The sequence below is a fragment of the Apibacter adventoris genome, assembly GCF_002964975.1.
In the GTDB taxonomy this organism is placed as follows: domain Bacteria; phylum Bacteroidota; class Bacteroidia; order Flavobacteriales; family Weeksellaceae; genus Apibacter; species Apibacter adventoris.
In genome coordinates, this window is the sequence record NZ_PSZM01000001.1 from 1 (window position 1) to 230,686 (window position 230,686).

The following is a 230,686-nucleotide window of genomic DNA, read 5'->3' on the forward strand; positions in this document are numbered from 1 at the left end:
TCTCTATCCCCATAAGAAAAAACATCTCTTAAGCAAAGAGAATGAAAAAAAAGGGGAAGCAGTAGCTTCTCCTTTTTTCAAATTTATCCCTATTATAAAAACAAACACTTATCAAAAATAACTTATAAAATGTCTTCATTTTTAGCCAAATTAGAAATGGAAGGATCTGTATATACAGTACTTCATTGCCACTACAGCTTTCAAAAAAACATAGATTCCTCAGGCAAACCCCAGGGAGCAACCCGCGGAGGATACCTGGATTTAACCTTGGAAAGTAACGGGAATTCAGTTTTCATAGACTGGATGCTATCACAAAATAAGACCAAAGACGGAGTCATTATCTTTTACCGTCGCGATGCGATGAGTAAACTACAGGAAGTAAAATTTGAGAAAAGCTACTGCATCTCTTTCGAAGAAGAATTTGATGCCACAGATAACCAGCCGATGCGTATACGCTTACAATTATGTTCCAAGAAGCTGAGTATAGCCAATATCAGCTATGAGAACAGTTGGAAACTGGGCTGAGCAAAATAACCCCAGGGAGAGGGTCAGGGTATATTTTTAAAAACCAATAAAAAAGGAGGAAAAGCCAAGTCCTTTCCCGAATTAAAACCCTAATATATGAGCATAATAGAAGATCCGAATAAAAAGGCACCTCAGGTAGACCTGAGTAAACTCACAGAAAAGCTACAACAATCTGCCCTTGACTCAGCCGAGACGAAACTGGATCAAGCCACCCAAGGCATCCGAGAAGAGGTAAAAAAAGTACAGGAAACAGCCACCCGGGTACAAAACAAACTAACCCGGGTAAACGAAGAACTTAGCCCGATAAAAGGCAACACCTTTGAAATCATCCCCCCGGAAGTATTGGAAAAACAAAAAGCCTTAAGCAGTTTAGTAACCTACGGAGGGGATTTAAAGAGCCTCTACGGCGACAGCCATCTGGTATGGAGCACCGTACAAATAGGCGGGGAATACGTACTAACCGATAGCCATTTTACTCTGAGCATACACCAGCAGGTAGGGACTCATGACAGCTTTGAAATTTTGTGTCCCAGTGAGGCTTTCGGGGAAAAAGACAGCTATCCCTTAACGAATACCCGTAAGTATTTAGGAAAACGCTGTACCCTGCAACTCAAACAATACGGACAGACCACCTATATCTTTACCGGAATCATAACCCAGATCCGCAACAAACGCATAGACGGTTATAGCCACATAATCTTAGAAGGAAAATCCCCAACCATCCTGTTAGAAAATGGCTTGGATTGCCAGAGCTTCGAAAAAAAAGGACTTAAAGAAATTATTGAAGAATCTACCCGCGAATATCCTTCCGACCTGATTCAGTGGGATATACGTCCGCACCTACAGGAAAAACTGCTATATACCGTACAATATCGGGAATCCGATTATCAATTTATCAGAAGGTTAGCTACAAGATATGGAGAATGGTTTTACTACAATGGCACCCAGCTGGTCTTTGGCGGGTATGGGGGCAAGACCGTAGAGCTGGTAGAAGAACAAGACCTGTTCGAATACGAACTGAAGATGCAATTAGTCCCCCAAAAGTTCACCTATACGTCCTACGATGCCAAGCAGGCAGAGAACTACACCGTAGAATCCGAAAGTGTAAGCGTACAGGGTACCAAAAACCCCTTTCAGCAATATGCAGAAGAAGCCTCAGCCAAGACCTACAACAAAGTCCCCCTTTCCTTATACAATCAAAGTTTGATGGAAAGTGGCAGGATGGAGCTTACCTCTGCAGTAAAAAGACAGAAACAGAGCCGTCAAAACGTATTTTATTTAGAAGCCAAGACCCATAATCCGAACATACGTTTAGGCGATATTGTTAAGCTCAAAGCTTGGATGCCGGGACATGAGATATTCAAGAACGGAGAAGTTCCCTTAGAGAGCTACCGCATTATAGAGATCACCCATAACTACGAAGGCATGGAAGGTTATCATAACTTCATAGTAGGGGTACCCAAAGAAATAGAGACCCCCCCTTATATGGAAGAAGACGCCATCCCACAATGTGAAGAGCAGTCGGCTACGGTTATGGATAACAACGATCCGGAAGGGATGTCAAGAATACGAGTGCAGTTTCTATGGCAGAAGCCCTTTAACGGAATGACCCCATGGATACGCTCCATCACGCCCTATGCAGGAGCCGGCAAAGGGATGCATGTAGTGCCCGAGATAGGCGAAGAAGTGATTGTGAGCTTTGAGAATGGGAATGCAGAGAAGCCTGTTTCTTTGGGAGCGATGTTCAACGGAAAAGGAAAATCAGGTCATGGAGGTAAGGGAAACTATATGAAGGGCTTACAGACCGCAGCAGGTTCTAACCTTACCTTTAACGATCAGAAAGGTGATATGACTTTGATGGATAAAGGTCCTGCCAGCCTGGTAATGGATGGAGCTGGAAAAACAACTCTGGATTCAAGTGACAAAATTATTATTTCATGTGGTGCTTCCAGTATAGAACTACATAAAGATGGAAAAATTATAATAAACGGACAAGAGATTAAAATAGAAGGAGAGAATAAAATAGAAACAAAAACCAAATCTCATGAAACCGTAGGTTTAGACATAGTAACAACCAAAAGTAATACTATAATAAAAGAAGAAGCTCCAAAAATAAGTGTAAAAGCTAAAGGACAGGTAGAAATAAAATCCGGAGAAACCATAGATGTAGAATCCACTATTTCAAATATAAAAGGATCCGGTTCGGTAAACCTTAACTAAATTAAAATTTACTGTTATGATGAACGAACATAATCCGGTTGCAGTAAGGATTAATCGTATCCAACAAAAATGGAAAAGCCAAGTAGAGGGGAAAAACTATAAAGTAGTCCGTTTTTTGTTATCCAATGAAGATGACTTAACCCTACTCAATGGTTTTTATAAACTGGAATCTTCTATATATAGAACCATAGATGAAGTATTGGTAGTAATGCTTACGGATTTTGAGAATCTTTCATATTTTTCATATAATCTGGTTAAAGATTGGATCTTAGAATATGAAAAAGGGTTGAAAAAAATCCCGGATCTTCCGTGGAAAGAATTTCCACTGTATAAAGAAAAAATAGAAAAGGCTTCTCCTCTACAACCACAAGGACACTTATTACTGGAAATGCTAGCCAGTTACCAGCAATGCATTTCAGATTCTCCTAAAAAATTACGAATAGGTATTGTTCCCCGTAAAGTGTATAGCTATTCCGATTTTTCTAAATGGCTAAAAAAAATGGCTGTTCAGTTACCTGAAAATATAGGTATTCTTTTAACTGACTATACCCAAGATAATTTTTATGCTAAAGTAGTAGGTACCCATGAGTATACAAGTATTTCACTTACTGTAGAAGATCAAGACATGAAGGGCGCTTATGAAGAATTGATTAAGGGTGGTAATCCTAATGACCCTCAGGTAAAATTTAGAACCTGTATGCTGGAAATGGGTAAAGAGGCTGCAGCAGGATATAAAAAAGGAGTTCATAACTGGGGAAATAAGTTATTAGACCTAGCACAATCTACCGGAGATAAAAGTTTGTGGGCTTCTGCACATCTGATTTATGCCGGTTTTTTATTTCGTTTTAAAGATGAACAAATACATTCTTTACTGGATAAAGGCGTTATCATTTGTGAATCGTTAATAAAATATAAAGATGAGGCCGGCTTAGGTATCTTATTGCAGATCTATAACTATAAAGCCTCTTATTACAGCATATGCGGTCAGCATCAAAAATCATGGGAGTGGTTTATAAAAAGTACCCAAAAAGCATTAGATAACAAACATTACCTAGAGGCCATCAGTAATTGTAAAAATGCTATTATTATGGCTGAAAGACATTTTATGAAATCTGAAATGACTGAATATTTAGAGACAGGTGCCTTTCAACTTATGTACCAACAAGAAGATGAACAATTAAAGGCTACGGAAATTACCTTTATTGTCAATTACTACCTCGGGTATTCATCTCAGGTTTCCCAAGAAAAATACCGGGAAATTAACGAACGTATGATTTTAATTTTTGGAAAAGAATGGAGACAACAAGCTTTTTCTAAAGTAGGAATGTCTCCCAGCACAAGTGTAACGTAAATATATGAACCAACATGCTACTATCAGATAATCATTTTACCCCGGTATTGGGGTTAGATATACATTTTACTACTTTACCGCCTTTTAATCCCTTTCATCCCTATATAGGGATTGTAGTAGACCCTATGGATTATATTCCTTTTATAGGAGCTACCGTCCATGTAAATGGGATAAAGAGAGGGGTTTCAGATACCAGCGGAGTTATCATTCCACTAGTACATATTCCTCTTTTTACCCCTCCCTGGTTTATGGCTCCTATTATCGGGCATGAATCCATGAATTTCTTTGCTGCGGAAAAGGTATTGGCAGACGGAATGAGATTTAGCCCCAAAGGACATATGCTTATGACTTGTAACGATATAGGCATTCCTTTATCTATTCAGCCCGGTAAGAAAAAATTCTGGAAACTGGTGCCTACCCTTTTTGCACCCACTTCTTATTCTTTACCTATTCCTACAGGATCTTCGGTAAATGTTGGGGGACCCTATCCTCCTGACTGGGGCGGAATGATTATGGGGCTGGCCATGAGTTTCGGATTTGGAGCCGTTATGAATTTAGGTAGGAAATTTTTTGCCAAAGTATTAAAAAAATGCAAAGGCCCCCAATGGTTAAGAAAAGCACTTTGTCATGCCGGGTTTGAGCCGGTTAATCTGGTGAATGGGGCTGTAGTTTATGAAGGAACCGATTTTTCTTTACCGGGAATGATTCCGCTGGAATGGAAACGCGCCTGGTACTCGGACTCTTCCTATCAGGGTGCTTTAGGCTACGGCGTTCACTGGAATTATGATCTGGATGTGGAAATTATTCCCGAAGAAGAAGCCATTGCCGTACGTGCGGAAGACGGAAGAATAGTAGCCTTTCCGCTGATAGAGGAAGAAGAAGAATTTTACCTTCGACAGGAAAAAATAACCTTAAAAAGAAATAAAAATTCTTTTGAGATATACCATCACGACACTCAACAAATCTATTATTATACCTATGGGGTTACTTCATTTCAGTATAAGCTTACTAAAATAGAGAATATTGCCGGGTTTAGCCTTACTTTTAACTACCGTGCAGATGTTGTGGCAGAAATTACAGATACGGCCGGAAGAAAAATAAAGATACAGTCCGAAGGCGGAAAAATTATACGGGCTGATCTTCTTACCGAAAATAACGAACCGAAAACTTTGGTGGAATACAGCTATGATGAAGTTGGAAATATGACGGGGATTACAGATAGCCTGGGGCAAACCACCCATATAAAATATGAGGATCATTTAATGGTAAAAAAGACCGACCGCAACGGACAGTCTTTTTATTGGGAATATGACGGAAACCATACCGGAAGCCGCTGCATTCATACCTGGGGAGATGGCGGATTGCAGGAAGGGCGGATAGAATACCACCCCAAAGAAGGTTATAATATAGTCACCGATGCACGAGGAAGCCAAACCTTCTATTATTATACACCCGAGCAACTCGTAACCCAGATTAAGGATCCTTTGGGTAATTCACGCTTTTTTCAATATACCGAATTTATGGAAATATACCGGGAGATAGATGAAGAAGGAAATATGACCGGTTATAGTTATGATGATCGTGGAAATCCTATTGCCATAACCTTTGCCGACGGAAGTGAACATATCTTTATGTACGATGAAAGAGACCGTCAGACCCTTTCTATTTCTCCGGAAGGACAAAAACGTGCATATATCTACAGTGAAGAAACCAATATGCTTCATAGCATTATAGAGCCCGATGATAGTTTTACCGTACTGGAATATAATGAGAAAAACCTGCCGTGTGAAATCCGAAAAAACGGAGTGCCTTTATATATGGCATATGATGCGCAAAATAACCTGTTATCCCTGACCGATAAAGAGGGAAATGCCACCCGTTGGGAATATGATTACCAAGGAAATGTTACCCGGGTAGAAAATGCGGGCGGGAATACCCAACATTTCCGTTACGATGAACTGGGACGCGTAATATCTGTAAATTCCCCACAGGGGCACACCCGTTTCCGCTACAATGCCTACGAGGAAATTTTGGAAGCTTTTGACGACAAAACCCAGGTTTCCTTCCAATACACCCCCTTGGGCAGCCTACGCATGCGGGAACAAAACGGAATAAAAGTACACTTTGCCTATGATGCCATGGAGCAGCTCAAAGAAATTCGCAATGAAAAAAAAGAAAGATACCTTTTTTACCGCAATGCAAGAGGAGATATACGACAGGAAACAGGCTTTGACAAAACCAGCCTTTATTACCACAGAGACCGCGCCGGAAAAATTATAAAGATACAAAAACCCGGAGGCCGCTGGACGGAATATGAGTACAACCTGCGAGGGCTGGTTATACGTACCGAACATTCCGACGGAAGCTGGGAAACCTTTGATTATAATAAAGACGGGCAATTACTTGAAGCCCGGAATCAGGATAATTGCGTGAAGCTGAACCGCGATGCTGCCGGACGCATAACAGAAGAAATTATTTCCTCCGGCCTGCCGGAAGATCCCGGTCACCGGATCCTTAGCACCTATGATGAAAACGGAAACCGCGTAGAAATATCCAGTACCTTAGGTGCCCTGATACGGAACAGCTTTGACGAACAAGGGAATTTAGTATCCCTGGAAGCCCTTCAGGAATGGGGTGACGGGCAACAGGAAGCCTGGAAAGCTGAAATCACCCGTAACCACCTGGGGCAGGAAATAGAAAAAGAGCTTAGCGGAGGCCTGCGCCTTACTACCTCTTATGACGAGTACGGGCGCCCAGTAAAACAACAGGTACGGAGCGGCCACCGCGAAACCTATCACCGCCAGTATACCTGGAGCCCTACCCATAAGCTTACACAGGTACTAAACGGACTTACCCACGGAAAAGCCGAATTTACCTACGATGCCTTCGGAAGCCTGGCATCTGCCCAATATGAAGACGGAAGCTATGATTATAAATTGCCGGATGAAGTAGGAAACCTCTATAAAACTCCCGCAAAAAAAGACCGGATATACGGAGCCGGAAGCAAGTTGCTGAAAGATGAAAACTGGCACTATATATACGATGCAGAAGGAAACCTGAAACTAAAAACCCGCCGCAAGGTAGGGCTGAACACAGATTTAGAAGGGCAGGCAACTGCAAAATCTACCCTTTTAGCAGAGGAAGATACTCCCCAAAAAAAAGTTTTTTGGTTCGGAGAAGATCAATTTGATCGCAAAGCCGAAATCAGGAATTATTCGCAGGCCGAGCGAAAAGCCTATGACCGTTTGCGCCAGAAAACAAAGGATAAAATTACGGAAGAGTATAGCTGGGCCTTAGGAGACTGGGAATACCAATGGCAGGGAAACGGTATGCTAAAGGCCGTGCGTACCCCAGAGGGGAAATGGATACAGTTTGAATACGATGCCCTAGGGCGAAGAACTGCCAAAATTGCAGGAGATAAAATTTATCGTTATCTTTGGGAAGGTAACGTTTTGTTACATGAATGGAGCTATTTGAAATCTGAAAGACCGGGAGTTATTACCGATGAGTTAGGATTGTTAAAACCCGACAGGCCCGAACCGGTAGAAAACCTTACTACCTGGGTGTATGAAGAAGGAAGCCTGGTACCTACCGCTAAATTGGAAGGAGAGGAAAGATATTCCCTGATTTCCGATTATATAGGCCGCCCGGTACAAGCTTATAACGATCAGGGTAAAGTAGTTTGGGAGGCAGACTACGATATCTATGGAAATATCCGAAAGCAGAAAGGAACCAAAGACAAAAACTTTATCCCATTTAGGCAGTTAGGACAGTATGAAGATAAGGAAACAGGCTTATACTATAACAGGTTCCGTTACTATAATCCTGAAACCGGGATGTACATTAGTAAAGACCCAATCAGCCTTGCCGGGAATAACCCCAATTTGTATGCCTATACTTTTGACTCAAATACACAGGTTGACCCGCTGGGGTTGGATCCTTTAGGTTCTAAAGACAATCCTTTTACATCATTAAGACAAGCTATGAATAGGGCTAAAGATTTAGCAGGAATACCACGAAGTCAACAGCCTGATAGACAATGGCAAGTGGGCGATGATATTACTAAAAAAGGTGGTAATTATGCTAATTATGAATACGATGCTAATCCAGGTTCACATGGAAGAATGTATGAGTTTACAGATGCTAATGGGCATAAAAAAGTAGTGGTTATACATACTAATGATGGTCAATTACATGTTCACGCAGGTGGACCAAAAGATACTCCACATACTTATGATTTTAAAGCAAATAGATATGCGAAAATAGATGACCCTAACTTGAAAGATCATCATTTATTCGTTAAAGTTGAATGTAAATAACACTAAGAACAAAATGGATAAATCAAGATTGTCTATAAAAGATAGGTTAACATTAAATAAATTAGAAAAAGAATATAGGTTAAATTCTAATTGTGAATTTATAGATATAGTTAATGGAACTTATTCTATTTATTTTGAAAATTTTTCTAATGACTTAAAAAATACTTTTAATATTAAAAATCTCGATAATACTGTAGTTAAAAGCAAAATTAAGTCTTGGGAAATTACTGAAATTTTAAAAGTGACTCATAATTATGATATTATTGTTATATCCGATGAGTATTTCAAAGTAAAAGTAAAATTAATTAATACAGAATTATTCTTCTTAAATTTTATTGATAAAAAAATATCAAATCATATCGGCTTAGATATTAGTTACTATAACGAAAACAAGAAGTTTACAAATGTTTTTTATGATGAAGAATATGAAATACAAAATTATTTAAAAAAATGGAATTAAATTATAACAAAAAAGCCAACCCTTAAGGTTGGCTTTTATTTTTCAACTGTTTAGCTTATCAAGCAGTTCGAGTTCCTCTTCAGGGATAAGAGAACGCAGGAGTTGCAGGATGTTGTATAGATCCCATTTGTTGTGTTCCGTATAATTGGGGAACGAAATTTCGGCTAAAAGGGTGGGTTGTGTAATTTTACAGAGAGATGTAAGAGTAAAACCAAGGTTTTGATAATCGGGAATAGATTTGAGTTTTTAAATTGATTAAATAAGATAAAATTTTTATCTTTGAAAAAAGGTAAAAAACAGAGTTATTTGAAATATTGAAGAAGAAGGAGTAAGAGAGGTTCTCGCGAGAGTAAAAAGGAAGCGCAGAGTTAGACCACAACCGTTTCCGTTACTATAACCCACAAACCGGATCCTATATCTCCAAAGACCCTATCGGACTCGCCGGGAATAACCCAAATTTGTATGCGTATGTTTTCGATTCTAATATAGAGGTAGATCCATTTGGATTGAGTGGTACTTTAACTATTTATTCTGATTCTCCTAAAGGAGATCCTATAGGACATGCTTTTATAAGTATAACTGAAAATGGAAAAACAGAATATATAGGTCAATGGCCTGATCCTGGATTTAGTGGTAAAGGAGATATAGCAAAAATTACGTTTTCTGATATGCAAGGAGGTTTAGATATGAATGATATCTCACATTTAGATAGTGCTGCTTTAATTTCAAGATCATATGATATAGATGATGCCCAAATGTCTAATTTAAGAAAATATATTGATGATTTTAAAAGTGGAAATGGTGATGGGAAAGGTTATAATTTGAGAAATAGACAGTGTGCTAGTTTTGCTTATGGAGCATCACAAGCAGCTGGAATAAAAGAGATGAAAATGCCATGGTATAAGAAAAATATTTTATTTGGTGTTACTCCATCTAATTTATCAAAAAAGATAAAATCTCTAAATGAAGCAAATGTTTGTAAATAGATATTTTTTAATTATTTTATTAATATTCCCTATGTTTTTAATGTGTGCAAAACCTTATATTGAATCATACAATAATGATGAAAAAGAAATTAAAATAGTTCTTTTTCATAAATCAAAAGAATGTGGATTTATAAATATTTATAAAGAAAGAAGAACACTAACTTTTCAATTTTCTTGTGGATGGAGTAATTTTGGGAAAGGTCATACTAAACTTAGTGATGTTTATTTTGATTATATTAATAATAGTTTAGTAATGATTTCAAAAGAAAATCATAAGAGAATTCTTAAAATAAAATGTGATAAACAGATATTTGATGAAATTATGGACGAAATAGATAATATTAAAAGCTTACCTAGTAGTAAACATGAAGATTAGGATAATTTGATTATAGCAGTACGAAGATAAAGAAACAGGTTTATATTACAACCGTTTCCGTTACTATAACCCACAAACCGGCTCCTATATCTCCAAAGACCCTATCGGACTCGCCGGAAATAACCCGAATCTGTATGCGTATACGCATGATAGTAATGCTTGGGTGGATCCGTGGGGATTGTATCCTGTATGGAATTCTTCGGCTAATAGATGGATCGAAAGTTCCACCGGTAGATTTATTTCAAGGCCTACAAATTTAATGAAAACCGCTCCAAATACAGCTCATTTTTGGTCAGGTAGAACAAATGGTATTGGAGGAATGGATGTTGCTGCTGATATAGCTAAAAAGAATGGAGGAACAACACTAGAGATGCTTATAGAAAAACATAAAATTGTTATGCCTGAGAATGGGATGCTAATAACGCTATTAATGTGAAGGAATGGGGATTAATGTCCGAAGCATATGCAGAGAAAGCTACAGGTAAAGTTAGAGGAATAATTGGAGACGATTTAAGACCAGATAACATTTGGGAGAATTTTGAAAAGGGAAAATTAATGAATAGTGAAAATGTTACTTCTGTTGAAATAATAGATCCTAAGACTGGAAAAAGTAAAGGATTCATTAAAGGAGGACCAAATTGTCCTTAATCAATAAAATAAGAATTATGGAAATATTAAGTATAACTAGAGGACAAATAAAAGTTAAACTAGATAATGATGTGCTATCAGTGAATGGCGAAGCAATGATGCCACAGCAACCTCCTAATTTATCTGAATATGTAGTTTACAAAAATTCTTTTAAATGGGTTACTAAAAATGATAATTTGTCCATTAATGATAAATTAAGAACTAAATTACTTATTTTTCTTGAGAATGAGTTAAGAAAAAGAAGTTTAAAAATAATAATAGAATAATAAAGATAAACTTGGAAATAGACACTCCATACCGTTTAGGCAATTAGGGCAGTACGAAGATAAATAGTTAGATAGATTATATTTCAGGTATTACGACAGCACTACAGGCTCCTATCTTAGTAAAGACCCCATTGGGTTACACGGAGGCATACAGCTCTACGGCTACGTCCACGATTCTAATACTTGGATAGACCCGTTTGGGTTATTGGAGTTGGTTTATCAACTTGTTAATGATGAAAATAAAGTAGTATATTATGGCATAACAAGTAGAGAGGCACAAGATAGGTTGGCGGAACACCTTGCTGATCCCTTGAAAAAAGGAAAGTTTGTAAGAATGGAAATTTTAGCAGAAGGACTTACACATGATCAAGCACGTTCAATTGAAGGTGCTTTAATTAGAAGCAGACTAGCTGAAAATATAGATAAGTTCTCAGCTACAGATTCTATAAAAGAACAATTAAAAAAATCTAAATTATTGAATAAAAACAGAGGTAGAGTTAAAGAGCGTTGGACTTCAAGTAATCCATTGGCAGATCTAAAAGATAAAATGCTTAATAAACCTAAAAAAGTGAAATGTCATTAAAATGAAAATATTTAGTACTGCGCCAGAAGGTAATGAAATGGCCGAATTAGAAAATGCACGTTATTTAAATTTAGCACTTAAACAAATTGAAGAAAATATTGAATGGTTAAAAACGACGAATAAACCAGTCCAAGCAGTTTTAACTCATATAGATATACTGGTGATGCTAGCTAAAAGGTTTACAATTGATGCTAACTTATTGATAAAAAAAGAGAAAGTACAAGAATGGAAAAAAACTTTTAATGAATGGTTTGAGCGTTGTGGAAGTAAAATACCAGTAAAGTATAGAGAAGGTATTAAAGCAAATGGTGATGAACTTTTTAAAGAATTAGAACAATATGGACACTGATAATTTTAAGAAATCAATTAAACCTTTCTTTTGGGTTGAACACGAAAAAAGTGTTTCGGTATGTTTAAATGTTGGAGAATACAAAACTGAAATTTTTCAAACAAGAGAAGAGGAAGGGTTTGAAGGAAACGGTTATGATTGGGCTTCTTTAGCTAAAGTATTTTTAGAAGAAAGAAAGTCCGAATTAATGGAATTTATTAAGTTCGATTCTGAAGCAGATATGTTTTGTGCTTATTCATCAAATATAGATGCCTTAAAAACTTTTATTGTCGCATTTAAAGAAATCTGTGAAAATAAAGTCTTAATCCAAGATTTATTTTCGAGAGCGGAATTAGATTAAAGTTTGGTAGTATCAAGTAATGTATTAAATTAAAGCTAAGAAGAATTAATTATATTTGTGTAATTGTTATTTGAAATAAGAGATTACAAAAAGAAGGAGTTCAGTCTGGGAAGTAGAGTACGATATTTACGGAAAGATAAAAGAAGATAAATTTGGGAACTGGCATTCAGTACCATTCCAGCAGTTAGGACAGTATGAAGATGAAGAAACAGGTTTGTACTACAACCGTTTTAGGTATTACGACAGTAATACAGGAACTTATATAAGCCAAGACCCGATAGGGTTAGCAGGAAATAACCCGAATCTGTATGCGTATGTGAGTGATAGTAACGTGCAAGTTGACCCGTTTGGGCTGAAAGTTGTAACAAATACTGTTGATTTTACAGGGCACCCTGATTTATTTCCAACAACAGGAAATCAAAGAAATATTGTAACAATCCAATTAACTGGTAGAAGAAGTTCAGATTTTACTCAAGCTTATAAAGCTGCTGGTATATCTGCTGCAGAAGCTCAGGGTTATACTTGGCATCATGTTGCTGATTTTGATCCAACAACAGGAAAATCTACAATGCAATTAGTAAAAACACAAACACATATTGATTCATTCCCACATAAAGGGTCAGCTGGACAATTTGCAGATCATTTTGGAGTAAAATATGATAGTAAAGAAGCTGTTGATATTTCTAAAAAACAAGGATGGCATCCTACATGTAAATAATATATAAATAAAAAATACATTATAATGCAAAAATTTATAAATACAGGAATAAAGTTAACAGAATCTGATATTAAGAATGTAAGTAAAGGTATGAATCTTACATTTCCAAAAGATTTAGTTGAATTATATACTCAATATAATGGTGGAGAAATTGAAGGAGAAAAATATTTTTATATAGATGAAGATAACGATGTAGATGTTAGTGTTAAAATGTTTTTGCCGATGAAATATAAACAATCTGAAAATGATATTTTATTAGAAGAATTATATCAATCATTAGCTGTTGAAAAGAAATTAATTCCTTTGTCTTATATACCTTTTGCTATTGATGATGGAGGATATCCATATTGCATTAATGCTAATGATGATAAGATATACATAGGATATTTAGAAGACTATGATGGTAGTCCAGAATCAACAATACGGTTTATATCAGATTCATTAATAAAATTCATCAATGGGATGAAAACAGAAGAAGAAGCTTATAATTAATATTAAAACAATCCAGCCCTAGGGTTGGATTGTTTTTTCATTCAACTGTTCAGCTTATCAAGGAGTTCGAGTTCCTCTTCGGGGATAAGGGAGCGGATGAGTTGCAGGATGTTGTAAATATCCCATTGGTTGTGTTCGGTATAATTGGGGAACGATATTTCCGTCAAAAGGGCTGTTTAAATTTAATTAAGAATAAAGATAAAATTTATTATCTTTGAGATTAGTAGATATTTGAAATTTAAAAAGGTTAAAAAGTAAACTAATTCAGGCAGTTAGGACAGTATGAAGATGAAGAAACAGGTTTGTACTATAATAGATTTAGGTATTATTCTCCAGATAGTGGTATCTATGTAAGCCAGGATCCTATTAGGTTATTAGGTGGTAACAAGCTATATAGTTACGTAAATAATATTAATTTATTTATTGATCCATTAGGGCTTAATAAAGTAATTCATTTTCCAAATTTTGATGAAGCAAGAGAAGCTGCTTTTGATCTTGCTTCCGGAGGAGATATAACTGTAACATTTTCTCCTACAAAGTATGATCCAATTACTGGAACAGAAGTAGAGTTTAAAGGTTCTAATGGTTCTAAAGTAGCATATGATTCAGCTCATGCTGATATGGATATTTCTCATGGACATGATAAACCTCACATTGGAGTACAACAAGGAGGTAAAAGGGGAGCTGGTGGAGCAGAACGTTATAATTTGACTTATGAGGGAGAAACTCATCCTCATAGATCACCTAATAAAGGAGAAGGGGTTATAAAACATAACCATTAAAAATATGAAAAATGAAATAATACAAGCCATAAAACAATTATCTTTTGATAATAAAGTAGTCTTATTTGAAGATACTAAATTAAGTGAAAATATAATTACAAAAATTCAAACTAAATTTGTAATTGGAAACCCTAGAGTATGGTGGTTGAAGTTTATAAAAAAACCTCAATCATTTACTTATGATACTAAATACCTATATAAGCAAATCATTAATTTTTTTAAACCAAATGAAAGTGTATGGATTGTAATAGAAGATGATACTAACTTTCTATTATTATCCACAATTGAAGATTTTATAAATATTGTTGGGGAATGTAATTATTTTGAATATAACATCATTAATTTAGAAATGAACAAACTGTTATGCGAGAATGACCATGATGAATTATTATTGGTTGAATTATAATGAGTAAGGAATATGAATTCTTGATTATCAAGCTATATTTAAAATAGTTTACTCCAAGTGCAAAAATCAGGAATAGTAAGAAATATTCCATAGTTTCCGATTATTTGGGTACGCCTTATCAGGCTTACAATGACCAAGGCGAACTGATTTGGGAAGTAGCGCTGGATATTTACGGAAAGGTAAAAGAGGATAAGTTTAACAATCGTTTTTCCATACCTTTCCGATATCAGGGACAGTATGAAGATGAGGAAACTGGGCTGTATTATAACCGTTTTAGGTATTATTCTCCAGACAGTGGAACATATATAAGCCAGGATCCGATAAGGTTAAAGGGTGGAAATTATTTATATTCCTATGTACATAATGTAAATGATTGGATTGACCCTTTAGGATTATATAATCCTTATGGAAATAAGAAGAATGGTCAATTTAAAAAGAAGCCAGGACCTAAACCTAAGCCCAAACCAAGTTTACATGGAAATTCTGCATTATCGACAAAACCAGCTGTCTTGTATGCGTTGTATGATGTCGAAGGAAATTTTATGAAATGGGGTATTACAGATAAAGTTAATAATTTAAAATCTAGATATGGAAATACTATTCCTAAAGATTGGCAAATTGAAGAGATGATGCGAGGTACACGGGCTGATATGCTAAAATTAGAAAGGGAGTTAAGTGAAAAAGTACCAGGCTCTTTAAATAAGGAAAAATGGGCTGGTTCTAAACAAGGTCAACAACTCGGTTCGGATGCAGATAATATTAATAATAAAATGAAAGCCCATCATAAACATTAAATAAAAGGTGAAAAATGGATATATATTTAAATTCAGCATTTGGTGGAGAAAGTAAAGCTAAAAATACTTTATTCTCTTTAAACATTGTAATTAGGAAAAGTTTGAAAAAAGTATTTAATGATTTTCATATTGAAAAGGTTAAAGAAATTGAATTTTATTTAGGGTTTAATGGTGATTTAACAAAATATAAAGAAACGTCTGGTATATATAGCCCTAGATATAGCTCCAAAAAAGAGAGTTTTGTAGTCAATATTATCTTTGATGATACTAAGTGGGGTGATAATCAAATTGAAAATAAGAGAATATTTATCACAGAATTAGAAACCTACTTTTTTGATGCAGGGGTTATTTTGAATAATAAATTAAAAAAAATAAAAATTGAATTCAATTTAAATGAATATAAAGCAAGAATAAAAAAAGCCTTATATAATGTTTAGTTTTAACAGATTTGGGAGGTAGAGCTGGATATTTACGGAAAAGTAAAGGAAGATAAGTTTAACAACCGTTTTTCCATCCCTTTTCGATATCAGGGACAGTATGAAGATGAGGAAACTGGGCTGTATTATAACCGTTTTAGGTATTATTCTCCAGACAGTGGAACATATATAAGCCAGGATCCGATAAGGTTAAAGGGTGGAAATTATTTATATTCCTATGTACATAATGTAAATGATTGGATTGACCCTTTAGGATTAGCTAGAGGTCCAGTTTCAGGTGATTTTGCAGAAATGATTTCTATATCAGGATATCAAAAGCATCATATTATCGCAGATTCTTTGAGAGATCATCCTTTACTACAAGAGCTGGGATATGATATAAACAATAGTAGAAATTTAGTCTATCTCCCTGAAAGTAGTAGTCTAGATCCTACAAGGACAGTACATAATGGAAGTCATAGAAAATGGCATAGAGAAGAAGCATTAGAGGAATTGGATCGAATACATGCTTTAGATGCTGATCCAGAAATAAAGAAAATGCATGTAGATGCATATACAGATGAAATGAGGGAAAAGTATCTTTCTAAAGATGCTAATGTGCAATTAAATAAACATCATTAAACCATAATAAGTAAAAATTATATGAATTATTTTCTTAAAATAACAAGTAAACCTAATTTACCACTAAAATTTAGTTTAAAAAACACAATTAATGGTTCCTATTTAGCGATAGGTAAGTTTATAAATGAAAAAATAGATACTCCATTAATTTATGAAGATTCTGAAAATAGTGATTTATCAAAAGATGATATAATAAAATATGACGTTTTAGAAACAGTAGGAGGAGGTTTTTTAATTAGTGAAAAGTTAAAAGAATTAATAGAATCTTATTTTTCAAATGAAGTACAGATTTTTTCAACAATTATTACATATAAAAACACATCTTTGGAAAAATATTTTGCTATAAATATATTTAATAAATTAAAATGTTATGATTTAGAACGGTCAGAATTTACAATTCATCCAGTAGACCACTCTTATAAATTCACTAAAATTATTTTAGATACTTCTCCATTAGAAGAATATGGATTAGTATATAACATTATTCGAAGTATATATGATAATAAAATTATTGTTTCTGATGAATTTAAAAATGTTATGACAAGTAATAATATTAACAGTATTAAATTCATTAGGTAATAATGATAAATTATTTAAATTAAAAAAATATAATCAACTAAGAAAGAAAATGTACATTTTTTCTTAGTTTTTCATTCTAATAACAATCAGGACAGGGTTATATTATAATCGGTTTAGGTATTATTATGATTGTAATTCCGAAACATATATTAGTCAGGATCCTATTAATCTCTATGGTGATAGAACTTCCCTTTATACTTATACTAAAGATACAAATAAATGGTTAGATATATTTGGTCTTCATAAAGTAGGTATATTAAGTGATAAATTAGCTGAAATGGCTAGAGAGGTTCATAATTTGGCTAGAGATGAAAGAGCTCTTAGAAGTCAAACAGTAAGTATTGCTAAAGTAGAAAAAGATGGCGTATCTAGTTTATATGCTTCTGGGAGCGGAGCTAGCCTAAACCCTCGCCAAAGGGAGAAGTTGGAAGAGTTAGGAGTCCCTAAAGAAAATATATTTAGTGGCAAAAAATTTAAAGTATTTATTGATGGAGAAAGAGGAATTCAAACTAAATTAGCAAATCATGCAGAAAGAGTTATAGAACGAAATATTCCCCTAGATTCAGAAATTAAAGAATTTGGAATTTCATGGAGTAGTAAACAGAAAAATGAAATGTGTCCTAATTGTAAAGAACATTTTGGACATTCACATTAATTATTAAATTAAAGATTATGGATCTTAAAAAATATTTTAAAATAATAGCACTAAAATATCAAAAAATATTAAAAGATAATTTACTATTTTGGAATCTTTGGAATACCAATTATCTCTTTGAATTTTTAGATAATTATAAAGAGGAATATCCTGAATATTACAATATGTTTACAGAAATAAATACTATATGTTGGAAATTTAATGATTCTCATAAAATCAGTGTAAAAGAACTTTATATAACTCTAGATAAATATTATCCCTTTATTGATGATAATACTTTAGATGATTTAGATGATTTTAATTTACCAGAAGTAGTAATTAAAGAATTAACATATTCTTTTAATACAATTTATGATGGAATTAAGAGTAATAAAAGATATGGAGACAAATCTAGTGATGCCTCTATAAATATTATTTCTGTCATATTAGAAAGTAATAAATTGGACTATGATGATACAAATATTCCTATTCTTAAAAACGAAATAGATGCACAAATTAAATTGATACAAGATCTCTCCAAACCTCAGGCATATACTTATAAGGATAGAAATATTTATAGGGATAAAGAAGCTATGGCTTCTATAAAGTTTAATGAAAATTATTAAGTAATATTTATAATTAGAGAATAATATTTTATACCAATTTTATATCAGGGACAGTAAGAAGATGAAGAAACAGGGTTATACTATAATAGATTTAGGTATTATGATAGTAATTCTGGAACGTATATTTGTCAGGATCCGATAAAGTTAGCTGGAAATAATCAATGTCTATATGCATATGTTCCTAATACTAATATTGAGATTGATGTATATGGTTTAGTTCATGGTTTAGAAACCTCAGTTACTAGAAATGGACAAACAATATTTTCAGAAACATATACTAGTGGTGGTATGTTTACGGGAATGAAGCCTAATCAACAACAAGCATTACTTACTCATACTGAAAGAAAATTTTTAAATGATATTAATGATTTAGTAAATCTTGGAGATCATTTAAAAATGGTAGGACAGCTTAATCCTTGTAAACCTGGATGTCAGCCTGCTCTGCTATAAGAGATTTTGTCGCTGATAAAGGTGTTACAACAGAATATTTCGCATCTGATACTAAAATGCATTATATATGGGAAAAAACGGGCAATAATAAAGTATTACAAATTGAAACAGATATAACAACAGGTAAAGTTTCTGCTTATGAATATGATACACAAGCAAGAAGAAGAAATTCTGTCAACTTAGATCATAAACATTAAGACTCAATTATGAATCATATGGAATTTATAAATAATTTTCAAATAAAAAATAATCAATTGATAGGAGTTATGACTATTCCTAATCTATACGACTCTGTTGAGTTCTCATTCAATATAGAAAAAAAAGCAGCTGATATCTCAGATTTCAAAGAATTGATTAACAAGAGTAAAGATTTTATCATTCAATTAGATAAGAATAAAATAAGTAAGATAACTACTTTTGTCTCAGAAGAAATTACGGATGCTGCTTATGAAGGTATTGATTATGAATATTCTAAGCAAGATATATATAAATTAAAGAATGATCTTAAAATTAAGAGGATAAATTTTTATAATGAAGATATGATTATTTTTTTTGAATCAAATAAAATTTTTACAGAAATGAAAATTTCTTGTCAAATGGACTATGAGTTTAATATTGAAGATATAACAGTTGGTTGATTTTCCTGACAGGTAGAACTAGATATTTATGAAAACAGAGCGTTAAAAAACGTTGAGAACGTTTTTAGCGAACGAGCCAGACTGTCGTGTTGGAAAAAAGAAGATAAGTTTAACAACCGTTTTTCTATCCCTTTTCGATATCTGGGACAATATGAAGATGAGGAATCGGGTTGTGTTACAACCGTTTTAGGTATTATTCACCTGATAGTGGAACATATATAAGCCAGGATCCTATTGGGTTAAATGGTGGAATTTTAAATTTATATGGATTTCTGTAAAAGAAACTTATATACTACCAACCAATAAAATACCAGGAAGTACTAAAGGAGATTCTTACGCAGATTTAACCTTTAAATCCCCTTATGGTCAAGTAGTCCATATTAATACAGTAGACAAAGGATGTTATATGAACTCTGGTATGTCTCAAAGAGAATATATAAATGCCAAACGAATTCAAACAGATGCTCCTAATTCAATCGTAATTACAGTAAAAAAAGGAGATGCTGTAAAATCAGGAGATTTAAGTGTTAGTGGTAAAAATATGCAAGCAGGAAAAATACATCATCATTAAAAAATAATTATTATGGGAAAAACACGAGATTTTGTTTTTTTTTATGACAAGTAAAGATGAAGAATTATTTTGTCAAACTATTAGGGAATACAACTCAAATATTTTCTTTTTAGATACTTGTCCTTCCTCTGAATCTAATATAGAGAAAAGATTATTTATATCTGTTACGGATTCGTCAAGTCCTTTTTTTCAATAGTTAATTTAGATTTAATTACCAAAGAAGAGTTGAGTGTAAGTTATGAAAAGTATAGCGAATACTATCATTTTACCTAAGTTGGGAAAGGTCAAATGCAATTCTTACGTTCTAAACCTGATCCATTTCATCCTAACAATTTAAGTGAAGACCGTCTTGCTGATTATTATGAGCCAGAAAATGAGCCAGAAAAAATATGAAAAAATAAAATATATAATATTTTAAAAAAACTTGGTGGATAAGTTAGTTGCACTTCCTGATGCTTTACGAAAATACAATGGAAAAAATGGTTTTTTAACACAAAGTGCTGCAAAGTTTGTTGGTGAAGGAATTACAGATAATTTTTATAATTTTTAAATATAAAGATAAATGCTGGGTAAGGCTTAAATTTACAATTTTATAAAATAATAAATAACCTTTTAAAGGCATAACCATTATTCTTTTATTTAATAGATCTGATGAGATTATTACAAAAAATATTTTCTATAATAGAATACTTAATTACTAAATAATTTAATAAATAATATAAATTCAAATAAAAAAATTATTTAATTATTATTTATTTCAAATTCACCCGCTAAAATATTGAAACTTCAATAATTATTTTTTTTCTATATTTACAGCCAAAATAAAAAAGCAACTTATGGGATGGTTTACTAGAAGTAAAAAAAATATTAATACTGACTATAGTGAAAAAATGGATGTTCCTAAAGGATTGTGGTATAAAACTCCTACAGGAAAAATTATAGAAACAGACCAATTAAAAGCTAATTATTATGTTAGTCCCGAAGATGGTTTTCATGTAAGAATTGGAAGTAAACAATATTACGAAATTTTATTTGATAACGGTAAATTCACTGAACTAGACGAAAAAGTTAGTAGTAAAGATCCTTTAAACTTTGCTGATACTAAACCTTATAAAACTAGAATAAAAGAAGCTAAAGCTAAAACAGGGCTAACTGATGCTATTAGAAATGCTGTTGGTAAAGTAAATGGTAAAACTATATATATTTCCTGTATGGATTTTAGTTTTATTGGAGGATCTATTGGATCTGTGGTAGGAGAAAAAATACGACGGGCCATAGATTATTGTTTAAAATATAAGCTTCCTTATGTAATTATTTGTCAATCTGGAGGTGCTAGAATGCAAGAAGCAGGAATATCACTTATGCAACTTGCTAAAATTGAGTCAAAACTAGCTCAATTAGGAGAAGCTGGGTTACCTTATATTTCTATATTAACTGATCCTTCATTTGGAGGAATAACAGCTTCTTTTGGCTCTACGGGTGATATTATTATTGCAGAACCTGGAGCATTAGTAGGCTTTGCTGGACCCCGTGTTATTAAAGAAACTATAGGAAAAGAACTCCCCGAAGGATTCCAATCTGCAGAGTTTCTATTAGAAAAAGGGTTTATTGACCTTATTGTAAACCGTAAAAACTTAAAAAACACATTGTCTGAAATCGTAGACTTATTGATCTATAAAAAAGCTAATAAATAATCTTTAATTTTGTGCTTTTTCATAATTCATAAACCTAGTTAATTTTTAAATGACTCTTAATTATATATGGATCGCCTTTATAATCTTATCTTTCTTGGTAGGACTATTAAAACTTATATTTTTAGGAGATACTACTGTATTTAAACATATGGTAGACGGACTTTTTGATACTACGAAAGTAGCCGTAATGGAAATTGCTTTACCTTTAGCCGGTATGATGACTTTTTGGTTAGGAATAATGAAAATAGGTGAAAATGCAGGAGCTATAAGGTTTTTATCCCGAATAGTCGGACCTTTTTTCAGTAAATTATTTCCATCTGTTCCCAAAGACCACCCGGCAATTGGCAATATGATGATGAATTTTAGTGCAAATTTATTAGGCTTGGATAATGCCGCTACTCCTTTAGGACTAAAGGCTATGGATAGTCTTCAATCTCTAAATACAAAAAAAAATACAGCTACCGATGCTCAGATTATGTTTTTAGTCCTTCATACTTCCGGACTTACCCTTATCCCTGCATCCATTATGCTCTATCGATATTTAAATGGTGCACAAGATCCTACTGATATCTTTATACCTTGTATTGTAGGTACTTTTTGCACCACATTATTTGGGATTATAATTGTAGGGATTCGTCAAAAATTAAAACTTTTTAGTCCCAGTATTTTGCTAGGATTAGGCATAGCCATCCTATTTATTTTTGGACTATCTTTTTACATTAAAAATTCTGCAAATTCGCATACTGAATTTGCTAAAGATTATATAAACACTCATATTACTCCAAAGACTAAAAAACCAGATAATATCAAGGTTGATGATTTTATAAAACTATATCCTATTTCTTTTCAAAAAGAACTAAAGATAGACGAATCTTCTTTAACCCCTAGTATTATCTCTAAGGCTAATCAAGAATTTATTAATTTTGAACGTGGAACCACTTCCCGTGTAATGAGTAATGTTTTATTATTACTTATCCCAACTGTATTTATATCGGGAGCATTCATAAAAAAAATTAATGTATTTGACAGTTTTATTGACGGTGCCAAGGAAGGTTTTGGAGTTGCTGTAAAAATTATTCCCTATTTAGTAGCTATGCTTGCCGCAATTAGTTTATTAAGAAATAGTGGGATTATGGATTATATTCTTACAGGAATTTCTTCTATATTTAAGTTAACGCAAATTAATACTGATTTTATTCCTGCACTACCTACTGCCTTAATGAAGCCTTTAAGCGGAAGCGGAAGTCGAGCATTAATGATTGAAACGATGCAAACTTACGGAGCAGATTCTTTTGCAGGAAGGTTATCTTGTGTTTTTCAAGGAAGCGCAGATACAACTTTTTATATTATCGCTTTATACTTTGGTAGTATAGGTATCAAAAGAATTAGATATTCTATTACTGCCGGCTTGCTTACAGAATTAATGGGAGTTATAGCTGCCATTTTTATTGCTTATTATTTCTTCGGATAATATTATAGCAATTTTTCATTAAAATAACATTAAACATCTTTTAACCAAAATATATTTGTATTTTTGATATATTTAAAATAAAATATTTGTATATGAAGAAAATTAATAATTTACTTTTTACATTAATTATTATCGCACTAATTTTAGGAGTAATTTTAGGATATTTTATCCATATAACTTGCCCTGAAATAACTATTAATAAATTTTCTTCAAATATAAAAATCTTAAGCTCTATCTTTATACGACTAATTCAAATGGTAGTAGCTCCTTTAGTATTTTCTACTTTAGTCGTAGGAATTGCTAAAATGGGAGATTTGAAAATGGTAGGAAGAGTTGGAGGTAAAGCTATGTTGTGGTTTATATCTGCTTCTTTAGTATCTTTATTTATTGGATTATTTTTTGTTAACTATTTTGCTCCCGGAAAAGATATAGGAAATATGGGACAAATCAATAAAGAAGCTGCTAATGAACTAATTACAAATTCCCAAAGCTTAACCTTAGAAACCTTCATCAATCATATGATTCCTAAAAGTGCCATAGAGGCAATGGCTCATAATGAGATTTTACAAATTGTTATTTTTTCTATTTTTTTCGGTATAGCTCTAAGTGCTTATGGAAAAAAAGGGGAATCTCTTACTAAACTTCTAGATACAGTTTCTCACGTTATATTAAAAATTGTAACTTATGTGATGTGGACAGCACCTATAGGAGTATTAGGGGCAATCGCCAGTATTGTTGCTGAAAAAGGGCTCTCTATTTTTATTACTTATGTACGCTATCTTTTTGCTTTCGGTATAGCAATATTAATCCTTTGGTTTGTTCTTTTACTGGTTGGTTATTTTGTATTAGGAAAACGTTTGTTTAAATTACTTAAACAAATAAAATCGCCTTTGTTAATTGCTTTTTCTACCTCCAGCAGTGAAGCTGTATTTCCTAAATTGGTAGAAGAATTAGAAAATTTTGGATGCAATGAGAAAATTGTTTCTTTTATTCTCCCTTTAGGTTACTCTTTTAACTTAGATGGAAGTATGATGTATATGACCTTTGCCAGTATTTTTATTGCCCAATATTATGGAATCCATTTAGATATTCCAACACAATTGACTATGTTATTAGTTTTAATGCTTACCAGCAAAGGCATGGCTGGAATACCGAGAGCTTCTCTTATAGTAGTTGTAGCTGTTTGTTCCATGTTTGGTATTCCTCCTGAAGGAATTGCTTTGATACTTCCTATTGATCATTTTTGTGATATGGTTAGGAGTATAACCAATGTATTAGGCAATGCTTTAGCTGCTACTTCCGTAAGTAAATGGGAAAAAAGTTTAGATAGTTAATTAAATCTTTAATATCTTTGCACAAACCTTTTTAAATGAGTATAAATGCATGATTTTAGCTGGGGGCAATTAGTTAATCCGGAATTCTATATCAAGCTTGGTGGTATTTATTTAGTTTTATTTATCATATTTGCAGAAACAGGCTTATTTGCTGGTTTTTTTCTTCCCGGAGACAGTTTGTTATTCCTTTCCGGGATTTATAGTAAGGAATTAATTCAAGAAATAGTATTCATAAAGTCGGATTTTTTGAATGTTCTTTTACTTTCTTCCTTAGTTTCAATTGTCGGAATAATTGGAAATGAAGTAGGTTATTGGTTTGGGAAAAAAAGTGGACCTTATTTATACAACAGGAAAGATACTATTATCTTTAAAAAACGTTATTTATTTCAAGCTAAAGATTTTTATGATAAACATGGCGGAGGAGCCATTATTTTAGCCAGATTTTTACCCATATTAAGAACATTTGCTCCTATTATTGCCGGGATTGTTCAAATGAATAAAGGAAAATATTTCTTATATAATATAATTGGCTCAATTGCTTGGTCTTTTTTATTAATATTTTCCGGACATTATTTGTATAAAATCTTTTTAAATAACCTTGATTTTGATTTAAAAAAACATATTGAAATTATTGTCTTAATAATGGTTTTAGTAACTACAGGACCTGTATTATTCAAATTGTTTTTTAAAAAGAAAGAAGGTGAGGATGATAACTCTATATAAGGTAAAAAATATATTTATATTTAATTACAGCACACAAGTATCCTATTCATTGATTTTACCTTTATAATTCTTAAACTTTTAGAAAAATTTAATACAAAATTAACTGTATACTCAGAGGGTCCTACATTTTTATTATTAAAGTCTGTAGATTTGTTTTGCATATAATATGGCTTTATTTTTATTAAAATTTTTAATATAACGCCACTCTGATAAGTTTATTATGTTAATTTTTATAAAAAAACAATATTATTATTCTCTATTAACTTTCTTAAATTTATAATAGCATATCTCATTCTTCCTAAGGCTGTATTTATTCCTACATTCGTTTCCTCCGCAATTTCTTTAAAGCTTAACTCCTTATAAAATCTTAATTCTAAAACTTCTCTTTGATCTTTGGGTAGAGTTGCTATTAGTTTTTTCAGATCTTTATTTATTTGTTCATCAATGATTAAATCTTCTATAGATGACTCAGAAATTTTGACAAAATCAAATATACTATAATCTTCATTGTAGGTATTGGAAGATTCATTAATAACTTTCGTTTTATTGACCATTCTAAAATAATCAATAATCAAATTATGAGATATTCTTAACACCCATGGTAAGAACTTTCCCTCTTCATTATACTTTCCTTCCTTTAAAGTTAATAGAACTTTTATAAAAACATCTTGAAATAAATCCTCTGCTAACTCCTGATTATTTACTTTTCTATTAATATAGTTAAATACTTTTAACTTATGTCTATTAAGTAATATTTCGAGAGCTTCTTCTTTCCCTTCAATATAAGCAATAACTAGTTCACAATCAGTTTTTTTAATCATAGTTCTACAGAATTTAATAATTATAATTTTTTATTTAAATAGAGTAGAATTTTATTCACGAGCTACTTTTTATAGGTTTATGCAAATCTAATGATAAAATTTTTAAACTACATATTTTTTTATATAAAAAAAACTTTTTATAAACTATTTATTTATAATTTTAACAAATAATGCTAATTATTAAAATAATACATGATTTATATTAAATATAAATTATGATTCTTAAAAAAAATAACTTATAAATATTAAATGTATATTTTTAAAATATGTAACAAATTTATATATTGCGCTCTCAAATCATTTTTTTTCATATGAATAAAGTAAAATATCAGTTAGAATTTAGCATGAAGTGTTCAACTTCTCTATTGTTTGAGTATATTGGAACCTCATCGGGAATGAGCGAATGGTTGGCAGATGATGTCATAGAACGTGGTGATGAATTTACATTTTACTGGGGAGACCAACAAGAGTCAGCCAACTTGATAAGATATAAGGAAGAATCTTTTGTAAGATTCAGGTGGGAAGAAGATGAAGGCACTAAATATTTTTGGGAATTAGCTATACATGTTGATGAGGTTACTAATGATGTGGCTTTAATTATTACTGATTTTACTGAAGAAAGTGATTTAGATAGCTCTAAATTGTATTGGACGAATTTGATAGATGACCTTAAAAAAATCATTGGATCTTAAATCATCTCATTACTGATTTTATAATTAATATATTTCTCTAATTTTATTATGAAAGTTATTTTCAATCAAGAAATAATTAAAGAGAAAGACCTTCTTATTGGTTACAACCAAAAAAAATATTTTAGCGGAGATTTTGTCAATGTTTATTGTTGGGTATTTCAGCATAGATTGATATTTTGGGAAGATGTCTATTTTCAGCTTATGGCGAATATGAGAAAAATGCGCATCTCTATCCCTATGTCATATACTCCGCAAATGTTTGAAAATCATATTAAATTATTATGTAAAGAGAATGAAATTTATAAAGGATGTATAAAAATAACTGTTTTTAGAAACTTAAATACTCCTTCTTTTATCATAGAATTTTTACCATATAAAGATTTTTTTATTTCTGCTGATAATAAGATGGAAGTTTATAAAGATATTATCATATCTCCGTCGTTATTATCCGCAATTTCAATTTTTCATCCTATCAACCTTATAGCAGAACAATATGCTATGGAAAACCAATTACAGGAAGTTATTCTGCTCAATGGTGAAAAAAGAATTAGTAGGTCTATTTTCGGCAATATTTTTCTAGTTAATAATAATGTAATTTTATCTAATCCTAATTCTGAAGGAGCTTTTATTTCCTGTCTCAAAAAAAATTTTCTTGTTTTTCTAAGACAGAAAACGGAATTTATTTATAAAGAAGAATGTATATCTCCTTTTCAGACTCAATCTGCTAATGAAATATTTATTTTAAGTGATCAAAAAGGTATTATTCCTATAAATAAAATAAGAAAAACTACATTTAATACTGAGATAACTCATTATTTAGCTAAAAAATTTATTGGATATGCATTAAATGCATAGTTAGAATAAGGATAATAAATGAAAAAAGGTCGCAAAAAGCGACCTCAAACTAAAACCACAAAAAAATGAGAAAGAAAATTACACATAAAGTGTAATCGGCTTATAAAACAAGGAATACTAAATATCCCTTATTCTCATATGCAAATGTATGTACATTTTATATTTTATTAGTCTTTATATAATCAAATTATTTTATAGTGTAAATAGTACATTTATTTTTTTTCTTTTATACAAGACCATTTACAAATTTTAGAGTGTACAATATTTTTTTATTGAATAATAAATATGGTCGGTTTTTTTTGAAAATCGGTTTTTTTATTCTTCCACTCTCCTATTGTGAAAGTTTTAATCGATTCATCCGGAAGTGTAATGTTTGTTGCTATACATAAATGAGTGGAGTTTTTTAGTCCTTTTAATAAATCTTCAAATAGCGATTGATTTCTATAAGGTGTTTCCATAAATATTTGAGCTGTATGGCTAACTCTACAAATATTTTCCAATTGTTGTAGTTTTTTCTTTCTTTGTATTGAATCTATTGGTAAATAGCCATGAAAGGTAAAATTTTGTCCGTTTAATCCACTTGCAATTAATGCTAAAATTATTGAAGAGGGACCATTTATGGGGATAACCCTTATCCCTTTAGTATGACACCAGGAAACTAGTAGACTACCCGGATCTGCTATACAGGGAAGTCCCGCTTCTGAGATTAGTCCTATAGAATGTCCTTCTATTAGAGGCTGTGCTATTTCCGGTATTTGTTGTTCAGAAGTTCTTTTATCTAATATAGAAAATGAAAGTTCTTTCTGTATTACATTAGGACATAAAAATTTAATAAACTTGCGGGCTGATTTTTCATTTTCGGCTACAAAAAATTTCAGTTCTTGTAAAAGATTAATTTCTTGCTCTGAAAATATATTTTTAGGAGACGTTTCTCCTAAATAAGCAGGTAATAAATATAAAGCCACCATTTATTTGCTAAATTTTTTTCTTCTCCATATTATCAATATTGCCCCAAATACTGAAATAAATCCTAAGGGCATAAGCATATTAAACCATTGCCAATAAGATTTATCCATTACGATAGTTTGTTTGTCTAATAATCTCATCTGTACGGTTCTGTTTCTTAATTCCATCAATCCATTGTCATCCATTAAATAATCTAACGCATTTATTAAAAATTCTTCATTCCCATATGTAACCCCTGTGGAATAATCTAATCCTAAAGGAATTGGTTGTCCTTTTATAACCTGATTTCGGGCTACATCTCCATCAGATATTACAAGCATTTTATTGGGTTTTGGATTCTGTGGAATAAAGCCTTTGATTTCTGTAGCTTCTATACGTCCAGAATAAGCAGAATTAAATTTCCCTTCCATTAAAACAGCCATAATTTTAGAACCATTATTATAGTTTTTTAAATTCATTGAGTCTTTATTGGAAATTTTGGCCTCTTCTAAAGATATATAAGATGGAACCCCCTGAACATTGGTATATGGTGATGTTTGATATAATATTGTTTTTTTTATTCCTTCTACATCTAAAATCTCAATAGGTGAAGGAAATTCAAATTTTATAGGGTTAATATTTTTAGTTATAGGATGATTATTCATTGATATTCCTAATGGAAAGTATACCCATGGAACTCTTGCATTTTGAGCATTCCCTTGCACTTCCCCTACTTGTAAATTAATATAGGCAGGATTCTGAACATCTTTTATAACCGAAGGGTTAATACGTATTCCGTAAGAAAATAATAAATCTGTGAGGTTTAAATCATAAGGATAGGCTAATATTTTATTGGATTTTAATAGTGTATCCATTTCGGCATTTACCGCATCAATAGCCCATAATGTTTTTCCTCCATTCATAATATATTGATCTACCGTTATCTTTTCTTCCTCTGTAAATGCTTTCCTGGGCTTTGCTATTATAATAGCATCAAATCTTTTCATATTAGAGAGATCCTGAATTTTTAAAGATTGACTGTCTTTAGGAAGAATAGGACCGAAATTATAATTTTGTATAATCCTGTTAAACAAGCTATACATCTCTAATTTATTTAATTCTTTTTGATTAACAAGAATTCCTACTGATTTTAAATGTTCTCGGGATAATTTATCAATGGCATCGGAAAAACCATATTCTAACCCTTCTATGGATTTCGTCATTTGCTCATCTGCCGATATTCCTCCCTGCTCTACTATTAGAGGTACAGTATGTCCATATCCTTTATATTTTATGGTAGCATAAGGAAATAATATTATTTGTTTGGAGACCCCATCTTTTTCTACTCTTAGCGCTGATGGTTGCATTCCCATTGCCTGAAGTGTATCTTGAGATATTTTGTCTTTAATTGGGTCGACCAGTTTATAAGTAATATTTGAATTAACCCTTTTTAATTCCTCTAGTAAATTAAGTGTTTCATATTGTAATTGTTTGAAGTCTGCCGGAAAATCCCCCTCTAAATATACTTCAATTTCCATGGGTTGGTTTATTCCCTTTACAAGTTTTTTTGTTGTTTCTGTTAAAGTATACCTTTTATCGGAAGTCAAATCAATCCTTCTATTAATAATTCCTAAAATAAGTATGATTGTAAATAAAAGAAAAATTAAAATTCCTATATTTTTTTTTATAAATGTCATTATTTTTTTCTTTTAATAAATTTTATAGAGATTGTAAGAAAAAGGAAAGTAATAAATAAGAAATATCCCAAATCGCGTGTATCTATAATTCCTTTAGTAAAACTAATATAATGTTGATAAAATCCTATTTTTTGTAATATATAATCAAAATTGCCTAATAAATTATATGATGCTAAATTTTCAAAGCCAAAAAAACAGAAAAAGGACAAAAACACACCTAAAATAAATGCTAATACCTGATTTTTTACTAATGAAGAAGCAAAGATACCTACAGAAATAAAAGTCATAGATAAAAAAATCAACCCTATATATCCACTCAAAACCATTCCTAAATCTATATTTCCGGTTGGTAAACTTATCATATAAGTACTGTAGACATAAACTATTGTTCCTAAAAGCGAAAATAATACTAGTGTTAAAATGGCAAAATATTTACCTAAAACCACAGAAAATATTGATATTGGCTGAGAAAAAAGCCATATTAATGTATTATTTTCTTCTTCTTCGGCAATAGATTTCATAGTTAGAGCAGGAATTAGAAATAATAAAACCCATGGGGATAAAACAAAAAAGTTATTTAAATTTGCTAGCCCAATGTTGAATATATTAAAATTATTATCAAAAAACCAAAGAAATAACGTGCATATTATTGTAAAAATAGAAGCAATAATGTACGCTCCCATTGTACCGAAATAGGTACCTATCTCTTTTTTAAATATAGAAAACATTTTTATTTTTTATTTTTCTTTCTGTTTACAAACTTGACAACCATCATAATTACAAATACCAAGACGACAAAACTTATTAATAAACTTAACCACATTCCCATAAAATATTGCTTAAATATCACAATAAATATTACAGCAAAAAGTATAATTGTAGCAACTTCATTCATCATTCTTAAGTGTACAGATGTTGTATGGAATGTTCCTTTTTTTATCCTTTTAATACATCTCCAACTCCAATAATGATAAACTCCAAGACAAGAGACAAATACTAATTTAATATGGAACCAAGGTTCTCTAAGTATATAAAAAGATATATCTCCTTTAGTATTAATCATCATAAAAATTCCCGTAATTAACATGATAATACCTGCAGGCACAGTTATGATATCCCACAAACGAGAAATCATATATATATATTGTTTCCTTAATATTTCTCTTTCCGGCTCAGGTTTATCTTTTGCATCTATATAATATACATAAAGCCTAATTAGGTAAAATATGCCAGCAAAATAACTAACCATAAATATAATATGGATTGCCTTAAGGGCATAATAACTGGGAATATCTGGAATATGCATAAATTGATTTTATTTTCATTGCGAATTTAGCAATTTTCGATTATTTTAAAATTATATTGGGATATGTATATCTAAATAATGTAAAACAATACTACACAATATAGGCATACATCCAATTCATCAAGTATAAATCAAAATAATAAAAAATATAAACAAATAAAAATTTTGCCTATATTTACCCATATTTTATATAAAAAAAATTAACAAAACATTAATTAACTATTAACTAAAATTAATTCTATGAAAAAAATGCTATGCTTTTTTAATTATTCAGACTATATTTAGCAACCTTTAACTAGTTTTAAGTTTGTTTTTTAACATTTTCATTTACATTTCATCTCTCCAAATGTAATTTAATAGATTAAAATAAAATACATGACTATATACAAATTAATGTCATAATAATTCAATATATAATTATATATTTATACATAATTTTCAAATATGAAATTTAAATCAATAGTTTTTATATGTTATATTCTTTCTATTTTTATACAATGTATAATTGTGTTAGTTTCTGATGCATCTCAGGTTGATGATTCAGAAAATTACTTACGTTTAGCTTATCGAATAATAAATTCCGGAGAATGGTATCCTTCTCTTATAGACAATTATCCCGACTATAAATTAGACTATTCTTTTTTTATACACTCACCCGGATATGTAAATTATTTAGCTTTTTTATTAATTATTGTAAAACATGTCAAAGGTATACTATTAATTAATGTTGCTATAAATGCCATTTTAGGTTATGAATTATTTTATATAGGAAAAAAATATTTTAATGAAAAAACAGGTTACATTGTTTTATTACTTTTTTCAATTTATCCTACAAACTATGGAATTGTTTGCCTCACAGGAAATGAATTGGTATATACTATGTTGGCTTTTACCTTAATTATTTTATTTACTAAAAATAAAATAATCTACATTATTCTTACAGGAATTTTAATTGGTTTTGCAAATTGGATGAGACCTTTTTTATTTATTTTATTTATTGTACTTTGTTTTTTAACTTTTTATTCTAACGACAATCTAATTAATAAAATTAAAAAATTAACAATTTTAGCATCCTCCATAGTTCTTACCGTTTTTATTATTGGTTTTACTACTTATGAAAGATTTGGAAGTTTTGTTTTCCAATCTACTACAGGAGGTTATAATTTATTAATCGGAGCCAACGATCATGCTGATGGAAGTTTTAGTAAAGAAGTTTTCAAAAAAGGCAATCTAGGATATATTGGCTCAAATACTTCTTTAGATGTCACTGAATTAGATCATATTTGGAAAGAAAGAGCTATTTTCTGGATAAAAAAACATCCTACTCAGTGGATATTATTATTTCCAAAAAAATTTTTTTATTTGTATTGTAGTGATTCACATGCCATGAGCGCATTATCAGGCAATATAAAAGCTCCCGTACAAAGTAGAGATTACACACTAAAAATGATTCACACTTTTCCTAAATACAATAAATTTCAATGGTTGTTATTTTATAATCAATTGTTTTATGTAACTTGTTTATTATTATCTCTTTTTGGATCTTATCTTATCATTAAAGAAAAAAATAAAATAGCACAAGCTCTTTTATTATATTGGATTTTGGGAACAGTTATGAATCTACTCTTATTCGGTGGAAGTAAATTTCATTATCCTTATATGCCTATTATCTTATTGTTTGCTTCTTTTGTTATTAGTAAACGTTATGATAAAAATAAATTCAAATTAAAAAATATAAAACTCTAATAATATATTTAGTATGAAAAATCTTTTATTTTTTTAGTTCTTTTATTTCTAATATCTTTAGGGCTAGAATTAATTGCTAAATTTTCTGTTAATTCTGAATCTGTATCTCCAAAAAAGTAAATTTAAATTTACTAATGTCAGTTCCAGTAACTTTACATCGGTTTTTTGGGTATTCCTAGATGTAATCCCTCTACATTTATTGATAACAACTTCATAGCACTCTTAACTACAGCAGGTTATCATTTTTAATTCAAATATCACATATCAAAAAATACAATTTAATTCAGCAATTGATTGTATAAACCAATATACCGAATTTTTTATTTTGTTTTTAATATAAAAACATTTACCTTCACTATAATAATATTACAAATTTTTTCTCCTGAATTTAAATATTCACCTGTAAATACATAAAACTTAAACATTTTTTCATGACAAATTTTACATTACATCCCAGAAAAAAAGTGGCTATTATTGTAGGAATTATTACAGGAATTATTTCTGCGATTGTTAAATTCGGTTGGGAAATACCTTTCCCCCCTCGTACACCAGAAAGAGACCTAACCAATCCTCCTCAACAGCTCTTGGAACAATTAGGTATGTCTTTTGACCTTTCTCATACAGTTTATTATTTTAATGGAAATCCTCGTCCTATTATGAGCTTTCTAGTTCATTTTTCTTTTTCTATTGTATTTGCTATAATTTATTGTGTGGCAGCTGAATATTATCCTAAAATTAAATTATGGCAAGGAACACTCTACGGATTGATTATTTATATTGCTTTCCATGTGATATTAATGCCAATTTTAGGAACTGTCCCACCACCTTGGGATCAACCTTTTGAAGAACATTTTTCAGAACTTTTCGGACATATGTTCTGGACATGGATTATTGAACTTACTCGTAGAGATTTAAGAAACCGAATTACTAAAGAACCAGATTCCGAAATTCCACTTACATCTCCTTTTAGATAATTAATAAAAAAACAGAACTTTTTTCAATGTTCTGTTTTTTTTATAAAAGCTAATCCAACTACTTATAATGATAAAATTTAATTTTAGAGTATAAAACAATTCTTTACCTTTGTCAAGACCAATTAAGAATAAGCTATGAAACCAGGAATACCTAAAGGTACTAGAGATTTTAACCCTATAGAAATACAAAAAAGGAGATATATTATTTCTAAATTACAAGCTAATTTTGAAAAATTTTGTTTTTCCCCTTTAGAAACTCCTTCTTTCGAAAATTTAGATACCTTAACCGGAAAATATGGAGAGGAAGGCGATCGGCTTATTTTTAAAATTTTGAATAACGGAGATTTCCTCTCTGAAGCCAGAAAAAAAATGCCTGACATTGAACAATGGAATTCTAAAAATATTACTGCTTCTATTTCTGAAAAAGCTTTACGATATGACTTAACTGTTCCCTTTGCCAGATATATAGCCATGAATCAAGGGAATATATCTTTACCTTACAAAAGATACCAAATTCAGCCAGTATGGAGAGCTGATCGCCCTCAAAAAGGCAGGTATAGAGAATTTTACCAGTGCGATGCAGATGTGGTAGGATCTGAAAGTCTTTGGTATGAAGTAAATTTTATATTACTATATGATGCTTCATTCTCTGATTTAAAAATTCCTGTAGAAATTCATCTCAATAACCGTAAATTACTTGCTGCTATTGCTGAATATGCTTCTATTGAAGACCAGTTGATTGATTTTACTGTTGCTCTGGATAAACTAGATAAAATAGGTTTGGATAAAGTGTTGAATGAAATGAAAGAAAAAGGAATAGCACAAACCTCTCTCCAAAAATTAATTCCTATTATCGAATTATCTGGAAGTTTTGAAGATAAAATTACACGATTAAAAGAAATTCTAACGGATATAGAAGTTGGACAGAAAGGTATTGAAGAAATGGAATTTATTTATCATTCAGCAAAACAAATAGGTCTTAAATCTGCCGATTTGATATTTAATTTAACACTGGCTCGTGGATTGGAATACTATACGGGAACTATTTACGAAATCAAAGCTAAAAATATTTCCATAGGTTCTATTGGAGGAGGAGGACGTTATGATAATTTAACTGAAATATTTGGAGTCAAAAATATATCCGGTGTAGGAATTTCATTTGGACTCGATCGTATTTATTTGGTAATGGAGGAGTTGAATCTTTTCCCTGAATCTGCACATAAGAAAAAACAAATTCTGTTTTTTAACTTTGGTGAAAAAGAAAGTCTTCAGGCATTAAAATTAATACAAGAATTAAGAGGTAAAAATATTTCTTGTGATTTATATCCTGAAAAATTGAAACTTCAAAAACAGTTTACATATGCAGAAAAAAATGCAATACCTTTTGTTGCCTTTTATGGAGAAACAGAAATAAACTCTAAAACTCTTTCTTTAAAGAATATTATAACTGGGGAGCAAAAAACTTTACCTATAAGTGAATTAGAAACTTTCTTTTCTTAACCTTTATTTATTGTAATACATAAATTTCTTCTAAATAGAAAATTATAATTATCTTTGGTAAGAATGGTATATTTTTAGATATACTTATAGCAATTAAATAAATTTAATATTTATGAAAAAGCTAATTATACGGTCTTTTGTATTGATAGTTGTTTCTACCAACGCATTTGCTCAAAAAAATCAAAGAGAAATTAATAGAGAATATGGTAGAAAATATGAAGAAATAAATTCAGATTCTTCTTTAACACCTTATGAAAAATCTGAGAAAAAAAGAGAACTTGCAATAAAACAAAAACAAGATAATATAGAATATAACAAAGAAAATTATCATACCCATCATCATAATATTGATTATAAAGATGAAAGAAAAAAAGATATTGAACGAAAAATAGATTTGTTAGAAGATAGATATAAAAGAGATAAGGAGAGAATAGAGAATAATGACAAGCTGAACAAAAGAGAAAAGAATGCTCAAAAAAAAATTCTTGAAAAAGATTATAAAGAAAAAAAAGACCTCTTAAAAAGAGAAAAAGAAAATATAAAATAATAATTATTAGCTACTATTAATATAAGTTCTTTTAATAATGAAAACAATTTTTGATATAGAACTATCTCAGGATGATTTGGATAATGGTAATTATAATTACCAGCCGATACTAACAAAAAAATTAGATTCTTTAAATATAGATTTTGATCAAGATATAATCAACAATATTATACTATGGAAAGTAAATAGATATGCAAAAATAGACAATGAAGCACTCCTACTAATTAACAGAATAATAGAGAAGATAATGAATTAAATATTGAGTTAACAACAAAAATTCTTTTAAAATTACTTGATAAAAAACAAAGAGGAATTCGTTTACCAATGGCTTCAACCATCTTGAGATTTAAAAGCCCTAAAATTTATCAAATTTTAGATCAAAGAGTCTATAGATTCATTTATCCTAAAAAAACTCTAAAATATTCAAGTAATCTAAATGATCAAATTAATCTTTATATTCAATATTTGACAGATTTAAAAACAATTTGCATAGAAAGAAAGATAGATTATAGCATATCTGATAGAATATTATATTCATTCGATAAATTACTTTATAAAATAGAAAGTTTTTATAAATACTTTATTTTACATTTAAAAATGAATTGCTCTTTTACCAGTAGCATCTAAAGCAGCTTCTTTTATAGCTTCTGCATAGGTAGGATGTGCATGACTCATTCTTGTTATGTCTTCAGCGGAAGCTCGATATTCCAATAAGGAAACAGCATTTGCAATTAAATCAGCTGCACGGGCGGCTATTATATGTATCCCTAATACTTCGTCAGTGGCCCCATCGGTCAATATTTTCACAAATCCATCTGTATCGCCACTGGCTCTGGCCCGTCCTAAAGCTCGCATCGGAAATTGTCCGGTTTTATATTTATATCCCTCCTCTATCAATTGTTCCTCAGTCTTTCCCACTCCGGCAACTTCCGGCCAGGTATATACTACGCCAGGGATTAGATTATAATTTATATGCGGTTTTTGTCCTGACAATTGTTCTGCTACCAATACGCCTTCTTCCTCTGCTTTATGTGCCAACATAGGACCACGAATCACATCACCTATTGCATATATATTCAGGATATTGGTTTGTAATTGATCATTTACATTAATATATCCTTTTTCATCAACTTTAATTCCTACATTTTCCAAACCTAAACCTTCAACATAGGGTTTTCTTCCAACTGCTACTAAACAATAATCTCCGTCAAAAATTACTTTTTTCCCATCTTTATCTATTGCCTTTACGGTTACTTTATCGTCTTCACGAATTACTTTTGTTACTTTAGTGGATAAAGAAAATTTCATTCCCAGTTTTTTTAGAACTTTTTGTAATTCTTTAGATAAAGCTCCATCCATAGTAGGAATTAACTTATCTAAATATTCAATAACTGTAACCTCCGCTCCTAATCTTTTATATACTGAACCTAATTCTAAGCCTATAACACCTCCACCTATAACCAACAAATGCTTAGGAATTTCTTTTAAATTTAAGGCTTCAGTAGAAGTAATAATTCGTATTTTATCTATAGGCACGGACGGAAGACTTACAGGCTTGGATCCGGTAGCTATAATAAAATATTTAGACTCTAGTTCCTCTCTATTTCCATCTTCTTTTTTTACGGCTAATCGGGTATTGGAGATAAAAGTTCCAACTCCATGGAAAACAGTAATTTTATTTTTATCCATCAGGAAATTAATTCCTTTAGTCGTTTGGTCTACGATTTCATTTTTTCTTTCTATCATTCTATCTAAATTCACTTTCGGTAAATTAATTTCTATACCCAAACTTTCAAAATTATGTAGTGCAATATGAAAATACTCTGTCGAATCCAACAAGGCTTTTGAAGGAATACACCCTACATTTAAACAAGTTCCTCCTAAGGTAGGATATTTTTCTACTATTGCTGTCTTAAAACCTAATTGTGCACAACGAATTGCTGCCACGTACCCCCCTGGTCCTGAGCCTATAATTATTACATCAAATTTATTCATGTTTTAATTAAAAATATGTTTTACTCAAATATATAAAAAGAGCTAAGGAAAATAAAATAAGTTTTCATTTTTATTTTTACTTTTGTTTTCAATTGTTTTTATGATTTTAGAAGTTTTATCCATAATTATTTTATTTATATCAATCGGAGGATGGGGTATATGGGCTCAATATTTACTGGCTTCAAAAAAACAATCTCCATCTCTCACTTTCTTATTGGGTTTAACTTTTTTAAGTATTGTACTTTGTATTATTTCATTTTTCTACCCTCTAAACAGAAAAATAGAAATTTTATTATTTGCTATCTCAATAATTCCTTATTTCATAAAAAACTTAAAGTATTATAGAATAAAATTTCCTTTAGAAATAATAAAATCTGGATGGTTCTGGCTTTTTTCTTTACTCATATTACTGGTTGGTTCTTATTATCCTTTTAGACCTGATCATTTTGGATATTATATACCTAGTCTAAATTGGCTGAACCAATATGGACTTATCTTAGGAGTTGCCAATATTGACTGGGTTTTAGGCCAAATGTCCTCACTACACATTATTCAAGCAGGTTTTGACGATACTATTGATCCCTTCCAAAGGATTAATCTGCTTATTACAATTCTTTTCATATTTTATATTTTTGAAAGAAAAGTTTATTTTTTATTACTATTTATCCCCTTTTACTTTTTATTTATCCAAACACCTTCACCGGACATTCCAGTAATTTTTTTCTCTTTAATTATTGTTAATGAAGAATGTTTTAACTATAAAAAAGAAAATTTTAAAGTAATATTCATATTATCTGTTTTTATATTTACTATAAAACCTTTTGGTTTCTGGTTACCTTTATGGATATTTTTAATGGGAATACATCAAAATAAAAAAGAATTATTAAATTATAAGAATTACATATTCCCTTTAATTTTAATTCTCACTTTTGTTATCAAAAATATTGTTACTTCCTCTACCATTATATTTCCAGTAACACAAACCCAAATAACTACTTATTGGCTCACAGATCCTAGAATTTTGAAAATTTCAAACCAATATGCAAATTATTATACTTTCAATGGTCACTTTCCTATTGAAAAAATAAATTCTTTTTCTTTTTTTAAAAAATTATATTATTGGCTTAGTATAAGGGAATTACAAACTATTATTAACATTTTTATTTGTATTACACTATTTATATTCGGAATATTTGCTTTTATAAAAAAGAAATTTATTTACATTAGTTTATGGAGTATAATTTTCTTAAAATTATATTTAATTCTGCTATTTTCCGGACAATATCGTTTTATTCTTGACGGAATATATCCTCTAATTTTTATCTTATTCCATTATACAAAAATTAACCAATCAAAGATTCTTGCTCCTGCTTTGACTCTCAATATTTTATTCTTTACAATAATTAGTTATCCTGTTCTTATTCAAAAATTAATTCCAGAATACAAGCTAGCCAATACAATGGTAGGGTTTACAAAGGGTAATTTACTAAAACCCAAAAATTATATATTAAATGATTATAAAAAATTAAAACTAGGAAATCTTATATTATATATTACCAATAATAATTCCATGTATAATTTTGATACCCCTGCTCCTGCATTTGAAAAAGAAAAATTAATACTTTATAAAAATCTAAATATTTTTCCACAAATGAAAGATTCTACTGATATACATAAAGGTTTTTATATGAAAAAGCTCACTAAGCAAGAGAATAATAAACTTACTAAAATTATAGAAAGCTTTAAAAATAATTAACTTTATTCCACTTCCACTTTAATATCTGGATATAAGGAAATGAATTATTTTTAGACAGAAACGATACACAATTTAACAATTCTTCTTTATTTTCTATCTTTAATTTAGGTATTATAATACTTCTCCCACCTTTCAATTTAATAAATACATGCGTTGGAATTTCTTCAATTTTTTCTATTTCCGAAATTTTTATTTTTCCTCTTTCCTTACCATTAAATAAAACTATTTCTTCTTCATCAATTGTTAAAATCATATTATTTAGATTACTCTCTGTAAAATGTTTATATACATAACGTTTAAAATATCGTTTATAAATCCAATTTGCATATATAGGATAAATTAAAAAAAATCCTATCCCAAAAGCAATAAAATAAATACTTAAAAATTTATTTCCTTGTAAATAAAAAACTATGGCTAATATAAAAAAAGCAGTAGTCCACAATATAAGCCCTCTTTTTCTCTGTTTTTTTATGGCTTCGTTCATGGATGCTCCAAAAAGCTGATGAGTTAAATAATCTTCTGCTGTAATTTCATATGTGAATTCAAATTGCTTTTCCATATACTTATTTATATTTTTTGTTATTTTAGATTAAATATCGATTTTTTAACTTTTTCCCATAAAAAAATAAATTATAATATCTACTTTAACATATATGCGTCATATTATTTTTTAAATTTTATAATAGTGTAGTTCCATAATAATTTAAATGTAAAAATAAAATTTTTCATTTTTTAAAAACAACTTTTATAATTTAAAATTCATATACTAAGTCCTTAATATTTATAATAAAAAAACAGGTTTATTAATAAACCTGTTTTTTTATTTTTTTATAGACTTTATAACTTTTTTAAAAGAGAAATAAAATTTACTTTATCATTAATTATTTTGTTAAGTGAATCCACAGAGACTCTTTCTTGTTTCATGGTATCTCTATCTCTAATAGTCACTGTATGATTGCTTAAGGTATCGTGGTCAACAGTTACACAGAATGGTGTTCCTATAGCATCTTGCCTTCTATAACGTTTACCTATAGCATCTTTATCTTCATACATAACATTAAAATCATATTTAAGATCATTAAATATCTTTTCTGCATATTCTGGTAATCCGTCTTTTTTTATAAGAGGAAAAATTGCCACTTTAATAGGGGCTAAAGCAGGAGGCAATGATAAAACGACTCTTGAGGTTCCATCTTCTAATTCTTCATCTTTTAAACAGTTAGATAGTAAGGCTAAAAACATTCTATCTAGCCCTATAGAAGTTTCTACTACATAAGGGACATAACTTTTATTTTGTTCTGGATCAAAATATTGAAGTTTTTTACCGGAATATTTTTCATGAGCAGAAAGATCAAAATTTGTTCTGGAATGTATACCTTCCAATTCCTTAAATCCGAACGGAAATTTAAATTCTATATCTGTTGCTGCATTGGCATAATGCGCTAATTTTTCATGATCATGAAAACGATAATTATCCTTTCCTAAACCTAAAGCCAAATGCCAGTTTAGTCTTTTTTCCTTCCATTCTTCAAAATGAGAAAGCTCTGTTCCGGGAGGTACAAAAAATTGCATTTCCATCTGTTCAAATTCGCGCATTCTAAAAATAAATTGCCGAGCAACAATCTCATTTCTAAAAGCTTTACCTATTTGAGCAATACCAAATGGTAATTTTTTTCTTCCGGTTTTTTGAACGTTTAAATAATTAACAAAAATACCCTGTGCTGTTTCTGGTCTAAGATATAAGTCTGTTGCCGAATCAGTAGTTGATCCTAACTTTGTTCCAAACATAAGATTAAATTGACGGACTTCTGTCCAGTTCTTAGAACCTGTTTCCGGATCAGAAATTCCTAATTCTTCAATCAAGGCTTTAGTATCAGCCAAATTAGTTTCTAAAGATTTTGCAAGTTTTTTCAGTATATCTGCTTTCTTTTTTCTATATTCCAATACTTTAGCATCAGTAGTTTCAAACTTTTCCAAATCAAAAGCCTCACCAAATCTTTTTTTTGCTTTTTCAATTTCTTTTTTAGCCTTATCTTCAAATTTTTCTGCAAAATCTTCTACCAATACATCTGCCCGAAATCTCTTTTTACTATCTTTATTATCTATCAAAGGGTCATTAAAAGCATCTACATGTCCAGAGGCTTTCCAAATGGTTGGATGCATAAATATTGCAGAATCAATTCCTACAATATTTTCATTAAGCTGAACCATAGATTTCCACCAATACTGCTTAATATTATTTTTTAATTCTGCACCGTTTTGCCCATAATCATATATTGCTGATAATCCGTCATATACTTCACTAGAAGGAAATACAAAGCCATACTCTTTAGCATGAGCTACTACTCTTTTCAAAACATCTTCTTGAGATTTCATATATATTTTGTTAGATATTTATTTTTGAAAAGCAAATTTACTATAAAATTTATGATATTCATATACACTTATTTTCTTCATTATCTTTACGAATAAAATTTTATTAAAATTCGTAACTTTTTTAATATTAATAGATAATGACTTTATTTATTAAATAAATTTTGTGATTGTAATTTATATTTATATATTTGCACCCTAAAAATTTACTTTACGAATAAAAAAAGAGATGTTATTATGTTAATTATTCCTGTAAAAGATGGAGAGTCTATTGATAAAGCTCTAAAAAAATATAAAAGAAAATATGACAAGACTGGTGTTGTTAAAGAGCTAAGAAAAAGACAACAATTTACAAAACCATCTGTTATCAAGAGACAAAGCGTTATAAAAGCTGCTTACAAACAAAAATTACAGAGTCAGGAAGAAGCATAAATAAATATTTCTTCTAAAATAATATATCTTCTGTTATAAAAATTATTATTTTTGAACAGAAGATTTTTTATGTTAAAAAATAAATTCCTAGACTATCTTTTATTAGAAAAAAACTATTCCCTACTTACTATACAGTGCTATAAAAAAGATTTAGAAGAATTAGAATTTTTTTTATTACAAACTGAAGATGTTTCTGATATAGAAAAATCCACAAATAGACAACTACGGAACTTTATAATCCATCTTTCTCAAAAAAAAATATCTGAAAAAACTATTAATCGGAAAATATCATCTATCCGTAGTTTTTTTAAATTTCTTTTAAAAACCAGTTCATTAGAAGTTAATCCAACATTAAATATTAAAAATCTTAAATTAAGAAAACAAGTATTAGTTCCTTATTCGGAAGATGAAATCAAAGCATTAGAAAATACTTTTATAGATATTGATCAAACACTTTCTGAATTTGAAAAAACAAGAAACCAATTGATTTTTGAAATATTTTATCAAACTGGAATCAGAAGAATGGAATTAATTAATTTGAAAATTTCCGAAATTGATTTTTATGAATGCACAATACGAATAATTGGAAAAAGAAATAAAGAAAGACAAATCCCCATAACAAAAAATTTAAAAGAAAAATTAAACCAATATATAAGTTTAAAAGAGGATAACCATGAATATCTATTTACTAACAATAAAGGAGAAATTCTTAAAGAAAAATTTGTTTATAATTTAATTAATAAATATCTTAGTAAAGTAACAAGTAAACAAAAAAAGAGTCCACATATGTTAAGACATACATTTGCGAGTCACTTATTGCATAATGGGGCAGAATTAAATTCTATAAAAGAGATTCTTGGTCATAGTAGTTTAGCTGCGACGCAAATCTATACTCATAGCAATATAGATGATCTAAAAAAAATATTTAATCAATCTCATCCCTATGGGCATAAAAAAGAAGAAAATGAAAATTAAATCACAAGCAGTAAATTTTAATGCACAAGATGCATTAATGGATTTTTTAAATAAAAAATTATCAAAATTAGAACAATTTTATGATAAAATTATAGCCGCTAAAGTATTTATGAAATTAGAGAACTCTACAGATAAAGAAAACAAAACTGTAGAAATTGTATTAGAAATTCCCGGAGATGATTTAATAGCTAAAAAAACCTCCTCTTCTTTTGAGGAAAGTATAGACCAAGTTTGTGATGCACTTAAAAAGATGATAATCAAAAGGAAAGAAAAAACACACTAAAAAAAGTTCATTTTTTTTGTAAGAAAATTTGGAGATTTTAAAAAATTATCTACCTTTGCAATCCATTTAACAAACATCCTTTTTAAGTGGATTGTTTCTTTGAAATAGAATTTAATTGCCGGTATAGCTCAGTTGGCCAGAGCACGTGATTTGTAATCTCGGGGTCGTGGGTTCGAATCCCTCTACCGGCTCTTTCAGAAGGGGAGATACTCAAGCGGCCAACGAGGACAGACTGTAAATCTGTTGGTTTTACCTTCGAAGGTTCGAATCCTTCTCTCCCCACTACCACTAAATATTTGTAATTCAAAATTTTTTTAAATTTTATTAGAATTACACCTAAGGTTAAGAAATAAGCGGAAGTAGCTCAGTTGGTAGAGCGTCAGCCTTCCAAGCTGAATGTCGCGAGTTCGACTCTCGTCTTCCGCTCAATTTTTTTGCCGATGTAGCTCAGGGGTAGAGCGCTTCCTTGGTAAGGACGAGGTCACGGGTTCAATTCCCGTCATTGGCTCTAAAATCTAAAAAATATATCTCACAAATACATACTATTTATACCAATAATTATATACAGGTAAATATATTCTTAAAACTCATAAAAACATAATATTTTTTTTATAGATTATTGTAATTATGAAATAATTAGCTATATTTGCACTCATTTTTGGAAATTAAAATAAACATTTTATCATGGCAAAAGAAACTTTTCAGCGTACCAAACCACACCTTAATATAGGTACAATCGGTCACGTAGACCACGGAAAAACAACATTAACCGCAGCTATTACTAAAGTTTTATCTGAAAAAGGATTAGCTGAGAAAAAAGATTTTTCTCAAATTGATGCGGCTCCTGAAGAAAAAGAAAGAGGTATAACAATTAATACAGCTCACGTAGAATATGAAACAGAAAATCGTCATTATGCCCACGTTGACTGTCCAGGACACGCAGACTATGTAAAAAACATGGTTACAGGTGCTGCACAAATGGACGGTGCCATTTTAGTGGTTGCTGCAACAGATGGTCCTATGCCTCAAACCAGAGAACATATCCTATTATGTCGTCAGGTAAATGTACCAAGAATTGTTGTATTTATGAACAAAGTAGATATGGTAGATGATCCTGAATTATTAGAATTAGTAGAAATTGAAGTAAGAGATTTATTATCCTCTTATGAATATGATGGAGATAATACTCCAGTTATAAAAGGATCTGCTTTAGGTGCATTAAATGGAGAACCACAATGGGTTGCTACTATTGAAGAACTTATGCAAGCTGTTGATACATGGATTGAACAACCTCAAAGAGATCAAGATAAACCATTCTTAATGCCAATTGAAGATGTTTTCTCTATTACAGGTCGTGGTACTGTAGCAACAGGTCGTATTGAAGCAGGTGTAATAAACTCCGGTGAATCTGTAGATATCGTAGGTATGGGAGATGAAAAATTAACTTCTACTGTAACTGGGGTTGAAATGTTCAGAAAAATATTAGATAGAGGGGAAGCTGGAGATAATGTAGGCCTATTATTAAGAGGTATTGAAAAAACTGATATCCGTCGTGGTATGGTAATAGCTAAACCAGGATCTATCACTCCTCATAAAAAATTCAAAGCCGAAGTTTATATCTTAACCAAAGAAGAAGGCGGACGTCACACACCATTCCATAACAACTATCGTCCTCAATTCTATGTTAGAACCACTGATGTAACAGGTACTATTACTTTACCTGAAGGAACTGAAATGGTTATGCCTGGAGATAATTTAACTATAACAGTAGAATTACACCAACCAATAGCACTTAACAATGGTTTAAGATTTGCTATCCGTGAAGGTGGTAGAACTGTAGGTGCAGGACAGGTTACTGAAATTATTGATTAATAAAAAATATAAACATTTAAGAAAGACTTTAAACATTTAAATTAAAAGCAAAGTCTTTCTTATAAGCGGGTGTAGCTCAGCTGGTAGAGCATCGGTCTCCAAAACCGAGGGCCGTGAGTTCGAATCTTACCGCCCGCGCTTAATTTATAAAAATGAACGGACTCATTACTTATCTTAAAGGTTCGATAACAGAATTCAAAGATCATGTAGAATGGCCAAAATGGTCAGATTTACAATCTTCAACTACTGTAGTAGCTATAGCAACTATAATATTATCTCTTTTTTGTTTTGGGGTAGATTGGGTATTTGCTAAAGCTCTCAAAAATATTTTTTCAATTTTAATAGGATTAAAATCTTAATAAAATAATTAGGGAACAATGAGTGAAATGAAATGGTATGTACTTAAGACAATAAGTGGTCAAGAATCCAAAGTTAAAATGTATATCGAAAATGAAGTTTTAAGAGCAGAGCATCTTAAAAACAACTTTGGACAGATTGTTGTTCCTACTGAAAAAGTAGTTCAAATCAGAAATGGTAAAAAAATCCGTAAAGATAAGGTATATTATCCAGGATATGTTATGATTGAAGCTAACTTAATTGGTGAATTGCCCCATACCATTAAAAACATACCGGGAGTAATTAGTTTTTTAAGTGCGACTAAAGGAGGAGATCCTTTACCAATGAGGAAAAGTGAAGTTAGCAGAATTTTTGGAAAAATGGATGAACTTTCTGAGTCCGAAGATGTACTTAATATCCCATTTGAAAATGGTGAGACTGTCAAAGTAATTGATGGTCCTTTTAATGGATTTAATGGTACTATTGAAAAAATAAATGAAGAAAAAAGGAAATTAGATGTAATGGTTTTAATCTTCGGTAGAAAAACACCGATAGAATTAAGCTTTTCGCAAGTAGAAAAAATATAGGCTGCTTCCACAGATTATATATTAAATCATTTTTAAACCTAAAATTTAAAATGGCAAAGAAAATTTTTAAAATGGTAAAACTCCAAGTGAAGGGAGGACAAGCCAATCCTTCACCACCGGTAGGACCAGCATTAGGTGCTGCAGGGGTTAATATTATGGAGTTTTGTAAACAATTTAATGCACGTACACAAGACAAGCAAGGTCAAGTATTGCCCGTAATCATAACCGTTTACGAAGACAAATCTTTTGATTTTATCGTTAAAACACCTCCTGTAACTGTGCAACTTTTAGCAGCATCTAAAGCAAAAAAAGGCTCAGGAGAACCAAATAGAGTAAAAGTAGCAGGAGTAACTTGGAGTCAAATACAACAGATCGCTGAAGACAAAATGGTAGATTTAAACTGCTTTACAATAGAGTCAGCAATAAGTATGGTTGCAGGTACTGCACGATCAATGGGTATAAAAGTAACCGGACAAAATCCGCTTAATAATTAATCTGAGTATTATGGCAGTATTAACAAAAAAACAAAAAGCAGTAATTGCTAAAGTAGATAAAACAAAACTTTATTCATTAGAAGAAGCTTCTCGTTTAGTTAAAGAAATCAGTTATACAAAGTTTGATGCATCAGTAGATGTAGCTGTACGTTTAGGTGTTGATCCTCGTAAAGCAAATCAGATGGTTAGAGGAGTAGTATCTTTACCTCACGGTACAGGAAAACAAACTAAAGTATTGGCTTTAGTAACTCCTGAAAAAGAACAAGAAGCTAAAGATGCAGGTGCTGATTATGTAGGTTTAGATGAATACCTTCAAAAAATAAAAGAGGGCTGGACAGATGTTGATGTAATTATCACCCAACCGCAAGTTATGGGGAAATTAGGTCCTTTAGGTCGTATATTAGGTCCAAGAGGTTTAATGCCTAATCCTAAAACAGGTACTGTAACTATGGAAATAGGAAAAGCTGTTACCGAAGTAAAAGCTGGTAAAATAGATTTTAAGGTAGATAAATATGGAATAGTGCATGCAGCAATTGGAAAAGTATCTTTTGATGCTAAACAAATTCAAGAAAATGCTCAAGAAATTATATCAACCTTAATTAAATTAAAACCACAAGCTGCAAAAGGAGTATATGTAAAAAGTATATACCTATCCTCTACTATGAGTCCGGGAATTGCAATTGATCCTAAAGGTGTTAACTAATTAATTTTTACTAATTATGACAAAGCAAGAAAAAGCACAAGTAATTGAAGAATTACAAGAAGTACTAAAAGGTACCAATGTATTATATATAGCTGACACTGATGGATTAAACGCTCAACAAACCTCAGATTTAAGAAGAGCTTGTTTTAAAGAAAGTATTTCAATGAAAGTTGTTAAAAATACTTTATTGAAAAAAGCTATGGAAAATGTAGAGGATAAAGACTTTTCAGGACTTTTTGAAAGTTTAAAAGGAAATTCTACTATTTTTATTTCAGAAAAAGGTAATGCTCCTGCAAAACTAATACAAATTATCAGAAAAAAATCAGATAAACCTTTATTAAAAGCTGCATGGGTTGATTCAGCTGTATTCTTAGGAGATTCTCAACTAGATATTTTATCTAATCTTAAATCTAAAGAAGAATTGGTTGGAGAAATCATCGGATTATTACAATCTCCTATCAAAAATGTGGTTTCTGCACTTAAATCTAGTGGAAATACAATTGCAGGTTTAGTAAAAACTTTATCTGAAAAAGCGAAATAAAAATTACGCACTCATAATAAATATAGTTGTTAAACAAAATTAAAAAAAATTAAAATGGCAGATTTAAAACAATTAGCTGAAACTTTAGTAAATTTAACAGTAAAAGAAGTTAATGAATTAGCTGAAATATTAAAAGAAGAATACGGAATTGAGCCTGCTGCTGCTGCTGTTGCTGTTGCTGCTTCACCTGCTGGAGGTGCAGATGCCGGTGCTGCTGAAGAAAAAACTGAATTTGATGTAATTCTTAAAGCAGCTGGTGCTAATAAATTAGCAGTTGTTAAATTAGTTAAAGATTTAACAGGTAAAGGATTAAAAGAGGCTAAAGATGCTGTTGATGGAGCTCCTACTGCAATTAAAGAAGCAGTTAGTAAAGATGAAGCAGAAAGCCTTAAAAAACAGCTTGAAGAAGCTGGTGCTGAAGTTGAATTGAAATAATTCAATTAACCTTAAAATAAAGGTTTAGATCCTCTAATACTATGTATTGAGGATCTAAGCCTATTTGTGTTTTAAAAAGATTTTTAATTTATTATATGAGTAAATCATTGGCGTCAAAAACTCAAAACCCTAAGAGATTTAGTTTTTCTCACTCAAAAGGACAAATTGAATTTCCTGATTTTCTAGACATTCAGGTTAAATCTTTTCAAGATTTTTTTCAATTAGAAACACGTCCGGATCAAAGAAAAAATGAAGGACTTTTTAAAACGTTTACTGAAAATTTCCCGATTTCAGATACGAGAAATCAGTTCGTTTTAGAATTTTTAGATTATTTTGTTGACCCTCCAAAATATTCTATAGATGAATGTATAGAAAGAGGGCTTACCTATAGTGTACCACTTAAAGCAAGACTTAAATTATATTGTACCGATCCTGAACATGAAGATTTTGAAACAGTAGTACAAGATGTATATTTAGGTCCCATTCCATATATGACACCTAGTGGGTCATTTATTATAAATGGAGCCGAAAGAGTTGTGGTATCCCAATTGCATCGTTCGCCCGGTGTATTTTTTGGACAATCATATCATGCCAATGGAGCAAAATTATATTCTTCCAGAATCATACCTTTTAAAGGTTCATGGATGGAGTTTGCTACAGATATAAATGGTGTGATGTATGCATATATAGATAGAAAGAAAAAACTTCCGATGACCACATTACTTCGTGCAATTGGTTATCAAAGTGATAAAGATATATTAGAAATTTTTGATCTTGCAGAAGAAGTTAAAGTAAATAAATCGAATCTTAAAAAAATGCTAGGTCGAACTCTTGCTGCAAGAGTATTAAATACCTGGTTTGAAGATTTCGTAGATGAAGATACAGGAGAAGTCGTATCTATAGAAAGAAATGAGATCATATTAGATCGAGAAACAGTATTAGAAAAAGAACATATAGATCTTATTATTGATTCAGGTATTAAAACTATTTTAGTACATAAAGAAAATAGTAATGAGTTTTCTATTATTCATAATACATTACAAAAAGACTCTACAAACTCTGAAAAAGAGGCAGTAGAATATATTTATCGTCAATTAAGAAATGCAGATCCACCTGACGAAGAAACGGCAAGAGGTATTATTGATAAATTATTTTTCTCAGATGCACGTTATTCTTTGGGTGAAGTAGGTCGTTATAGAATTAATAAAAAGTTAGGATTAAATATTCCTGAAGATATTCAAGTATTAACAAAAGATGATATTATTGAAATTGTTAAATATCTTATAGAATTAATTAACTCTAAAGCAGAGGTAGATGATATAGATCACCTATCTAATAGACGTGTAAAAACTGTAGGAGAACAATTAGCAGGTCAATTTAGTGTAGGTTTAGCACGTATGGCACGTACTATTAAAGAAAGAATGAATGTAAGAGATAATGAAGTCTTTACTCCAATCGACCTCATCAATGCTAAAACATTAACTTCTGTTATCAATTCTTTTTTTGGTACCAATCAGTTATCTCAGTTTATGGATCAAACCAATCCTTTATCTGAAGTTACACATAAAAGACGTATGTCAGCTTTAGGACCTGGTGGATTATCTAGAGAAAGAGCAGGTTTTGAAGTACGTGACGTTCATTACACTCACTATGGTAGAATTTGTCCTATTGAAACTCCAGAAGGTCCAAATATCGGGTTAATTTCTTCATTAGGTTGTTATGCGAGAATTAATGAATTAGGTTTTATGGAAACTCCTTATAGAAAAGTAGTAGATAGTAAAATCGATTTCAGTGAACAACCAAAATATCTTACAGCTGAAGAAGAAGAAGGCAAAATTATAGCTCAGGCAAATATCAATATTGATAATGATGGGAATATAACTGATGAAAGGATTGTAGCTCGTGAAGATGCTGATTACCCAGTTGTAGAGCCTAATAAAGTAGATCTAATTGATGTAGCTCCTAATCAGATTACAGGTATATCTGCTTCATTAATTCCGTTCCTAGAACATGATGATGCAAACCGTGCTTTGATGGGTTCTAACATGATGCGTCAAGCAGTACCTCTTTTGAAACCTCAATCACCAATAGTTGGGACAGGATTAGAATTCCAAGTAGCTAAAGATTCAAGAATCTTAATAAATGCTGAAGGAAACGGAATAGTTGAATATGTAGATGCAGATAAAATTGTTATCAAATATGATAGAACAGAAGAAGAAGAATTAGTAAGTTTTGATTCTGCAAGTAAAACATATAAACTAACCAAATTTAGAAAAACGAATCAAAGTACTTCTATAACTCTTAAACCTATTGTTAAAGCTGGAGATAGAGTTGAAAAAGGACAAGTATTAACTGAAGGATATGCCACTGAAGATGGAGAATTAGCCTTAGGTAGGAATCTTTTAGTAGCATTTATGCCTTGGAAAGGTTACAATTTCGAAGATGCTATCGTAATAAATCAGAGAGCAGTAAGTGAAGATTGGTTTACTTCTATTCATATAGATGAATACACGTTAGAAGTTAGAGATACAAAATTAGGAATGGAGGAACTAACCTCTGATATACCTAACGTAAGTGAAGAAGCCACTAAAGACTTAGATGAAAACGGTATGATCCGAATTGGAGCTGAAGTAAAACCTGGAGATATTTTAGTGGGTAAAATTACTCCTAAAGGAGAATCTGATCCAACGCCGGAAGAAAAATTACTTCGTGCAATCTTTGGTGATAAAGCAGGAGATGTGAAAGATGCTTCTTTAAAAGCAGAACCTTCACTTAAAGGGGTTGTAATTGACAAAAAATTATTTACCCGAAATATTAAAGATAAACGTAAAAGAGGAGATGAAAAACTAAAAATTGATCAATTAGAAGCAGAATTTAAACTTAAATTCAACGATTTAAAAAATCAATTATTAGATAAATTATACGTACTTCTTAATGGGAAAACTTCACAAGGAATTTACAATGACCTGAATGAAGAAGTTATACCTAAAGGTGTTAAATTCACTCAAAAGCTTTTATCTAGTATAGATGATTACTTTAATTTAACAGGAGGAAGTTGGACTCTAGATGATTCAAAAAACAATTCTATCAAAGAATTGCTTCATAATTATAAAATAAAACACAATGATCTTTTAGGATCATTAAATAGAGAAAGGCACACAATTTCTGTGGGTGATGAATTACCAACAGGAATAGTGAAGTTAGCAAAAGTTTACATAGCTAAAAAACGAAAACTGAATGTAGGTGATAAAATGGCAGGACGTCACGGAAATAAAGGTATCGTAGCTCGGATTGTTCGAGATGAAGATATGCCATTCTTAGAAGATGGAACTCCCGTTGATATTGTGTTAAATCCTCTAGGGGTACCATCTCGTATGAACATAGGGCAGATCTATGAGACTATTTTAGGATGGTGTGGTAAGAAATTGGGCAAGAAATTTGCTACCCCTATTTTTGATGGAGCTACTTCAGAACAAATTGATTCTCTAACTAAAGAAGCAGGTGTTCCACAATGGGGTACTACATATTTATTTGACGGAGGTACAGGAGAAAGATTTGAGCAAAAAGCTACTGTAGGGGTAATTTATATGTTGAAATTAGGGCATATGGTGGATGATAAAATGCACGCAAGATCTATAGGCCCTTATTCTTTAATAACCCAACAACCTTTAGGTGGTAAGGCTCAATTTGGAGGACAAAGATTTGGAGAAATGGAGGTTTGGGCATTAGAAGCTTTCGGAGCATCCAATATACTTAGAGAAATCATTACTGTAAAATCAGATGATGTAATAGGTAGAGCAAAAGCCTACGAATCTATCGTAAAAGGAGAACCTATGCCAGAACCTGGTATTCCAGAATCATTCAATGTCTTTTTACATGAATTACAAGGTCTCGGATTAGATGTGAGATTAGAAGAATAATCATCAAATTTTAATCCATAAATATTAAACTTTTTCAATTTAATTGATTATAAATAATGGCAGTTAAACAAAGAACTAGCAGATTTAGCAAAATTTCAATAGGGTTAGCTTCCCCAGAAAGTATTTTACAACAATCTAGAGGAGAGGTTTTAAAACCCGAAACAATCAATTATCGTACACATAAGCCTGAAAGAGACGGATTATTCTGTGAAAGAATTTTCGGCCCAATAAAAGACTATGAATGTGCTTGTGGTAAATATAAAAGAATCCGTTATAAAGGGATTGTTTGTGACAGATGTGGCGTAGAAGTAACAGAAAAAAAAGTAAGACGTGAACGAATCGGGCATATTAACTTAGTTGTACCCGTTGCTCATATTTGGTATTTCCGTTCTTTACCCAATAAAATAGGATACTTATTAGGTATTCCTTCTAAAAAATTAGATATGATTATCTACAATGAAAGATTTGTAGTAATTCAAGCCGGTATTGCAAAAAAATTAAATGGAGAAGAGTTAGAACCTAATGAATTTTTAACAGAAGAAGAATATTTAGATATCCTAGAAACACTACCCATTGAAAATCAACACTTAGACGATTCAGATCCAAATAAATTCGTTGCAAAAATGGGGGCTGAGTGTTTAGAGGAAATGTTAAAACGAATAGATTTAGATTCTCTTTCCTATGACTTAAGACACAGAGCTAGTACTGAATCATCTAAACAAAGAAGAACAGAAGCCTTAAAAAGATTACAAGTAGTAGAATCTTTTAGAGATGCTAATTCTAATGGCAGAATTAATCGTCCGGAATGGATGATTATGAGGGTTATTCCTGTCATTCCGCCAGACTTACGTCCTTTAGTTCCCTTAGATGGAGGACGTTTTGCTACTTCTGACTTAAATGATTTATATAGAAGAGTTATTATAAGAAATAACCGTTTAAAAAGGCTCATAGAAATCAAAGCTCCTGAAGTAATTTTACGTAACGAAAAACGTATGCTTCAAGAAGCAGTAGATTCTCTTTTTGACAATACAAGAAAATCTTCAGCTGTAAAATCAGAATCTAACAGACCCCTGAAATCATTATCCGATTCCTTAAAAGGAAAACAAGGACGTTTCAGACAAAATTTATTAGGTAAACGTGTAGATTATTCTGCCCGTTCAGTAATTGTTGTAGGACCTTTTTTACAACTTCATGAATGTGGTTTACCTAAAGATATGGCTGCAGAACTTTACAAACCTTTTGTAATTAGAAAATTGATTGAAAGAGGTATTGTAAAAACAGTTAAATCAGCAAAACGTATTATAGAAAGAAAAGAGCCGGTAGTATATGATATACTTGAAAATGTAATGAAAGGACATCCTGTGCTTTTAAATCGTGCTCCTACTCTACACCGTTTAGGTATACAGGCTTTCCAACCAAGGATGATAGAAGGAAAAGCGATTCGTTTACACCCTTTAGTATGTACTGCTTTCAATGCAGACTTTGATGGTGACCAGATGGCTGTACATTTACCACTGGGACCGGAAGCGATTTTAGAAGCTCAATTATTAATGTTGGCTTCTCAAAATATTTTAAATCCAGCCAATGGTTCTCCTATTCAAGTACCTTCTCAAGACATGGTTCTTGGACTATATTATATGACTAAACCTTTAGTCCCTACGGATGATATTATAGTAAAAGGTCATGGAGCTATATTTTACTCTTCTGAAGAAGTTGAAATTGCTTACAATGAAAAAGCAGTAGATTTAAATGCTATCATTAAAGTAAAAACAAAAGTAAAAGAAGGAGAAGAATTAGTTGAAAAAATTATTGAAACTACTGTTGGACGAGTATTATTTAATAAAATTGTCCCTGAAAAAGTAGGATATATTAATGAAGTTTTAACTAAAAAATCTCTTAGAAATATTATTGGTAATATATTAAAAATTACAGATTTTCCTACTACTGCCAAATTCTTAGATGATATGAAAAACTTAGGATATGCTACAGCTTTCCGAGGGGGATTATCATTTAGTTTAGCAGACATTAAAACTCCTGATGAAAAGAAAATTATGATTCAAGAAGCCAATGATCAGGTTGATGGAATTAGAAGTAATTATAACATGGGGTTAATTACCAATAATGAAAGGTATAATCAGGTAATTGATGTTTGGACGAATACAAATGCACGTTTAACAGACTTAATCATGCAAAGGATGAAAACTGATAAAGGTGGATTTAATTCTGTCTATATGATGCTTGATTCCGGAGCTCGTGGATCTAAAGAACAAATTCGTCAATTAGCCGGAATGCGAGGATTAATGGCTAAACCTCAAAAAGCAGGTTCATCAGGAGGAGAAATTATTGAAAATCCTATTATCTCAAATTTCCGTGAAGGTTTATCTATCTTAGAATATTTTATTTCTACTCACGGTGCTCGTAAAGGATTAGCAGATACCGCTTTGAAAACAGCAGATGCCGGATACTTAACCCGACGTTTAGTAGATGTTGCTCAAGATGTAATTATAAATGAAGAAGATTGTGGGACATTAAGAGGTATTGAGATTACTCCTCTAAGAAAAAATGATGAAATTGTAGAACCTTTATCAGAAAGAATCTTAGGACGTGTTTCATTACATGATGTATACCATCCAGAAACTGATGAAATATTAATAGAAGCCAATCAACTGATAACTTCTGATTTAGCAGCCCTTATAGAACATTCGGGTATTGATTCAGTAGAAGTACGGTCTCCTTTAACTTGTGAATCTAAAAAAGGAATTTGTGCTAAATGTTATGGAGTAAATTTATCTACAAATAAACTGATAAACAAAGGGGAAGCTGTAGGTGTAATTGCAGCTCAATCTATTGGAGAACCAGGTACACAGCTTACTTTGAGAACTTTCCACGTAGGAGGAACTGCAGGAAATATTGCTGAAGTAAATAGTATTATTGCTAAAAGAGATGGAAAAGTTGAATTTGATGACCTTAGAACCGTAGAAACTGAAGATGAAAATGGAAATACCATTGATACTGTAGTTTCCCGTTCTACTGAATTTAAATTATTAAATTCAGAAGGAAATATACAGATGATTAACAATATTCCTTATGGAGCTACCTTAATGGTAAAAACCGGACAGGATGTTAAAAAAGGAGATGTCATTTGTAAATGGGATCCTTATAATGCGATCATCCTTTCAGAAACTTCAGGAAAAATCGAATACGAACAAATAGAACAAGGATCTACCTATCAGCTTGAAATTGATGAACAAACAGGATTTGAGGAAAAAGTTATTTCTGAATCTAGAAATAAAAAATTAATTCCTACCTTAAGAATCTTAGATACTAAAGGTAATGAACTAAAATCCATAAACTTACCTGTTGGAGCCCACTTAATTGTAAATGATGGTGAAAAAATTAAAGCGGGTCGCATTTTAGTGAAAATACCAAGAAGATCCGCAAAAGCGGGTGATATTACCGGAGGTCTTCCTAGAGTTACTGAATTATTTGAAGCAAGAAATCCTTCAAACCCTGCTGTAGTTACAGAAATTGATGGTGTAGTAAGTTACGGAAAAATTAAACGTGGTAACAGGGAAATTGTTGTTGAATCAAAAACTGGAGAAATAAAAAGATATTTAGTAAAATTATCCAATCAGATTATGGTTCAAGAAAATGATTTTGTTCATGCCGGAGATCCTTTATCAGACGGAGCTATTACACCTAATGACATCTTAAATATCAAAGGACCTACCGCTGTACAAGAATATTTAGTAAATGAAATACAGGAAGTTTATCGTTTACAAGGGGTAAAAATTGATGATAAACATTTTGAAATTATAGTACGCCAAATGATGACTAAGGTAGAAATTATAGATGCAGGTGATACTAAATTCCTTGAAAATAATCTTGAGCATAAAATAGACTTTATTGAAGAAAATGACCGAATTTTTGGAATGAAAGTAATTGTAGACCCTGGAGATAGTGAAGAATTTAAAGCTGGACAAATTATTACAGCCCGAGAATTAAGGGATGAAAATTCTAAACTCAAACGAGAAGATAAAAAACTTGTAGAAGCCCGAGAAGCTTTACCTGCTACTGCTAGCCCTGTATTACAGGGTATTACCCGAGCATCTTTACAAACTAAATCTTTCATTTCAGCAGCTTCTTTCCAAGAAACTACTAAAGTTTTAAATGAAGCAGCTGTATCTGGAAAAGTTGATTACTTAAATGGATTGAAAGAAAATGTAATTGTTGGGCATAGAATCCCTGCAGGTACAGGTTTAACTGAATATCAAAATGTAGTTGTAGGATCAAATAAGGAATTTGAAAGATTAATTACCGAAAAAATTTAATTGAATCATGGAAAATCAAGATCAAAACCCTCAAGATCTAAATATTGAATTAACGGATGATATAGCATCAGGAGTTTTTTCTAATTTAGCTTTAATTAATCATTCTTCTACAGAATTTGTATTAGATTTTATACAGATTATGCCTGGGATACCAAAAGCTAAAGTAAAATCAAGAATTATTTTAACTCCTGAACATGCTAAAAGATTGTTATCAGCTTTAACTGATAATATTCAGAAGTATGAACAGCAATTTGGAAATGTAAAAGACGAAACTTATCATTTAAATTTCGGAACTAAAGGACAAGCTTAATAAATCGTAATAACTATTAAATTAATATAAAAACCAGGTAATCACACCTGGTTTTTTATTTTATATATATTTATTGCCAAAATAATTATTAATTCAATTTTATCCTACCTTTTCATTATTAGATACAATATTTATCGATTATACATTTTATTCATTATTTTTATGGATTATTAAAAAAAATAACTTATATTTGAAGCGATAAATTAATGTATTAAATATGAGAATAAACAGAAATGTCTTAGGTTTTTCGTTTATCCTCTTGAGTACTATTTTATGTGCTCAAGTTAAAACGATTACCGGAAAAGTGACTAATAGTAATGGTAAACCTCTAAGTGATGTTTCCTTATCTATTGAGGGTGGTAAAACAGTCTATACCAATGAAGAAGGAGAATTTACTTTGAATGCCGAGACTGGTCAAACTGTGGAAGTTATTTCTTTAGACGATGAAACCACGAGTTTTGTTGTAGGTACTCAAGATTTTTATAATTTAACTCTTAAACCTGTAAATACCTCCACAAAAGAAACAGAAATAGAAGGAGTTGTAATTACTGCTCTAGGTATAAAAAGGGAAAAAAAAGCTCTGACATATTCGACTACAGAGGTAAAGGGTGAGGATATAAATACACTTCCTACAAATAATTTTGCAAATAATTTATCCGGTAAGGTAGCCGGACTTCAAATCAAAAACTCAGGTAATTTTGGAGGATCCACAAATATTCAATTAAGAGGAACTAGAAGTATTATAGGAAACAATCAGGCTTTAATTGTAGTAGATGGAGTTCCTATTAGCAATGCCAATATTAATAACAGTAATCAAGCTCAAGGAGGCACCGGTTATGACTTTGGTAATGCTGCTTCTGATATTGATCCTAATGATATTGAATCTATAAATGTATTAAAAGGAGCTGCAGCTACAGCTTTATATGGTAGTTTAGCCTCTAATGGAGCCATCATGATTACTACTAAAAAGGGGAAAAAAAATCAGGGATTGGGGATTGAATTAAATACTACAGTATCAACTGGTTTTATAGATAAAAGCACTTTTATTAAATATCAAAAAAAGTATGGGCAAGGAGAAGGTCCTTTTTATGGTCCAAAATCTAATGAATATTTTAACAGTAATAATGGAAATCTTGAAGCTCCTTTTGGTTATGATGCTTCTTATGGTGCTGCTTTTGACCCTAATTTAATGGTATATCATTGGGATTCATGGTTAGATAATCCTGATGGAGTTTTGAAACCCTGGACTGCTGCTAAAAATGATCCTATCAAATTCTTCAATAATCCTGTATCTTTTGTGAATAGTATTTCTTTAACAGGAAGTACCGAAAATTCCACATATAAATTTGCTTATGCAAATAACAATGAAACAGGTCTTTTACCAAATAGTAGTTTAAATCGAAATACTTTAAATGGAAATTTCACCCATAACTTTGCTGATAATTTTGTTGCTACTGCTTTTTTAACTTATTCTCGTCAAAATACTAAAGGAAGAAATGTTACAGGTTATTCCGGAAATATTATTTCTGGATTCAGACAATGGTGGCCTGTCAATGTAGACATTAAACGTTTAGAATATGCTTATAACAAAACAGGAACTAATTATACATGGAACTGGAGTGATGGCGGCGCAAATTCCAATCCATCTTACTGGGATAATCCATATTGGTCAAGATACAAAAATTATGAAACGGATACAAGAGAAAGATTATTAACCGGAATTAATTTATCTTATGATGTAACTAAAGACTTCAATATTTTGGGGAGAGTAGCTATAGATAAAACAAATGATAGAATTGAAGAAAGATTAGCTGAGGGATCATCTGCTACAAGTTTTGGTATAAAGCATAGTAGAGAAAAATCCGGGTATCAATTATACACCAGAGATTATATGCAACAAACTTATGATTTGATTGCTACATTACAAAAAGATCTGTCTGACAAAGTAAACATAAAAGTTTTAGGAGGTGGTTCATTTCTTCAATATGATACAAAATCATATCAAGGATCTACTTTAGGAGGATTATTAGTTCCAGGGTTATATTCTCTCGGTAATAGTGTATCTTATAATGCACCAATTGAATCTGATCTAAAAAAACAAAAATCTGGACTTTATGGACAAGCAACTATAACTTTATTAAATCAATTGTATTTAGATGGATCTTACAGATATGACCAATCCACAGCCTTGCCTAAACACAATAGAGGGTATGATTATTTTTCTGGAGGATTAAGTTGGATTTTTTCAAGCCTTTTGAAAAGTTCTGTTATAAATTTTGCTAAAATAAGAGGTAGTTACGCAGAAGTAGGTGCAGATCCTGAATCAACAGATGCCAGTCTTGGATACTACTATAATAATGGAAGTTTATATGGTGTGCCTTACTATGGAATTTCTGACAATACTTCTTCCAATCAAGTAGCTTTTAATTTTGATGACTTAAAACCCGAAAGAACGAAAAGTTGGGAAGGCGGATTGGAAATGCAATTTTTAAATAATCGAATTGGATTTGATATATCTCTTTATAAAACTACAACTAAAGACCAATTTAATTATCTTCAAATTCCTACAGCAACTTATTATTATAGAAAATTTATGAACATAGGAAAAGTTGAAAATAAAGGAATTGAGGTGGCTTTAAATTTAACCCCGATAAAATTTTCAAATTTTAAATGGGATATTAATGTTAACTGGTCCAATAACAAAAACAAACTAGTAGCTTTACAACCCGGAACCGATAAAATAGTATTAGGTTCTTATCAAAGTGGTGTAACTATAGCTGCTGTTGTAGGTAAATCTTTAGGAGTAATTATTGGATCTGATTACGTATATGATAAAAATGGAAACCCAGTAATTGATAGTAATGAATATAAACCAGACGGAACAAAAAATTCGAACTATGGTTATTATTTAAAAAATGAATCACAAGTAATAGGTCATACACAGCCCAAGTGGACAGGAGGAATTACGAATAGATTTACTTACAAAAATTTTTCTTTAAGTATTTTAATAGATGTGAAACATGGAGGTAATGTTTATTCCTTAGACCAAGTTTATGGTCAAGAATCCGGACTAACCAAAAATACAATCAAAACAAATGATCTTGGAAATCCCGTTAGAAATCCTATATCTGAAGGTGGAGGAATTGTATTTGATGGAGTAAAACTCGATGGAACTCGTAATGATATCCGGATTGATGCAAGCGAAGCTGGAAAAGCGTTTGCTCATGATGCTAAACCAAATAAAGCCTATATTTATAACGCAGGTTATATTAAATTAAGAGAAGTATCTTTATCTTACGCAATGCCTAATAAAATATTTGACGGAACTTTTATTAAATCTATGACTTTTGGAATAATAGGGGGAAATTTATGGATCATACAAAAAAATCTTCCATATGCAGATCCTGAATCAGGTCTGGGTTCTGGTAATTTACAAGGTTTTCAATCGGGAGTAATGCCTACAACTCGTACAATTTCATTTAATGTTAAAGTTAAATTTTAAACTATAAAATTTATGAAAAAAATAATTCTAATACTATTTGCAATTTGCCTAACAAATAGTTGTGTTAATGATTCTGAAGATTATCACGAAGATCAAAAAAAACCTTATCAAATTCCTTCTCAATACTTATTTTCTCAAGCTGAAAAAAGCTTAGTTGATAAATTAGTAACTCCTAATTTTAATCGAAATGTTTTCAGGTTTTTACAACAATATTGGACAGAAACAACTTATTATACTGAAGTGAAATATGATTTTGAGAATCGAAAAGTTACACAAAATTTCTGGAATGGTTTATATTTAGATGTATTAGGCAATTTGAATGATAGCAAGAAAATTATTGAAGCCGAGCAACCTAAAATTACTGCTACTGCAAATGAAATAATTTCATTTAATAAAATAAAAATTAATAAACTGGCTATAATAGAATTATTAAATGTTTATACCTATCAAATATTAGTAGATACTTATGGTAATATCCCTTATAGTGAAGCTGGATTTCCCTTAGAAAATATTAATCCTAAATATGATGATGCTGAAACTATTTACATTGATTTAATAACTAGAACTGAAAAAGCTATAGATAATTTGGATATTTCTGAAGCCAGTTTTGGAAAAGCTGATTTTCTTTATGGAGGTAATATTACTAAATGGAAAAAATTTGGCAATTCTCTTCTTATTAAATTAGGGATTGCTTTAGCTGACCAAAATCTTACTTTATCTACACAAGCTGTAAACAAGGGTTTTTTAGGAGGAGCAATATTAAGTAATGATGATAATGCTAAATTTAATTATGATTCTAATTCGCCAAATTTCAATCCTTTATATGATAATTTATTTGCAAGTAATAGAAATGATTTTGTTGCAGCAGATACATTTGTTAATTATTTGAATAAATTAAATGACCCTAGAAGAGAAGTTTATTTCCAATTATATAATGAAAAAGATAAAAATGGAAATATTATTTCTAGCTACTATAAAGGAGGAAAATTTGGCTCTCCTGGAAATACAATAAGAAATTCATCTAAAATTGGATTATTTGCCTATACTTCCACAACTCCGGGAATATTATTTGAGGCTAGTGAGATTAATTTTTATTTAGCTGAAGCTGCTGCTAGAAATAGTGGTTACATTGTAACCGGAGCAGAAAATTATTACAATAATGCTATTACAGCTTCTTTTGAATTTTGGAATGTACCTATAGGTAATTATTTAAGTACAGTTCCTTACAATGCCTCAAATTGGAAAGAATCTATAGGAATGCAAGCTTGGATTGCCTTATATAACAGAATTGAGTCTTGGAACACAAAAAGAAGACTGGATTATCCTATTTTACACGTATCCTCTTCTTCTGTTTTACCTGAAGTACCAGTACGTTTTAGATATCCAATAGATGAAAGAACTGTTAACTCTGCTAATTATTCTCAAGCTGCAGCTGCTATTGGAAAAGACGATTATAATATTAAAATATTTTGGGACAAATACTAAAAAACTATATACTTAGTTAATTTTATATAGAAAAAAGGAAGCTCTGTTATTTTACAGAGCTTTCCTTATTATAAAACGTAATATCTTTTTTTAAACATTCAAATTTCAATAAGTAAATATTCTTAGTCTATCTAAATATTAAGTTATCTAAACAATTAATCTAAGCTTATCTCTATCTTAATTTGTTATTAAACCTTTATTAATTAAACACAGGAAATAGAAAATAATATTAATAATAAAAAACACATAAATAAACTTTTATCTGTACATATTTTTTATCTTTAAAAAATTTAAACAGATTCTGTTGCTTAAATAATATATTTTTATTTATATTCTAGCAAAATCTGAATTTCTTTAGTATATTTTTCTAATTTTTTCTTTCCATCCAAAGAATCTAAAGAAATTAAAAAGCTAAACTGACTTGCTTTTGCACCACAATTTTCTACTAATTGAGCACATGCAGCAGCTGTTCCTCCAGTAGCTAATATATCATCATGTATCAATACTCTTTGATTAGGTTTGATATGATTTTTTTTTATTTCAATTTCGGCTGATCCATACTCCAACTCATACTCTTGAGATATAACCGGAGGTGGTAATTTACCAGCTTTACGAATTAATACAAACGGAATGTTAAGCTCTTTTGCTATTTGGGTACCAAACAAAAAACCACGACTTTCGATTCCACATACTACATCTATCTTACCTTTACTAAACTCTGCAAATGATTTTATAATTTTAGTACATAAATCAGGATTTAAAAATATGGGAGTTATATCTTTATAATGAATTCCTGCTTTAGGAAAATCCTGAATCTTATCTATACATGAGTCAATTTTCTTACTTAATTCTTTCATTAAACTATTTTTTTAATATATATTAAAAATCTATTTCCAAGTGTCTTCTTTGATTTCTTTAGTTTCAGTATCTGTAATAAACCAATTATCCTTGTCTTTTTTTAATATAAAATTTTGTTTTAATGTTTTAACTTTTCCATTTTGATCTTTAATTTGATACAACGCAAAAATTGTTATTTTATCTCTAGAAGTATTTATTACCTCTGTCGTAAGCAAATTGGTAGCTTCAACTGTTCCAAATCCATTAGAAGTAGAAGCAAATTTCTCTTCAGTATCCCACTTAGGATTTTTAGTTAAACTATAAGCTTTAGAATAATTTTTATTACCAATATATTGAATAAAACTTTTAACATTATCTACACTAACCTGATTGTTTATTTCATCTTCCACAGAGTTTGTTACTTCTTTGGTTTTACTTAAATCTATAGGTATAGCTTTCAATTTACCATACAGATACTTTTCTCCAGCATTTGCTTTTATCTCTACATCTACCCTTGCATCAGACAATTTATTCTTATCAAACATATTATAAGGAATTTTAATTCCTTTTTTTAATGAAGGATTTCCTGCTTCTGATGAGGTTATTGTTTTTTTGGTAACATAAACTACTGTCCCATTATTTATAAATGAAATAGATAGTGACAAAGGCAAGTTATCATAAGTTATTGAATTACCTTCTTCATCTACTAATTCAGGATATAAATAAAAACCATCATTATTTTCCACATTATTACTTACAGGAGAAAAATGTAAATTTATTTTAGTAGCAGCTTCTATTTGTTTTAATTTTTCTTCTTCTAAAGTCATAGATTTCAGCTCTTCATCGAAAACAGAACTATCTAAGGTATTCATAGATGTACTAGACCAAGAAATTTTATTTTCTTTGGCAACCTCTTCTGCAATATCGAAAATCTGATCTGCATTTTTCCCATTTAATAGTTCATATAACTGTTCCCAACGTTTAGTTTCATCTGTTCCCTCTGTCCTGAACTTATAAATTAATTTTATTGCTTCTTGTATTTTATCTTGTTGTAATATTGTCAATTTGGATGAAATTGACTCTATACTTTTATTAAAATTATCTTTAGACGAACCATCTACTGTTGTATATTCTTTTTTACATGAAATAAAAAAGAAAAATAAAACTAATACTAATCCAAATCCTTTTTTCATAAATTATCAATTCTTTTTACTGTAAAAATACATTAAATATTTTTTATGATATATCCTGAAATTTTTAAAGTTTCTATATCATTATAAGTTACCTCCTTTTGAGAAGCAATATCTATTATTTTTAACCCGGCATATTTAGCTATAGCATGCCCCCCAGCAATGTCCCAAAAATTAACAGGACTTAATCTGGCATATTCATTAGCTTTACCTTCGACAACCCACCCTATTTTTATAGCACTTCCCATTTGAATCATTTGTACTTCTTCATGTTCTCTCTCTAATTTTTGAAAATACTCTTGGTCTAAATTACTGAAATGTGAACGACTCGTTAAAAATATATAGGGATTTAACGCAGGTTTTACAGGCAACTGAATAGAATTTTTCATTATTTCTTCTACTATATTTTCGCTATCTAAAAGAGAATATAAATCTTCATATACTCCTTTCCATTTAAAACTTCCAATTCCTTCTGCAGCAAAATAAAATATATTCATAGAGGGAGCTGCTAATACTCCTAACAAAGATGTTTCATTTGTTAATAAACCAATGGATATACAATATTCATCTGTTTTATTTACATATTCTTTGGTTCCGTCTATAGGATCTATACACCAATATCTTTTCCAATTTTTACGTTTTTCTAATGTATCTTTTTCACTCTCTTCACTTAAAATAGGAATATCTGTAGGTAAAATATAACTGGTAATAATTTCATTAGCTTTTAAATCCCCTGTAGTGACAGGAGATTCATCTTCTTTTAAAGATACTGTAAAACCTTGTTCATAAATTTTTAGTACTTCTCGTGATGATTCTATAGCTGCTTTTATTGCTATATTTAATAAATTAATCATTAGTAAGTAGAGTTAGTAGATTTATTTTCTGATAAAGCTTTTGCTGAGGAAGTTCCTATTCTTTTTACTCCCATTTCAATCATTTTTACTGCTTCATCATATGTACGAACTCCTCCTGCAGCTTTTACTTGTAAAGGTTTGGAATATTTTAGCATAATTTCTATAGCATGAAATGTAGCTCCGTTGGGTTTTCCATCTTCTGTCTTATAAAAACCTGTAGAAGATTTCACAAATATATTCTGAAAATCGATGGGTTTAAAGTTTTCCTGAGCCCAAGATGAAAAATAAGTACAAATTGTTTGTATTTGCTCATCTGAAAGGGCTGCTATTTCTATAATCCATTTAACAACTTTCCCTTTATTTAATCCTAAAGTAGTTCCTTCAATAAATTCTTTTTTCACTATTTCTATTTCACCTTTTTTAAAGGCCTCATAATTAACAACATAATCCAATTCATCCACACCGTCTTCTATTGCTTTTTTAGCTTCAGTCAATTTGTCTTTTATAGAATAAGTTCCCTCATGAAATCCGATTACTGTACCTACTTTTACTTCTGAACCAAATTTTGTAATTATTTCTTTAATTCTTTTAACATAATTAGGACGAATCATTACTAAATAAAAATGATTATTGATGGCTTCTTCAGTAATTTTTCTGGCTTCCTCAAAATTTTGTTCTTCAGTTAAATTACTTTGAGATGGTAATTTAAGGTAAGTAGAATCTAAATATTTTTTAATATTCATAATCAATTATAATTTTATTATTTAATTTATGGCTTAATTTGTCGTGAAATACTTTGTTCTAATGAAATTATGGTTTCGGTCCTTTCAATTCCTTTAATTTCTTGAATACCATTTCTTAAAACGCTCATCAAGTGATCATTATCCTTACATAGTATTTTTATAAATATTGTGTAATTCCCGGTAGTAAAATAAGCTTCAATAATTTCAGGAATTTTTAGCATATCATTTATTGCATCTTTATAATAGACAGATTTTTCAAGGAAAACACCTACATAAGCAGTGGTTTTATATCCTAAAGCTTTATAATTTAATAATGTAACTGTATCTCCAATAATATTTGCATTTTCTAATTTTTTTATCCTTTGATGTATAGCTGTGGAAGAAACCCCTACTTGTTTGGCTATTTTTGAAATTGAAGTTTTTGAGTTTTCCATTAGAGCTTCTAAAATAATTTTATCAATTCCATCTAACTCTACGGTATGTAAATTTGATACTCTCACTTTTTTGTACAAAATTACAAATACTATTTTAATGTATGAACATTATAAAAATCATCTTTTACTCTTTATTTTTTTCAAAATATGAAGTAAAAAATCTTTTTTTTTTCGTTTAAGTAACAATATTTTAATTTTGACATCTTACTCAAATTAAGTACCTTTGGCTTCTTAAAAATCGAGATATATTCCATGCAGGACAATATGCTAAATCATCCTTTGTTAATTACTATTTTTGTAATTTCCATTCTTGTAATGTTAATTTTAGATTTAGGAGTTCTTAATAAAAAATCTCATATTATTTCTAATAAGGAGGCTGCAATTTGGTCTGTAGTATGGATTTCTTTATCCATGTTATTTAGCATTGTAATATATTTAGTATTTAAAAATTCTGACGGACAAAAGTTTGCTCTTGAAAAATTTTCTCAATTTCAGTCAGCATACTGGATAGAAAAAGCTTTATCTGTAGATAATTTATTTGTTTTTATTATGGTTTTTGGTTTTTTCAAAATACCTAAAGAATATCAACATAAAATTTTATTTTGGGGAATTTTAGGCGCTTTACTTTTTCGCGCTATCTTTATATTTTTAGGGGTAGGTTTAATTAATAAAACTTATCTTCCGCCTTTTTCAATCGGAGATTTTCATTTTGTTCTCAATCCTAAAAATGCAGAACATGCTAATTATAACGAATTTTTATTTTTTAGACCTAATATTATTTTAACATTATTTGGCTTTTTCTTGATTTATGCAGGAATTCATTCCTGGTTTTCAAAAGATGATAAAGCCGATGATGAAAAGAAAGACTTAAACGAAAGTTTAGGTGCTCGTTTTGTAAAACGTTTTTTCAAAGTTACTCCAGAGCTTGATGGAAGTAGGTTTTTTACAGTAAAAAACGGTTTAAAAATGGCTACTCCGTTATTTACATCTTTAGTTATTATAGAATTTACAGATCTTATATTTGCTGTTGATTCTATTCCTGCTATTTTTGCTGTAGCTCCTAATGACCCATTTATATTATATACTTCAAATATTTTTGCTATTTTAGGGTTACGTTCTCTTTATTTTTTACTGGCAAATTTTATGTACATGTTTAGTAAATTAAAGTATGGATTGGCCATTATCTTATCTTTTATTGGTATTAAAATGCTTATATCTCCGTTTTACCATATTTCATCTATAACCTCTTTAATTATTGTGGCCGGTGTATTGGTATTATCTGTAGTTGCATCATTAATATCACCTAAAAAAAATAAAAATTAAATAAACTTTTAAATATTTATTTATTATGAGTAAACCTATTTCGGAATTTATAGAAAAATATTTTTTACATTTCAATTCTGCTACTTTAGTAGATGCTGCCAAAGGATATGTAGCTCATCTTAAAGATGGAGGAAAAATGATGATTACTATGGGAGGCGCAATGAGTACAGCGGAGTTAGGAAAAATTTTAGCTGAAATGATCCGTCAGGATAAAGTGTCTATTATTTCATGTACCGGAGCTAATCTGGAAGAAGATATAATGAATTTGGTAGCTCATTCTCATTATAAGAGAATTCCTGAATATCGGGATTTAACTCCACAACAAGAATGGGATTTGCTAGAAAATCATTTAAATCGTGTTACTGACACCTGCATCCCTGAAGAGGAAGCTTTCCGACGTTTACAACAACATATTGAAAAAATATGGAAAGATGCTGATGAAAAAGGTGAAAGACATTTCCCTCACGAATATATGTATCAGATGTTGCTATCCGGGGTATTAGAACAATATTATGAAATTGACCCGAAAAATAGTTGGATGTTGGCTGCTGCCGAAAAAAATTTACCCATTGTGGTTCCCGGATGGGAAGATAGTACTATGGGTAATATTTTTGCTGCTAATGTAATTAAAGGCAATCTTAAGGCATCTACTATGAAATCCGGAATTGAATACATGATTTATCTTACTGAATGGTACAGAAATAATTCTGGAGGAAAAGGGGTGGGATTCTTTCAAATAGCAGGTGGTATATCTGGAGATTTTCCAATTTGCGTGGTTCCAATGATGTATCAAGATTTAGAATGGGAAGATGTACCATTCTGGAGTTACTTCTGTCAAATATCTGATTCTACCACTAGTTATGGTTCATATTCCGGTGCTGTACCTAATGAAAAGATTACTTGGGGTAAGTTGGATATAGATACTCCTAAGTTTATTATTGAAAGTGATGCTACTATTGTAGCTCCCTTGGTCTTTGCCTATATTTTAGAAATGTAATTTTATTTATTCTTTATATTAATTAAAAAAGCTGAGTATTAATACTCAGCTTTTTTTGACAAACTAGATTTTATTTATCTTAAATATAGAAATTGAGATTTTTTGCTTGAAAAATGGTTAAATATTTAGTTTCTAAAAAGTTTTTAATTTTTTATTAGTGCTCTATACCACTCCCATAGTACAATTCCTGCACATACGCTTACATTAAGGGAATGTTTGGTTCCTGATTGGGGAATTTCTATAAATAGATCAATCAATTCTAATATATTTTCACTAATTCCTTCCACTTCATTACCTAAGATCAAAGCATATTTTTTTCTTGTTTCAACTTTATATTCCTGAAGATAGACACTATCCCTTACCTGCTCTACCCCTACAATAATATAACCTTCTTTCTTTAAAACACTTATAAGTTCTTCTATAGATTCTTTATGCTCCCAATCTACACTTTCTGTAGCTCCTAAAGCTGTTTTTTGTATCTCTCGATGAGGTGGTTGAGGGGTAATCCCACATAGATAAATTTTATCTATAGAAAAAGCATCTGAAGTTCGGAATACAGATCCTACATTATGCATGGAACGTACATTATCCAATAATACAACAACTGGTATTTTATCACTTTCTTTAAAAACTTCTATGGTTTTTCTATTTAATGCTTCTAATTTTAATTTTTCCGGCTTTCTTTCTATCTCCATTATTAAAATTTAATATTTATATTCCATTTATATATAATTCTAAAAAAAACTACTCGATGTTAAATTCACAACTCCAAACCTCTAACTCCTAGCGCTTTATATCCCAAAATATCTATTAAGCACTTTTACTCTTTTATGTTCTTAGATTTTTTTCTATAGAATTACACTACAAAATATTCCAATTATTCTATTTTTAATTTTTTCATGTTAAAATATAATTTTTCACCCAATTATTTATTTTTAAATTTTTCTTACTACAGGAAGAATTTCATTTTTTGAAAGAGCATATCTTTCTATTTCATCTTTTGATAAGATATTATAATATTTTATTTGTTCTACCATAAATCCTACTTTTTCTAATCTTTTAAAATAATCTAATCCATACCAACGGACATGATCGTATTGTCCAAAATGTTTTTTCCTTTCATCTCTGTCTGTGATGGAAAAATCTTCATAGGTCTTTTCCAAATCATATTTCATCGGAACCTGAAATATACCCCATCCGCCAGGTTTCATTACTCTATATAACTCAGACATAGCTTTTGCATCATTTTCAATATGTTCTAATACATGATTACAAAATACTACATCAAACTCATTATCATTAAAGGGTAGGTTTAATATATCTGCTTTTACATCTACAATAGGTGAGTATAGATCAGATGTGATATAATCCAAATTTTTAAGAGCTTTGAATCTTTTTAAAAAACATTGTTCTGGTGCTATACTTAAAACTTTTAATTTATCAGTAAAAAAAACTGTGTCTTTTTGCAGATATAGCCACATTAATCTATGCCTTTCTAATGATAATGTTCCCGGGGCTAATGCATTTTCACGTGGTTTTCCATATCCATATGGAAGAAATTTCCTATAAGTTTTTCCATCGATAGGGTCTGTAAACTTATCTCCTTTATAAAACCATGAAAAAAATGGTGCAAAAAAATAACTGAATTTAATGAGTATAGGCCTTGGTATTAAATTCAAAAAAAATTTAAATATTTGCTTCATTTAAGAATTAAAACTAAGAATGTAGAGATTTGTATAAAAATTCTTCTTCTTCATTTGAGGAAATTCCTAGGGCTTCATATATATATTTGTATGTAGATAAAAGTTTAGGTAAACCATCTACTACTGCCACATCATGTTCAAAATGACAGGATGGCTTATTATCTCTGGTTGTAACCGTCCAACCATCATTATGGAACTTTACTTTATAAGTTCCTTGATTAATCATAGGTTCTATAGCTATTACTAATCCTTCTTCTATTTTAGGGCCACTTCCTTTTCTGCCATAATTAGGAACCTGAGGATCTTCATGCATATCTTTTCCTAATCCATGTCCAACCAGTTCACGAACCACTCCATATCCAGCATTCTCACATATTAACTGAATGGCAAAACTGATATCTCCTATTCTATTCCCTGTCTTACATTTTTTTATTCCTGAATACAAGCTTTGCTTGGTTATTGTCATCATTTTTTCAATTTCAGGATTAATTTCACCTACTGAAAATGTGTAGGCTTGATCTCCATAAAATCCATTTTTTAATGCACCACAATCTATAGAAATAATATCTCCTTCTTCTAAAGGCTTATTATTTGGGATACCATGAACTACTTGATCGTTGGGAGACATACATAATGTATTGGGAAAATCATACATACCAAGAAATCCAGGAATTGCATCATGGTCTCTTATATATTCTTCTGCTAGTTTATCTAAATGCAAAGTAGTAACTCCTGGCTTTACTTCTTTAGCAAGCATACCTAAAGTTTTAGAAACAATTTGTGCACTTTCATACAACAAATCAATTTCTTCTTTTGTTTTTAATTTTATCATGATTTAAATATTCTTGAAAAAAATCCTTTATCTTTTTTACGTTTCCTTTTCGAATATGCTAAAATTTCTCTATCTTCTATTCCAAACTCTATTTTTTCAACTATAATCTGATATACTTCTCCCCAACCTGGAAAGCCCCCCAAATTCCTATCATCAATAAAATAATCGGCATTTATTTTCCTGCTTTGCTTATTTTCTTCAAAAACTTCTCCTTCAAAACTTGAATTTATTGCATAAAACTCTATACCTTTCTTTTTACAGAATTCAACAGCTTCTTGTAATTTATCTCCATTCCTATAAGTCCATAAAATAAGTCTATAGCCTTTTTCTTGTAATTTTTTCATAGATTCGAAAGCAAAAGCCATAGGTTTTCCTATTTCAGGATATTTATCTTCAACTATAGTACCATCAAAATCAATTGCAATGATCTTATTATTCATAAACCAGAGAAATTAGTTATTCTTACAAAGTTACTATTTTTCACCTTTATCTCTTTCGAATTTAAGTATTTTATCACTATTAATAACTATCTAACAATACCTTTTTTCTACACAGTATTTTTATCCTGCTTATATTTATATTTTATCATTTTAATATTTTTTGATCTTTATGTAACTTTTGGTATAATATTCGATATTTGCCTAATTATATTAATCAAATTTAAAAATATTTAAATATGAAGTTTAATTTTAAACTCTTTACCTTATTGGGTATATTCTTAGTATATACCAACTGCTCTATCACTACTTCTTATGATTATGATAAATCTGTAGATTTTTCTCAATATAAAACTTTCAGTATTTATCAAAATGGTATAGACTCGTTAAAACTAAATGATTTGGATAAAAATAGAATTGTAAGGGCAATTGTCGGTCAACTTAAAAGTAAAGGTCTTACTGAAGCTGAAAGGGGTGATTTAACTGTAAATGTTTTAGCATCTTCTAAAAAAGTGGTTAATATTGATAATGACCCTTATTGGGGTTCTCCCTGGGGATGGGGATACGGATGGGGTTATGGATGGAACGGTTCTAGCACTGTATATGAAACCCGTGAAGGTAAATTGACTGTACATTTAGTAGACACTAAAAAAAATGTCTTAGTTTGGGAAGGTATTGCTGATGGGCTTAATGTTAGCAATGTAGCTAACAAGGAAGAAGAAATAGGAAAAGCTATGCAAAAAATATTTACTTATTATCCACCTAAAGAAAAAAATAAATCCTATTATTAAATTAACACAAAAATCTCAAAATATAAATTTTGAGATTTTTTATTTCATCTTTTGTTTTATTTAAATTTCCGTTTCTTAAATTTTTTCCCATACCATATTAAAAAACCTGTTAAAGGTAAACTAGAACCAATGATTCCCACTATAAATGTTAAAATTTTCCCTATTTTTCCCATCCAAGTTCCCATATGTAACATCATATTTAAATTTTCCACTTGTATTTGTTTTTGTATAGGCTTGGGAATTAATATTTCTTTGTCAGTATATTTATTATAAATTCTTAATTTAGAATTTGAAGTTGTTTTTAAATATATGTTTTTAGCTGATGTAAGCATAAAATAACCTATAGAATCAAAATTATAAACCTGTCCCTGTATAGCTTCAATCGTAGGATCAGAAATAAATATTTTATCTATAATTTTATCGAATCCAATAAATTTTTTAGAAAAATCCGATTTGGGAAGAGTAGTCATCCACTCATTTGTGGGATCTCCTCCAAATAGCTTTACAGTTACATTTGAAAGTGGTTTAAATGCTATAATTAAGCCTGTTATGACAAGAATAATTGAAAAGATAATAGTGTAAAACCCTAATACATTGTGCAGATCTAAATTTAATCTTCTCCATTTCGCTTTCCATTTTATTTTAAAATTTTTATCACAATTAGTCTTCGTCCATTTTTTAGGCCACCAAAGTATAAGTCCTGTTATTAATTCTAAAAGAAAAATAATACTTGCTATATCTACAATCCATTCTCCTGTTTTTCCTAATAATAATGATGCGTGTAAATGTGCAGTAACGAAAAAAAACATTATGGTATTATCTTTTCCGATAATTTTTCCTGTATATGGATCCAAAAAAACATTAATCAGCCCTTCTTTAGGATTAAAAAGTAAAACTTTAACAGATCTTTTTTTATCTCTGTAGATAACAAAATAGGATAGCTTATAATCTGGAAATTCTTTTTGTGCCTTTTGTAATAGTTTTTCAATAGATATTTTTTCTTCTTTTAGATTTTTTACATATAAATAGTGACGAGCATTAAAATCAATTACTTCATCGGATATAACTACTACTGTACCTGTAATACATACAAAAAAGAGAATAATTGATGATATAATTCCAGGCCATAAGTGTAACCAGGAAATAGTTTTCTTAAATATTGTTTTTTTATTTTTAGCAATTTTCTTCAATTATAAAATATCTTTTATGTCTTTTATTGAGAATTTTCTTTTTGGCTTTGCTCTATTTTAGCACGAATTTTATCTGTAACAATATTCCCAGGATAATTTTTAAGATTGTAATCAATAATTTTAGAGGCTGCTTTCATTTCTCCTATCGAAAGAGAATATTCTGCAAGATTATTTATTAAAGTTTCAGAAGGAAGAAATTCAAAATTTAACTGTTCTGATAATTGTTTATAATATTTTTCAATAAGGTTAGGGTCTTGTGGTATTTTTTTTACAGGTAAGGTTATCCCTTTAAAAATAAATTTGAATGCATCATACATTCCTGGCATATTTACAGTCCCATGATCTTCTTCGGGATAATATTTCCATTTACTTCGTAAATTATTACGTGTAGATGTATCTAATAGATCTGTACAAAAAAGCCTTATAGCATCAGAATGTTCATCATTGGCCTTAGTTTCTTTTTTAGCCATTGCTATAAATAAATTAAATCCTTTTAAGTTTTTTTTTTCTAATAGCTCCTTGGCATCTTTATATATTTTTTTATTATCCCACCATATGCTGGGATCTATTGCTACGTATGATTTAAATGAACTTGAATGATGGACAAATGTATTCAACACAAACAATCCTCCGAATGAATGTCCTACTATAATATTATATCCATTGGTACGGTAGGTTTTCTCTATATTCTGTTTCAATTCTTCAATTAAAAAATTATAAAAATTCTCTGCTCCACCGCTATTTTCAAAAAATACTTTTCCATCTCTTTTTAGTGAAGATTGAGTCGGAGTAAGATCTCTTGTTCTATCGGTATTTATAATTCCTACAATAACAGATTCCGGCATGTAATTATACATTCCTTTAGTAAAAGCTTTTTGAATTGCTACCAAAGAATAAAAATTTGATTCTCCATCTAATAAATATATTACCGGATATTTTTCTTTTTGAGCCTCATATTCCGGTGGGAGATATACCCAATACTCCCTGTTTTCTTTTAATATTTGAGAATAAAAGGAATATTTTTCCCCGATATTTATTTCATCTTGAGCATATGTTAGGGAAAAAAAAATAATATTAAAAATTAATGCAATTTTTTTCATTAGTTAGCTAATTTTATACTGTATTTCATTAAAGTTTATAAATCAATGAAGCTAAAAATTGTCTAGGTTTCTGTGGTTGCCCCCAATAATTACTTGTCCAATAAGTTTCATTGGTCAGGTTATTCATCTTTAATGAAATTTTATATTTGGAATGAGTATAAAAAATACTTGCATCAAGTGTTGTATAACCGGAAATAACGAATGTATTGGCATCATCCCAAAAACTTTTACCTATTGAGTTTCCTCCTATTCCTATTCCAAGACCTTTGAGTTTTGTTTTTGTTAAAGTATAATCTGTCCAAAAATTAAATGAATTGTATGGGGTATTATATGGATGTTTACCTTCTACTGATGCATTAGCCTTTACATATCGACTATCATTATAACCATATCCTACAATTAAATTCCATCCTTCTAATGGTATTGCTTTAACTTCTATATCTACACCTTTGCTTTTTCTTGTTCCGTCCTGTACTGTATAAGTATCTATTCCGTCTGAAACAGTTCTTAGAGAATTTTTAACCTTTATGTGGTAATAACTTAATGTGGAAACTATACGGTGTTCAAAAATATCTAATTTTATACCTCCTTCCCACTGATTAGCATGCTCGGGTTTATAACTTTTTTTCTGCCCTACAGGTGAACCTGTATCAACGACATTAGTAAATCCGTCCATATAATTTCCAAATAAAGAAACTTTATCTTTAAGTATCTCATATACAATACCAAATTTAGGTGACCAAGAGGTCTGATCATCGTCATAATTATATGATTTCATATCTAAATAATCCCCTCCTTTTGCTTTATAATAATCCATTCTTAATGATAACAAAAAATTTAATCTATCTTGTATTTTTACTACATCAGAAACATAAACACCTAAAATATTATGTTTTCTAAAATATTCTGCAAATGGATTAACCGCTCCTATTAATGAATTATATTTATCAACTGAAAGGGACAAATCGGGCTGATTTACATTTATTATATCATAAATTACCTGCGACCTTTTATCTTCTGTAGTATAATATAAATAGTCAATTCCTGAAAGGAATTCATTCTTCACTTCACCAAAATTAAATTTTCCAAGTACATTCTGTTGTACATTATATCGGGTAAATGTACTGGGAACTTTCATAATTCGTCTTTGTACATTCTCATTATCTGTGAAAGTAAGGAATAAATAATTGGCTTTATTTTCAGATTTGGAGAAGGAAAATAAACTCTGAGAAGTCCAAGAATCTGAAATCTTATATTTAGCCTCTATAAAGGCATTAAAAATATCTGCTTCGCTAACTAAATTCTTATTAGATAATGATTTTTTTGGATTATAAGGTAAATCTTTAAATGTATTTACTGTTACCCCGCTCCCTTTTGTGTAAAAATTTGTATTCCCTGAAGTATGATAAAGTTCAAAATCTAAATTAAAAGTTAAACGATCATCTACTTTATAGGTAAAACTAGGGTCTATACTCCAGGTTTTCCTCCCTGAATAATCCTGAAAAAAATCTTCTGTATGATATACGGCATTAATTCTAAATAAAACTGTGGAATCTTTTACAGGAGTATTAACATCAGCAGTAAAACGGGATAATCCCCATGAACCAGTGGTATAATCTATACTCCCACCAAAATTTTGATAGGGTTTCTTTGTTATTTTATTTATCATTCCCCCATAAGAGATCACGGAACCGAATAAAGTACCTGAAGGTCCTTTGACAACCTCTAATCTTTCAACATTTACCATATCTGTTAGAGTAGCTGAATTTGTAGAAAGTCCGTTACGTAGTCCTATATCAGTACTGAATCCTCTCATCATAAGATAAAGCCCAACTCCTCCTGATCCCGGTCCTTGTACGGCATTACTTCCTCCCGGAACATTTTTTAATGCTTCTTCTGAAGTAGTTACAATTTGATTGCTCATAATTTCTTTAGAAATAACTGTATAAACTTGAGGATTTTCTATATTTTTTAAGGGCATTTTTGCAACATATTCACTATTGCTTTTAATCTTATCCCCTTCAACTACAACTTCTTCAATCTCCTTTACCGTAGATTTTTCTTCCGTATAAATTAAATTATAAACTTTAGCATTTTCTAATTTAATTTTCCCATCATATATTATTTTATCTTTATCTGAAACTTTTATATTATATTCTCCTAAATTTAAATTAGCTATTTTAAATTCTCCTTCTTTATTACTATAAACAATAATAGTAACATCTCCTTCGATCTTTATCTCACTTCCTTGTACAGGTAGATTATTAGATGTTAAAACCCGACCTTCTATTGATGCCAATTCCTGGCAGTTTACCCATAAAAATAAAAATGAACAAATGAGGCATAAAAAAACTTTCATAAAATATCTCTTTTAATTTGTTGATAACAAACTTATAAATTTATTTAGAATAATTATAAATAAATATGAGATAAATTTATTAACAAACATGATTAATATCATATTAATGAAAGTAAAAATAAAAATCTAAAACAACATAAGATTTTAATGAAGTAATGAAAAGATATTTTTACTTTTGCATTCGATATTATATACTTACATATAAAATATAAAAAACCCGGAATGAATTTTAACTCTCTTTTTCGAAAAAAAAACATTTCTGATTTACAAGATATTACTCAAAATTCTCAGCTAAATAAGGTATTATCTGTTAAGGATTTAACTTTTTTTGGAATTGCTGCTATTATAGGTGCCGGTATTTTTAGTACTATTGGTAGAGCTTCTTATGAAGGAGGACCTGCTATTTCTTTATTATTTATTCTTGTGGCAGTTGCCTGCATTTTTACAGCATTATGCTATGCACAATTTGCTTCAATGATCCCAGTAAGCGGTAGTGCTTATACATACGCTTATGTTTCATTAGGTGAAATTTTTGCCTGGACCATTGGTTGGGCTTTAATCTTAGAGTATGCTGTATCTAATATAGTTATCGCTATTTCTTGGTCTGGTTATTTTATATCGATGTTACAGGGTTTTGGCATTCATTGGCCTGATTGGTTATCAATAGATTATTGGAATGCTCACAGAGCATTCATTGAAAGTCAGACACATCCATTAACCGTTTCAGCTAATGATCTAAAACTTTCGCAAATATATCAGTCAGCACCTGAAATTTCAGGAATAAAAATTATTTTTAATCTTCCTGCAGGTTTAATAACTCTCTTAGTTACTGCACTTGCTTATGTGGGTATAAAAGAATCTACACGAATAAGCAATATTTTAGTTTGGATAAAACTAACAGTTATTATCGGAATTATTTTCATTGGTGTTTTTTATATAAAACCCGAAAATTGGTCCCCTTTTTTACCTAATGGATTGGGAGGAGTTATGGGAGGAGTAGCTGCTGTGTTTTTTTCATTTATTGGTTTTGATTCCATCTCCACGACAGCTGAAGAAGCCAAAAATCCTCAAAAAGATTTACCCAGAGCCATGCTTTACTGCATTATTATATGTACCGTTTTATATGCAGGTATAGCTTTAGTTTTGACAGGAATGGTTAATTATAAAGAACTAAGGGTAGATGACCCTTTAGCTTATGTTTTTGGAAAGATCGGAATGAATTTTATTGCCGGAATTATCTCCGTAAGTGCTGTTATTGCCATGACAGGGGCTATTCTGGTTTATCAAATTGGACAACCCAGAATATGGATGACAATGAGTCGTGATGGTTTACTCTGGAAACCTTTTGGAAAAATCCATAAAAAATATCATACTCCCGGTTTTGCAACTATTATTGCGGGTTTTTTCGTTGGTATTCCAGCTATGTTTCTGGATATGCAAATTGTAGTAGACCTGACAAGTGTAGGTACTTTTTTTGCTTTTATCTTAGTTTGTTCCGGAGTTTTATATTTAGATCATAAGAAGCTTTCAAAACAAGCAAAATTTAAATTACCTTATATTAACGGAAAAATTTTAATTCTTTTATTTTTTTGTATTGGCTTTACTTTATTTTTGACTCAAACTGATTTTCATAAAATTTTAAAAGAAAAACCTTTATTATCTATATTTTGGATTGTATGGTTGGGCTTATCTATTGCTTCTTTAAAATATAAATTCTCATTAATACCTATTTTAGGCATTTTATTCAATTTATACTTAATGACTGAACTTGAATGGTCAAATTGGGGAATGTTTATTATCTGGCTTTTCTTAGGTCTTAGTATTTATTTTTTATATGGAAGAAAAAATAGCAAATTATCTAGACTAATACAAACTGCTAAAAAATAATTATATCCTTAATTTCAATGAATTTACAATCATTATTCAGACGTAAAAAATTATCTGATATAGAAACTGAAAATTCAAAAAATTTTCAATTACATAAAGTTTTAGGGGTAAGAGACCTTACATTTTTAGGTGTAGCAGCAATAGTAGGTGCCGGAATATTCAGTACTATTGGCCGTGCTGCATATGAAGGAGGCCCTGCCGTATCTCTTTTATTTATACTTGTAGCTACTGCCTGTATCTTTACAGCCTTGTGTTATGCACAATTTGCTTCAATGATCCCCATAAGTGGAAGTGCATACACTTACACTTACATATCTCTTGGTGAAATATTTGCCTGGGTAATAGGCTGGGCTCTTCTTTTAGAATATGCGGTATCTAATATGGTAGTAGCAATAGCTTGGTCTGAATATTTTACTACTATGCTTTCCGGATTTGGTATTCATTGGCCTGATTGGCTGGGGATTGATTATAGCTCTGCAAAAGAAGCATATAATCAAATACAATCAGGTACATTTAAAAATTCAATTCCCGATACCGTAGCTAAAGCAGCATACACTTATAGTAATGCCCCTCAAATCGGGGGAATAAAAATATTATTTGATTTACCTGCCGGACTTATTACCTTGTTTATCACTTTTATTGTTTATATTGGAATCAAAGAATCTAAAAACTTAGGAAACTGGTTGGTAATATTAAAATTAGGAGTTATCATTCTTGTTATTATAGCCGGATCATTTTTTATTAAACCAGAAAATTGGTCTCCTTTTTTACCAAATGGTTTAGGTGGTGTAATGGGGGGAGTTGCTGCCGTATTTTTTGCTTTTATTGGCTTTGATTCTATTTCCACAACAGCAGAAGAAGCCAAAAATCCTCAGAGAGATTTGCCTAAAGCTATGATATTTTGCCTTATTATCTGTGCTCTTTTATATGTTATACTTTCTCTAGTTTTAACAGGAATGGTTAATTATAAAGAATTGAGAGTAGATGATCCTTTGGCTTATGTATTTGGAAAAGTAGGAATGGACTTTATTGCCGGTATTATTTCTATAAGTGCAGTAATTTCAATAACCAGTACACTATTGGTATACCAAATTGGACAACCCAGAATATGGATGTCTATGAGTAGAGATGGACTATTGGGTAATAAATTTAGTTCTATTAATAAAAAATATAAAACTCCGGGGTTTGCTACAATTCTTACAGGAATTCTAGTAGGAATTCCTTCTATGTTTTTAGATATGCAATTTGTAGTAGATCTCACGAGTGTGGGAACTTTTTTTGCTTTTATTTTGGTTTGTTCCGGTACATTATACCTGGAAAACAAAGGAGAAACAAATAAAGCTAGATTTAAAATACCTTATATTAACAGCCAATATATAACCGGAATTTGTTTTATTATTTGTATAACTCTTTTTATTACTCAAACTGAGTATATGAAAATAATATATGAAAAACCTTTATTATTCATATTTGCATTAGTGTGGTTTGGATTATCTATTGCTTCTTTAAAGTATAAATTTTCACTTATTCCCATCCTTGGTATTTTATTTAATTTATATCTAATGACTGAACTGGGATGGTCAAATTGGATCATGTTTATTATTTGGCTACTTATGGGATTAATAATATATTTTATTTATGGGTACAATAAAAGTAAATTAAACCCTAAAAACCAAATCAAAACGCACTAATAATATAAATTAACTAATAAATCAATATTTTCACTAAACAACTTTCGTTTTCTTTCCTTATTAATTAAAAGTATTTTTTATTTATAAATAATAAAATTATATACAAATAAAACGAAACTATTGTTATATTTGTACAAACTAATAATTTTAAATATAAACCATTTAAATAAAGATACATATAAAAAATGACTTCAAATAACACTTCATTATTTCCGAAGATAAATGAAATACCTGAAAAATTTCGATTAGATAAAATCGTAAATCAAACAAAAATTTTAATAAATGGTGAATTTATTGAATGGAAAGGACCTTTTCAAGATGTTTTTTCACCGATTTATATACAGTCCGAATCTACTAATTCTTTAGAAAAATTTAAAATAGGCAGCTATCCTATTGCTACAAATAAGGAATCAATCAGGGCTTTAGATGCTGCAACAAAAGCATTTAACGGAGGAAAAGGTGAATGGCCTTCCATGTCTGTAAATGATCGAATAATGGCAATGGAAAATTTCATTCATAAAATGGAAAGCCAACGTGAGCCTATTGTAAAAATGATTATTTGGGAAATTTGCAAAAGTGTAAAAGATGCGGAAAAAGAATTCGATCGCACTGTAGAGTATATAAAAGATACCATTATTGCTCTAAAAAAAATTGATAAAGAATCCTCTCAAATAAAAACTGTAAGCGGAGTATTGGCTCAGGTAAAAAAATTACCTTATGGAGTGGTACTATGTATGGGACCTTATAACTATCCTTTAAATGAAACTTTTGCTACTTTAATACCGGCATTATTAATGGGCAATACGATATTATTTAAACCACCAAGACAAGGAATTTTATTGTTTAGTTATTTATTGGATGCTTTCAAAGAATGTTTTCCTCAAGGTGTAATCAATACTTTATATGGTAGAGGACGAGATGTCACTCCTGTTTTAATGCAATCAGGAAAAATTGATGTATTAGCATTTATAGGCTCTAGTAAAGTTGCAAATGGTATGATTAAAGAATCTCCATTTGCTAATAGTTTACATGCTGTATTAGGATTAGATGCAAAAAATGCAGGAATTATTGATGAAACTGCAAATATTGATTGGGCAGTAAATGAAGTTATACAAGGGGCTTTTTCTTTTAATGGACAACGTTGTACGGCTTTAAAGATTATTTTTGTACATAGTTCTATCGCTGATAACTTCAACAAAAAACTTTGTGAAGAAATATCAAAACTTTCTGTAGGGATGCCTTGGGATAACAATGTTTTTATAACCCCGGTAGCTGAACCTGAAAAACCTGAATATATACAAAAATGCATTGATGAGGCAATTGCTAATGGAGGGGAGATTATTAATAAAGAATCCGGAGGAGGAATAATTAACTATTCATTAGTTAACCCGGCAATTATATATCCGGTTAATGAAAAAATGAATTTATTATATAATAAGGAACAATTTGGTCCTATTTTGCCCATTGTTCCTTATTACTATCCTGAGGAACCCATAGATTATATAATTAAATCTAATACAGGACAACAAGTTTCTATTTTCTCAAACAATACAGAAAACATATCAAACTTCATTAAATCTTTACGTTGCCAAGTTGGTAGAATCAATATTAATTCTCAATGTCAAAGAGGACCTGATGTGTTCTCTTTCAATGGACGTAAAAATTCAGCAAAAGGTACACTTTCCATTACAGAAGCACTATATGCTCTTTCGATAGATTCTGTAATAGCTACAAAAGATAATGATTTTAATGATAAGTTAATCAGCTCGATTCTTAAGTAAAATCATTCATTTTTAAATTCAACTTTATCAAATGGGAGTAGTTTTTGCTACTCCTTTATTTTTTTTCATTTATTATAATTCTTATCCTTAAATCTATACAACAGAAATAACACAAATTATTTTGTACAAATAAACTTATTGATTGAAAAGGTTTATAAAAATTATATGGTATCTTATCTAGTAAAAATAAGAACTTTTTACATATAATTAAGAGGCCCTTCTTTTATATATTTTTTACTTTTATTATATTAAATTTTATATGACAAAATGATAATTTTTTCATATTTTGCATTAAAATTGATATACTAAAAATATCGTAACCCAATTAAAAGAATTAATTAATATATGGCATTTATCGACTATTATAAAGTATTAGGATTAGATAAAACTGCTTCTCAGGATGAAATTAAAAAAGCCTTTAGAAAACTGGCACGAAAATATCATCCTGACCTTAATCCCAATGATAAGGAAGCTAATATGAAATTTCAACAGATTAATGAAGCGAATGAGGTTCTAAGTGATCCCGATAAAAGAAAGAAATATGACCAATATGGCGAAAACTGGAAACATGCGGAACAATTTGAACAAGCACGTCAACAACAAGGAAATTCCGGTGGAGGTCAATATTATTATGATAACTCAGGACATCCTTTCGAAGGATTTTCTCAGGGTTTTGGTACTGAAGATTTTTCTGATTTCTTCAGTGAATTATTCGGCAGCCAGGGAAGAAAAAAAGGAGGTAACCGAAGAAGTTCCCAATATAAAGGTCAGGATTATACTACCGAGCTACATCTTTCTTTACGTGATGCTGCTTCAACTCATAAACAAACTCTGAATATAAATGGAAAACAAATTCGTATTACTATTCCGGCAGGTATTGCAAACGGGCAACAAATTAAATTAAGTAAACAAGGGGGACCAGGTGTAAATGGAGGTCCTAATGGTGATTTATATATTACTTTTGTAATTAGCGAAGATCCTAATTTCAAAAGATTAAACAATGATTTAACCACAATAATATCGTTAGATCTCTATACAGCTGTATTAGGTGGAGAAACTACTATTAACACCTTAGATGGTAAGGTAAAATTAAAAATAACTCCCGGAACTCAAAATGGTGCTAAAGTGCGCCTAAAAGGAAAAGGATTTCCTATTTACAAAAAAGACGGTGAATTTGGAGATTTAATAGTAACATATCAAGTTAAAATTCCTACCCATTTATCGGATAAACAAAAAGAATTATTCAAACAATTAGCTGAATCTTAAAAAAACTATCATGGCAAACAATGTAATTACTATAAAAGAATATTGTACGTATTATGAAGTAGAACCGAATTTTTTAGAAGAATTGTCAGAAATGGGGCTGCTTACTATTGTAAAAGAAAAGGAAGAAAGTTATATTCCTATTGAGGAAATTCCTCAATTAGAATCTTATAGTCGTATGTTTTATGATTTGGATATTAACATGGCAGGGATAGATGCTATACATAATTTAATCAGTCGAATCAAAGTTTTGCAAAAAGAATTAACAGATCTTCAAAACAGAATTAATTTTTATGAATAAAATTTAAAGTATATTTTTATTTTTTAAAATGGATATTTGAAAACATATACTTTTATACTTCAACATTATAAATTATTTAAATAGAGTATAAGTTAGTTTTAAGTACAGATTATTATCAAAATTTCCTGTATGATATGTGCCTAATCTGTAATATGCTCCAATTCCAAAAATACTAATCAGCTTATTAAATTCAATTCCGACTTCCTGATAATATTTTTCCGGTACTGAAAATTTATGTTCTGAATGTAATTCTCGGTGTTCTAAATTCCCTATCATTCCATTATAAACTATAGTTATATACAAATATTTATGTCCAAATACTCTTAAATCTTTAAAAGTATGTGAAAGGAAAAAAGCAGTATATTGGCTGGCAAAAAAGCTTCCTGGATGTATTGTTTCAAAAGTGTTATATCCTTTTAATTCAAACCGCCCCCATACACTGGAGCCATTTTTTACTACTCCAAAACCTTCATACAGATTTAATAAAGTAGTTTTACCTGAAATATATCCTGCGTTTGCTGTAATTTTAGTATTTCCTAGTGAATTTTCCCATTTTAAAAAAGAAGTTAAATCAATTTTATTATATTCAAAATCTGAAGAAAATGCATTCCAACTTCTAGTATAATTAAAGAAAAAGTATGGCAAATTATCTTCAATAGCAATTTTATCTATAGGGGTTTTCATATATTTTACAAATGGAGTAAACTTAATTCTTAATGAGGTCGCAAACTGATCGTATTTTGTATAAGTAGGATTCCCTTTGTACGAATAATTAAAAACTGGTTTTTGTTTTTGATAGTCAGCAACTATGGCTGCTGTAAAAATATCAAAAAAATCCTGTTGGTATTCCAAAGTCCCTTTTTCATGTCTATAGTAAATATTATTGGATAAATTATTAGTTTGATCTCTTATATTTTCAATAGCACCATACTCCCTAAAACGATTTTTTCCTGCAGCATTAACATCTGATTCTGCAAATAAACAAAGTTTCCCATTATTAATTTTATTTACAAAAAAATCTATTCCTCCTCCAAATTTCATTTGTTGGTCTTTTGTTGCCCAGGCAGCAAAACTTCTTACTGAAAAATCTTTGCTGAAATCATAATTAGTTCTTCCTCCAAATTGAAACCTTAATCCTTCAAAATCGTTAAAACGTACACTATTGAACAAATCAAAATTAATTTTCCCTACTTTTACCTCTCCATTAAGTATAGGAGAAAAAAATTGTATTTTTTTTATTAATTTATATTTTTGTGATAAACTGTCTATTGTCAGGTATGTATTTAACTCACGTCTTGTTAAAATAGGATTCCTATAAAGAGATAATTTTTTATCATTGTCCCAAAAATCTTTTTCTGTTTCATAATTGTAACCGAAAAATTCTTTTTTGGTAAATGATACCATGGTCTTAAATTTTGAATATACAGTGCTTATTGTTGCCCAAGAATGAGCTCCGGGATTATTTTTATTTAATATACGGGTTATGGGGAAAAATATTTTAGTGTATTCACTATGTGTAAACCAGATTCCGTAGTGTGGTTCTCTTTCTATTTTATAGAAATACGTTAAGTTATCTTTTATAGTTCCTATGTAACGCACCAAAGCATAACTCTCTGCATCTACAAATAAAGTTCCATTAGATGCTGCTATAGAATTATATTGTTTTTTAAGATAAAAAACTACTTTATACGTTTTCCTATGATTTATTTCTAAACTATCTACTTTTTTAAACCTGTAAAATTTAAGATTTTCTTCTTCTAAAAAATCAGGTAATTCATTCATCATTAAGGCTTTTGCTAATGCTTCATAAATCGGCTTTTTTATTCCAGACACATTATTGGCTTCTATAATGTTTTTCTCTCCTAATTTTTTATCATATTTATGAATCATAGCTCTTTCAGCTATAAAAAACATAGAATAGGGTAAAATTGTTTTTATCTGATTATTAATTATTTCCCTCTTTTTTTTAGGTGTTTCAATATAATGAAAAGATGAACTATCTGCATCTATTTCAAATTTGGTATATGAAGTATATTGATAATTTTCTAAAGCATGTGGATTGTTAATTTTTTCTTTTTTTATCATTTGAAAAATTATACTTTCTGCATCAGAGGATTTTTTTTTATACTGTTCCTTAGATTCTAAATAAATAGTATAATAATCTTCATTTATAATCTCATATTTAGGCATATACTTTGCTGCTTCTACAAAAACAGTTTCATTTTCCATTTTTTCGGTTTCGAGTAATATAGTTCCTTTAGCATCGGATATTCCTAATAATAAATTATTCGTGTGTAAATATATCTTTGCTCCAGATATAGGTAAATTAGTATCAAAATCTATTACATTAATAGTAATTTGCGAAAAACAAAAAAAGGAGAAAACAAAAAAAACACTAAAGAGTATATATTTCATATTAATAATATGGACCTTCAATATATAACGTTATTTTTTTTATAAAATTATAACACCTAGATATATTTTATAACATTATTTATATACTATAAATTAAATTTAAACAATATCAAAATTGGAAGATTATTATATTTACTATTATATACTTTTTTATCATTTCGTATATTTACAAGTAGCTATAAAATATCAAAAGTATTTATGTAAGTTTTATGAAGTCCTTTATAATCCAAAAAATTTCTGCAAATGATCTTTATGAATTGCAAAAAATATCTAAACAAACTTTCTATGAGACATTTTCTCAAAAAAACAGTGAAGATAACATGCAAAAATACTTAGATAAAAACTTTAGTATATCTAAATTAACAGATGAAATACTTGGAAATTCAGAATTTTACTTTGCTATTATAAATGGTACTATTGCAGGCTATCTTAAAATAAATTTTGAAAATTCCCAAACTGAATTAAAATATAAAAACTCTGTAGAAATTGAACGTATATATGTTTTAAAAAAATTTCAGAAAAATAAAATGGGCCAGTCATTAATAGATTTGGCCATAAAACTTGGTAAAAGAGAAAATGCTGAATTTTTGTGGCTTGGTGTATGGGAAGACAACCTAAATGCTATAAATTTTTATAAAAAAAACGGTTTTGCTGAGTTTGATAAACATATTTTTTTATTAGGTGAAGAAAAACAAACAGATATAATGATGAAACTAAATTTAAAATTTTTGTGAATATTTGGTTGAATTCTATATGTTAAAATATATTTTTAAAACTTATTCCCATCAGTATCCACCTACCTTGCATAGGTACTAAGTTTGTTTCTGTATATTGCGTATTTAAAATATTATTTACCTGAACAAAAGCTGTAATTTTATTTAATTGATACATTAGTTTATCATCCAATAAATGATAATCTTCTAATGAAGCCCTATCATTATAACGATAAACAATTTGATTACTAAAATTTTTCATCAATTTATGTTCTATTTTTATTACTAACTGATGACGTAAATTATCGAGTGAGTATTTGGAAAAATGGGCTTTTATATTTTTGAGTTCATTATCTAAATAGGTATATCCGATAGAATAGGACTTTATAAATGTGGTAAGAAAATGTTGTGTAAAATCTACTTCCACTCCATTTGTATTAACTTTAGCTATATTAATCGGCTTCCATTTATCATTTTCTTTATCTTTGGTCCAATCTATTAAATCTTTAGATTCCCTTCTGAAAAAACTTATAGACCCTCTTAGCTTTTTACTAGATAATCTATACCCTAATTCATAAGACAAAGCATTTTCGGGTTTTAATTCTGAATTACCATCGTTAACCGGATCAGAGTAATATAAATCTGAATATGAAGGAATTCTATAGGTTTTTCCAAAATTAGCAAATATCTTATTTTTTTCATCAATTCTATACCCTATATCTATTCCGGGATACCAATAATTTCCCATATCTGAATAATGAGCAAAACTAATACCAGGAGTAATATCTAAATGATTGTTCAAAAATAAAAAATGATGATCTAAAAAAATATAACTTACTTCTCTTTCCCTTTTCCCTAAATTATTAGAACTTAAAAATTCTTTACGAAAATCTCCTCCTACACCGGTAGTACCTAAGATAGATACATATGTCCCCACTACTTCTATTCCTATATTATTCCCAATATGTAGATTCCTATATGCCATAGGATTATTACGATTGTACAAATATTCATCTTGAGACCTCCTCCAATAAGCATTGGTACTTACTTTAAAATTACCTAAAAATTGGTTCCAGCCTAAACTTACCAGTGATGTCTGAATTTGTTCATATTGATCTTCGGCCTTGGGTGAAGAATAAAATCCATTAGCTCCAAATTTTTTTTCAATAATTCCTGCCTGAAATTGCATTTCTCCTTTATTTAATTTATATTTATTTTGATACCATACATTTTTTATAAGATAATCAGTATTAAAGCGATATCCATCAGATTGTGAAGTTTCAACCTGAAAAAATTGAGATAACTTTTTTCCTGATAAATTTAGTGCTGAACTTAATGAATAGGTACCAAAATCTCCACCCGAACCTGTAACTGTTACATCATTTTTTCCTGACGGACGAGTTACTATATTAATAGCTCCGGCATAGGCATTTTGCCCGAAACGACGAGCAGCCGGACCTTTTATTACCTCAATACGTTCTATAGCTGCCATATCAAAAGGAATATTAAGAGTATTATGTCCTGTTTGGCTATCATTCATGCGTACTCCGTTAACTAACACTAAAACTTGTTCAAAAGAACCTCCCCGTATACTAATATCTGCCTGTACACCATGCACACCTCTTTGGCGCACATCTATTCCAGAAAAATATGAAAGTAATTCCTCAATAGAGGCAGCAGGAATTTCCTCAATTTGCTTACGGGTTATTATCTGTATATTTTGGGAGGTTTGGGAAAATGGAAGAGAATTTGTTTTCCCTTCAATAATTACATGTTCTAATTCCTTACCTTCCTGTGCGTAAAAAATTTCAGAATAAAAAACTAATAACAAAAACAAATATTTTTTTATTATACTCTCTTTTTTAATCATTGCTTTTATTTTTCACAAATTTATTACCTTGCCGGAGGATCTATATATACCAGTTTTATAATTATGAATAGACCGGTCACCATACCTTTCAGTAATTTTATAATAATTGACAGAAAATCTCCCCAATCTGTATACCTGCAAATTGTAATACAAATAATTAATGCAATTCAAAGAGGATTTCTTTTTCCCGGTACTAAAATACCCGGAACCCGTATACTAAGCAAAATACTTAAGGTTAACCGCAATACAATGATAAGAGTATATGATGAATTAGAAGCTATGGGCTGGATTGAAATACTCCCTAACAAAGGAACATTTATTGTAAACAAGCCTGAGAAAAAGATTGAAAAAATACAAACTTTATATAAAAACTATTCTTATAGCTATCCTTCTAAAACAGGATTTACCTTTAAACAATCTCAAATCTTAGATAATCCATTTGAAATTTTTTCTACTTCAATATGTTTAAATGATGGAATTCCGGACATACGACTGCTTAATACCCTACAATTATCTCAACTATATTCATCAAGTTTAAAAAGAAAAAAAAATCAAAAAAATTTAGAATATCCTTTACATAAGAGCAAAGATTTTTTTAAAGAAAAGCTTTCCAATTTTCTAAATCTTACCCGTGGACTTCACATTTCTCCTAAAAACCTTATAAGTACTCGAAGTATGGAAATGAGTATTTATATTACTTCTCAATTATTAATATCTCCCGGAGATAAAGTTATCGTAGGAAAACTCAGCTACTTTATTCCCAATATGATTTTTCAAAAATCAGGGGCTCATCTTTATACAGTTCCTGTAGATATGGAAGGAATAGATACATTAGAAATAAAAAAACTATGTGAAAAAACAAAAATCCGTATGTTATATATAACTTCCCACCACCACTACCCCACTACGGTAACACTTAGTGCTCAAAGAAGGCTTGAATTACTTGAACTTTCTCAAAAATACGGTTTTATTATACTGGAAGACGATTATGATTATGATTTCCATTATGGTAATAGCCAAGTTTTACCGCTTGCTAGCTCTGATTCAAAAGGAATGGTGGTTTATATAGGTTCTTTCGGAAGATCTTTGACCTCTGGTTTTCGAACTGGATTTGTTGTTGCTCCTGAAAATTTGATTTTGGAAATACAAAAGTTTTTAGGAATACTTGACCGACAAGGCGACATTTTTATGGAGTATGCTTTGGGTGAGCTTATAGAAGAAGGTGAAATACACCGACATTTAAAAAAAACCTCTGCTACTTATAAAGAAAGGAGAGATTATTTGGCTGTTTTGTTACAAAATCATTTAGCAGAATATGTAAATTTTAGGCTTCCTTCGGGTGGATTAGCTATATGGACAGAATGGGAATCTTCTATCAATTTGTTGAGATTAAGAGAAAACTGTAAAAAAAAAGGTGTTTTTATCCCTAAATCTTTACTTTATCAAACTCAAGATATTTCTGCTATTAGAATGGGATTCGGAAGTTTTAACGTAGAAGAATTGGAAGAGATTGTAAGGTCAATTAAAATGAGTTTAATGTTAGAATAATTCATTTATATATAAATTATGTATTCTTTATTATACTCAAACTAAAAATTTAATTAAATGTGTATATATTTTACTAAAAATCATTTTTTTAACTCAGAAAAAAGAAAGAAAATAAACCAAAAGCTAAAAAAATTTGTCAATAGTTAGAATTTAAGTTTTGATCTATATATCGTGTAATATAAAAAAATTAGAAATCCTATAAGAGTTAAAACTACACCAGGTAATGCACAATATTCATAAGGGTAATTTTTACTAATAGGAATTCCTCCTAAAAGAGCTCCCAAAGCATTACCTATATTAAAAGCTACTTGTGCCAATGCAGCCCCTAACATCTCTCCTCCTTTTGAATTTTTTAATAAGAGGATCTGCTGAGGGGCCGATACTGCAAACAAACAGCCGGTACAGATAAACATAAGGAGTAAGGAAGCAGACCGGGAATGAACTAAAAAAAAGAAAGATAACAAGGTAACCATTGCTAATCCTTGAGTAACTGTGGCCACTTTCTGAGGAGTATATTTATCTGACAATTCCCCGCTTATTATATTTCCAAGTACCATACCTAATCCTGCAAACATCATAACTCCTGTCATAGCTTCTTCTGAAAAGCCTACCGATTTAGTCATAATGGGATTTATATAGCTATACCAGCAAAAAATACCTCCATTTCCTAATATCGTTGTAAATATGATAAGCCAAGGATTTATATTTCTTAGGAAATGAAATTGATTTTTAAATCCTGTATAAGGCAAAGGTTTAAGCTCTGGCACAAATTTTTTTATTGACAAGAAAATTAATATACCAAGGAGTGCAATTACAAAGTAAGTAATTGACCATGAATACTGATTACTAATAAAAGTACCAAGAGGAACCCCTAAAAGATTTGCAATGGTCATTCCTGAAATCATTCCTGCAACGGCAGAAGTTCCTTTTCCCTTTTGTGCAAGCTTATTGGCAACAATAGAACCTACACCGAAATAAGCCCCATGAGGAAGCCCTGAAATAAACCTGAATACAAGGTTTAGTTCATAATAAGAGCACAATGAAAAAGATAAATTGCCAACAATATAGATAAGCATTAGCATTAATAAAATCCTTTTTAAAGGGAGCTTTCCTGAAATCAATACCAGTAAAGGGGCTCCTACCGCTACTCCCAATGCATATGCTGAGATAAAATGACCGGCTTTCGGAATGCTTATAGATAAATCACGTGCTATATCAGGTAATATTCCCATCATTCCAAATTCAGACATTCCTAGCCCTAAAGTACCTAAGGCTAAAGCTATGATTGATTTTCTCATAAATCTATATTATTGAAACATACAAAATTATGGTAAATAAATTTTTAGCTCAAATTTCTCAATAAAAAATTTTTTATTGTACATTTGAAACCAATAAAAAAAAGAAATAATGAATATTACAGATCTTTCTGGAACTACTACTTTATTAAATGGGGTAAAGATGCCTTATCTTGGACTAGGAGTATATAAGGCAGAAGGGGGAAAAGAAGTGGTTGATGCAATCCATTATGCTTTAGATGCAGGTTACAGGCATATAGACACCGCAGCCTATTATTATAATGAAGAAGGCGTAGGAAAAGCGATTAAAACAACAAATGTTCCTCGTGAAGAAATTTTTGTAACCACTAAGGTTTGGTTTAACCAACAAAAGTATGAAGATACATTTAAAGCTTTTGATGAATCAATGAAAAAGTTGGGTCTAGATTATTTGGATTTATATTTGATTCATTGGCCACATCCTGATTTTTATCTGGAAGCATGGAAAGCCATGGAAGAATTATACAAAGCCGGAAGAATACGAGCTATTGGTTTATGTAATTCTTTACAACATCATATTCAAGGTATTTTAAACCTTGGAGGAACAGTACCTATGGTAAATCAAATGGAATTTCATCCTAATCTTGTACAACAGGATTTACTGGACTTTTGTAAACAAAAAAATATTCAGTATGAAGCATGGTCTCCTTTAAAACGTGGAGCTTTGTTTGATAATCCGGTATTGAAAAAATTGGCTGAAAAATATAATAAAAATATTGCTCAAATTATTATACGTTGGGATTTGCAAAAAGGAGTAGTTACTATTCCTAAAAGTACTAAGAAAGAAAGAATTATTTCTAATGCAGACGTATTTGATTTCCATTTATCTGAAGATGATATGAAAAAAATAGATTCTTTAGATAATAATGATAGAACCGGTGCTCATCCAGATCATTTTTTAGAGTATTTTGCTAAAAAAGGGATCAAATAAAAAATCAATAAAAGTTTTTCATCATTCTAATGTAAATATATTAAACAACTCTTGTTATAGTGCTAGGGTATTTTTTATTCTGAAAAAACTAACTGCTACTTTTAATGAAAATAATCTATTGTATTGGTAACATTCATAACTCTGGGGGAATTGAACGAATTATTTCCACTAAAACTAATTATTTAGTTAATAAAGGTTATGAAATACATATTGTTGTAATATATCCTGCTCCTAAAACTCCTTTTTTCAACTTCGATTCACGTATAAAATTCCATTATTTAAATCTGGATTTTGAAAAAGAAAAAGGATTAAAAAAGAAATTCCACTTTCGCAGGAATAAAAAGGTATTCCTTCAAACTATTTCTGTTTTATTTCATAAAATAAAACCGGATATTGCTATTTCTACTTTTTGTAAATATTCAAAATATATATATGAATTAAATGATGGAAGCAAAAAAATAATTGAACGTCATTTCGCTAAATATAAACGAGCTCAATATTATTCTAAACTGGATAAATACTATTTAGGTAGGATAATAACATACTTATATCGTTTAAATGATTACAATATTTGTAAACATTTTGACCGTTTTATTGTATTAACTCATGAGGATCAAAAATCTTGGGGACAAAATCTATTAAACATAGAAGTAATTGAAAATCCTATTACTATAATTCCCCAACACTCTGCATGCCTTGAAAATAAAAAAGTAATTTCTTTAGGCAGGTTAAATCAACAAAAACAGTTCCATCATCTTATTAAAATATGGAAAATAATATCTCAAAAATATCCTGATTGGAAATTATCTATTTATGGGAATGGAGAACAAGAAAAAAAACTAAAAAAACTGATTTCAAAATTAAACTTGAACTCATCAATTGAAATAAATTCTCCAACTTCTGATGTGAGTTCTGTTTTATTAGAAAGTTCTATTTATGCCATGACATCTAAATATGAAGGATTTTGTTTAACATTAACTGAAGCTATGGTTCATGGAGTACCTCCTGTTACATATGACTGCAAATCTAGCCCGGCAGAGATTATCAAAAATGGAGTAGATGGATTATTGGTACCTTTAAACAATAAGAAAATTTTCATACAAAAACTATCTTTTTTAATTGAAAATGAAAAATTAAGAAAACAAATGGGAAAGGCTGCTTCTTTAAATATATTGCGCTATTCACTAGATAATATTATGCAAAAATGGATAGATTTATTCGAACGTTTAATTTCTTCTTAAAATTTAGATTTAGGGGATAGTTGTTTTTCATAAATTTTTAATTTAATATTAAAATTTTTAGATTTCCTTATATTACCATCAGTTGTAATAATCAGACAGCTATATTCCGGAAAACGATCTATTAATTTGAATCCTTTTTTTTCACCTAACACCATAAGAGAAGTACTGAATCCATTAGCCATTTCTGCATTAGGACCAATAACGGTTACACTCTCAATTCCTCTAACAGGATATCCTGTTTGGGGATTAATTATATGAGAATATTTTTTACCATTAATTTCAGCATATTTTTCATAAGAGCCTGAAGTTGTCACGCTTTTATCATGAATTGTAAATGCTCCCATAATGTCAGCAGGATTAAAAGGATTTACTATTCCTATCTTCCATTCTTTACCATTAATTTGTTTTCCCCAAGCACTTATATCACCGGAAGCATTAATAATTCCTGCTTTAACATTTTTATTTAACATTAATTCTTTAGCCTTATCTGCAGCATAACCTTTGCCTATGGAACCAAATCCTATTTTCATACCGGGATTTTTTAAAAAAATTGTAGAATTTAGACTATCTAAAATAATATTTTTATACCCGATATTTTTTATTGATTCTTTAATTTGTTTAGAAGAAGGAATTTGTACCATAGAACCATCAAATTTCCAAATTTTATCAATTGCAGCAAAACTTATATCAAAGGCTCCTTCTGTAATTTCTGAAATATACAAGGCTCTACGGGTAAGTTGCCAAACCTCCGGATCTACTTTTACCGGGCATATACCTGCATTTTGATTTACTTTTGATATTTGTGAGTCCGATTTCCAATCAGAAATTAAATTTTCTATACGAAGTATTTCATTTATGACGCTATCTATATGTTTTTCAGCTGTTAAAGAATCATCTGCAATTATAGTAAAATCAAATCTGCATCCCATAAGTGTAGTGGAGCGGTTTCTTTGTACTTGTGCATTAATTGATATAAAAAATAAAGCAACCAATCCATAAAAAATTTTTAATATTTGAGAATTCATTTTCATGAGTGTTTACCATTATTCCTTTAATAACAATCGGTCAATATTTGTCCTTGATTTTTGTATTCTATTATTCTTTCCTGATATTTATCAAAAACAATTTCATCTAAAATTTTCTCAACATTAGTCTGCATTTGTAATGATCCGCAAATCATTATTACTCCATTATTTTTAAGCATATCTGCAAAAAAATCTTTGTCTCTTTTTACTAAATCCATTACATATCGTATTTCCCTCATTGAAGAAAAAGAAAAGTCATATTGCAATAATTTTCCTTGATTAATTTGTTCTTCTAAAAATTGTTCATATTTTATAACTATCTCGTTTTCTTGTCTAAATCCGCAATAGAGTGAAGTTTTTGTTTTTTTTAGATTTTGTGCAATCATACCTAAAAAGGGGCCTATTCCGGTACCGTTTGCTATTAAAACTACTTGATTTGCTTGTTCTGGAAAATGAAAAGAAGTATTATTTATTACTCGGGCATAAATAGTATCTCCAGGATTACGACTGATTAAATATTCAGAAGCTAAACCTGAGGGATAATATTTTATAGATAATTGTATATTATTATTAATCTTTGCTATAGAATAATATCTTTCTTTTTCATTTTCTTTAGATGGATAAACTACTAAAATATCTCCTGAAGTAAATTTAATTTTTCCGGGCTTCAGTTTTATGAGAAATGTGTTTTTGGAATCATTAGGAATATATACTTCTTCCACCTTTATTTTTTTAAGTCCTTGAGGTATATATTTATAAAATTTAGTATCGGAATATAATTTTATAGGAATTATTTTATTCCACTCTTTTACCCATTCTATAAAATCTACTGGTGATTTATCATTTATTTTATGTATATTAATTAATTTCTTACTCCACAATTCTTTATTTAAAAGTTTATCAACCCACTCAGCAAAACCACAAAAATTATTATATAGCATAGACCCAAAGCCTATTACACAATAATTGACAGGATGATTTTGCGGATATTTTTTTAAAAGTATTTCAAATTTTTGAGCATTAGATGGAGCATCTCCTAAACCATAAGTAGAAGTGAAAATAAGCAAATACTCTGCTTGCGGAAAAGATTGATATTTATTTAATTCTGTTAAGTATGATTGTAGACCTTGTTCTAATAATTGTTTATAAACTGCTTTAGCAAATCTAAATGTAGTTCCATTTTCAGAACCTACTAAAAGAATAATCTTACTTTCTTCTTTTGTATACTTATTTTTAAATTTAGGAGATTTTCGTTTCCAGGTAATAGAAAAACCGGAATATATGAAAAATAAAATATATAAACTTGAAATAATTAGAATAAATGCCCAAACTATACTGTTTCTTCCAGTGTGCAAATCTAAACCAATATTTACAAATTTTTGCGAAATTGGAAAATCAATTTGTGATACAATAGAACCATTGAATTGATTTACTGTTATTTCTTTATCTTTTAATTTAATAATATAATAATCATCGGGTTCTTCTGAAAAAGGAAATTCTATTTTTTTTACTTCAGAAAGCTTGATTTGAGAAAACAAAGGTATATCCTTAAAATCTATTTTTTTAGTAGTTGGATCAGGTGATTGTTTTGAAGTAATTTTATGTTCTGTTTTAGGAAAAAGATTAAATTTTTCCATAGTAAGATAAGTACCAGTAACTGAAATAATGATAATCGGCAAAAGCATCAATCTTCCAAATAATGCATGATAATATTGTGGTGAAGAACTTTTTTTAATTCTTGAGAAAAAACGAGTAATTTTCTTTTGTCTTTTTATTATTAATATACTTCCGGATGTTGCTATTAAAAATAATAAAAATGAATTTATTCCTACAATAATCCTTCCCGTATCATGTAAAAATAATGACCTATGAAAAGACGTTATCCATTGTATAAATTTGTTATTTTTTTTAGGAACTCCAATTATATTCCCATTTTCAGGATTAATATAGCCTTCTATATCGTTTCCTTCCTTATCTAAACCCTGTATTTTCACATAAGAATTATCTGTAATTTCTAATTCCGTAATTTCCAGATATTTTTTTTGCAAAACAGGTAAAGTCTGAGCTAGGCTTATTTGTTTTATTTGATGTATATGATAAGGAGAAACATTATTTTCGATTGCATTAAAAGCAAGTATGGATCCCGTAATGGAAGCCATACTTAAAAATAGAAATGAAATTAATGCTAATGTTAAATGGGCATATCTCCAGATGGAAAGAGTCATTGAATTATTGAATCTTGCTTAGTCTCACATAATTAATATATCCGGTACCTGTAGACTTGCCTGAAAGTGCTTGTGTTGTAAGTGGTATTTCTAAATCTTTAGTGTAATATTTCTGATCTTCTACAGCTGTTTCAAAACGTAGTTTATATCCTTTATTTATTTTAGAATTTTCAATTTCTAAAGTGGTTATACTTCTATCTCCTCCAGTTACAGACGCTCCGGTTTTCGCATTTATATCTTTCTTTTTTGAATAATATTTGAACCATTCTTTTAAATTATTATACCATCTTTTATCATCTCCCATTATATATAAAGTTTTTTCATATTGACCTTGAGGCGAAATTAAAGAAACTACTATATAAGCTCCTTCACCCATATAATTATTCATTTGAAGTAAGCATTTATATTTAGAGGTCTGTGCATTTATTATAAAAGGCATTAACCCTAATAAAACACTATACAACACTTTTTTAAGATTTATTTTCATCATAATTTATTTTAGAAAATCTATAGACAATTTTTTCTGTTTTAAAACTTCATTTTCTTTTGCCAAATCATATGCTGTTTCTCCAAATTCCGTTTTTGCGTTTTTCTGAGCTCCTAATGATATTAAATACTTTAAAATACTAGTATCTTTAGCTATCATTGCTGCTCGCTGTAAAGGAGTAATTCCTTCATTATTAGGAGTATTCACATCTACATTAAGATCTGACAATTTTTTCATCAAATTTAAATCATTTTTTATAACTGCTAAATGATAAATAGTATTTCCCTCTTGTTGTTTTGCTGCAAAATTTAATCCTTTTTCTTTTAATAAAGTTAGCTTTGTATCGAAATCTTTATTTCTAGAATTATACGATTGAATAAGATAATAAACTGAGGTATTTCCATTGTTATCTGCTTGATTAATATCAGCTCCATTTTTAAGTAACAAGGCTACCATCTCTGAAGTACTGGATTTTACTGCTTGCATTAATGCACTTTCTCCTTTATTATTGGTATCATTTATATTTTTAACCATAGATAAAAAGATTTCCGTATTTTGTGTATCTTTTCCACTAGCGCTGTACATAAATGCTGTATTTCCATATTTATCTACTTTTTCCGGATCTACTTCTTTATTTAAAAAGTAGGCTATAATTGGAACCTGATTAGGCTTTGTTACCAAGATATGTAGAACAGTTTGCTGGTCTTCATTGGTTAGTAAAGGATTTATTTTTAAATCATCTACAAGGTATTGGAAAACATCTATAGTATTTGCTGTTCTTCGTGTAGCTTCAGCAGCCATAAATAGAGCATTATTTGTATGTTTTACCCCTTTTTCTTTAAGTTTTTTCAATAATTCTACATTCCCTTTTCTTGTTGCATAATCAAATGCTGTATTCCCTTTATCATCAGTATCTGAAAGAGAAAGTCCTTTAGATATTAAATAATCTGTAAGGTGAAGATCAGAATCATATGGAATTTCTAAAAGTAATATATTAGTTCCATCTTTATATTTTTTTTTAGGGTCTATTCCAGCATTAAAAAAAAGTTTATACAATTCAATATCTGTTTGTCCTGCATTAGCCGCAAATACCAAAGGAGTCAATCCATGAGAATCTTCAAGGTTTACATCACTTTTTTTCTCAATAAGGTACTTAATTAATTCTATATTTCCCTTGTATGCCGCCCAATGTAGATAAATCCGATTATCATGTGTTAATTTATTAATGTCATTGCCTTTTTGTCTTAATAAATACTTAACGGTTTCTATTGGTGCATCATTTAATATAGCTACCGTAACAGCATCAAACTTATTCTCATTAAATTCTATCGGATCATTACCTTTTTTAATTTCATTTTCCACTGAATGTATATTAGGTTTATTTTTCCAAAAGTCATTATCCAGCAGTATATTATTTTTTTGTGCATTCATCCAAAAAGATGCAATACATAGTAAGGTTATTAATTTTTTTTTCATTTTTTTTTATTTTATTAAGTAAAAGTAAATGTATAAAATTTTTATAATATTTTTTATATAGACTAAATAAAAATACCAAATAAAAAAGCAGCTGATAGTATCAGCTGCTTTATATAACACTCCTATTTAAGCAAAATTACTTAATTTTTAAAGTAAGATACAGCTCTGATCTGCTCTTTATCATTATTAACTTCGAATCCTTTAGTTGCATTTCCTGAAGCTGGATCAATAACATATACAGCTGAATTTCCGCTAACCGGATTTAATGGTAAATACATTTTTCCTTTATAAGCTAGTGGCCATCCATTGCTAGATATTTGAGAATAATCAGGAATACCTTGTACCCATTTAAAGTCTTTAGTTCCCATTTTAATAACTGCATAACGGGTTGCACTAGATGTATTTCCAGAATTTGTCAAATCATTATAAAACTCAAGTAAATAATAATCTTCTGTAATTGGAAAAACTTTTCGGAATTTATATCCTCCAGAAGCTGTTTCTATATCGAAATAATATTTATTATCAAATTCAGTAGTACCTTTATTTATTCTTAAAGCTCCTGCTTTTTTCTGCGTACTATTTCCTGAACCTGCACCTGAGAATACATACACATTTCCTGATTTATCTGTTGAAATCTGTGAATAAACTGCTCCTCTCCATTGTCCCCCTGAAAAACTTATACGTGAATCTTGGATTACTGATTTTATGTTTAAGTCATAATCCATTATAGCAACTGCAACATTATCTAATGAAGCATATTTAAACGCTGCTATAATTTCATTATTCCCTCTATCGGCAATTCCTGTTATAGTTGCTTTTTTGTCATTTATCATATGCGAAGCAAAATCTATTGGTTTGTCAACCATATTAATATTATCTCCACTTTTTTCAAAAAGATAACTATTATCTTTATTGGACATTGCAAAAATATAGTTACCAAAATTTCCGGTTACAGAAAATCTTCCGGTAATAAAAGGACTTCCTTGTAACTCTTGCATTTTATTATCGTCTCCAAATTTAAAAGCTCTGGCTCCAGATTTTCCTTGCCCTAAATCGGATCCGTTAGGATAGATAAATCCCATTAAAGTTTTAGAATTATTTACAACTATTTGAGTAAAAGAGCTGGTTGTTTTTACTGCATTTGCATTATCTACTATGCCATCAGTCCCGGAATCTAATTGATCAACCGTCAAAAAATAGGTACCTACCCCTAATTTTCCTGTTCCCGGAGCTGCGGATATTACAAATTTGCCTTTTTCTACTACAGGCGGTTCTACGGGACCATCATTATCATCACTACTACAAGAGATTGCCATATAACTCACCAGAACGCTTAGTATAACTTTTTGAATAATGTTTGTTTTTCTCATAATATATTTAATTTATAATCTGTTTATTGAATTTATTATTTTTTTAATAGGGATATACCGGTAATCCCTTCTGCTTCAACCACTAATCCTGCCTTAGCTGTAACCGTCTTAGGGTCTATTTCATATACGGTAGGCTGATCATTAGATGTGGTAACCGGATAATATATTTTTCCTTGATAACTTAAAGGCCAACCGGTTCCTGTTATTTGATCTTTAGACGGAAAACCTGTTCTTAGCCATGTAAATTTTTTGGAGTTCATTTTCACAATAGCGTATTGTGAAGCAGGACTTGTATTTTGATATTCCAATTCGTTATAAAATTCTAATAAAAAATAATCTTCAGTTATATGAAATACTTTACGAAATCGGTATCCACCTGAAACTTCTTCAATATTAAAATAATAATCTTTGTCGAATGATGTACTTCCTTTACTTATACGAAGCGCTCCTGCCGGTTTAGTGGTTGTACTTTCATAGGATCCGGAAAATACATATATATTTCCTGAATCGTCCATTCCTAATTGTGAGTACATCGCCGAACGCCATCTTCCGCAAGAGTAACTGATTCTATTGTCTGTATAAATCCTTTTTACGTTCAAATCTATATCCAAGGCTATGATATATACCTTGTCGGGATCATTGGGGTTTACTAAAGACGTAAGGAATTCTCCATTTCCTATATCAAGAATCCCGCTTATTGTAGGATTCCCATTGCCCACTATGTTATCTGTATGTAGTGTTTTTGTAGTGATAGAAAGATTGTTCCCATTTTGTTGTATAAAACTAAATATAGCTCCTGTAGTACCGTCCGCTAAAGGTTGGGTTCCTCTTGCTGCAACCATATAATCTCCAAAGGTTCCAACTGTATTAAAACTACTTACCTGAAATCCCATATCTCCCTCTCCTTTCAACTTTTGTAGCTTACCATTTTGCCCTAAAATGAAACAATACCCTACATAGGTTCCTCCTTGGCCATAAATAAGCCCTACCAGAGATTGATATTTATAATTTATAAAATGTGTAAATACCCTTCCTATTTCTATTCCTTTTCCCGATAAGCTGGAACTTCCTTGGTCCAGATTATTTGTAGTAAGCATATAACTTGAAGATCCTTTTGTAGCAGCTATCACAAATTTTTGTGAAAAATCATTAGATCCTTCATCTACTCCTTCATTAACACTATCATCACTTCCACAACTCGTTATAAATATTGTAGCTGTTAGAAGTAAAACTATTTTCTTTGTAAATAATGCTATTTTCATAATTTTTATATCATTTATTTTTATTTGTTTTAAAAAAGAAATATCGAAGCTTTATATAATAAGCTCTTCCTGGCTTTTGCAGGCTATAATTATCGTAAAGTAAAGTATTGGTGATATTTTTAAGTTCTAGAGAGGCATTAAACATGCCTTTATGGAAGCTATAATTTATCATTACATCATGAGATAATTGTTCGGGTAATGTATATTTTGAGCTTTTATCTCCTAAGCTTTCCCAGTTTAAATAAAATTTCCCTATAAAATTAAATGTATATCCTAAACTTAAATTATTACCTTTTTGCCCTATATTATTTATATAGTAAGCAGCATCAAGGTTTCCGAAAAAATAGGGGACATTCGGAATCCTATCATTATAAGTTGCATCTTTTCTAGTTCCACTTATTGATGAATAACGCTCTTTATTTCTTAAATCCTGATAGGTAATATTTCCTCCTATCATAAATCTATTTTTATAATAAAATTTAACTTCTGCATCTACTCCTATATTTTTTACTTTCCCATGATTTACATAACTAGCGGTTCCATAATGTTGTTCGATAATTCTTCGTATGTAATCACGAGTATCTCTATAGTAAGCACTTACATCAAAATATATGGAATTTTTATTTTTGAATTCTTTGTTCAAGGTAATTCCAACATTGTAATTCAACGAATTTTCAGCTTTTAATACAGAATTTCCCATTTCTAACACCTCATCTCCAAAAAGTTCATTATCTGTTGGTAAGCGATAGGCTTTTTCGAAAGATCCTTTTAACTGATAATCTTTCAAAAAATAAGTAAATGCTAAGCCATAACCTGTAGTATTATACTTTTCTGTAGTTTCTATATATTTTGTACTATTAGTGATTTTGGATATATTTTTGGGACCTTTTACTTTTTGATAATAATATTTTCCAAAAATGTCTGCATTCCATATATTCTTATAATTAAATTTATAAGAACCTCCTAATATATTTTTAAGATTAGTTCTTCGCATAGTATCTTTCACTGAGCCGATTTCTACAATAGAAACATGATCTGATTTTTTTCTTTCATATCCGCTTATAACATCGTTTATAGTGAAATTATGCATATCATTCCATTTATAACTTAAGTTTGCAGTTGCTGAAGTGTTATTATTATGAAATCTTGAAAGTGAATATATACCTTCTCCTTTAGTTTTTTTAGGTACATAATCACCAAACCAATTATATTGACGTGCTGCCGTGTCAATATTTTTATTATAATTTTTATTATAGTTAGCAGTTAGTTTAAAGTTTAGTCTTTTGATAAAAAAATCATTTTTTTCATAAACTAAAGATGGCATAACCGTTGTAGCTTCTCTTTTTTTCTTACCATATACAATTTCCATCAAATTAGCATTTTGGATATCAGAAAATTCTTCACCTAAAGTAATTCCAATCAAAAATTTATCCGCCCAGCTTTTTTTTGTAAATCCTACTTTCAATATACCTGTTTCGTTATGATATTTTCCATGAAACCTTTTTACCCAATATTTCTCTGATGAAAATACATTAGTATCTAAATCCAATACCGATGTTTTTACTTTATAATTATTATCTGAATAATTTTGAAATGCATTTAACTGAACTGTAAATCCGGACTTTGTTGTATGACCAAAATTTAAATTGGTTTTATATGTGTTAAATGAACCTGATGAATATGATAAATCCAAATAAGTATTTGCACTTTGGGCTGTCACTATATTAATAACTCCTCCAATGGCATCAGCCCCAAATTCAACAGGAACTACTCCTTTGTAAATTTCAATACGATCAGCAATATTTACCGGAATATTATTCAATTGAAACGCCGAGCCAAATCCTTGCATAGGTACACCATCCATAAATAATTTAACATGTCGTCCTGTAAAGCCATTAAGAGAAATAGACATATCTGAACCTACTCCTCCGGATTCTCTAATTTTAACTCCGGGTGCCTTCTCCAACATATGAGCTAAATCTAATGAGCTATTATAAAACGACTTAGCATCTAAAACTGTAACATTGAAAGCAGTTTCTTTTGTTTTCTGTAATGCTGTTTTTCCCTTGATTATTACATCTTCAATTTCTTTATAAGGTAAAGGTTTTAGTTCTACAGATATTTTTTTCTTTTCATTTTTAATTATATCAACCTCAATATGATAGTTTTCATAATCCTCATTCGAAAAAGAAAGTAAATAATGTCCTTGGGGTAAAACTAGTTTGAAATATCCATTTTGATCGGTTTTAGTTGTATAAGTAGTATTTTTTACCCCAACAAAAACCTCCGATATTGTTTTATTTTGAGATTTAACTATCCCCTCTATTATTCCGGTTTGTGAATATAGACCACTTGAAAATAAACCTAAAAAAAAGAAGTATAAATATATTTTCATTGAGTAGTAATTATTTTCTCACTAAATATTAATATTTTTTTTATTTTTGTTTAGACTAAATAAAAATTAAAGGCAAAGGTATAGGATTATAAATATATAATAATACCATATTTGGTATAAAAAATAACAGATATAGTATAATGATTATTTATTCAGAGATCAATAACAAACCAACATTGAAACTGGATATTCCAGATGAAATAAATATAAATTCTTCTATAATTAAAGAACAAAAATTTTTAAAGAATAATTTTGTCCAAGGAGAACAAGAGCTTATTTATACTAGTGGTTTATGTATACTTTCTCAAAAATTTACTGTTTTAGATGATTTTATTAATACATTTTCAGTTGAAAAAGAATATATTCAATTATCTTTATTATATAATGGTAATACCCAAATACTTAAACATGAAACTCAAATAATAAAAGAAGTTAAACCGGGGATTCTTCAAATGGCCTATCAGAACAAAAATAATATAAATGTAAAGATAATCCGCAGTAAGTCCCTAATGAACTATATTAGAATTTTTATTTCAAAACCATATTTTTTATCTATTCTAAAAAATGAAAAGTGGTTTCCTGACAGTGTATTAAATAAAAAAATACAAAATAACAAGTATATAAATTTTGGAGAAATAATCATTTCTGTAAATTTTAGTATTTTAAATATTTTTAATGATATAATTAATCATAATGAAATTGGAATTTTAGGTCATAGTTATTATCATGTGAAACTAAAAGAATTATTTTTGATTGTGTATAGAAATTTTTCTACAAAACAAAATCATTTATTAAATATAAAAGTTACAGACCTAAATAAAATTGAAATGGCTAAAGCTTATCTAAACACCCATTATGAAAATCCTCCTACTATTAAACAACTTTCAAGAATTATTCATTTGAATGAATTAAAACTTAAAACCGGCTTTAAGCTTTTATATAAAAATACTATTCATAATTATATATCCCAAGTTCGAATGAATTATGCACATCAAATGTTATTAAATAAATATCCAATAAATGAAATAGCTACAGCCATAGGATACAAAAGTCCTTCACATTTTATCGCCTCTTTTAAAAAACAATATGGAAAAACCCCTAAACAATATGTCATGGAAAATATGCCTTAATTATATATATCCTATTAAAATTAACATTTATTAAAGTTATATTTTCGCTATCCTTTTATTTACTAAGTGATTAATATTTTTTAACTATATTATTAAAAATAAAATACATTTGGACATTTATTAACTATATAAGATTTATTTTTTTTACACTAAATTTGTCGTTTAAAGAATTACATAAACTATGTTACAAGTTGCATTTATCAGGGATAACAAAGATAAAGTTCTTACAGGATTAAAAAAGAGAAATTTCGCCAAATTGGAATTGGTTAATGAAATTATTGCTTTAGATGACGTTCGAAAAAAAACACAATTTGATCTGGATAACCAGCTCGGTGAGATGAATAAAATATCTAAAGAAATAGGAATTTTGATAAAAGCAGGAAAACAGGATGAAGCAGAATTATCTAAAGCTAAAACGGCATCTTTAAAAGAATCCACAAAAAAATTACAACAAGAATTAAGCGAAATCGAAATAAATTTAAAACGATACTTATACGAAATACCTAATATACCTAATGACTTAGTCCCGGCAGGAATTAATGAAGAAGATAATTTGGAAGTCTTTAAACATACCAGTGATTTAACCATAATAAACCATGCAAAACCTCATTGGGAACTTACTAAAGATTTCGATTTAATAGATTTTGAACTGGGTGTTAAAATAACCGGTGCAGGATTTCCTGTTTATAAAGGAAAAGGTGCTCGTTTGCAACGTTCATTAAGCCAATATTTCTTAGATAAAAATGCAGAAGCAGGATATACAGAAATTGTACCTCCATTTGTCGTAAATGAAGCATCCGGTTATGGTACAGGACAACTTCCTGATAAAGAAGGACAGATGTATTTTGTTAATGAAGATAATTTATATTTAATCCCAACTGCTGAAGTACCAGTAACCAATATTTATCGTGATGAATTATTAGATCCTGAACAACTACCTATAAAGCTTACTGCTTACTCTCCATGCTTCAGAAGAGAAGCTGGTTCTTATGGTAAAGATGTGCGTGGACTAAATCGTCTACATCAGTTTGAAAAAGTTGAAATAGTAAGAATAGAAAAACCTGAAAATTCTTATCAAGCGTTAGAAGAAATGGTTGATCATATAAAAGGTATTTTGGAGTCCTTACAGCTTACATATCGAATCTTACGTTTATGTGGAGGAGATTTAGGATTTACCTCTGCTATAACTTATGATTTTGAAGTATGGTCAGGAGCTCAAAAAAGATGGTTGGAAGTCAGCTCTGTCTCAAATTTTGAAACCTTCCAGGCAAATCGATTAAAATTACGTTATAAATCCGAAGGAAAAAATCAGCTATGCCATACTCTAAATGGATCATCTCTTGCTTTACCAAGAGTTTTAGCCGCTTTATTAGAAAATCACCAAACTGAAACAGGAATCCACATACCCGAAGTTTTAGTACCATATACCGGTTTTGATTTTATTAACTAACATATTGTTTTATCATGACCATTTCAGAAATACAACAGGAATTAATAAATGAATTTAGTCTTTTTGATAACTGGGAACAAAGATATGAATATGTAATAGAATTAGGGAAATCTTTACCGATTATGCCAGATAAAGATAAAACAGAAGACAGGCTAATTAAAGGCTGTCAATCTCAAGTATGGTTTAAAGCTTATACCAAAGACGGAAAAATGTTTTTGGAAGCTGATTCCGACGCTATTTTACCCAGGGGAATTGTTGCTATGCTAATTCGAATATATTCTAATCAACCTATTTCGGATATTTTAAAATCCAATGAAGATTTTATAAAAGAAATAGGGTTACAAGAATTTCTTTCTCCTACCCGTGCCAATGGACTTCTAGCCATGATTAAACAAATAAAATATTATGCTATTGCTTATTCCATAAAAAAATAATCAATTCTAACAAATGCAGTAAATGGGCAATTCTAAAGAAAAGATTTTGGTATTTCGTTTTTCAGCCATGGGAGATGTAGCTATGACCGTTCCGGTACTAAGAGAATTTGCTGAACAAAACCCTGATATAGAATTACTTATTGTATCTCGCTCTTTATTTGAACCTTTCTTTCAATCAATTTCAAATTCCACATTCATTGGAGTGAATCTAGAAGATTATAAAGGAATACGAGGATTAAAGAAACTCGCTGAAGAATTAAAAGTATATAAAGCCACCATGATTGCTGATCTGCACAATGTTTTGAGAACGAAATTTTTAAAGTTTTTTTTATCCTCATCCACTACAAAAAAAGCAACCTTAAATAAAAATCGAAAAGAAAGAAAATTATTAACAAGAAGAAAAAACAAAATATTACAACCTTTACGTCCGGTTTCTGAAAAATATGCGGATGTATTCCGAGAATTAGGATTTACAATAAAATTATCACACAAATTATATCCTATATCTGAAAAAAAAGAAAATTGTATTGGTATAGCACCTTTTGCTAATTATAAAGAAAAAATGTTCCCTTTAGATAAAATGCGAGAAATATGTATAGACTTGGCATCGAATAATTGCACCATATACTTATTTGGAGGAGGTAAAAAAGAATCCGATATTTTAGAATCTTGGGAGAAATTGCATCCAAATATTCATTCCTTATCTGGAAAAACTTCTTTACAGGAACAAATAAAATTTATATGTTCCCTTCCTCTTATGATAAGTATGGATTCTGCAAACATGCATATTGCTTCACTTGTAGGAACACGGGTAATCTCTTTATGGGGAGCTACCCACCCCTTTGCCGGTTTTCTTGGTTATGGACAAAATGAAAGTGATGTAATTCAAAAAACAGATTTGAATTGTAGACCTTGTTCTATTTTTGGCAATAAGCCTTGCTTTAGGAAAGATCGAGCTTGTATGAACGAAATAACAATTCCTGAAATAATTAAAAAAATTCAATTATAATCATTTCCCATTTAAAAAGGTTATTAACTTAACCTAAAAAAATTCTCATATACAAATCCTTTAGGGGGAATATTATTTATAAGTAAAAGAGTTATTCATTAAATAATAACTTTACTTTATAAACTCTTAATAAAATTCATTTTAATATAATTGTTTCTATGAATTTAACACTCTATTTTTTACGTTAATTTTCTTTTTAATTCATTTAATAAAGAATTTCAGATAAATAAAATATTTGTATTTTTGTAATATTAATTTTTTAGAAAATGAAAGAAATTCAGTTTAGACAGGCAATCTGTGAAGCCATGAGTGAGGAGATGAGAAGAGATCCATCGATTTATCTTATTGGTGAAGAAGTTGCTGAATATAACGGAGCGTATAAAGCATCAAAAGGGATGTTAGATGAATTTGGTCCTAAAAGAATTATAGATACCCCAATTGCTGAAAGTGGTTTTTCTGGAATTAGTGTTGGGGCCGCAATGAATGGATGTCGTCCTATAGTTGAGTTTATGACTTTCAATTTTTCATTAGTTGCCATAGACCAAATTATAAATAATGCTGCCAAACTGTATCAAATGAGTGGGGGACAATGGAATATCCCCATTGTATTCAGAGGACCTACAGGTTCTGCAGGTCAATTAGGAGCTACTCATTCACAAGCTTTTGAAAGTTGGTATGCAAACTGTCCTGGATTGAAAGTTATTATTCCTTCAAATCCTTATGATGCCAAAGGACTTTTAAAATCAGCAATAAGAGATAATGATCCCGTTATATTTATGGAATCTGAACAAATGTACGGAGATAAAATGGAAATTCCTGAAGATGAGTATCTAATACCCATAGGAGTTGCAGATGTAAAAAAAGAAGGAACTGATGTGACTATTGTTTCATTTGGCAAAATCGTAAAATTAGCTATGCAAGCCGCTACTGAATTAGAAAAAGAAGGTATTAATGCAGAAGTAATCGATTTAAGAACTGTCCGTCCCTTAGATTATGAAACTGTAATCAATTCAGTTAAAAAAACTAATCGTTTAATTCTATTAATTGAAGAATGGCCATTTGCTTCTATAGCCAGTGAAATTACTTATATGGTGCAACAAAAAGCTTTTGACTATTTAGATGCTCCCATAAAGAGAATTACTACCCCAGATACCTCAGCTCCTTATTCTTCAGCTTTGTTTAATAAATGGTTTCCTAACGTATCAGAAGTAATTAAGGCTGTAAAAAATTCTTTATATAAAAAATAGTCCCCTTTAACCAAAAATAAAATTCTAACTTCAGGTTTCAAATTAAAAAAAAATTTATTAATTTGAAACCTGAAACGTTTAAAATAAAAAAACAAAATTATCTATCCAAATTTATATTTATGGAGGAAAAATGCACTTTTTGTGGTAGAAAAAAATCAGAAGTTAATTTACTTATTGCAGGACTTGATGGACATATTTGTAATGATTGTATAGAACAGGCCCACAATATTATAATACAAGAAAAAAAACATGAAGAAACTCATTTTGAGTTTCAAATTAAAAAACCTAAGGAAATCAAAAAATTTCTAGATGAATATGTAATCGGACAGGAAAATGCAAAAAAAACTTTATCCGTAGCTGTTTATAACCATTATAAGAGACTTACTCATTCTTTAGAAGTTAATAAAGAGGTTGAAATTGAAAAATCTAATATCTTAATGGTAGGAGAAACAGGTACAGGAAAAACTCTTATTGCAAAATCTATTGCAAAACTTTTGGATGTTCCTTTTACTATTGTAGATGCTACTGTTTTAACTGAAGCAGGTTACGTTGGCGAAGATGTAGAAAGTATCCTAACGCGTCTTCTTCAAGCTGCTGATTATGACGTAGAAAGAGCTGAACAAGGAATAGTGTTTATTGATGAAATTGATAAAATCAGCCGTAAAAGTGATAACCCTAGCATTACCCGTGATGTTTCGGGTGAAGGAGTTCAACAAGCTTTATTAAAACTCTTAGAAGGAAGTATAATAAATGTTCCGCCACAAGGAGGCAGGAAACATCCAGACCAAAAATATATTCAAGTAAATACACAAAATATTTTATTTATTGCCGGAGGGGCTTTTTCCGGAATAGAAAGAATTATATCTAATCGCTTAAACAAAAATGTCATTGGATTTGCTAAAGAAAGTAAAGAAGATTTAGAAAAAGAACACGTTTTGTCTCAGGTGAATGCTTTAGATTTAAAGAATTTCGGTTTAATTCCTGAACTTCTAGGAAGATTTCCTGTTATTACAAACTTAGAACCTCTAGATGATAAAGCAATGTTACAAATATTAACAGAGCCTAAAAATGCAATTATAAAACAGTACCAGGCCCTGTTCAAGCTTGATAATATTGACTTAACAGTATCTGAAGATGTTTTAAAAGAAATGGTTAATAAAACAAGAATGCTAGGCTTAGGTGCAAGAGGATTAAGAACTATTGCAGAAGAACTATTTTCCAAAATAAGTTATAATATTGAAGATTATCATGACAAAATATATATAACTATGGATACATATATTTTATTAACAAAAAAATAAATATTTTTATTCTTTAAAAATATTTATTTGATACTTAATTTTTTTATGTATATTTGTGTAGGATTATAGTACATTTTGTTTATAAAAATCACTTAAATGCTTAATCAATGAAAATAAATTTTACGCCCTTACTTTTTGTATTAGGCTTTATTACAGCTCATTCTCAGATTACAACTAACGGACAGGCCCAGATGTTTGTAAGCTCTAAAACTCTTGTGTATAGTACCGGAGATATCGCAATTAATGGTGATAAATCTAAAATTACCAATAGAGGTAACATAAGAATTAAAGATGGTACTTATAATAATAAAAGTACCGATGAAGATTCTGGCATCTTATTAACTTATACTGACGAACAAAATTATGGTCAACTAATTATCAATTCCCCAAAAAAAGCTACTGGAAAAATTAAAATGGAAAAAGTGCTTACGGGATATAATAAATATGCTTATTTTGGATCTCCTTTTTCAGATTATAAATTTGAAGATTTTGCTAAAGACGTTACGGGATCTGTAATCAATTTCGTACCACCATGTAAAACATCTAAAGGAAAAGAAGGTGTAGCTGAACCTGCTTCTGATTATTGTTCCAAGTGGGGTCAAGTTCCTATTTTCGTTTGGAACAATGAGCAATTTAGATATGATCCTGATGATGGAAAACAAACAAATAATGTTTTTACCCCAGGTTTGTTTTATGATATTAGAAAAAGTAAATATTCAGGTTTAGATTCTAAAGTAACTTTTACAGGTATACCTTATGTAGCAGATCAATCTACTACTCCTATAAAATATCCTGAACGAAATTTTAAAATTGCAAAATATGATAAAAATAAGGAAGCAGTGAATGTTTATAGTGTTAAATATTATACCTATATATCAGATGTTTTCGTTCCAGGTATTGAATCTTCATTTAATGAATCTACAGATAATTCAACTTTGAATGCACCAAATGCTAAATTTGCAGATAAAACTCTACAATTATTTAATCCATTTACTTCTAATTTGGATTTAAAAACCCTAACAAATAATTATACCGGACTTGTAGGAATTGGTTCATATGGAGGTGTTACCGTACCTGCAGAATCTAAAAAAAGATATTCTCAAAATGTTTCAGCTGTAACTATAGCTCCTTCAGGCGGTCTTGTTGGTCCTGTAAACCTCAGCATAATTCCACCTATGACTAATTTCTTTATCAAAGCTGCTCCAAATTCAGAAGGTGGAGCTACAACTTTAGATTTATATAATAGCAATAACCAAACTTTTGAAACTTCAGGCTATGCTTTTCCTACGTCAAATAGCGTTATAACAAAGAAATTAACATCTACCAGCGATAACATCTATCAAATTAATTTACGTTTATTTAATAAAAGTAAAGATATTTTTTATAATGAAACTTATATAGCTTCCGGATCTGAATTTGAAACAGCAGTTATACATAAAAATGAAGTTTATTCTTCTAATTCAAGTAATGAAAGAACTAGTATTTACACTTTACCTGAAGCTAAAACAGGAGGAATTGATCCTAATTTAGCAGATGTTAAGCTATATATAAATGTAATGAATTCTAGTTCTGAAAAAATTGCTATACCTGTAGGTATTGAGATTAATAAAGCTGATGGTTCTACATTTGTTATTACATCAGAATTAGCAGAAAATGGTAAGCTTTTAGCAAAAGGTATAAATAAATTTAATGATTCCAATGCTGATTTTTATTTTCATGATAAAAAATTAGGAAAAAGTATCTTGATAGATGCTAATTTTAATTATGAATTTACTCAAAACGAATCCACTAATGACCGATTTGAAATATATTGGGGGAAAAATAAAATTAATGGGGGGATAGGTGAAGAAATTATTAATGGTCCAGATGAAGCGGTAGCTCTAGATGGTTTAACTATTGTATATAAATCTGAGGATGAATATAAAGTACATTTTAATAAAAATTGGAAAAAAGCAGACGTTAAAGTATTTAGTATTTTAGGGCAATTAATTTCTTCTGCAAAAAATATAAATACTGAAGATGATTATTTACTACCGATTAAAAACGTTTCTTCTTCTATGTTTATAGTTAAAATTACAAATGAGAAAGGAGATACCATAACGAAAAAAATTATAAAATAATAAATTCTAGATTTCCTATTATTAAACATTAACATGCAACAAAAAATGAAAGTTATATTAAGCTCTGCGTTCATTATTTTTACTTATGTACAATCATTTGCATATAGTATATTACAAATAAATAACAATATTTCAATAGGAGATGACGGTCCTCCATTTCCTATTACTCCATTTGGTGGAGATACCGGTGAACCTGTAGATCCACCACCAAAAAAGATTCCAGGTAGCCCTATTGACATTATTATACCTTTTTTACTTATAAGTGTACTTATTCTAACCGTATATTTTATACGTCGGAAGAATAAATTAAAAAATATTTAAAAACTAATAAAATTTCATAAATTAGCCTTGTTAAATTAATAACAAGGCTGTTTTTTATGAAAAAATTATTAATGAGCTGTTTTTTAATTAGCAGTATATTACAAGCTCAATTTAATTTAAAAGGAACGATTAATAATTATTTTAACAAAAGAGTAATTATTAAATTAAATAAATCATTCGATGATGTATTAATAGGGAATCTAAATACGAGTATTAATGGAGAAATATCTATTCCTATCCGTGAAAAATATCATGGAATCATTGAGATTACTCTTCCAGATGCAAAAAAATCTTTAACATTCATTTCTGATAATACAAATATTAATTTTAATATTACTCTTAATTCAGATAATAACTTACAATTTAACAATGCAGGGAACCCTATAAATACAATTTATCAGGATTATCAAAATTATGATTTAAAAAAAAATATAATTTTGCCTGAATTAGAATCTATATTTAAAACTTATACTCCGAGCGAAGACTTTTATAATCAAATAAAAAATGAAATCCAAAAAATTTCAAATCTTAAAGAACCAGATTTAGCCCCTTATCCATTCCTTCAATATTATATTAAAACATCTGAACTTATTAAAATAACAGAAAATGCTACTAATAATAATGAAGTTCTAATTATACAGAAACAAATTACTGAACATTTTAAAAATGCTGGAGAAGAATTTGAAACTTCTGGTTTAGGGAGAAGTCTTCTCTATAATTATTTAAAATCCTCTGCTTCTATTACCAATAATCAGAATGAATGGGAAGATAAATTAGATAAATCTATACAAAGTTTATTAGAGGAAGTAGGAGAAGACACTAGCAGGGGGCAAGATATTTTATCAGCTACAATAAATTTCTTAAATAGTTATGGAATTACTAAATTAAGTAATAAATACATGAAAGAAGCTGAATCTCTAACCTGTGAAATCAGTCCAGATTTAAAAAATACAATAGAAAAAAATAATAATATTAAAGAGGGTAAAATTATACCCAATATCAAATTTACCCATAAACTAGACGGAAAATATTCTTCCCTTTATGATATTAAAACAAAATATAAACTTATCTTGGTATGGGCTACATGGTGTGGACATTGTAAAAGAGAAATTCCATATATAAAACAGTTTTATGATAACTTTAAAAAATCAGGAGGGGAAATTATAGGATTTGCTATTGAATATGAAAAAGAACCTTGGGAAAAAATGATACAAGACATTCCTTGGCTCAATGATTCTGATTTTCTTTATTGGGATAGCAATTTTTCTAAAGAGCTTAACATTAGTGGAACTCCTACTTTATTTTTGGTAGATAAAAATAATAAAATTTTAAAAATTTCTGCAAAAATATCAGATATTACTAATTTAATAAAGTAATAAATTAACACAATAATTATTTTTTTACCTTTATAAAACAAAAAGATCCATCTTGACTGCAATCAATAGTTATTAATTTTGAATTATTTATTATATTAAAAAGTTGATTTTCTTGATTAAATAATAAATATATATTTATTATAACTTTTATTGAAAATAAAAAAATTATAAAATAACATCTGTTTTTTATATTTTTATAAAATGAGGAATTTGCATTTTCATACACCATTAGAATATGTTAAAGGAATTGGACCTGAAAAAGCAGCTTTACTCAAAATTCATTTAGGTCTAAAAACATGTGGCGATTTACTTAACTATTTTCCTTTCCGTTATGTTGACAAAAGTAGAATTTATACTATAAATGAAATAAATACAGCTTCTGCTGAAATTCAATTAAAAGGTAAAATAATTTCTATAAATGAAATTGTTCAGAATAAGAAAAAAAGATTAACGGGTATTTTTGAAGATTCTACAGGGACTTTAGAATTAGTTTGGTTTAATGTAACTAACTGGTTAATAAAAAGTATCCCATTATATGAAGAAATAATTATTTTTGGAAAGATTAATCATTTTAATAATAAATTTAATATGATTCATCCTGAAATTGAAAAAATTAATGACCCTAAAATAAATTCAACACCTCTTGAACCTATCTACTCTAATTCAGAAAAAATACAAAAAAGGGGAATAAATCAAAAATTTTTAAGAAAAATTATACATGAGATTCTTTTATCTTTAGAAAATCCAATACAAGAAAATTTATCCGACGAAATACTTTCGCAAAACAAACTAATTCCCAGAGCTCAAGCTTATAAAGAAATTCACTTTCCGACTAATTATAAAATTCTTCAGCTATCTGAATATAGATTAAAATTTGAAGAAATGTTTTTTTTTCAGTTGGGACTTGGTCTAGAAAAAAAATATAGGCAAAGTACTACTCCGGGATATTTATTTCGCAATATAGGTAACAATTTTAATAATTTTTTTTCACATTACCTTCCCTTCTCTCTTACTAATGCCCAAAAAAAAGTAATACGTGAAATAAGAAAAGACCTAGGTAGATCTGTTCAAATGAATCGTTTATTACAAGGAGATGTAGGCAGTGGAAAAACTGTAGTTGCATTAATGAGTATGCTTATTGCAATTGATAATGGATTCCAAGCTTGTATGATCGCTCCAACAGAAATTTTAGCTATACAACACTTTAACGGAATTAAAGAGCTTATAGGAAATATGAGCCTTTCAATTAACTTACTCACCGGGTCAACTCCAACTTCTGAAAGAAAAAATATACATCAAAATTTACAAAATGGATCTCTCAATATCCTTGTAGGAACCCATGCTGTATTAGAAGATAATGTGGTATTCAAAAATTTAGGTTTAGCCATTATCGATGAACAGCATCGTTTTGGAGTTAAGCAAAGATCTAAATTATGGAAAAAAAATACTATTCCTCCCCATATATTAGTAATGACTGCAACCCCTATTCCTAGAACTCTTGCTATGAGCTTTTATAGTGATCTTGATGTTTCAATAATTGATGAACTTCCCAAAGGTAGAAAAGAAATCAAGACTTATCATAGAACTGATGCTCAACGATTAATGGTATTTCAATTTATAAAAGATGTGATAAATAAAGGGAGACAAGTTTATGTTGTATACCCTTTAATTGAGGAAAGTGAAACATTGGATTATAAGGATTTAATGGATGGTTACGAAAGTATAGTACGAGAATTCCCTATGCCTGACTATCAAGTAAGCATAGTTCATGGTAGAATGAAACCTGCAGATAAAGAATATGAAATGGCTCGTTTTATCAATAAACAAACTCAGATAATGGTAGCTACTACCGTAATTGAGGTAGGTGTAAATATTCCAAATGCATCCTTAATGATTATTGAAAGTGCTGAAAAATTTGGCCTATCCCAACTTCATCAATTAAGAGGCAGAGTAGGCCGTGGATCTAATCAATCTTATTGTATCCTGATGACCAAAACAGAACTTTCGAAAGAAGCTCAAAAAAGAATTCAAACTATGTGTAAAACTAATGATGGTTTTAAAATTTCTGAAGTTGATCTTGAAATAAGGGGACCCGGAAATATTTTAGGTACTCAACAAAGTGGTATGCTAGATTTAAAAATAACTAATTTAGTACATGATAAAGCTATTGTTTCATTATCAAAATCTGCTGTTGATCAATTATTATTTTCAGACCCTAAATTACAATTAGAAAAAAATAAGTCTATTAAAGAGTTTTTTTTAACTCATCATTTAGATAAATTTCATTGGGCTAAGATTAGTTAAATTCATTGATTTAATAAAAAAATATTAAGTATAACTTAATTTAAACTTCTAAAAAAACATTAAATAATTATATTTTTTTTAAAACATTTTCAATACCTTGTTCTTTAATTTCATTGACTCTTTGTAAATATTGTTGAGTAAATTTAGATGATGAAATTAAATCGGTACTTGAAAATGGAGATAATTTAAGGAATTGTGTTGCATCATTACTTGCAATTAATTTTTCATCATCCTCAGTCAACCATGGTTCATTAATAGTGAAAGAATTACCTTTATTATCTTTTTTATATTTTAAATAATGTCTGTAAGCAGCCACAAAAAAGGTCAACCTGGTTAAATCTGCATTATCCCTAATCATTTTTATTAAATTAGGCATGATATAAACAGGAATTTTTGAAGCTCCATCTGAGCACAATCGGCTCAATTGATCACTAACGGACTTATTTGAAAATCTTTCAATTAACGTTTTTTTATAAGCTTCTAAATCAATATCTCCTGGGGCTGGAACATAGGGAGTAATATCTTTATTCATAAAATCTTCCAATAAATGAATAAATAATTTATCATTCATTGCTTCATCTACTTGCCTATAACCCATTAAAAATGCAGGATATGATAATAAAGAATGTGACGCATTCAATAGACTTAATTTCATATTTTCATAAGCTGAAACATCATTTGTCATTTCTACTCCTACCTTTTCCCATAAAGGACGACCTGCTGCAAAATTATCTTCAATCACCCATTGTATAAAATCTTCACAAAAAACAGGTGCCGCATCATTTACATTATTTTGCTTATTTAATCTGTCTTTATCACTTGATGAAACAGCTGGGGTAATTCTATCTACCATACTGGTAGGAAATGTTACATTTTTTTCTACCCATTTATATAATTCAGTATCTTGAGCTTTAATAAATGAAAGAAATGCTTTGCTGCATATTTTGCCATTATGTTGCAAGTTATCACAAGATAAGATTGTAATAGGGCCATTTCCTAAATATTCCCTTTTCTTTAGGCCTGCTGCAACATATCCAAATACTGTTTTGGGTTTATTATTAATCTCTAAATCATTCTGAATCATAGGTGATGTTAATATAAATTCTCCATTAACTTTATCTATATTATATCCTCCTTCTGTAATAGTTAAAGTAATAATTTTAATATCTTTATCTGCTATTTTGTTTATTATTTTATTTGAATCTTCAAAAGCCCATAAACAATCAATCAATGACCCTATTTCAAATGTTTCATTTTTACCATTTCTACCGCATACTGTTAAAGTATATAAATTATCTTGTCCCTTAAGTGCTTTATAAAGACTTTCATCACTAGGTAACAAACTAATTCCACAAATTCCCCAATTTTGCTGATCTGAAAATGTTAATAAATGATTAGTATAAAATTCTTCATGAGCTCTATGGAAATTACCTATACCTATATGTACAATTCCTGCTTTTATTTTTGAACGATCATAATTAAATGGATGTATATCTTTATTTTTTAAACTAAATATCCCTTTTGCTTTTATTTCTTCCATAACATAAATATTTAGTGAAAATAAAAACAAAAATTACACCATTAAACAATAATTTAAGGATAATTTATCTCAATTAGTTAAAAGTAACTAAATTAAACTATTCTTATCTGCATAATTAAGCCGAAGAAATATAAATATAAATAAAGAAAAACCTAATAATGAACTTCCTCCATAGCTAAAAAAAGGTAAAGGAATTCCAACTGTTGGAAACAAACCAATTACCATACCTAAATTAATAAAAAAATGCATGAGCAAAACAGATGCTAAACAATAACCAAAAACTCTGGAAAAAGTACTTTTTTGTGTTTCTGCCAAATAATATATCCGTGCTATTAAGCAGGCATATAATATTATTAAAATTGAACTACCTACAAATCCCCACTCTTCCCCTACTGTACAAAATATATAATCTGTTCTTTGTTCAGGAACAAAACCTCCGGCAGTAACACTCCCTTGCTTATATCCCTTTCCCCAAAAACCACCCGAACCAATAGCTGTTTTTGAATATAATAAATTATATCCTGCTGTATCTCTATATTTTTTTTCCCCTTCATACAAAACCATAATTCTCTCTTTTTGATGTTTAGGTAATTTTTCAAAAACATAAGGAGATATAGCGCTTACAAATCCAGATATTGTTAAAAATACAACTATGAAAATAATATTGAGTGGTTGATTCCATTTTATTTTCCTTCTTAAAATGTACAAAAAAATTAATATTATAAGTAATAAAATTGCTATTATAATCCATGCAGGAATCCAAATAGAAAATAAAAACAAAATTGTAAAGTAAAAACCTATAATAAAAATCCACCCTGACATCCCTTCTCTATATAAAGCTATATAAAATGCTATAAATACTAAAATTGAACCTACATCGGGTTGTAACAGAATTAATATAATAGGAATAGTTATAATAAGTAGGGATACTAATAATGAAAAAGTTTTTTTTATGTTGAAATTGGGGGAATCTATATAATTAGCCAACATTAATGAGGTGGATATTTTAGCCAATTCTACCGGCTGTAAGCTTATCGGACCAAAATTATACCATGCTTTAGCACCATTTACGACACTTCCAAATACAAGTACTCCAGCCAATAATATGAGTCCCAAAATATAAAATAATCCTGCAAAATTTTCAAAAAATTTAGGGCGTACCAAAAATGTCCAGCTTCCTACAATTACTGAAATTGTTAACCATATCATTTGTTTGGTACCACTTAAAGAATCCACACTAAAGATATTAGCTACTCCAAACATTGCTATTAATAAATATAAAAATAGCATCAAACCATCTATGCCTCTAAATGTTTTACCCATTTTTAATCTCCTTCAAAATTATCTGTATCTTTTTTGGATATCAAAGATTCTTTATTTTGATTATTTATGATTTCTTGTATTAATTTTTGTTTAATTTTTGCTGAAAGTTTATTATCTGATTGTATTCTTTTTATACTATCTTTTATTTCAGTGCTCAAATTGGGTGGTATGTATTTTCCTATTCTTTTTAAGTATTCATTCCATTGTCTTGCATACTCTCCACTAAAATTAGCTTTTTCAATACTTTCCTCCATAGATGTCCTTTGTATAGATCCTGTAAGATATTTTTCTGCTATTAAAGAGGCTATAGGTCCTGCATATGTAGCCCCGAAACCTCCATTTTCAACCACTACAGCTACAGCAATTTTTGGTTTATCTGCAGGTGCTATAAGAACAAATATTGAATGGTCTTTTCCATGTGGATTTTGAGCTGTTCCTGTCTTTCCTTCTTGACTAAATACCTTGGTTGCTATTCTTCTTGCTGTACCACTTAAAACTACCATCTCCATTCCTTTATTAACAATATCAAAATATTTTCTATCTACTTTGGTATTTTTAGGTTTTACAAAATTCGGATTTGTTATAGGATTTCCATTTATTGCTTTTACTATATGCGGTGTATAAAAAAATCCCCTATTCGCTATGGCTGCTGTGTAATTCGCTATTTGTAACGGAGTTGCTAAGATTTCTCCTTGTCCGATAGAATTTGAAATTATGGTATAAATATTCCATTTATTTACTCCATATCGTTTATTATAATATTCTGAATTTGGAATATTTCCTTTGCTCCCTACAGCTAAATCATTATTCATGTAATTCCCTACGCCAAAACTTTTCATTATATCACTCCATTCATCAATACTTTTTTCTATATTATTGGGATATTTATTAAGTATTCTAACATACGTTTCAGCAAAAAAGTTATTGCAAGATTTTTGTATAGCTTTATCTATAGTTATTGGTGAATAAAAATATCCGCAGTGACACCCAATCCTTCTGTTTCCATAATGAAACCCGTGTTTACAAACAAAGGTTGTTTTTTCATCAATTACCCCCATCTGCATAGCCACCAAACCATTTAGCAATTTAAATGTAGACCCAGGCGGATACATAGCTTGAGCTGCTCTATCATACATAGGTTTATTTACAGAATCCATTTGCAAGGCATAAATATGCTTGTTTTTATCTTTTCCTATAAACACAGACGGATCAATCACAGGGGATGAAGCCATAGCTAAAATTTCTCCATTATTTGGATCTATAGCTACTACACCTCCTCTTTTATTGGTTAATAATCTTTCGGCAAGATTCTGTAATTCATAATCAATTGTTAATGTTATATCCTCACCACTTTTCATCTGTTGGTCGTACTCTCCATTTTTGTAAGGACCTATACTCCTCATTTGCCTGTCTTTCTGAATATATTTAATGCCTTTAATACCTCTTAAATATTTTTCATAAGATTTTTCAACCCCAGACATTCCTGCTAAATTTCCAGGTAGGTAATAAGTAGAATCGGACTTTATATATTTTTCATTAACTTCATTTATATAACCTAAAATATTACCGGCAGAATTAACTAAATAATTTCTTTCAGGAGTTCTTACAATTGAAAATGCATTGTATTTAAATATTTTTTCTTGAATTCTAGCTAAATCTTCTGTTGTTAACCCTTTCATAAAGGTCATAGGAACAAGTTTAGAATAATTAGGATTTGCTTTTATATTATGTATTATTTTATTAAATTGGGTTGGGGTTATATTAACAAGTTTACAAAAGCTTAATGTATCAAAATCTTTTTCCATTTGGGCTTGTGTAAATGTTAATTCATAAGAAGGCGTGTTTCCTACTAAAATTTTACCATTCCTATCCATTATATATCCTCTTAAAGGAATTTGATATTCTGCTTTAATGGATGTGTTAGCTGCATTTAATTTATATTTTTCTGTAAATAACTGTAAGTATGCAATTCTAGCTATAAAAATAATTGTTATTGATATTAAAATCCAGATTAATATTTGAAACTTCTTCATTTTTCTAGTCTATTCTTAATAAATGCATAAAAAATTAATATAAATAAAAATGAAAATAAAGAGGTGATTAATGCATCTTTAACAGCCATTATAAACATTGATATTTTAAGACTTTCTAAAATGAATAAAGATAAATGATGAACTAAAATTATAAATATAAAATACGTTAAAAACTGTACTAAATTAAGATCTGAAAAATGAAATAGTTTCATTTCTTTTTGTAAATCTGAGATATATCTTATTACCGGGTTTCTTATATAAGCTATTAATATAGTGGAAAATGCATTTACTCCTCCTGTATCCATTAGACAGTCCACTCCAAAACCTAATAAAAATGCAAAAATTAAAAACCAATGTGATTCTGATTTATTATAGGGATAAAAAATTACCCATATAATATATACAATTGGGCTATACTTATGAAAAAAAAATATATTGTTAAAAATAAATACTTGAGCTAATATAAGAACAGGAATTATAATTATATTTATAAAAAATGTTTTATTGAGCATTGGTAATAGAATCTTGTAAACTTTTTATTTCTGTTCTGTCTAATTTATTTACTATATATACTTTTTGTATATTCCCCATATCTTGGAATAATTCAACAGATATATTCCAATTGCCTGTTTCTTCATCAATCGACTTTCCACTTACTCTTCCAATTAATATTCCTTCCGGATAAGTTCTTGATTTACCATCTGTTTCTATGGAATCTCCAATTTTAACACCAACATATTTTGGTATATCTGATAATCTCATAATTCGGGAGTCTTCTCCTTCCCAACTTAACGTACCATAATATTTACTAGATTTTAATCGAGCATTTATTTTTGTATTTTTATTAAGAATAGACATTACTTTAGAATAATTATTTGTTGAATTTATAATCATCCCAACTACACCTTCTGAAGATATCACTCCCATTTCAACATTAACTCCTTGTGCTCTACCTTTATCTATAATTAAAAAATTATTGGCTCGTGTTATTGAATTTGAAACTATATTAGCAGTTGTATAGTAATATTTTTGTTTATATTTAGTGGAATCTAACATAGGAATAAATTCCGGCTTAATTTTTTGATCTTTGCCTAAAAAAAGATTTCTATATTGTTTATTTTCTTCTAAGAGGCGTTCATTTTCCTTTTTAAGATTAAAATAGGTAGTAATGTCTGTTATATTCTTATCTACAAAACCAATAAAGGTAATTATTTTATTTTCAAGCAAAGAATTGTGATATATATTTTTATTAAAAGTAAAAAATATAGCTATTGCCTGTAATAATAGAAAGAGTAAAAAACGACTATTTCTGTATAAAAATTTGAGTAATACAGACATTCATTTAATATTTATAGTAAGAATTATTTAATTAAAAAATTCTCAAACTTTTCTATGTTTTTTAATGCAATCCCAGTACCTCGTACTACTGCTCTAAGCGGATCATCAGCTATAAAAACAGGTAACCCTGTTTTTCTACTTATTCTTTGATCCAAACCTCTGAGTAATGCTCCTCCTCCTGCTAAATAAATTCCAGTATTATATATGTCTGCTGATAATTCCGGCGGTGTTCTAGAAAGAGTTTCCATAATGGCATCTTCTATTCTCAATATGGATTTATCTAATGCCCTGGCCATTTCTTTATAGTTTACCATTATTTCTTTAGGTTTTCCTGTAATTAAATCTCTTCCTTGAACCGGTAAATCTTCAGGCGGATTATCTAATTCTTCTAATCCAGAACCTACTTCCATTTTAATGTGTTCAGCAGTCTTCTCTCCTATATATAAATTATGATGTGTCCTCAAATAATATACAATATCATTTGTAAATACATCACCGGCAATTTTTATTGAATTATCACATACTATTCCACCTAAAGCAATTACAGCTATTTCTGTAGTACCTCCTCCTATATCTATAATCATATTTCCTTTAGGTTGTGTAACATCTATTCCTACTCCTATAGCAGCTGCCATAGGCTCATATATTAATTTTACATCTTTTGCATTTACATGAGCTGCAGAATCTTTTACAGCTCTTTTTTCTACTTCTGTAATTCCTGAAGGAATACAAATTACCATTCTTAATGAAGGATTAAATACTTTTCCTTTAATGCCCGGAATTTGTTTTATAAATTCTCTGATCATATGTTCAGAAGCAGCAAAATCAGCAATCACACCATCTTTTAAAGGACGTATTGTTTTTATATCATCATGTGTTTTTCCTTGCATTTGTTTTGCAGTTTCTCCAACAGCAATAGGTTTTCCGGTTCTTCTATCAATAGCCACTATTGATGGACTATCTACTACCACTTTATTATTATGAATTATTAAGGTATTTGCAGTACCCAAATCAATAGCTATTTCCTGTGTAAGAAAATCAAATAACCCCATTATTAAATGTTAATTTGTAATATTATTTATCTTATTTTTTTAATTAAAAATAATTCACCTTTTAAAAGGTGAATTTATGCAAAGATATAACATCTTATTGAAAAATATATATTAGTTAATATAATTTTAGGTTAAAAGATTGGATATTATTTTATGGATAATTCAAAAGGCATTAAATACAAAATTCCCGTATTTTTATTCATATTTTTTATTTTTTGATATAATTGATAATTATCTTTTCCTAAATCTTTTTTTAATACTTTTTCAACATAACTGCTTTGAATATCATCATCATCATTAGATTCCATTTTATTAAAAAAAGACTCTAAAAAATTTTTTTCTATGGGATATGAAATTGTATTATATTTCTCCAGTTTTGCTTTTTCAGCTGCAAAAACTATCGCATCATTAAAAGTTCCTATTTCATCAACTAATCTTCTATCTAAAGCCTGTTTACCACTCCATACTCTCCCTTGTCCTAAATTATCTACTTGTTCAAAGGTCATTTTACGATTATTCATAACAACACCCACAAATTTTTTATATGTAATTTCTATACCTTGAGTCATAACATCTTTCATTCCTGCAGTCATTCCCTGAGTGGGAGAATAATATAAAGAGTTGGTATTTGTAGTAACATAATCTGTAGTGATTCCTATATTGTTTATTAATTTCTTTACATTAGGTATCATTCCCAACACACCTATAGAACCTGTTATAGTATTTTCTTGAGCATAAATTTTATCTCCTGCCATGGCTATATAATATCCTCCGGATGCAGCCACGTCACCAAATGAAACAATTAACGGCTTTTCCTTTTTAAGCTGTTCTAATTCATATAATATTTCAGCTGAGGCATTCGCACTACCTCCCGGTGAATTTATTCTTAAAACAACTGCTTTAATATTTTCATCTTCTTTTATTTCTTTAATTTGTTTAATAAAAGTCTTAGAATAGACTGCATCATCTCCTTTTCCTGTATATATTTCTCCAACAGCATATAGTATTGCTATTTTATTTTTTGTATTTAAATCCAGATTTAGATTTTCTTTATATTTTGATAAAGTAATTCTATTTATCTTTTTATCTTTAGAAATTCCTAATTTATTTTTGATAATTTGATCATATTCGGACTCATTAAGTAATTTATCTACTAATTTATGCTTTAAAGATAAATTTGAAATAAATCCAAATAAACTGTCCGTAGATATATTAATATCTTGTGTAGATACTTTTCGGGAAACAGCAATATCTGTTGAAATTTTAGTCCATAAATTACCTAAAAGTTCTGTTAATTGTAACCGATTTTCTTCAGAAAGATTATTCCTCAAATAGGGTTCTACAGCAGACTTATATTTTCCATGACGCACTACATCAAAATCAATCCCATATTTTTCTCCTAAATTTTTAAAAAACATAATTTCTGTTGATAAACCGGTTAGCTCTACTATGGCATTAGGATTTAAAAACAAACTATCCGATACTGAGGCTAAGTAATAAGCTTTTTGTGAACAATCATTGCTATAAGCATAAACAAATTTTTTGCTTTCTTTAAAATCTAGTAATGCTTGCCTTATATCAGATATTTCAGAATATCCAACATCCGGGTTAGTTAATTTTAAACTAATCCCTTTTATTTTTTCATCAGTTTTAGCATGCTTAATTAAGTTTAATATATCATTAAGATATAAATTAGTTTTGTCCTCTAGTGAAAATATAGATATTGATTTTTCACTTGGGCTTTCCAAAACAGGTTTATTTAAAGTTATTTCTAAAACAGAATTATCTTCTACTCCAGAGAATAAAGAAGGAATTATTATTCCTAATAAAATTAACCCTATAACAGATATACCTATTAATGATAATATCCCTACAATGGTTGCCATTACCTGAATTGTAAATTTTTTCATTTCTTTGTAATAATTAAATTTTATTATTAGTATATGAATAAAGCTATTTTGTTACTCGGAAGTAATTTAGGAGATAAAATGAAAAACATATCTACCGCTCTATCACTTATTAATGAATCAATTGGATCAATTAAAAAAAAATCTAACATAATAAAAACTTTGCCTGAAGGATATAATTCTTCTAATACCTATTTAAACCTTGGAATTATTATTGAAACTTATTTATCTCCCATGCAATTATTAAAACAATTAAAAAAGATTGAACAAGATTTAGGAAGAATAAGGGATTCTTCTTATTCTGGAACATATGAAGACAGAATTATTGATATTGATATAATTTATTTTAATAACATAATTTATGAATCTAAAAAGCTAGTAATTCCCCATAAAGCTCATACAAAAAAAAGAAGTTTTTCCAAAAAAATAATATATGAGTTAATTTAATTTTTTTTTATTTCAAAAAAAAATAATACTTTTACTCTCTGGATAAAGTTATAAAAATATTTATATTACTAATTAAATAATAGCTATGAATAAAAAATATATTCTATTTGTATTAATAGTTTTTTACGCTCTTAAAGCACAATCTCAAGAAGTAAATAGTAGTGATTTCTCTGAGGATTATGTAAAATTTACTAACGATCAAAAGCAATTTAATGATTGGTCTGTTTCCATATTTGGAGGTATTCCATGGCTTCAAGCAGCTGACTTTACATCTATTGATAATGGTATGTCCGGATCTTGGAGAGTTGGTTATGATTTTCAAGCTTCCATTAATAAACAAATTTCTCATGTATTTGGATTAAGTTTATTAGGACAGTTTGGTGAATCTAGGCAGGGATATGGTAATGACCAAATTGATGCAAAAACAAAATACTTTGGAATTACACTATTGGGAGATTTAAATGTTTCTTCACTTTTTAGACGTATTGATAATAGGTCTCCATATAGATGGTCAGCTCATGTTTATGCAGGTGCTGGAACCATCCAATATAAAGCATACAGAAAAGATATGACTTTAGGAGAAACAAAATATACTAAAACTGCTGATGAAGATATGGGTGTTGGATCTTTATTCGCACAAGTTGGAGGAGGTTTGGTATATAAAATAAATAACAAATGGGATGCTATTTTCAAAGCTATGTATGTGGTAACTGGAGATGAACAATTTGATGGTTCTGGAAAAACTGGCCATTATACTGAATTTCATTCCGGAGGAAGCTCAGATAATTTTATAACTACTTCTTTAGGGGTTACATATAAAATTGGTAAACATAATGAATTTCTAGGTTGGGTTGATCCATTAAGAGAAATATTTACAAAAATTAATGATAATGCGAATAATCAGTTAGAAGTTTGTGTATTTGGAGATAAAGATGATGATGGTGTTTGTGATGACTGGGATCGTGAATTAGACACTCCTAAAGGAGCACGAGTTGACGGTTCTGGTAGAGCCTTAGATGTTGATATGGATGGAATTATAGATCTATATGATAAATGTCCTACCTTCCCAGGAAAAGCGAATACAGAAAACCCTGAACTAAACGGATGTCCAGAAGCTAAAGAAGTTCCCGATGTTGTTAATAATATTATAGCTACTATGGGGGGAATCCAATTTAATTTAGATTCAGATAAAATTTTACTAGAATCTCAACCTATATTAGATAATGTGGCTGATATAATCAAAAATTATGGTAAAGACACCCGATTTTTAGTGGAAGGTCACACAGATGCTAGAGGAAATGATGCATACAATTTCAGCTTATCTAAAAGACGTGTAACTTCTGTTATAAAATATCTTGTATCCAAAGGAGTTACCCCTTATCAATTAACTGGAAAAGGTTTAGGATTCTCTGATCCAAAATATCCGGAATGTAAACCAGCCAATAAGTGTCCGGAATGGAAAAATAGAGAAAATAGAAGAGTTATATTTAAGTTACTAGACTAAAAATAATATAAAAAAAAATAAAAATACCTCTCATAAATGAGAGGTATTTTTATTTTTATAACTTTATAAAAAATAAATTATGAAACCAGACTTAGTTATTAGTACTATGAATTGGGGAACTAATGGCAAAAATTTCTCAATTGATCAATCGGCAGATCTAATTAAAGAATGCTATAATGAAAATCTTTTAAAATTTGATTTGGTTAACATTAGTGGTGATTATAGCGTTGAGAACTTATTTGGAAATGCTTTACAAAAAACAGGTATAAATAGAGATAACATTAAAATATCAACAAAATGTGGAATCCTTTATCATCAATCGGGGGTTAATAATAAAATCAAAACTTATAATACTTCAAAAAAAAATATTATTACAACTGTAGATAATACACTTCAAAATTTGAAAACAAATTATATTGACGTACTTTTTATACAAGGACAAGATTATTTAATAAACCTTGAAGAATTAGGTACTACTTTTACTGAACTGAAACTAAGTGGAAAAGTGAAATATTTTGGAGTAAGTAATTTTTCAACATTTGCTTTCGATGCTCTTAATAAAAAAATACCATTAATAACTAATCAGATAGAATTTTCTTTAATAAAGCCTTTAGCCTTATTTAATGAAACCCTATTACAATTGGGTTACCTTAATAAAAAAACTCAAATCTACTCACCTTTGGGCAATTATTTTTCCAATAAAACAAATTCAAATCAAAAATTAAACGAAGCACTAGCAATAATGGCAAAAAAATATGATGCCTCAATTAGTCAAATTTTATTAGCCTGGACATTAAAACCTCCCTATAAAATTACTCCAATTTTAGGAAGTACAAATATTGAAAGAATAAAGTTACAAAGTAAGGCATTTAATATTAAACTTAGCCATGAGGACTGGTATAAATTATTAAAATTATCTACAGAAAAAACGTTTTAAACTAAAAAAACAACTCAAATAAATTTGAGTTGTTTTTTTAGTTTATTTAAATATTTTTCTTTATTGAACTTCTTTTCCTTCTGATGAATCATCATCATTTTGAGTTTCTTCATTTTCTAAAGGTGCTTTATCAACTACCTGATCAACTTTTTTTGTTGTAGTGCGTCGACTTCTCCTTGTAGTTTTCTTTACAGAATCTTTTGATGTATACAATTCATTAAAATCTACTAATTCAATTAATGCAGTATCTGCTGCATCTCCTAAACGAAATCCAGTTTTAATTATTCTAGCATATCCTCCATTTCTTGAAGAAATTTTAGGCGCAACTGTTCTGAAAAGTTCAGTTACCGCTTCCTTATTTTGTAAATAACTAAAAACGATCCTTCGGTTATGAGTTGTATCTTCTTTAGATTTAGTTAAGAGAGGCTCAATATATGTTCTTAAGGCTTTAGCCTTAGCTACTGTTGTATTTATTCTTTTATGTAATATAAGAGATGAAGCCATATTTGAAAGCATAGCTTTTCTATGTGAGGCTGTTCTCCCTAAATGATTAAACTTTTTACCGTGTCTCATGATTTCTTATTATTCTGCGTCTAATTTATATTTTGAAACATCTAACCCAAAAGTAAGATTTTTTGAATATACTAAATCTTCTAATTCTGTTAGAGATTTTTTACCAAAGTTTCTAAACTTCATTAAATCTGATTTTGTAAAAGAAACTAACTCTCCTAAAGTTTCTACTTCAGCTGCTTTTAAACAATTTAAAGCTCTAACAGATAAATCCATATCTACTAATTTGGTTTTCAGTAATTGCCTCATATGAAGCGCTTCTTCGTCATAAGTATCTGTAGAAGCTACTACATCAGCTTCAAGAGTAATTCTCTCATCAGAAAATAACATAAAATGATGAATTAATATCTTAGCTGCTTCAGTCAAAGCTTCTTGAGGTGTTATAGAACCATCAGTCTGAATATCTAAAACCAATTTTTCATAATCTGTTCTTTGTTCTACACGATAATCTTCTACACTATAACTTACATTTCTAATTGGTGTATATATAGAATCAATAGCAATAGTGCCTACCGGCGTATGATTTGATTTATTTTGTTCTGCAGGAACATATCCTCTACCCTTATCTATAGTAAAAGTTATATTTAGATTAACAGATTTATCCATATGGCAAATTACCAAATCAGGATTTAGCACTTGATAAGATGATATAAATTTACCCAATTCACCTGCTGTTAATTCTGTTTTTCCTGAAACCTGAACAGTTACAGCTTCATTTCCTCCCTTATTAATTTGATTTTTAAACCTAACTTTTTTCAGATTTAAAATGATTTCAGTAACATCTTCAATAACACCAGGAATAGTAGAAAATTCATGATCCACTCCTTCTATCTTTATAGATGTTATTGCATAACCTTCTAATGATGATAGCAAAACTCGTCTTAAAGAATTACCTACAGTCAATCCAAATCCAGGCTCTAAAGGCCTGAATTCGAATTGTCCTCTAAAATCATCAGATTCAATTAAAATAACCTTATCAGGTTTTATAAAGTTTAAAATTGCCATATAAATTTTAGCTAATTTTTAAATTATTTAGAATATAATTCGACTATCAATTGTTCTTTGATATCTTCAGGAATTTGAATTCTCTCAGGTAAAACTTTAAATTCACCTGTAAGTTTTTCATCATTCCACACTAACCATTCATAGGATTTATGAGAATTATTAACTAAAGCATCTTTAATTACTTGTAATGATTTAGATTTTTCTCTTACCCCAACAACATCTCCCGGCTTCAATAAGTAAGAAGGAATATTAACTATTTCTCCGTTTACGGTAATGTGTTTATGAGAAACTAATTGACGAGCACCTGCTCTAGAATTAGATAACCCCATTCTATAGGTTACATTATCTAGCCGAGATTCACAAAGTTGTAATAATACTTCACCAGTGATTCCCTTATTTCTTTGTGCTTTATCAAATAAATTAGCAAACTGTCTTTCTAAAATACCATAAGTATATTTAGCTTTTTGTTTTTCTGCTAACTGAATTGCATATTCAGATTTTTTAGCACCTCTTCTTTTATTCGGACCATGTTGTCCTGGAGGAAATTTTCTTCTTTCAAAATACTTATCTTCTCCATAAATAGCCTGTCCGAATTTTCGAGCTATTTTCGTTTTTGGACCAATATATCTTGCCATTTTTTAATTTAATAATTATTAAACTCTTCTTCTTTTAGGGGGTCTACATCCATTGTGAGGAATTGGAGTAACATCTATAATTTCACTTACTTCAATACCTGAATTATGTATGGTACGTATAGCAGATTCTCTTCCTGCACCCGGACCTTTCACAAAAACTTTCACTCTTCTTAACCCTAATTCATACGCTGTCTGGGAACAATTCTCAGCAGCCATTTGAGCAGCATATGGAGTGTTTTTTTTAGACCCTTTAAAGCCCATCTTTCCTGCAGAAGCCCAAGAAATTACCTCTCCGTTTTTATTGGTTAAAGAAATAATTATATTATTAAAGGAAGCTTGAATATGTGCTTCTCCTACTGCTTCAATTTTAACTTTTCTTTTCTTAGTTGTTTTTGATGCTGTCTTTGCCATTGGTTACTATTTATTATTTAGTGGCTTTTTTCTTATTAGCTACTGTTTTTCTCTTACCTTTTCTTGTACGTGAATTATTTTTAGTTCTTTGCCCTCTTAAAGGTAATCCTAAACGATGTCTAATTCCTCTCTGACATCCTATATCCATTAAACGTTTAATATTTAATTGAATTTCAGAACGTAATTCGCCTTCAACTTTTACATTTTCAGAAATAAACTTTCTAATATTATTAATATCATCATCATTCCATTCTGAAACTTTTTTGTCTTCACTAATTCCTGCATCTTTTAAAACTTTTGCTGCAGTACTTTTTCCAATACCGTAAATATAGGTAAGTCCAATAACTCCTCTTTTATTTTTTGGTAAATCTACACCGGAAATTCTAGCCATAGTATTAACCTTGTCTTTGTTTAAATTTAGGATTCTTTTTGTTTATGATATACAGACGTCCTTTACGTCTTACAATTTTGCAATCTGAACTTCTTTTTTTAAGTGATGCTCTTATTTTCATTTCTTTTTTTTTTAATATCTGAAAGTGATTCTGCCTTTAGATAAATCATAAGGTGACATTTCAAGTCTTACTTTATCTCCAGGTAATAATTTAATATAATGCATTCTCATTTTTCCTGAGATATGTGCAGTTAAAATGTGTCCGTTCTCTAATTCTACTCGGAACATTGCATTAGATAATGCTTCAATAATTGTTCCGTCTTGCTCTATATGCTTTTGTTTTGCCATATATAATTAATGAGGATTTCTACTTAATCTTGACTGCATTAAACCATCATAATGATGATTTAACAGATATGTATTGATTTGTTGTACTGTATCTAATAAAACTCCTACCATAATTAATAACGAAGTTCCTCCAAAAAATAAAGCAAAACTATCTGTTGCCGTAAGACCGATAATTTTAACAATTGCTGGAAGAATTGCTATTAAAGCTAAATAAATAGCTCCAGGAAGTGTTATTTTAGATAAAACATCATCTAAATAATCAGCAGTTTCTTGACCAGGTTTTACCCTAGGTATTAATCCTCCATTCCTTTTTAAATCATCTGCCATTTGATTTACAGGGATGGTAATTGCTGTGTAAAAAAAGGTGAAAACAATTATTAATATAGCAAACAGAGTATTATATTGCCAACTAAAAACCTGACTAAAGCCTGCCCAGAAGGTATTATTGGTAGTATCAGATTTAACAATTAATCCTGGAATAAACATTAATGCTTGAGCAAATATAATTGGCATAACACCAGCTGCATTTACTTTTAAAGGAATATATTGTCTAGCAGCATTGGTTATGGATCGTAAAGACCCTGACTTGGTTCTACTTACATATTGAACTGGAACTTTTCTCACAGCTACAGTTAACATAATACATAGAATAATTACGAATAACCATACCAGTACTTCAACTAAAATCATAATTAATCCCTTACCTGTATCTCCCATTTGAATTCCAACTTCTTTTACAAACGCTGTCGGAAAACCAGCTAAAATACCTACCATAATTAAGATAGATATTCCATTTCCTATTCCTTTATCTGTAATTTTTTCACCCATCCACATCGCAAATATAGTACCTGATATTAATATAATAATACTTGGAACCCAAAATAGCATTACACTATGAGGATCTACTAAATAAGCACTTCTAAACTGTTCATAAGGTAAAAAAACTTGTGTTATAGAAGTTAAATAGGCGGGAGCCTGAATCAAACATATAATGATAGTCAACCATCTGGTTATTTGATTTACAGTTTTACGACCACTTTCTCCCTCTTTTTGTAATTTTTGAATATATGGAATTGCTAACCCCATTAACTGAACAACAATAGATGCAGATATATAAGGCATAATACCTAAAGCAAATATAGAAGCTTTACTAAAAGCTCCTCCTGTAAATGAAGATAATAACCCTAACAATCCTGTAGCTTGTTGGTTACCTCCATTATTTTTATAAATATCAAGAATATTATCTACTTCTACCATATTAATTGAAGGTAAAGGAACATGAGTTCCAAACCTATATACTAATATTAAAGCAAAAGTAAAGATAAGTTTTTCTCTTAATTCTTTAATGCTCCAGATATTTTTTAATGTCTGTATAAATGCTTTCATGTTACTTTTATAAGGTGTTAGCCTGTCCTCCTCCTTTTTCTATAGCTTCTTTTGCAGAAGCCGTAAATTTATCTACTGTAATATTAATAGATGATTTAAGTTCACCTCTTCCTAATATTTTTATTAAATCATTTTTAGATGCTAAACCATTCTGAACTAATATTTCTTTAGTTATATCTCCAGTAATTTTTTTTGTGTCTATTAAATTCTGAAGAGTATCTAAATTTATACCTATATATTCTTTTCTATTAATATTTTTAAATCCAAATTTAGGAATTCTTCTTTGTAAAGGCATTTGTCCACCTTCAAAACCTATTTTGTCTTTATGTCCTGATCGTGATTTATCTCCTTTATGTCCTTTAGTAGATGTTCCTCCTTTTCCGCTTCCTTGTCCTCTACCTAACCTTTTACTATTATGTGTAGATCCTTTTGCTGGCTTTAAAGTATGTAAATTCATTTTTATTATTCTTCAACAGTTACTAAATGTTTTACTACTGCAACCATACCTAAAATTTGAGGGGTTGCTTCATGTTCAACAGTTTTATTTAACTTTGTTAAACCTAAAGATTCTAATGTTAATTTTTGATTTTTAGGTCGTTTAATTGAACTTCTTTTTAAGGTTATTTTAATCTTAGCCATTTTTTATCCTTTGAATACTTTAGATAGTGAAACTCCTCTTTGTATAGCAATTGTTTCTGCACTTCTTAAATTTAAAAGAGCCTTAACAGTTGCTTTAACAACATTATGCGGATTAGAAGATCCTTTTGATTTGGAAAGAACGTCTTTAATCCCTGCAGATTCAAGCACTGCACGTACAGCTCCACCTGCGATTAATCCTGTTCCGTGAGATGCCGGACGGATAAAAACATTAGCACCTCCATAACTTGCTGATTGTTCATGTGGAAGCGAACCGTTTAATACAGGAACTCTTACCAAATTCTTTTTTGCATCTTCAATAGCTTTTGAGATAGCACTGGCAACTTCTTTAGATTTACCTAAACCAAAGCCAACCACACCTTTTTCATCACCTACTACAACAATAGCAGAAAATCCAAAAGCACGTCCTCCTTTAGTTACTTTAGTTACTCTTTGTACTCCGATTAATCGATCTACTAATTCTAAACCTCCAGGTTTTACTCTTTCAATATTTTTTATTCCTAACATAATTCTGATGTATTAAAATTTTAAACCTGCTTCTCTAGCACCATCTGCTAGAGCTTTAACTCTACCATGATAAACAAAACCATTTCTATCGAATACTACAGTTTCTATTCCTGTTGCTTTTGCTCTTTCTGCAATTTTTTTACCTACAATTGTAGAGATTTCAGATTTAGTACCATTAAGACTGACTACTTCTTTCTCACGCGAAGATGCGAAAGCTAAGGTTTTGCCAGTAGTATCATCTATAAGTTGAGCGTAAATATCTTTATTACTTCTATATACAGATAAACGAGGTTTAGAAGCAGATCCAAAAATATTTTTACGTACTCTTCTTTTTACTCTTATTCTTTTTTCTTCTTTAGTTAATGCCATAACTTAATTTTTTTATGCGGATTTACCGGCTTTTCTTCTAATTTGTTCACCTACAAATCTTACACCTTTTCCTTTGTATGGTTCTGGTTTACGAAGTGATCTAATTTTAGCACATACCATACCCAACAAATATTTATCATGCGAAGATAAGGTAATTATTGGATTTTTTCCTTTTTCTGTTAAAGTTTCTACTTTTACTTCTTTAGGTACTTCTAAAACTACTAAATGGGAAAAACCTAAGGCTAATTCTAATTTTTGTCCTTGGTTTGAAGCTCTGTAACCTACACCAACTAATTCTAATTTTTTTGTAAATCCTTCAGAAACACCTATAATCATATTATTTACTAAAGCTCTGTATAATCCATGTAAAGCTTTATGTTCTTTGTTATCTGAAGGTCTTTCAATAGTAATTTGTGAGTTTTCTATATTTAAAGTAATTCCTCCAGTAAGTTGTTGTTTAAGCTCGCCGTTTTTTCCTTTTACAGTCACAAGATTGTTATTATATTCAACTGTTGTTCCTGTAGGTATATTTATAATAGATTTTCCTATTCTTGACATTTCTTCAATTTTTTAATAAACATAACATATAACTTCTCCTCCTACATTTTCCTGACGTGCTTTTTTATCGGTCATTACACCTTTAGAAGTTGAAATAATAGCAATACCTAAACCATTTAATACTCTTGGAAGATCTTTTGAACCTGAATATTTTCTCAATCCTGGTTTTGAAGCTCTCTGTATATTTTTGATAGCAGGAAGATTAGTAAATTTATCGTATTTCAAAGCTATCTTGATAATACCTTGTACTGTTCCTTCTTCAAACTTATAATTAAGGATATATCCTTGATCAAAAAGAATTTTAGTAATTTCTTTTTTTATTTTAGATGCAGGAATTTCTACTACTTTATGTCCTGCCATCATTGCATTTCTTATTCTTGTTAAATAATCTGCGATTGGATCTGTTACCATATTTTTTTTAATTTTAGAGTATAGAATAATAAGATTCTACTTTTAAAATTCATATTTTATTTCTATTACCAACTAGCCTTTTTAACTCCTGGTATTAACCCTTCATTTGCCATTTCTCTAAAGGTAACTCTAGAAATTCCAAAAACTCTCATATATCCTCTTGGTCTTCCGGTAAGTTTACATCTATTATGCAATCTTACAGGAGAAGAATTTTTAGGTAATTTCTGAAGAGCTTCATAATCTCCAGCTTCTTTTAAAGCTTTTCTTTTGGCGGCATATTTAGCAGCTAATGCTTCTCTTTTGCGCTCACGCGCTTTCATTGATTCTTTTGCCATATTCTTGTTTAGTTCTTTTTAAATGGTAAACCAAAATGAGTTAAAAGTGCTTTTGCTTCTTTATCAGTTTTTGCACTAGTTACAAAAGTAATATCCATTCCTTGAATTTTTTTTACTTTATCAATATCTATTTCAGGAAATATAATTTGTTCTGTGATTCCTAAATTATAATTTCCTCTACCATCGAATCCGTCTGCTTTAATTCCATTAAAATCACGTACACGAGGTAGTGCAGAAGAAACTAATCGATCTAAAAATTCATACATTTTATCTCCTCTTAAAGTAACCATTGCACCGATAGGCATACCTTTTCTTAGTTTGAATCCGGCTTCATCTTTTTTTGATAAGCAGGCTACTGCTTTTTGACCAGCTATTAATGATATTTCATCAACTGCATAATCAACGATTTTTTTATCGGCAGTAGCAGAACCTAAACCTTGGCTAATTACTATTTTTTGTAATTTAGGTACCTGCATCACAGATTTATATCCAAATTCTTCTCTAAGTGCAGAGATAATTTTATCTTTATATAATTTTTTGGGTCTTGCTATATATTGCATAATTTCCTTTTTTAAATTGCCTGTCCTGATTTAGTTGCAACTCTTACTTTCGTATCTCCTTCTATTTTATAACTAATACGTGTAGGTTTTCCTGTTTTAGGATCTAATAGACCTAAATTAGATATGTGAATAGTAGCTTCTTTTTCAATAATACTACCTTGAGGACTTTCTGCAGAAGGTTTTTTATGTTTTTTAACTATATTAACTCCTTCTACTATAGCTCTATTTTTATCAGGATATACGACTAATACCTGTCCTTGCTTTCCTTTATAAGCTCCTGCAAGAACCTGAACTTTATCTCCTTTTTTAATTTTTATTTTTGCCATTTTCTTAATCTTTGCTTATAATACCTCAGGAGCTAATGAAATTATTTTCATATACTCTTTATCTCTTAATTCTCTAGCAACCGGCCCAAAAACACGGGTTCCTCTCATTTCTCCTGCAGCGTTCAGTAAAACACAAGCATTATCTTCAAAACTAATATAAGAACCATCTTTTCTTCTTACCGCTTTTTTAGTTCTTACAACAACAGCTTTTGATACCTGTCCTTTTTTTGCATTTCCAGATGGAGTTGCATCTTTAATCGTTACAACAATTTTATCACCTACTGATGCATATCTTCTTCTTGAGCCACCTAATACTTTAATAACCAAAGCTTCTTTTGCTCCTGTATTATCTGCCACTTTTAATCTTGATTCTGTTTGTAACATAACTGTATTATTTTGCTCTTTCTAATATTTCTATTAATCTCCATCTTTTATTTTTGCTCAATGGACGAGTTTCCATAATGCGAACGGTATCTCCTTCGTTGCATTCATTCTTTTCATCGTGAGCTGTATATTTTTTAGTTTTCATAATAAACTTTCCATACATGGGATGTTTTATTCTTGAAACTTCACTAACAACAATTGTTTTATTCATTTTGTTACTAGATACTACTCCGATCCTTTCTTTTCTTAAATTTCTTTCCATATTTGAAATTAACTTCTTTTCGGATATTTTATTATTTAAGGGCTGTCGCCAACCTTGCTATTGTTTTCCTTAATTCTCGTAATTGAATTGGATTTTCAATTGGAGATATTTTATGTGACATTTTTAGCTTTGCGTACTCTATTTTTTTTTCAGCTAATTTTGCTTTTACTTCTTCCTGATTTAAATTTTTAATATCTATTGCTTTCATTGATCTTAATTTTAGGATTGTACAAAATCATTTGCAACAACAAACTTAGTTTTAACAGGAAGCTTTTGAGCAGCTAAACGTAATGCTTCTTTAGCGACATCATAAGGAACTCCTCCTACTTCAAATAGAATTCTTCCTGGAGTTACTCTCGCCACCCAATATTCAACAGCACCTTTACCTTTACCCATACGTACTTCGGCTGGTTTTTTTGTAATAGGCTTATCTGGAAATATTTTTATCCATAACTGACCTTCTCTTTTCATATAACGAGTCGCAGCTATACGAGCTGCTTCTATTTGTCTTGCAGTAATGAATACTGAATCTAACGCTTTTATTCCGAAGGTTCCGTATGCTAGTTGGTTTCCTCTGTAAGAAAGACCTTTCATTCGGCCTTTCTGCATTTTACGGAACTTTGTTCTTTTTGGTTGTAACATAATTACCTAAGATATTTATCTTCTTTCTTTAACTTTTCTTTTTTGAGTCTTTTTTTGAAGACCTACTAATGGAGATAATTCTCTCTTACCATATACTTCACCTTTCATAATCCATACTTTTACACCTAAACGGCCATAAGTGGTATGGGCTTCGGCAATGTAATAATCAATATCTGCACGGAAAGTAGATAATGGAATTCTTCCTTCTTTAAAAGATTCAGATCTTGCCATTTCAGCTCCGTTTAAACGTCCAGAAATCATAATTTTAATACCTTCTGCATTCATTCTCATTGTAGAAGCTATCGCCATTTTTACTGCCCTTCTATAGGAAATACGACTTTCTATTTGACGAGCTACACTTTCTGCTACTAATTTAGCATCCAGTTCTGGGCGTTTAATTTCAAATATGTTAATTTGAATTTCTTTTTTCGTAATCTTTTTTAACTCTTCTTTTAGTTTATCTACTTCTTGTCCTCCTTTACCGATAATAATTCCCGGACGCGCAGTGGTAATTGTAATGGTAACTAATTTTAGAGTTCTTTCGATGTAAATTCTGGAAACACCTGCTTTTGATAAACGAGCTTCTAAATATCTTCTTATTTTGTAATCTTCTGCTATTTTATCTCCAAAGTTTTTTCCACCATACCAATTAGAATCCCAACCACGGATGATACCTAATCTATTACCTATTGGATTTGTCTTTTGTCCCATAATTAATTTACTTCGTTTTTATTCCCTAAAATAATTGTTACGTGATTAGATCTTTTTCTAATTCTATAGCCTCTACCTTGAGGGGCAGGACGTAATCTTTTTAACATAGCGCCACCATCTACGAAGATTTCTTTTACAAATAGTTTTGCTTCTTCAACATCTTTCCCTTCATTTTTTACCTGCCAATTTGAAATTGCACTTAATAAAAGTTTTTCTAATCTGATAGATGCTTCTTTTTTGGAATATTTTAAAATATATAATGCTTTATCAACGTCAACTCCTCTAATGATATCAGCCACTAATCTCATTTTTCTTGGAGAGGTAGGACAATTATTCAGACGAGCAATAGCTAAGTCTTTTTTAGCTTCTTTACGTGCTATTGCACTATTTTGTTTTCTGTTACCCATTGCTTACTGTTTATCTGTTGCCTTTATTTTTATTTCCTGCATGACCTCTAAATACACGTGTAGGAGCAAATTCTCCTAATTTATGTCCAACCATATTTTCAGTTACATATACTGGAATAAATTGTTTTCCATTATGAACTGCAAAAGTTTGCCCAACAAAATCCGGAGAAATCATTGAGGCTCTTGACCAAGTTTTTATTACTACCTTTTTTCCTGATTCTACATTTGCTTGGACTTTTTTATTTAATTTATAGTGAATGTAAGGTCCTTTTTTTAACGAACGTGCCATATCAGATTATTTTCTTTTTTGTAAAATATAACGATTCGATTCTTTCTTTTTTGAACGAGTCTTGTATCCTTTTGCAGGCATACCTTTTCTAGATCTAGGATGTCCTCCGGTAGATCTACCTTCTCCACCTCCCATTGGATGGTCTACAGGGTTCATTGCTACTGGTCTTGTTCTTGGTCTTCTTCCTAACCATCTGCTTCTACCCGCTTTTCCAGATACGATTAGCTGATGATCAGAATTGGAAATTGAACCAATTGTTGCCATACATTCTACTAAAATCATACGTGTTTCTCCTGATGGCATTTTAAGAACGGCATATTTACCATCCCTTGCAATCAATTGAGCACTGGTTCCTGCACTTCTTGCCATTTTAGCTCCTTGTCCCGGACGCAATTCTATACAAGAAATAACAGTACCTAAAGGTATGTTCTTTAATTTCATTGCATTACCTATTTCTGGAGGTGTGGTTTCTCCTGAAATAAGTTTTTGCCCAACCTTTATTCCGTGCGGGGCTACAATATAGCGTTTTTCACCATCAGCATATACCAATAATGCGATAAATGCCGTTCTGTTTGGATCATATTCTACTGACTTTACAGTAGCCGGAACGCCAAACTTATTTCTTTTGAAATCGATTTCTCTAAATCGTTTCTTGTGTCCACCTCCGGTATAACGCATAGTCATTTTTCCGGTATTATTTCTACCTCCTGACTTAGAAATTCCTCTTAAAAGAGATTTTTCTGGTTTTGAAGTAGTAATTTCTTCAAAATTGTTAACAATTCTGAATCTTTGTCCGGGGGTGATAGGTTTTAATTTTCTTACCGACATGATTCTTTTTAATAATTATATAGTTCCAAATACATCAATGGTCTGACCTTCTTTTATGTCTACCATTGCTTTTTTTAACTTATTTGATTTTCCTACCTGCAAACCTGATTTAGTAAATTTTGTTTTTACTTCCGGAGCAGAAATCAAAGTATTTACTTTCACAACTTTTACTCCATATGTTTGCTCTATAGCATGTTTAATTTCTGATTTATTCGCTTTGGTATTAACTAAAAACGTATAGCGATTTTTAGTTTCTGAAAGTGAATTTGCTTTTTCCGATATAACAGGTCTTATTAATATAGACATGATTCTATTTTCTTAAATTTTCTTGAATTTTTTCTATTGAGCCTTCAAATAAAACTACTTCATTTGCTTTCAAAACATCATAACTGCTTATTTCGCTATATTCTAGCACTTTAGCATCCTGTAAATTTCGAGATGACAAATATACAAATTTATTTGGCTCACCTAATATGAACAAAGTCTTTTTATTAGCTAATCCTAAATTATTAACCACCTGAATAAAATCTTTTGTTTTAGGGGCTTCAAATTTAAAATCTTCAACAACTTTTAGATTATTTTCTTTAAGCTTCTGACTAAATACAGATTTTTTCGCTAATCTTTTTAGCGATTTATTTAATTTAAACCTATAATCTCGGGGTTTAGGCCCAAACACTCTTGCACCGCCTTTAAACAATGGGTTTTTTATATCTCCTTTACGAGACCCTCCGGTACCTTTCTGACGATGAAGTTTACGCGTAGAACCGCTTATTTCTGATCTTTCTTTGGATTTATGCGTTCCTTGTCTTTGTGCTGCTAAATATTGTTTTACTTCTAAATAAACTACATGCTCATTAGGTTCTATTCCAAATATAGCATCATCTAAAGAAACTTTCCTTCCTGTTTCTTTCCCGCTTTTATCTAGTACTATTAATTCCATCTTCTTATAATTACATATGAATTTTTAGGACCAGGAACCGCACCTTTTACTATTAAAAGATTTTTTTCTTCGTCCACTTTTATTACTTGCAGATTTTGAACTGTAACTTGGTTACCCCCCATTCTTCCAGCCATTCTCATTCCTTTAAATACCCTGGATGGATCTGACCCCGCTCCGATAGAACCAGGCGCTCTTAATCGATTATGCTGACCGTGTGTTGACTGCATAACACCTCCAAAACCGTGTCTTTTAACCACCCCTTGAAATCCTTTTCCTTTAGAAGTTCCTGTTACATCTACATACTCTCCTTCTGAGAATAGTTTTACTGTTATTTCATCTCCTAATTTCAAATCATGAAATCCATGATTAAACTCCACTATTTTTCTTTTGGGAGTAGAACCTGCTTTTTTGAAATGACCTGCCAATGCTTTTCCTACATTCTTGTCACTTCTGTCATCGAAACCGACCTGAACGGCAAAGTAGCCGTCTTTTTCTACGGTTCTGACCTGTAAAACCGAACATGGACCTGCTTGTATAACGGTACATGGGATGTTTTTCCCTTGTTCGTCAAATAAACTGGTCATACCGATTTTTTTTCCAATAATTCCTGACATTTCTGTTATTTATAATTTTTTCGGATTGCAAAAGTATAAAAAAAATCCTAATATTTTAACATTCTGATTCAAAATTTTTTATATTTTATGGATTATTTCATTTTTCTCTATTTTAAGGAAATAGGAAAATACGTATTTGGATCGAAAAAAACCATTAACAGCAACATATGTTATATGTTTTTTATAAATTTACAACAATAATGATATGCTTATTAAATATTAAAAAATAAAATACTATGAAAACAAAAATCTTAATTTTATTCATATTATGTCTTTTATTTTCAAATTGTAATGATGACAATAATACTATAGAAAATGAAACTCCTAATATTGAGAATAAACTAATAAAAAAAATTTCTATTAAATCAATAGGTAAATATGAAAATAACTTTTCATATTTTGAATTTTTTTATACAAATGGAAAGGTATCTGAAGTTCTAGAAAATGGTACTGAAAAAAATATTTTAGAGTATGAGGGAGATAAAGTGGTAAAACTTTCCAGCTATAGTTCTGATAATTCATTACTTTCTTATGTTATTTATTCTTATGAAGGCAATAAGTTTTCCTCACAACTCTATAATAAAAATGGACAAGCGGAAGATAAATTTGACTTTTTTATTAATAAAAATCAAGAATTATATAAAATGGTATACATGGATTGTGATGAATATAACTATATATATAATAATGGAAATATATCCACTGAAACAATAAATGATAAAAAGAAATTAATAAGTTATGATAATAAATTTAACCCTTTTACTAATTATAATATTTATTTTAGAATTATTTATGATGGCTATCTATATCATACCTTATCAAAAAATAACCCTATTAAAACTGAGTTATTTTGGAACAAAACTTCATCAACTCCCAATATTAGCTTATATGAAATAGTTTATGATAAAGATAACTATCCTATAGAAGTTACTGAGAAATATAATGATGGAATTACTGAATATTATTTTGAATATACAAAATAAGCTTTGAATTTTTCTCCTCAAACAACAACTCTACTGAACAAACAAAATATCAGAAGTTAAATTATAATATAACTTCTGATATTTTATATTTAAATTAGAAAAATATTATTTCAGCTCTCTGATTCCAAAATTATAAAGGGCAAAAGAAAATTTATCAGCTGTTTCTTCTATAATTAAATCAGTAGGCTTTCCTGCTCCATGCCCTGCACGGGTTTCAATACGTATTAAGACCGGATTGGAACAGTCTTGTTTTGCCTGCAATTCGGCTGCAAATTTATAGGAATGTGAGGGCACTACTCTGTCATCGTGATCTCCAGTAGTTATTAAGGTTGCAGGATAGCATGTTCCTTTCTTTACATTATGCACCGGAGAATAAGATTTCAAATATTCAAACATTTCTTTATTGTCGTCTGCTGTTCCATAATCATATGCCCAACCTGCTCCGGCAGTAAAGGTATGATAACGTAACATATCTAATACCCCAACGGCCGGCAAAGCTACCTTAGCAAGATCCGGACGAATAGTCATGACTGCTCCGACTAATAATCCTCCATTGGAACCACCTGACAAAGCCATATATCCTGATGATGTATAATTATTGGATATAAGATACTCTCCTGCAGCTATAAAGTCTTCAAATACATTTTTCTTATTCAGTTGTGTGCCTGCATCATGCCATTTTCTGCCATATTCTCCACCTCCTCTCAAATTAGCTACTGCATATATACCTCCGTTTAACAACCATATCGCATTGGAAACGGAAAAAGTTGGGAGTAAGCTTATTTCAAAGCCACCATAGCCATATAATATGGTTGGATTTTTTCCATCTAATTTCAACCCTTTTTTGTAAGTGATGGTCATAGGAATTTTTGTTCCGTCTTTAGAAGTATAAAAAACCTGTTTACTTTCAAAATCTTTAGGGTTAAAGTTAATTATTGGTTTTCTGTAAAGTTCTGATTTCCCTGTTTCCGTGTTGAGTTTAAAAATAGTGGACGGATATATATAGCTGGTAAACGAGTAATAAATTTCTTTTTGATTATTTTTTCCTGAAAAGCCGGTCGCCTGGCCTAATCCCGGTAATTGAATAGTACGAAGTATTTTACCACTCAGATCATACTGTTTTACTTCGGTGTGTACATCTACAATATATTTCGCAAATAAAGTTTTATTAGCCGTTGTTACTTGCAATACAGAATTTATTTCCGGAATTACGATTTTTAAATCAAGAATTTTATTGCCAATATGTGATGAATGTAATTTTACTAATTTTTGATTAGGAGCATCTTGATTTGTTTGTATATATATCCAGTCTCCTTCTGTAGTTACTACATTATAAGTGTTGGAAAACCCGGTTATAACAGGTATTATCTTATTGAAATTTTTGAAATCCTGAATATATAGTTCATTCCCTGATGTAGAATTTGCGGCTGTAATTACTAGATATCTTTGATCTTCTGTAATGGTTGCACTAATGTATCTTCTTGGAATTTCATTTCCACCAAAAATAATTTTATCTTGAAACTGTGATTCTCTTATATCATGAAAATAAAGTTTATGATGCTCTGTTTTCCCCGATAGTGAACTTCCTTCTTTGGGCTTATCATAACTGGAATAATAAAAACCCTCATTAGCTTTCCATGCTATATTAGAAAATTTTACATCACTTAATGTCTCTCCTATTTGCTTTTTTGTCCTGGTATCCCATACAACAACCTTCCTCCAGTCTGATCCTCCTTCTGAAACCTGATATGCTACAAGACTTCCATCTTTACTAAAAGATATTTCACCTAATGAAGATGTTCCGTCTTCAGAAAATTTATTCGGATCTAAAAATATTTCTTCAGGTCCTCCCTTGGTTAATTTTCTATATAAAACAGATTGTGACTGTAATCCATTATTTCTGAAATAGTAAGTATAGTCTCCACTTTCAAAAGGAGCCGAAACTCTTTCATAGTTCCAAAGCTTTGTAAGTTGATCTCTTAGCTGACTTTTATATGGGATTTTATTTAAATATTCAAAAGTTACGGTATTCTGTTCTTTTACCCATTTCTGGGTTTTGGGGGATTGATCATCTTCCAACCACTTATAAGGGGAAGGTATTTTTTCTCCAAAATACTCATCTGTTATATTTTGTTTTTCTGTTTCAGGGTATTTCATATTTTGTGCATTTATTAAAAATGTTGAAACCAAACCTATGGTTATAAATTTTGCATTTATCATAAATTGTTTTTTTATAAAGTATAAATTTACAAAAAGCCTTTAATTAAGTAATTAAAGGCTTTTCTCATAATTTTTTCTATATTTTTTAAATTATATAATTATATTCTGTTAAATTTTTAAATTCTTCTAATCTTGATTTATATTCTTGTGAGGTTAATTCCTGTAATTTTTCTGTACCAAATTTTTCTACAGTAAATGAGGCTAAGGCACTTCCTACTATTATGGCTTTTTTTAATCCTTCAAAAGAAAGATCTCCTGTTTGAGTTAAATAACCTGCGAAACCTCCGGCAAAAGTATCCCCTGCTCCTGTTGGATCAAAAACATCTTCTAAAGGTAAAGCCGGGGCAAAAAATACTTGTTTTTTATTAAATAATAATGCTCCGTGTTCTCCTTTTTTAATAACTACTACTTCAGGACCCATCTCTTGAATTTTTTGTGCTGCTTTAACTAAACTAAACTCTCCAGATAACTGACGAGCTTCTGCATCATTTATAGTAATTACATCTACTTTTGATATTACTTGCATTAAAAGATCCCAGGTAGAATTCATCCAAAAATCCATAGTATCTAGAATAGTCAGTTCAGGTTTTTTTTTCATTTGATTTAATACAGATAACTGAACTGCCGGATGTAAATTTCCTAGCATAAGAATTTCGGAATCTTTTTGGCTTTCAGGAATTACAGGGTCGAAGTTTTCCAGAACATTGAGTTCTGTTGCCAATGAATCTCTATTATTCATATCTATATGATATTTTCCTGCCCAAAAAAATGTTTTACCCTCTTTTATCTCTTTTATTCCTTCAATACCTATTTTATTTTTTTGAAAAACCTCTATATATTCTTGAGGAAAATCTCCTCCTATTACAGAAACAATATTAACCTGAGCTCCTAATTTTGAAGCTGCTAATCCTATATAAGTAGCTGCTCCTCCTAAAATTTTATCTGTTTTACCAAATGGTGTCTCTATTGCATCAAAAGCAACTGTGCCGACAGTCAACAATTTCATAATTATTATCTTTAAAACAAAAACAGTTGCAAATATAGGCGTAATTGAAAGATGTAAAAAAGAATTTTTATATAAAATTCATTTTTTATTGAAGATTTTTTTATAAATTAAATCTATGCCATTAACAATATAAACTTAAAATTATTCTAAAAAATTAATTTTGGATAATCAAATTTTCAATTTTTTATAAAATCTTGTATTCTTAATTTACTATTAAGAAGCTTTTATTAGATTATTTGTTTTTATAATTAATTTATTGAAGTTATTTATTATTAAATATTTGAATATATAAAAACTATTGGCAAATAATAAAATTAGGATTTATCCTTGTTTGTATTTTTAAAGGCATATGTAAATCCAATTCCTAAAGTTTGTTTAATTTGCATTTTTTTTAGCTGATCATGATCATATAGCGCATTAAATGAAAGAATCGCTGAAACGTAATCATTTACTTTCATGTCAAAAATGGTATTAAAATTCATATCGATTCTTTCTGTATGGGAAAGATAATTGGTAAAGAAGTTTAAATCACTTTTCCAGGTTATATTTTTCATAATCTCCAATTCGTATTTAATTCCTATATAAGCACCTAATTCCAAATATTCAGAATCTCCATCATTACGCAAACCAAAATTTCCTTTTTTCTGTAATTTTTTATCTAAAACAAAGGTAGTTTTAGAGGTTATAGGATATAATGATAACTGAAATTTACCTTGAGGTTTATATTCAAAACCAACACCTAAAGTAAAATAGCCCGGAGCCATAAATGCAGACCTTCGGTCTTTAGGTGTGTAATTGGGGTAAGTATTATAATCATACCCATTGGCTATTTGAGTCTGTAAAGACATAGCTATACTTCCATACCAATGGTTACTAATCTCATTTCCATAGGTAGATGATATAAAAACATTATCATCTGTTTTTTTCGGTTTCTCACCTTCATTACTTAATTGCCCATAAGCTATACTAACTTTATTATTCCAAATATGCTTCCCTTTTTTGTAATTAAATTCATAATTAGTTTTTACATTCACCCCAAAAGAATTTGTTCCACCTGCTACCCAATTTGAAAAAGCATTTTGAGATAATGACAATGAATTTCTCCCTAAAACCTCCCAATTACTTATTTTTTTTGCTGAAAGTGTATCTTTTATTTCTGTAGAGGGTTTGTCTACTTTTTCTTGAGAAAAGAGAATTAAAAAATTAAACAAAAATAGATATAAAAAAACTATTTTTCTTGCCATTTTGATATAAAGTTAATGAGTAGGAATTTACAATATATTATATTATCTAAACACACCTTTTGAAATTAAATCCTATTTATTTATTATTATATAAAACCGGATTTAATTCTTTATCATTATACATTTTCATTTGTTTATAAACCTTCATAAATTTATTACCTGATTGGTAATCTTGCAATAATTCTTCTATCGCGGTAGAAAGGTCTTTGTGTTGGTCTAATAAAATTTTTAATTTAGCCCTACATTTTTCTTGATGTTCAATTGAACTATCTTTTCTGTCAACTTCTATTTGCATATGATAAATTTTTAATGCTAAAATAGAGAGTCTATCAATAGCCCAAGCAGGACTTTCTGTATTTATCTTTGCATCAGGCCTTATTTTAACTTCTTTATATTTATTTAAAAACCAACTATCTAAATTTTCAACCCTATCTGTTCTTTCTTGATTAGATTTATCGATCCATCTTTTTAATTTTAAAGCTTCTGCCGGATCTATATTTTCATCTCTGATTATATCTTCTAAATGCCATTGTACAGTGTCTATCCAATTTTTTAAATAAAGAAGATGCTCTATTTCACCTTTAGGATAGGGATTATTTATAGATTGAAAAATATTATCTTGAATATGATAATCTTGAATACTTTGATTAAAAATTTCCCAAGCTTTTTCTGTAAATTTCATTAATGATAATTTAGTAATAAATTAAAAGTAGTTTTTATTCTTCTTTATTAGATGAGGATTGGGAAGAATTATCTTTTTTATCTTCAGATTTAGTAGCATCTTTAAATTCCCTTAATCCCGTTCCTAATCCTTTCATTAATTCCGGAATTTTTTTTCCTCCAAACAATAATAAAACCACTACTAAAATGATTACTATTGACATTGGATGCTCAAATAACCTCATATTCCTCTTTTTTTAATATTGACATCAAAGATAATAATAATTCTTTTAATGAATTCATTCTGAATTTATTATTTTTTTACATTCCTGAAATCCAATTAGATGGATTTTGAGGAACTGTACCTTTCCATACCTGAAAGCCTAAAAGAGTGTTATTACTATCATCTGTATAAATTTTCCCTAAAGCTTGACCTGTTTTTATTTTATCTCCTTCTGAGACAATAACCGTAGAAAGATTTGCATATAAAGTAAAGTAGTTCCCATGACTTATCAATACAGCTTTCCCCCCTCCCGGAATTATCATAATTTTACTTACCGAACCATTGAATACTGCTTTTGCCAAGCTACCTGAAGAAGCTGCGATTTCTACGCCTTGATGTTCAACTGTAATATTAGGGACTACGGGGTGTGGAGTTTTCCCAAAATGCGAGACAACAGTACCATTTACTGGCCAAGGTAATGAATTTTTATTGGCTTCAAAAGATTTAGATAAGGTTTCTGATGGTGATATCGGGGAAGAAGTGGCTCCTATTGATTTCCTTTTTTCAACTGCTTTTGCTTCTGCAACATCTGCTTCAGAGGTTTTTTTGGCTAATATTTTCTCTGCTGCTCTTTTTTCAGCAACTGCCCTTTCTGCTAATTTTCTGGATTCTTCGGCTTTTTTGGCTGCAATTTTATCATTTTCTTCCTTTTCTGCAGCTTTTTTGGCTGCAAGAGCATTTTTGGCTGCAATCTCTGCAGCTTTCGCTTTTTCTGCGGCAAGTCTTTCAGCTGCCAATTGATCTTCTCTTGCTTTTTTAGCTTTCTCTTCCTCTATGGTTTTTTTTCTTAATCGTTCTGCTTCTTCTGCTCTTCTTTTTGCTTCAGCTTCTTTCGCTTTAGTTAATCTTATTTCTTCAGCAATTATTGCTTGTACCTGACGTTCCAATGCCTGTCTTTGTAGTTGCTTTTCTTTTATTTTAGCAATCATATCGCCTTGTTGTTTAATATACTGTGCAACTACTACTTCTTTTTCTTTTTTCTCTATATCTAATTGATTTACTTGTACTTGCTGTTGAGAAAGAACCATCAATTTTTCTTTTTTAGCCTTTTCTCTGGAATCTATAGTTTTTAAAATAGCAGCTTGTTTTTCATTAATTTCTGCTACTTTTTCATCCTGATATTCGGAATATTTTTGTAAATATTTAATTCGTCGAAACGCCTGCGATATATTTTTGGATGAAAGTATAAATAGTATTTTATTTTGTATAGATTTATTTTTATAAGATCGAATTAAAACCTCTGCATAATTTTCACGTAATTCTGACAAATCTCTACGTAGTTTATTTATTTCTAACTGATTTAAATATATTTCATCTTCTAAAATGCGAGTTTCTTTTTTACCTGTTAAAATTAAAGCTGTTCGTGCCTCTAATTTTTTTGTAAGATTAGCTATATAAAGTATAGATGTTTTAGACTCGTTTTTACTAGCTGCTAAAGCTTTATTAAGATCTGAAATTTCCTGTTTTAGTTGTGCACTTTGTTTCTGTAATAGTTCTTTCCGATTTGGCTGTTGGCTAAATACTAAAAGTGTAATAAAAAATAAACAAAAAGCGTATACTATTTTCTTTTTCTCCATTAGTTAATTTTTCTTTGAACATATCCTTTAGGGATTTCAAACGGTGTATCCATTTTTATTGATTCAAATTTATTATAATCTAAAGAAATTTTAGTCTCTTTTTTGTCTTTTATGAAAATTTTAATATTTTTTGGTAAAATTGTGTTTTCAAAATTCACATAATCTCCATAATTGAGTTTTAATAAGGATTGTGAATTTTTATCTTCTAAAATTACTTCTTTTAAATTAAAATTGGAATCATATGTAATTTGAATTGCAAAACTCCTTGCTTCGCCGTCTTTCCCTATTTTAATGGGTTTAGAAGAAGTTAATATATAATTGTTGTTATTTATAGAAAAATCATATTCCCTTGTATTTACAGGAAAAAATAATTTACCTAATAATAAATTTTCTATATTCTGATAATCAATAAAATTGATTTTTAACAAATTTTTAACGTAATCAAAATCTGAATCAATATAAGTCTTGTTTATTCGCTCATACATTTTAAAACCTGAAGGTTTGATGCTTGCTCTGGCTAAAGGTAATAAAAGTGACGCATTTGCCCAGATTTGCTCATTTTTTTCAAAATATAAAGTTAAGTTTATTGCCGGATAGCTATTTCCTGATTCGATATCTGCACTTGCTTTTATTTTTAAATTTGTAAAATTTAAGGGCACTGCAATATTTTTGAATAATTTTTCTTCATCTAAATTTTCAAATTTTATATCTTTTCCTTTTATAACCGCATTTTTTTGTGTATGACAGGACACCAATGCTAAGGTAATGACTAGTATAAAAACTAATTTCTTCACGTTTTTCTATTTTGATTGAAAATCCATAACACTATAATCCCCTAAACTCAAAGCGCTGGATACTCCAAAATATTTAGAAGAATTCCCAATCATTGAATTGTTAAGATTTCCATATCGAATATATGTATTTTCCTGTATTAATGAATTTTCTATATTACTATTATTAATTTTAGTACCATTTCCTAAAGACACATTGGGCCCTATTTTGGAATTTACAATTTTAACATTTTCACCTATGAAACATGGAGGTATGATAAGGCTATTTATAATTTCAGCATTATCCGGATATATAGAAACTTCTTGTTTTTCATATTCTAAAATTTTAGAATTAGTTTCTACGGTTGCATTTTTATTTCCGCAATCCATCCAATCATCTACTTTTCCTAAAGTAAATTTAGCTCCTTTTTCTCTTAAATTATCTAAAGCATCGGTAAGTTGATATTCATTTCCTGTTCTTATATTATGATTGATTAGGTGGTCTACTTCAGACATTAATTTTTCTGCTTCTTTAAAATAATAAATACCGATTATAGCTAAATCTGAAACAAAGTTTTGTGGTTTCTCTACAATTCCTTCAATAATTCCATAAGCATCTAATTTCACCACTCCAAAAGCGCTTGGATCTTCAACTTTTTTTACCCATATTACTCCATCAGAGTGTTTGTCTAATTGGAAATCAGCTTTAAATAAAGTATCCGCAAAAGCAATAATTACAGGTCCGGACATACTTTCTTTGGCACAATAAATAGCATGTGCTGTTCCTAAGGGTTCTAATTGATAATATATGGAGGCTTTAGTTCCTAATTTATCTGCAATAGACATTAATTTTTTTTCAATTTCGGGACCAAAATCTCCTATTATAAATGCTATTTCATCAATTTTTTCATCGACTACTTTTACAATATCTTCTACTAATCTTTGAACTATAGGCTTTCCTGCAATAGGAATCAAAGGTTTGGGAACGGTTAAGGTATGGGGCCTTAAACGAGACCCTTTTCCTGCCATAGGAATAATAATTCTCATATTCTGTTTATTAAAAAGATTTACTTATATATATATTTTAATTATTTATTATTTGATTCCTGAACTACCGTAACCTTTATCTCCTCTTTCTGAACTATTTAGTCGTTCTACTTCCTCCCAGGTAATTGTTTCATGTTTTGCAATAATAAGTTGGGCTATACGATCACCATCATTGATAGCAAAATCTTCTTTAGATAAATTTATTAATATTACACCTAACTCTCCTCTATAATCGGCATCGATCGTTCCTGGTGAATTCGGACAACTTATTCCATGATTAAAAGCCATTCCACTACGTGGTCTTATTTGCCCTTCATAACCCGGAGGTATTTCTAGATATAAACCTGTGGGTATGATTTTTCTTTCTAAAGGTTTTAGTAATATAGATTTATCCAAATTAGCTCTTAAATCCATTCCCGCAGAAAAAGCTGTTTTATATTCTGGCAACTCATGTTTCGATTTATTTATAATCTTTATCTTCATATATCTATTTCTCTTATGATAAGATTGCAAAAATACAAAAGTTTAACCGAGTAAAAAATTCTATTTACCACCACCTAACAACTTGTAATAAAACATTTTATAAAAACACAATATATAACATAAAAAAATTAATCATATAAAAAATCAACAATTTTAATTACCTTTACAAGTTATTAAAATTGTCACAATATGAAGGAACAATTCATTGAAGAATTTAACAACCGATATTCATATAAAGGGGATAAAATTGTTTTAGGTAAAGGAATATTTGAAGGAGAAGTTATTCCGGAAGTCGAAATTTCTGTTCCTTTAAAAATGCTTAATCGACATGGATTAATTGCCGGAGCTACAGGAACAGGAAAAACCAAATCTCTTCAGATATTGGCTGAACAACTTTCTATTAAAGGTATACCTACTCTTTTAATGGACATAAAGGGGGATTTAAGTGGTTTGGCTGAACCTGGTGATTCTAACAGCTCCAAAATTCATGAACGTTATGAAAAACTTAAAATGCAATATTCTGCGAAAAGTTTTCCTGTAGAATTGTTATCAATTTCTGATGAAAAAGGGGTAAGACTTAGAGCTACTATTACTGAATTTGGTCCTATTTTACTTAGTAAGATTTTAAACCTTAATGATACTCAAACAAGTATCTTGTCAATTATTTTTAAATATTGTGATGACAAAAAACTACCTTTAATTGATCTGGATGATTTAAGAAAGGTTTTACAGTTTGTTACAGAAAATGAACAGGGAAAATCTGAACTTGTACAAAATTATGGATCTATTGCTTCAAGTTCTTTGAGTACTATATTGAGAAATATTGTTGCTCTAGAACAACAAGGGGCTTCTCGTTTTTTTGGAGAACCTAGCTTTGATACTCAGGATTTATTACAAAAACGAAATAATTTAGGGGTCATAAATATTATACGATTAGCAGACATACAATCATATCCTCAATTTTTTTCAACTTTTATGTTGAGTTTATTATCTGAAATTTATCAAACCTTTCCAGAAGTAGGAGATTTAGACAAACCCAAATTAATAATTTTTATTGATGAAGCTCATCTCATTTTTAATGAAGCTTCTAAAGTTTTATTAAATCAAATTGAAACCATAATCAAACTCATACGATCAAAAGGTATTGGTATTTATTTTTGTACTCAAGTTCCCGGAGACATCCCTGAAGGAGTTTTGAGTCAATTAGGTCTTAAAATACAACATGCTTTAAGGGGATTTACTGCCAAAGATAAAAAAGAAATAAATAAGGAAGTAGAAAATTACCCTACTTCTATATACTATAACACCAGTGAATTAATTCAACAACTTGGCATAGGTGAAGCATTTATTACATCTTTAGATGAAAAAGGAATCCCTACACCATTAGCTGATACTTTCATGATTTCTCCAAGTTCTCGAATGGATATACTATCCTCTTCTGAAATTGATACTTTAGTTAATAATTCTGATTTAGTTAAAAAATATGCACAAGATATTAATAAAGAAAGTGCTTATGAAATTCTAAGTGGAAGAATGAACTCAAACTATACCAATATGACTAAAAATAAAGAGACTGTGTCTGAAACAAAAAATGCTGAGAAGCATTCACCCTCTTTATTTGAAACAATAATGAACTCTCCTTTTGTAAGGGATATTAGCCGAACATTCATAAGAGAAGGCTCAAAAGCGTTTTTCGGCACCTTAGGAATAAAAAATAAAAGAAATGCTAAAAAATGATCAGAGGTTTTATTTATTATGAATTACGCTATTTTAGATGTTGAAACTACAGGGGGACAATATAATGAAGAAGGAATTATTGAAATTGCTGTTTATCGTTTTGATGGAGAAAAAATTACTGATACTTTTATATCATTGGTAAACCCTGAAAAAGAAATTAGTTTTTTTGTACAAAAACTAACAGGAATTACGCCTAAAATGGTTAAAACAGCTCCTAAATTTCATGAACTTGCCAAAAGGCTGGTGGAAATAACAGATGAAGCTACAATAGTAGCACATAATGTAAATTTTGATTACCGAGTAATTAGAACTGAATTTTCTCATTTAGGTTTTGATTTTGTAAGACCTACGCTGGATACTATTGCTCTAAGTAAAACTCTTATCCCTGGAATCCCATCTTATTCTCTCGGTAAATTATGCTCCTCTTTAGGTATTCCTTTATCTGATAGACATAGAGCTCATGGAGATGCTAGAGCTACTGTAAAACTATTTCAATTATTACTAGATAAAGATTCTCAAAAAAATATTATACAAACTTCTATAAAGCATATAAAATATCCTTCTTTAAATAAAAAGATAATTCGTTTATTGGAAGAACTCCCTCAAGAAACAGGAGTATTTTACTTTCATAATAAAGAAGGTAAAATAATTTATATAGATAACGATACTAATATATCTAATAAAGCACGCCAAATTCTAACAGGTAAAGGAAAAAGGACTAGACTTTTACAATTAAAAACAGAAACCATAAGTTATGAAATTACAGGTAACGATATTATAAGTTTAGTAAAAGCACAAAATGAGATAAAAATAAATCAACCTGAATTTAAACCACGTAAAAATTTATCACCTTTTATTTATGGAATTTTCAAAGAAAATTCTAATGAAAATTTTACTATTTTTCCGCTTAATAAAACGAATAAAAAACGTGCATTATTAGCCTTTTCATCTTATAAAAAAGCTCAAAATTTTATTAATCAAAACAATAAAAAGGACTATTTATTTTCGAAAAATTTACTTAAAAAAATAAACCCAGAAATACAAAAGAAAGAAAAATATGTATTACTTAGTGGAAAAGGTAGAACTTTAAGTGAAAAATCATTTTTATGGATTGAAAAAGGAGTATTAAAAGGATATGGTTATTATTCTCTTCATTCTCAAATAAAAAACATAGAAAAAGTAAAAAAAATAATGATTCCGGCTCATGGTAATCATTATATCTCATTATTAATTCGTAACAAATTATTTGTAAACAAAGGGTTAAATAAAATCATTTATTAATAAAAGCTATTTACACTTCTAATTTTTTTTCATACCTTAGATATGAATTATAAACCTTAAAATATTTATTTTAAAATGTCACAAAAAAAAATATTAGAATTGTTAGGTAATAAATCAGATTTTTATCTGAAACATACCTGTAAAACTGTAGATAAAAAACTATTACACTCTCCTTGCCCAAGTGTTATTGATGATGTATGGGTTAATACAGACCGAAATATTCAAACTCTAAGAAGTTTACAAACAATTTTAGGTCATGGTCGTTTAGCAAATACTGGATATGTTTCTATATTGCCCGTAGATCAGGGAATTGAACATACAGCGGGTGCTTCATTTGCTGCTAATCCTTTATATTTCGACCCTGAAAATATTATTAAACTGGCTATAGAGGGTGGTTGTAATGCTGTAGCATCCACTTATGGAGTATTAGCTGCCATGGCTCGAAAATATGCTCATAAAATACCTTTTATTGTTAAAATTAATCATAATGAATTACTCACTTATCCTAATACGCCAAAACAGATATTGTTTGGAACAGTAAAAGAAGCATGGAATATGGGAGCCGTAGCTATAGGAGCTACCATTTATTTTGGCTCTGAAGACAGCCGAAGAGAAATTATAGAAATTGCCGAAGCTTTTGAATATGCACATGAATTAGGTATGGCTACTATACTTTGGTGTTATTTAAGAAATGACGCATTTAAAAAAGATGGGATGGATTATCATTCTTCTGCGGATCTTACCGGACAAGCTAACCATATAGGAGTAACTATAAAAGCTGATATTATTAAACAAAAATTACCCAATATAAATGGAGGGTTTATTTCTATTAAATTTGGAAAAACTAATCCGAAAATGTATTCTGAACTTTCAACAGATCATCCGATTGATTTATGTAGATATCAAATAATTAATAATTATATGGGAAGAGTAGGCTTAATTAATTCAGGAGGAGAATCTCATGATGAATACGATGATTTAAAAGATGCAGTAATTACTGCTATAGTTAACAAAAGAGCAGGAGGAATGGGACTAATCTGCGGAAGAAAAGCCTTTCAAAAAACTATGAAAGAAGGGGTTGAATTATTAAATACCATACAAGACGTTTATTTAGATAAATCTATTACTTTGGCTTAAACCAATATTTAAAAAAGACTTCATTAAATAGAAGTCTTTTTTTCTAAATATTATTAAATCAATGCTATTATAATTTTCAATTTGAATATTTTGTTCGCATATCAATAATAATTATATCTACACTGAAAGGTTTGATCTAATTATATGATTTTTTTCTTTTTTCTCTATTGAATTTATAAATAATTAAGACATATTTTTTTATTCAATAATAAAATTCACATATAAATTTTATAAACTAAATAACTTCTTTTAACTACTAAATTTTCCAAGAATATTTTTTATTATCTTATTTTTTTATAAAAAAAATTAACACAATAATTTTAAAAAAACAAAATTTATAATTTTTGTTTTTTTATACATATATAAAATTTAATGATATTAAAAAAACAACTTTTACTTATTAGATTATTACATTTGTAAAATTGATATAAGTGATATATAAATAATGAAAGGTATACTTTTGGTTAATTTAGGCTCTCCTAAAACACCTACAGAAAAAGATGTACGAATTTACTTGCGTGAATTTCTAATGGATAAGAGAGTTATTGATGCCCCATGGATCATACGCAAAATAATTGTTGAGGGAATGATATTACCTAAGCGCCCTAAAGTTTCAGCACAAGCCTATAAAAGTATATGGTGGAAAGAAGGTTCACCTCTGGTTGTTATATCTAAAAGGATATTTAAAAGTATACAGAAAAAAATCGCTCATCCTGTTGCTTTAGCTATGAGATATCAAGAACCATCTATCAAAAAAGGATTACAAGAACTATATAATAAGGGAGTTACAGATGTTTTAATAATTCCTTTATATCCTCAATACGCTATGAGTACAACTGAAACTGTTGTTGAAAAATCAAAAGATATACAAAAAAAATACTTTCCTAATTTAAAATTATTTTTTTTACCTCCTTTTTATAATGATGATGAATATATAAAAATTTTAAGTAAACACATAGAATCAAATCTTCCTAAGGATTTTGATTTATTATTGTTTAGCTACCATGGATTGCCAGAACGACATATTTTTAAAACAGACCATACGAAAACGTGTAGATTAGATGATAGTTGCTGTATTGAAACCGGACTTAAATCACATAAATATTGCTATAAACATCAATGCTGTTATGTTACTGAAAAAGTCAGAGAAACTTTAGGATTGGAAAAATCAAAAATAAAACAAACTTTCCAATCTCGTCTAGGAAGAGAACCTTGGTTACAACCTTATACAGATCAGACTTTGATAAAACTTCCTGAAACCGGAGTAAAAAAAATTGCTGTTGTAGCTCCTGCCTTTGTTTCTGATTGTTTAGAAACTTTGGAAGAACTAGCTATTGCAGATAAAGAATTATTTTTATCTAATGGTGGAAAGGAGTTTCACTATATAGATTGCTTAAATGAAAATGAAAACTGGGTTAATTGGTTAATTAATCATATAAATTATTTTCTTAAAACTCGATGTAAAAATAATTAGATTGTATTAAGTTTAATTTTTATTATTTATTTAGAAATTAATCTAATTCATTATAATTCCTTACTGCTATCCAACCTGTTATTTTCTTTCCATTAGTCAAGGTAATAACATACCAATAAGAAGAAGATTCAACTTTTCTACCTAAATATTTTCCATTCCATTCTACTATTTCATCTTTATTAATAACTTGTTTTTCAAATAGAAGTTTTCCATATCTATTATAAATTTGTATTTGGGTTCCTACACTTAAATTCTTTAATTTCCATATATCATTAATTCCATCCCCGTTAGGAGTAATTATATTTGGAATATCTGTAATTTTAAAATTAAAAGGACCTGATGTACATCCTAACAAAGTTTTTACCCATACTTTATAAAATCCGACATTTAAACTCTCAAAAATATTAGATGATTGCCAAGTAAATGAATCTAATGAATATATATAATTTCCCTTAGGGTATACGATTACTTCTGCTTTTCCTTCAATACTAGATACTATAACTTGACTTATAGTAGGATATGGTATTGCTTTTACAGTAATCTGAGTAATTTTAGTACATCCTTTATATCTTACCGTAAGATAATAAGTACCTGATTTTGTTACTACAAATTCTGATTTATTAGAAAGTGTATTAATACCATCTGACCATTCATAACTTTCAAAAACTTTATTTGATGACAATGTTAATCTATCTCCTTCACAAAATTCTTTCTCACCAATAATATGTACATCAATTTTATTTTCATCTACTTTTACACTTACTACTCCTTCGCAGCCGTTCTTGTCGATTACTTTTAGGGTATATTTCCCAGGTTGATCTACCTTATGGATACGATTGGGTGATTCGCCTTTTATATTTGGGCCACTCCAGGTATACTTGACATATCCATCGTTCCCTTGTAATTCGGTAAATCCACCTTGGCAATAGGTTAAGTTTCCTATGACTTGAGGATTCGGCTCGGGATACTCTTCTACTTGTACACTTACTGCTCCTTCGCAGTCGTTCTTGTCGATTACTTTTAAGGTATATTTTCCCGCTTCTGTTACCTCGCAGGTTGGTTCTGTTGATATAACATTATGTCCATTTGACCAACTATATTTTGAATAGATTTTGTCTGTGCTTAAAATTGTAGTTTTTCCTTTACAAAATTTCAATTTCCCTTTGATTTCTGGATTCAGCTCGGAATACTCTTCTACTTGTACACTTACTGCTCCTTCACAGTCGTTCTTGTCGATTACTTTTAAGGTATATTTTCCCGCTTCTGTTACCTCGCAGGTTGATTCTGTTGATATAACATTATGTCCATTTGACCAACTATATTTTGAATAGATTTTGTCTGTGCTTAATATTGTAGTTTTTCCTTTACAAAATTTTAAATTCCCTTTGATTTCTGGATTCAGCGCGGGATACTCTTCTACTTGTACAGAAGATACGGCATCACATCCTTTATCATTTTTTATTCTTAACGTATAAGTTCCCGGTTCTGTTACCTCACATGTAGGTTGTGTTGATATTATACTCTGTCCATTTGACCAACTATATTTTGAATAGATTTTGTCTGTGCTTAAAATTGTAGATTTTCCTTTACAAAATTCTAAATTTCCTAAAATCTTAAGAGATTGGTTAATATCTTTAACTTCAACAGACGTTGTTACTGAACATGTTTGATTTCCAGGGATATCAGGGACAGCTACAACAGTATAAATTCCTGGATTTAAAGCATCAATTTTATATGTATTAGCCCCGGAAAGTAAAACTCCATTATAGTACCATTTAAAGCTTAAGTATTTGGCTTGAGAAGATAATTTTGCAAATAAAGAAATTTGTTCATTTTTGCATTTATATACTTCTTTATCCAAATCAATTCCATTTTTATCTGTTATCTTAACACTTAAATTAAGAGAGCCTCCCTCTAAAAATACAGCAGAATCTAATATAGGATCCAAATAATCTGCAATTACGAATTTAAAATGATATTTCACAAAAGGTTCTACCTTAGCTTTAGCTGTAAGAGGAATTGTTCTTCCGGTAAAATTCATTTCAAAAGGAAGATAATTACCTACGGATTTAGGTATACCGTTGAGTTCCTTATATGCTCCTGCATAAAATTCTATATTTTTATCTAAACAATATGTACCTACTTTAGGTCTAATATTTGTAACACTTACCGGAGTATTATCCGGAAGAACTGCCAGGTTTACATAATCGGCATCTTCTACTTTCTTTAAAAGTAAAGCAAATCCATCTGTATAACTACATGGATATGATTTTGTATACTCTGAAGATGCCAATAAGTAATTAAAACTTATTTCATCTTTAAGAGGTACAAAATCAAATTCTATATATGAGCTATCAAACATTTTACTAATACTTATTCCTGGATTTTCAGCTTGTAAAGCCTTTATTAAATCCATGTCCCCTCCATTTCCTAATACATTAGATGAATAAACAGATGAAATCATATTCCCAATAGATGAGGCATAGCCTGTAGATAAAAATAAACCTTCTTTAAATGGAAAACCTGTATTTTCTTTATTAAAATACCCATAATTACGTTGTTTATAATTTAAATTGGGAGAAAAAACTACATTTTCAACATTAACACAATCACTATAACCATCAGATATTAATACTTTTTTAATTAATTCCTCCATAGAATAGGATGATTCTACATATTTTAGATCATTAACAGAAATAATATTTTGCGATATATAACAATTTACTATAAACATAAACAAAAGAACGTATGCCTTTTTCATAAAACAAATATAGTAAAGCATATATTAATAATAAAATTATATAGTTATTTATATTAATAATATAATACTATCTTTATCTATATTAATCTATTTTCTTTTCATATTTTTGCTTTAATATTTTAAACAACTTGAAAAAATTAATAAAGAGTTTATTTATTCTGTTATCTCGGCTACCATTTTCTATTCTCTATGGTTTTTCTTCTATATTATATGTTATTACCTATCATTTTATTGGGTACCGAAAAAAAATTGTAAAAAATAATTTATTAATTGCTTTTCCTGACAAAACTCCAAAAGAAAGGAAACAAATTGAAAAAGATTTTTATAAAAATTTTTCAGATTTCATAGTTGAACTTATTAAAACATTTTCAATGAAAGGTGAAGACTATGATAAGCGAATACAATTTACTAATTTGGAAATCTCAAAACAATGTTTGGATGAAAAGAAAGATGTTATATTACTCATCGGACATATGTTTAACTGGGAGTGGCTAACGGGAATTTCAAACGATTTATATCAAAAAAACACTTATGCGGTATATAAAAAAGTTGCCAGTAATTTTTTTGATCAGGAAGTACACAAATCACGCTCCCGTTTTGGAGCTATCCCCCTTACTGTAAAAGAAGTAGGAAGAACTATGCTTAAATTGCCCAATGACGGTTCGCATATTTTTCTTTTTGTTGCAGATCAAAGTCCTTTTTTAGGTAGAATCCATTATGAATTGAATTTTTTTAATCGTTTAACACCAGCCTTTAACGGTTATGATAAAATTGCTCGAAAAAAAGATTATGCTATTGTATATGTGGATATGGTTAAAATTAAAAGAGGAAAATATGAAGCTCGGTTAAAACGAATTACTCCTGATAAAGAATATTTCAAGGAAAATGAAATCGTTGAAAAATTTTATAAAGAACTTACTCAAAACATAAAAACACACCCTGCCATTTGGCTTTGGTCTCATAAAAGATGGAAATATACCAGCGGAAAAGATTACCAACTGTAGCCATAGTTATTCTTAATTATAATGGAATTACCTGGTTTAAAAAATTTCTCTCCGGAATTATCACTTATAGCTCCGAAGCTTCTATTTATATTATCGATAATGCTTCCACAGATGATTCCATTAATTATCTGAATGAACATTTTCCCAATATAAAAATTATCCATAATCAAAAAAATTATGGATATGCCGGTGGTTATAATGAAGGTTTAAAATCAATATCAGAAGATATTTATTGTTTTTTAAATTCAGATGTAGAAGTAACAGAAAACTGGATTTCTCCAATTCTTTCTTTATTTAAAGAAGACGCATCCATTGCGGCTATACAACCCAAAATACTTAGTTATAGAGAAAAAAACAAATTTGAATTTGCAGGAGCAGCAGGAGGCTTTATTGATAATTTGGGGTATCCTTTTTGTCGTGGAAGAATTTTTTTCAGCATTGAAAAAGATTCAGGACAATATAATAACAATCAGGAAATTTTTTGGGCAACCGGAGCTTGCCTGTTTATACGAAAAAAAGATTTCTGGGGACAAAAAGGTTTTGACAACGATTTTTTCGCACACATGGAAGAAATTGACTTATGCTGGAGATTAAAAAATGTCGGAAGAAAAATTTTTTATTGTGGCGAATCTACAGTATATCATTATGGTGGTGGAACTTTAGATCCTTACAACCCCCATAAAACTTATCTAAATTTTAGAAATAATCTTTTGATGTTAATTAAAAACCTTCCTGCAAGCAAAGTACTATGGATATTCCTCTTACGCCTTATATTAGATGGTTTTGCCGGGATCAACTTTATTTTTTCTAATGGGTGGAAGTATTGTTGGGCTGTTATACGTGCTCATTTTTCTGTTTATAAGATGTTACCTAAATATCTAAAAAAAAGAAAAGCCGGATTGCCTGATTATTTTGATAAAAAAAATATTGTTTTTCAATATTTTATAAAAAAAAGAACAAAATATACCCACTTAAAATAAAAGCTTAGTAATTTTTTTAACTTTGCAAAACACTTTTTTTTCATTAAACTATGGAATTAGCAAGAATGCAGCATTTTGAAGACCTAGCACATGAGTATGGTGCTCCACTTTATATTTATGATAGTTCTATTATTCAAAAGCAATATACCCGTTTATTTAAAGCTTTTAGTTCTGTAAAAGATGTAAAACTTAATTATGCTTGCAAAGCAAATACCAATATAAATGTAATAAAATTTATACGTAAGCTTGGATCCGGTTTAGATGCTGTTTCTATACAAGAAATAGAAATAGGACTTAAGGCAGGATTTTCACCTCAGGAGATCATATTCACTCCTAGCGGAGTAAATTTTAATGAGATTAGGGAAGCTACAAAATTAGGAGTAAAAATACATATAGATAATTTCCCGTTCCTTAGGAAATTTGCTCAGGAATTTAAAAACTACCCTATCGGAATACGTATTAATCCACACATAAAAGCCGGAGGAAATGAAAATATTTCAACCGGACATGTAAATTCTAAATTTGGAATATCTATAGAGCAAGTACAAGACATAATAAAATTAACCCAGGAAGTTTCTTTACATATTGAAGGTTTTCATATTCATACAGGATCAGATATTCTAGATATTGATGTATTTTTACAAGGAGCTAAAGTACTCTTTGCTATTGCAGATAAATTTCCTAATCTTACTTATTTAGATTTTGGAAGCGGATTTAAAGTTCCTTATAAACCCGATGATAAACAAACAAACATTGAAAAACTTGGAGAAAAATTAAGTGATCTTTTTAATCAATTTATTGAAAAATATGGTAAGCCTTTGCGCTTAATTTTTGAACCCGGAAAATTTTTAGTAAGTCAATGTGGTTTCTTTGTGGCTGAAGTAAATGTTGTAAAAGATACCCCATATAGAAGTTTTGCTTTTATAAACAGTGGATTTAATCATTTAATACGCCCAATGTTTTACCATGCATATCATAATATTACTAATATTTCAAACCCTGCCGGAAAAGAACAAATATATGACGTAGTAGGGTATATTTGTGAAACAGATACATTTGCATCTAATAGAAAAATTTCTGAAATACGAATGGGAGATTTGCTATGTCTGGAAAATGCTGGTGCTTACTGCTTTTCTATGTCATCTAATTACAATTCTCGTTTACTTCCTGCAGAGGTTCTTTTACTTAATGGTAAGGCTCATTTAATAAGAAGAAGAGAAAATTTAGAAGATTTATTATCTACAACTATAGACATTTCCATTTAAAAAAATTTGGAAAAATAAAAAAGGTTTGTATATTTGCAACCGCTTAAGAAATCAATCCCAGAATTAAAGTATGGGAAACCGGAGAAATGGCAGAGTGGTCGATTGCGGCAGTCTTGAAAACTGTTGACTGTAACAGGTCCGGGGGTTCGAATCCCTCTTTCTCCGCAAAATAAAAGCTAATATATTCCAAATAAATATATTAGCTTTTTTATTTTTATTTTATCCTTTGCATGAAATTTGCTCAATAATTTTATACTCTTAGTTTCTATTTTCATTTTTCATTTAGCTTGATATATAAATTTTTATATTTTATCGAAAAAGTATCATTATAGATAATTTACAACATATTATTTGTGTTTTTTGCACAGGAATTCGGCGAGCTTTCTAGCCAATTTTTACAACATGATATATTAGATAATTTTTTGAGCCTAATAGTACAAATAATTGAAGTTTCGGATTTATAGCAAAAAAACTTGCGAAACTATACATATAACATTTTTCTATTCCCCAGTTATAAACAAAATATCTCTTTTATATTATTAATTGTTTCAGATCAAAACAATTTTTTTTCAAGTATTTCTTCTATATAATAAAATGGTTAATTATTTCATACTTTTTTGAAAATAATAGATTTAAATGTAGTTTCATTTTTTAATAATATTTATTTGATCGAACTATTTGAACTGAATAAATAATATCTTTATTTCCTTTTTACCTAATTATAATTGAAAAACTTTAATTATTTTTATATTGTATCTACTCATATGGGTTTTGTTAGATTTTAAATTAGTATTTTATTTTAGATGTACTTTTTTCAATTTCTCTCTATGAAAATCTTACATTCTTTATTAATATCCCTTAATACCATACCCTTAATAAATGATTTATAAATTAAAAATTGATTGTATGGAATACTGTTCTTACTTTAAAAGCTATAATTATTTATTAATACTATTACTGTTTTTTTTTAAATAAAAAATCTATTTGTTGCCTTTTTTATCTTATATTGCATGACAAAAAAAATTATATACACATTTGTTATTAAAAAATATAGAGATTAATTAAAAAAAATATACATGAATTTTTTAAACATTGCAGAAAATAGATATACCACAAAAAAGTATAATCCAAACAAAAAAATAACCGAAGAAAAAATTGAAGATCTAAAAAAGATTCTAAGACTTTGCCCATCTTCTATCAATTGTCAGCCATGGAAATTTATTTTCATTTCTGATGAAAAACTGAAAAAACAATTAGCGGAAGTTTCTTACTGGAATGAACATAAAATCAAAGAAGCGAGTCATCTGGTCATTTTTACTGCTATAGATGATATTGCTAAATTGGAAAATCAAATGAAACCTTATTTACCAGAAGGATCTATAACATTTTATAAAGAGTTTATAAAAACTCTTCCTGAATCTGGAATCAAATCCTGGATGCAACATCAGGTATATCTTTCTTTAGGCTTTTTCTTAAGTGCTTGTGCTTGTATGGAAATAGATTCTACCCCTATGGAAGGAATCAATAAAGAAAAATATGCAGAAATAGTAAAAACAGGAGAATACAAACCTTTATTTGCAGTTGCTATCGGGTATAGAGATGAAAATGACCATAACCAACCTTCCATATCTCCTAAATCCCGATTATCCATTGAAAAGATTATTCAATCCTTATAAAATAAATGTTCATTGTATTTTTATCATACAAAAAAGAAATCAAAGATGTTGAAAAATTTATTGATGCTCACATCCAATTTTTAGACACTTGGTATAAAAATAAGAAATTTATTTTTTCAGGAAGGAAAATTCCCAAAATGGAGGAGTTATTTTAACTTATAAATTAGATAAAAAAGAATTAATGGAAATTTTAAAACAAGATCCTTTCTACCAAAATGAAATTGCCGATTATGAAATAACGGAATTTATTCCAACTAAATATGATGAAAACTTTGCTTCTTTTATGGATTAAAATTCATAGCTGTAATCTTAAACAGATAATAATTTTACAGAAGTATAATCTAATATGTAACCTTCATATCTTTTATAAAAGAATAAATACTTTTGTAATAGAAATATAATGTAATAAAAATATGGAAGTTTTATACAATGAAGAACTAACTTTGCAAATAAATCCTTTGGGAGCAGAGCTTTGCAGTATAAAAAACAACTTTACTGATGAGGAATATATATGGCAGGCCGACCCTATATTCTGGAAAAGACATGCTCCGATATTATTTCCCATCGTGGGGAGTGTATGGAATGGAGAATATAAGCATAAGGGAATTATTTATAAAATGAAACAACATGGTTTTGCTCGCGATAGAGAGTTTACCTTGCTTCACTCTCAACCAAATGAAATTTGCTTCATTCTGGAAAGCGATCCGCAAACCTTAGCCATATATCCATTCCCTTTTCTGTTAGAAATTACGTATAAACTAGAGGGTAAAAAAATTACAGTTCTATGGAAAGTAAAAAACACCGGTGATTCTGAAATGTACTTTCAGATAGGAGCTCATCCTGCCTTTATGTACAAAGATAACAAGCACGAAAAAAATTGTAAAGGATATTTTAACTTTAATGTTAACCATAATCTAAAATATCTCTTGATAAAAGAAAAAGGATGTGTACAAGATGATTATCATTCTTTACATTTAGAAGACGGATTATTACCTATTACCTCTACTCTTTTTGACCATGATGCTCTTATTTTTGAAAATAATCAAGTTTCCCGGATCGATTTACTTTCTCCTAATAAAGAACCTTACATACGCCTTCATTTCGATGCACCTCTAGTAGGACTTTGGTCTCCTTCTGCAAATGCTCCTTTTGTGTGTATAGAACCTTGGTATGGACGTTGCGATCGAGTACATTATACAGGTGAATTTAAAGATAGAGATTGGATGAACCATTTAGCTACGAATAACACATTCTATGCTTCATATACAATCGAGATTGTTTAGATCTTAAATATTATTAAATTAATTGTTTATCTATTTTGGACAGTTTATAAGAATTTTATAAACCACTTTTTTTAGCTTAGATTTATATAACATCATTTTTTTCAAAAAATAAGGTCTTTAACTATTATTTGTATAAAAAATATCATACCGTTTCATAAATTTATTAATTCCATTTAAAAAAGATTGCTTACTATAAATAAGTTTGACTAAGAAAAAAATAATTTTTTTTAATTTCCAGGTTTAAATTTTCTCAAACTTTTATATTTTTAAAAATTTATATAAAAGCAAAAAATACATTTTCTTTGTCTTTATTGCTTATTAAATCCTTATAATAAACATATTTTATTGTGTATTTCCCCAATCCAACTCTCCTATTATACACGATATAATTTATTAAAAATCATGCATTTATATATAAAAAAGCCCTCATACTTTTATTGAGTATGAGGACCAAAGTCTAAAATGGTTCTTAAGGTTGTTTACTTTAAAGTATAAACTAATGCTGAAAACTAAGAAATGAGACTTTAAACATAAACACAACTTATAGTACAAATGTAAAAATAATTTTTACATATACAAAATAAATTCTAATATTTTATATATGTATTTAATATAAAATAATGTAACAAATTAAAATATATTTACTTATATATTTAAAATTTTAATTATAACCAACTTATATAAAACTACATATTTTCTAATCGTCAGAATAACTTTATATATTTACACTCTCTTAAACTATAGAAATGAAAATAAGATATAATATAAATTTATTTGTGAAAATTTTTGCTTATTGATAGAATAAATAAAAACCCATTCACTTTATTAAATAAAAAATATATTTTACATTCTTTAGAATATAAAGTGAAAATTTTTTCTAAAGGAAATTATTGCATTCCCTTCATAATTTTTTCTTTCACAAAATTGTGTGAGAAAATTTATATGAGAAAAGATAAAAAAATAAAAACTAAGAAAATGAATTTTATTTTTTTATAAATGCATCTTGAATTATGGTGTGAATTAAAGGCATATATTGAGCCATATTTATAATAGAATGCTCATCCTCTAATTGCAAAACGGATATTTCTTCTCCAAAAACTTTTTTATAATGTTCAGGATCCAATACTTTATCATTTAAAGATATTATCAATCTTATATTTTTATTTTTAATAGTTTGAGAAGTTGCTGAAAAAATTTTAACTCTCATTTCTGGTAAGATTTTTTCTTGTTCAACAATTTGTTCTGCGGAAAACACCGGGTTAGTCATCACATATTGTAATTCAGGAATTTGATTGATAATATGCCATGCTAAATTTCCGCCCATGCTGTCTGCCATCAATATTTTTTCTCCGGTATCTTCTTTCAAAATTTTAATTTTGTTTTCTATAAATTTAGGGATGTCCATAAATTCATCCCACTCCCAGTTTATGGGTAAATATTCTTTAGAGTCTTTATAAAACTCTTGCAGGCATTTAAATTTTTTTCCTGAAGTTTGATAGCCATGCAGAAAGTATATTTTTTTCATAGATTTATATCCGATTTATTTTATTTAGCTATGTCTTATATATAACATCCAATTATTCGTCAGTGTAGTTATTCAGCTTAATCAAAGGAATAATATTGATAGAGTACCTCCTATTTTTCATTATTTCTTTTATTTGAGTATTATGATTTATTCTATTTACTTTTTCTTCTTTCTTTTTTTCAATTCCTTCAATATTCTTGTGTTATAATTAACTTTGTAAGGAAGAAATTTTAAGCACTCATAAACACTTTTCGACTTTTATTTTTATTTTTCAATTTAAGAAATGATTTACTATAAACCTAATCAATTTTATTAAATTTGTCAATAAATTTACATTCGGAATTTGTTTTCATATACATTAAAGCAAAATTTTCCGAGATACAAACACATAATTTATTCAAAACCATATAGTTGTATAAAAAACTTTTTAGTCAGACTCTTATTTATGGACTAAGCAATGTATTAGTCAGAGTATTTCCTTTTTTTCTTACCCCAATGCTTGTAAAAGCTTTTGGACCGTCAAAATACTCTATTTATGCAGATTTTTATTCTGCAGCAGGTATTATTTCTGTATTATTAACTCATGGTATGGAAACTACCTTTTTTCGTTTTTTTCAAAAATATAAAGAGAATAAAGAAAAACAAAATCAGGTTTATTTTACAGCTATGACTTCCGTCTTTATTGTATCTGTTGTCTTTCTGTTTTTAGGTATTTTATTCAAAAAACCATTAGCACTAGCTTTTAAACACCCAGATGAAATAAATTTTTTAGTTTGGTTTTTATTTATTCTGGCTGCTGATGCTATGTGTGCTGTACCTTTTGCAAAACTCAGAATTCAAAACAAGGCTATTTATTTTGCTTCATTGAAAATTTTAAATTCAATCCTTATATTTTTACTTTCTGTAATTTTAATTTTCTGGATCCCCAAACAAATTGAAACACAAGGAATAGGCTATTTGTTTTTTACAAAAATTTATAATATTGATTATGGTATAGGTTATGCTTTCGCCGCTAACCTTATTGCAAGTATTTTTACATTTTTTGCTTTGCTTCCTACAATGATAAAAGGAAAATATTCTTTTAATATTCCGTTATGGAAACAAATGCTTATCTATGCATGGCCGGTAACAATTGCCGGATTAGCCGGAATTGTTAATGAGACAATGGACCGCCAATTCCTAAAATATTTACTTCCGGAAGGAGATGCGGATATCCAGATGGGTATTTATAGTGCTGTATATAAAATAGCTACTTTTATTGCTTTATTTAAAACAGCTTATCTTTTAGGAGTAGAACCTTTTTTCTTTTCACATGCTAGCGATAAAAACTCTGGAAAAACATATGCTACATTAATGAAATATTTTTCTATTTTCAGTGCTTTAATACTGTTATTTTTAGTAGCAAATTTAGACTGGATTGGTCGTTTATATATAGGAAATCCCGAATATTGGGTTGGGCTAAAGGTGGTCCCTATCATTTTAATCGGCTCTACATTTCTGGGCATATATCTTAATCTTTCTATTTGGTATAAGCTTTCGGACAATACTCATTATGGGGCTTTGATTTCCGGAATTGGCGCTCTTATTACTATAATATTAAATTACATAGGTTTAAAGTATACCAACTGGGGGTACTGGGCCTGTGCCTGGGCTACTCTTCTTTCTTATCTGGTAATGATGCTGATTTCTTATTTTTGGGGACAAAAAAAATATCCTATTCCTTATAATTACAGAAAATTAATTTTTTATATAGGAGGAAGTTCTTTTTTAAGTCTTATTGCGTATTATACTTCCGGCAATCTTTGGTTTAGGATTATCTTAGGAAATTTATTTTTTCTACTTTTTATCTATCTTACTACAAAAATTGAATATAAGGACATGAAAGTATTTAAAGAAAAAATAAAAAAATTTAGATTTAAAAAATAATGAAGGTGCTTTTTCGAAGAATATTTATCATTCTGATGAAATCACCTTTGATAGAAAAAAAGAATCTAGAAAATAATTTCGACTATATCCATTCTTCAGCAGATTAACTGAAATACCTGATTAACATTTAAAGATATGATCAAGATGATTTTTTTGTCAGGTTATGAAAAAATTAAACAAAAAGAATAATTGGTTACCTTTCTTAAAAAAATACTATAATTTCTTAACTTATCAACAAATAATTAGTTGGAAAAGGAGCTATGATAATCATAGAAATTTTATAAAGATATTTTTACATACACTTCAGACAAAAAAACGGATAAGCTGAAAGATATTCTAATAAACGATTTTTTACTACAGAAATATTAATAAAAATTTATATTATCTGAATGGGTAGCATTTTTTGTCTCCTATTTTATAAAAGATAATATAAAAACAAAAAGAACATTAAGGATAATCCTTGATGTCCTTTTATATTTGTTTATTTAAGTTTAAATATTTAAAATTACCAATTGTATTCTTTATTTTAAGGTATATCCTACTCCAATTGAAAATACTGAATTTTTAACAGAATAATCTGAATCATCAATTAAATTAGTTAAACCAAAATTATATCTTGCCGAAAAATTAACTCCATTTTTTAACTCATAGTTTGCTCCAACATTTAACCCAAAATCAAAAGTTTTTAAATTCTTAGCTGTTCCTGAAATATGTAATTCTTCTTTTAAAATATTATTATAATAATAGTAATTATCTATATCATATTTTTTAGTTACAATAAAGCCAAACTGAGGCCCAAATTCCCCTCTTAGCCCAGGAATAATTTCATATTGAAGCATTAAAGGTATATTTATATAGTTAAATTTATAATTAGCTTTTATTGTTTCATGCTCTATAAACATAGTATATGAATCTTTTTCTTTGGCTCCCTGCATAGAAAACAAAATTTCAGGTTGAAAACTAAATTTAGAAGAAGAAATTGGAATTTGGGTATAAACCCCGCCATAAAATCCGGCTTTTGAAGAGGTATCACCTAAATCTCCTGTTAAGGTAGATACATTTAATCCAGCTTTAGCACCAAATTTCACTTTTTGTGCACTTAATAAGGCAGAAACGATAAGAAATATCGCCAGTAATGTTTTTTCATAGTTTTTATTTTTTAATTATAAATTTTGCAAAGATAATTTTATTGAACAAATAATAACTATGATTATTTCACTAAATAATATTTATTACTGTGTATTAAATGTTTGATTTCATAAATTTTATACTCTTTATAGAATTATTTTTCTATAAGGTAAATAGATATTTATTTCTCAAAGTTTGTATATTTATTACAAATAACAACGATATGTTATAAAATCATATTTATATGTAGCAAAAACATTTTAGGATGCCTTCTATTTTTTATATTTATAACGAAAATTGCAATAAAAAGCCTGCAATGAAATTACAGGCTTTTTTTAGAAGTTAAATTTTTTAATATGTATGATCAAAATCTGTAATTCTGATAAGTTTTGCATTTACAAATTCATAAATTCCTGCCGGTGATTGTTCCCTTCCATATCCGGAGTTTTTAGTTCCCCCAAAAGGTAATTCAGGAGAAATTCCTGTTACATGATTAATATATACCATTCCTGTGTCTATTTGCCGGGCAACTTCCACAGCATGTTCTCTATTTTTACTATATACGCTTCCTCCTAATCCAAAATCAGTGTCATTAGCCAGTTCAATGGCTTCTTTCTCATCTTTCACTACATAAATACAGAATACCGGACCAAAAATTTCCTGAGAATAAGCTTTTGTTCCTTTTTTAATTTCTGTAAGGATCGTAGGCTCCATAAATGCTCCGGGTCTGTCTATTTTTTTTCCTCCATAAATTAATTTAGCTCCCTGTGTTACGGCTGTTTGGACTTGTTTTAATACATCTTCTCTAGCTTTTTCACTGCTTAACGGAGCTAATTGAGTTTGAGAGTCCATTGGGTCTCCTACTTTTGTTTTTTTCACTAATTCAGTTAATTTTTTTGTAAATTGCTCTGCAACGGCATTTACAACTATCATCCTTTTCGGAGAAACACAAACTTGTCCTGCATTCCATAATCTTCCATTTAAGGCTGCCTGTACTGTTTTATCTATATCTGCATCTGCTAAGACAACAAACGCATCACTCCCTCCTAATTCTAAGGTAGATTTTTTAACGTATTTCCCAGCCATAGAAGCAATAGCTGATCCGGCAGGTTCACTTCCCGTTAGGGTTACGCCTTTAATTCTTGGATCAGCGGCTAATTTTTCCATCTTAGATCCCGGGATAAATAAATTGGTATATACTCCTTTAGGCAATCCTGCTTCATGGAAAATATCTTCCATTATTTTTGCACATTGAGGTACATTTGATGCATGTTTTAAGACCATTGTATTTCCGGCCATAATATTGGGTGCAGCGGAACGGGTAATTTGATAAAATGGAAAATTCCAAGGCTGAATACTAAGAATTACTCCTATGGGATCATAACTTAAAAAAGCTGATTCTAATGGAGTTTCCAAAGGTTGATCTGCTAAAAATTTTTCTGCATTTTTTGCATAATATTCAAATATTTGAGCACTTATTTCAACTTCTGCTTTTGATTCTGCAATTAGTTTTCCCATTTCAATAGTAGCTAATTTCCCTAACTCTTCTTTCCTTTCTCTCAAAATAGAAGCAACTTTATTGATTATGGCTGCTCTTTCTGAAAATTTGGTTTTCTTCCAGCTTTTAAAAGCTTTATCTGCCTGTCCAACAATCTGATCTATTTGAGCTTCGCTCATGATATCAAATACTTTTTCTTCTTTTCCTGTAGCAGGATTTATGGTCCGAATGGTTGATTTTATTGCTTCTTTAGACATAATTTTTACATTTTTTGTGATTGAACTTTTATTTATTTTTTCGTTTTTATAAGTTACAAATTATATTCTAAAAACATGATTTATTTCATATAATTTTTACTAATAGAAACATAAATGCAATCAATTATAAATGTATAATTATATTTTGTTGTCCATTATATAACCAGAAAAGAATTTATTTTCCTATTTTATTATTGCAGATTCTAGTAATTCACTAAAGTGAGAGTTCTGGTTTCTAGTATCAAATTTTTCAGAGAGTAATTTTGCTTGTTTATAATAGTAATTGTATAGTTCTGAAAGTTCATACTCTCCAGATTCTAAAAAAAGAGGATGTTGTACATTAATTTGTAAGTCTTTTTTTGTTCCTTTTCGGAAAAGTGGTAAAATATTTTTGGAAAATATAAATTTTAAATAATCATCTGCATCTAGTTCCCATGTGGAGTATTTTTCATAAAAAGAAAATGCTCTTTTTTCATCATTATCTATCAAGTAGTGAATGAGTAAGGAAATACTAATTAAAATAGAGCTGTCTGTTTCATCCATTTTATTTAATTCTTCCATTGCTTTTTCGAAAAATAAAGAAGCTCTTTCATCCTTTTTTATGTTGAGATAGTATGCAAAATTGCAAAAAGTTGCAAAAGGCATATGAGCACAGGTAAGTTTCTTGTTTATAAGGTCATTTGCCATCATTAGGGCTTCTTCTATATTACCTTTTCTCAATTCTTCTCCTACTTTCGTGTCTAATTCACAGGCAGGACAATGGGACATATCATCTCTCTGCTCTTTTTCTCGTAATTGTATATATTTATCTACTTCTTCATGTAAACCCAAAAATTGTTTCCATGCTATAACAATGCTATAATATCCTCTCAGACTATAGCCATTTTTTAACATTCTTGATTTTAAATCTTCAATTATATTTTCTATTTGTTCTTTAGATATATTCGCATTACAATATGAAGCTTTAGCCATCCATTTGTATTCCCATAAAAACTCACTCTCATCAAATATATCCGGATTTTTATCATAGGCATCCAATATCCATGAAAATGCAGAAAAACTTTCTACACAATGAGATGTACATACTTCTTCTGATATTAATCTCAATCTAAAATCAAAGCCCCATTCAACATCTTGATTGCTATCGGCTAACTGAATTGCTTGTTTTAGTATATTAATCCTATCTTCTACAGCAGTGATTGTTTCTAATTTTAATTCTAATTTTTGTAACTCTAAATTATAATTCATAGTATTTATTGATTGATTAATGAACTTGATTGAATTCTATTTCTTTTTTTAAAAGGGTATTAAAATTATCGGTTTGGTTTCTGGCATCAAATTTATCGGCTAATTTTTGAGCTTGTTCTAAATAATAGTTATATATTTTATGACTATCATACTTTTGATTGGAATTATAAAACGGAAACTCTGAACTCAATCCTTTAATATCCAATATATTATCTTGTTGGAATAATTTTAGAAAGTTCAATGATATATTAAATAATGCGCAATCTTCTGCTCCTAACTGCCAGTTGGCATATTTTTCAAATAATAATAATGCATGTTCTTTATCAAAATACGAGGCATAATTAATTAATCTGGAAATTCCCTCTATAATATTAGGCTCAGCATTTTCTTGAATTTCATTTAACCCTTTATTGAAAAATTCATCTGCATTTCCTACTTGGCATTTGTTAAGATAATAAGTTAAATAGGTATAGGTTTCAAAGGGTACTTCGGCACAAGTCAGTTTTTTTATCTTCATTTCATTCATATCTTGCAAGGCTTCTTCTATTTGACCTGCTAATAATTTGACTCTTATTTTAAGATTCTGTTCACAAGCTTCGCAATCTGACATTCCATCTCTTCCATAATTATCTCTTTCTTTAATTGTATGAATAGCTGATTCTATATATCCGCGAGATATGTCCCATTCAATTTTCGGAACATAATAGGCACCTAATCCATATCCGTTTCGTTCTAGTCTAATTTTTAAATCATTAAGCACTTCTTCTATCTGTGCATAGGATACGTTTGAATTATCAATGGCAGAATTTGCTAGCCATTTATATTGCCATAGTACTTCATCTTCATTAAATCTATCTGGATATGTGTCAACCGCATTCAATATCCAGGTCATAGCAGGAAAGCTATCTATACATTTTGCAGTAGAAAGAGTTTCTTCTTCTATTAATTCTTTTCTTAAGTAAAAACTTTCTTCCAAATCCTTTGCAGAATCTGCTAGTTGAATTGACTGCTTCCATAATTTAATTCTGAAGTCTACATTTTGTTCTTCTTCTATTAGCTGATACCTTAAATCTATTCCTTCATAATAGTCATTATTCATATCGGCTATATCTATTGCTTGTTTTAAAAGTTGTTTTCTTTCTTCTTGATCTTTTGTTTCTTCTATTTGAAGGCTAAGTTTTTGCAGTTCTAATCTATAGTTCATTTTCATAATATATTTTTTAAGATTTATTATTTACTAATTATTAATATGAAAGCATAATGACCTGATTTATTCACAAAAATAGTATTTTTTAAGCTAAACTTTATTACTTTTACTACAACTAAAATTATAAAAATCTTGAAAATTTTTACGCAAAAATTATTTTTACAAATTGATAATTCTCCATTAATTATATTCAGAATTTTATTAGGCCTTTTATTATTTATAGAATCATTCGGTTCTATTTTAACCGGATGGGTAAAAAATAATCTTATTACACCTAGAATTTTATTTCCTTTTATAGGTTTTGAATGGCTTCATCCACTACCAGGGTATGGTATGTATTTTTATTTTGCATTAATGGCTATTTTAGGATTATTTGTAATGATCGGCTATAGATATAAGGCAAGCCTTTTTTGCTTTTTGTTATTATGGACAGCACAATATCTCATGCAAAAGACTTCTTATAATAATCATTATTACTTTTTAATTCTTATTTGTTTTATAATGTTATTTCTTCCAGCTAATGCTTATTGCTCATTTGATTCTAAAAGAAATAAACGTTTAAAATCTCTTTTTATGCCTCAATGGTGCTCTTATGTATTAATGTTACAAATTGCTATTTTATATTTTTACGCTACAATAGCTAAATTATACCCGGATTGGCTGGATGGCACTTTTACTCGTTTGTTATATTCTAATAAAACTAATTTTCCTGTAATTGGTAAATACTTCACTGAAAAATGGTTTTATTTACCTATTGCATATTTAGGTATTTTATTTGATGGATTAGTTGTCCCTTTATTACTATGGAAGAAAACACGTACAATCGCATTAATTGCAAATATAATTTTTCATTTATCTAATTCTTTAATTTTACAAGTAGGGATTTTCCCCTATTTTGCTTTAAGTTTTGTGGTATTTTTTTATCCTCCAGAAACTATACGGAGAATTTTTTTTAGAAATCGCCCTACGTTACAACCATACATTGATAATGTTAATTTCAAAGGAATAAATGTTTTAAAATATCTTTTTATTCCTTACTTTATGATACAGATATTTTTACCTTTACGCCATTGGCTTATTGAAGGTGATGTTTTTTGGACGGAAGAAGGGCATAGACTCAGTTGGAGAATGATGTTGAGAAAAAGATCAGGTTATCCTATTCAATTCTTAATTATTGATAAAAAAACAGGAAAAGAAGTTAAAAATACTTACTCGAAGAATAATCTTTCTATTTCATTTTCTTTGGACCATCTACTTACTGAAAAACAAAAAAATAAAATAAACACTAGTCCTGATGTGATATGGCAGATGGCACAATATATTAAAAAAGATTTCAAGCAAAAGGGTATAGATGTAGCTGTTTATGCAGATTGTTGGGTCAGTATAAATAATCATCCTTACAAAAGGCTAATTAATGAGAAAACAGATTTGGCAAATGTGAAATGGAATTACTTTACCCATAGTCCATGGATTATATTATATGAGGATTACAGGAAGTAAATACCTATTTTTTCATTTTTCCTTATATCATTATTTAATTATTACTCTAATATTATCTTTCTATTTTTCATGTGTTAGAATTATACCTAAAACAGCTGTAATGATCAGCACTATACCCAGTAACATTTTTAAAGTAAAGGGCTCATTAAATACCCATATTCCTATTATTACCGCAGTAAGTGGTTCAAAAGCTCCTAGTACCGAGGTTAATGTGGAACCAATTTTCCTGACTGCACTGACTAAAGCTACTGTAGACACTATAGTCGGTATAATTGCTAAAGATATCATATTAATTACAGAAGATGTATCCTGTAATGGAAACCATTGAAAAGTTCCTCTTAGAAAACAAAAACACAATAAATATATGACTCCTATGATTTGGATATAAAAAGTGAATTTTAATACCTGCATATCTTTAACCGAGGTTTTTACAGAAAAAACTAAAAACATAGCATAGAAGATTGCTGCTGAAAGAGCACAACTTATTCCTTTTAAATTTATTTTTCTAAAACCTTCACCTGAAGATAGCAATGCTACTCCTAATATAGCTATTAGAATAGCAACAATATTTTTAGGAGTTATTTTTTCATGAAAAAATACTCCCATTATAATTGTAACAAATACCGGATACATAAAGTGCACAGTTGTTGTTACTCCTCCTCCCAAAAAGGTATATGAAAGGAAAAAAAGCAGCGAACAGGTGTTACATAAAATGCTTAATAAGATTAAGGTTTTAAATTCTTTCCAAGATATTTTAAAATTAATATTTTTGATAAGCATTAATAGTGCAACCGATAAAGCTGCTAAAAAAAAACGATAAAATAATACTGAATCAAAATGTAATCCTTTATTCATTAAAGGAATACTAAATAAAGGAATTAATCCGTAGGTAACAGAGGAAATTATAGCACTTAATACTCCACTAGTGGAAGACTTTCTGCTATATTTCCTTGCTAATATTCTGGATTTTCTTGGAATTCTTAATAAAATATATCGGGCTGATCTCATTATTTATTCAAAAATTATTTTCAAAAATTTAGATCAATATATTATTTTACTAAATTTATTATGAGTTTAAATCTAAATCTCCCATGAAGTCAGTCATTCCTAAAACCATAAGCTGATATAGCGAATTATTAAAGACTTCCATTTCCTTTTTATTTATTGGATATCCTCCTAACATAAGTGCCTGCACATACATTATATGAATGATTGCTTCAAAAATAAAGGAATCTTTAATATGAAAAAGTTTTTGCACTATCTCATTATCTTTATTAAAACATAAGGTAGGCATATTGTCTTCTTCTTTTTTAATAAAGGTATGGAGGGTAGAAGCAAATGGATTCGCTGATTTGGAAAGATTCTGAATATTTTTATTATTCATAGCCTCATCATTTGCTACATAAATTGCAGGGGTATCTACCGGATCAAATTCTTTGATTTGTGCTTTACAATAAAATAATTTCAATAAGGTATTTGCTTTTTTTTCAAAATTTTGATATTCTGGCTTATAAGTAGTGATAACTTCTCCAAAATTTTCTAATATATCCTGCGGCGTGATTTTCCTAAAATGAATCTGAGGCATTACAATTTTCATTTTCTCGATTAGGTCTGTTTCAAAACTATAAGCTGTGTTAACAACTGTTTTTCCCTGTGAGCCTGCAATCCTTCGTATTTGTCTAAAATCATCTAATGAAGGTGTATAATAGATAATTTCATTATAAGTTCTAAGAGATAAAAAATTCATCATCCCTTTATTGGTTTCAAAAGGAATATAATCAATAAACATTTTTAATAAGTCATTATCCTCTACAGCTAATGCTTTAATATATAAATGATGAATTTTAATGATTTGACTAAGTGTCTGCGTATCTGCAACTGTAAGGTATTTTAAATAATCTTTAAAACAAAGTGTAAGTTCTTTTCTGGCTTTTACCATTTGTCCATCGTTCATTAATGCTTCACGTGATGCAGTAGGGCGTAAGGAATTGGTGTTAATTATACAACGTACAAATGTTGACCATTCCGGAAGTAATCCCTTGGCATCTTCACATAAAAACATTCTTTTTAAATAAATTTTATTTTGCTTGGTATTTCCTGAAAATTGAACTTTATGGGGTATGATATAAGCAATTCCTTGAATATCACCAGTTTTAGAACATAACTTAAATGAGTCTAAAAAATTAGTAGTAAATGTTTTTTTTCCAAATTTTAATAATTCTTCTTTTGTACTATCGTTATTTAGCCATACCGGATCTTTATCTACTAATATTTCTTTTCCTTTATTAGATATAAAATTAATCTGTATAGGCAATGCATCTCCATAGTATAGTACATTTTTCTTTATTTCATCTTCTTTAAAAAGGGTTTTCCATTCTTTTTTTGGAGTAAGGATAACCCGGGTACCTATCATTTGCATATTCTCTGTAGGCTCTACTGTATAAGTTCCATCGGCTTTTCCTTTCCAGCATATTCCTTTATTTTTTAGAAGTGAACGAGTTTCTACTATAATTTCATTACTAACAACCAGACAGGAAAGCATTCCTATTCCAAATTTACCTATAAAATCTTTTTCATCTATCTCTCTTTTTTTGGAACTTTGCCCTATTACGGAAAGAAATTGGTGTACTTCTTCTTCTGAAAGACCTATTCCGTTATCTTCAAATATTAATTGTGGAATTTCTTGTTCTTCTTTTAGGAAAATATTGATCTCTCCTTCAATTTCATCTAAATTTTTCCTTGCAGTTACTGCATCAATTCCATTTTGTAAAAGTTCTCTTATAAATACGTTGGGTGCGCTGTAAATATGTTCTGAAAGTAATTCAATCATTCCTTTCAGGTTTACCTGAAATAAATATTTATTATCTTCTGCTTGCATAAACTACTTTTATTATGCTAATATTTTTTTTATGAAATTAATATTAAATTCTTTATCTTCTTCTTCTTTCTCTTTTTCCTGTTATTTTGCGAGCTTGTTCATGACCATTATCTGATGCTTTCTGGTACCACATCATGGCTTTAATTTCATCTTCGGCAACTCCTTTACCCATTAAGTAACAATTTCCTAATTCAAATTGTGCATCTGCATGTTCTGTTTCTGCAACTTTGGTTAATTGGACAATTCCTTTTTCTAAATCCTGATTAGTTCCTTCTCCTTCCAACAGCATAAGAGCCGTATAATATTCTGCTTGTGTATTACCTTCTTCTGCTGCTTTTGAAAGCCATCGATAGGCTTCCTCTTGATTTTGTTCTGTACCTATTCCATATTTGTAGGCTGTACCTAACCTGTATTTAGCTGCCGTATATCCTTCTTCTGCTCCTAAGGTATAATATTTGAAAGCTTCATTAGAATTTTCTTCTGTTCCTATCCCATATTCATAACAAACTCCTAATCCTTCTGATATCACTCCTTGCTGCTCTGCTGCCAGATAATATTCAAATGCTTTATCATATTCTGGATTTTCCTGTCTTCCATCATTATACAAATAGTAGTCCCCTATAAGCAAAGCGGCATAGGGATAGCCTCTTTCAAAAGATCTGTGAAGCCAATCTAACGCTTTTTCGAAATCTCTTTCTATCAATCCATAATAGTAATAATAGCCTACTTTATATTGCGCAAAGGAATATCCTTGTTCTGCCGCCTTCATCATATATTCCATCACTTTTTGTGCATCAAATTCTAGCCCCCCATATTCTGTTTCATAAGCTAAGGCTAATTCTATAAAGGCATCTCCGTAATTATACTCTATAGCTTTTTTATAATTTTCTATAGCCAATTCCGGATTTTCAGGAACTCCTATTGCATATTTATAGGATCTTCCAACATTGTAAATTCCTTCAATATTGCCACCTTCTGCAGCTTTTTGATACGCCTGAAATGCATTGGAATCATTTTTTTCTCCTACTAACCCATCTTCTTCATAATAGCCTATTTTATTATAAGCATATACATATCCGTTTTCTGCAGCTGTTTTAAATAAGTCATAGGCTTTCTGATAATCTTTTTCAACTCCAAATCCATCTTCATAACAAAAGGCTAATTCAACTTTAGCATATTCTGAACCTTTTTCTATCGCTTGATTAAAATATTCTATAGCTTTTTCCGGATTTGCTTCTTCTGCTTTTGTTATACCTATTCTATAATAATGCCCCACCAATTCAATACCATAAATATGACCTCTCTCTGCTGATAATTGATATAGTTCAAAAGCTTTGTAATAATCAGGATTTTTTCCGATATCTCCTCTTTCATACATAAGCCCTAAGCGATAAGGCGCATAGGAATCTCCTAATTCTATGGCTTTTTCTAATAATTTTTGAGCTCCTTCTATATCAGGCACTTCTTGATTTAACAGTAAATGTGATTTTTCTGTCATCGCTCGGGTACTTTCTTCTTTCACTGCCCAATCTAAATAAATCTGTCCCTTTTCCAGATCTTTTACAGAATCTTCATACAAGTATATCAGAGCTAATTCAACTAAGGAATCTTCAAAATAATATAGCTTAGCTTTTTCATGCCATTCTATTGATTTTTCTATTGATTTATTTCCATCCTGAGTGTAGTAATAATAACGACCTAACCAATTGGCTGCATAAATTACTCCATAGTCATAGGCTTCTTCTAATAATTTAATTCCTTCTGTTTTATCGTAACCGGAAACTCTATCATTTAATATGTTTATCCCTAAAATATAACAACAGAAAGGGTTATTATATTTTATTCCCTCTATTAAAGCTTCTTTTGCTTTTTCAATATTTTCTTCTTTGTATAAATAAAATTCTCCTAATAAATGATAGGACTTTTCTGATTCTTCTTTTCTTGATTTATTATATTCTTCTATAGCCTCAAGAATTTTATTATTATCGGTTTCTGTATAATAAATTACATTCAAAAGATAATTATCTGCATTGTGATACCCTAACTCTTTAGATTTTTCAATCCATTTCTTCCCCTCTATTTTATTTTCTTCTTCCCCCCTCATTGCAAAGTATAAATTATAACCATATATTGCCATGCAAGCAGGATCTTCTAACTCTATACCCGTTAAGAGATATTCTCTTTCTTTTTCTCTATTCCTATAAGGCCTTCGGGCTGTTTCTAGTATATAATCTCTTTCAGCATAAGCTCTTGGAAAGTTATTTTCTATAAACTTATCATTTATTTCTTCATTTTTTTTGAACCAAAATTTATAATCTGTTTCATCTAAGCCTGAAGAAAAATAAAGATTACTGTTTTTTTTATATAATTGAGTGTATAATTTTTTTATTTCTTCGGTAACTTTATCTTCAGCAAGTGCTAAATCACACAAAACCAAACCCTTTAACCATTCATCTTTATTTAAAAAATCTTTTTGTTCTAGTAATTTTTGCGTTTCTTCTTCAATAGATTGATTACTTAATTGACTAAATAATTCTTGATAACGAACTTCTAAAATAATTGGTAGTGTCATTTTGTCTATTTATTTTTAAGTTCTAAAATTATAAAATTTATATAGAAATCACCTTTATATTTTACAAATATTTAAAGCCTATATGCCTGGTGTATTTTCTCATTATTAAACAATATCATTTTTCTTTTTACTTATTTTCATATTTTATACTTTTTTATTTTATTTTTATATACATTTGATTAAAAGAATCCAATTGTATGAAGTGGAAAAAAATTTCTTTTTGGATAGTCTTATTGCTTTTTTTAGGAGGTATTTTAGATTTGGGACTAGGAAAATGGATAAATAACAGTCTTCCTGCTTTCATTAATGAAAAAAACGATACACCTTATAATTTCAATTATTCAGGAGTTTCTTATTCTTTATTGAAAAGAAAAATGGTTATAGAAGGGATTAGTATTTTTCCAAAAATTAAAAATATTGGAATATATAATATTAAAATAAAAAAAATAACCATCCATGGAGTTCATTTTTTCACTTTTTTTTCTAAAAAAGATTTAATTGCTGATTTAATTGAAATTGATAGCCCTGATATTATTATTAATCAAAAGAAAAACGATAAAATCAAGAAAAAAAAGATTAAAACTTATGATATAAGTAAATCTATACAAATTAATAATTTTATTTTAAAGGATGGTAAACTGCAATTATTTATTTCTGAAAACCATAAAAAAATTGTCTCTTTAAATAACCTAAACATCAATTTATCAGGAGTTATATGGGATATTGCAAATACGGAAAAAAGAATTCCTATTACTTTTAAAAATGAAAAACTAAGTGTTGATAATATTTTTTATCAACTTAATGATCTACATTATTTAAAGTTGGCAAAAATTAAAACTGATAATGGAAATATTGAGGCTGAAAAGATTGAAATCAAATCCGATATTACCCCTGAACAATTTAAACAAAATAATTATTTACAGAAAAGTCTTATAAACATTCAAGTTCCTGCTGCTGAAATAAAAAAATTAAATTGGGGATATGATTCTTTAGGCATTTTTTATGTTACTTCTTCTAAAATAGAGGTTGATTCTACTCAGATATTAATTAGTTCTAAAAATAAAATTTCTAAAAATAAAATTACAACTTCTTATATTGATCGCATTATCCCTTTCAACTTACGTATAGATACTATACAAATTCTAAAATCCAAAGTTAATATAGAGAATAGTCTGGCAAGTGATAATATTAATATTTTAATGAAAAATATTAATAATAAACTGAATGATAAAATTACAATTAATGAGCTTAAGTTATCAAATACCAATATTAAATTATATTCACCTACACATAAAATTTCTTCTAAATCACAATCTAGGTTTACTTATTATTTTGATGATATTTTAAATATTAAAAAATTTTCTATCGAAAATGCAAATATTAAATACTATAACATTAATAAAATTAATGTTTTAAAAATGGACAATATCAATTATACAATGAACGATATTGTGATTAATACGTTAATAACCAATACTTCTAAAAAATTACCATTTACTTATAGTAATTACAAATTACAAGCAAATAATATATTTTATTCGACCCTTAAAAATTATACATTTCATTTAGATAAGATGATGTTAGCTAATGATGCTTTTATTGCTCATAGTTTAAAAATAATTCCTAAAATATCGCGGATATCTTTTACTAAACAAAAATTATCTAAATATTTGTTTAAAGCTGACATTAAAACTATAAGTATTCCTAAAATTAATTGGAATACTGATAATAATGATTTTTTTATTCAAGCACCGACTATTATTATTGATAATATGTATGCTATTCTTATTCATAATAAGAATTCTAAATCAATAAGCAAAAAATTACAATTGAACAATTCTGATTTAGGCCTTAATTTACATATTAATGCCTTTGTTATAAAAAATTCAAATATAGTTCAATATGATGCTTTAAAAAAAACACTTTTATTTTCTTCAAAAAATATTAATGTTACAGTAAATGATATTATTTTTAATAATAATTCTGAAAATATTACGCTATCAATTCCTTTTTCTTTTTCAAGATTTCATTTAACTGCTAATTCTATTTATTATAATTTAGGCTATCATTCTTTGTATATAGGATATATAGATTTTAAAAATAATTCGATTAATCTTTCTAATTTGAAAATGTTTCCTATAAATAGCCAAATAATATTCATGAAAAAAAAAGGAATAGATGCGTATACTATTAGTCTAAACAAAATGGATATACCTAATCTTGATTTAGGTTTACCAAATAATGAAATTAAATTTACTGCGCCTTTAATTACTTTTTATAGATTATATACAACCATCCATCAATATGATATACCAAAAGATGAATATATAGCAGTATATAAACCTTTATTTAATAAAAAACTTCATGATTTGAAATTTAAACTTTTTTTGGGACAAATCAACTTAATAAAATCCTATCTTTCTTATGAGGAAGAGTCTTTGGACAAAGGTACAGGAAAAATATTTTTTTCTGATATAAATGCTACTATTAAAAATGTTTCCAGCGGATACAAGGTTAATTCCCTTCCTGATGTAAGTGTTGACTTTAAAAGTAAATTTATGGATTCAGCTCAGCTATCCGCATTATGGAAATTTAATGTAATGAATACTCAAGGAAATTTCTCTGTTTTGGGAACAATCAAGCATCTACCTGCACAAAAATTAAATATGTTTATAAAACCCTATTTGCACGTTTCTGCGGATGGAATTATTGATCAGACCTTATTTAACTTTAAAGGGAATGAAAATACAGGAAATGGCTCTTTTGGCATGGAGTACAAAGACCTTAAAATTTCTATATATAAAAACAACGGAAAGGAAGAAAAGAAATTATTATCCTCTCTTGCCAATCTTGCTGTGAAGGATAACAATGGTGATTCTTTAAAAATATATACAATTAAAGAACTAACAAGGTCTAAAGATAAATCTTTTTTTAATTTTTTATGGAAAATGACACTTAGTGGTCTTAAAGAAGCTTTATTTATATTTTAAATCTCTCTTATTTTAAATATATTTTTAGAATACTGAAGAAAAATAATATATGATATGAAAATTTATAATTTACTCAATAACATATATTTATAAATAAACCAACAAATTAAACACCTATTTTTTTTACTATTTTAAGAAATCTAATATATAAATAAATTATTTAATCAGTTATTTATATTCATTAAATAAAAAATAAATATTCTTTTTTTTCGTTATTCAATATTCAGAATCTTACTTTTGAGATTAAAAAATAAAACATAATTACATGAAAAAAAAGAATCTTCTTCAACTTTTATAATAACCTTAAAGAATTTATTAATTTTAGGTATCCTAAGCTTATCATGATTTTGGAAACCAAAATAAAACTTAAAAAAATAGTTTATTTATTTTAATGCGCCTTTTACTACAAAAAATTAAATCAACTCTATATAAAATATATAAATCTAATGACTATGAAAAAATCATTATTATTTACTTTTTTTATGATTACAATGAGCTTCATCCAAGCTCAAATACAAGACTTAGCTAGTTTAGCTGTTGGAGAAATTATAGGAAGCAATATCTTATATGATTCTCAAGATCAAGTTTATGGATACATTTACTTTTTCAACCAAGGAGAAGTAGATAAAGATAACATTCAAATGGAATATGTAATTTTAGATAAAAATTTAAATAAGGTATCTAATAATACATTTATAAGAAAAAAATATCATAGATTATTATCTCAAAATTATATTTCTTGCTCTCTCATAAACAATAATGAATTATTATTAAAATTCGAACTTAACTATAAGACATTAACATTTGAATCTTATTGTATTATATATATAAAAGAAAAAACTATATCGCCAGATTATTGGTATAAAAATGGAGATATTATAGAAATATCCAAAAATAAAACTGAATTTAATAAACAGTTAAAAAAAGTTAAATATAAAGGATCAATTTATGTAGATAGAAAGCATAATGCCATTTGTATTATAGAAAGACAGGAAACCAAAAAGCATTTAAATAAATTTATACGTTACTATAATACGAAAAATGAATTATTATGGAGCTATGAATATAATCCTGTGCAAAAAATCAATATTTTTAATACTGTGGCTATTGAAAATATTTCTCAAAATAATATATACCTTTTAGAATGCAATTATAATATATATCCTTTAGAATATAAAATTATCGCATTAGACCCTACAAATGGAAAAAAGAAATATGAATATATATTTGAAAATACAAGAAGTAAATATAATCATACTTTAATTTCTAAAGAAATTAATAATCAACTTATTATTTGCGGATCCTATTCTAAATTTTTGAAAAACTCTAATTTTAATCTGGAAAAAAATTTAGGTTTTTTTAAAATTGTACTAGATAATAATGGAAAAGAAATATTTAAAAAATACTCTCAATGGAATGAATTTAATAAACAAATAGAAATAGATAAAAATGGAAGAGTAGAAAAAAATTTCCGTTTATTACCCACCAGTTTTTATATTTTTAAAGATGGTACTATATCTATTTTAACAGAAAAATATAAACCTGAAAAAAACGGTATATGGCTTCCTATTCCTATTATTGGTGAGATAACCCAAGGAGTTACTAAAGCGAATAGAAAAACTACAGATTTTATTTTATTTTCTATGGATAAAGATTTTAATTTTAAATCTGTAAAAACAATTCAAAAGGAGCTAACCAAAGGTTATAGTCATGATTATTTATTTTCTCAATATATAAAAAATGATACAGGTATTGCTTTCTTTTTTATAGATTATTTAAAATCCGAGAAAAAATGGATATTAGGGGTAAACACTATTATAAATGGAAAAATTAAAGAAGAAAAAATTCCTATTTATTCTAAAGAAGATAAATATACTATATTCCCTATTAAAGCAAAAGAAGGATATATTATATTAAATGAATACAATGAAAAAGAAAAATATAATCAAATACGTTTAGAAAAAATAAATTTCTAATATTAGAAATTTATTGTTATCTTAATTATATACAAAAAGCATCTACTAAGAAGATGCTTTTTGTGTATAATAATCTGTTATATTTTTAATTTCATCTAAAGATAAATTCCACATAAAATTTAAAAACTGCTGATAGCTTTCCGACTGTTTTTTAGGATCTACTCTTTCTAAATATCTGTTTAACTGATAATTTTTTCTTCCTTCATATATTTTTTCAAAACATTTCCCTAACCATTCTTTATAATATATATCTTTTATATTTTCTTGTAAACGTATCAAACACAAATAAATCCCCAATCCATACTCTTCAAAAAAATACATTGAAGGTACTTGTTCATTTTTAGCTATTCCCTGCAAATTTTTTAATGCAGTACTAGATATAGATTTTTTTGATTTTTTTTCTAATTCAGGAAAATCTTTTTTTAACCGATCAATCCTGTTTTTCAATTCAGGATGTGAAGAAAGTGAATCCTTATTTAATTTTTCTTTATACAAGGAATAATCGTATTGCGAAAAACCTTCTTTATTCAACCACTCATCTCTAAATGACTGGTTTGGCAAATTAAACACTTTTTTATATGTTCCAATATTTAATCCTTTAGGTTTTAGAGTATCATACTTTGCCATTAATTGTAAAGCCTCTATAAAAGCCCCTTGGTTATAAGAAGAAGCTTTTACTAAAATTACACCTAATGAATCCGCTGAATATTCATTTTTTTTGCTTAATTCACCAGTAGCATATAACTTATTTTTAATTAAATCAAAGGCTATCCTGCTCTTATTGTATTTTTGTTTTTTTATACTCTTTGCTTCTCCTTTAGACTTTGAGGATAATTCATTTTTTATTAAATACAATTGTTTTTTTAAAGAATGTTCTAAAATTTTATGAGAGAGTTCATGTGAAACAACTGCAGCTAACTGATCGTCATTACTTAACCAATGAAACAATCCCATATTTAAAACAAAAGTCCCATCGGGTAGGCAATATGCATTTAAACTAGGATCTTTTGAAATTAATATTTGGGTATTATTTGGAATTAATGGGTTATCCTTCCTTAAATTGGCTAACATTTGATTGGAATAGTCTATAAAACGAGAATCAAAACAAAAAGTCCCTTTTTTTATTTCCTCTTCAAAATCTTTAAAAAAACCTTCATATTCTTTAACCATTAATTTTCCTTCTTTTCCAGAATATTGTTTTTTTATAGATTCTATATATTGTTTATTGGATTTTTTAAAAGCGGAAACAGCTAAATCTCTTTCACTTTTATCTGCTGTATCTATAGGGATATATTTTTGAGAAAAAATAATACCTGAATAAAAAATAAATAATATTTTAATAAATTTCATAGTAGATAATAATTTGAACCAAATTTAAACTTTTAATTAAATTAAATACAAATCAAAATCACAAAAAACATTTATTTAAAACCTAAATTGTAACTTTGTATACTTTTAAATTATGCAAGAATCATTAAAATTATCTGGTCTAGAATCTTTCATTTTATCTTCTGATATTAACTTTATTAATATTGGTGAAAGAACAAATGTTACAGGTTCAAGAAAATTTCTTAATCTTATTAAAAATGAAAAATATGATGAAGCTCTTTCTGTTGCCAGAGATCAGGTAGAAGGAGGCGCTCAGATTATTGACATTTGTATGGATGAAGGATTAATAGATGGAGTTAAAGCAATGACTACATTTCTTCGATTAATTGCTTCAGAACCAGATATAGCAAGGGTGCCTATAATGATTGATTCATCTAACTGGGAAATTATTGAGTGCGGATTAAAAAATCTGCAAGGTAAAGGAATAGTTAACTCCATTAGCTTAAAAGAAGGTGAAAAAGAATTTATAAAAAAAGCTAAAATTATTAAACGATATGGAGCTGCTATGATTATTATGGCTTTTGACGAAGATGGACAAGCCGATAATCTGGAAAAACGAAAAATTATATCCAAACGCTCCTATGAAATTTTAGTTCATCAGTTAGGTATTAATCCTTCCGATATTATTTTTGATCTCAATATTTTTCCAGTAGGTACCGGAATGCAGGAACACCGAAGAAATGCCCTTGATTTTTTTGAAGCCACTTATTGGGTCAAAAAAAACTTACCCGGATGTTTAGTTTCCGGTGGGGTAAGTAATGTATCTTTTTCGTTCAGAGGAAATAACAAAGTAAGGGAATCAATTAATGCCGCTTTTCTTTATCATGCTATTAAATATGGTATGGATATGGGAATTGTTAATCCAACTCAAATAGCTATATATCAAGAAATAGAACCTGAATTACTAAAAAAAATTGAAGATGTATTATTTGATAAAAATGAAGAAGCTACAGAAAAACTGATTGAATATGCTGAAAATATTTCTCAAGATAAAACTATAAGTCATGAAAATAAAATTGAAGAATGGAGAACTTTTCCTGTAAATAAACGTTTGGAATTTGCTTTAATAAAAGGAAATACTGATCATATAGAAGAAGATGTTGAAGAAGCTCGTTTACAAGCTGCTCGTCCCTTAGATGTTATCGAAGGCCCCTTAATGGATGGAATGAACACGGTTGGAGAGCTCTTTGGCTCCGGAAAAATGTTTCTTCCACAAGTAGTAAAAACAGCACGAGTAATGAAAAAGGCAGTAGCTTATTTACAACCTTTTATTGAAGCAGAGAAATCTGGAGAAGCTCAATCAAATGGCAAAATATTAATGGCTACCGTAAAAGGAGATGTGCATGATATCGGGAAAAATATAGTTGGCGTAGTTTTAGCTTGCAATAACTATGAAATCATAGATTTAGGAGTTATGGTTCCCAAGGAAAAAATTTTACAAACCGCTATTGAACAAAAAGTAGATATCATTGGATTAAGCGGTTTAATAACTCCGTCTTTAGATGAAATGATAGAAGTAGTAAAAGAACTAGAAAAAAGAAATTTGAAATTTCCTGTAATGATCGGAGGAGCTACTACCTCTAAAATTCACACTGCTTTAAAAATAGCACCATCATATAGCTATACTACTATACACGTTTTAGACGCTTCCAAATCTGTAACTGTTGCTTCATCTCTTTTATCTTCTCAAAAAGAAAAATTCACAAAGGAAATAAAAGAAGAATATGAACATTTAAGAAATAATTACCTCAACCGAAGTGTAGATAAAGAATATTTAAGTCTTGCAGATGCCCGTAAAAATAAATTTAAAATTGATTGGGCCAAGTTTACTCCATTCAAACCTAAGAAATTGGGAATTCAAGTTATAAATAACATAAATTTGGAGGAGCTATCAGAATACTTTGACTGGCAACCTTTTTTCAAATCTTGGGAATTAACCGGTAAATTTCCACAAATACTAACAGATCCAATAGTAGGTAAAGAAGCTTCTATTCTTTATAAAGATGCCAAGATTTTATTAGCTAAAATCATAAAAGAAAAATTATTACAACCTAAAGCTGTAATTGGTTTATTTGCAGCAAATTCCAATGAAAAAGATGATATTGAGCTATATGATGAAAAAGGAAATTTTCTAAATATTTTTAGAACTTTGCGCCAACAATCTAAAAAAACAGCCAATGCATCAAATTTTGCATTATCTGATTTTATTTTACCAAAAAATTCTGAGTCTATCCATGATTATATTGGTTGTTTTGCAGTAACTATTTTCGGAGCTGAACAATTAGCTAAACATTTTGAAAAAGAAAATGATGATTATTCAGCTATTATGACTAAAGCCTTATCTGATCGTTTTGCTGAAGCTCTTGCGGAATATATGCACGCAAAAGTACGAAAAGAAATTTGGGGATATGCTCCAGATGAATCCTTAGAGAATGAATCCTTAATAAAAGAAAAATATCAAGGCATACGTCCTGCCCCTGGTTATCCTGCTTGTCCGGATCACCTGGAAAAACTTACTATTTGGGAATTATTAGATGTAAAAGATAGTATTGGCTGTGAACTAACCGAAAATTTAGCCATGTTTCCGGCCTCTTCTGTTTCAGGATATTATTTTGCTAATCCACAATCCAAATATTTTGGCTTAGGTAAAATTACTTTAGAGCAAATAGAAGACTATGCAAAACGAAAAGAAATAGATTTAGAGCAAGCTAAATACTGGTTAAAACCTAATATTGCTCAATAAAATATTCTAAAAAGAACAATATAAATCTAAAAAATCCAAAATTATAAATCTTAAACTTTAGAAAATTCGCATTTTATATACTATTTTAATCTATTATATCAATTTTAAAAAAGAATGCAACATTTCTAAATGTTTAAACCTTGATTAAATAATATTTTAACACTTTATAACTAATTATTTTTAAATAAACCTTTCTATTTATTTAAAACAATTTAACAATAACTATATTTCACTCATTAAATCACTCAATCACTTATAATGAATTTAAAAAATTATGAACTATAATCTATAAAAATAACCCTTATTAGGTACTGATATCTAAATAATAAGAATATGATATTCTAAAAAAGAAACTGTAAATTTGCACTTATGAATATTCTTCTGGTTGAAGACGATTTAAGAGTTTCTGAACTTATAAAAAGAGGTTTGGATGAACAAGGTTTTAACACTACTCAAGCCTATGATGGCTTAACCGGGAAAAAACTAATTTTAACACAAGAATTTAATTTACTAATTACTGATATTATATTACCGAAAATAAACGGATTAGACCTTTGTAAAGAAATAAGAAACTTAAAACCAGAACTTCCTATATTAATGTTAACAGCCTTAGGAACTACGGATGATAAAATAGAAGGGTTTGATGCTGGTGCAGATGATTATTTGGTAAAGCCTTTTGAAATGAGGGAATTAGTTGCTAGAATAAAAGCTATCTTAAAAAGAAGCTTAAAAAATAAATCCGAAATTATTTTAAGATTTTCCGATTTAGAAATGAATTTAAAAACCAAAATTGTAAAAAGAAATAATAAAGAGCTAAGCCTAACCCTTAAAGAATTTAAACTTCTGGAATTTTTATTACAAAATCAGGGAAGAGTAATTTCAAGAAAAGAAATTGCAGAAAAAGTATGGAACACTCATTTTGATACCGGAACAAACTTTATTGATGTTTATATTAATTACTTACGAAAAAAAGTTGACAAAGAATTTGACAATAAGTTAATTCATACAAAATCAGGAATGGGTTTTATTTTAAAATCTGAAGAATGAAAATCCGTATCAAGCTTACCTTATTATTTTCACTTATAACAGCTACTCTACTTCTTATTTTTGCCTCTATCATTTATTACTCTGCAAAACACAACAGAGACAAAGAATTCTATTCCTTATTAAAAAAAGAAGCAATAACTAAAGCAAATCTCTTTTTTAAAGCCAAAGTTCCTGCCCAAACTCTGCAACAAATTTACCATAACAATTCCCAAACAATTAATGAAGTAGAAGTTGCTATTTATGATAAAAATTTTAACCTTTTTTATCATGATGCAGTAGATATTGATTTTGTGAAAGAAACTCCTGAAATGATTAATGAAATTTATAACAAAGGAGAAATAAAATTTCATCAGGGAGACTGGCAGGTAATAGGAATGGCGTATCTATTTGAAGGTAACAAGTATATAGTTACAGCTGCTTCCTATGATCTTTATGGATATAATGAATTAAGTTCTCTACTAAAAAACACATGTATTATATTTATTTTTTCAATCATTTTTATATTCATAGCGGGATATTATTTTTCTAAAAAAGCATTTCAACCCGTTAAAGATTTGAATGATAAAATGAATGAAATATCTGCTAATCATTTAAATTTAAGATTGGACACAAAACCAAATAAAGATGAACTATCAGAATTAGCTATTACTTTTAACCAAATGCTTATACGTTTAGAAAATTCATTTGAAGCACAAAAACATTTTGTTTGCAATATTTCTCATGAGCTAAGAACCCCTTTAGCTGCTATAATAACCGAACTCGAACTTTCATTAACTAAAAATAAAACTTCCGAAGAATACAAAATAATACTTCTAAATTCCCTATCGGATGCAAAAAAAATTGCAAAATTATCCAACAATCTATTAGATTTTGCCAAAGCAAACTATGATCCTTCAGAAATAACTTTTAAGCCCATACGAATAGATGAAATCTTAATAGAAGCATGCATACAAGTACAGCAAGCTAACCCAGAGTACAATGCAAGCCTATCTTTCAAAAATGATGTTAAATTTGAAAAAGAATTCATTATCAATGGAAATGAATATTTATTAAAAGTTGCTTTTGTAAATCTTATTGAAAATGGATGCAAATTTTCTGGAGATCATTTATGTAAAGTTTTCATATCATTCCTCCATAATATAATTCAAATTGAATTTAGAGATAATGGCATAGGCATTTCGCCAAAAGATATTCCTAATATTTTTACTCCTTTTTACAGAGGCAAAAATAAAGAATATACTTATGGAAATGGAATAGGACTATCTTTAACCCAAAAAATCATCTGTTTACATTCTGGATCTATTACCGTTAACAACAATTCAGACAAAGGAACAACCTTTATTTTACAACTCCCCTATTAGTAAAAAAATAACCTTCTAATAAAATTCTAATTTTTTTTTAAGAGGTTTCTAATAACCAACTACAAACCGTTCGCCTAGATTTGCAGAAAAAAAAGAGGTTCACTAAATCAAAAGCGGAGATCATGATATCTATAAAAATCCGAAACTTACACTTATTTTTATGGAGTGCACTTACAATGCATTCTTGCCATAAACAAAACACAGAAGAAAAACCTGCATATATCGTAAGTGGAAATACTATTATCTTATCAGAAAATTCAAATATAAAAAATCATATAAAAATAGAATCCGTAAAAAATGAATGGCTTAGTCCTGATCTATCGACAGTGGGTGAAGTAAAAGCCATACCAACTAATTATGCAGAAATTATTCCACCCTTTGCCGGAAGAATAAGCCAATCATTTGTAAGATTAGGACAAAAAGTAAATATAGGAACTCCCCTTTTCACAATCAGCTCTCCTGAATATTTTAATGCTCAAAAAGATTACTTCGAAGCACAACAAGAATATACATTATCAAATTTAAATTTGAAGAGACAAAAAGATTTATTAAAGCATGGTGTGGGTATACAACGAGTTGTAGAGGAAGCCCAAACAGACTACCAAACAAAAAAATCAGCGCTCGAAAATGCATCAGCCGCACTAAAAGTATATAATATCAATCCTAACCATCTAAAATTAGGTCAGCCCCTTATAGTTACCTCTCCTATAAAAGGTGAAATCATTACTAGCAATATTGTTATAGGACAATATATAAAAGAAGATGCCCAACCTATAACTACAATTGCCGAATTAAATAAAGTATGGATTGCCGGACAAATTAAAGAAAAAGACTTAGGATATATCAATAAATTAAAAGAAGTTACCATCAATGTTGATGCTTTTCCTGATAAAAACATTACCGGCAAAATATTTCATATCAATGAAATAATAGATGAAGGGACCCGAAGTGTTGAAGTATTGATTGAATGCAGCAACGCTGATAAAATATTAAAACCGGGAATGTATGTAAATGTTCTTTTCAAAAATGAACCCGAAGTAGCTCTTATCATCCCCACCAAGGCAATTTATCAAGTTAATGATGAACAATTTGTCTTTGTACAAATTGGTAAAAATAAATTTATAAAGAAAAAAGTTACAACTAAAGATATTTCAAAAGATAAAACCGTAATAAAAAAAGGTTTAAAAACTGGTGAACATATAGTTACCGAAGGAGGAATATATTTACTGGAAGCTCAATAAATAAAAAAATAACATGAATAAACTTATTCAAACTATCATACACAAACGTTGGGTACTAGTAACCCTTTTCATTATACTTTCCATATTTGGATATTATTCATGGAAACAACTATCCATTGAAGCTTATCCTGATATTGCTGATGTAACTTCTCAAGTTGTAACACAGGTTCCGGGTTTGGCCGCAGAAGAGATAGAACAACAAATAACCATACCTGTTGAACGGGCTTTAAATGGTCTTCCGGGAATGCATGTTATGCGAAGTAAAAGTACTTTTGGACTTTCTATAATTACTCTTGTTTTTGAAGATGGTGTAGATGACTACTGGGCAAGAATGAGAATACAGGAACGGCTCAACGATGTAGAATTACCCTACCAAGCCTTACCTGAATTAGATCCACTTACTTCTCCGATTGGAGAAATTTACAGATATATTATTGAAAGTAAAACACATGATTTACGAGAAATAACTGATTTACAAAATTTTGTTATTATTCCAAGAATCAAACAAGTAGCAGGAATAGCAGATGTGACAAATTTTGGTGGAATTACCACTCAATTTCAAATAGAGTTAGACCCCAAAATGCTGGATCAATATCAGTTATCCTTAGGAGAGGTTATTCAAACCATTGAAAATAACAATGTAAACGCCGGAGGAAGTATTCTTCCACGTGGAGATTTAGGATATGTAATACGAGGAATCGGTTTAGTTAAAAATCTGGAAGATATAGGTAAAATAGTTGTAAAAACAAAAAGCGGAGTTCCTATTTTATTGAATGATTTAGGTAAACTAAAATATGGAAATATAGAGCGTAAAGGAGTTTTAGGCTTCACAGATAAAAAACGGAATCAATCTGAAAGTATTGAAGGAATTGTACTCTTATTAAAAGGACAAAATCCATCCAAAGTTTTAGAAGGTGTACATGAGGCAATAAACGAACTTAATACCCAAATTTTACCCGAAGGAGTAAAAATACATCCTTTTTTAGATAGAACTGAATTAGTAAATACTACATTAAATACTGTATCTCATACCTTATTGGAAGGAATGTCATTAGTTTTAGTAGTTTTAATTGTATTTTTAGGTAGTTGGAGAGGAGCTTTACTAGTTGCTATTACCATCCCCATTTCTTTACTTATTGCATTTATCCTTATGTATTTTACAGACATTCCTGCAAACTTACTTTCTCTTGGAGCTATCGATTTTGGAATTATTGTAGACGGAGCTATTGTAATGATGGAAACCATACTTAGAAAACGAGAAGAAGAACCTGACAAGAAATTTCATGAAAAAACGATCGCTCAAAGAGCCACAGAAGTAGCCAAACCTATATTATTCTCCACTATAATTATCATTACTGCTTACCTACCCTTATTCGCTTTTGAAAGAGTAGAAAAAAAATTATTCACTCCTATGGCATTTACCATTAGCTATGCACTTTTTGGAGCCTTACTCGTTGCTTTATTGTTAATACCGGGATTAGCTTATTTCCTATACAAAAAGCCACAAAAACTCTATCATAATAAATGGTTGGAAAAATTAACCGACAAATATCATTCAAGTATAAAAACGATTATGCAATCACCTAAAAAAATTTTTCTCCCGTTAGGAATTATTTTAGGATGTACTTTTTTACTGGCTTTTTATGTAGGAAAAGATTTTCTACCTCCTTTAGATGAAGGGTCCATATGGTTACAAGTACAATTACCTCCGGGTATTTCTGTTGAAAAATCTAAAGAATTGAGTGATACTCTACGTGCTCGTACCATAAAACATGATGAAGTTACCTATATAATGGTACAAGCCGGAAGAAATGATGATGGAACTGACCCTTGGACCGCTTCTCACTTTGAGGTATCAATTGGATTAAAGCCTTATAAGAAATGGAAAAAAGGAAAATCCAAATATGATCTTATAGCTGAACTGGAAAAAGAATATGAAACACTTCCGGGTTTTAATATTGGATTTTCCCAGCCTATGATTGATGGTGTCATGGATAAAATATCCGGTGCTCATAGTGAGCTGGTGGTGAAAATTTATGGAGATGATTTCAGTGAAACCAGAAGAATTGCAGATGATGTAATGAAAACATTAAAAAATGTAAAAGGAGCTGTGGATTTAGCTATAGATCAGGAACCTCCGTTACCGCAGCTTCAAATACATGCTAATAGAGATAAAATCGCTCAATACGGTCTCAATGTAGCAGATGTAGCTGAACTTATTGAAGTTGCCATAGGAGGAAAAGCCATTTCCCAAATTTTTATAGGTAATAAAGTCTACGATATTATATGTCGTTATGATGAGAATAGCAGAAATACTCCGAATAAAATTTCAAATCTGATGCTTACATCCGCTACAGGTGCAAAAATACCTTTATCGCAAGTATGTGATATCAAGTTAAGTACAGGAGAAAGCACGATCACAAGAGAAATGAATCAAAGGCATTTAACAGTAAAACTAAATTTAAGAGATCAAGATTTGGGGAAATTTTTGGAAGAAGCCCAAAATAAAATTGAAAAAAACGTAAAATACGATCATGAAAAATACCATATTAAATGGGGTGGACAATTTGAGAACCAGAATAGAGCTTATTCTCGTCTGGCATTTATCGTTCCCCTATCTCTTGGTATTATGTTTATTTTGTTGTATAGTGCATTTGGAAAATTCAGACAAGCGGGTCTACTTATGAGTATTGTTCCTCTAGCCTTGTTTGGTGGTTTGTTAGCATTGAATATTAGAAACATGACTTTAAATGTTTCTTCTGCTGTTGGATTTATAGCATTATCGGGTGTAGCCATACAAAATGGAGTAATTATGATATCTCATCTAAATTTTTTAAGAAAACAAGGATTCTCCCTTCTCGATTCTGTTATCATAGGAACTAAAGACCGATTTAGGCCAGTATTAATGACAGCTACTGTGGCTATTTTAGGATTACTCCCCGCAACTTTAGCCACTGGCATTGGGTCTGATGTACAGCGTCCATTGGCTACCGTAATTGTATATGGATTGTTATTCTCTACTATTATTACACTATTTGCCTTGCCCGCTCTATATTATATTATAGAATCTAAATGGGGAAAGAAAAAATAATAGACTCTTAAAAATTGAAATTTATGAAATTAACACACTGTATTTTTAAACTAATTATTTGTCTTTTACTTATTACTTCTGTTTTAAAAGCCCAAGTGGATACTACTTTTAGTAAAAAACAGCTGAGTTATACAGATTTTATTAAACAGGTTAAAGAAAATAACTTGGAATACGCAGCACAAAAATATAACGTAAATCTCGCAGAAGCTGAAATAGAAAATGCTAAGATCATTCCAGATATAGAATGGAATATAGCTGGCTCACACAATCAAAAAAAGATGGGAAACACGCTGGAAACCGGTTTAGGTTGGAATATTGAACTTGGAGGAAAACGTAAAGCCCGTATTGACCTAGCCAAAAGCCAAGTGACACTAAACCAATATTTACTTCAGGATTTTCTGAGAAATTTATATGCTAATGCTTCCTTACAATTTCTAGAATGTATCCAAAATAAAAATTTATTGAACGTACAGCTTAATTCCTATAAAATCTTGTCCAATTTGGCTTCATCAGACAGTATTCGTTATAAATTAGGAGATATTACACTCACAGATTCCAAACAGAGTAAACTAGAAGCTCAATTTATGTTAAACGAGGTTTATAAAGCAGAATCCGAGTGGAAAAATTCACTCATTACCTTAAATTTATTAATGGGAAAACCACAAAAAGATTCTTTATTTTCTGCCACTAGCACTTTTTCAGATTTCAATAAAGAATTTAATCTTTCAGATTTGATAACTACAGCACAAAATAATCGTGCCGATTTACAAGCAGCTATGCAAGACAAAGATATTTCACAAAAAATGATGAAGCTGGCTAAAGCTAACCGTATTATGGATTTAGGAATCAATGCTGGTATGCAAATCAATGGGAAAGCTACTAATGATGAAGCTCCTTCTCCTTATCATACAGGTATTACAGCCGGATTAACCATTCCTTTACGTTTTTTAAATAACCGAAAAGGTGAAGTTCAAACTGCTCAATATTCAATTCAAAAAGCAGAAACAGAATACAAACAAATTGAACTTCAAATTCAGACTGAAGTAACCCAGGCCTATCAAAATTATATAAATACAAAAAAACAAATGCACCAGTTTTCCAACGGTTTACTTTCAAATTCCAAATCCATTCTTGAGGGTAAGGTTTATTCATACAAAAGAGGAAATACTTCACTACTTGAAGTATTGGATGCTCAAAGAACTTATAATGACATACAACAAAATTATTATCAGACCTTATTTAATTACTGTTCAGCTTTAATTGAACTTGAAAGAACCGTAGGAATCTGGGATATTAATTTTTAATCCTATTAAAATATTTTATCTCTAAATGGTAAAATGTAATCACATTGATAAATAAATAACACTTTAATCTATATTTTAATAAATTAAATTATATTTATAACTTTATATTTATAAAAATATTTTTATGTTTAAAAATCCTAATATTCAAAATATTATCAATTCCAATTCTCATCGTCCCTGGAAAATTCCTGTTGGTAAATGGGAATACTATCAGGAATGGAATAATGCATTATTTTTACATTGGAGTTTTCCTTATGAAGCAATTAGAGAACTTGTTCCTAAAGAATTACAACTTGATTCTTTTGAAGGAAAGTACTATATTTCTTTAGTAGCTTTTACTATGCAGAAAATTTATCCAAAAAATTTATTCCCGTTAAAATTCATATCGGATTTTCATGAAATTAATATTCGGACCTATGTAGATAATAATGATAAGAAAGGGGTTTATTTTTTAAATATCGAAGCCGAAAAGGCTTTATCTTCATATATTGCAAGAGAACTTTCAGGACTTCCTTATGAAAAATCAGAAATACATCGTTCTGTTGATACCTATACCTCTATTAATTCTAACAAAAATTTCAGCCTAGATATTGAATATAAAACGGGTAATTTACTCACCCATAAATCGAAATTGGATCTTTGGCTTACTGAAAGATACTGTTTATACCTAGATAAAAAAAATCATATTTACCGTTATGAAATCCATCATAAAGAATGGGATATAAGACAAGTAGAATTTTCCAGATTAGATATAAATTATAAACTTACAAGTAGTATTGATTTAAAAAAGAAAACACCGGATGCTTTTCATTTTTCCGAAGGAGTGAAAGTAATATCCTGGAAAAAAGAGAAACTCTTTTAATTTAGGTTCTTTCATTATTCAAATTTCTTCAAAAAATAATTATTTTAAAAATATTATTTTTGCATGAATCAATAGTTAGAAAATGGAATTTAGTACTAGAAGATGGGTAAAATCTGAAAAATTAATCCTTAACAACATTATTTTTTCTAGGGTATTAGAATGGATAATTGTCTCATTGGGTGTATTTAAAATTTTTCAATTAAAAAAAATAAAATTAATTTCCAGCCATATTTCTGATATTTATTTTTTGTTTCAAGCTAAATTTAGTTATATTGAAAAGTTTGAAAAATTAAAGAAATCACTGAATTAATCTAACATTAATAAATATAGCATTGATAAAACCTTATTTACAATTAATTTATAAAACACAGCTTTTTGATTACAATCGGAGATATAAAACTTCCTGAGTTTCCTTTTCTTCTTGCACCTATGGAAGATGTAAGCGATCCTCCTTTTCGCCGTTTATGCAAAATGCATGGAGCAGATCTTATGTATTCAGAATTTATTTCTTCTGAAGGACTTATAAGGGATGCTATGAAAAGCAGAAAAAAACTGGATATTTTTGATTATGAACGCCCGGTAGGAATACAAATTTTCGGTGGAGATGAGGAGGTCATGTCTCTTTCGGCCAAAATAGTAGAAACCGTTCAACCCGATTTGGTGGATATCAATTTCGGATGTCCCGTTAAAAAAGTTGCTTGTAAAGGCGCTGGTGCCGGAGTTCTTAAAGATGTAGATTTAATGGTACGACTAACCCGTGCTGTTGTACAAAGTACTCATCTTCCGGTAACGGTAAAAACCCGTTTAGGATGGGATGATTCTTCCATTAATATTGATGAAGTTGCAGAACGATTACAGGATGTAGGAATACAAGCTTTAACTATTCATGCACGTACTCGTTCACAAATGTACAAGGGACATTCTGATTGGACACATATTGCACGAATAAAAAACAATCCCCGCATTAAAATTCCTATTTTTGGTAATGGCGATATTGATTCACCGGAAAAAGCTAAAAAATATAAAGAGACCTACGGGATTGATGGCATCATGATTGGACGTGCAGCTATTGGAAATCCCTGGATTTTCAGCCAAATAAAACATTATCTTAAAACCGGTGAAGTACTTCCTGCCCCTACACTTTACCAGAGAATAGAAGCTGTAAAAAATCATGCTCAATGGTCTGTGGAATGGAAAGGTGAACGCAATGGATTACTGGAGATGAGACAACATTATTCCAATTATTTTCGTGGTATTCCTAATTTTAAAGTTCATAAAGCTCAACTTTTATCTGCTCTTTCTTTAGAAGAACTCAATTGGGTTTTTACTTCTATTTTAGAAAAAGAAGTACATTAAATAATATCTACCTATTTTTTTCATATCGTTAATATTCCCATTCAAATAACAAAATTAAGTTTAAACAGAAAATTTGATTTAAAAACTATAAAATAAATTAAGATTATCTTATTCTATTTTATGTAAAATATCATTTTCATAAAAATAAATAAACTATTAACTTTAGAATACTAAATAAACAAAAAAATGACAAACAAAATTGCATATGAGGCCAGAGCTGAATTTCTGGAAGGAAAAAATGATACAGGAATCTTGGTTATACACGGTTTTACAGGTTCTACTCAAAGTATGAGACAAGTAGCCTATAAACTGAATCATCTAGGATATACCATCCAGGTGCCACGACTTCTAGGACACGGAACCACACCCGAAGATATGGAAACCACAGGTTATGAAGACTGGATTAAATCTGTTGAAACGGCATATAATGAATTAAAACCTAAAGTTAAAAAATTATTTGTATTAGGTCTATCTATGGGAGGAACTTTAACCTTATATTCTGCTATACATCATAATATTAATGGTGCTATAACTATAAATGCAGCTGTTAATCTTCCTAATTTTCAGGAAATGTATGAAAATGAGAACTCGCCAAGATTTATCCCCGGAATTGGTTCAGACATAAAAAAAGAGGGTATAAAAGAATGGGCTTACGATCAAACTCCAAAAAAGTGTATAAATGATTTAATTATTTTAGCTAAAATAGTAAAAGATAAATTAAATGATATTCATTGCCCTATACTTATTTTCAAATCCAAAGACGATCATGTAGTTCCACCTAATAATCAGGATTATATTTATACACATGTTGCAAGTACACAAAAAGAATTATTAGAACTAAAAAATAGCTATCATGTCGCCACTTTGGATAATGATTGGGAATTGATAGTTAAAAAAACTCATGAGTTTATACAGCAAAATATTTAAAATATAAAAATTAAACAAACGCTCCGTTTTATATTTAAAATAGAGCGTTTTTTATATTATAATTTTTTAATATTTTAGCATAATTATAATAAATATTTATTTTTTAAGTGAACAACGATATTTTATATTTAATCGCATTAAAACATTGTCCCAATATAGGTGATTCTATAATAAAGAAACTAATTTCAAAATTTGGAACAGCGCAAAAAGCTTGGTTTTCTAATCATTCTGAAATACTTACTATTTACAATATTGGTAAAAAAACAATTCAATATATTGGTAATGAATCTATTTTATCTCAGGCTAAGAAAGAGATTCAATATTGTAATAAAAACCAAATAAAAATCATTCATTTATGGGAAAATGATTATCCTTCTTTGCTTAAAGAATGTCCAGATGCTCCTGTATTGATTTATTACAAAGGAAATATAAAATGGAATATACCTTCTCTAAGTATTGTAGGAACAAGAAAAATGACTTCTTATGGAAAAAATTTCACAGAAGATCTTGTGGAATGCCTTAAGGATAGAAAAATAAATATCATCAGCGGTTTAGCTTTAGGTATAGATAGTTGTGCACATAAAAAATCTGTCGAAATGAATATTCCTACCTTAGGTGTACTTGCTCATGGCTTACAAACCATATATCCCCCACAGCATCAATTATTAGCTGAAAAAATGGCTGAAAATGGTGGGTTTTTATCTGAATTCGCCCTAAATATCAAACCTGAAAGAGCAAATTTTATTCAAAGAAATCGTATCATTGCCGGCTTATCTACCATAACTGTTATCATAGAATCAGCATATGGCGGAGGAGCTATTTCAACAGCAAAATTTGCAAATTCATATAATAGAGATGTATTTGCATTACCCGGAAAAATAACTGATACAACCAGCCAAGGGTGTAATCGGCTCATTAGAAACCTGGAAGCTCAAATTATCACTCGGCCAGATGATATTCTATCTTTATTGGGTGAAAATAATTTAAAAAACAATCAGCAAGAATTATTTATAGAATTAACTGAACAAGAAACTGCAATAGTAAACTTTTTAAAAGAAAAAGGAAAAACTCAAATTGATAATTTAGCTTTAGAATTTAATACCCCTACACACATGCTTATGTCTATTTTACTTGATTTAGAACTCAAAAATAAGATAATTCCTTTACCTGGAAAATATTTTTCTATCGCATAAATTTCTATTTCAATTTTTATATTATCCCTTACTTTATAGGATATATTTACAATGCTAGTTATAAATGTAATGTTTTGGTTATTTTAATGTACTTTCCAACCATGTGATTTTTGTTGAATTTCCCATAATCGAGCATATATTCCATTTTTATTTAATAACTCTTGATGATTTCCTTTTTCTGCTATTTCTCCGTCATTTAAAACCAATATTTGTTGTGCTTTTTGAATAGTTGAAAGCTTATGGGCAATTACTACAACGGTTTTTGATTTTACAAGTTCCTGTATAGCCTGTTGTATATATATTTCATTCTCGGGATCTAAGCTAGCAGTAGCTTCATCCAGCAAAATTATAGGAGCATTCTTAAGCAAAGCTCTTGCTATGCTTATACGTTGTTTCTGACCCCCAGATAATTTTCCTCCTCCTTCCCCTACACGTGTATCCATTCCTTCAGGAAAATCTTCTACAAAACTAAGTACTTGCGCCTTACGTGCTGCTTCCCATATTTCTTCCTGAGTTGCTTCGGGATTTCCTATTTTTATATTATTATAAATTGAATCATCAAAAAGATATACTTCCTGAAATACTTCTGCAATCATTTTATAAAAAACTTTCTGATTGATTGAGCGTATATCTATTCCTCCTATTTTAATACTTCCCTCAGTAACATCCCAAAAACGGGCAATTAAAGAAGCTATGGTTGTTTTCCCAGATCCGGAATGCCCTACAAGTGCTAACATAGACTTTTCGGGTACTAAAAAGTTTAAACTACGTACTGTTAATTTATCTTGATATTTAAAATTTACTTCATTAAATTCTATGCTAAATTTTTCGGGAATTAAATTTTCCATAGATTCCATGGTAGGTTCTTTTAATACCCCTATGACTCTTTTTAGACTTTCATTCATATAACGAATCGTAAAATAATCTACCATGATCACTTTCATAGGATTATACAAATTATAGCCCATAATCAAAAAAGTTATGAGTACGGGAATAGTTATAGAACCTACTGAAAGATAATATAGCCCTAAAGCTATCATTAATAGAAAACCTATTTCAAAGAATATACTTGTCGTTACAAGGAAAGGTCCGGGTAAAGCTTCCATTCGTATGCTTTTTTTACGTAAATCATCAAAAGCATTTTCCAAAGTTTTATTTTTTTCACCAGTAATTCCATACGATTTTAAATGTCTAATACCTTGAACATATTCAAGGAATTTAGCCCCTACCTGATTCCTTGCAATAATCTGTTTTTCTCCCAAATGTTTAAATAAATAATTTGCAAATCCTAAGAAAGGTATAATTAAAGGAATTACAGCTAACAAACACAGGGCTAAACGCCAGTCATATATAAAAAGAAAAATAGAAAGAACACAGGTTCCAAATACAGCTGATGTAAGATTTCCAAAACTATGTCCGAAAATTCCTTCAAAATTAGCTACATCTTGTAATATAACAGAGGCAATTTCTCCAGGGTCCCGTTGTTTAAAAAAACCTAAGGAAAATTTTTGAATACGATTTCCTAAGTTAATTCGTAAACGATAAGACAATTCATACACCCAAATATTGGATGTAACCATAGCTTTAGATGCTACTATAAATTGTATTATAAGCATAAAAAACATTATTCCAACCACTGTCCATATCCTTGAAATGTTAGGATGGACTGAAAATAACTCCCATATAATTACTAATAAAACTCCTGAGGGAACTACTAAAAAAATACTATGAATTATTTCCAATAGCATAACCTTACTTGTATCTTTTCTATTATAGGAGGTTACGTATTTTAAATTTTTAATCATTCCGGATTTAATTTTTATTTAACCTGTTTTATTTCGTACTACTATTTAATTTATTCCTGAATAAAATCAATAATATAAGGAAAAACACCAAATAAGAAATATTAAATACGGAAGCTCCTATCCAGCTTTTTAAATTTGAAGTAGGTGGTAGTAATTGTAAGGGCAGTTGTTGATATAATGAAATGAAAACCGGGCTTATAAATCCAGCCCATCTCGGTAAAACGGTTTTTTTGAAAAAAACCAATAGAGAAAATAATATCCAGCCTAAAAATAAAACAATAATAGCAGGAGCCCAGGCTATATAAAATACTTTCATAAATCCTGAAGCTGTTTTCAATAAATATGGGTGCGCAATTGCATCTGTATGGTAAATTGTTTTATAAATTTCTCCGGCAAAGAAAAAAACAGAATGTCCTAAAGGCATCAACATTACACTCAAAATTAGAAGAAAATAAGTAACATAAACATACCACGGATTTTTATCTTTAATATATTGATATGCCAACCATATTCCCGGTAAAAATAATGAAGCTGTCATAGCTGCAATTAAGGCTCCACACATCAACCTTTCTGTTGATCCTTGTAACATAAGTATTGAAATATTTGGATCTACTTTTCCTACATAAACTTCAGTAAATAGAGGATAGTCTTTAGGATTAACAGTAAAACCCGCAATGAGAATATCTCCTGTAATCCAACATAAAGAAGCTATAATGGCTGAAATAAAAGATCCTTTAATTTTAGTTGAATAAGTCATTTTGAAATTAAATGTTTGAGTATTTATATTTTTTCTGGCATCATGAAATCTTGTTATTATTGAATGTCTTTATCTTTCTTTCATCATATATGTATTAATTATTAGGTTATCTCTTTATATATTATTTTATCTTTTACTATACGGAATGATTTATATTACAAATTCCTGAGCTCTGATATGCGCATTCCACATTCTTTGATATAAATGACTATTTAAAAGCAAATCCATATGTTTCCCTTTATCTACAATTCTTCCTTTATCAAATACCAATATTTGATCGGCATCAACAATAGTACTCAAACGATGTGCTATGATCAAAACTGTTTTATTTTTAATTAACTCACTGAATGCTTGTTGTATTTTATATTCGTTTTCGGAATCTGCAAATGCAGTGGCTTCATCCAGAATAAGAATAGGGGCATCTTTTAGTATGGCTCTTGCGAGTTGAAATCTCTGTTGTTCTCCTCCACTAAGGTGTACCCCCGATTGTCCGAATAAAGTATCATAGCCATTTGGAAGGCTTATAATAAAATCATGTATTTGGGCAGCTTTAGCCGCTTGTTCTACTTCTTTAAAGGTTTTATGCATTCCCATGCGAATATTCTCTAGCAAACTCTCTTGAAACATAAAACTGTCCTGAAAAACAAAAGAAACTAATTTCATCAATTGATCTATTGGATAATCTTTTATATTAATCCCCCCTATTTTAATTGCCCCTTCATTTACATCCCAAAATCTAGATAAAAGTTGCCCTACGGTACTTTTACCTGCTCCTGATGGTCCTACCAATGCTGTAATACTTTTTTCTCGGACCTGAAAGCTTATGTCGGATAAAACATTTTGATTTTCTTTATATCCGAAATTAACATTTGAAAATTCAACATGGTTCGCATCAATATGTTGTACAATAGTATTTTCAGGTAATACTTCTTGATTAACTAAATGATCAATTTGTTCTACCCCTCTGTTTATTATAGAAAGTTGCATTCCCATGTTATTTAATACAAAAAGAGGTTTAATATATCCGGTTCCTAGTATTAGAAATAATAATAACACTGGTAAGGTAATTCCATTTTTAAAATATAGATACAATCCAAGCACTAAAACAGGTAATAAAGCATTGCTTATAAAACTCATAAATATAGCATATGCAGGAGTATTACTCCTAATCCATTTATTTACAAAATGATTAAAATTTTTTACTGCATTCCCATATTTATTGAAAGTTTCTGCTGACTGTCCAAAAATTTTCATTACCGGCATTGCCCTTACATATTCTACGATACCAGCATTCATTTCTTCAAGAGATTGATGGTATTGCTTAATCAAAGCTTTATTTCTACCCATGTATAAAATCGGCATCCAAATCATCAGTATAGATAAGGGTAAAAAACTGATAAGAGCCATCCTCCAATCCTGACTAAATAAATAACTGATTGTGATAATAGGTAGGGATATTCCTTTGATAAAATCCGGAATTTGATGAGCTATAAAATTTTCCATTCTTTCAACATCATCCAAAAGTATTTTTTTTAGAGCTCCAGAATTGCTATTACTAAGAACTCCCATGGATAGTCGTCCCACTTTTTCTGTAATATATTTTCGAAGTTCAAATAAAATATTGTATGCCGCAATATGTGATAATATTACTGAACCATAAAACACACATGTGCTTATTACAGCAGCTATTAGAGCATAAATAATATATTCTTTAATGATTCCGTAATTAATTGAAGTTTTAGCTAATTCTTTTATAATATAGAATACAAGAATATAAGGAATCATACTCAGCAAGGCATGAATAATTGCTAAAAAACCGGATATAAAAAGAAGACCTTTTCTTCTCCCTGCAATTTCTAGCAACCGTAAAATACCTTTTTTCTTTTTATTCTTTTTTTTCATTACTAAAAGATATTAAATTATCAAGAATGATTCTAAATAATTTACCTATTTTTGCAAATATATCTGATTACAAAATTTAATTAGGGATGTTAAAAGGAGTAAAATTTCCATAATAAGGATAATTTGAAAGTATGATCTAATGCAAATAAAATAATATGGCTCTACGATTGTATAATAAAGAAGGAACCGAACTTTTTATGGAAAGTAAATTTCCCTGTATAGTTGATAATATAATTAATGAACCTATCCATGAAAATATTATTTGTATTGATTCTCATTTGGGGAAAGGATACTACAAAGAAATTTATTTTGATGGAATACACATGGATTTTTGGGTTTTATCTTTAGCTAAAGATACCTTTTTTTATTTTGAAAGTGATTATGAAAATGTTGAAATGCTTTTTTCATTAAAAGGTAAAAATACTATTTTTTCAAATAATTTTGTTTCTAATATAAGCTTTGAATCTAATCATCATAATATTATTTATGCAAATGAGGTAAATGGTAAAATAAAATGGGAAAGCAAAGATTTACAATTATTTAAAATTAATTTTAATCCTAATATTTTTAAACGTTTCCTCCCAAATGAAAAACTTTTCTATAATTTCAGAAATTGCATTGAAAAAGGGAAATCTGGAACATTCAGTCCCTATAATTATTGCATAAATCTACAAATGTATACTATAATTGAAGAAATTATAGAATGTAAAAAAATAGGTTTATACAAAAAAATGTTTTTGGAATCTAAAATTATTGAACTTTTATTGTTACAGTTAGAACAATTCACTGATCAAGGTAATTACTCTTTTACATTAAAGAAAAGAGATATTGATAAAATTTATGCTGTACGGGAAATTATAATGAAAAACCTTAATAAAAATATATCGCTCATTGAATTGGCACATCTTGTAGGTACGAATGAATTTATGTTAAAAAAAGGATTCAAGGAGCTATTCGGAACTACAGTTTTTAAATTCTGGAATGATGCTAAGATGGAGCAAGCAAGATCTATGCTTATACAAGAAAATATGAATATTAAAGAAATATCTTATTTTATGGGATATAAAAATCAAAGACATTTCGCTTCTGCATTTAAACGAAAATTTGGATTTCCTCCTAGTCATTTAAATAATATTTATAGAAATATTTAATTATGCAAATTTAAGTTTTTCTTATTTCCTTAATGAATAAATTAATAAACTTCAACATCAAAACTAAAATAAAATTTTAAAAGAGAATGTAAATTGGGATTCTCTATTTTTTATTTAAATCAAAAAATTTTCATTTACATAAAGATTATATTAATTCTCTATTCCCTATTTGTTCTATTGCATCTTTTTCTTTCTTCTCTTGTATATCCTTTTCAAATCCCTTAATATTAACTACTCTGGTACTTGACCATTTATCATGCCAACCTAGATAACCTAGAAAAGAAAGTTGATCAAAAGGAATTATTCGTAAAATATTTCTTAAAGCCAACACTTTCGACGTCGGAGTTTGACCGTTTTCGTAGACTACTTTAGTTTTGGTTAAAAACTTCCCTATACTTTGTCCTTTAAATATCACTTCTTGAGCAATCATAAATAAGATGTAAAAAAACATAGTAATCAACCTATCCAATAAACTGTTTTCTTCCATGTAACTAAAAAAATTTTCAGCAATTCCTAAAATCCATATAAAAGAAAAAAACGTAACGATAAAAACATAGTAGATAATTAAATCTATTATATAATTTATAAAACGAACACCTTTTGAAGCTAAATTATATTCTACTTCGCTATAATATTCCATCTAATTAGTTTAGCAACAAAAGTAAAAAATTCTCCTAATTATAAAAATTTATTATAATATATATTATCAATCCTTTTCATTTAGCCTAAACAAATGATCATTTTTTAAATAATTAAAAATGTAAAAATATATAGACGAACTATATTTTATACTTTATTTTTTATAATTTAATATCATCATAATCTAATAATGTTTTATGTACCTTTGTATGAGGTAAATTTAAATATGAAAATAGAAGACCTTATTAAAAAGAAGATATTGGTATTAGATGGCGCTATGGGAACCATGATTCAGCAATATAAATTTCAAGAAAAAGAATATCGTGGAGAAAGGTTTAAAGATTGGAAGACCGATTTAAAAGGAAATAATGATCTTTTATCAATTACTCAGCCAAAAGTTATTCAGAACATTCATTTGGAATATTTTGAGTCTGGAGCAGATATAGTTGAAACAAATACTTTTAATGCGAATCGTATATCTATGTCCGATTATGGAATGCAAGATCTAGTAAAGGAACTCAATTCAGCATCTGTAAGTGTAGCTAAACAAGCTAGAGATGAATATTGGGCAAAATATGGAAAAAAACCTTTATTTATTGCCGGATCTTTGGGACCTACTTCTAAAACCGCCTCTATTTCTCCAGATGTTAATGATCCTGCATATCGTGAAGTCGATTTTGATTTTTTAGCTGAAATATATAAAGAACAAGCAATATCTCTTATTAAATCCGGAGCAGATATTCTTTTAGTAGAGACTATTTTCGATACATTAAATGCTAAAGCTGCTTTTTTTGGAATTGAAGAAGCTTTTGACGAAACTGGAAAAAGTCTTCCTTTAATGGCTTCAGGAACTATAACAGATGCTGCCGGAAGAACTTTATCAGGGCAAACTACTGAAGCATTTCTAATTTCACTTTCTCATCTTCCTCTTTTATCTATAGGTCTAAATTGTGCTTTAGGTGCAGAACAATTATTACAATATCTGGAAATATTAGCTAAAAAATCTATTTTTTATATTAGTGCACATCCTAATGCTGGTCTTCCTAATCCTTTAGGTGGCTATGATGAAACTCCGGAAATGATGGCTGAAAAAATAAAAGTTTATTTAGAGAACAATTTAGTTAATATTATAGGTGGATGTTGTGGAACTAGTCCGGCACATATTAAACTATTTGCAGAATTAGCCGCTCAATACCCTCCACGTCAAATACCAAATTAAAATTCTCATTAAATTTTATTCTAAATTAAAAAAATGTAAAATTTAATATGTTATAAAATCAATAAAAAAGTCGGAAGATAACTTCCGACTTCTTATATTAGTATTTATTTATTATTTTACTTCAATTTGCTTAGGTGCTATTTCTGTTTTTTCTTTTTTTGGTAGGGTTAATTTAAGTACCCCGTCTTTATATGAAGCATCAATTTTAGCTGCATCTATATTTGCATCATCAATAGTAAAACTCCTACTAAAGCTAGATTGCATATATTCTACCCTATGTGATTTTTTATCTTTATTTTCTATTTTTTTATCATAACTAATAGTCAAAAGCCCATTTTCTAAATTAACTTTAAAATCATTTTTTTCGAGTCCTGGTGCATATAAATCAACTTCAAAATTATCATTGTCTTCTGTAATATTTACTGGTGGAAATTTAATTTCTGGCTTATTCCAACCGGTTGATGTACTAAATAATTCATCTAATAAACTACTTAATCCTTTGTTTTCTGTTTTTATAATATCTGTTGCCATGATTTAATTATTTTTTTAAATTACATTTACTTATTTTTCAAAATATATACCAATATAAAATAAAAAAAAGGAGATACATCTAATAATTTGAAAATCAAAACACTACAATTAACATTAAAATTACACACACATTAAAAAGCGACTTTTTGTCTTATTTTTTTATAAAATAAATATAAATACGTCATATTGACTTATTTTTTAAATGTTTTTTTAATAGATTTTCTTACATTTGTTAGCTTATAAGAAATTATATATATTTTAATTAGTTTTTATGGAATTTATTCAGTATCTCATAGATTTTGTCATTCATATTAATGTTCATTTAGATGAATTAATGAGTAACTATGGCAATTGGGTATATGCAATTCTTTTCTTGATCATTTTTTGTGAAACCGGTCTGGTTGTAACACCTTTTTTACCAGGAGATTCTTTATTATTTTCTGCAGGAGCATTAGCTGCATCTAGTGATCAGCTTAGTATATATATACTTGCCCTACTTTTTGTTTTTGCTGCTATTATTGGAGATACCGTAAATTTTGAAATCGGAAAATATTTCGGTCATAAGCTTTTTAATAATCCTAATTCTAAAATATTTAAACAAAGCTACCTTCAAAAAACTCATGAATTTTATGCAAAACATGGTGGCAAAACTATTATTCTTGCACGATTTGTACCTATTGTAAGAACATTTGCCCCTTTTGTAGCCGGTATGGGGCGTATGAGTTATAAGTATTTCATTTCTTATAATATTATAGGTGGCATTGTTTGGGTTTTCATTTTCTTATTTCTCGGATATTTAGTAGGAAATAATGATTGGGTTAAAAATCACCTTCCTATATTGATGGTTATCATAATTGTTGTATCTATTCTTCCCGGAATTATAGAAGTTGCCAGAAATAAATGGGTAAATAAAAAAAATTAGAACTAAAATATTTTTTATAAAAAAGAACCCTTATTTTCAAAGACTTTATTTAATTTATTACACTACAAAATTGAACAAATTCTTCCATAGTCGGTAATTTGGTTTATATTTTCAGATTCGATTTATTATAATATCAAAAATAAATATGAATCAAAATATTCAGACATAACAAAATTATTACCTTCTTTTTTCAATTAATTTGTTTTTTTATAGCTTAATATAGCTCCAATATTTATCAAAATAGCAAAAATAATAATCACATATAAATGTGTAGAAATATCCAAAAGTGTACTTCCTTTCATATAAACCATTCTCATCACTTCAATAAAATAACGTACGGGATTAAATATGGTAATTATTTGTGCCCACTTTGGCATGCTACTAATAGGAGTATATAATCCGCTTAATAGAAAAAATATAACCAATAGAAAAAATAGAAGAAAAATAGCTTGTTGCTGAGTGTTTGAATAGTTTGATATAATTACCCCAAATCCGGTAAATGCAATCAAATAAAAAAAAGCAAAAATATAAATAACCATAAAATGTCCTAAAGGTAATAAACCATAAATCAACCAGCTAATAAACATACCTAGGGTAAGAATGACTAAGCCCATGACCCAAAAAGGAATTAGCTTTCCTAATATGAAAATTAATTTGGGGATAGGGGTTACATTAATTTGATCAATAGTTCCTGTTTCTTTTTCTTTTACAATATTTAAAGAGGATAATGCACCCCCTACGATACTTACAAGCATCACAAGAATACCCGGAACCATAAAATTTTGATAATTCATTTCTGTATTATATTGAAAATACGGTTTACTTACTATTTGTACAAAAGTTTTTTCCTGTTGAATTAATTCCTTATTATATCCAGACAAAATTTGTCCTAAATAAGAAGATCCTAAACCTGCCTTTTGGCCATTTACAGCATTCACAGACAACATTACCTCTGATTTATGTTCATTAATAAAATCATTTTCAAAATTGTGCGGGATCTCTAATATTAAATCAGCCTGATTCCTTTCCACTGCTTTTAATGCTTCAGTATATGAAGTTGAATAATCTGCTAATTTAAAATAGCCGGAAGATATCACTTTTTGTATCAGTTTTTGTGAAGCCATGCTATGATCATTATCTATTATACTTAATAATATATTTTTCTGTTCAAATGTTGCTGCCCATGGTAATATTAATAATTGGAAAATAGGCATAAAAAAAATCATTCTCAATATTATTTTATTTCTAAATACCTGAATAAATTCTTTTTGTAGTAAAAACTTTAAAATTTTCATAATCTGTTTTTAAACATTCTAACACTTATTGTTAACAAAAAAATTGTCATTCCTACAAGAATTAAACACTCTTTCCAAATAGAAAAAAATCCTAATCCTTTTATCATCACATCTTTAACGGCTGATATAAACCAATAGGCAGGCAAAATATTAGAAATAATTCTAAGAATTATCGGCATATTTTCTACGGGAAAAATCAATCCTGAAAGTAATAAAGTAGGTAATAACAATCCCATAGAGGAGATAATCATAGCTGCTTGTTGTGTTTGAGTGACTGAAGAAATTAAAAGACCTAATGACAAAGTGGAAAGTATGAAGATTGTACATAAAAAGAATAGAAGGAATAAATTACCCGCTATGGGAACCTCTAAAACATAAACGGATAATATTAAAATTGAAAATACATCTATTATTGATATTAAAAAATAGGGAACTACTTTAGCTAAGATTATGCTAATCGGTTTTAAAGGAGAAACTAATAAAATTTCCATAGTCCCCTCTTCTTTTTCTTTAACAATAGAAACAGAGGTCATCATAGTACATATCAACATAAAAACCAATCCCATAATTCCGGGCACAAAATTATAAGAACTTTTTAACTGGGGGTTATACAACATTTTGACTTGACTTTTTATCACATAAGAACTATTACCATCTTGATTTATTGACTGTTGTTGGTATTGTGCAATAATTTGTTGTATGTAATTAACTATAGTTGTTGCTTCATTAGGGTCTGAGGCATCTGCAATAAGCTGTATTTCGGTTTTTCCTGAATGATAAATATCTCTTCCAAATTCCTGAGGGATAACGATTGCTAATTTTGTTTTTCCTAAGCGAAAAAAATTTTGAATTTCTTCTTGTTTGGTAAGATAACCCTTTAAATTGAAATATTTACTTGCATTTACTTGAGCAATAAGTTGTGCTGATTCTATTGTTTTAGAATTATCTAAAACTACAACGGAAGTATTATTTATTTCTGTAGTTATAGCAAATCCAAAAATCATTAACTGCGCTATAGGCATCATTAAAAGCATAAACAAGGTTCGGATATCTCGCGTAATATGGTAAAACTCTTTCTTTATAAAACTTATGAGCTGATTCATGCTTTTTTCTTATTTTTCTGCTTGTGTTCTAATAATAATAGTTTATTCTCTTTTTGCTCCTCTTGCCAGTAATTGGAACACTTCGTCCATAGTAGTTGCATTATATTTTTTACGCAAACCTGCCGGAGTATCTAAGGCTTGAATCCGTCCATCTACCATAATGGATACTCGGTTACAATATTCAGCTTCATCCATATAATGGGTAGTTACAAAAATAGTTATCCCGTTATTGGAGGCATGATAAATCATTTCCCAAAATGTACGTCGTGCTATAGGATCTACCCCTCCGGTAGGCTCATCCAGAAATACGATTTCAGGAGAATGAAATGTAGACACAGCAAAAGATACTTTTTGTTTTATACCTAAGGGTAAAGATTTTACCAAAATATCTTTTTCTGCTTCCAGCGAAAGTTCTTTTAGCAACTGTTCTGTTTTTATCTTAATATTTTTAGTATTCATTCCATAAATACCACCAAATAAACGCATATTTTCTTTTATTGTTAAATCTTCATATAAAGAGAATTTTTGGCTCATATATCCAATATTCTTTTTAATTTTATCCGATTCTTTGTAAATATCATATCCGGCAACCCTCCCTTCTCCGGATGTGGGCTTTAATAATCCGCAAAGCATTCTCATTGCAGTTGTTTTTCCTGCGCCATTTGCTCCTAAAAAACCAAAGATTTCTCCTTTGAAAACTTCAAAACTTATATGGTCTACAGCTAAAAAATTACCAAATTTTTTGGTTATATTTTTAGTTTCTATTGCCTTCATTTCTATTCATTAAATAAATAAAACAATCTTCAATTCCGGGTTCAATTTCATGTATTTCTACACCGGATATATTAATCTTTTCTGTTTTGAAGTTAACATGTAAATACTCTCCAAAAATATAACAACTAGATATTTCTTCTCTTTTTCGTAGATTTTCAAGCAACTGATAATTATTATCCGATTTTATAGCATAGAGTTTATCAGGGTATTGTTTTGTAATTTTTATGGGAGTATTAACTGAAAGTATTTCTCCTGATTGCATCAAGGCTATCCTATCACACAAACCAGCTTCATCCATGTAAGGAGTAGATACCATAATGGTTATGTTTTGTTGTTTAAGACGAGTTAACATATCCCAAAATTCTTTCCTAGAAACAGGATCTACTCCTGTAGTGGGTTCATCTAAAAATAAAACTGAAGGTTTATGAATCAAAGAACAGCATAATGCCAGTTTTTGTTTCATTCCTCCTGATAAATTTCCTGCTTTTCTTTTTTTAAAAGGTTCTATTTGTACATATATATCTTTTATCAAATCATAATTTTCTTCAATGGTGGTATTAAATACATGCGCAAAAAAATTAAGATTTTCTTCAATACTTAAATCTTGATAAAGCGAAAATTTCCCGGGCATATATCCTACCCTACTACGTATCTCTCTAAACTCATTTACTACATCAAATCCTTCCACAGTGGCTGTTCCTTGGTCAGGTATTAATAAAGTAGTTAAAATTCTGAAAAGAGAAGTTTTACCTGCTCCATCTGGACCTATTAATCCAAATATTTCCCCTTTATTTATTTCCAGATTAATATCTTTCAATGCATTTACAACTTTTTTACCTAAATAATTTTTGGATATATTTTTAACAGAAATCACATTCATATTTTTACTTTATAATTAGATTTTCTCAAATGATGATTGATGATTCTATACTTATCTGAAATCTACATCTCCATACATCCCTATTTTAATAAGACCATCTGTATTTTTTACTTCAATTTTTACAGCATAAACTAAATTTTGTCTTTCTTCTTGAGTCTGAATTGTTTTGGGAGTAAATTCTGCTTTATTAGATATCCAAGTGATTTTTCCCGGATACGATTTTTGCTTGTCTTTTGAAACATTAATATAGACTGTTACTTTTTGTCCAATTTTAACTTTCTCCAACTGTTCGGAAACAATATAAGCTCTTAAAAATAAATTTTTAGTATCGGCTATTTTATATAAAGCTTTACCCTGGGTTACTATTTCTTTTTCTTCTACATATTTATTTAATACTGTCCCTTGAATGGGATTAATAATTTTACACTTTTTTAGCTGGTCTTCTATCTGTGCAATCTGTACATCATTAGTATTGGTTTCTTCATTTAAACCATTTACAGAAGTTGAGAGTGAATTTATTTGACCATTGAGAGATTTTTTGAGCACTTCTATTTCTGAATTGGCATCATCTAGCTGTTTTTGAGTGGCTGCATTGTCTTGTAACAATCTTTGTATTCTTCTTTTTTCAAATTCTGCTTTCGCTATTTGTTCCTTTATAGACGAAACTTGTACGGAAATATCCGGACGTTTTACCTGAATCGCTTTATGATTTGCTAATAATTGTTTCTTTTTTAGATACAATTGCACACTATCTACATATCCTATTACCTGATCTTTAGCAAGGACGGTTCCTTCTGTTAATTGAAAAGATTCCAATTTTCCATTGGTTTCCGAAGAAACTATAACTTCTGTGGCTTCAAAAGTTCCTGAAGCATCGTGAGCAAATTTATTTCGATTACACGAAAACAAAATCAAAAATGTGCCTATGCTTAAAACTAACTGTTTCATATTATTAATTTCCTTGTATATTTTTATAATTGTAGATACTTTGCAAAAATTGCATTTCATGTAATGACTGGGTCACCCTTGCTTGATTTTCAGCATTTATATCTCCAATCAAATCATTCATTTTATATATTCCATTTTTATATTTACTCTCTCCTGCTTTTTTTACCCGATTCCTGAGGGATATAATTTCTTCATCCTTTTTCATAAGCTTCTCATATTTCAATATTTCATTTTGAATCTGGGTTAATTGAACATTTGTGTCAAATAAGAAGGTTTCTCTTTGTACATCTACAGCATTTCTATCGATTTCCAACAATTTATATTCATTTTTTTTAGTATATAAATTCCCGAAATTCCAGCTTAAGCGAATTCCCCCCATAGCATAAGTTTTAAAATCAGATTCCAACATATTTAAACCCGGCCTACCTACTCCACCTTGAGCAAATAGAGAAAACTTAGGCATATTTTTAGCTTTAATTGCACTCTCCTGTACTTTATACAAAGAATATTGCTTATCATACATTCTAAGTTCCGGCCGATTTATTTCTTCTTGTATACTTAAATTTTTATCCGGGATTTGCAAATGAGTGGTTTCATTCAATTCTTCATGAACAAATAAAGAAAGCATTTTTATGTAAGCACTTCGTAAAGTTGTCAATTCTATTTTATTCTGTTCTGTATCTAATAATTCTACTTTTATCAAGTCCAAATCAGAAACCATAGCCACTCCGTTTTTAAGCATAGCAATTACTAAATTATAATTACTTTGTAAATCAGAAGTTAAAACATCTAGTTGCTTTAATTGTTTATCTATTGTAAGAATTCCAAAATATAACTGATTTACTTTTTCTCTTATGGTATATAAATTTACTTCTGTCTTTTCTTTTTCTAATGCGGAACTTGCTTTGGTTATTTCGGACTGAGATCGGGTGGCTCCTCCATCCCAAATTAACTGAGAAACATCCAATGTAATTTTATACTGATCTTTATTCATTTCAGGAACGTTTATTCCAGGAACTTTTACGGGAATTTTTGTCACCTGAGTTTGATAAGAAGCTTGTCCGTTTAGTGAAACCTGTGGCAGATAATTCTTAATCAGATTATCCAGATTATAATTTTCTGAAAGAGAAATCAGCCTATATTGTTTAATTAGGGGATAATTATCTTTTGCCTTTTCCTGACATTCTTCTAAGTTTATTTCCGAAACCTGTGAAAACAAGAGACAGGGGAACAAACATATCCACAAAAAAATATACGTTTTTGTATTATTCATAGATTTATTATTCATCTAACTTCAACATTGATTTCAACCAAATAGGGACTAAAATAATACGATCTTTTATAAAATTTACATATTCTTTATCTTCCATTTTATAAACATTTTTAAGGAATGGTTGCCCTAGTATGGGAAAAATAGATAAAGAAACCATATTTATAAAAAATTGTATTGAACTAAATTTCAATCCCTTTTTATCTATTTGCTCTTGAATTTGTTTGAACATATAGCTTTCCTTTAAAAAACCGTCTGAAGCACCAACTCTATCAAATAGTTGCTGAGGATTTGCCTGTAATTCGCTAAATATAAAAATCGGAAGATGCGGATTTTTAGATATCCCTTCAATATATCTATTTACTCCGGCATCAATTTTTTCAGACAACGTGGTGTTTTTATTGTTGATAATATTTTCAATATAAGTAAGCATTTCCTTCACACTTTCATGCATTATTATATCAAACAATTTCTTTTTACTTCTATAATAATAATTAAGTAAAGCCAAATTAATTCCGGCCTCTTCAGCAATATCACGTGTTCTAGTCAGTCCATATCCTTTTTGTTGAAAAACTCTTTTTGCTGCTTCTTTTATTTTTTCTTCTGTTGATATATTTCCTTCTTTTTCCATATTCATTTTTTACTTTTCAAATTTATTTACCTATTACTTGCAATTGTATTGCATTATTCCCAGCATTTTATAAAAGCAAAGTTAATTAATAATTTGATTTAAACAAATGATTAAATTATAATTTTAATTTTTTTGATTAAAACATTAAATAAACTAAATTTATATTTTTGAATTATGTTAAACTATTTTAATAGCCTAGGTATTTTAAATCACGAAGAAATCTCTAGTATTATATAAAAAATTTATTTTCGAAATTTAAAAAAGGGAGAATTATTTATTAAAGAAAGAGAAATTAGCTTAGAACTAGCTTGGATTAAGAAAGGAATTATACAATCTTTCTACACATCTGAAAAGGAGAATGAATTTACTTATGGCATCTAGTTTAAAAATTCCTTAATTATTGCTTTATCTTCGAATATCTTTTGTAAACCTACTCCTATAAATTTAGAAACAATCAGTAATTTTGAATTAGAAGTAGTAAAAAAAATAGGACTTGATTATGAATAACAATATCAATTTCTTGAAAATATAAAAATGCTTATTGAACAATAATATATTAAACTCGAAAAAAGGGTCTTTTCTTTTCAAAAAGAAAATCAGTAGAACGGTATATTGAACTTCTTAGAAAACAGCCTAATTATATACAACAAATTCCTTTACAATTTTTAGCCTTTTTTTAGGAATATCCGTTGGACACTTAAGCCGAATAAGAAAATATTTTTTATAGACATTTGTCCTATTCATTAAATATATTGTCTCCTATTTTTGTGATAATTTTTTAAATATAATTAACATATTGTTAGTAATATTTATTTTTAATAAAAGAATACACCTAATTATTAATTCTGAGAAATAATGGATTTATATATAATTAATAAATAAGCTGAATTTACATTTTTCTTTTAAAAATAAAAATATGAAAAAATCTCTTTTATATCGATGACAATAATAATTTTATTTTGATATAACTTAGCAATATTCCTTCATATAAATATAAAAAAATGAAAAATATACTTATAATTAATGGACATCCGAATAAAACAAGTTTAAATTTCGCATTAGCCGAAGCCTATTATAAAGGAGCTAAAAAATCAGGAGCACAGGTACAATTAATTCATATAAGAGACTTAAAATTTGATCCTAATTTGGCTTACGGATATCAAAAACGAATGGATTGGGAACCGGATTTAATAAAAACGTGGGATGCAATAAAAAAGGCAGACCACTTAGTATGGATTCACCCTGTATGGTGGGGAGGATTTCCTGCTATAATGAAAGGTTTTATAGATCGTGTCTTTCTTCCCGGTGTAACTTTTCAATACATAGAAAACTCAATACATGTTGATAAATATTTAAAAAGCAAATCTGCTCGTATTATTACAACACTTGATCAACCCGGATGGTTTTACCATTTATTTTATGGAAAACCCAGTATTAACCAATTGAAAAAAATAATTTTGAAATTTTGCGGAGTAAGCCCTATTAAAGTAACTTTTATAGAATTTGTAAAAAAATCTAACCATCTTAAGAGAGAAAAATGGTTACAGAAAATTTATAATTTAGGAGTAAAACAAAAATAATAGATTTTTAAAATATTACTAAAAATAATGATTGAACTAATTTTAGAAAAATTGAAAATAAAATATAAAATTCGTAATTAAATACCTCCAAATAATCATTATACAAATTTTAAAATTATATCTTAATGTTGAGATGAAAAAAATAAAATCAATTAAAAATGATAAAATAAATAATTAAAACACTAATTTATTATTTGTAATTATTATTTTTATTTTTTTTTTGAATAATAACCATTTGTCTTTAGTTTTTTAGCATAAAACTAAACAATATAAGAATATAAAGTTATAAAAGTTAAATTTTGTTATTTCATTGGATTTAATGTAAATTTGCCTGACAAATAGTAAAGAATGAAAGAATTCAGTAAAGAAGTCTATATCAACTGGTTTGAAAATATGACAAAATGGAGAAGGTTTGAAGAAAAAGCACGCTCCCTATACTTAAAAGATAAAATCAGAGGTTTTTTACATTTATATAATGGACAAGAAGCAATTCCTGCAGGATTTACACATGCAATGGACATGTCTAAAGATAAAATAATAACCTCTTACAGATGTCATGCGCATGCTTTAGCAATGGGGGTTACTCCCGAGGCTGCTATGTCTGAATTATGCGGAAAAGCTACAGGTACATCCAAAGGATTGGGAGGATCTATGCACTTGTTTAGTAAAGAACATAATGTTTATGGTGGCCATGGTATAGTCGGTGGGCATATTCCTCTGGCTGCTGGTATTGCTTTTGCTGACAAATATTTTGAACGCGATGGAGTAACCATATGTTATATGGGAGATGGAGCAGTAAGACAGGGAACATTTCATGAAACTTTTAATATGGCTATGAACTGGAAACTTCCTGTAGTTTTCGTTTGCGAAAATAATCAATATGCCATGGGTACCTCTGTCAAAAGAACAACTAATAATCTAGATATATATCAATTGGGATTAGGATATGAAATGCCTTGTGCTCCGGTTGATGGAATGGATCCTGAAAAAGTTGCTGAAGCTGCATTTGAAGCTATAGAAAGAGCACGTAGAGGTGACGGTCCAACCTTCTTAGAAGTTAGAACATACCGTTTCAGAGGACACTCAATGTCCGATGCAGAACCTTACAGAACCAAACAAGAAGTAGAAGATCATAAAAAAGAAGATCCTATTCTAATTGTAAAACATAGAATTATCTCTAATAATTGGGCAACAGAAGAGGAACTTGATGAAATAGATAAAAACACTAAAGAGTATATGAACAAGGTAGGAGATTTTGCTGAAAATGCACCCTATCCTGAAGAAGAAGAAATTTACAATTGTATATATTCAGAACCTAATTACCCTTTTTTAGATAAATTAGAAAATTAATACCATTTAAAATCAATTAAGAAATCAATATGGCTGAAATTATTAATATGCCTCGTCTAAGTGACACCATGACTGATGGAAAGGTATCAAAGTGGAATGTCAAAGTAGGGGATACAATAAAAGAAGGAGATATCTTGGCAGAAATTGAAACAGATAAAGCTGTTCAGGATTTTGAATACGACGGAGAAAACGGTGTTCTGCTATATCAGGGAATAAAAGAAGGGGAATCTGCTCCTGTAGATTCACTTTTAGCTATTATCGGAAAAGAGGGAGAAGACATAAGCTCTTTTATCAATGGAACTTCAAACACAACAAGTCATTCGGGAAATAATACCCCCGAAGATAAAAAAGAATCAGTCACTGAAACCTCTCAAACTGCAAAGATCCCAGATAATGTAGATGTAATTACAGTTCCTCGTCTTAGTGATACTATGACAGAAGGAAAAGTTTCCAAATGGAATGTGAAGATAGGTGATACTATCAATGAAGGAGATATTTTAGCTGAAATAGAAACAGATAAAGCTGTTCAGGATTTTGAATATGATGGTAACGGAGGAACTTTACTTTATCAAGGAGTTAAGGAAGGTGAATCTGCACCCATTGATTCCCTTTTAGCAATTATAGGGCCTGCCGGCACCGACATAAGTGCTATTGTTTCAGGAACGGGCATTAATACTACTTCTAAAACCGTTGAATCTGCCCCTAAAGAAGAAAAAAATCAAGAAGAAAAAACAGAAGTATCTTCTTCAATTGTAAATTCTTTAAATCATAGAATATTAGCCTCTCCTTTAGCTAAAAAAGTAGCTAAAGATAAGGGAATTGACTTAGCACAAGTTAAAGGTAGTGGAGACAATGGAAGAATTATTAGAAAAGATGTTGAAAGTTTCACTCCACCTTCAGGAGCTTCAAACAAAACTGTAACTTCTGTAACATCATCTCCTTCAGTTCCAATTAAACCTCAAATAACTCCGGGAGTAGATTCTGAAACAGAAAATTCTTCTATGAGAAATGCTATTGCAAAAAGTTTAAGCAATAGTTTATTTACGGCTCCTCATTACAACTTAGTATTTGAAATAAATATGGATAAAGCCATAGAAGCTAGAAAAGCCATAAATAGCCTACCAGATACGAAGGTTTCTTTTAATGATATTGTAATAAAAGCAGTAGCTATCGCATTAAGAAAGCATCCTCAGATAAATAGTTCCTGGGCAAATACGAAAATTATCCATCATGGAAATATTAATATAGGAGTTGCCGTAGCTGTTGAAGATGGCTTAGTAGTACCTGTAATAAAAAATACAGATTACCTGTCATTAACCCAAATTTCTGCACATGTTAAGGATTTAGCCGGAAGAGCCAGAGATAAAAAATTAAAAGCTAACGAAATGGATGGATCAACTTTTACCATTTCAAATTTAGGTATGTACGGAGTAGAATCGTTTAATTCTATTATTAATCAACCTAATTCCTGCATTCTATCTGTAGGTGCCATCATTCAAAAACCTGTAGTAAAAGACGGTCAAATAGTTGTAGGTAACTTAATGCAAATATCTTTAGCTTGCGATCATAGAGTAGTAGATGGAGCTACTGGAGCTCAGTTTCTACAAACCCTTAAGGTTTATTTAGAGAACCCAGTTTCTTTATTAGCATAAAAAATAAAATTTATAAAATTCAAACACTTGGTAGCGATAGTTACCAAGTGTTTTTGTATTTTTAAAAAAAATTTATAATGAGAACTGACCTTACTTTAACTATGATAAAACCTGATGCAACCTTAAGAGGATTAACTGGTACAATTCTTAAAGAAATTACAGATGCTAAATTCTCTATTGTGGCATTAAAACTAATCCAACTTACCTCCTATGAAGCCCAAAAATTTTATGCTATACACCAAGGAAAACCTTTTTTTAATGAGCTTGTCGAATTTATGACTTCTGCTCCAATTGTAGCTGCTGTTTTAAAAAAAGAAAATGCAGTAGAAGATTTTAGACAATTAATTGGAGCTACAAATCCAGAAAATGCTTTAGAGGGAACTATTAGAAAAAAATATGCCGAATCTCTTCAAAGAAACTCTATACATGGTTCAGACAGCAATGAAAATGCATGGATAGAATCTCATTTTCATTTTTCCGATAAAGAGATTTATGATTTTTTATAACTATAATTTATATAATACATAAATTACTATTCCTTTAAACAACTAAAAATGATTAAAAACTTAACTTTAACATATAACGAATATTCTGATTGGAATAAAGTTCCTAAAGAAAATTTGAATTTAATTCAAAAAGCAAAAGAAGCTAGAGAATTTGCTTATGCAAAATATTCGGAATTTAAAGTAGGTGCTGCTATATTATTAGATAACGGAATTGTTATAACCGGAAACAATCAGGAAAATGCTGCATATCCCAGTGGTTTATGTGCAGAAAGAACCGCTATTTTCTATGCAATTGCCAACTACCCTACTGCTACTATTGTAAAAATGGCAGTAGTTGCTGGAAAAAATGTTGAAAATTCTGAAGTTGTTGCTCCTTGTGGTGCATGTAGACAGGTCCTTTTGGAATATGAAAATCGGCAAAATAAACCTATCGAATTTATGTTTACCGGAATGCAAGGAAGGGTAATTAGCTTTTCTCGTTGTTCTGATTTACTTCCTTTCTGTTTTGATGGTAGTTTATTATAATTTATGAGTATTTAATTTTTTTTTTGTTGCAATAATTTTTCATTTAACTGAAGTTTAATTGATTTATATGTATATTTTATTCATATTTGTCTCTTAATTAAGCACCTTTACAGGGGTATAACTATTATTTATATTTTTATGAAAGTTACCGAACATATTGAAAAAGCTAAAGGTAAAACTTTATTTTCTTTTGAAATACTTCCTCCTAAAAAAGGAGATAACCTTCAAACCATTTTTTCCAATATAGATCCTTTAATGGAATTCAATCCCCCATTTATTGATGTAACTTATCATCGTGAAGAATATGAATATAAAGAACTATCTAATGGACTCCTTGAAAAAATAATAATCCGAAAACGTCCGGGCACTGTAGGCATTTGTGCAGCTTTACAACTTAAATATAAGGTAGATGCTGTGCCTCATCTTATTTGTGGAGGTTTTTCTAAAGAAGATACAGAAGATATTTTAATTGATTTAAATTTTTTGGGGATAGATAATGTATTGGTTTTAAGAGGTGATGCTATTAAAAGTGAAGGGATTTTCAGACCTCATCCTAATGGTTATAAATATGCCAATGAATTAGTTGAACATGTAACTGCTATGAATAAAGGAAAATATTTACATGATGAATATGCTTCTGGAGCTACAAACTTCTGCATAGGAGTAGCAGGATATCCGGAAAAACATTTTGAATGCCCAAATCTAGATACAGATTTACACTATTTAAAAAAGAAAATAAATGCAGGTGCCAAGTATATCGTTACTCAACTATTTTATAATAATCAAAAATATTTTGATTTTGTAGATAAATGCAGGAATATAGGAATAACAGTTCCGATTATTCCGGGAATCAAACCTATTTCCATTAAAAATCATTTAACTGTGCTCCCGAATGTTTTCCATATAGATATGCCCCAAGATCTAGTTTTAGAGGTAGAAAAATGCAAAAATAATAAAGAGGTTTATGAAGTGGGCATTGAATGGTCAATACAACAATGTAAAGAATTAATGAAGCATAATGTTCCTGTACTTCATTTTTATTCTATGGGAAGATCTAAAAATATTTTAAAAATCGCAAAAGAATTATTTTAAATGCAAAAAATAAAATTAAAAGGTCTAAAAGTTTATGCTTATCATGGTTGCATGGAAGAGGAGGCTAAGATAGGTTCTTACTACTTAGTTAACCTTACTATATGGCTAAAGTTAAAAAAAGCAGGAAAATCAGATCATCTTGAAGACACCATTAATTATGGTGAATTAAGCCAAATCATCAAAGATCAAATGGCTATTCGGTCTCATTTACTGGAAAATGTAGCTCTTCGTATACTTTCCCAAATAAAGAAACAATTTCATAAAATAAAAAAAGCAAAAGTATCCGTATCAAAGGTTAATCCTCCGGTAAATGCAGATATTAACCATGTAAAAGTAAGTTTCAAGAAGAAATTTTAATTGAAATTTTAGTTTAATCCAAAAAAAATTGTAGATTTGCAATCTCAAAAAAGAGGGCTTTGTGGCCGAGTGGCTAGGCAGAGGTCTGCAAAACCTTGTACAGCGGTTCGAATCCGCTCGAAGCCTCAATGAAAAACCATCTCAATAGAGATGGTTTTTTAAGTTTTCATTAATTCCTTTATAAGGTCTCTGGTACTAAAAGCCATATTATCTATAACAGACAGAAATGTCGTAACCATGGGATAATAATCTATAAATTCCAGATCTTCTATTTTACACAAAAAAATGATTCATAATAATTAAAAATTTGTTTCTATCCTTTTCCCAATACTGAATATAATTTTGCATTATGTATAAAAACTTCCTCTAAATAATTATCTATTAGATGTATAACTCCAAACTTAAGAAACCCGTCTTGGACCAATTCACACTCATATTCCTCTAATTTTGAATATACTTTATATTTTTCTTGATAATCACTATAATATAATTCATTTGGATTATCATCTTTATGACCTACAATCTGGCTAATCATGTCAGGCATTGAAAATAAAAATGTTTTAAAGTTTTGCCATAACCTGTCATTATCAATATTTATTTCATCCAGATTATTAAAGCCTATCAATCCCACAAATTGTTGTTACTCATAAATACAATATTGAATCTGCTGAGTATATAATTTTTGCACATATATTCGCATAAATGAGATATCTTAAATTGCATCAACAAAAGATAGCCATTTTCTCAAATAACTCTTTTCCCTGTTTATAGTTGTATAAATATTAGAAACATCTTTTAATGATATTAGGCATAAAAAAATTCTTATGTATATGCATCATATTATTTCTTATAAAACTTTATAATGCTATATTATCTAACAATCATTAGATATAATAAATATGGTATTCCTTTTTAAAAAATTATAAATTTTCGATTACTATAGCACTAGCTCCACCTCCTCCATTACAAATAGCTGCTGCTCCATATTTTGCGTTATTTTGTTTTAAAATATTAATGAGAGTTACTATAATCCTTGATCCACTGTTTCCTAACGGATGCCCTAGTGATACTGCTCCACCATTTACATTAACTTTCTCTGTATTTATATTCAGAATTTTAGCATTAGCTAATCCTACTACTGAAAAGGCTTCATTAAATTCAAAATAGTCTATTTCTTCTATGGAAAGGTTCGCTTTTTTTAGCGCTACAGGTAATGCTTTAGATGGGGCTATAGTAAATTTTTCAGGTTCACAGGAAGCATCTCCATAACCTATTATCTTAGCCAAAGGTTTTATCCCTAATTCTTTTGCTTTTTCAGCAGACATAAGTACTAAAGCAGAGGCACCATCATTCAGAGTAGAGGCATTCGCTGCCGTAACGGTACCTTCTTTTTGGAAAACAGGGGATAATTGTTTCAGCTTATCAAAATTCACATTTTTATATTCTTCATCTTCTGAAATAATTATAGGGTCTTTTTTTCTTTGAGGAACCTTAACCGAGACTATTTCCTCTTTGAATTTTCCGGATTCCCAAGCTTTCTTTGATCGTATATATGAGTTAATTGCAAATTCATCCTGCTCATCTCTTGATATATTATATTCTACAGCACAAACTTCTGCACATACTCCCATATGTTTCTGATCATATACATTGGTTAGACCATCCTTTACCAAACCATCTATTAATTTTTGATCTCCAAATTTATTTCCTGTCCTTCCAGAAGATAGATAATAAGGTACTTGAGACATAGATTCCATTCCTCCTGCTATTACAATTTCATTATCACCTGCCAAAATAGTTTGTGTCCCTATAATTACAGCTTTCATTCCTGAAGCACACACTTTATTTATAGTAGTACAAGGTACTGTATCCGGAATTCCTGATCCTAATGAAGCCTGTTTTGCCGGAGCCTGTCCCTCATTTGCCTGTAAAACATTACCCAAAAATACTTCTTCAATTAATGAAGGATCTAAATTTATTTTATCTATCGCTCCTCTAATAGCAATTGCCCCTAATTGTGTAGCAGGAATTGTTGATAGATTTCCTAAGAAACTCCCTATTGGGGTTCTTACAGCCGATACTATAACTATCTCTTTACTCATTATTATAATTAGCTTTGTTATTATATAGGTAAATGTATTAAAATTTAAATAAACGTAAATAACAATATTATTACGAATAAAAGCAAAATATGTTAATTATCCATATCAATTACAAGAGTGTTTGTTTTAGGCTGTGCTACACAGGTTAGTATTTTTTTATTTTTAATATCTTCTTCTGTTAACACTAAGTTTTCACCTAAAATGACTTCCCCTTGCACCCGGGAACATTGACAAGAACCGCATACACCGCCTTTACATGAATATGGAGCATTTATTCCATTGACTAAAAGAGCATCCAATAATGATGACCCATTATTGATCCAATTCATAGTTTGAGTTTTCCCCTCGTATGTAAACGTAACTTTGACTTCTTTCACTGTAGATCTTTGAATTTTATCATCATGAAAAACTTTCTCTACAGGTTCATATAATTCATAATGAATATTTTTCTTAGGTATCCCGTAAGAATAAATGA

Annotated in this window: 212 protein-coding genes, 7 tRNA genes and 5 pseudogenes (1 of these 224 cut by a window edge); 125 read left to right on the top strand and 99 right to left on the bottom strand. The window is 29.4% G+C overall.

What is annotated here, in order from left to right:
* The first annotated feature begins 129 nt into the window (after window positions 1-129).
* From tssD to C4S77_RS00170, 36 genes and pseudogenes are all read left to right on the top strand, one after another.
* Window positions 130-525, top strand: coding sequence for a type VI secretion system tube protein TssD (tssD, locus tag C4S77_RS00005; RefSeq protein ID WP_105193622.1), 396 nt, complete (start codon window positions 130-132; stop codon window positions 523-525).
* Window positions 526-621: 96 nt separating this feature from the next.
* Window positions 622-2,745 carry a type VI secretion system Vgr family protein gene (locus tag C4S77_RS00010; RefSeq protein WP_105245153.1) on the top strand — a complete coding sequence of 708 codons (2,124 nt, stop codon included), beginning with the start codon at window positions 622-624 and terminating at the stop codon, window positions 2,743-2,745.
* 16 nt (window positions 2,746-2,761) lie between these two features.
* Entirely contained in the window at window positions 2,762-4,096 is a 1,335-nt protein-coding gene (locus tag C4S77_RS00015; RefSeq protein WP_146105997.1) for a hypothetical protein, read from the top strand.
* A 14-nt stretch (window positions 4,097-4,110) separates the two neighbouring features.
* Window positions 4,111-8,415 carry a DUF6531 domain-containing protein gene (locus C4S77_RS00020; RefSeq protein ID WP_105245157.1) on the top strand — a complete coding sequence of 1,435 codons (4,305 nt, stop codon included), beginning with the start codon at window positions 4,111-4,113 and terminating at the stop codon, window positions 8,413-8,415.
* Between the two features lie 13 nt (window positions 8,416-8,428).
* Window positions 8,429-8,875 (top strand): hypothetical protein, encoded by a 447-nt coding sequence (locus tag C4S77_RS00025; protein WP_146105998.1) that lies wholly within the window; start codon window positions 8,429-8,431, stop codon window positions 8,873-8,875.
* Between the two features lie 377 nt (window positions 8,876-9,252).
* Window positions 9,253-9,861 (top strand): annotated as a pseudogene (locus C4S77_RS00030) (RHS repeat-associated core domain-containing protein); the annotation flags it as partial.
* Complete coding sequence (locus tag C4S77_RS00035) at window positions 9,839-10,237, top strand: hypothetical protein (protein ID WP_146105999.1); 399 nt, start codon at window positions 9,839-9,841, stop codon at window positions 10,235-10,237. The pseudogene C4S77_RS00030 and the gene C4S77_RS00035, both read left to right, overlap by 23 nt.
* A 76-nt stretch (window positions 10,238-10,313) precedes the next feature.
* Window positions 10,314-10,358: pseudogene (locus tag C4S77_RS13450) on the top strand (hypothetical protein); the annotation flags it as partial.
* 42 nt (window positions 10,359-10,400) lie between these two features.
* A complete protein-coding gene (locus C4S77_RS00040) occupies window positions 10,401-10,673 on the top strand; it encodes a hypothetical protein (protein ID WP_260209213.1) in 273 nt (90 codons plus the stop codon).
* The gene (locus C4S77_RS00045) at window positions 10,670-10,885 is read left to right on the top strand and encodes a hypothetical protein (protein ID WP_221405041.1); all 216 of its coding nucleotides are present in this window, start codon (window positions 10,670-10,672) and stop codon (window positions 10,883-10,885) included. Before C4S77_RS00040 ends, C4S77_RS00045 begins: the two co-directional genes overlap by 4 nt.
* A gap of 17 nt (window positions 10,886-10,902) precedes the next feature.
* Window positions 10,903-11,151, top strand: coding sequence for an Imm74 family immunity protein (locus C4S77_RS00050; RefSeq protein WP_105245163.1), 249 nt, complete (start codon window positions 10,903-10,905; stop codon window positions 11,149-11,151).
* A gap of 88 nt (window positions 11,152-11,239) precedes the next feature.
* Window positions 11,240-11,344 (top strand): annotated as a pseudogene (locus C4S77_RS13500) (RHS repeat-associated core domain-containing protein); the annotation flags it as partial.
* Window positions 11,345-11,356: 12 nt separating this feature from the next.
* Complete coding sequence (locus C4S77_RS00060; RefSeq protein WP_105245164.1) at window positions 11,357-11,734, top strand: GIY-YIG nuclease family protein; 378 nt, start codon at window positions 11,357-11,359, stop codon at window positions 11,732-11,734.
* 1 nt (window position 11,735) lies between these two features.
* Window positions 11,736-12,083, top strand: a complete 348-nt coding sequence (locus tag C4S77_RS00065; protein WP_105245166.1) for a hypothetical protein — start codon at window positions 11,736-11,738, stop codon at window positions 12,081-12,083.
* On the top strand, window positions 12,073-12,423 hold the full coding sequence (locus tag C4S77_RS00070) for an immunity 51 family protein (RefSeq protein WP_105245168.1): 351 nt from the start codon (window positions 12,073-12,075) through the stop codon (window positions 12,421-12,423). The genes C4S77_RS00065 and C4S77_RS00070 overlap by 11 nt, the downstream gene beginning before the upstream one ends.
* Before the next feature lie 124 nt (window positions 12,424-12,547).
* Entirely contained in the window at window positions 12,548-13,141 is a 594-nt protein-coding gene (locus C4S77_RS13275) for an RHS repeat-associated core domain-containing protein (protein ID WP_260209317.1), read from the top strand.
* A 24-nt stretch (window positions 13,142-13,165) separates the two neighbouring features.
* Complete coding sequence (locus C4S77_RS00080; RefSeq protein WP_105245170.1) at window positions 13,166-13,633, top strand: SMI1/KNR4 family protein; 468 nt, start codon at window positions 13,166-13,168, stop codon at window positions 13,631-13,633.
* 287 nt (window positions 13,634-13,920) lie between these two features.
* Window positions 13,921-14,415, top strand: a pseudogene (locus C4S77_RS00085) (polymorphic toxin type 47 domain-containing protein); the annotation flags it as partial.
* A gap of 4 nt (window positions 14,416-14,419) precedes the next feature.
* On the top strand, window positions 14,420-14,821 hold the full coding sequence (locus C4S77_RS00090; RefSeq protein ID WP_105245174.1) for a hypothetical protein: 402 nt from the start codon (window positions 14,420-14,422) through the stop codon (window positions 14,819-14,821).
* A 104-nt stretch (window positions 14,822-14,925) separates the two neighbouring features.
* Entirely contained in the window at window positions 14,926-15,615 is a 690-nt protein-coding gene (locus C4S77_RS00095; protein ID WP_260209216.1) for an RHS repeat domain-containing protein, read from the top strand.
* Window positions 15,616-15,629: 14 nt separating this feature from the next.
* A complete protein-coding gene (locus C4S77_RS00100; protein WP_105245177.1) occupies window positions 15,630-16,052 on the top strand; it encodes an Imm12 family immunity protein in 423 nt (140 codons plus the stop codon).
* A gap of 30 nt (window positions 16,053-16,082) precedes the next feature.
* Window positions 16,083-16,298, top strand: a pseudogene (locus tag C4S77_RS00105) (RHS repeat-associated core domain-containing protein); the annotation flags it as partial.
* Window positions 16,299-16,343: 45 nt separating this feature from the next.
* Window positions 16,344-16,673: an AHH domain-containing protein gene (locus C4S77_RS00110; protein ID WP_105245179.1), complete on the top strand. Its 330-nt coding sequence runs from the start codon at window positions 16,344-16,346 to the stop codon at window positions 16,671-16,673.
* A gap of 21 nt (window positions 16,674-16,694) precedes the next feature.
* Window positions 16,695-17,252 (top strand): imm11 family protein, encoded by a 558-nt coding sequence (locus C4S77_RS00115; protein ID WP_105193752.1) that lies wholly within the window; start codon window positions 16,695-16,697, stop codon window positions 17,250-17,252.
* 277 nt (window positions 17,253-17,529) lie between these two features.
* Window positions 17,530-17,907 carry a hypothetical protein gene (locus tag C4S77_RS00120; RefSeq protein ID WP_105245182.1) on the top strand — a complete coding sequence of 126 codons (378 nt, stop codon included), beginning with the start codon at window positions 17,530-17,532 and terminating at the stop codon, window positions 17,905-17,907.
* A 17-nt stretch (window positions 17,908-17,924) separates the two neighbouring features.
* The gene (locus C4S77_RS00125; RefSeq protein WP_105245184.1) at window positions 17,925-18,512 is read left to right on the top strand and encodes a hypothetical protein; all 588 of its coding nucleotides are present in this window, start codon (window positions 17,925-17,927) and stop codon (window positions 18,510-18,512) included.
* A 288-nt stretch (window positions 18,513-18,800) separates the two neighbouring features.
* Complete coding sequence (locus C4S77_RS13505; protein ID WP_146106000.1) at window positions 18,801-18,962, top strand: hypothetical protein; 162 nt, start codon at window positions 18,801-18,803, stop codon at window positions 18,960-18,962.
* Window positions 18,941-19,159, top strand: a complete 219-nt coding sequence (locus tag C4S77_RS00135) for a hypothetical protein (protein ID WP_105245186.1) — start codon at window positions 18,941-18,943, stop codon at window positions 19,157-19,159. Before C4S77_RS13505 ends, C4S77_RS00135 begins: the two co-directional genes overlap by 22 nt.
* 18 nt (window positions 19,160-19,177) lie before the next feature.
* A complete protein-coding gene (locus tag C4S77_RS00140; RefSeq protein ID WP_146106001.1) occupies window positions 19,178-19,600 on the top strand; it encodes a hypothetical protein in 423 nt (140 codons plus the stop codon).
* Between the two features lie 170 nt (window positions 19,601-19,770).
* Window positions 19,771-19,878, top strand: a complete 108-nt coding sequence (locus tag C4S77_RS13100; RefSeq protein ID WP_260209218.1) for an RHS repeat-associated core domain-containing protein — start codon at window positions 19,771-19,773, stop codon at window positions 19,876-19,878.
* 140 nt (window positions 19,879-20,018) lie between these two features.
* Window positions 20,019-20,171, top strand: a complete 153-nt coding sequence (locus C4S77_RS12845) for a hypothetical protein (protein WP_181042765.1) — start codon at window positions 20,019-20,021, stop codon at window positions 20,169-20,171.
* 427 nt (window positions 20,172-20,598) lie between these two features.
* On the top strand, window positions 20,599-20,721 hold the full coding sequence (locus C4S77_RS13285) for a hypothetical protein (RefSeq protein WP_260209220.1): 123 nt from the start codon (window positions 20,599-20,601) through the stop codon (window positions 20,719-20,721).
* 286 nt (window positions 20,722-21,007) lie between these two features.
* Entirely contained in the window at window positions 21,008-21,865 is an 858-nt protein-coding gene (accD, locus tag C4S77_RS00155; protein WP_105245190.1) for an acetyl-CoA carboxylase, carboxyltransferase subunit beta, read from the top strand.
* Window positions 21,866-21,914: 49 nt separating this feature from the next.
* Entirely contained in the window at window positions 21,915-23,336 is a 1,422-nt protein-coding gene (locus C4S77_RS13105) for a nucleoside recognition domain-containing protein (protein ID WP_221405042.1), read from the top strand.
* Window positions 23,337-23,428: 92 nt separating this feature from the next.
* Window positions 23,429-24,670: a dicarboxylate/amino acid:cation symporter gene (locus C4S77_RS00165; protein WP_105245192.1), complete on the top strand. Its 1,242-nt coding sequence runs from the start codon at window positions 23,429-23,431 to the stop codon at window positions 24,668-24,670.
* Window positions 24,671-24,715: 45 nt separating this feature from the next.
* Complete coding sequence (locus tag C4S77_RS00170; RefSeq protein WP_105245194.1) at window positions 24,716-25,393, top strand: DedA family protein; 678 nt, start codon at window positions 24,716-24,718, stop codon at window positions 25,391-25,393.
* 230 nt (window positions 25,394-25,623) lie between these two features.
* Here C4S77_RS00170 and C4S77_RS00175 read toward each other — a convergent pair whose 3' ends face one another.
* Window positions 25,624-26,214: an RNA polymerase sigma factor gene (locus tag C4S77_RS00175; protein WP_105245196.1), complete on the bottom strand. Its 591-nt coding sequence runs from the start codon at window positions 26,212-26,214 to the stop codon at window positions 25,624-25,626.
* Between the two features lie 311 nt (window positions 26,215-26,525).
* Between C4S77_RS00175 and C4S77_RS00180 the strand changes: the two genes are divergently transcribed.
* On the top strand, window positions 26,526-26,906 hold the full coding sequence (locus tag C4S77_RS00180) for an START-like domain-containing protein (RefSeq protein WP_105193763.1): 381 nt from the start codon (window positions 26,526-26,528) through the stop codon (window positions 26,904-26,906).
* Window positions 26,907-26,954: 48 nt separating this feature from the next.
* Window positions 26,955-27,761: an aminotransferase class IV gene (locus tag C4S77_RS00185; protein ID WP_105245198.1), complete on the top strand. Its 807-nt coding sequence runs from the start codon at window positions 26,955-26,957 to the stop codon at window positions 27,759-27,761.
* Between the two features lie 269 nt (window positions 27,762-28,030).
* On the opposite strand, the gene C4S77_RS00190 is transcribed toward C4S77_RS00185, so the two are convergent.
* From C4S77_RS00190 to C4S77_RS00205, 4 genes are read right to left on the bottom strand one after another with little or no spacing between them, the layout of a single operon-like run.
* A complete protein-coding gene (locus tag C4S77_RS00190) occupies window positions 28,031-28,729 on the bottom strand; it encodes an SAM-dependent methyltransferase (RefSeq protein ID WP_105245200.1) in 699 nt (232 codons plus the stop codon).
* Entirely contained in the window at window positions 28,730-30,403 is a 1,674-nt protein-coding gene (gene gldG / locus C4S77_RS00195) for a gliding motility-associated ABC transporter substrate-binding protein GldG (protein ID WP_105245202.1), read from the bottom strand.
* Complete coding sequence (locus C4S77_RS00200) at window positions 30,403-31,131, bottom strand: ABC transporter permease subunit (RefSeq protein WP_105193767.1); 729 nt, start codon at window positions 31,129-31,131, stop codon at window positions 30,403-30,405. The genes gldG and C4S77_RS00200 overlap by 1 nt, the downstream gene beginning before the upstream one ends.
* Before the next feature lie 2 nt (window positions 31,132-31,133).
* Window positions 31,134-31,694 (bottom strand): CopD family protein, encoded by a 561-nt coding sequence (locus tag C4S77_RS00205; RefSeq protein ID WP_395855911.1) that lies wholly within the window; start codon window positions 31,692-31,694, stop codon window positions 31,134-31,136.
* 459 nt (window positions 31,695-32,153) lie between these two features.
* Between C4S77_RS00205 and C4S77_RS00210 the strand changes: the two genes are divergently transcribed.
* From C4S77_RS00210 to C4S77_RS00230, 5 genes are all read left to right on the top strand, one after another.
* On the top strand, window positions 32,154-33,455 hold the full coding sequence (locus C4S77_RS00210; RefSeq protein ID WP_105245204.1) for a hypothetical protein: 1,302 nt from the start codon (window positions 32,154-32,156) through the stop codon (window positions 33,453-33,455).
* Between the two features lie 431 nt (window positions 33,456-33,886).
* On the top strand, window positions 33,887-34,429 hold the full coding sequence (locus C4S77_RS00215) for a YagU family protein (protein WP_105193771.1): 543 nt from the start codon (window positions 33,887-33,889) through the stop codon (window positions 34,427-34,429).
* A gap of 135 nt (window positions 34,430-34,564) precedes the next feature.
* Entirely contained in the window at window positions 34,565-35,929 is a 1,365-nt protein-coding gene (hisS, locus tag C4S77_RS00220; RefSeq protein ID WP_105245206.1) for a histidine--tRNA ligase, read from the top strand.
* Window positions 35,930-36,041: 112 nt separating this feature from the next.
* The gene (locus C4S77_RS00225) at window positions 36,042-36,476 is read left to right on the top strand and encodes a hypothetical protein (RefSeq protein WP_105245208.1); all 435 of its coding nucleotides are present in this window, start codon (window positions 36,042-36,044) and stop codon (window positions 36,474-36,476) included.
* Window positions 36,477-36,513: 37 nt separating this feature from the next.
* A complete protein-coding gene (locus tag C4S77_RS00230) occupies window positions 36,514-36,732 on the top strand; it encodes a hypothetical protein (protein WP_105245210.1) in 219 nt (72 codons plus the stop codon).
* A 335-nt stretch (window positions 36,733-37,067) separates the two neighbouring features.
* Here the strand turns inward: C4S77_RS00230 and lpdA are convergent, their stop codons facing one another.
* The gene (gene lpdA / locus C4S77_RS00240; RefSeq protein WP_105245214.1) at window positions 37,068-38,471 is read right to left on the bottom strand and encodes a dihydrolipoyl dehydrogenase; all 1,404 of its coding nucleotides are present in this window, start codon (window positions 38,469-38,471) and stop codon (window positions 37,068-37,070) included.
* Window positions 38,472-38,571: 100 nt separating this feature from the next.
* On the opposite strand from lpdA, the gene C4S77_RS00245 reads away from it, so the two are divergent.
* Complete coding sequence (locus C4S77_RS00245) at window positions 38,572-40,227, top strand: LIC_10190 family membrane protein (protein WP_105245216.1); 1,656 nt, start codon at window positions 38,572-38,574, stop codon at window positions 40,225-40,227.
* Here C4S77_RS00245 and C4S77_RS00250 read toward each other — a convergent pair.
* Entirely contained in the window at window positions 40,214-40,786 is a 573-nt protein-coding gene (locus tag C4S77_RS00250) for a YcxB family protein (protein ID WP_105245218.1), read from the bottom strand. The two genes, C4S77_RS00245 and C4S77_RS00250, sit on opposite strands and share 14 nt — an antisense overlap.
* A 278-nt stretch (window positions 40,787-41,064) precedes the next feature.
* Complete coding sequence (locus C4S77_RS00255; RefSeq protein ID WP_105245220.1) at window positions 41,065-42,603, bottom strand: glycine--tRNA ligase; 1,539 nt, start codon at window positions 42,601-42,603, stop codon at window positions 41,065-41,067.
* 234 nt (window positions 42,604-42,837) lie between these two features.
* Here C4S77_RS00255 and rpsU point away from each other — a divergent pair, with 234 nt between their 5' ends.
* The 20 genes from rpsU (at window position 42,838) to C4S77_RS00355 (ending at window position 62,806) form a co-directional block, all read left to right on the top strand.
* The gene (gene rpsU, locus C4S77_RS00260; RefSeq protein ID WP_105193779.1) at window positions 42,838-43,032 is read left to right on the top strand and encodes a 30S ribosomal protein S21; all 195 of its coding nucleotides are present in this window, start codon (window positions 42,838-42,840) and stop codon (window positions 43,030-43,032) included.
* A 69-nt stretch (window positions 43,033-43,101) separates the two neighbouring features.
* The gene (locus C4S77_RS00265; protein WP_105245222.1) at window positions 43,102-44,007 is read left to right on the top strand and encodes a tyrosine-type recombinase/integrase; all 906 of its coding nucleotides are present in this window, start codon (window positions 43,102-43,104) and stop codon (window positions 44,005-44,007) included.
* On the top strand, window positions 43,997-44,290 hold the full coding sequence (gene hpf, locus C4S77_RS00270; protein WP_105193781.1) for a ribosome hibernation-promoting factor, HPF/YfiA family: 294 nt from the start codon (window positions 43,997-43,999) through the stop codon (window positions 44,288-44,290). Before C4S77_RS00265 ends, hpf begins: the two co-directional genes overlap by 11 nt.
* 117 nt (window positions 44,291-44,407) lie before the next feature.
* Window positions 44,408-44,481 (top strand) — tRNA-Thr (locus C4S77_RS00275).
* Between the two features lie 9 nt (window positions 44,482-44,490).
* A tRNA-Tyr gene (locus tag C4S77_RS00280) sits at window positions 44,491-44,572 on the top strand.
* A gap of 71 nt (window positions 44,573-44,643) precedes the next feature.
* Window positions 44,644-44,716: transfer RNA gene (locus C4S77_RS00285), tRNA-Gly, on the top strand.
* A 10-nt stretch (window positions 44,717-44,726) separates the two neighbouring features.
* A tRNA-Thr gene (locus C4S77_RS00290) sits at window positions 44,727-44,798 on the top strand.
* A 176-nt stretch (window positions 44,799-44,974) separates the two neighbouring features.
* On the top strand, window positions 44,975-46,162 hold the full coding sequence (gene tuf / locus C4S77_RS00295) for an elongation factor Tu (RefSeq protein WP_105245224.1): 1,188 nt from the start codon (window positions 44,975-44,977) through the stop codon (window positions 46,160-46,162).
* A gap of 65 nt (window positions 46,163-46,227) precedes the next feature.
* A tRNA-Trp gene (locus tag C4S77_RS00300) sits at window positions 46,228-46,300 on the top strand.
* A gap of 14 nt (window positions 46,301-46,314) precedes the next feature.
* Entirely contained in the window at window positions 46,315-46,521 is a 207-nt protein-coding gene (gene secE, locus C4S77_RS00305; protein WP_105193783.1) for a preprotein translocase subunit SecE, read from the top strand.
* Window positions 46,522-46,539: 18 nt separating this feature from the next.
* On the top strand, window positions 46,540-47,085 hold the full coding sequence (nusG, locus tag C4S77_RS00310; protein WP_105193784.1) for a transcription termination/antitermination protein NusG: 546 nt from the start codon (window positions 46,540-46,542) through the stop codon (window positions 47,083-47,085).
* A 50-nt stretch (window positions 47,086-47,135) separates the two neighbouring features.
* Complete coding sequence (gene rplK / locus C4S77_RS00315; protein ID WP_105193785.1) at window positions 47,136-47,579, top strand: 50S ribosomal protein L11; 444 nt, start codon at window positions 47,136-47,138, stop codon at window positions 47,577-47,579.
* Between the two features lie 10 nt (window positions 47,580-47,589).
* On the top strand, window positions 47,590-48,282 hold the full coding sequence (gene rplA, locus C4S77_RS00320; protein WP_105245226.1) for a 50S ribosomal protein L1: 693 nt from the start codon (window positions 47,590-47,592) through the stop codon (window positions 48,280-48,282).
* A 16-nt stretch (window positions 48,283-48,298) separates the two neighbouring features.
* Window positions 48,299-48,823, top strand: a complete 525-nt coding sequence (gene rplJ, locus C4S77_RS00325; protein ID WP_105193787.1) for a 50S ribosomal protein L10 — start codon at window positions 48,299-48,301, stop codon at window positions 48,821-48,823.
* A 54-nt stretch (window positions 48,824-48,877) separates the two neighbouring features.
* A complete protein-coding gene (gene rplL, locus C4S77_RS00330; RefSeq protein ID WP_105193788.1) occupies window positions 48,878-49,258 on the top strand; it encodes a 50S ribosomal protein L7/L12 in 381 nt (126 codons plus the stop codon).
* Between the two features lie 95 nt (window positions 49,259-49,353).
* On the top strand, window positions 49,354-53,178 hold the full coding sequence (gene rpoB, locus C4S77_RS00335) for a DNA-directed RNA polymerase subunit beta (RefSeq protein ID WP_105193789.1): 3,825 nt from the start codon (window positions 49,354-49,356) through the stop codon (window positions 53,176-53,178).
* Window positions 53,179-53,234: 56 nt separating this feature from the next.
* Window positions 53,235-57,509 carry a DNA-directed RNA polymerase subunit beta' gene (gene rpoC / locus C4S77_RS00340; protein WP_105245228.1) on the top strand — a complete coding sequence of 1,425 codons (4,275 nt, stop codon included), beginning with the start codon at window positions 53,235-53,237 and terminating at the stop codon, window positions 57,507-57,509.
* A 7-nt stretch (window positions 57,510-57,516) separates the two neighbouring features.
* Window positions 57,517-57,819 (top strand): DUF3467 domain-containing protein, encoded by a 303-nt coding sequence (locus C4S77_RS00345; RefSeq protein WP_105193791.1) that lies wholly within the window; start codon window positions 57,517-57,519, stop codon window positions 57,817-57,819.
* Window positions 57,820-58,036: 217 nt separating this feature from the next.
* Window positions 58,037-61,321, top strand: coding sequence for a SusC/RagA family TonB-linked outer membrane protein (locus C4S77_RS00350; protein ID WP_105245230.1), 3,285 nt, complete (start codon window positions 58,037-58,039; stop codon window positions 61,319-61,321).
* A gap of 12 nt (window positions 61,322-61,333) precedes the next feature.
* Window positions 61,334-62,806 carry a SusD/RagB family nutrient-binding outer membrane lipoprotein gene (locus C4S77_RS00355; RefSeq protein ID WP_105245232.1) on the top strand — a complete coding sequence of 491 codons (1,473 nt, stop codon included), beginning with the start codon at window positions 61,334-61,336 and terminating at the stop codon, window positions 62,804-62,806.
* Between the two features lie 323 nt (window positions 62,807-63,129).
* On the opposite strand, the gene C4S77_RS00360 is transcribed toward C4S77_RS00355, so the two are convergent.
* Genes C4S77_RS00360 through C4S77_RS00380 form a run of 5 tightly spaced genes read right to left on the bottom strand, consistent with a single transcriptional unit; the run spans window position 63,130 to window position 66,930 of the window.
* On the bottom strand, window positions 63,130-63,663 hold the full coding sequence (locus C4S77_RS00360) for an adenine phosphoribosyltransferase (protein ID WP_105193794.1): 534 nt from the start codon (window positions 63,661-63,663) through the stop codon (window positions 63,130-63,132).
* 30 nt (window positions 63,664-63,693) lie between these two features.
* Window positions 63,694-64,836, bottom strand: coding sequence for a hypothetical protein (locus C4S77_RS00365; protein WP_105245234.1), 1,143 nt, complete (start codon window positions 64,834-64,836; stop codon window positions 63,694-63,696).
* Between the two features lie 32 nt (window positions 64,837-64,868).
* The gene (locus C4S77_RS00370; protein WP_105245236.1) at window positions 64,869-65,687 is read right to left on the bottom strand and encodes a 3'(2'),5'-bisphosphate nucleotidase CysQ family protein; all 819 of its coding nucleotides are present in this window, start codon (window positions 65,685-65,687) and stop codon (window positions 64,869-64,871) included.
* Complete coding sequence (gene deoC, locus C4S77_RS00375) at window positions 65,687-66,433, bottom strand: deoxyribose-phosphate aldolase (protein ID WP_105245675.1); 747 nt, start codon at window positions 66,431-66,433, stop codon at window positions 65,687-65,689. Before deoC ends, C4S77_RS00370 begins: the two co-directional genes overlap by 1 nt.
* A 23-nt stretch (window positions 66,434-66,456) precedes the next feature.
* Complete coding sequence (locus C4S77_RS00380; protein WP_105193797.1) at window positions 66,457-66,930, bottom strand: Lrp/AsnC ligand binding domain-containing protein; 474 nt, start codon at window positions 66,928-66,930, stop codon at window positions 66,457-66,459.
* A gap of 186 nt (window positions 66,931-67,116) precedes the next feature.
* Between C4S77_RS00380 and C4S77_RS00385 the strand changes: the two genes are divergently transcribed.
* Together C4S77_RS00385 and C4S77_RS00390 are read left to right on the top strand one after the other, a co-directional pair.
* The gene (locus C4S77_RS00385) at window positions 67,117-68,187 is read left to right on the top strand and encodes a TerC family protein (protein WP_105245238.1); all 1,071 of its coding nucleotides are present in this window, start codon (window positions 67,117-67,119) and stop codon (window positions 68,185-68,187) included.
* A 25-nt stretch (window positions 68,188-68,212) separates the two neighbouring features.
* A complete protein-coding gene (locus tag C4S77_RS00390) occupies window positions 68,213-69,184 on the top strand; it encodes a deoxyhypusine synthase family protein (protein ID WP_105193799.1) in 972 nt (323 codons plus the stop codon).
* Between the two features lie 143 nt (window positions 69,185-69,327).
* On the opposite strand, the gene C4S77_RS00395 is transcribed toward C4S77_RS00390, so the two are convergent.
* The 4 genes from C4S77_RS00395 to C4S77_RS00410 all read right to left on the bottom strand — a co-directional run bounded on the left by C4S77_RS00395 (window position 69,328) and on the right by C4S77_RS00410 (window position 72,159).
* The gene (locus C4S77_RS00395; RefSeq protein WP_105245240.1) at window positions 69,328-69,879 is read right to left on the bottom strand and encodes an RNA methyltransferase; all 552 of its coding nucleotides are present in this window, start codon (window positions 69,877-69,879) and stop codon (window positions 69,328-69,330) included.
* 240 nt (window positions 69,880-70,119) lie between these two features.
* A complete protein-coding gene (locus C4S77_RS00400) occupies window positions 70,120-70,887 on the bottom strand; it encodes a class I SAM-dependent methyltransferase (protein WP_105245242.1) in 768 nt (255 codons plus the stop codon).
* Window positions 70,888-70,900: 13 nt separating this feature from the next.
* Entirely contained in the window at window positions 70,901-71,719 is an 819-nt protein-coding gene (gene map / locus C4S77_RS00405; protein ID WP_105245244.1) for a type I methionyl aminopeptidase, read from the bottom strand.
* Window positions 71,716-72,159, bottom strand: coding sequence for a BT0820 family HAD-type phosphatase (locus C4S77_RS00410; protein ID WP_105245246.1), 444 nt, complete (start codon window positions 72,157-72,159; stop codon window positions 71,716-71,718). The genes map and C4S77_RS00410 overlap by 4 nt, the downstream gene beginning before the upstream one ends.
* Window positions 72,160-72,395: 236 nt before the next feature.
* On the opposite strand from C4S77_RS00410, the gene C4S77_RS00415 reads away from it, so the two are divergent.
* Window positions 72,396-72,947 (top strand): DUF4136 domain-containing protein, encoded by a 552-nt coding sequence (locus tag C4S77_RS00415; RefSeq protein WP_105245248.1) that lies wholly within the window; start codon window positions 72,396-72,398, stop codon window positions 72,945-72,947.
* 56 nt (window positions 72,948-73,003) lie between these two features.
* Here C4S77_RS00415 and C4S77_RS00420 read toward each other — a convergent pair whose 3' ends face one another.
* The 3 genes from C4S77_RS00420 to C4S77_RS00430 are packed head-to-tail and all read right to left on the bottom strand — an operon-like array spanning window position 73,004 to window position 77,596.
* Window positions 73,004-74,137: a PepSY-associated TM helix domain-containing protein gene (locus C4S77_RS00420; protein WP_105245250.1), complete on the bottom strand. Its 1,134-nt coding sequence runs from the start codon at window positions 74,135-74,137 to the stop codon at window positions 73,004-73,006.
* 23 nt (window positions 74,138-74,160) lie between these two features.
* The gene (locus tag C4S77_RS00425) at window positions 74,161-75,237 is read right to left on the bottom strand and encodes an alpha/beta hydrolase (protein WP_105245252.1); all 1,077 of its coding nucleotides are present in this window, start codon (window positions 75,235-75,237) and stop codon (window positions 74,161-74,163) included.
* A 28-nt stretch (window positions 75,238-75,265) separates the two neighbouring features.
* Window positions 75,266-77,596, bottom strand: a complete 2,331-nt coding sequence (locus C4S77_RS00430; RefSeq protein ID WP_105245254.1) for a TonB-dependent receptor — start codon at window positions 77,594-77,596, stop codon at window positions 75,266-75,268.
* A 222-nt stretch (window positions 77,597-77,818) separates the two neighbouring features.
* Here C4S77_RS00430 and C4S77_RS00435 point away from each other — a divergent pair, with 222 nt between their 5' ends.
* The 5 genes from C4S77_RS00435 to C4S77_RS00455 all read left to right on the top strand — a co-directional run bounded on the left by C4S77_RS00435 (window position 77,819) and on the right by C4S77_RS00455 (window position 84,519).
* On the top strand, window positions 77,819-79,483 hold the full coding sequence (locus C4S77_RS00435; protein ID WP_105245255.1) for an amino acid permease: 1,665 nt from the start codon (window positions 77,819-77,821) through the stop codon (window positions 79,481-79,483).
* Between the two features lie 17 nt (window positions 79,484-79,500).
* Window positions 79,501-81,174, top strand: a complete 1,674-nt coding sequence (locus C4S77_RS00440; protein ID WP_105245257.1) for an amino acid permease — start codon at window positions 79,501-79,503, stop codon at window positions 81,172-81,174.
* 185 nt (window positions 81,175-81,359) lie between these two features.
* A complete protein-coding gene (locus C4S77_RS00445; RefSeq protein ID WP_105245259.1) occupies window positions 81,360-82,955 on the top strand; it encodes an aldehyde dehydrogenase family protein in 1,596 nt (531 codons plus the stop codon).
* A 345-nt stretch (window positions 82,956-83,300) separates the two neighbouring features.
* Window positions 83,301-84,221 (top strand): DnaJ C-terminal domain-containing protein, encoded by a 921-nt coding sequence (locus C4S77_RS00450; RefSeq protein ID WP_105245261.1) that lies wholly within the window; start codon window positions 83,301-83,303, stop codon window positions 84,219-84,221.
* A gap of 10 nt (window positions 84,222-84,231) precedes the next feature.
* Window positions 84,232-84,519 carry a chaperone modulator CbpM gene (locus tag C4S77_RS00455; protein ID WP_105193812.1) on the top strand — a complete coding sequence of 96 codons (288 nt, stop codon included), beginning with the start codon at window positions 84,232-84,234 and terminating at the stop codon, window positions 84,517-84,519.
* A gap of 72 nt (window positions 84,520-84,591) precedes the next feature.
* Here the strand turns inward: C4S77_RS00455 and C4S77_RS00460 are convergent, their stop codons facing one another.
* Window positions 84,592-86,934 carry a DUF5686 family protein gene (locus C4S77_RS00460; protein ID WP_105245263.1) on the bottom strand — a complete coding sequence of 781 codons (2,343 nt, stop codon included), beginning with the start codon at window positions 86,932-86,934 and terminating at the stop codon, window positions 84,592-84,594.
* A 209-nt stretch (window positions 86,935-87,143) separates the two neighbouring features.
* On the opposite strand from C4S77_RS00460, the gene C4S77_RS00465 reads away from it, so the two are divergent.
* A complete protein-coding gene (locus C4S77_RS00465; protein WP_105245265.1) occupies window positions 87,144-87,668 on the top strand; it encodes a GNAT family N-acetyltransferase in 525 nt (174 codons plus the stop codon).
* A 22-nt stretch (window positions 87,669-87,690) separates the two neighbouring features.
* Here the strand turns inward: C4S77_RS00465 and C4S77_RS00470 are convergent, their stop codons facing one another.
* On the bottom strand, window positions 87,691-89,517 hold the full coding sequence (locus C4S77_RS00470) for a TonB-dependent receptor plug domain-containing protein (RefSeq protein ID WP_105245267.1): 1,827 nt from the start codon (window positions 89,515-89,517) through the stop codon (window positions 87,691-87,693).
* Window positions 89,518-89,580: 63 nt separating this feature from the next.
* On the opposite strand from C4S77_RS00470, the gene C4S77_RS00475 reads away from it, so the two are divergent.
* Complete coding sequence (locus C4S77_RS00475; protein WP_105245268.1) at window positions 89,581-91,065, top strand: aminotransferase-like domain-containing protein; 1,485 nt, start codon at window positions 89,581-89,583, stop codon at window positions 91,063-91,065.
* A 143-nt stretch (window positions 91,066-91,208) separates the two neighbouring features.
* On the opposite strand, the gene araJ is transcribed toward C4S77_RS00475, so the two are convergent.
* Window positions 91,209-92,363 carry an MFS transporter AraJ gene (araJ, locus tag C4S77_RS00480; RefSeq protein ID WP_105245270.1) on the bottom strand — a complete coding sequence of 385 codons (1,155 nt, stop codon included), beginning with the start codon at window positions 92,361-92,363 and terminating at the stop codon, window positions 91,209-91,211.
* Between the two features lie 109 nt (window positions 92,364-92,472).
* On the opposite strand from araJ, the gene C4S77_RS00485 reads away from it, so the two are divergent.
* Together C4S77_RS00485 and C4S77_RS00490 are read left to right on the top strand one after the other, a co-directional pair.
* Window positions 92,473-93,330, top strand: a complete 858-nt coding sequence (locus tag C4S77_RS00485) for an aldo/keto reductase (RefSeq protein ID WP_105193818.1) — start codon at window positions 92,473-92,475, stop codon at window positions 93,328-93,330.
* Between the two features lie 104 nt (window positions 93,331-93,434).
* A complete protein-coding gene (locus C4S77_RS00490) occupies window positions 93,435-94,571 on the top strand; it encodes a glycosyltransferase family 4 protein (RefSeq protein ID WP_105245272.1) in 1,137 nt (378 codons plus the stop codon).
* Here C4S77_RS00490 and C4S77_RS00495 read toward each other — a convergent pair.
* The 7 genes from C4S77_RS00495 to C4S77_RS00525 form a co-directional block, all read right to left on the bottom strand.
* Window positions 94,568-95,596 carry an FAD:protein FMN transferase gene (locus C4S77_RS00495; RefSeq protein WP_105245676.1) on the bottom strand — a complete coding sequence of 343 codons (1,029 nt, stop codon included), beginning with the start codon at window positions 95,594-95,596 and terminating at the stop codon, window positions 94,568-94,570. The genes C4S77_RS00490 and C4S77_RS00495 overlap by 4 nt on opposite strands.
* Before the next feature lie 26 nt (window positions 95,597-95,622).
* A complete protein-coding gene (locus C4S77_RS00500; protein WP_105245274.1) occupies window positions 95,623-97,821 on the bottom strand; it encodes a PepSY domain-containing protein in 2,199 nt (732 codons plus the stop codon).
* 4 nt (window positions 97,822-97,825) lie between these two features.
* Window positions 97,826-98,308 carry a DUF2271 domain-containing protein gene (locus C4S77_RS00505; RefSeq protein ID WP_105193821.1) on the bottom strand — a complete coding sequence of 161 codons (483 nt, stop codon included), beginning with the start codon at window positions 98,306-98,308 and terminating at the stop codon, window positions 97,826-97,828.
* A gap of 6 nt (window positions 98,309-98,314) precedes the next feature.
* Entirely contained in the window at window positions 98,315-99,784 is a 1,470-nt protein-coding gene (locus C4S77_RS00510) for an ankyrin repeat domain-containing protein (RefSeq protein WP_105245276.1), read from the bottom strand.
* Window positions 99,785-99,924: 140 nt separating this feature from the next.
* Window positions 99,925-101,154: a DUF4374 domain-containing protein gene (locus C4S77_RS00515; protein WP_105245278.1), complete on the bottom strand. Its 1,230-nt coding sequence runs from the start codon at window positions 101,152-101,154 to the stop codon at window positions 99,925-99,927.
* Window positions 101,155-101,189: 35 nt separating this feature from the next.
* On the bottom strand, window positions 101,190-102,416 hold the full coding sequence (locus tag C4S77_RS00520) for a DUF4374 domain-containing protein (RefSeq protein ID WP_105245280.1): 1,227 nt from the start codon (window positions 102,414-102,416) through the stop codon (window positions 101,190-101,192).
* Between the two features lie 10 nt (window positions 102,417-102,426).
* Entirely contained in the window at window positions 102,427-104,811 is a 2,385-nt protein-coding gene (locus C4S77_RS00525; protein ID WP_105245282.1) for a TonB-dependent receptor, read from the bottom strand.
* Between the two features lie 140 nt (window positions 104,812-104,951).
* Here C4S77_RS00525 and C4S77_RS00530 point away from each other — a divergent pair, with 140 nt between their 5' ends.
* The 10 genes from C4S77_RS00530 (at window position 104,952) to recG (ending at window position 117,503) form a co-directional block, all read left to right on the top strand.
* Window positions 104,952-105,941 carry a helix-turn-helix transcriptional regulator gene (locus C4S77_RS00530; protein ID WP_105245284.1) on the top strand — a complete coding sequence of 330 codons (990 nt, stop codon included), beginning with the start codon at window positions 104,952-104,954 and terminating at the stop codon, window positions 105,939-105,941.
* A 181-nt stretch (window positions 105,942-106,122) separates the two neighbouring features.
* On the top strand, window positions 106,123-107,391 hold the full coding sequence (gene serS / locus C4S77_RS00535; RefSeq protein ID WP_105245286.1) for a serine--tRNA ligase: 1,269 nt from the start codon (window positions 106,123-106,125) through the stop codon (window positions 107,389-107,391).
* Window positions 107,392-107,405: 14 nt separating this feature from the next.
* Window positions 107,406-107,825 carry a SufE family protein gene (locus C4S77_RS00540; RefSeq protein WP_105193828.1) on the top strand — a complete coding sequence of 140 codons (420 nt, stop codon included), beginning with the start codon at window positions 107,406-107,408 and terminating at the stop codon, window positions 107,823-107,825.
* Window positions 107,826-107,847: 22 nt separating this feature from the next.
* Window positions 107,848-108,834: a glycosyltransferase family 9 protein gene (locus C4S77_RS00545; protein WP_105245288.1), complete on the top strand. Its 987-nt coding sequence runs from the start codon at window positions 107,848-107,850 to the stop codon at window positions 108,832-108,834.
* Between the two features lie 266 nt (window positions 108,835-109,100).
* A complete protein-coding gene (locus tag C4S77_RS00550; protein ID WP_105245290.1) occupies window positions 109,101-110,081 on the top strand; it encodes a pyruvate dehydrogenase complex E1 component subunit beta in 981 nt (326 codons plus the stop codon).
* A gap of 119 nt (window positions 110,082-110,200) precedes the next feature.
* Entirely contained in the window at window positions 110,201-111,382 is a 1,182-nt protein-coding gene (clpX, locus tag C4S77_RS00555) for an ATP-dependent Clp protease ATP-binding subunit ClpX (protein WP_105245291.1), read from the top strand.
* A gap of 107 nt (window positions 111,383-111,489) precedes the next feature.
* Complete coding sequence (locus tag C4S77_RS00560; RefSeq protein ID WP_105245293.1) at window positions 111,490-113,502, top strand: T9SS type A sorting domain-containing protein; 2,013 nt, start codon at window positions 111,490-111,492, stop codon at window positions 113,500-113,502.
* A gap of 45 nt (window positions 113,503-113,547) precedes the next feature.
* A complete protein-coding gene (locus C4S77_RS00565) occupies window positions 113,548-113,823 on the top strand; it encodes a hypothetical protein (RefSeq protein WP_146106002.1) in 276 nt (91 codons plus the stop codon).
* Between the two features lie 56 nt (window positions 113,824-113,879).
* Window positions 113,880-115,199 (top strand): TlpA family protein disulfide reductase, encoded by a 1,320-nt coding sequence (locus C4S77_RS00570; protein ID WP_105245297.1) that lies wholly within the window; start codon window positions 113,880-113,882, stop codon window positions 115,197-115,199.
* Window positions 115,200-115,400: 201 nt separating this feature from the next.
* Entirely contained in the window at window positions 115,401-117,503 is a 2,103-nt protein-coding gene (gene recG / locus C4S77_RS00580) for an ATP-dependent DNA helicase RecG (protein ID WP_105245301.1), read from the top strand.
* A gap of 67 nt (window positions 117,504-117,570) precedes the next feature.
* Here recG and C4S77_RS00585 read toward each other — a convergent pair whose 3' ends face one another.
* From C4S77_RS00585 to sppA, 7 genes are all read right to left on the bottom strand, one after another.
* Entirely contained in the window at window positions 117,571-119,043 is a 1,473-nt protein-coding gene (locus tag C4S77_RS00585; RefSeq protein WP_105245303.1) for a mannitol dehydrogenase family protein, read from the bottom strand.
* An 87-nt stretch (window positions 119,044-119,130) separates the two neighbouring features.
* Window positions 119,131-120,366 (bottom strand): rod shape-determining protein RodA, encoded by a 1,236-nt coding sequence (gene rodA, locus C4S77_RS00590; RefSeq protein WP_105193836.1) that lies wholly within the window; start codon window positions 120,364-120,366, stop codon window positions 119,131-119,133.
* 2 nt (window positions 120,367-120,368) lie between these two features.
* Window positions 120,369-122,399 carry a penicillin-binding protein 2 gene (mrdA, locus tag C4S77_RS00595; RefSeq protein WP_105245305.1) on the bottom strand — a complete coding sequence of 677 codons (2,031 nt, stop codon included), beginning with the start codon at window positions 122,397-122,399 and terminating at the stop codon, window positions 120,369-120,371.
* Window positions 122,396-122,911, bottom strand: coding sequence for a rod shape-determining protein MreD (locus C4S77_RS00600; protein WP_105193838.1), 516 nt, complete (start codon window positions 122,909-122,911; stop codon window positions 122,396-122,398). Before C4S77_RS00600 ends, mrdA begins: the two co-directional genes overlap by 4 nt.
* The gene (mreC, locus tag C4S77_RS00605) at window positions 122,901-123,737 is read right to left on the bottom strand and encodes a rod shape-determining protein MreC (protein WP_105245306.1); all 837 of its coding nucleotides are present in this window, start codon (window positions 123,735-123,737) and stop codon (window positions 122,901-122,903) included. The genes C4S77_RS00600 and mreC overlap by 11 nt, the downstream gene beginning before the upstream one ends.
* A 23-nt stretch (window positions 123,738-123,760) precedes the next feature.
* The gene (locus C4S77_RS00610) at window positions 123,761-124,789 is read right to left on the bottom strand and encodes a rod shape-determining protein (RefSeq protein ID WP_105193840.1); all 1,029 of its coding nucleotides are present in this window, start codon (window positions 124,787-124,789) and stop codon (window positions 123,761-123,763) included.
* 146 nt (window positions 124,790-124,935) lie between these two features.
* A complete protein-coding gene (gene sppA, locus C4S77_RS00615; protein WP_105245308.1) occupies window positions 124,936-126,699 on the bottom strand; it encodes a signal peptide peptidase SppA in 1,764 nt (587 codons plus the stop codon).
* 33 nt (window positions 126,700-126,732) lie between these two features.
* On the opposite strand from sppA, the gene folK reads away from it, so the two are divergent.
* The 3 genes from folK to C4S77_RS00630 all read left to right on the top strand — a co-directional run bounded on the left by folK (window position 126,733) and on the right by C4S77_RS00630 (window position 129,584).
* The gene (gene folK / locus C4S77_RS00620) at window positions 126,733-127,143 is read left to right on the top strand and encodes a 2-amino-4-hydroxy-6-hydroxymethyldihydropteridine diphosphokinase (RefSeq protein ID WP_105245309.1); all 411 of its coding nucleotides are present in this window, start codon (window positions 126,733-126,735) and stop codon (window positions 127,141-127,143) included.
* A gap of 85 nt (window positions 127,144-127,228) precedes the next feature.
* Window positions 127,229-128,647: an OmpA family protein gene (locus C4S77_RS00625; protein ID WP_105245311.1), complete on the top strand. Its 1,419-nt coding sequence runs from the start codon at window positions 127,229-127,231 to the stop codon at window positions 128,645-128,647.
* Between the two features lie 79 nt (window positions 128,648-128,726).
* Window positions 128,727-129,584 (top strand): aldo/keto reductase, encoded by an 858-nt coding sequence (locus C4S77_RS00630; protein WP_105245313.1) that lies wholly within the window; start codon window positions 128,727-128,729, stop codon window positions 129,582-129,584.
* Between the two features lie 60 nt (window positions 129,585-129,644).
* On the opposite strand, the gene rplQ is transcribed toward C4S77_RS00630, so the two are convergent.
* From rplQ to rplC, 28 genes are all read right to left on the bottom strand, one after another.
* Window positions 129,645-130,157, bottom strand: coding sequence for a 50S ribosomal protein L17 (gene rplQ / locus C4S77_RS00635; RefSeq protein ID WP_105245315.1), 513 nt, complete (start codon window positions 130,155-130,157; stop codon window positions 129,645-129,647).
* Between the two features lie 9 nt (window positions 130,158-130,166).
* Window positions 130,167-131,159, bottom strand: coding sequence for a DNA-directed RNA polymerase subunit alpha (locus C4S77_RS00640; RefSeq protein ID WP_105245317.1), 993 nt, complete (start codon window positions 131,157-131,159; stop codon window positions 130,167-130,169).
* A gap of 23 nt (window positions 131,160-131,182) precedes the next feature.
* Window positions 131,183-131,794 carry a 30S ribosomal protein S4 gene (gene rpsD, locus C4S77_RS00645; RefSeq protein WP_105193847.1) on the bottom strand — a complete coding sequence of 204 codons (612 nt, stop codon included), beginning with the start codon at window positions 131,792-131,794 and terminating at the stop codon, window positions 131,183-131,185.
* Window positions 131,795-131,812: 18 nt separating this feature from the next.
* Window positions 131,813-132,205 (bottom strand): 30S ribosomal protein S11, encoded by a 393-nt coding sequence (gene rpsK, locus C4S77_RS00650; protein WP_105193848.1) that lies wholly within the window; start codon window positions 132,203-132,205, stop codon window positions 131,813-131,815.
* Between the two features lie 13 nt (window positions 132,206-132,218).
* Window positions 132,219-132,596 carry a 30S ribosomal protein S13 gene (rpsM, locus tag C4S77_RS00655; protein ID WP_105193849.1) on the bottom strand — a complete coding sequence of 126 codons (378 nt, stop codon included), beginning with the start codon at window positions 132,594-132,596 and terminating at the stop codon, window positions 132,219-132,221.
* Between the two features lie 4 nt (window positions 132,597-132,600).
* The gene (gene ykgO, locus C4S77_RS00660; RefSeq protein WP_105193850.1) at window positions 132,601-132,717 is read right to left on the bottom strand and encodes a type B 50S ribosomal protein L36; all 117 of its coding nucleotides are present in this window, start codon (window positions 132,715-132,717) and stop codon (window positions 132,601-132,603) included.
* An 11-nt stretch (window positions 132,718-132,728) separates the two neighbouring features.
* Complete coding sequence (gene infA, locus C4S77_RS00665) at window positions 132,729-132,944, bottom strand: translation initiation factor IF-1 (RefSeq protein ID WP_055425352.1); 216 nt, start codon at window positions 132,942-132,944, stop codon at window positions 132,729-132,731.
* Window positions 132,945-132,950: 6 nt separating this feature from the next.
* Complete coding sequence (secY, locus tag C4S77_RS00670) at window positions 132,951-134,330, bottom strand: preprotein translocase subunit SecY (RefSeq protein ID WP_105193851.1); 1,380 nt, start codon at window positions 134,328-134,330, stop codon at window positions 132,951-132,953.
* A 7-nt stretch (window positions 134,331-134,337) separates the two neighbouring features.
* Complete coding sequence (gene rplO, locus C4S77_RS00675) at window positions 134,338-134,787, bottom strand: 50S ribosomal protein L15 (protein WP_105193852.1); 450 nt, start codon at window positions 134,785-134,787, stop codon at window positions 134,338-134,340.
* Between the two features lie 5 nt (window positions 134,788-134,792).
* A complete protein-coding gene (gene rpmD, locus C4S77_RS00680; RefSeq protein ID WP_105193853.1) occupies window positions 134,793-134,969 on the bottom strand; it encodes a 50S ribosomal protein L30 in 177 nt (58 codons plus the stop codon).
* 3 nt (window positions 134,970-134,972) lie between these two features.
* Window positions 134,973-135,494: a 30S ribosomal protein S5 gene (rpsE, locus tag C4S77_RS00685; protein WP_105193854.1), complete on the bottom strand. Its 522-nt coding sequence runs from the start codon at window positions 135,492-135,494 to the stop codon at window positions 134,973-134,975.
* 12 nt (window positions 135,495-135,506) lie between these two features.
* A complete protein-coding gene (rplR, locus tag C4S77_RS00690; protein WP_105245319.1) occupies window positions 135,507-135,863 on the bottom strand; it encodes a 50S ribosomal protein L18 in 357 nt (118 codons plus the stop codon).
* A gap of 12 nt (window positions 135,864-135,875) precedes the next feature.
* On the bottom strand, window positions 135,876-136,421 hold the full coding sequence (gene rplF / locus C4S77_RS00695; RefSeq protein ID WP_105245321.1) for a 50S ribosomal protein L6: 546 nt from the start codon (window positions 136,419-136,421) through the stop codon (window positions 135,876-135,878).
* Window positions 136,422-136,433: 12 nt separating this feature from the next.
* Window positions 136,434-136,832 carry a 30S ribosomal protein S8 gene (rpsH, locus tag C4S77_RS00700; RefSeq protein WP_105193857.1) on the bottom strand — a complete coding sequence of 133 codons (399 nt, stop codon included), beginning with the start codon at window positions 136,830-136,832 and terminating at the stop codon, window positions 136,434-136,436.
* A 65-nt stretch (window positions 136,833-136,897) separates the two neighbouring features.
* Window positions 136,898-137,167: a 30S ribosomal protein S14 gene (gene rpsN, locus C4S77_RS00705; protein WP_105193858.1), complete on the bottom strand. Its 270-nt coding sequence runs from the start codon at window positions 137,165-137,167 to the stop codon at window positions 136,898-136,900.
* Window positions 137,168-137,175: 8 nt separating this feature from the next.
* Complete coding sequence (gene rplE / locus C4S77_RS00710; protein WP_105193859.1) at window positions 137,176-137,727, bottom strand: 50S ribosomal protein L5; 552 nt, start codon at window positions 137,725-137,727, stop codon at window positions 137,176-137,178.
* Between the two features lie 11 nt (window positions 137,728-137,738).
* Window positions 137,739-138,053: a 50S ribosomal protein L24 gene (gene rplX / locus C4S77_RS00715; RefSeq protein ID WP_105193860.1), complete on the bottom strand. Its 315-nt coding sequence runs from the start codon at window positions 138,051-138,053 to the stop codon at window positions 137,739-137,741.
* A 15-nt stretch (window positions 138,054-138,068) separates the two neighbouring features.
* Window positions 138,069-138,437, bottom strand: coding sequence for a 50S ribosomal protein L14 (gene rplN, locus C4S77_RS00720; protein ID WP_105193861.1), 369 nt, complete (start codon window positions 138,435-138,437; stop codon window positions 138,069-138,071).
* 7 nt (window positions 138,438-138,444) lie between these two features.
* The gene (rpsQ, locus tag C4S77_RS00725) at window positions 138,445-138,699 is read right to left on the bottom strand and encodes a 30S ribosomal protein S17 (protein WP_105193862.1); all 255 of its coding nucleotides are present in this window, start codon (window positions 138,697-138,699) and stop codon (window positions 138,445-138,447) included.
* A 31-nt stretch (window positions 138,700-138,730) separates the two neighbouring features.
* Window positions 138,731-138,907, bottom strand: a complete 177-nt coding sequence (rpmC, locus tag C4S77_RS00730; protein ID WP_105193863.1) for a 50S ribosomal protein L29 — start codon at window positions 138,905-138,907, stop codon at window positions 138,731-138,733.
* Window positions 138,908-138,918: 11 nt separating this feature from the next.
* Entirely contained in the window at window positions 138,919-139,341 is a 423-nt protein-coding gene (gene rplP / locus C4S77_RS00735; protein WP_105193864.1) for a 50S ribosomal protein L16, read from the bottom strand.
* A 15-nt stretch (window positions 139,342-139,356) separates the two neighbouring features.
* Complete coding sequence (rpsC, locus tag C4S77_RS00740; RefSeq protein ID WP_055425367.1) at window positions 139,357-140,052, bottom strand: 30S ribosomal protein S3; 696 nt, start codon at window positions 140,050-140,052, stop codon at window positions 139,357-139,359.
* Between the two features lie 2 nt (window positions 140,053-140,054).
* Entirely contained in the window at window positions 140,055-140,459 is a 405-nt protein-coding gene (gene rplV, locus C4S77_RS00745) for a 50S ribosomal protein L22 (RefSeq protein WP_105193865.1), read from the bottom strand.
* A gap of 10 nt (window positions 140,460-140,469) precedes the next feature.
* Complete coding sequence (rpsS, locus tag C4S77_RS00750; RefSeq protein ID WP_105193866.1) at window positions 140,470-140,748, bottom strand: 30S ribosomal protein S19; 279 nt, start codon at window positions 140,746-140,748, stop codon at window positions 140,470-140,472.
* Between the two features lie 6 nt (window positions 140,749-140,754).
* The gene (gene rplB, locus C4S77_RS00755) at window positions 140,755-141,576 is read right to left on the bottom strand and encodes a 50S ribosomal protein L2 (protein ID WP_105193867.1); all 822 of its coding nucleotides are present in this window, start codon (window positions 141,574-141,576) and stop codon (window positions 140,755-140,757) included.
* A gap of 15 nt (window positions 141,577-141,591) precedes the next feature.
* Complete coding sequence (gene rplW, locus C4S77_RS00760; RefSeq protein WP_105193868.1) at window positions 141,592-141,882, bottom strand: 50S ribosomal protein L23; 291 nt, start codon at window positions 141,880-141,882, stop codon at window positions 141,592-141,594.
* Window positions 141,883-141,886: 4 nt separating this feature from the next.
* On the bottom strand, window positions 141,887-142,516 hold the full coding sequence (gene rplD, locus C4S77_RS00765) for a 50S ribosomal protein L4 (RefSeq protein WP_105245323.1): 630 nt from the start codon (window positions 142,514-142,516) through the stop codon (window positions 141,887-141,889).
* Complete coding sequence (rplC, locus tag C4S77_RS00770) at window positions 142,507-143,130, bottom strand: 50S ribosomal protein L3 (protein WP_105193870.1); 624 nt, start codon at window positions 143,128-143,130, stop codon at window positions 142,507-142,509. Before rplC ends, rplD begins: the two co-directional genes overlap by 10 nt.
* Window positions 143,131-143,366: 236 nt before the next feature.
* Between rplC and C4S77_RS00775 the strand changes: the two genes are divergently transcribed.
* Window positions 143,367-144,113, top strand: a complete 747-nt coding sequence (locus C4S77_RS00775; protein WP_105245325.1) for a hypothetical protein — start codon at window positions 143,367-143,369, stop codon at window positions 144,111-144,113.
* 105 nt (window positions 144,114-144,218) lie between these two features.
* Here C4S77_RS00775 and C4S77_RS00780 read toward each other — a convergent pair whose 3' ends face one another.
* From C4S77_RS00780 to dut, 9 genes are all read right to left on the bottom strand, one after another.
* The gene (locus C4S77_RS00780; RefSeq protein ID WP_105245327.1) at window positions 144,219-146,333 is read right to left on the bottom strand and encodes a prolyl oligopeptidase family serine peptidase; all 2,115 of its coding nucleotides are present in this window, start codon (window positions 146,331-146,333) and stop codon (window positions 144,219-144,221) included.
* Between the two features lie 85 nt (window positions 146,334-146,418).
* Window positions 146,419-147,339 carry a PfkB family carbohydrate kinase gene (locus C4S77_RS00785; protein ID WP_105245329.1) on the bottom strand — a complete coding sequence of 307 codons (921 nt, stop codon included), beginning with the start codon at window positions 147,337-147,339 and terminating at the stop codon, window positions 146,419-146,421.
* 314 nt (window positions 147,340-147,653) lie between these two features.
* Complete coding sequence (locus tag C4S77_RS00790; protein ID WP_105245330.1) at window positions 147,654-148,583, bottom strand: DUF3078 domain-containing protein; 930 nt, start codon at window positions 148,581-148,583, stop codon at window positions 147,654-147,656.
* A 76-nt stretch (window positions 148,584-148,659) separates the two neighbouring features.
* Window positions 148,660-149,265, bottom strand: coding sequence for a DUF4254 domain-containing protein (locus tag C4S77_RS00795; RefSeq protein ID WP_105193879.1), 606 nt, complete (start codon window positions 149,263-149,265; stop codon window positions 148,660-148,662).
* Window positions 149,266-149,299: 34 nt separating this feature from the next.
* Window positions 149,300-149,488 carry a twin-arginine translocase TatA/TatE family subunit gene (gene tatA, locus C4S77_RS00800; RefSeq protein WP_105193880.1) on the bottom strand — a complete coding sequence of 63 codons (189 nt, stop codon included), beginning with the start codon at window positions 149,486-149,488 and terminating at the stop codon, window positions 149,300-149,302.
* A gap of 76 nt (window positions 149,489-149,564) precedes the next feature.
* Window positions 149,565-151,103, bottom strand: a complete 1,539-nt coding sequence (locus C4S77_RS00805) for a peptidoglycan DD-metalloendopeptidase family protein (protein ID WP_105245332.1) — start codon at window positions 151,101-151,103, stop codon at window positions 149,565-149,567.
* The gene (locus tag C4S77_RS00810) at window positions 151,103-151,897 is read right to left on the bottom strand and encodes a DUF4292 domain-containing protein (RefSeq protein WP_105245334.1); all 795 of its coding nucleotides are present in this window, start codon (window positions 151,895-151,897) and stop codon (window positions 151,103-151,105) included. The genes C4S77_RS00805 and C4S77_RS00810 overlap by 1 nt, the downstream gene beginning before the upstream one ends.
* Before the next feature lie 6 nt (window positions 151,898-151,903).
* Window positions 151,904-152,920 (bottom strand): sugar phosphate nucleotidyltransferase, encoded by a 1,017-nt coding sequence (locus C4S77_RS00815; protein ID WP_105193883.1) that lies wholly within the window; start codon window positions 152,918-152,920, stop codon window positions 151,904-151,906.
* Window positions 152,921-152,968: 48 nt separating this feature from the next.
* Complete coding sequence (dut, locus tag C4S77_RS00820; protein ID WP_105245336.1) at window positions 152,969-153,403, bottom strand: dUTP diphosphatase; 435 nt, start codon at window positions 153,401-153,403, stop codon at window positions 152,969-152,971.
* A 189-nt stretch (window positions 153,404-153,592) separates the two neighbouring features.
* Between dut and C4S77_RS00825 the strand changes: the two genes are divergently transcribed.
* The 4 genes from C4S77_RS00825 to hemH all read left to right on the top strand — a co-directional run bounded on the left by C4S77_RS00825 (window position 153,593) and on the right by hemH (window position 159,032).
* Window positions 153,593-155,140, top strand: coding sequence for a helicase HerA-like domain-containing protein (locus tag C4S77_RS00825; protein ID WP_105245338.1), 1,548 nt, complete (start codon window positions 153,593-153,595; stop codon window positions 155,138-155,140).
* 18 nt (window positions 155,141-155,158) lie between these two features.
* On the top strand, window positions 155,159-156,421 hold the full coding sequence (locus C4S77_RS00830; RefSeq protein WP_105245340.1) for an exonuclease domain-containing protein: 1,263 nt from the start codon (window positions 155,159-155,161) through the stop codon (window positions 156,419-156,421).
* A 75-nt stretch (window positions 156,422-156,496) separates the two neighbouring features.
* Window positions 156,497-157,558 (top strand): class I fructose-bisphosphate aldolase, encoded by a 1,062-nt coding sequence (locus tag C4S77_RS00835; protein ID WP_105245342.1) that lies wholly within the window; start codon window positions 156,497-156,499, stop codon window positions 157,556-157,558.
* A 445-nt stretch (window positions 157,559-158,003) separates the two neighbouring features.
* The gene (hemH, locus tag C4S77_RS00840) at window positions 158,004-159,032 is read left to right on the top strand and encodes a ferrochelatase (protein ID WP_105245344.1); all 1,029 of its coding nucleotides are present in this window, start codon (window positions 158,004-158,006) and stop codon (window positions 159,030-159,032) included.
* 37 nt (window positions 159,033-159,069) lie between these two features.
* Here hemH and C4S77_RS00845 read toward each other — a convergent pair whose 3' ends face one another.
* Entirely contained in the window at window positions 159,070-161,793 is a 2,724-nt protein-coding gene (locus C4S77_RS00845; protein ID WP_181042766.1) for a T9SS type B sorting domain-containing protein, read from the bottom strand.
* Window positions 161,794-161,921: 128 nt separating this feature from the next.
* Here C4S77_RS00845 and C4S77_RS00850 point away from each other — a divergent pair, with 128 nt between their 5' ends.
* From C4S77_RS00850 to C4S77_RS00880, 6 genes are all read left to right on the top strand, one after another.
* Entirely contained in the window at window positions 161,922-162,797 is an 876-nt protein-coding gene (locus tag C4S77_RS00850; RefSeq protein WP_181042767.1) for a lysophospholipid acyltransferase family protein, read from the top strand.
* Entirely contained in the window at window positions 162,761-163,777 is a 1,017-nt protein-coding gene (locus C4S77_RS00855) for a glycosyltransferase family 2 protein (RefSeq protein ID WP_105245350.1), read from the top strand. Before C4S77_RS00850 ends, C4S77_RS00855 begins: the two co-directional genes overlap by 37 nt.
* Window positions 163,778-163,827: 50 nt before the next feature.
* Window positions 163,828-165,042, top strand: a complete 1,215-nt coding sequence (gene lysA, locus C4S77_RS00860) for a diaminopimelate decarboxylase (protein ID WP_105245352.1) — start codon at window positions 163,828-163,830, stop codon at window positions 165,040-165,042.
* An 80-nt stretch (window positions 165,043-165,122) separates the two neighbouring features.
* A tRNA-Ser gene (locus tag C4S77_RS00865) sits at window positions 165,123-165,207 on the top strand.
* Between the two features lie 911 nt (window positions 165,208-166,118).
* Window positions 166,119-166,718, top strand: a complete 600-nt coding sequence (locus C4S77_RS00870; protein ID WP_105245354.1) for an NAD(P)H-dependent oxidoreductase — start codon at window positions 166,119-166,121, stop codon at window positions 166,716-166,718.
* 413 nt (window positions 166,719-167,131) lie between these two features.
* The gene (locus C4S77_RS00880; protein WP_105245355.1) at window positions 167,132-168,001 is read left to right on the top strand and encodes an aldose 1-epimerase family protein; all 870 of its coding nucleotides are present in this window, start codon (window positions 167,132-167,134) and stop codon (window positions 167,999-168,001) included.
* A gap of 982 nt (window positions 168,002-168,983) precedes the next feature.
* On the opposite strand, the gene C4S77_RS00890 is transcribed toward C4S77_RS00880, so the two are convergent.
* Window positions 168,984-169,526 (bottom strand): hypothetical protein, encoded by a 543-nt coding sequence (locus C4S77_RS00890; protein WP_105194296.1) that lies wholly within the window; start codon window positions 169,524-169,526, stop codon window positions 168,984-168,986.
* Between the two features lie 411 nt (window positions 169,527-169,937).
* Between C4S77_RS00890 and C4S77_RS00895 the strand changes: the two genes are divergently transcribed.
* Window positions 169,938-171,452, top strand: coding sequence for an oligosaccharide flippase family protein (locus C4S77_RS00895; RefSeq protein WP_105245359.1), 1,515 nt, complete (start codon window positions 169,938-169,940; stop codon window positions 171,450-171,452).
* 521 nt (window positions 171,453-171,973) lie between these two features.
* Here the strand turns inward: C4S77_RS00895 and C4S77_RS00900 are convergent.
* The 4 genes from C4S77_RS00900 to C4S77_RS00915 all read right to left on the bottom strand — a co-directional run bounded on the left by C4S77_RS00900 (window position 171,974) and on the right by C4S77_RS00915 (window position 176,793).
* Window positions 171,974-172,585: a porin family protein gene (locus tag C4S77_RS00900; RefSeq protein ID WP_105245361.1), complete on the bottom strand. Its 612-nt coding sequence runs from the start codon at window positions 172,583-172,585 to the stop codon at window positions 171,974-171,976.
* Between the two features lie 346 nt (window positions 172,586-172,931).
* Window positions 172,932-174,335, bottom strand: coding sequence for an NAD-dependent succinate-semialdehyde dehydrogenase (locus tag C4S77_RS00905; RefSeq protein WP_105245363.1), 1,404 nt, complete (start codon window positions 174,333-174,335; stop codon window positions 172,932-172,934).
* A 183-nt stretch (window positions 174,336-174,518) separates the two neighbouring features.
* Window positions 174,519-175,583 (bottom strand): hypothetical protein, encoded by a 1,065-nt coding sequence (locus tag C4S77_RS00910; RefSeq protein ID WP_105245365.1) that lies wholly within the window; start codon window positions 175,581-175,583, stop codon window positions 174,519-174,521.
* A 16-nt stretch (window positions 175,584-175,599) separates the two neighbouring features.
* Complete coding sequence (locus tag C4S77_RS00915) at window positions 175,600-176,793, bottom strand: hypothetical protein (RefSeq protein WP_105245367.1); 1,194 nt, start codon at window positions 176,791-176,793, stop codon at window positions 175,600-175,602.
* 129 nt (window positions 176,794-176,922) lie between these two features.
* On the opposite strand from C4S77_RS00915, the gene C4S77_RS00920 reads away from it, so the two are divergent.
* Window positions 176,923-178,290 (top strand): HTTM domain-containing protein, encoded by a 1,368-nt coding sequence (locus tag C4S77_RS00920; protein ID WP_317614902.1) that lies wholly within the window; start codon window positions 176,923-176,925, stop codon window positions 178,288-178,290.
* Between the two features lie 60 nt (window positions 178,291-178,350).
* Here C4S77_RS00920 and C4S77_RS00925 read toward each other — a convergent pair whose 3' ends face one another.
* From C4S77_RS00925 to C4S77_RS00935, 3 genes are read right to left on the bottom strand one after another with little or no spacing between them, the layout of a single operon-like run.
* Window positions 178,351-179,298 (bottom strand): DMT family transporter, encoded by a 948-nt coding sequence (locus C4S77_RS00925; protein WP_105194302.1) that lies wholly within the window; start codon window positions 179,296-179,298, stop codon window positions 178,351-178,353.
* A gap of 58 nt (window positions 179,299-179,356) precedes the next feature.
* Window positions 179,357-181,168: an HSP90 family protein gene (locus tag C4S77_RS00930; RefSeq protein WP_105245369.1), complete on the bottom strand. Its 1,812-nt coding sequence runs from the start codon at window positions 181,166-181,168 to the stop codon at window positions 179,357-179,359.
* 52 nt (window positions 181,169-181,220) lie between these two features.
* Window positions 181,221-183,740 carry a tetratricopeptide repeat protein gene (locus tag C4S77_RS00935; RefSeq protein ID WP_105245371.1) on the bottom strand — a complete coding sequence of 840 codons (2,520 nt, stop codon included), beginning with the start codon at window positions 183,738-183,740 and terminating at the stop codon, window positions 181,221-181,223.
* Between the two features lie 197 nt (window positions 183,741-183,937).
* Between C4S77_RS00935 and C4S77_RS00940 the strand changes: the two genes are divergently transcribed.
* Window positions 183,938-186,730 carry a hypothetical protein gene (locus C4S77_RS00940; protein ID WP_105245373.1) on the top strand — a complete coding sequence of 931 codons (2,793 nt, stop codon included), beginning with the start codon at window positions 183,938-183,940 and terminating at the stop codon, window positions 186,728-186,730.
* Between the two features lie 452 nt (window positions 186,731-187,182).
* Window positions 187,183-188,706, top strand: a complete 1,524-nt coding sequence (locus C4S77_RS00945) for a DUF6770 family protein (protein WP_146106003.1) — start codon at window positions 187,183-187,185, stop codon at window positions 188,704-188,706.
* A 45-nt stretch (window positions 188,707-188,751) separates the two neighbouring features.
* On the opposite strand, the gene C4S77_RS00950 is transcribed toward C4S77_RS00945, so the two are convergent.
* Window positions 188,752-190,056 (bottom strand): M48 family metallopeptidase, encoded by a 1,305-nt coding sequence (locus C4S77_RS00950; protein WP_105194307.1) that lies wholly within the window; start codon window positions 190,054-190,056, stop codon window positions 188,752-188,754.
* Window positions 190,057-190,168: 112 nt separating this feature from the next.
* Here C4S77_RS00950 and metH point away from each other — a divergent pair, with 112 nt between their 5' ends.
* The 10 genes from metH (at window position 190,169) to dprA (ending at window position 205,220) form a co-directional block, all read left to right on the top strand.
* Entirely contained in the window at window positions 190,169-192,838 is a 2,670-nt protein-coding gene (gene metH / locus C4S77_RS00955) for a methionine synthase (RefSeq protein WP_105245377.1), read from the top strand.
* A gap of 369 nt (window positions 192,839-193,207) precedes the next feature.
* Complete coding sequence (locus C4S77_RS00960) at window positions 193,208-193,885, top strand: response regulator transcription factor (protein WP_105245379.1); 678 nt, start codon at window positions 193,208-193,210, stop codon at window positions 193,883-193,885.
* A complete protein-coding gene (locus C4S77_RS00965) occupies window positions 193,882-195,246 on the top strand; it encodes a sensor histidine kinase (protein WP_105245381.1) in 1,365 nt (454 codons plus the stop codon). The genes C4S77_RS00960 and C4S77_RS00965 overlap by 4 nt, the downstream gene beginning before the upstream one ends.
* Before the next feature lie 122 nt (window positions 195,247-195,368).
* Window positions 195,369-196,487: an efflux RND transporter periplasmic adaptor subunit gene (locus C4S77_RS00970; protein ID WP_221405043.1), complete on the top strand. Its 1,119-nt coding sequence runs from the start codon at window positions 195,369-195,371 to the stop codon at window positions 196,485-196,487.
* Window positions 196,488-196,500: 13 nt separating this feature from the next.
* The gene (locus C4S77_RS00975) at window positions 196,501-199,578 is read left to right on the top strand and encodes an efflux RND transporter permease subunit (protein WP_105245383.1); all 3,078 of its coding nucleotides are present in this window, start codon (window positions 196,501-196,503) and stop codon (window positions 199,576-199,578) included.
* 23 nt (window positions 199,579-199,601) lie between these two features.
* A complete protein-coding gene (locus C4S77_RS00980) occupies window positions 199,602-200,882 on the top strand; it encodes a TolC family protein (protein WP_105245385.1) in 1,281 nt (426 codons plus the stop codon).
* A 124-nt stretch (window positions 200,883-201,006) separates the two neighbouring features.
* Window positions 201,007-201,744: a YqjF family protein gene (locus tag C4S77_RS00985; protein WP_105245387.1), complete on the top strand. Its 738-nt coding sequence runs from the start codon at window positions 201,007-201,009 to the stop codon at window positions 201,742-201,744.
* Window positions 201,745-202,119: 375 nt separating this feature from the next.
* Entirely contained in the window at window positions 202,120-203,100 is a 981-nt protein-coding gene (gene dusB / locus C4S77_RS00995; protein WP_105245391.1) for a tRNA dihydrouridine synthase DusB, read from the top strand.
* Between the two features lie 186 nt (window positions 203,101-203,286).
* Window positions 203,287-204,027: an alpha/beta hydrolase gene (locus C4S77_RS01000; RefSeq protein ID WP_105245392.1), complete on the top strand. Its 741-nt coding sequence runs from the start codon at window positions 203,287-203,289 to the stop codon at window positions 204,025-204,027.
* A gap of 107 nt (window positions 204,028-204,134) precedes the next feature.
* Window positions 204,135-205,220, top strand: a complete 1,086-nt coding sequence (dprA, locus tag C4S77_RS01005) for a DNA-processing protein DprA (protein WP_105245394.1) — start codon at window positions 204,135-204,137, stop codon at window positions 205,218-205,220.
* 83 nt (window positions 205,221-205,303) lie between these two features.
* Here the strand turns inward: dprA and C4S77_RS01010 are convergent, their stop codons facing one another.
* The 3 genes from C4S77_RS01010 to C4S77_RS01020 all read right to left on the bottom strand — a co-directional run bounded on the left by C4S77_RS01010 (window position 205,304) and on the right by C4S77_RS01020 (window position 209,684).
* Entirely contained in the window at window positions 205,304-207,025 is a 1,722-nt protein-coding gene (locus C4S77_RS01010; RefSeq protein WP_105245396.1) for an ABC transporter ATP-binding protein, read from the bottom strand.
* Window positions 207,026-207,053: 28 nt separating this feature from the next.
* Complete coding sequence (locus tag C4S77_RS01015; protein WP_105245397.1) at window positions 207,054-207,782, bottom strand: DUF6796 family protein; 729 nt, start codon at window positions 207,780-207,782, stop codon at window positions 207,054-207,056.
* Window positions 207,783-207,932: 150 nt separating this feature from the next.
* Window positions 207,933-209,684 carry an ABC transporter ATP-binding protein gene (locus tag C4S77_RS01020; protein WP_260209275.1) on the bottom strand — a complete coding sequence of 584 codons (1,752 nt, stop codon included), beginning with the start codon at window positions 209,682-209,684 and terminating at the stop codon, window positions 207,933-207,935.
* Window positions 209,685-209,839: 155 nt separating this feature from the next.
* Here C4S77_RS01020 and C4S77_RS01025 point away from each other — a divergent pair, with 155 nt between their 5' ends.
* A complete protein-coding gene (locus C4S77_RS01025) occupies window positions 209,840-210,835 on the top strand; it encodes a helix-turn-helix domain-containing protein (protein WP_105194320.1) in 996 nt (331 codons plus the stop codon).
* Window positions 210,836-210,980: 145 nt separating this feature from the next.
* Here the strand turns inward: C4S77_RS01025 and C4S77_RS01030 are convergent, their stop codons facing one another.
* Window positions 210,981-211,475, bottom strand: coding sequence for an RDD family protein (locus C4S77_RS01030; RefSeq protein WP_105245399.1), 495 nt, complete (start codon window positions 211,473-211,475; stop codon window positions 210,981-210,983).
* A 225-nt stretch (window positions 211,476-211,700) separates the two neighbouring features.
* Between C4S77_RS01030 and C4S77_RS01035 the strand changes: the two genes are divergently transcribed.
* Window positions 211,701-212,693, top strand: a complete 993-nt coding sequence (locus C4S77_RS01035) for a homocysteine S-methyltransferase family protein (protein WP_105245683.1) — start codon at window positions 211,701-211,703, stop codon at window positions 212,691-212,693.
* A 111-nt stretch (window positions 212,694-212,804) separates the two neighbouring features.
* On the opposite strand, the gene C4S77_RS01040 is transcribed toward C4S77_RS01035, so the two are convergent.
* Window positions 212,805-213,224 carry an Hsp20/alpha crystallin family protein gene (locus C4S77_RS01040; RefSeq protein ID WP_105245401.1) on the bottom strand — a complete coding sequence of 140 codons (420 nt, stop codon included), beginning with the start codon at window positions 213,222-213,224 and terminating at the stop codon, window positions 212,805-212,807.
* 271 nt (window positions 213,225-213,495) lie between these two features.
* On the opposite strand from C4S77_RS01040, the gene C4S77_RS01045 reads away from it, so the two are divergent.
* The gene (locus tag C4S77_RS01045) at window positions 213,496-214,146 is read left to right on the top strand and encodes a DedA family protein (protein ID WP_105245403.1); all 651 of its coding nucleotides are present in this window, start codon (window positions 213,496-213,498) and stop codon (window positions 214,144-214,146) included.
* A gap of 194 nt (window positions 214,147-214,340) precedes the next feature.
* Here the strand turns inward: C4S77_RS01045 and C4S77_RS01050 are convergent, their stop codons facing one another.
* The 7 genes from C4S77_RS01050 to C4S77_RS01080 form a co-directional block, all read right to left on the bottom strand.
* Complete coding sequence (locus C4S77_RS01050) at window positions 214,341-215,441, bottom strand: ABC transporter permease (protein ID WP_181042768.1); 1,101 nt, start codon at window positions 215,439-215,441, stop codon at window positions 214,341-214,343.
* The gene (locus tag C4S77_RS01055; protein WP_105245405.1) at window positions 215,438-216,544 is read right to left on the bottom strand and encodes an ABC transporter permease; all 1,107 of its coding nucleotides are present in this window, start codon (window positions 216,542-216,544) and stop codon (window positions 215,438-215,440) included. Before C4S77_RS01055 ends, C4S77_RS01050 begins: the two co-directional genes overlap by 4 nt.
* 42 nt (window positions 216,545-216,586) lie before the next feature.
* A complete protein-coding gene (locus C4S77_RS01060) occupies window positions 216,587-217,318 on the bottom strand; it encodes an ABC transporter ATP-binding protein (protein ID WP_105245407.1) in 732 nt (243 codons plus the stop codon).
* The gene (locus tag C4S77_RS01065) at window positions 217,299-218,198 is read right to left on the bottom strand and encodes an ABC transporter ATP-binding protein (protein ID WP_105245409.1); all 900 of its coding nucleotides are present in this window, start codon (window positions 218,196-218,198) and stop codon (window positions 217,299-217,301) included. Before C4S77_RS01065 ends, C4S77_RS01060 begins: the two co-directional genes overlap by 20 nt.
* 51 nt (window positions 218,199-218,249) lie before the next feature.
* A complete protein-coding gene (locus C4S77_RS01070; RefSeq protein WP_105245687.1) occupies window positions 218,250-219,146 on the bottom strand; it encodes an HlyD family secretion protein in 897 nt (298 codons plus the stop codon).
* 4 nt (window positions 219,147-219,150) lie between these two features.
* Window positions 219,151-220,365 (bottom strand): TolC family protein, encoded by a 1,215-nt coding sequence (locus C4S77_RS01075; protein ID WP_221405044.1) that lies wholly within the window; start codon window positions 220,363-220,365, stop codon window positions 219,151-219,153.
* A gap of 61 nt (window positions 220,366-220,426) precedes the next feature.
* Window positions 220,427-221,053, bottom strand: coding sequence for a TetR/AcrR family transcriptional regulator (locus tag C4S77_RS01080; protein WP_221405012.1), 627 nt, complete (start codon window positions 221,051-221,053; stop codon window positions 220,427-220,429).
* Window positions 221,054-222,048: 995 nt separating this feature from the next.
* Here C4S77_RS01080 and C4S77_RS01085 point away from each other — a divergent pair.
* The 8 genes from C4S77_RS01085 to C4S77_RS01120 all read left to right on the top strand — a co-directional run bounded on the left by C4S77_RS01085 (window position 222,049) and on the right by C4S77_RS01120 (window position 228,235).
* The gene (locus tag C4S77_RS01085; RefSeq protein ID WP_105245411.1) at window positions 222,049-222,627 is read left to right on the top strand and encodes an NAD(P)H-dependent oxidoreductase; all 579 of its coding nucleotides are present in this window, start codon (window positions 222,049-222,051) and stop codon (window positions 222,625-222,627) included.
* A gap of 348 nt (window positions 222,628-222,975) precedes the next feature.
* On the top strand, window positions 222,976-223,977 hold the full coding sequence (gene pdhA, locus C4S77_RS01090; RefSeq protein WP_105245413.1) for a pyruvate dehydrogenase (acetyl-transferring) E1 component subunit alpha: 1,002 nt from the start codon (window positions 222,976-222,978) through the stop codon (window positions 223,975-223,977).
* Between the two features lie 29 nt (window positions 223,978-224,006).
* Complete coding sequence (locus tag C4S77_RS01095) at window positions 224,007-225,629, top strand: 2-oxo acid dehydrogenase subunit E2 (protein WP_105245415.1); 1,623 nt, start codon at window positions 224,007-224,009, stop codon at window positions 225,627-225,629.
* 77 nt (window positions 225,630-225,706) lie between these two features.
* Window positions 225,707-226,135, top strand: a complete 429-nt coding sequence (gene ndk / locus C4S77_RS01100) for a nucleoside-diphosphate kinase (protein ID WP_105245417.1) — start codon at window positions 225,707-225,709, stop codon at window positions 226,133-226,135.
* Window positions 226,136-226,183: 48 nt separating this feature from the next.
* A complete protein-coding gene (gene cdd, locus C4S77_RS01105) occupies window positions 226,184-226,660 on the top strand; it encodes a cytidine deaminase (RefSeq protein WP_105245419.1) in 477 nt (158 codons plus the stop codon).
* A gap of 138 nt (window positions 226,661-226,798) precedes the next feature.
* Window positions 226,799-227,752, top strand: a complete 954-nt coding sequence (metF, locus tag C4S77_RS01110; protein ID WP_105245421.1) for a methylenetetrahydrofolate reductase [NAD(P)H] — start codon at window positions 226,799-226,801, stop codon at window positions 227,750-227,752.
* Entirely contained in the window at window positions 227,753-228,109 is a 357-nt protein-coding gene (folB, locus tag C4S77_RS01115) for a dihydroneopterin aldolase (RefSeq protein ID WP_105245422.1), read from the top strand.
* Between the two features lie 55 nt (window positions 228,110-228,164).
* A tRNA-Cys gene (locus C4S77_RS01120) sits at window positions 228,165-228,235 on the top strand.
* Between the two features lie 187 nt (window positions 228,236-228,422).
* Here the strand turns inward: C4S77_RS01120 and C4S77_RS01125 are convergent.
* The 3 genes from C4S77_RS01125 to C4S77_RS01135 all read right to left on the bottom strand — a co-directional run.
* Complete coding sequence (locus C4S77_RS01125) at window positions 228,423-228,740, bottom strand: hypothetical protein (protein WP_146106004.1); 318 nt, start codon at window positions 228,738-228,740, stop codon at window positions 228,423-228,425.
* A 289-nt stretch (window positions 228,741-229,029) separates the two neighbouring features.
* Window positions 229,030-230,211 (bottom strand): acetyl-CoA C-acyltransferase, encoded by a 1,182-nt coding sequence (locus C4S77_RS01130; protein ID WP_105245426.1) that lies wholly within the window; start codon window positions 230,209-230,211, stop codon window positions 229,030-229,032.
* A gap of 92 nt (window positions 230,212-230,303) precedes the next feature.
* A protein-coding gene (locus tag C4S77_RS01135) for a 2Fe-2S iron-sulfur cluster-binding protein (protein ID WP_105245428.1) crosses the window boundary here: on the bottom strand, window positions 230,304-230,686 show its 3' portion. It continues 679 nt past the right edge of the window; 383 of the gene's 1,062 nt are visible here — the last part of the coding sequence; the start codon falls outside the window, past its right edge; its stop codon occupies window positions 230,304-230,306.

Bases quoted from the DNA above. Each gene is read 5' to 3' on its own strand.
- C4S77_RS00600 (WP_105193838.1), bottom strand. From the start codon at position 122,911: ATGCTCAATAAAACATTTTTTATAAATATAATTATAATTCCTGTTCTT.
- C4S77_RS00980 (WP_105245385.1), top strand. From the start codon at position 199,602: ATGAAATTAACACACTGTATTTTTAAACTAATTATTTGTCTTTTACTT.
- C4S77_RS00345 (WP_105193791.1), top strand. From the start codon at position 57,517: ATGGAAAATCAAGATCAAAACCCTCAAGATCTAAATATTGAATTAACG.
- C4S77_RS00100 (WP_105245177.1), top strand. From the start codon at position 15,630: ATGGATATATATTTAAATTCAGCATTTGGTGGAGAAAGTAAAGCTAAA.
- C4S77_RS00915 (WP_105245367.1), bottom strand. From the start codon at position 176,793: ATGAAAATGAACTATAGATTAGAACTGCAAAAACTTAGCCTTCAAATA.
- C4S77_RS00460 (WP_105245263.1), bottom strand. From the start codon at position 86,934: ATGAAATATATACTCTTTAGTGTTTTTTTTGTTTTCTCCTTTTTTTGT.
- rplL (WP_105193788.1), top strand. From the start codon at position 48,878: ATGGCAGATTTAAAACAATTAGCTGAAACTTTAGTAAATTTAACAGTA.
- C4S77_RS00950 (WP_105194307.1), bottom strand. From the start codon at position 190,056: ATGAAATTTATTAAAATATTATTTATTTTTTATTCAGGTATTATTTTT.
- C4S77_RS01035 (WP_105245683.1), top strand. From the start codon at position 211,701: ATGAAAATAGAAGACCTTATTAAAAAGAAGATATTGGTATTAGATGGC.
- rpoC (WP_105245228.1), top strand. From the start codon at position 53,235: ATGGCAGTTAAACAAAGAACTAGCAGATTTAGCAAAATTTCAATAGGG.
- C4S77_RS00120 (WP_105245182.1), top strand. From the start codon at position 17,530: ATGGCTAGAGAGGTTCATAATTTGGCTAGAGATGAAAGAGCTCTTAGA.
- C4S77_RS00450 (WP_105245261.1), top strand. From the start codon at position 83,301: ATGGCATTTATCGACTATTATAAAGTATTAGGATTAGATAAAACTGCT.
- C4S77_RS01015 (WP_105245397.1), bottom strand. From the start codon at position 207,782: ATGACTTATTCAACTAAAATTAAAGGATCTTTTATTTCAGCCATTATA.
- C4S77_RS00570 (WP_105245297.1), top strand. From the start codon at position 113,880: ATGAAAAAATTATTAATGAGCTGTTTTTTAATTAGCAGTATATTACAA.
- rplE (WP_105193859.1), bottom strand. From the start codon at position 137,727: ATGCAATATATAGCAAGACCCAAAAAATTATATAAAGATAAAATTATC.
- C4S77_RS00465 (WP_105245265.1), top strand. From the start codon at position 87,144: ATGAAGTCCTTTATAATCCAAAAAATTTCTGCAAATGATCTTTATGAA.
- C4S77_RS00490 (WP_105245272.1), top strand. From the start codon at position 93,435: ATGAAAATAATCTATTGTATTGGTAACATTCATAACTCTGGGGGAATT.
- C4S77_RS00125 (WP_105245184.1), top strand. From the start codon at position 17,925: ATGGATCTTAAAAAATATTTTAAAATAATAGCACTAAAATATCAAAAA.
- rplA (WP_105245226.1), top strand. From the start codon at position 47,590: ATGGCAGTATTAACAAAAAAACAAAAAGCAGTAATTGCTAAAGTAGAT.
- C4S77_RS00855 (WP_105245350.1), top strand. From the start codon at position 162,761: ATGGAAATATACCAGCGGAAAAGATTACCAACTGTAGCCATAGTTATT.
- C4S77_RS00905 (WP_105245363.1), bottom strand. From the start codon at position 174,335: ATGTCTAAAGAAGCAATAAAATCAACCATTCGGACCATAAATCCTGCT.
- rpsE (WP_105193854.1), bottom strand. From the start codon at position 135,494: ATGTTAGGAATAAAAAATATTGAAAGAGTAAAACCTGGAGGTTTAGAA.
- C4S77_RS01040 (WP_105245401.1), bottom strand. From the start codon at position 213,224: ATGGCAACAGATATTATAAAAACAGAAAACAAAGGATTAAGTAGTTTA.
- C4S77_RS00965 (WP_105245381.1), top strand. From the start codon at position 193,882: ATGAAAATCCGTATCAAGCTTACCTTATTATTTTCACTTATAACAGCT.
- rplJ (WP_105193787.1), top strand. From the start codon at position 48,299: ATGACAAAGCAAGAAAAAGCACAAGTAATTGAAGAATTACAAGAAGTA.
- C4S77_RS00500 (WP_105245274.1), bottom strand. From the start codon at position 97,821: ATGACTCTTTCCATCTGGAGATATGCCCATTTAACATTAGCATTAATT.
- ykgO (WP_105193850.1), bottom strand. From the start codon at position 132,717: ATGAAAATAAGAGCATCACTTAAAAAAAGAAGTTCAGATTGCAAAATT.
- sppA (WP_105245308.1), bottom strand. From the start codon at position 126,699: ATGAAAAAATTTACAATTCAGGTAATGGCAACCATTGTAGGGATATTA.
- rplD (WP_105245323.1), bottom strand. From the start codon at position 142,516: ATGGAATTAATAGTACTAGATAAAAGCGGGAAAGAAACAGGAAGGAAA.
- cdd (WP_105245419.1), top strand. From the start codon at position 226,184: ATGATTAAAAACTTAACTTTAACATATAACGAATATTCTGATTGGAAT.
- metH (WP_105245377.1), top strand. From the start codon at position 190,169: ATGCAAGAATCATTAAAATTATCTGGTCTAGAATCTTTCATTTTATCT.
- C4S77_RS01020 (WP_260209275.1), bottom strand. From the start codon at position 209,684: ATGAAAAAAAAGAATAAAAAGAAAAAAGGTATTTTACGGTTGCTAGAA.
- C4S77_RS00970 (WP_221405043.1), top strand. From the start codon at position 195,369: ATGATATCTATAAAAATCCGAAACTTACACTTATTTTTATGGAGTGCA.
- C4S77_RS00200 (WP_105193767.1), bottom strand. From the start codon at position 31,131: ATGTTTTCTATATTTAAAAAAGAGATAGGTACCTATTTCGGTACAATG.
- C4S77_RS00245 (WP_105245216.1), top strand. From the start codon at position 38,572: ATGATTTTAGAAGTTTTATCCATAATTATTTTATTTATATCAATCGGA.
- C4S77_RS01025 (WP_105194320.1), top strand. From the start codon at position 209,840: ATGGCTCTACGATTGTATAATAAAGAAGGAACCGAACTTTTTATGGAA.
- C4S77_RS00350 (WP_105245230.1), top strand. From the start codon at position 58,037: ATGAGAATAAACAGAAATGTCTTAGGTTTTTCGTTTATCCTCTTGAGT.
- C4S77_RS00515 (WP_105245278.1), bottom strand. From the start codon at position 101,154: ATGAGAAAAACAAACATTATTCAAAAAGTTATACTAAGCGTTCTGGTG.
- rplF (WP_105245321.1), bottom strand. From the start codon at position 136,421: ATGTCAAGAATAGGAAAATCTATTATAAATATACCTACAGGAACAACA.
- accD (WP_105245190.1), top strand. From the start codon at position 21,008: ATGGGATGGTTTACTAGAAGTAAAAAAAATATTAATACTGACTATAGT.
- C4S77_RS01060 (WP_105245407.1), bottom strand. From the start codon at position 217,318: ATGAAGGCAATAGAAACTAAAAATATAACCAAAAAATTTGGTAATTTT.
- C4S77_RS01000 (WP_105245392.1), top strand. From the start codon at position 203,287: ATGACAAACAAAATTGCATATGAGGCCAGAGCTGAATTTCTGGAAGGA.
- infA (WP_055425352.1), bottom strand. From the start codon at position 132,944: ATGGCAAAACAAAAGCATATAGAGCAAGACGGAACAATTATTGAAGCA.
- C4S77_RS00925 (WP_105194302.1), bottom strand. From the start codon at position 179,298: ATGAGATCAGCCCGATATATTTTATTAAGAATTCCAAGAAAATCCAGA.
- C4S77_RS00090 (WP_105245174.1), top strand. From the start codon at position 14,420: ATGAAAAATGAAATAATACAAGCCATAAAACAATTATCTTTTGATAAT.
- C4S77_RS00940 (WP_105245373.1), top strand. From the start codon at position 183,938: ATGAAGTGGAAAAAAATTTCTTTTTGGATAGTCTTATTGCTTTTTTTA.
- C4S77_RS00425 (WP_105245252.1), bottom strand. From the start codon at position 75,237: ATGAAAAAAATTGCATTAATTTTTAATATTATTTTTTTTTCCCTAACA.
- C4S77_RS01080 (WP_221405012.1), bottom strand. From the start codon at position 221,053: ATGAATATGGAAAAAGAAGGAAATATATCAACAGAAGAAAAAATAAAA.
- C4S77_RS00020 (WP_105245157.1), top strand. From the start codon at position 4,111: ATGCTACTATCAGATAATCATTTTACCCCGGTATTGGGGTTAGATATA.
- C4S77_RS00505 (WP_105193821.1), bottom strand. From the start codon at position 98,308: ATGAAAATAAATCTTAAAAAAGTGTTGTATAGTGTTTTATTAGGGTTA.
- C4S77_RS00520 (WP_105245280.1), bottom strand. From the start codon at position 102,416: ATGAAAATAGCATTATTTACAAAGAAAATAGTTTTACTTCTAACAGCT.
- C4S77_RS00230 (WP_105245210.1), top strand. From the start codon at position 36,514: ATGAAAACAATTTTTGATATAGAACTATCTCAGGATGATTTGGATAAT.
- secY (WP_105193851.1), bottom strand. From the start codon at position 134,330: ATGAAAGCATTTATACAGACATTAAAAAATATCTGGAGCATTAAAGAA.
- hemH (WP_105245344.1), top strand. From the start codon at position 158,004: ATGAAAGGTATACTTTTGGTTAATTTAGGCTCTCCTAAAACACCTACA.
- C4S77_RS13105 (WP_221405042.1), top strand. From the start codon at position 21,915: ATGACTCTTAATTATATATGGATCGCCTTTATAATCTTATCTTTCTTG.
- rpoB (WP_105193789.1), top strand. From the start codon at position 49,354: ATGAGTAAATCATTGGCGTCAAAAACTCAAAACCCTAAGAGATTTAGT.
- gldG (WP_105245202.1), bottom strand. From the start codon at position 30,403: ATGACATTTATAAAAAAAAATATAGGAATTTTAATTTTTCTTTTATTT.
- hisS (WP_105245206.1), top strand. From the start codon at position 34,565: ATGAAACCAGGAATACCTAAAGGTACTAGAGATTTTAACCCTATAGAA.
- C4S77_RS00135 (WP_105245186.1), top strand. From the start codon at position 18,941: ATGTCAGCCTGCTCTGCTATAAGAGATTTTGTCGCTGATAAAGGTGTT.
- rplN (WP_105193861.1), bottom strand. From the start codon at position 138,437: ATGTTACAAACAGAATCAAGATTAAAAGTGGCAGATAATACAGGAGCA.
- C4S77_RS00910 (WP_105245365.1), bottom strand. From the start codon at position 175,583: ATGAATTATAATTTAGAGTTACAAAAATTAGAATTAAAATTAGAAACA.
- C4S77_RS00250 (WP_105245218.1), bottom strand. From the start codon at position 40,786: ATGGAAAAGCAATTTGAATTCACATATGAAATTACAGCAGAAGATTAT.
- C4S77_RS00070 (WP_105245168.1), top strand. From the start codon at position 12,073: ATGGACACTGATAATTTTAAGAAATCAATTAAACCTTTCTTTTGGGTT.
- C4S77_RS00430 (WP_105245254.1), bottom strand. From the start codon at position 77,596: ATGAAAGTTTTTTTATGCCTCATTTGTTCATTTTTATTTTTATGGGTA.
- araJ (WP_105245270.1), bottom strand. From the start codon at position 92,363: ATGAGAAAATCAATCATAGCTTTAGCCTTAGGTACTTTAGGGCTAGGA.
- C4S77_RS00390 (WP_105193799.1), top strand. From the start codon at position 68,213: ATGAGTAAACCTATTTCGGAATTTATAGAAAAATATTTTTTACATTTC.
- rpmD (WP_105193853.1), bottom strand. From the start codon at position 134,969: ATGGCTAAGATTAAAATAACCTTAAAAAGAAGTTCAATTAAACGACCT.
- C4S77_RS00400 (WP_105245242.1), bottom strand. From the start codon at position 70,887: ATGAAGCAAATATTTAAATTTTTTTTGAATTTAATACCAAGGCCTATA.
- rpsM (WP_105193849.1), bottom strand. From the start codon at position 132,596: ATGGCTAGAATTTCCGGTGTAGATTTACCAAAAAATAAAAGAGGAGTT.
- C4S77_RS00825 (WP_105245338.1), top strand. From the start codon at position 153,593: ATGAAGGAACAATTCATTGAAGAATTTAACAACCGATATTCATATAAA.
- pdhA (WP_105245413.1), top strand. From the start codon at position 222,976: ATGAAAGAATTCAGTAAAGAAGTCTATATCAACTGGTTTGAAAATATG.
- C4S77_RS00830 (WP_105245340.1), top strand. From the start codon at position 155,159: ATGAATTACGCTATTTTAGATGTTGAAACTACAGGGGGACAATATAAT.
- C4S77_RS00890 (WP_105194296.1), bottom strand. From the start codon at position 169,526: ATGAAAAAAATATACTTTCTGCATGGCTATCAAACTTCAGGAAAAAAA.
- rpsQ (WP_105193862.1), bottom strand. From the start codon at position 138,699: ATGGAAAGAAATTTAAGAAAAGAAAGGATCGGAGTAGTATCTAGTAAC.
- C4S77_RS00945 (WP_146106003.1), top strand. From the start codon at position 187,183: ATGAAAAAATCATTATTATTTACTTTTTTTATGATTACAATGAGCTTC.
- C4S77_RS00775 (WP_105245325.1), top strand. From the start codon at position 143,367: ATGAAAACAAAAATCTTAATTTTATTCATATTATGTCTTTTATTTTCA.
- dut (WP_105245336.1), bottom strand. From the start codon at position 153,403: ATGAAGATAAAGATTATAAATAAATCGAAACATGAGTTGCCAGAATAT.
- C4S77_RS01055 (WP_105245405.1), bottom strand. From the start codon at position 216,544: ATGAATCAGCTCATAAGTTTTATAAAGAAAGAGTTTTACCATATTACG.
- rplX (WP_105193860.1), bottom strand. From the start codon at position 138,053: ATGGCAAAAATAAAAATTAAAAAAGGAGATAAAGTTCAGGTTCTTGCA.
- C4S77_RS12845 (WP_181042765.1), top strand. From the start codon at position 20,019: ATGTCTCAAAGAGAATATATAAATGCCAAACGAATTCAAACAGATGCT.
- C4S77_RS00370 (WP_105245236.1), bottom strand. From the start codon at position 65,687: ATGATTAATTTATTAAATATAGCAATAAAAGCAGCTATAGAATCATCA.
- rplP (WP_105193864.1), bottom strand. From the start codon at position 139,341: ATGTTACAACCAAAAAGAACAAAGTTCCGTAAAATGCAGAAAGGCCGA.
- C4S77_RS01085 (WP_105245411.1), top strand. From the start codon at position 222,049: ATGAAAAATATACTTATAATTAATGGACATCCGAATAAAACAAGTTTA.
- rpsS (WP_105193866.1), bottom strand. From the start codon at position 140,748: ATGGCACGTTCGTTAAAAAAAGGACCTTACATTCACTATAAATTAAAT.
- hpf (WP_105193781.1), top strand. From the start codon at position 43,997: ATGAAAATTAAATCACAAGCAGTAAATTTTAATGCACAAGATGCATTA.
- rplO (WP_105193852.1), bottom strand. From the start codon at position 134,787: ATGAATTTACATACTTTAAAGCCAGCAAAAGGATCTACACATAATAGT.
- C4S77_RS01045 (WP_105245403.1), top strand. From the start codon at position 213,496: ATGGAATTTATTCAGTATCTCATAGATTTTGTCATTCATATTAATGTT.
- C4S77_RS01095 (WP_105245415.1), top strand. From the start codon at position 224,007: ATGGCTGAAATTATTAATATGCCTCGTCTAAGTGACACCATGACTGAT.
- C4S77_RS00815 (WP_105193883.1), bottom strand. From the start codon at position 152,920: ATGAGAATTATTATTCCTATGGCAGGAAAAGGGTCTCGTTTAAGGCCC.
- tssD (WP_105193622.1), top strand. From the start codon at position 130: ATGTCTTCATTTTTAGCCAAATTAGAAATGGAAGGATCTGTATATACA.
- C4S77_RS00110 (WP_105245179.1), top strand. From the start codon at position 16,344: ATGATTTCTATATCAGGATATCAAAAGCATCATATTATCGCAGATTCT.
- ndk (WP_105245417.1), top strand. From the start codon at position 225,707: ATGAGAACTGACCTTACTTTAACTATGATAAAACCTGATGCAACCTTA.
- C4S77_RS00880 (WP_105245355.1), top strand. From the start codon at position 167,132: ATGGAAGTTTTATACAATGAAGAACTAACTTTGCAAATAAATCCTTTG.
- C4S77_RS00175 (WP_105245196.1), bottom strand. From the start codon at position 26,214: ATGATTAAAAAAACTGATTGTGAACTAGTTATTGCTTATATTGAAGGG.
- C4S77_RS00365 (WP_105245234.1), bottom strand. From the start codon at position 64,836: ATGAAAAAAGGATTTGGATTAGTATTAGTTTTATTTTTCTTTTTTATT.
- C4S77_RS00355 (WP_105245232.1), top strand. From the start codon at position 61,334: ATGAAAAAAATAATTCTAATACTATTTGCAATTTGCCTAACAAATAGT.
- C4S77_RS01070 (WP_105245687.1), bottom strand. From the start codon at position 219,146: ATGAAACAGTTAGTTTTAAGCATAGGCACATTTTTGATTTTGTTTTCG.
- C4S77_RS00455 (WP_105193812.1), top strand. From the start codon at position 84,232: ATGGCAAACAATGTAATTACTATAAAAGAATATTGTACGTATTATGAA.
- C4S77_RS00415 (WP_105245248.1), top strand. From the start codon at position 72,396: ATGAAGTTTAATTTTAAACTCTTTACCTTATTGGGTATATTCTTAGTA.
- rpmC (WP_105193863.1), bottom strand. From the start codon at position 138,907: ATGAAAGCAATAGATATTAAAAATTTAAATCAGGAAGAAGTAAAAGCA.
- mreC (WP_105245306.1), bottom strand. From the start codon at position 123,737: ATGTCTGTATTACTCAAATTTTTATACAGAAATAGTCGTTTTTTACTC.
- C4S77_RS00445 (WP_105245259.1), top strand. From the start codon at position 81,360: ATGACTTCAAATAACACTTCATTATTTCCGAAGATAAATGAAATACCT.
- C4S77_RS00225 (WP_105245208.1), top strand. From the start codon at position 36,042: ATGAAAAAGCTAATTATACGGTCTTTTGTATTGATAGTTGTTTCTACC.
- C4S77_RS00385 (WP_105245238.1), top strand. From the start codon at position 67,117: ATGCAGGACAATATGCTAAATCATCCTTTGTTAATTACTATTTTTGTA.
- C4S77_RS00560 (WP_105245293.1), top strand. From the start codon at position 111,490: ATGAAAATAAATTTTACGCCCTTACTTTTTGTATTAGGCTTTATTACA.
- C4S77_RS00215 (WP_105193771.1), top strand. From the start codon at position 33,887: ATGACAAATTTTACATTACATCCCAGAAAAAAAGTGGCTATTATTGTA.
- C4S77_RS00525 (WP_105245282.1), bottom strand. From the start codon at position 104,811: ATGAAAATATATTTATACTTCTTTTTTTTAGGTTTATTTTCAAGTGGT.
- C4S77_RS00435 (WP_105245255.1), top strand. From the start codon at position 77,819: ATGAATTTTAACTCTCTTTTTCGAAAAAAAAACATTTCTGATTTACAA.
- C4S77_RS00140 (WP_146106001.1), top strand. From the start codon at position 19,178: ATGGAATTTATAAATAATTTTCAAATAAAAAATAATCAATTGATAGGA.
- C4S77_RS00475 (WP_105245268.1), top strand. From the start codon at position 89,581: ATGAATAGACCGGTCACCATACCTTTCAGTAATTTTATAATAATTGAC.
- C4S77_RS00255 (WP_105245220.1), bottom strand. From the start codon at position 42,603: ATGAAATCTCAAGAAGATGTTTTGAAAAGAGTAGTAGCTCATGCTAAA.
- C4S77_RS00640 (WP_105245317.1), bottom strand. From the start codon at position 131,159: ATGGCAATTTTAAACTTTATAAAACCTGATAAGGTTATTTTAATTGAA.
- C4S77_RS00115 (WP_105193752.1), top strand. From the start codon at position 16,695: ATGAATTATTTTCTTAAAATAACAAGTAAACCTAATTTACCACTAAAA.
- rpsC (WP_055425367.1), bottom strand. From the start codon at position 140,052: ATGGGACAAAAGACAAATCCAATAGGTAATAGATTAGGTATCATCCGT.
- C4S77_RS00265 (WP_105245222.1), top strand. From the start codon at position 43,102: ATGTTAAAAAATAAATTCCTAGACTATCTTTTATTAGAAAAAAACTAT.
- C4S77_RS00410 (WP_105245246.1), bottom strand. From the start codon at position 72,159: ATGAATAATAAGATCATTGCAATTGATTTTGATGGTACTATAGTTGAA.
- rpsK (WP_105193848.1), bottom strand. From the start codon at position 132,205: ATGGCAAAGACAGCATCAAAAACAACTAAGAAAAGAAAAGTTAAAATT.
- C4S77_RS00545 (WP_105245288.1), top strand. From the start codon at position 107,848: ATGGGCAATTCTAAAGAAAAGATTTTGGTATTTCGTTTTTCAGCCATG.
- C4S77_RS00065 (WP_105245166.1), top strand. From the start codon at position 11,736: ATGAAAATATTTAGTACTGCGCCAGAAGGTAATGAAATGGCCGAATTA.
- rpsN (WP_105193858.1), bottom strand. From the start codon at position 137,167: ATGGCAAAAGAATCAATGAAAGCGCGTGAGCGCAAAAGAGAAGCATTA.
- C4S77_RS00870 (WP_105245354.1), top strand. From the start codon at position 166,119: ATGAATTTTTTAAACATTGCAGAAAATAGATATACCACAAAAAAGTAT.
- C4S77_RS00565 (WP_146106002.1), top strand. From the start codon at position 113,548: ATGAAAGTTATATTAAGCTCTGCGTTCATTATTTTTACTTATGTACAA.
- tuf (WP_105245224.1), top strand. From the start codon at position 44,975: ATGGCAAAAGAAACTTTTCAGCGTACCAAACCACACCTTAATATAGGT.
- lysA (WP_105245352.1), top strand. From the start codon at position 163,828: ATGGAATTAGCAAGAATGCAGCATTTTGAAGACCTAGCACATGAGTAT.
- C4S77_RS00395 (WP_105245240.1), bottom strand. From the start codon at position 69,879: ATGGAGATAGAAAGAAAGCCGGAAAAATTAAAATTAGAAGCATTAAAT.
- C4S77_RS00015 (WP_146105997.1), top strand. From the start codon at position 2,762: ATGATGAACGAACATAATCCGGTTGCAGTAAGGATTAATCGTATCCAA.
- C4S77_RS00960 (WP_105245379.1), top strand. From the start codon at position 193,208: ATGAATATTCTTCTGGTTGAAGACGATTTAAGAGTTTCTGAACTTATA.
- metF (WP_105245421.1), top strand. From the start codon at position 226,799: ATGAAAGTTACCGAACATATTGAAAAAGCTAAAGGTAAAACTTTATTT.
- folB (WP_105245422.1), top strand. From the start codon at position 227,753: ATGCAAAAAATAAAATTAAAAGGTCTAAAAGTTTATGCTTATCATGGT.
- map (WP_105245244.1), bottom strand. From the start codon at position 71,719: ATGATAAAATTAAAAACAAAAGAAGAAATTGATTTGTTGTATGAAAGT.
- C4S77_RS00930 (WP_105245369.1), bottom strand. From the start codon at position 181,168: ATGCAAGCAGAAGATAATAAATATTTATTTCAGGTAAACCTGAAAGGA.
- rplK (WP_105193785.1), top strand. From the start codon at position 47,136: ATGGCAAAGAAAATTTTTAAAATGGTAAAACTCCAAGTGAAGGGAGGA.
- C4S77_RS01010 (WP_105245396.1), bottom strand. From the start codon at position 207,025: ATGATTAAAAATTTAAAATACGTAACCTCCTATAATAGAAAAGATACA.
- rpsH (WP_105193857.1), bottom strand. From the start codon at position 136,832: ATGGTAACAGATCCAATCGCAGATTATTTAACAAGAATAAGAAATGCA.
- C4S77_RS00985 (WP_105245387.1), top strand. From the start codon at position 201,007: ATGTTTAAAAATCCTAATATTCAAAATATTATCAATTCCAATTCTCAT.
- serS (WP_105245286.1), top strand. From the start codon at position 106,123: ATGTTACAAGTTGCATTTATCAGGGATAACAAAGATAAAGTTCTTACA.
- C4S77_RS00540 (WP_105193828.1), top strand. From the start codon at position 107,406: ATGACCATTTCAGAAATACAACAGGAATTAATAAATGAATTTAGTCTT.
- C4S77_RS00180 (WP_105193763.1), top strand. From the start codon at position 26,526: ATGAATAAAGTAAAATATCAGTTAGAATTTAGCATGAAGTGTTCAACT.
- C4S77_RS00360 (WP_105193794.1), bottom strand. From the start codon at position 63,663: ATGAAAGAATTAAGTAAGAAAATTGACTCATGTATAGATAAGATTCAG.
- C4S77_RS00080 (WP_105245170.1), top strand. From the start codon at position 13,166: ATGCAAAAATTTATAAATACAGGAATAAAGTTAACAGAATCTGATATT.
- C4S77_RS00495 (WP_105245676.1), bottom strand. From the start codon at position 95,596: ATGAATTCTCAAATATTAAAAATTTTTTATGGATTGGTTGCTTTATTT.
- clpX (WP_105245291.1), top strand. From the start codon at position 110,201: ATGGAGGAAAAATGCACTTTTTGTGGTAGAAAAAAATCAGAAGTTAAT.
- C4S77_RS00975 (WP_105245383.1), top strand. From the start codon at position 196,501: ATGAATAAACTTATTCAAACTATCATACACAAACGTTGGGTACTAGTA.
- recG (WP_105245301.1), top strand. From the start codon at position 115,401: ATGAGGAATTTGCATTTTCATACACCATTAGAATATGTTAAAGGAATT.
- C4S77_RS00440 (WP_105245257.1), top strand. From the start codon at position 79,501: ATGAATTTACAATCATTATTCAGACGTAAAAAATTATCTGATATAGAA.
- rplC (WP_105193870.1), bottom strand. From the start codon at position 143,130: ATGTCAGGAATTATTGGAAAAAAAATCGGTATGACCAGTTTATTTGAC.
- C4S77_RS00785 (WP_105245329.1), bottom strand. From the start codon at position 147,339: ATGAAATTGTTGACTGTCGGCACAGTTGCTTTTGATGCAATAGAGACA.
- rpsD (WP_105193847.1), bottom strand. From the start codon at position 131,794: ATGGCAAGATATATTGGTCCAAAAACGAAAATAGCTCGAAAATTCGGA.
- mrdA (WP_105245305.1), bottom strand. From the start codon at position 122,399: ATGAAGAAGTTTCAAATATTAATCTGGATTTTAATATCAATAACAATT.
- C4S77_RS00035 (WP_146105999.1), top strand. From the start codon at position 9,839: ATGAAGCAAATGTTTGTAAATAGATATTTTTTAATTATTTTATTAATA.
- C4S77_RS00550 (WP_105245290.1), top strand. From the start codon at position 109,101: ATGAAAGAAATTCAGTTTAGACAGGCAATCTGTGAAGCCATGAGTGAG.
- rodA (WP_105193836.1), bottom strand. From the start codon at position 120,366: ATGGGTAAAACATTTAGAGGCATAGATGGTTTGATGCTATTTTTATAT.
- rpsU (WP_105193779.1), top strand. From the start codon at position 42,838: ATGTTAATTATTCCTGTAAAAGATGGAGAGTCTATTGATAAAGCTCTA.
- C4S77_RS00190 (WP_105245200.1), bottom strand. From the start codon at position 28,729: ATGGTGGCTTTATATTTATTACCTGCTTATTTAGGAGAAACGTCTCCT.
- C4S77_RS00790 (WP_105245330.1), bottom strand. From the start codon at position 148,583: ATGGCAAGAAAAATAGTTTTTTTATATCTATTTTTGTTTAATTTTTTA.
- C4S77_RS00210 (WP_105245204.1), top strand. From the start codon at position 32,154: ATGAAATTTAAATCAATAGTTTTTATATGTTATATTCTTTCTATTTTT.
- C4S77_RS00935 (WP_105245371.1), bottom strand. From the start codon at position 183,740: ATGACACTACCAATTATTTTAGAAGTTCGTTATCAAGAATTATTTAGT.
- C4S77_RS00165 (WP_105245192.1), top strand. From the start codon at position 23,429: ATGAAGAAAATTAATAATTTACTTTTTACATTAATTATTATCGCACTA.
- C4S77_RS00630 (WP_105245313.1), top strand. From the start codon at position 128,727: ATGAAACCAGACTTAGTTATTAGTACTATGAATTGGGGAACTAATGGC.
- C4S77_RS00050 (WP_105245163.1), top strand. From the start codon at position 10,903: ATGGAAATATTAAGTATAACTAGAGGACAAATAAAAGTTAAACTAGAT.
- C4S77_RS00795 (WP_105193879.1), bottom strand. From the start codon at position 149,265: ATGAAATTTACAGAAAAAGCTTGGGAAATTTTTAATCAAAGTATTCAA.
- rplB (WP_105193867.1), bottom strand. From the start codon at position 141,576: ATGTCGGTAAGAAAATTAAAACCTATCACCCCCGGACAAAGATTCAGA.
- C4S77_RS00185 (WP_105245198.1), top strand. From the start codon at position 26,955: ATGAAAGTTATTTTCAATCAAGAAATAATTAAAGAGAAAGACCTTCTT.
- lpdA (WP_105245214.1), bottom strand. From the start codon at position 38,471: ATGAATAAATTTGATGTAATAATTATAGGCTCAGGACCAGGGGGGTAC.
- C4S77_RS00470 (WP_105245267.1), bottom strand. From the start codon at position 89,517: ATGATTAAAAAAGAGAGTATAATAAAAAAATATTTGTTTTTGTTATTA.
- C4S77_RS00170 (WP_105245194.1), top strand. From the start codon at position 24,716: ATGCATGATTTTAGCTGGGGGCAATTAGTTAATCCGGAATTCTATATC.
- C4S77_RS00485 (WP_105193818.1), top strand. From the start codon at position 92,473: ATGAATATTACAGATCTTTCTGGAACTACTACTTTATTAAATGGGGTA.
- C4S77_RS01065 (WP_105245409.1), bottom strand. From the start codon at position 218,198: ATGAATGTGATTTCTGTTAAAAATATATCCAAAAATTATTTAGGTAAA.
- rplQ (WP_105245315.1), bottom strand. From the start codon at position 130,157: ATGAGACACGGTAAAAAGTTTAATCATTTAGGGAGAACAGCCTCACAT.
- tatA (WP_105193880.1), bottom strand. From the start codon at position 149,488: ATGAGGTTATTTGAGCATCCAATGTCAATAGTAATCATTTTAGTAGTG.
- C4S77_RS00845 (WP_181042766.1), bottom strand. From the start codon at position 161,793: ATGAAAAAGGCATACGTTCTTTTGTTTATGTTTATAGTAAATTGTTAT.
- rplR (WP_105245319.1), bottom strand. From the start codon at position 135,863: ATGGCATTAACTAAAGAAGAAAAAAGAATAAGAGTAAAAAGAAGAGTA.
- C4S77_RS00625 (WP_105245311.1), top strand. From the start codon at position 127,229: ATGAATAAAAAATATATTCTATTTGTATTAATAGTTTTTTACGCTCTT.
- folK (WP_105245309.1), top strand. From the start codon at position 126,733: ATGAATAAAGCTATTTTGTTACTCGGAAGTAATTTAGGAGATAAAATG.
- C4S77_RS00025 (WP_146105998.1), top strand. From the start codon at position 8,429: ATGGATAAATCAAGATTGTCTATAAAAGATAGGTTAACATTAAATAAA.
- secE (WP_105193783.1), top strand. From the start codon at position 46,315: ATGAACGGACTCATTACTTATCTTAAAGGTTCGATAACAGAATTCAAA.
- C4S77_RS13505 (WP_146106000.1), top strand. From the start codon at position 18,801: ATGTTTACGGGAATGAAGCCTAATCAACAACAAGCATTACTTACTCAT.
- C4S77_RS00835 (WP_105245342.1), top strand. From the start codon at position 156,497: ATGTCACAAAAAAAAATATTAGAATTGTTAGGTAATAAATCAGATTTT.
- C4S77_RS00510 (WP_105245276.1), bottom strand. From the start codon at position 99,784: ATGAAAAAAAAATTAATAACCTTACTATGTATTGCATCTTTTTGGATG.
- rplW (WP_105193868.1), bottom strand. From the start codon at position 141,882: ATGTCTATATTAATAAGACCTGTTATATCGGAAAAAGCAAATTCACTT.
- C4S77_RS01030 (WP_105245399.1), bottom strand. From the start codon at position 211,475: ATGGAATATTATAGCGAAGTAGAATATAATTTAGCTTCAAAAGGTGTT.
- C4S77_RS00805 (WP_105245332.1), bottom strand. From the start codon at position 151,103: ATGGAGAAAAAGAAAATAGTATACGCTTTTTGTTTATTTTTTATTACA.
- C4S77_RS00780 (WP_105245327.1), bottom strand. From the start codon at position 146,333: ATGATAAATGCAAAATTTATAACCATAGGTTTGGTTTCAACATTTTTA.
- C4S77_RS01050 (WP_181042768.1), bottom strand. From the start codon at position 215,441: ATGAAAATTTTAAAGTTTTTACTACAAAAAGAATTTATTCAGGTATTT.
- nusG (WP_105193784.1), top strand. From the start codon at position 46,540: ATGAGTGAAATGAAATGGTATGTACTTAAGACAATAAGTGGTCAAGAA.
- C4S77_RS00010 (WP_105245153.1), top strand. From the start codon at position 622: ATGAGCATAATAGAAGATCCGAATAAAAAGGCACCTCAGGTAGACCTG.
- rplV (WP_105193865.1), bottom strand. From the start codon at position 140,459: ATGGGTAACAGAAAACAAAATAGTGCAATAGCACGTAAAGAAGCTAAA.
- C4S77_RS00610 (WP_105193840.1), bottom strand. From the start codon at position 124,789: ATGGGGTTATTTGATTTTCTTACACAGGAAATAGCTATTGATTTGGGT.
- C4S77_RS00530 (WP_105245284.1), top strand. From the start codon at position 104,952: ATGATTATTTATTCAGAGATCAATAACAAACCAACATTGAAACTGGAT.
- C4S77_RS00585 (WP_105245303.1), bottom strand. From the start codon at position 119,043: ATGGAAGAAATAAAAGCAAAAGGGATATTTAGTTTAAAAAATAAAGAT.
- C4S77_RS01130 (WP_105245426.1), bottom strand. From the start codon at position 230,211: ATGAGTAAAGAGATAGTTATAGTATCGGCTGTAAGAACCCCAATAGGG.